The organism is Cobetia sp. 5-25-4-2, from assembly GCF_013374075.1.
Classification (GTDB): Bacteria; Pseudomonadota; Gammaproteobacteria; order Pseudomonadales; family Halomonadaceae; genus Cobetia; species Cobetia marina.
On record NZ_BLWK01000002.1, the window covers coordinates 343,501 to 574,186 of the forward strand.

175 protein-coding genes, 9 tRNA genes, 1 other RNA gene, 2 pseudogenes and 2 riboswitches (2 of these 189 running past the window's edge) are annotated in these 230,686 nt (G+C 63.3%); of the genes and pseudogenes, 80 read left to right on the forward strand and 107 right to left on the reverse strand.

What is annotated here, in order from left to right; genetic code table 11:
- The 3 genes from ispF to ftsB all read right to left on the reverse strand — a co-directional run.
- A protein-coding gene (ispF, locus tag HXS65_RS06360) for a 2-C-methyl-D-erythritol 2,4-cyclodiphosphate synthase (protein ID WP_169477230.1) crosses the window boundary here: on the reverse strand, nt 1-201 show its 5' end (the start). The gene continues 306 nt to the left of window position 1, outside the view; 201 of the gene's 507 nt are visible here — the first part of the coding sequence; its start codon is at nt 199-201; its stop codon lies off the left edge, out of view.
- A 73-nt stretch (nt 202-274) separates the two neighbouring features.
- On the reverse strand, nt 275-1,057 hold the full coding sequence (ispD, locus tag HXS65_RS06365) for a 2-C-methyl-D-erythritol 4-phosphate cytidylyltransferase (RefSeq protein ID WP_176493465.1): 783 nt from the start codon (nt 1,055-1,057) through the stop codon (nt 275-277).
- Entirely contained in the window at nt 1,054-1,428 is a 375-nt protein-coding gene (gene ftsB / locus HXS65_RS06370; RefSeq protein ID WP_077375092.1) for a cell division protein FtsB, read from the reverse strand. Before ftsB ends, ispD begins: the two co-directional genes overlap by 4 nt.
- A 160-nt stretch (nt 1,429-1,588) precedes the next feature.
- Between ftsB and HXS65_RS06375 the strand changes: the two genes are divergently transcribed.
- Nucleotides 1,589-1,900: an NGG1p interacting factor NIF3 gene (locus tag HXS65_RS06375; RefSeq protein WP_084208043.1), complete on the forward strand. Its 312-nt coding sequence runs from the start codon at nt 1,589-1,591 to the stop codon at nt 1,898-1,900.
- Nucleotides 1,901-1,972: 72 nt separating this feature from the next.
- Here the strand turns inward: HXS65_RS06375 and HXS65_RS06380 are convergent, their stop codons facing one another.
- Nucleotides 1,973-2,557 carry an NUDIX hydrolase gene (locus HXS65_RS06380; RefSeq protein ID WP_084208042.1) on the reverse strand — a complete coding sequence of 195 codons (585 nt, stop codon included), beginning with the start codon at nt 2,555-2,557 and terminating at the stop codon, nt 1,973-1,975.
- Between the two features lie 140 nt (nt 2,558-2,697).
- Here HXS65_RS06380 and HXS65_RS06385 point away from each other — a divergent pair, with 140 nt between their 5' ends.
- Nucleotides 2,698-3,327, forward strand: coding sequence for a CoA pyrophosphatase (locus tag HXS65_RS06385; RefSeq protein WP_136938781.1), 630 nt, complete (start codon nt 2,698-2,700; stop codon nt 3,325-3,327).
- Nucleotides 3,328-3,459: 132 nt separating this feature from the next.
- A complete protein-coding gene (locus tag HXS65_RS06390; RefSeq protein ID WP_084208041.1) occupies nt 3,460-4,119 on the forward strand; it encodes a 2OG-Fe(II) oxygenase in 660 nt (219 codons plus the stop codon).
- Nucleotides 4,120-4,184: 65 nt separating this feature from the next.
- Here HXS65_RS06390 and HXS65_RS06395 read toward each other — a convergent pair whose 3' ends face one another.
- Together HXS65_RS06395 and HXS65_RS06400 are read right to left on the reverse strand one after the other, a co-directional pair.
- Nucleotides 4,185-5,615 (reverse strand): MFS transporter, encoded by a 1,431-nt coding sequence (locus tag HXS65_RS06395; RefSeq protein ID WP_176493466.1) that lies wholly within the window; start codon nt 5,613-5,615, stop codon nt 4,185-4,187.
- Nucleotides 5,616-5,902: 287 nt separating this feature from the next.
- Nucleotides 5,903-6,649 carry a class I SAM-dependent methyltransferase gene (locus tag HXS65_RS06400; RefSeq protein WP_176493467.1) on the reverse strand — a complete coding sequence of 249 codons (747 nt, stop codon included), beginning with the start codon at nt 6,647-6,649 and terminating at the stop codon, nt 5,903-5,905.
- Nucleotides 6,650-7,089: 440 nt separating this feature from the next.
- Between HXS65_RS06400 and HXS65_RS06405 the strand changes: the two genes are divergently transcribed.
- The 6 genes from HXS65_RS06405 to thiC all read left to right on the forward strand — a co-directional run bounded on the left by HXS65_RS06405 (nt 7,090) and on the right by thiC (nt 14,802).
- Nucleotides 7,090-8,124: a lysophospholipid acyltransferase family protein gene (locus tag HXS65_RS06405; RefSeq protein ID WP_255304438.1), complete on the forward strand. Its 1,035-nt coding sequence runs from the start codon at nt 7,090-7,092 to the stop codon at nt 8,122-8,124.
- Nucleotides 8,125-8,249: 125 nt separating this feature from the next.
- Nucleotides 8,250-9,554 (forward strand): sorbosone dehydrogenase family protein, encoded by a 1,305-nt coding sequence (locus HXS65_RS06410; RefSeq protein WP_176493468.1) that lies wholly within the window; start codon nt 8,250-8,252, stop codon nt 9,552-9,554.
- A gap of 241 nt (nt 9,555-9,795) precedes the next feature.
- A complete protein-coding gene (locus HXS65_RS06415; RefSeq protein ID WP_255304439.1) occupies nt 9,796-10,506 on the forward strand; it encodes a TIGR04283 family arsenosugar biosynthesis glycosyltransferase in 711 nt (236 codons plus the stop codon).
- A gap of 43 nt (nt 10,507-10,549) precedes the next feature.
- Nucleotides 10,550-11,242: a TIGR04282 family arsenosugar biosynthesis glycosyltransferase gene (locus tag HXS65_RS06420; protein WP_176493470.1), complete on the forward strand. Its 693-nt coding sequence runs from the start codon at nt 10,550-10,552 to the stop codon at nt 11,240-11,242.
- 152 nt (nt 11,243-11,394) lie between these two features.
- Nucleotides 11,395-11,533: riboswitch (TPP riboswitch) on the forward strand.
- A gap of 142 nt (nt 11,534-11,675) precedes the next feature.
- Nucleotides 11,676-12,335, forward strand: a complete 660-nt coding sequence (tenA, locus tag HXS65_RS06425) for a thiaminase II (RefSeq protein ID WP_136938787.1) — start codon at nt 11,676-11,678, stop codon at nt 12,333-12,335.
- 190 nt (nt 12,336-12,525) lie between these two features.
- A riboswitch (TPP riboswitch) is annotated at nt 12,526-12,666 on the forward strand.
- A gap of 126 nt (nt 12,667-12,792) precedes the next feature.
- Nucleotides 12,793-14,802 carry a phosphomethylpyrimidine synthase ThiC gene (thiC, locus tag HXS65_RS06430; protein WP_176493471.1) on the forward strand — a complete coding sequence of 670 codons (2,010 nt, stop codon included), beginning with the start codon at nt 12,793-12,795 and terminating at the stop codon, nt 14,800-14,802.
- 130 nt (nt 14,803-14,932) lie between these two features.
- Here thiC and HXS65_RS06435 read toward each other — a convergent pair whose 3' ends face one another.
- The 5 genes from HXS65_RS06435 to HXS65_RS06455 all read right to left on the reverse strand — a co-directional run bounded on the left by HXS65_RS06435 (nt 14,933) and on the right by HXS65_RS06455 (nt 19,589).
- The gene (locus tag HXS65_RS06435) at nt 14,933-15,211 is read right to left on the reverse strand and encodes a peptidylprolyl isomerase (protein WP_043331408.1); all 279 of its coding nucleotides are present in this window, start codon (nt 15,209-15,211) and stop codon (nt 14,933-14,935) included.
- Between the two features lie 87 nt (nt 15,212-15,298).
- The gene (locus tag HXS65_RS06440; protein WP_127734635.1) at nt 15,299-15,805 is read right to left on the reverse strand and encodes a hypothetical protein; all 507 of its coding nucleotides are present in this window, start codon (nt 15,803-15,805) and stop codon (nt 15,299-15,301) included.
- A 321-nt stretch (nt 15,806-16,126) separates the two neighbouring features.
- A complete protein-coding gene (locus tag HXS65_RS06445) occupies nt 16,127-16,495 on the reverse strand; it encodes a phasin family protein (protein ID WP_077375127.1) in 369 nt (122 codons plus the stop codon).
- 282 nt (nt 16,496-16,777) lie between these two features.
- Complete coding sequence (locus HXS65_RS06450; protein ID WP_176493472.1) at nt 16,778-18,115, reverse strand: nuclease-related domain-containing protein; 1,338 nt, start codon at nt 18,113-18,115, stop codon at nt 16,778-16,780.
- Between the two features lie 184 nt (nt 18,116-18,299).
- Nucleotides 18,300-19,589 (reverse strand): GNAT family N-acetyltransferase, encoded by a 1,290-nt coding sequence (locus HXS65_RS06455; RefSeq protein ID WP_255304440.1) that lies wholly within the window; start codon nt 19,587-19,589, stop codon nt 18,300-18,302.
- A 101-nt stretch (nt 19,590-19,690) separates the two neighbouring features.
- Between HXS65_RS06455 and HXS65_RS06460 the strand changes: the two genes are divergently transcribed.
- A complete protein-coding gene (locus tag HXS65_RS06460; protein WP_240499666.1) occupies nt 19,691-20,047 on the forward strand; it encodes a DUF4190 domain-containing protein in 357 nt (118 codons plus the stop codon).
- 131 nt (nt 20,048-20,178) lie between these two features.
- A complete protein-coding gene (gene pncB / locus HXS65_RS06465; protein ID WP_084208033.1) occupies nt 20,179-21,363 on the forward strand; it encodes a nicotinate phosphoribosyltransferase in 1,185 nt (394 codons plus the stop codon).
- 107 nt (nt 21,364-21,470) lie between these two features.
- Here pncB and HXS65_RS06470 read toward each other — a convergent pair whose 3' ends face one another.
- The 4 genes from HXS65_RS06470 to gap form a co-directional block, all read right to left on the reverse strand.
- Nucleotides 21,471-22,337, reverse strand: coding sequence for a dienelactone hydrolase family protein (locus tag HXS65_RS06470; protein ID WP_136938791.1), 867 nt, complete (start codon nt 22,335-22,337; stop codon nt 21,471-21,473).
- Between the two features lie 65 nt (nt 22,338-22,402).
- Nucleotides 22,403-24,823 carry a diguanylate cyclase gene (locus HXS65_RS06475; RefSeq protein WP_176493474.1) on the reverse strand — a complete coding sequence of 807 codons (2,421 nt, stop codon included), beginning with the start codon at nt 24,821-24,823 and terminating at the stop codon, nt 22,403-22,405.
- Nucleotides 24,824-25,036: 213 nt separating this feature from the next.
- Nucleotides 25,037-25,435 (reverse strand): hypothetical protein, encoded by a 399-nt coding sequence (locus tag HXS65_RS06480; protein ID WP_176493475.1) that lies wholly within the window; start codon nt 25,433-25,435, stop codon nt 25,037-25,039.
- Between the two features lie 695 nt (nt 25,436-26,130).
- Nucleotides 26,131-27,135 carry a type I glyceraldehyde-3-phosphate dehydrogenase gene (gap, locus tag HXS65_RS06485; RefSeq protein ID WP_077375144.1) on the reverse strand — a complete coding sequence of 335 codons (1,005 nt, stop codon included), beginning with the start codon at nt 27,133-27,135 and terminating at the stop codon, nt 26,131-26,133.
- Nucleotides 27,136-27,511: 376 nt separating this feature from the next.
- On the opposite strand from gap, the gene edd reads away from it, so the two are divergent.
- The 5 genes from edd (at nt 27,512) to HXS65_RS06510 (ending at nt 34,214) form a co-directional block, all read left to right on the forward strand.
- The gene (gene edd / locus HXS65_RS06490) at nt 27,512-29,368 is read left to right on the forward strand and encodes a phosphogluconate dehydratase (RefSeq protein ID WP_077375147.1); all 1,857 of its coding nucleotides are present in this window, start codon (nt 27,512-27,514) and stop codon (nt 29,366-29,368) included.
- Between the two features lie 33 nt (nt 29,369-29,401).
- Nucleotides 29,402-30,418, forward strand: coding sequence for a glucokinase (glk, locus tag HXS65_RS06495; protein ID WP_176493476.1), 1,017 nt, complete (start codon nt 29,402-29,404; stop codon nt 30,416-30,418).
- Nucleotides 30,419-30,463: 45 nt separating this feature from the next.
- The gene (locus HXS65_RS06500) at nt 30,464-31,333 is read left to right on the forward strand and encodes a D-hexose-6-phosphate mutarotase (protein WP_176493477.1); all 870 of its coding nucleotides are present in this window, start codon (nt 30,464-30,466) and stop codon (nt 31,331-31,333) included.
- Nucleotides 31,334-31,548: 215 nt separating this feature from the next.
- Nucleotides 31,549-33,231, forward strand: coding sequence for a glucose-6-phosphate isomerase (gene pgi / locus HXS65_RS06505; RefSeq protein ID WP_141392204.1), 1,683 nt, complete (start codon nt 31,549-31,551; stop codon nt 33,229-33,231).
- Complete coding sequence (locus tag HXS65_RS06510; protein WP_141392203.1) at nt 33,231-34,214, forward strand: carbohydrate kinase; 984 nt, start codon at nt 33,231-33,233, stop codon at nt 34,212-34,214. The genes pgi and HXS65_RS06510 overlap by 1 nt, the downstream gene beginning before the upstream one ends.
- 354 nt (nt 34,215-34,568) lie before the next feature.
- On the opposite strand, the gene HXS65_RS06515 is transcribed toward HXS65_RS06510, so the two are convergent.
- The 10 genes from HXS65_RS06515 to HXS65_RS06560 form a co-directional block, all read right to left on the reverse strand.
- Nucleotides 34,569-35,615: a porin gene (locus tag HXS65_RS06515; protein ID WP_176493478.1), complete on the reverse strand. Its 1,047-nt coding sequence runs from the start codon at nt 35,613-35,615 to the stop codon at nt 34,569-34,571.
- 753 nt (nt 35,616-36,368) lie between these two features.
- Nucleotides 36,369-37,754 carry a TRAP transporter large permease gene (locus tag HXS65_RS06520; protein WP_077375166.1) on the reverse strand — a complete coding sequence of 462 codons (1,386 nt, stop codon included), beginning with the start codon at nt 37,752-37,754 and terminating at the stop codon, nt 36,369-36,371.
- Nucleotides 37,751-38,344, reverse strand: a complete 594-nt coding sequence (locus tag HXS65_RS06525) for a TRAP transporter small permease (RefSeq protein WP_176493479.1) — start codon at nt 38,342-38,344, stop codon at nt 37,751-37,753. The genes HXS65_RS06520 and HXS65_RS06525 overlap by 4 nt, the downstream gene beginning before the upstream one ends.
- Before the next feature lie 97 nt (nt 38,345-38,441).
- Complete coding sequence (locus HXS65_RS06530) at nt 38,442-39,431, reverse strand: TRAP transporter substrate-binding protein (protein ID WP_077375169.1); 990 nt, start codon at nt 39,429-39,431, stop codon at nt 38,442-38,444.
- 379 nt (nt 39,432-39,810) lie between these two features.
- Nucleotides 39,811-40,626 (reverse strand): ProQ/FINO family protein, encoded by an 816-nt coding sequence (locus HXS65_RS06535; protein ID WP_255304449.1) that lies wholly within the window; start codon nt 40,624-40,626, stop codon nt 39,811-39,813.
- A 103-nt stretch (nt 40,627-40,729) separates the two neighbouring features.
- Nucleotides 40,730-41,281: a dihydrofolate reductase gene (locus HXS65_RS06540; protein WP_077375174.1), complete on the reverse strand. Its 552-nt coding sequence runs from the start codon at nt 41,279-41,281 to the stop codon at nt 40,730-40,732.
- A complete protein-coding gene (locus HXS65_RS06545) occupies nt 41,278-42,072 on the reverse strand; it encodes a thymidylate synthase (RefSeq protein WP_084208021.1) in 795 nt (264 codons plus the stop codon). The genes HXS65_RS06540 and HXS65_RS06545 overlap by 4 nt, the downstream gene beginning before the upstream one ends.
- A 217-nt stretch (nt 42,073-42,289) precedes the next feature.
- Nucleotides 42,290-43,093, reverse strand: a complete 804-nt coding sequence (gene lgt, locus HXS65_RS06550; RefSeq protein ID WP_077375180.1) for a prolipoprotein diacylglyceryl transferase — start codon at nt 43,091-43,093, stop codon at nt 42,290-42,292.
- 157 nt (nt 43,094-43,250) lie between these two features.
- Nucleotides 43,251-44,033 carry a sulfite exporter TauE/SafE family protein gene (locus HXS65_RS06555; RefSeq protein WP_077375183.1) on the reverse strand — a complete coding sequence of 261 codons (783 nt, stop codon included), beginning with the start codon at nt 44,031-44,033 and terminating at the stop codon, nt 43,251-43,253.
- 93 nt (nt 44,034-44,126) lie between these two features.
- The gene (locus HXS65_RS06560) at nt 44,127-47,012 is read right to left on the reverse strand and encodes a response regulator (protein ID WP_176493480.1); all 2,886 of its coding nucleotides are present in this window, start codon (nt 47,010-47,012) and stop codon (nt 44,127-44,129) included.
- 269 nt (nt 47,013-47,281) lie between these two features.
- Between HXS65_RS06560 and HXS65_RS06565 the strand changes: the two genes are divergently transcribed.
- Nucleotides 47,282-48,175 carry an NRDE family protein gene (locus HXS65_RS06565; protein ID WP_176493481.1) on the forward strand — a complete coding sequence of 298 codons (894 nt, stop codon included), beginning with the start codon at nt 47,282-47,284 and terminating at the stop codon, nt 48,173-48,175.
- A 91-nt stretch (nt 48,176-48,266) separates the two neighbouring features.
- On the opposite strand, the gene ptsP is transcribed toward HXS65_RS06565, so the two are convergent.
- Entirely contained in the window at nt 48,267-50,570 is a 2,304-nt protein-coding gene (ptsP, locus tag HXS65_RS06570; protein ID WP_084208018.1) for a phosphoenolpyruvate--protein phosphotransferase, read from the reverse strand.
- Between the two features lie 202 nt (nt 50,571-50,772).
- Nucleotides 50,773-51,237, reverse strand: a pseudogene (locus HXS65_RS06575) (RNA pyrophosphohydrolase); the annotation flags it as partial.
- 259 nt (nt 51,238-51,496) lie between these two features.
- Between HXS65_RS06575 and HXS65_RS06580 the strand changes: the two are divergent.
- Both HXS65_RS06580 and HXS65_RS06585 read left to right on the forward strand, forming a co-directional pair.
- Nucleotides 51,497-52,153 (forward strand): HAD family phosphatase, encoded by a 657-nt coding sequence (locus HXS65_RS06580; RefSeq protein WP_077375196.1) that lies wholly within the window; start codon nt 51,497-51,499, stop codon nt 52,151-52,153.
- A gap of 254 nt (nt 52,154-52,407) precedes the next feature.
- Nucleotides 52,408-53,799 carry an FAD-dependent oxidoreductase gene (locus tag HXS65_RS06585; protein ID WP_077375199.1) on the forward strand — a complete coding sequence of 464 codons (1,392 nt, stop codon included), beginning with the start codon at nt 52,408-52,410 and terminating at the stop codon, nt 53,797-53,799.
- A 175-nt stretch (nt 53,800-53,974) separates the two neighbouring features.
- Here the strand turns inward: HXS65_RS06585 and rsd are convergent, their stop codons facing one another.
- The 6 genes from rsd to HXS65_RS06615 all read right to left on the reverse strand — a co-directional run bounded on the left by rsd (nt 53,975) and on the right by HXS65_RS06615 (nt 61,196).
- Complete coding sequence (gene rsd, locus HXS65_RS06590; RefSeq protein WP_077375202.1) at nt 53,975-54,469, reverse strand: sigma D regulator; 495 nt, start codon at nt 54,467-54,469, stop codon at nt 53,975-53,977.
- A gap of 125 nt (nt 54,470-54,594) precedes the next feature.
- Nucleotides 54,595-55,155: a disulfide bond formation protein B gene (locus HXS65_RS06595; RefSeq protein WP_077375205.1), complete on the reverse strand. Its 561-nt coding sequence runs from the start codon at nt 55,153-55,155 to the stop codon at nt 54,595-54,597.
- 260 nt (nt 55,156-55,415) lie between these two features.
- Nucleotides 55,416-57,014, reverse strand: coding sequence for a glutamate--cysteine ligase (gene gshA / locus HXS65_RS06600; protein ID WP_084208016.1), 1,599 nt, complete (start codon nt 57,012-57,014; stop codon nt 55,416-55,418).
- Nucleotides 57,015-57,177: 163 nt separating this feature from the next.
- Complete coding sequence (locus HXS65_RS06605; RefSeq protein WP_176493483.1) at nt 57,178-59,601, reverse strand: Tex family protein; 2,424 nt, start codon at nt 59,599-59,601, stop codon at nt 57,178-57,180.
- 139 nt (nt 59,602-59,740) lie between these two features.
- A complete protein-coding gene (msrB, locus tag HXS65_RS06610; protein ID WP_077375214.1) occupies nt 59,741-60,238 on the reverse strand; it encodes a peptide-methionine (R)-S-oxide reductase MsrB in 498 nt (165 codons plus the stop codon).
- A gap of 196 nt (nt 60,239-60,434) precedes the next feature.
- Nucleotides 60,435-61,196: an SDR family oxidoreductase gene (locus HXS65_RS06615; RefSeq protein WP_176493484.1), complete on the reverse strand. Its 762-nt coding sequence runs from the start codon at nt 61,194-61,196 to the stop codon at nt 60,435-60,437.
- A gap of 565 nt (nt 61,197-61,761) precedes the next feature.
- Here HXS65_RS06615 and HXS65_RS06620 point away from each other — a divergent pair.
- The 5 genes from HXS65_RS06620 to HXS65_RS06640 all read left to right on the forward strand — a co-directional run bounded on the left by HXS65_RS06620 (nt 61,762) and on the right by HXS65_RS06640 (nt 66,442).
- Complete coding sequence (locus HXS65_RS06620; protein WP_077375219.1) at nt 61,762-62,304, forward strand: FxsA family protein; 543 nt, start codon at nt 61,762-61,764, stop codon at nt 62,302-62,304.
- Nucleotides 62,305-62,785: 481 nt separating this feature from the next.
- Nucleotides 62,786-63,079: a co-chaperone GroES gene (locus HXS65_RS06625; protein ID WP_043331438.1), complete on the forward strand. Its 294-nt coding sequence runs from the start codon at nt 62,786-62,788 to the stop codon at nt 63,077-63,079.
- A 56-nt stretch (nt 63,080-63,135) separates the two neighbouring features.
- Entirely contained in the window at nt 63,136-64,785 is a 1,650-nt protein-coding gene (groL, locus tag HXS65_RS06630) for a chaperonin GroEL (RefSeq protein ID WP_065392449.1), read from the forward strand.
- Nucleotides 64,786-65,098: 313 nt separating this feature from the next.
- Nucleotides 65,099-65,908 (forward strand): RNA methyltransferase, encoded by an 810-nt coding sequence (locus tag HXS65_RS06635; RefSeq protein ID WP_084208010.1) that lies wholly within the window; start codon nt 65,099-65,101, stop codon nt 65,906-65,908.
- A 324-nt stretch (nt 65,909-66,232) separates the two neighbouring features.
- Nucleotides 66,233-66,442: a hypothetical protein gene (locus HXS65_RS06640; protein WP_077375227.1), complete on the forward strand. Its 210-nt coding sequence runs from the start codon at nt 66,233-66,235 to the stop codon at nt 66,440-66,442.
- A gap of 254 nt (nt 66,443-66,696) precedes the next feature.
- Here the strand turns inward: HXS65_RS06640 and rpsA are convergent, their stop codons facing one another.
- The 8 genes from rpsA to HXS65_RS06680 all read right to left on the reverse strand — a co-directional run bounded on the left by rpsA (nt 66,697) and on the right by HXS65_RS06680 (nt 78,915).
- Complete coding sequence (gene rpsA, locus HXS65_RS06645; protein ID WP_077375230.1) at nt 66,697-68,376, reverse strand: 30S ribosomal protein S1; 1,680 nt, start codon at nt 68,374-68,376, stop codon at nt 66,697-66,699.
- A 334-nt stretch (nt 68,377-68,710) separates the two neighbouring features.
- On the reverse strand, nt 68,711-69,430 hold the full coding sequence (gene cmk, locus HXS65_RS06650; protein WP_084208009.1) for a (d)CMP kinase: 720 nt from the start codon (nt 69,428-69,430) through the stop codon (nt 68,711-68,713).
- Entirely contained in the window at nt 69,427-71,676 is a 2,250-nt protein-coding gene (locus HXS65_RS06655) for a bifunctional prephenate dehydrogenase/3-phosphoshikimate 1-carboxyvinyltransferase (RefSeq protein ID WP_176493589.1), read from the reverse strand. The genes cmk and HXS65_RS06655 overlap by 4 nt, the downstream gene beginning before the upstream one ends.
- 38 nt (nt 71,677-71,714) lie before the next feature.
- Complete coding sequence (pheA, locus tag HXS65_RS06660; RefSeq protein WP_371861094.1) at nt 71,715-72,854, reverse strand: prephenate dehydratase; 1,140 nt, start codon at nt 72,852-72,854, stop codon at nt 71,715-71,717.
- Nucleotides 72,855-72,866: 12 nt separating this feature from the next.
- Entirely contained in the window at nt 72,867-73,961 is a 1,095-nt protein-coding gene (serC, locus tag HXS65_RS06665; protein ID WP_077375238.1) for a 3-phosphoserine/phosphohydroxythreonine transaminase, read from the reverse strand.
- Nucleotides 73,962-74,019: 58 nt separating this feature from the next.
- A complete protein-coding gene (gene gyrA / locus HXS65_RS06670) occupies nt 74,020-76,833 on the reverse strand; it encodes a DNA gyrase subunit A (RefSeq protein ID WP_176493485.1) in 2,814 nt (937 codons plus the stop codon).
- A 282-nt stretch (nt 76,834-77,115) separates the two neighbouring features.
- The gene (locus HXS65_RS06675; protein ID WP_084208007.1) at nt 77,116-77,607 is read right to left on the reverse strand and encodes a thioesterase family protein; all 492 of its coding nucleotides are present in this window, start codon (nt 77,605-77,607) and stop codon (nt 77,116-77,118) included.
- A 180-nt stretch (nt 77,608-77,787) separates the two neighbouring features.
- Nucleotides 77,788-78,915, reverse strand: coding sequence for a YHYH protein (locus HXS65_RS06680; RefSeq protein WP_176493486.1), 1,128 nt, complete (start codon nt 78,913-78,915; stop codon nt 77,788-77,790).
- A gap of 330 nt (nt 78,916-79,245) precedes the next feature.
- Between HXS65_RS06680 and HXS65_RS06685 the strand changes: the two genes are divergently transcribed.
- Together HXS65_RS06685 and HXS65_RS06690 are read left to right on the forward strand one after the other, a co-directional pair.
- A complete protein-coding gene (locus HXS65_RS06685) occupies nt 79,246-80,166 on the forward strand; it encodes a recombination-associated protein RdgC (protein ID WP_176493487.1) in 921 nt (306 codons plus the stop codon).
- A 53-nt stretch (nt 80,167-80,219) separates the two neighbouring features.
- Nucleotides 80,220-81,476 carry a 1-acyl-sn-glycerol-3-phosphate acyltransferase gene (locus HXS65_RS06690; protein WP_077375253.1) on the forward strand — a complete coding sequence of 419 codons (1,257 nt, stop codon included), beginning with the start codon at nt 80,220-80,222 and terminating at the stop codon, nt 81,474-81,476.
- Between the two features lie 102 nt (nt 81,477-81,578).
- Here the strand turns inward: HXS65_RS06690 and HXS65_RS06695 are convergent, their stop codons facing one another.
- The gene (locus HXS65_RS06695) at nt 81,579-83,042 is read right to left on the reverse strand and encodes a TrkH family potassium uptake protein (protein ID WP_136938958.1); all 1,464 of its coding nucleotides are present in this window, start codon (nt 83,040-83,042) and stop codon (nt 81,579-81,581) included.
- A 429-nt stretch (nt 83,043-83,471) separates the two neighbouring features.
- On the opposite strand from HXS65_RS06695, the gene HXS65_RS06700 reads away from it, so the two are divergent.
- The 19 genes from HXS65_RS06700 (at nt 83,472) to HXS65_RS06790 (ending at nt 103,452) form a co-directional block, all read left to right on the forward strand.
- Complete coding sequence (locus HXS65_RS06700) at nt 83,472-84,179, forward strand: beta-ketoacyl synthase chain length factor (protein WP_176493488.1); 708 nt, start codon at nt 83,472-83,474, stop codon at nt 84,177-84,179.
- The gene (locus HXS65_RS06705) at nt 84,179-85,024 is read left to right on the forward strand and encodes a 1-acyl-sn-glycerol-3-phosphate acyltransferase (RefSeq protein WP_176493489.1); all 846 of its coding nucleotides are present in this window, start codon (nt 84,179-84,181) and stop codon (nt 85,022-85,024) included. The genes HXS65_RS06700 and HXS65_RS06705 overlap by 1 nt, the downstream gene beginning before the upstream one ends.
- Nucleotides 85,025-85,184: 160 nt before the next feature.
- Complete coding sequence (locus HXS65_RS06710) at nt 85,185-85,454, forward strand: phosphopantetheine-binding protein (RefSeq protein ID WP_077375262.1); 270 nt, start codon at nt 85,185-85,187, stop codon at nt 85,452-85,454.
- Complete coding sequence (locus HXS65_RS06715) at nt 85,444-85,716, forward strand: acyl carrier protein (RefSeq protein WP_240499665.1); 273 nt, start codon at nt 85,444-85,446, stop codon at nt 85,714-85,716. Before HXS65_RS06710 ends, HXS65_RS06715 begins: the two co-directional genes overlap by 11 nt.
- Nucleotides 85,713-86,324 carry a hypothetical protein gene (locus tag HXS65_RS06720; RefSeq protein ID WP_176493490.1) on the forward strand — a complete coding sequence of 204 codons (612 nt, stop codon included), beginning with the start codon at nt 85,713-85,715 and terminating at the stop codon, nt 86,322-86,324. The genes HXS65_RS06715 and HXS65_RS06720 overlap by 4 nt, the downstream gene beginning before the upstream one ends.
- Complete coding sequence (locus HXS65_RS06725) at nt 86,324-88,315, forward strand: AMP-binding protein (RefSeq protein WP_176493491.1); 1,992 nt, start codon at nt 86,324-86,326, stop codon at nt 88,313-88,315. The genes HXS65_RS06720 and HXS65_RS06725 overlap by 1 nt, the downstream gene beginning before the upstream one ends.
- Entirely contained in the window at nt 88,312-90,261 is a 1,950-nt protein-coding gene (locus tag HXS65_RS17560; protein WP_176493492.1) for a glycosyltransferase, read from the forward strand. The genes HXS65_RS06725 and HXS65_RS17560 overlap by 4 nt, the downstream gene beginning before the upstream one ends.
- Before the next feature lie 131 nt (nt 90,262-90,392).
- Nucleotides 90,393-92,000 (forward strand): histidine ammonia-lyase, encoded by a 1,608-nt coding sequence (gene hutH / locus HXS65_RS06735; protein WP_176493493.1) that lies wholly within the window; start codon nt 90,393-90,395, stop codon nt 91,998-92,000.
- Entirely contained in the window at nt 91,997-92,563 is a 567-nt protein-coding gene (locus HXS65_RS06740; protein WP_255304441.1) for an acyl-CoA thioesterase, read from the forward strand. Before hutH ends, HXS65_RS06740 begins: the two co-directional genes overlap by 4 nt.
- A complete protein-coding gene (locus tag HXS65_RS06745; protein WP_176493494.1) occupies nt 92,563-93,138 on the forward strand; it encodes a LolA-related protein in 576 nt (191 codons plus the stop codon). The genes HXS65_RS06740 and HXS65_RS06745 overlap by 1 nt, the downstream gene beginning before the upstream one ends.
- Entirely contained in the window at nt 93,135-95,531 is a 2,397-nt protein-coding gene (locus tag HXS65_RS06750) for an MMPL family transporter (protein ID WP_176493591.1), read from the forward strand. The genes HXS65_RS06745 and HXS65_RS06750 overlap by 4 nt, the downstream gene beginning before the upstream one ends.
- A gap of 84 nt (nt 95,532-95,615) precedes the next feature.
- On the forward strand, nt 95,616-97,016 hold the full coding sequence (locus HXS65_RS06755; protein ID WP_176493495.1) for an NAD(P)/FAD-dependent oxidoreductase: 1,401 nt from the start codon (nt 95,616-95,618) through the stop codon (nt 97,014-97,016).
- A gap of 152 nt (nt 97,017-97,168) precedes the next feature.
- Nucleotides 97,169-97,762, forward strand: a complete 594-nt coding sequence (locus tag HXS65_RS06760) for a DUF3261 domain-containing protein (protein WP_176493496.1) — start codon at nt 97,169-97,171, stop codon at nt 97,760-97,762.
- 23 nt (nt 97,763-97,785) lie between these two features.
- Complete coding sequence (locus HXS65_RS06765) at nt 97,786-99,087, forward strand: beta-ketoacyl-ACP synthase (RefSeq protein WP_176493497.1); 1,302 nt, start codon at nt 97,786-97,788, stop codon at nt 99,085-99,087.
- Nucleotides 99,081-99,773 (forward strand): hypothetical protein, encoded by a 693-nt coding sequence (locus tag HXS65_RS06770; protein WP_176493498.1) that lies wholly within the window; start codon nt 99,081-99,083, stop codon nt 99,771-99,773. Before HXS65_RS06765 ends, HXS65_RS06770 begins: the two co-directional genes overlap by 7 nt.
- Complete coding sequence (gene fabG, locus HXS65_RS06775; RefSeq protein ID WP_176493499.1) at nt 99,773-100,567, forward strand: 3-oxoacyl-ACP reductase FabG; 795 nt, start codon at nt 99,773-99,775, stop codon at nt 100,565-100,567. Before HXS65_RS06770 ends, fabG begins: the two co-directional genes overlap by 1 nt.
- Complete coding sequence (locus HXS65_RS06780; RefSeq protein WP_136938825.1) at nt 100,567-101,823, forward strand: beta-ketoacyl-ACP synthase; 1,257 nt, start codon at nt 100,567-100,569, stop codon at nt 101,821-101,823. Before fabG ends, HXS65_RS06780 begins: the two co-directional genes overlap by 1 nt.
- A 192-nt stretch (nt 101,824-102,015) precedes the next feature.
- Nucleotides 102,016-102,555, forward strand: a complete 540-nt coding sequence (locus HXS65_RS06785; RefSeq protein ID WP_255304442.1) for a heavy metal-binding domain-containing protein — start codon at nt 102,016-102,018, stop codon at nt 102,553-102,555.
- Between the two features lie 9 nt (nt 102,556-102,564).
- Entirely contained in the window at nt 102,565-103,452 is an 888-nt protein-coding gene (locus HXS65_RS06790; RefSeq protein WP_176493500.1) for a 4'-phosphopantetheinyl transferase superfamily protein, read from the forward strand.
- Nucleotides 103,453-103,464: 12 nt separating this feature from the next.
- Here the strand turns inward: HXS65_RS06790 and HXS65_RS06795 are convergent, their stop codons facing one another.
- From HXS65_RS06795 to HXS65_RS06850, 12 genes are all read right to left on the reverse strand, one after another.
- Complete coding sequence (locus tag HXS65_RS06795; protein ID WP_176493501.1) at nt 103,465-104,199, reverse strand: NYN domain-containing protein; 735 nt, start codon at nt 104,197-104,199, stop codon at nt 103,465-103,467.
- 24 nt (nt 104,200-104,223) lie between these two features.
- Entirely contained in the window at nt 104,224-105,591 is a 1,368-nt protein-coding gene (locus HXS65_RS06800; protein ID WP_176493502.1) for a biosynthetic peptidoglycan transglycosylase, read from the reverse strand.
- 124 nt (nt 105,592-105,715) lie between these two features.
- The gene (locus tag HXS65_RS06805) at nt 105,716-106,075 is read right to left on the reverse strand and encodes a RidA family protein (protein ID WP_077375298.1); all 360 of its coding nucleotides are present in this window, start codon (nt 106,073-106,075) and stop codon (nt 105,716-105,718) included.
- A gap of 288 nt (nt 106,076-106,363) precedes the next feature.
- Complete coding sequence (locus HXS65_RS06810) at nt 106,364-107,254, reverse strand: universal stress protein (RefSeq protein ID WP_077375301.1); 891 nt, start codon at nt 107,252-107,254, stop codon at nt 106,364-106,366.
- 244 nt (nt 107,255-107,498) lie between these two features.
- Nucleotides 107,499-108,986: a SulP family inorganic anion transporter gene (locus tag HXS65_RS06815; RefSeq protein ID WP_176493503.1), complete on the reverse strand. Its 1,488-nt coding sequence runs from the start codon at nt 108,984-108,986 to the stop codon at nt 107,499-107,501.
- A 264-nt stretch (nt 108,987-109,250) separates the two neighbouring features.
- A complete protein-coding gene (locus HXS65_RS06820; RefSeq protein ID WP_176493504.1) occupies nt 109,251-110,261 on the reverse strand; it encodes a DMT family transporter in 1,011 nt (336 codons plus the stop codon).
- A gap of 4 nt (nt 110,262-110,265) precedes the next feature.
- The gene (locus HXS65_RS06825; RefSeq protein ID WP_176493505.1) at nt 110,266-111,129 is read right to left on the reverse strand and encodes an HAD family phosphatase; all 864 of its coding nucleotides are present in this window, start codon (nt 111,127-111,129) and stop codon (nt 110,266-110,268) included.
- Nucleotides 111,130-111,285: 156 nt separating this feature from the next.
- Nucleotides 111,286-112,275 carry a cyclodeaminase gene (locus tag HXS65_RS06830; RefSeq protein ID WP_240704243.1) on the reverse strand — a complete coding sequence of 330 codons (990 nt, stop codon included), beginning with the start codon at nt 112,273-112,275 and terminating at the stop codon, nt 111,286-111,288.
- 64 nt (nt 112,276-112,339) lie between these two features.
- Nucleotides 112,340-113,464, reverse strand: coding sequence for a pyridoxal-phosphate dependent enzyme (locus HXS65_RS06835; protein ID WP_176493506.1), 1,125 nt, complete (start codon nt 113,462-113,464; stop codon nt 112,340-112,342).
- Between the two features lie 3 nt (nt 113,465-113,467).
- Nucleotides 113,468-114,958 carry an aminotransferase gene (locus HXS65_RS06840; protein ID WP_176493507.1) on the reverse strand — a complete coding sequence of 497 codons (1,491 nt, stop codon included), beginning with the start codon at nt 114,956-114,958 and terminating at the stop codon, nt 113,468-113,470.
- Nucleotides 114,959-115,033: 75 nt separating this feature from the next.
- The gene (locus HXS65_RS06845; RefSeq protein ID WP_375782205.1) at nt 115,034-116,551 is read right to left on the reverse strand and encodes an NAD-dependent succinate-semialdehyde dehydrogenase; all 1,518 of its coding nucleotides are present in this window, start codon (nt 116,549-116,551) and stop codon (nt 115,034-115,036) included.
- A 328-nt stretch (nt 116,552-116,879) separates the two neighbouring features.
- Entirely contained in the window at nt 116,880-117,428 is a 549-nt protein-coding gene (locus tag HXS65_RS06850; protein ID WP_077375707.1) for a hemerythrin domain-containing protein, read from the reverse strand.
- Between the two features lie 312 nt (nt 117,429-117,740).
- Between HXS65_RS06850 and HXS65_RS06855 the strand changes: the two genes are divergently transcribed.
- Nucleotides 117,741-119,108, forward strand: coding sequence for a replication-associated recombination protein A (locus HXS65_RS06855; protein WP_176493592.1), 1,368 nt, complete (start codon nt 117,741-117,743; stop codon nt 119,106-119,108).
- 73 nt (nt 119,109-119,181) lie between these two features.
- On the opposite strand, the gene lolA is transcribed toward HXS65_RS06855, so the two are convergent.
- Together lolA and HXS65_RS06865 are read right to left on the reverse strand one after the other, a co-directional pair.
- Nucleotides 119,182-119,850 carry an outer membrane lipoprotein chaperone LolA gene (gene lolA, locus HXS65_RS06860; RefSeq protein ID WP_077375322.1) on the reverse strand — a complete coding sequence of 223 codons (669 nt, stop codon included), beginning with the start codon at nt 119,848-119,850 and terminating at the stop codon, nt 119,182-119,184.
- Nucleotides 119,851-120,046: 196 nt separating this feature from the next.
- Nucleotides 120,047-123,862 (reverse strand): DNA translocase FtsK, encoded by a 3,816-nt coding sequence (locus HXS65_RS06865; RefSeq protein ID WP_176493508.1) that lies wholly within the window; start codon nt 123,860-123,862, stop codon nt 120,047-120,049.
- A gap of 400 nt (nt 123,863-124,262) precedes the next feature.
- Between HXS65_RS06865 and aat the strand changes: the two genes are divergently transcribed.
- From aat to infA, 3 genes are all read left to right on the forward strand, one after another.
- Nucleotides 124,263-124,985 (forward strand): leucyl/phenylalanyl-tRNA--protein transferase, encoded by a 723-nt coding sequence (gene aat / locus HXS65_RS06870; protein ID WP_077375328.1) that lies wholly within the window; start codon nt 124,263-124,265, stop codon nt 124,983-124,985.
- A gap of 120 nt (nt 124,986-125,105) precedes the next feature.
- Complete coding sequence (locus HXS65_RS06875) at nt 125,106-125,909, forward strand: arginyltransferase (protein WP_084207979.1); 804 nt, start codon at nt 125,106-125,108, stop codon at nt 125,907-125,909.
- Nucleotides 125,910-126,260: 351 nt separating this feature from the next.
- Complete coding sequence (gene infA / locus HXS65_RS06880) at nt 126,261-126,479, forward strand: translation initiation factor IF-1 (protein ID WP_024953359.1); 219 nt, start codon at nt 126,261-126,263, stop codon at nt 126,477-126,479.
- A 660-nt stretch (nt 126,480-127,139) separates the two neighbouring features.
- Here the strand turns inward: infA and clpA are convergent.
- From clpA to icd, 3 genes are all read right to left on the reverse strand, one after another.
- On the reverse strand, nt 127,140-129,404 hold the full coding sequence (clpA, locus tag HXS65_RS06885) for an ATP-dependent Clp protease ATP-binding subunit ClpA (RefSeq protein WP_077375333.1): 2,265 nt from the start codon (nt 129,402-129,404) through the stop codon (nt 127,140-127,142).
- A 33-nt stretch (nt 129,405-129,437) separates the two neighbouring features.
- Nucleotides 129,438-129,839 (reverse strand): ATP-dependent Clp protease adapter ClpS, encoded by a 402-nt coding sequence (gene clpS, locus HXS65_RS06890; RefSeq protein WP_077375336.1) that lies wholly within the window; start codon nt 129,837-129,839, stop codon nt 129,438-129,440.
- 316 nt (nt 129,840-130,155) lie between these two features.
- Nucleotides 130,156-131,418, reverse strand: coding sequence for an NADP-dependent isocitrate dehydrogenase (icd, locus tag HXS65_RS06895; protein WP_065392420.1), 1,263 nt, complete (start codon nt 131,416-131,418; stop codon nt 130,156-130,158).
- Between the two features lie 100 nt (nt 131,419-131,518).
- On the opposite strand from icd, the pseudogene HXS65_RS06900 reads away from it, so the two are divergent.
- The 11 genes and pseudogenes from HXS65_RS06900 to HXS65_RS06950 form a co-directional block, all read left to right on the forward strand.
- Nucleotides 131,519-132,106 (forward strand): annotated as a pseudogene (locus HXS65_RS06900) (pseudouridine synthase); the annotation flags it as partial.
- A 221-nt stretch (nt 132,107-132,327) separates the two neighbouring features.
- Nucleotides 132,328-132,777, forward strand: a complete 450-nt coding sequence (locus HXS65_RS06905) for an NUDIX domain-containing protein (RefSeq protein ID WP_136938838.1) — start codon at nt 132,328-132,330, stop codon at nt 132,775-132,777.
- A 173-nt stretch (nt 132,778-132,950) separates the two neighbouring features.
- A complete protein-coding gene (gene mnmA, locus HXS65_RS06910; RefSeq protein WP_077375345.1) occupies nt 132,951-134,132 on the forward strand; it encodes a tRNA 2-thiouridine(34) synthase MnmA in 1,182 nt (393 codons plus the stop codon).
- Complete coding sequence (hflD, locus tag HXS65_RS06915) at nt 134,129-134,764, forward strand: high frequency lysogenization protein HflD (RefSeq protein WP_077375348.1); 636 nt, start codon at nt 134,129-134,131, stop codon at nt 134,762-134,764. The genes mnmA and hflD overlap by 4 nt, the downstream gene beginning before the upstream one ends.
- 149 nt (nt 134,765-134,913) lie before the next feature.
- The gene (gene purB / locus HXS65_RS06920) at nt 134,914-136,281 is read left to right on the forward strand and encodes an adenylosuccinate lyase (RefSeq protein WP_077375351.1); all 1,368 of its coding nucleotides are present in this window, start codon (nt 134,914-134,916) and stop codon (nt 136,279-136,281) included.
- Nucleotides 136,282-136,552: 271 nt separating this feature from the next.
- Nucleotides 136,553-137,806 (forward strand): cupin domain-containing protein, encoded by a 1,254-nt coding sequence (locus tag HXS65_RS06925; RefSeq protein WP_176493510.1) that lies wholly within the window; start codon nt 136,553-136,555, stop codon nt 137,804-137,806.
- Entirely contained in the window at nt 137,803-138,234 is a 432-nt protein-coding gene (locus HXS65_RS06930; protein ID WP_077375356.1) for a GNAT family N-acetyltransferase, read from the forward strand. The genes HXS65_RS06925 and HXS65_RS06930 overlap by 4 nt, the downstream gene beginning before the upstream one ends.
- Before the next feature lie 365 nt (nt 138,235-138,599).
- Entirely contained in the window at nt 138,600-139,373 is a 774-nt protein-coding gene (locus HXS65_RS06935) for a hypothetical protein (protein WP_176493511.1), read from the forward strand.
- Between the two features lie 192 nt (nt 139,374-139,565).
- Nucleotides 139,566-140,876, forward strand: a complete 1,311-nt coding sequence (aceA, locus tag HXS65_RS06940; protein WP_077375362.1) for an isocitrate lyase — start codon at nt 139,566-139,568, stop codon at nt 140,874-140,876.
- Nucleotides 140,877-141,270: 394 nt separating this feature from the next.
- Complete coding sequence (locus HXS65_RS06945) at nt 141,271-141,783, forward strand: glycine zipper 2TM domain-containing protein (protein WP_077375365.1); 513 nt, start codon at nt 141,271-141,273, stop codon at nt 141,781-141,783.
- Between the two features lie 556 nt (nt 141,784-142,339).
- Nucleotides 142,340-143,350 (forward strand): lipid A deacylase LpxR family protein, encoded by a 1,011-nt coding sequence (locus HXS65_RS06950; RefSeq protein WP_217622059.1) that lies wholly within the window; start codon nt 142,340-142,342, stop codon nt 143,348-143,350.
- A gap of 138 nt (nt 143,351-143,488) precedes the next feature.
- Here HXS65_RS06950 and HXS65_RS06955 read toward each other — a convergent pair whose 3' ends face one another.
- Nucleotides 143,489-143,773: a hypothetical protein gene (locus HXS65_RS06955; RefSeq protein ID WP_077375371.1), complete on the reverse strand. Its 285-nt coding sequence runs from the start codon at nt 143,771-143,773 to the stop codon at nt 143,489-143,491.
- A 622-nt stretch (nt 143,774-144,395) separates the two neighbouring features.
- Between HXS65_RS06955 and HXS65_RS06960 the strand changes: the two genes are divergently transcribed.
- Nucleotides 144,396-144,878 carry a peptidylprolyl isomerase gene (locus HXS65_RS06960; RefSeq protein WP_065392558.1) on the forward strand — a complete coding sequence of 161 codons (483 nt, stop codon included), beginning with the start codon at nt 144,396-144,398 and terminating at the stop codon, nt 144,876-144,878.
- 206 nt (nt 144,879-145,084) lie between these two features.
- Here the strand turns inward: HXS65_RS06960 and HXS65_RS06965 are convergent, their stop codons facing one another.
- The 5 genes from HXS65_RS06965 to HXS65_RS06985 all read right to left on the reverse strand — a co-directional run bounded on the left by HXS65_RS06965 (nt 145,085) and on the right by HXS65_RS06985 (nt 151,899).
- Nucleotides 145,085-145,783 carry a DUF3047 domain-containing protein gene (locus tag HXS65_RS06965; protein WP_255303145.1) on the reverse strand — a complete coding sequence of 233 codons (699 nt, stop codon included), beginning with the start codon at nt 145,781-145,783 and terminating at the stop codon, nt 145,085-145,087.
- A gap of 89 nt (nt 145,784-145,872) precedes the next feature.
- Nucleotides 145,873-146,520 carry a CDP-alcohol phosphatidyltransferase family protein gene (locus tag HXS65_RS06970; RefSeq protein ID WP_077375377.1) on the reverse strand — a complete coding sequence of 216 codons (648 nt, stop codon included), beginning with the start codon at nt 146,518-146,520 and terminating at the stop codon, nt 145,873-145,875.
- 44 nt (nt 146,521-146,564) lie between these two features.
- Nucleotides 146,565-148,352, reverse strand: coding sequence for an ABC transporter permease (locus HXS65_RS06975; protein ID WP_176493512.1), 1,788 nt, complete (start codon nt 148,350-148,352; stop codon nt 146,565-146,567).
- A complete protein-coding gene (locus HXS65_RS06980; protein WP_255304443.1) occupies nt 148,328-149,611 on the reverse strand; it encodes an ABC transporter substrate-binding protein in 1,284 nt (427 codons plus the stop codon). The genes HXS65_RS06975 and HXS65_RS06980 overlap by 25 nt, the downstream gene beginning before the upstream one ends.
- Before the next feature lie 65 nt (nt 149,612-149,676).
- Nucleotides 149,677-151,899: an FAD-dependent oxidoreductase gene (locus tag HXS65_RS06985; RefSeq protein WP_077375383.1), complete on the reverse strand. Its 2,223-nt coding sequence runs from the start codon at nt 151,897-151,899 to the stop codon at nt 149,677-149,679.
- Nucleotides 151,900-152,198: 299 nt separating this feature from the next.
- Here HXS65_RS06985 and msrA point away from each other — a divergent pair, with 299 nt between their 5' ends.
- Nucleotides 152,199-152,876 (forward strand): peptide-methionine (S)-S-oxide reductase MsrA, encoded by a 678-nt coding sequence (gene msrA, locus HXS65_RS06990; RefSeq protein ID WP_176493513.1) that lies wholly within the window; start codon nt 152,199-152,201, stop codon nt 152,874-152,876.
- Between the two features lie 96 nt (nt 152,877-152,972).
- Here the strand turns inward: msrA and HXS65_RS06995 are convergent, their stop codons facing one another.
- On the reverse strand, nt 152,973-154,313 hold the full coding sequence (locus tag HXS65_RS06995) for an MFS transporter (protein ID WP_176493514.1): 1,341 nt from the start codon (nt 154,311-154,313) through the stop codon (nt 152,973-152,975).
- 265 nt (nt 154,314-154,578) lie between these two features.
- Between HXS65_RS06995 and HXS65_RS07000 the strand changes: the two genes are divergently transcribed.
- Nucleotides 154,579-155,496, forward strand: coding sequence for a LysR family transcriptional regulator (locus HXS65_RS07000; RefSeq protein ID WP_176493515.1), 918 nt, complete (start codon nt 154,579-154,581; stop codon nt 155,494-155,496).
- A 94-nt stretch (nt 155,497-155,590) separates the two neighbouring features.
- Here HXS65_RS07000 and HXS65_RS07005 read toward each other — a convergent pair whose 3' ends face one another.
- From HXS65_RS07005 to HXS65_RS07065, 13 genes are all read right to left on the reverse strand, one after another.
- Nucleotides 155,591-156,106: a C40 family peptidase gene (locus tag HXS65_RS07005; protein WP_205632728.1), complete on the reverse strand. Its 516-nt coding sequence runs from the start codon at nt 156,104-156,106 to the stop codon at nt 155,591-155,593.
- A gap of 354 nt (nt 156,107-156,460) precedes the next feature.
- Nucleotides 156,461-159,091 carry a YbeU/YbeR family protein gene (locus tag HXS65_RS07010; RefSeq protein ID WP_176493516.1) on the reverse strand — a complete coding sequence of 877 codons (2,631 nt, stop codon included), beginning with the start codon at nt 159,089-159,091 and terminating at the stop codon, nt 156,461-156,463.
- A 282-nt stretch (nt 159,092-159,373) separates the two neighbouring features.
- Entirely contained in the window at nt 159,374-162,451 is a 3,078-nt protein-coding gene (locus HXS65_RS07015) for an efflux RND transporter permease subunit (protein WP_176493517.1), read from the reverse strand.
- 3 nt (nt 162,452-162,454) lie between these two features.
- The gene (locus HXS65_RS07020; RefSeq protein WP_176493518.1) at nt 162,455-163,675 is read right to left on the reverse strand and encodes an efflux RND transporter periplasmic adaptor subunit; all 1,221 of its coding nucleotides are present in this window, start codon (nt 163,673-163,675) and stop codon (nt 162,455-162,457) included.
- 80 nt (nt 163,676-163,755) lie between these two features.
- Nucleotides 163,756-164,394 (reverse strand): TetR/AcrR family transcriptional regulator, encoded by a 639-nt coding sequence (locus tag HXS65_RS07025; protein ID WP_077375426.1) that lies wholly within the window; start codon nt 164,392-164,394, stop codon nt 163,756-163,758.
- Nucleotides 164,395-164,689: 295 nt separating this feature from the next.
- Entirely contained in the window at nt 164,690-165,169 is a 480-nt protein-coding gene (locus tag HXS65_RS07030) for a YcgN family cysteine cluster protein (RefSeq protein WP_077375429.1), read from the reverse strand.
- A 67-nt stretch (nt 165,170-165,236) separates the two neighbouring features.
- Nucleotides 165,237-165,533, reverse strand: a complete 297-nt coding sequence (locus HXS65_RS07035; RefSeq protein ID WP_077375431.1) for a YcgL domain-containing protein — start codon at nt 165,531-165,533, stop codon at nt 165,237-165,239.
- Nucleotides 165,534-165,657: 124 nt separating this feature from the next.
- Nucleotides 165,658-166,845, reverse strand: a complete 1,188-nt coding sequence (gene rnd / locus HXS65_RS07040) for a ribonuclease D (RefSeq protein ID WP_176493519.1) — start codon at nt 166,843-166,845, stop codon at nt 165,658-165,660.
- Between the two features lie 207 nt (nt 166,846-167,052).
- The gene (gene recR / locus HXS65_RS07045; protein WP_077375437.1) at nt 167,053-167,679 is read right to left on the reverse strand and encodes a recombination mediator RecR; all 627 of its coding nucleotides are present in this window, start codon (nt 167,677-167,679) and stop codon (nt 167,053-167,055) included.
- Nucleotides 167,679-168,011 (reverse strand): YbaB/EbfC family nucleoid-associated protein, encoded by a 333-nt coding sequence (locus HXS65_RS07050; RefSeq protein WP_077375440.1) that lies wholly within the window; start codon nt 168,009-168,011, stop codon nt 167,679-167,681. The genes recR and HXS65_RS07050 overlap by 1 nt, the downstream gene beginning before the upstream one ends.
- A 156-nt stretch (nt 168,012-168,167) precedes the next feature.
- Nucleotides 168,168-170,396 (reverse strand): DNA polymerase III subunit gamma/tau, encoded by a 2,229-nt coding sequence (gene dnaX / locus HXS65_RS07055; protein WP_176493520.1) that lies wholly within the window; start codon nt 170,394-170,396, stop codon nt 168,168-168,170.
- A gap of 494 nt (nt 170,397-170,890) precedes the next feature.
- An RNA gene (gene ffs / locus HXS65_RS07060) (signal recognition particle sRNA small type) lies at nt 170,891-170,987 on the reverse strand.
- Nucleotides 170,988-171,116: 129 nt separating this feature from the next.
- Nucleotides 171,117-172,178, reverse strand: coding sequence for an AbrB family transcriptional regulator (locus tag HXS65_RS07065; RefSeq protein WP_255304444.1), 1,062 nt, complete (start codon nt 172,176-172,178; stop codon nt 171,117-171,119).
- A 196-nt stretch (nt 172,179-172,374) separates the two neighbouring features.
- Here HXS65_RS07065 and HXS65_RS07070 point away from each other — a divergent pair, with 196 nt between their 5' ends.
- Genes HXS65_RS07070 through HXS65_RS07080 form a run of 3 tightly spaced genes read left to right on the forward strand, consistent with a single transcriptional unit; the run spans nt 172,375 to nt 176,077 of the window.
- Nucleotides 172,375-173,148, forward strand: a complete 774-nt coding sequence (locus HXS65_RS07070; RefSeq protein WP_176493522.1) for a response regulator transcription factor — start codon at nt 172,375-172,377, stop codon at nt 173,146-173,148.
- Nucleotides 173,145-174,812, forward strand: a complete 1,668-nt coding sequence (locus tag HXS65_RS07075; protein WP_176493523.1) for a sensor histidine kinase — start codon at nt 173,145-173,147, stop codon at nt 174,810-174,812. Before HXS65_RS07070 ends, HXS65_RS07075 begins: the two co-directional genes overlap by 4 nt.
- Entirely contained in the window at nt 174,806-176,077 is a 1,272-nt protein-coding gene (locus tag HXS65_RS07080; protein WP_176493524.1) for an ABC transporter substrate-binding protein, read from the forward strand. The genes HXS65_RS07075 and HXS65_RS07080 overlap by 7 nt, the downstream gene beginning before the upstream one ends.
- Here HXS65_RS07080 and mscK read toward each other — a convergent pair.
- The gene (gene mscK / locus HXS65_RS07085; protein WP_254696554.1) at nt 176,074-179,610 is read right to left on the reverse strand and encodes a mechanosensitive channel MscK; all 3,537 of its coding nucleotides are present in this window, start codon (nt 179,608-179,610) and stop codon (nt 176,074-176,076) included. The genes HXS65_RS07080 and mscK overlap by 4 nt on opposite strands.
- Before the next feature lie 276 nt (nt 179,611-179,886).
- On the opposite strand from mscK, the gene HXS65_RS07090 reads away from it, so the two are divergent.
- The 4 genes from HXS65_RS07090 to HXS65_RS07105 all read left to right on the forward strand — a co-directional run bounded on the left by HXS65_RS07090 (nt 179,887) and on the right by HXS65_RS07105 (nt 182,561).
- Nucleotides 179,887-181,032 (forward strand): phospholipase A, encoded by a 1,146-nt coding sequence (locus HXS65_RS07090; protein ID WP_240499659.1) that lies wholly within the window; start codon nt 179,887-179,889, stop codon nt 181,030-181,032.
- Between the two features lie 378 nt (nt 181,033-181,410).
- Nucleotides 181,411-181,752 (forward strand): YqjD family protein, encoded by a 342-nt coding sequence (locus HXS65_RS07095; RefSeq protein ID WP_375782206.1) that lies wholly within the window; start codon nt 181,411-181,413, stop codon nt 181,750-181,752.
- A complete protein-coding gene (locus HXS65_RS07100; RefSeq protein WP_043333873.1) occupies nt 181,752-182,174 on the forward strand; it encodes a phage holin family protein in 423 nt (140 codons plus the stop codon). Before HXS65_RS07095 ends, HXS65_RS07100 begins: the two co-directional genes overlap by 1 nt.
- A 36-nt stretch (nt 182,175-182,210) precedes the next feature.
- The gene (locus tag HXS65_RS07105; RefSeq protein WP_084207957.1) at nt 182,211-182,561 is read left to right on the forward strand and encodes a YqjK-like family protein; all 351 of its coding nucleotides are present in this window, start codon (nt 182,211-182,213) and stop codon (nt 182,559-182,561) included.
- A gap of 101 nt (nt 182,562-182,662) precedes the next feature.
- Here HXS65_RS07105 and HXS65_RS07110 read toward each other — a convergent pair whose 3' ends face one another.
- Nucleotides 182,663-183,859 carry an MFS transporter gene (locus tag HXS65_RS07110; protein ID WP_136938858.1) on the reverse strand — a complete coding sequence of 399 codons (1,197 nt, stop codon included), beginning with the start codon at nt 183,857-183,859 and terminating at the stop codon, nt 182,663-182,665.
- A 218-nt stretch (nt 183,860-184,077) separates the two neighbouring features.
- On the opposite strand from HXS65_RS07110, the gene HXS65_RS07115 reads away from it, so the two are divergent.
- Nucleotides 184,078-184,986 (forward strand): LysR family transcriptional regulator, encoded by a 909-nt coding sequence (locus tag HXS65_RS07115; protein ID WP_176493526.1) that lies wholly within the window; start codon nt 184,078-184,080, stop codon nt 184,984-184,986.
- Nucleotides 184,987-185,014: 28 nt separating this feature from the next.
- Here HXS65_RS07115 and HXS65_RS07120 read toward each other — a convergent pair whose 3' ends face one another.
- The 5 genes from HXS65_RS07120 to HXS65_RS07140 form a co-directional block, all read right to left on the reverse strand.
- Nucleotides 185,015-186,211 (reverse strand): NAD(P)/FAD-dependent oxidoreductase, encoded by a 1,197-nt coding sequence (locus tag HXS65_RS07120; protein ID WP_176493527.1) that lies wholly within the window; start codon nt 186,209-186,211, stop codon nt 185,015-185,017.
- A 240-nt stretch (nt 186,212-186,451) separates the two neighbouring features.
- Nucleotides 186,452-187,447 (reverse strand): PepSY domain-containing protein, encoded by a 996-nt coding sequence (locus HXS65_RS07125; protein WP_176493528.1) that lies wholly within the window; start codon nt 187,445-187,447, stop codon nt 186,452-186,454.
- A gap of 241 nt (nt 187,448-187,688) precedes the next feature.
- Entirely contained in the window at nt 187,689-189,278 is a 1,590-nt protein-coding gene (locus HXS65_RS07130) for an ABC-F family ATPase (protein WP_077375479.1), read from the reverse strand.
- A 95-nt stretch (nt 189,279-189,373) separates the two neighbouring features.
- Nucleotides 189,374-189,655, reverse strand: coding sequence for a peptidylprolyl isomerase (locus HXS65_RS07135; protein ID WP_077375482.1), 282 nt, complete (start codon nt 189,653-189,655; stop codon nt 189,374-189,376).
- Nucleotides 189,656-190,154: 499 nt separating this feature from the next.
- Nucleotides 190,155-203,780, reverse strand: coding sequence for a carbohydrate-binding protein (locus HXS65_RS07140; RefSeq protein WP_176493529.1), 13,626 nt, complete (start codon nt 203,778-203,780; stop codon nt 190,155-190,157).
- Nucleotides 203,781-204,639: 859 nt separating this feature from the next.
- Here HXS65_RS07140 and HXS65_RS07145 point away from each other — a divergent pair.
- Together HXS65_RS07145 and HXS65_RS07150 are read left to right on the forward strand one after the other, a co-directional pair.
- Nucleotides 204,640-206,421: a type I secretion system permease/ATPase gene (locus HXS65_RS07145; RefSeq protein ID WP_176493530.1), complete on the forward strand. Its 1,782-nt coding sequence runs from the start codon at nt 204,640-204,642 to the stop codon at nt 206,419-206,421.
- A complete protein-coding gene (locus HXS65_RS07150; RefSeq protein ID WP_077375488.1) occupies nt 206,418-207,746 on the forward strand; it encodes an HlyD family type I secretion periplasmic adaptor subunit in 1,329 nt (442 codons plus the stop codon). The genes HXS65_RS07145 and HXS65_RS07150 overlap by 4 nt, the downstream gene beginning before the upstream one ends.
- A 138-nt stretch (nt 207,747-207,884) precedes the next feature.
- On the opposite strand, the gene HXS65_RS07155 is transcribed toward HXS65_RS07150, so the two are convergent.
- The 14 genes from HXS65_RS07155 to HXS65_RS07220 all read right to left on the reverse strand — a co-directional run bounded on the left by HXS65_RS07155 (nt 207,885) and on the right by HXS65_RS07220 (nt 213,463).
- A tRNA-Ser gene (locus tag HXS65_RS07155) sits at nt 207,885-207,972 on the reverse strand.
- 176 nt (nt 207,973-208,148) lie between these two features.
- The gene (locus tag HXS65_RS07160) at nt 208,149-208,724 is read right to left on the reverse strand and encodes a YiiD C-terminal domain-containing protein (protein ID WP_176493531.1); all 576 of its coding nucleotides are present in this window, start codon (nt 208,722-208,724) and stop codon (nt 208,149-208,151) included.
- An 8-nt stretch (nt 208,725-208,732) separates the two neighbouring features.
- On the reverse strand, nt 208,733-209,293 hold the full coding sequence (locus HXS65_RS07165) for an NAD(P)H nitroreductase (protein WP_077375494.1): 561 nt from the start codon (nt 209,291-209,293) through the stop codon (nt 208,733-208,735).
- A gap of 128 nt (nt 209,294-209,421) precedes the next feature.
- Nucleotides 209,422-210,300, reverse strand: coding sequence for an NADPH-dependent 7-cyano-7-deazaguanine reductase QueF (gene queF, locus HXS65_RS07170; protein ID WP_084207951.1), 879 nt, complete (start codon nt 210,298-210,300; stop codon nt 209,422-209,424).
- Nucleotides 210,301-210,433: 133 nt separating this feature from the next.
- Nucleotides 210,434-211,207, reverse strand: coding sequence for an ABC transporter permease (locus HXS65_RS07175; RefSeq protein ID WP_141392446.1), 774 nt, complete (start codon nt 211,205-211,207; stop codon nt 210,434-210,436).
- Nucleotides 211,204-212,172: an ABC transporter ATP-binding protein gene (locus HXS65_RS07180; RefSeq protein ID WP_077375503.1), complete on the reverse strand. Its 969-nt coding sequence runs from the start codon at nt 212,170-212,172 to the stop codon at nt 211,204-211,206. The genes HXS65_RS07175 and HXS65_RS07180 overlap by 4 nt, the downstream gene beginning before the upstream one ends.
- Nucleotides 212,173-212,622: 450 nt before the next feature.
- A tRNA-Gly gene (locus tag HXS65_RS07185) sits at nt 212,623-212,697 on the reverse strand.
- A gap of 34 nt (nt 212,698-212,731) precedes the next feature.
- Nucleotides 212,732-212,807, reverse strand: a tRNA-Glu gene (locus HXS65_RS07190).
- Nucleotides 212,808-212,811: 4 nt separating this feature from the next.
- Nucleotides 212,812-212,886, reverse strand: a tRNA-Gly gene (locus tag HXS65_RS07195).
- 60 nt (nt 212,887-212,946) lie between these two features.
- Nucleotides 212,947-213,022: transfer RNA gene (locus HXS65_RS07200), tRNA-Glu, on the reverse strand.
- 73 nt (nt 213,023-213,095) lie between these two features.
- A tRNA-Gly gene (locus HXS65_RS07205) sits at nt 213,096-213,170 on the reverse strand.
- A 37-nt stretch (nt 213,171-213,207) separates the two neighbouring features.
- Nucleotides 213,208-213,283 (reverse strand) — tRNA-Glu (locus HXS65_RS07210).
- A gap of 4 nt (nt 213,284-213,287) precedes the next feature.
- A tRNA-Gly gene (locus HXS65_RS07215) sits at nt 213,288-213,362 on the reverse strand.
- 25 nt (nt 213,363-213,387) lie between these two features.
- Nucleotides 213,388-213,463 (reverse strand) — tRNA-Glu (locus HXS65_RS07220).
- Between the two features lie 264 nt (nt 213,464-213,727).
- Here HXS65_RS07220 and msrB (HXS65_RS07225) point away from each other — a divergent pair.
- From msrB (HXS65_RS07225) to argE, 5 genes are all read left to right on the forward strand, one after another.
- The gene (msrB, locus tag HXS65_RS07225) at nt 213,728-214,150 is read left to right on the forward strand and encodes a peptide-methionine (R)-S-oxide reductase MsrB (RefSeq protein WP_176493532.1); all 423 of its coding nucleotides are present in this window, start codon (nt 213,728-213,730) and stop codon (nt 214,148-214,150) included.
- Between the two features lie 205 nt (nt 214,151-214,355).
- On the forward strand, nt 214,356-215,342 hold the full coding sequence (gene ylqF, locus HXS65_RS07230) for a ribosome biogenesis GTPase YlqF (protein ID WP_176493533.1): 987 nt from the start codon (nt 214,356-214,358) through the stop codon (nt 215,340-215,342).
- A 238-nt stretch (nt 215,343-215,580) separates the two neighbouring features.
- Nucleotides 215,581-216,819 carry a pyridoxal phosphate-dependent aminotransferase gene (locus HXS65_RS07235; protein ID WP_176493534.1) on the forward strand — a complete coding sequence of 413 codons (1,239 nt, stop codon included), beginning with the start codon at nt 215,581-215,583 and terminating at the stop codon, nt 216,817-216,819.
- A gap of 225 nt (nt 216,820-217,044) precedes the next feature.
- Nucleotides 217,045-217,944, forward strand: coding sequence for a protease HtpX (gene htpX, locus HXS65_RS07240; RefSeq protein WP_077378460.1), 900 nt, complete (start codon nt 217,045-217,047; stop codon nt 217,942-217,944).
- 279 nt (nt 217,945-218,223) lie between these two features.
- The gene (gene argE, locus HXS65_RS07245; protein ID WP_218015060.1) at nt 218,224-219,378 is read left to right on the forward strand and encodes an acetylornithine deacetylase; all 1,155 of its coding nucleotides are present in this window, start codon (nt 218,224-218,226) and stop codon (nt 219,376-219,378) included.
- 90 nt (nt 219,379-219,468) lie between these two features.
- On the opposite strand, the gene nhaC is transcribed toward argE, so the two are convergent.
- On the reverse strand, nt 219,469-221,025 hold the full coding sequence (nhaC, locus tag HXS65_RS07250; protein WP_077378455.1) for a Na+/H+ antiporter NhaC: 1,557 nt from the start codon (nt 221,023-221,025) through the stop codon (nt 219,469-219,471).
- 372 nt (nt 221,026-221,397) lie between these two features.
- Nucleotides 221,398-222,576 carry a 4-phosphoerythronate dehydrogenase PdxB gene (gene pdxB / locus HXS65_RS07255; protein WP_176493536.1) on the reverse strand — a complete coding sequence of 393 codons (1,179 nt, stop codon included), beginning with the start codon at nt 222,574-222,576 and terminating at the stop codon, nt 221,398-221,400.
- 225 nt (nt 222,577-222,801) lie between these two features.
- Here pdxB and HXS65_RS07260 point away from each other — a divergent pair, with 225 nt between their 5' ends.
- Nucleotides 222,802-223,080: a WGR domain-containing protein gene (locus HXS65_RS07260; protein WP_077378449.1), complete on the forward strand. Its 279-nt coding sequence runs from the start codon at nt 222,802-222,804 to the stop codon at nt 223,078-223,080.
- 85 nt (nt 223,081-223,165) lie between these two features.
- Here HXS65_RS07260 and HXS65_RS07265 read toward each other — a convergent pair whose 3' ends face one another.
- Together HXS65_RS07265 and rlmKL are read right to left on the reverse strand one after the other, a co-directional pair.
- Nucleotides 223,166-223,516 carry a glutaredoxin family protein gene (locus HXS65_RS07265; RefSeq protein ID WP_176493537.1) on the reverse strand — a complete coding sequence of 117 codons (351 nt, stop codon included), beginning with the start codon at nt 223,514-223,516 and terminating at the stop codon, nt 223,166-223,168.
- A 3-nt stretch (nt 223,517-223,519) separates the two neighbouring features.
- Nucleotides 223,520-225,736, reverse strand: coding sequence for a bifunctional 23S rRNA (guanine(2069)-N(7))-methyltransferase RlmK/23S rRNA (guanine(2445)-N(2))-methyltransferase RlmL (gene rlmKL, locus HXS65_RS07270; RefSeq protein ID WP_176493538.1), 2,217 nt, complete (start codon nt 225,734-225,736; stop codon nt 223,520-223,522).
- 529 nt (nt 225,737-226,265) lie between these two features.
- Between rlmKL and rmf the strand changes: the two genes are divergently transcribed.
- Nucleotides 226,266-226,475, forward strand: coding sequence for a ribosome modulation factor (gene rmf / locus HXS65_RS07275; protein WP_043334308.1), 210 nt, complete (start codon nt 226,266-226,268; stop codon nt 226,473-226,475).
- 781 nt (nt 226,476-227,256) lie between these two features.
- Here the strand turns inward: rmf and HXS65_RS07280 are convergent.
- The 3 genes from HXS65_RS07280 to HXS65_RS07290 all read right to left on the reverse strand — a co-directional run.
- Entirely contained in the window at nt 227,257-228,300 is a 1,044-nt protein-coding gene (locus tag HXS65_RS07280; protein WP_176493539.1) for a quinone-dependent dihydroorotate dehydrogenase, read from the reverse strand.
- A gap of 242 nt (nt 228,301-228,542) precedes the next feature.
- The gene (locus tag HXS65_RS07285) at nt 228,543-229,691 is read right to left on the reverse strand and encodes a hypothetical protein (RefSeq protein WP_176493540.1); all 1,149 of its coding nucleotides are present in this window, start codon (nt 229,689-229,691) and stop codon (nt 228,543-228,545) included.
- Nucleotides 229,692-229,951: 260 nt separating this feature from the next.
- Nucleotides 229,952-230,686, reverse strand: partial view of an NAD-glutamate dehydrogenase gene (locus tag HXS65_RS07290; protein WP_136938874.1) — the 3' portion only. Its footprint extends 4,104 nt past the window's final position; 735 of the gene's 4,839 nt are visible here — the last part of the coding sequence; the start codon falls outside the window, past its right edge; its stop codon occupies nt 229,952-229,954.

A 230,686-nucleotide genomic window follows, 5' to 3' on the forward strand; every position in this document is an offset into this window, starting at 1 on the left:
GTCGGTATCCGGGAAATGCTTGCCGATGTCGCCCATCCCGCAGGCCCCGAGCAGCGCATCGCACAACGCATGCAGCAATACATCGCCATCGGAATGCGCCACGAAGCCGTGTTCGTAGGGGATCTTCACGCCGCCGATCATCAGATGATCGCCGTCGCCGAAACGGTGGACATCGAAGCCATGCCCGATGCGCAGTGACATCGGGACATGCCCGGAGGTCGCGGGGGAGGTCGTGGAACTCGAAGTGTCGGGGGTCACGGGATGATCCATCATGTCAGGCAGGTGTCCGGGGTCTGTCGGCGTGATCCTCGCGGGCCGCCAGCAACAGGCGCGCCATGGCGAGGTCTTCCGGATGGGTGATCTTGAGATTGTCGCGCGCCGCGGGCACCAGCACGGGGGATCGTCCACAGGCCTCGAGTGCCGAGGCCTCATCGGTGATGCGCTCGGGCTGCTCCGCGAGGGCGGCACGCAGCGCCGTGCGCAACAGGCCCAGCGGAAATGCCTGGGGCGTGAAGGCATGCCACAGCCCTGTCCGGGATTCGGTATGCGCGATGCGCTGCGCTGAGCCCTCGGTACGTTCCACGGCATGGCTCAGCGCAGCGGCCCGCTTCATGGTGTCACTGGCGGGAGCGGCCAGAATGGCGCCGTCATCACTCTCGCGTGCCGCCTTGACCAGCGCCTGGATGTCGCTCTCGCGGACACAGGGACGCGCCACATCGTGTACCAGCACGAGGTCATCATCACTCGCCACTCGGCTCAGACACTCGAGTCCCGCCAGCACGCTGTCGGCACGCTCGCTGCCGCCATCGGCGCGTAGCCACTCCTGCCATGGCACCATCGTCGGCGTGAAATAGGCATCCTCCGCACCCAGCACCAGACACAACCCGGCCTCGGGCAATGCGCGCCTGAGGGTGGTGAGGGTCGCCTCCAGGACACTGCCGCCGGGCGTCAGTTCCAGATACTGCTTGGGACGGTCAGCCTGCATGCGGCTGCCCACGCCTGCGGCGGGTACCAGATACCAGAGACGCGGCGCCGGGGCATCATTCATGCGAGTCATGGGTTGAGCACCTTGGGCAGGCCCTCTTCCAGTCCCTTGCCTTCCAGCGCCCCTTCCGCCACTTCATCCGCGGACGAGACCTGGCGCTTGGGTACCTCGACGTTGGGCACCCACAGGAACTGCTCATCCTTGCGCACCATGCCGAGATCGTTGCGCGCACGCTCCTCGATGGCCGCCAGACCATTCTTGAGGTCGACCACTTCAGCGCCCAGGCGTTGATTGCGGTTGTCCAGCTGCGCCGCTTCCCTGGAGAGCTGCTGCACGCGGGCACGGATGTCGAACAATTCGGTGACGCCATTTTCGCCCCACCACAGCCGGTACTGGAGCAGAGCCAGCAGTAGCAGCAGTGAGATATTGATCCATTTGAGCATGGCAGTGTCCTTGGCCGTTGCAGCGGGCATTATGCCATCATCAGGGGACGCCGCGCAGGCTCTGCCACGCTTGACTGCGTCCTCGCCAGCGCACGTCTTTCCCCGGGGCGATTGGCGCCCTGGCGCTCATCGCCCGTCACGTCCCTCAAGGAGGCCCACCATGTACAAACTGGCATTCTTCGTTCCACACGAAGCACTGGAAGGTGTCAAGGAAGCGCTTTTCGCCACGGGTGCCGGACGCATGGGCGAGTACGAGGCCTGCTGCTTCGAGACGCGCGGCACGGGGCAGTTTCGTCCGCTGGCCGGTGCCAATCCGCATATCGGCGAACGCGGCACGCTGGAACGTGTCGAGGAGGTCAAGGTCGAGATGGTGTGTGAGGACGCGCTGATTCGCACGGCAGTGGCCGCACTGCGCGAGGCGCACCCCTACGAGGAAGTGCCGATTGACTGCTGGCGACTGGAAAGCTTCTGAAGGTGCGATGCCCACCCCGGTCACGCCGTCAAGCGACGGCAGGTCCCGGGGTGAAGCCTGACCACGGCCCGCTCAGTGCTTGGGCAGATGTGTCGTCTTGAAGAAGCGCTCGCGCGTCTCGAGATCGATCTGTTCCAGATGCAACGGAAATTCGCCTTCTCCCTGGCGGGCACGACGGTCCTCGAAATAGCGCCTCAGCGTCACTTCCATGGTCGGGAAGGCCAGTGACTGCCAGGGAATCTCCTCTTCGGCGAACAGCGCCACCTCGAGACTCTCGATACCCGCGGAGAAATCACTGGTCAATTCGGCGCGAAACAGCATGTAGACCTGATTGATGTGTGGCAGATCAATCAGGGTGTAGAGGCCCTGGAGATTGACCTCGGCCCCCGCTTCCTCACGCGTCTCGCGGGCAGCGGCCTCACTGGTGGTCTCCGCGTTCTCCATGAAACCGGCCGGCAGTGTCCAATACCCCAGGCGCGGTTCGATGGCGCGGCGACACAGCAGCACCTTGCCATCGCGTATCGGCAGGGTACCGGCGATGATGCGTGGATTCTGATAATGGATGGTGCCGCAGCTATCACACAGGTAGCGCAGTCGATCATCTCCTTGTGGCACCGCCAGACGCACGGTCTCACCACAATGGCTGCAGTAGTTCATTCGCTCTCCCGTGAAACTCTTGAACGCCGATGCCCGGGCTCGGCTTCTGGAAATGGTGCCGCTGACTCGGCCGGCTGTCACCTCACATCTTGACCGCCTCACATCCCACGCCACAAGATGAAGGTCAACGAGGACCCGACATGCTAGAAGCTCTGCGCCAGCGCCTGCAATCCCATCACCCCCGTATCGTGAGCAACGACCAGCCACGCGCTGCGGTACTCATCGCGTTGATCGACCGCCCGGAACCGACGCTGCTGCTCACGCAACGCGCCAGTCACCTGAGTCAGCATGCCGGCCAGGTCGCCTTCCCCGGTGGCAAGGCGGAGCCGGAGGATATCAGTCTGCTGGCCACGGCGCTGCGTGAGGCCGAGGAGGAAGTGGCCCTGCCCTCCGGCGAAGTGGAGATATACGGGCAACTGAGCGATGTGATCTCGCTGCACGGCATGACCGTGACGCCTTTCGTGGGACGCATCGCTCCCGACCTGCCGCTGCGCGCCGACCCCGGCGAGATAGCGCATATCTTCGAGATGCCACTGAGCATGCTGCTGCGCGATGAACGCGCCCACACCGACGTCATCCGCGTGGGCGATGACACCTGGTACGTGCCCGGCTATCAGGTGGCCGGGCAGCTGCTGTGGGGGCTTTCCGCGATGATGCTGGTGGAGATGATGGCCATCGGGTTCGGACACACCATCAGCCTGTCCTCCCCGCCACCGCCCGGGGCACCGTTGCGCCACCTACCACCTCGCCCCCATGCACCACGGGCATGAGCCTCTGGCGTGATTGACGCATGTCTCGCGGGCTGAGGATTGCCAGGCCTTCACTCAAGGCATTGCGCCCCTGCGCGTGCTGCTCTATAACACTGCGCCTTGATGCCTTCTGCCCTTTTTCCGGAGCGCCCGATGCCCGCTGCACCCGCCCCACTGCTGGACCCCACCGCGCTCAACCTGCTGATCGATGAACTGGTCGAGCATGGCTACAGCGTGCGCCCGGACTTTCTGCCGGCACACCTGATCCGCCATCTCAATGACGAGTTGCGGGCGCTGGAGAGCCATCAGCGACTGACGGCTGCGGGAATCGGACGCGGGCGAGAGCATGACCTTCGCCCGGACATCCGCGGGGATGCGATTCGCTGGCTGGATCGCGATTCGCGTGCCCAGCGTGCCTACCTGGAGGCGATGAATGCCCTCAAGGATGAACTCAACCGTGCCCTCTATCTGGGGCTGTTCGAGTACGAGGCGCATTTTGCCCACTATCCGGTCGGCAGCTTCTATCGCAAGCATCTGGACAGCTTCCGCGGGCGTGGCAATCGCCTGATTTCCAGCGTGCTCTATCTCAATGCCGACTGGCCGGCGGACGCCGGCGGCGAGATCGTGCTCTACGACCCCGAAGATGACAGCCGTGAAATCCGGCGTGTCACCCCCGAGGCCGGGACCTTCGTGTGCTTTCTTTCCGAACGGATCCCCCACGAGGTACTGCCGACGAAACAGGCGCGCGCCAGCGTGACCGGCTGGTTCCGCCGCAACGCCTCGCAGGGCAACCTGGTCGACCCCTCCCGCTAGTGCGACCTACTCATCTCTTCTCCCCTCCTTGCGACGCACGTGAGGCATGCCGCTCACACAAGGCCTCAATCTACGTTGCGCCCGTCGGATGCCTCGCCATGGCGGGGCGCCTGGCGCAGGCTTTCGCCCTCATGAGTCTCGATCTCTTCGAGACTATCCAGGGACGCCTCGGTGATCAGCTCCGGCATGTCGACGGCCAGCTCGCGAGTCACCTCGACCAGCGGGTCATTGACCTCGGCATCCCGCAGGTGCTCCTCGGCGGCCTCGACCAGTTCCGGCCCGACGGCAAGCTCCGTTCCCAGGGGCGTCTGTGGCGCATGGGTCTCGAAGGGAGCCAGCGGCTGCGGCGCCGGACGCATCACGCGTCGCCAGACGAAGAAGGCCAGCATGCCACCGCCCATCACCGCCAGACTCAGCGCCATGCCGGGCATGGCGCCCATCTCGGCCATCGGCAGTGATACGGCCGGCGGTGACAGGGTCGAGCCCACGGCATTGATCAGCAACAATCCCTGACTCATGCGCACCAGCGCCCCGGCGGGGGCACGGTCTGCCGCATGGCTGACCGCGACCGGATAGAGCGTGAAGGCCGCGCCGCCGAGCAGGAACAACACCGTCAACTGCGCGATGCCTTCGCGTGCCGGACCCATCAGCAAGGCGGCGAACCCGATGATGGCCACCGACAGGATGATCAATACCTGCTGACGATCATGACTGTCAGACCAGCGCCCGATGGGATACTGCAGCAGCATGCCGCCGAGAATCACCAGCGCCATGCGCTGCCCGATCTCCGCGGTGTCCAGCACGCCGCCCTCCCCCAATGCCAAGGGCAGCAGGCTGTAGAGCACTGCCACCACCAGCCCCGAAGCCAGGCAGCCGAACACGCCGGTCGGCGTGATGCGAATCAGACGCCAGGGACTCAACGGCTCGGATTGCTCGATCAGCGGTGATACGCGCGGCAGCAGCACCAGCGGCAATACGGACGCCGCCGCCAGCATCGCCACCAGCATGAAGGCCGCCTCGAGACTCAGCATGGCGGTTACTCCCAGCAGCAGCTGCCCCAGCACGCCCGCGCCATAAAGCACGATCATGTAGAGCGCCAGCAGACGCCCGCGTACGGCAGGGTCGGCGGCACTCAGCAACCAGCTCTCGATGACCAGATAGACGCCGACCAGCGACCAGCCGATCATCATGCGCAGCAGGAACCACACCACGGGATGGTCTCCCAGTCCCATGGCCAGGGCGGCGACTGCCACCAGCGAGGCGAAGCCGGCGTAGGCTCGGATGTGTCCGATGCGCAGCAGCAGGCGGTCGTTGACCAGCGCTCCCAGTCCAAGCCCCAGATAGTAGGCGGAGCTGATCAGGCCGATCGCCTCGCTCGAGACACCGGCGGCAGACAGCCGCAGGGGGACCAGCGAAGTCAGCATGGCATTGCCGATCCCCAGCAAGGCAAGGCCCAGCAAGGGCGCGAGAGACATCAACAACAGATGACGGGGCATGACCAGTTCCTCGGCCAGGCGCAGGACTGCGTTCGGCCAATGCCGCAAGGTGCGGAGAGCTACGGGAGAGGGAAGCGCCCTGCAGGAATCTCGCAAGGCGCGGGCAATATAGTGACAGTCTGCGCCAAATCCAAGTGTTTTTGCGTCAGCTTCACGTCATTTCGCGACATCGTTCATTGTCTCGCCCCGAATCTCGCGGCCAGCCCGGTCAGGCGCACGCGCGTGGGGCGGCTGGATCATGCCTCGGTAGCGGGCATCGCCCACTCCACACCCGCCACGCGAGCCCTTCAGGACATCGGAACGCGGAAGATGACGCTATCGCTCGCAACCTGCTCAAAGGCCAGCCCATGGGTCCGCGCCAGCCAGGCGAAGGTCTTCGGGCTGAACAGGCAGACATGGGTCGGGTCACGCAGATAGTGCCAACGCTTGAGCGCATCCAGATCATCCGCGGCGGGTTGCGTCATGATCCCCAGCAGGCCACCGGGTTTGAGACACCCAAGCCACTGACGGAAGACATCGCCGGGCGCGTAGAGATGCTCGATCACCTCGGTACTGACGATGAAATCATGCTGACGGGCGAGCGCTGCCGGGTTCGGGTGGTAATACAGATCATGCAATGCCATCGGATGGCCGACTTCCTCGAACATCCGTGCCAGGGCTGGCCCCGGCCCACAACCGAAATCGAGCCCGCTGGCACCGGCCGCCAGCCGCTCGCACATCGGCGTGAACAGCCTGGACAGGAAGGTGCGATAGCGCGGATCTGCCGGGTCATTCTGATGCTGGTCGTAGATGTCCTGCTCTGCGCGGGCATCCAGTCGCTGAGAGGGCGCGAGATACAGCAGATGGCATTCGCCACACCGCAGGTAATCACGCTCGTCGGCAGGCGGACGCTGACCGGTCCGCGGACATGGCTTGCGTCGTTGCACCAGATGCAGCACCGGTTGACTGCCATGGGTCGCGCATAACGGGCATTGATGGTCGGATTCAGGCAATGCCTGTGCCGGGGACTCGGGGGCAATGGGGGAAGATGACATCAGGGCTCCGCACAGGGCAAGGGACACGACAGGCACAAGACATGACAGGACGAGCACATCAGGGAAAGCGCATCAGGGAAAGCATCACCGAAAAGCACTACCGAAAAGCACTACTGGAAAGCACTACTGGAAAGCACTACTGGAAAGCACGGCACACGAGAACCGCTCGGGCAGTGCCGTGGTCTGACTGTCTGACAGAGCGCCTCGGGACCACGCCAGCGACGTGATCCCGGATGTGCCGATGCCAGCATGATACTGGCAGAGCAAACGGGCCGCACGCCCCATGCCACACACGACGAAGGTCACTGCGTGCCCCCCGATGCCTCGAACCTGCATGACGTAAGCCCCTCTGGCACAATGGGGCGCGACGGGCAGCGCAGGACTCGCCCTCTGACCAGTGCGGTATCTCACGCCAGACCACCGGAACTTCATGTGTGACGATGGAAAAGACTCTCAAGCGTTTTGAAAAGGCCATGGAACAACGCCTTTTACCTCTCAAGGCCAATGCCGTCGCCTGGCTATGGCAGCGACTCTCGGGCCTGACCACCCGCCAGCTGTGGTGGATGGCGCGCCCGCTCGCGCGTCTCGTGCAACTGCTCAATCCGCGGGAACGGCGCGTCACGCGCAGAAATCTTGGCCAGGCCTTCCCTCATCAGCCGCGTGAGACACGCGCACGCCTCGTGACCGAGAGCCTCGCCCACTCCACCGCCACCATGCTGGAGCTGGGCAAGGTATGGCTGGGTGATGAAGACGCGGTGCGCGATTCGATTCTCGAGGTGCACGGTCGCAATCTGCTCGACGAAGCCCGTGCCGAGGGACGTGGCGTGATCGTGCTGGCGCCGCACTTCGGCAACTGGGAAGTGCTCAATTTCTGGCTCTCGAGCCATTTCCCCTTCACTGCCATGTACGAGCCGCCCAAGTTCGAGCAGCTCGACCCGATCATTCGCAACGGGCGTGAGCGCATGGGGGCGAGACTGGTGCCTACCAACTCCCGCGGCGTGGCAGCGTTGCTGAAGGCGCTCAAGCGCGCCGAGGCGATCGGCATCCTGCCGGATCAGGAACCGGGACGCGGCAGCGGTGTCTTCGCCGACTTCTACGGCCGCCTCGCCTACACCGCCACTCTGCTCCCCAAGCTGGTGGCGAGAACCGACGCCCGCGTGGTGACCGGTGTCGCTCAACGCCTGGAAGATGGCCATGGCTTCGCCATCCACTTCCTTGCGGCGGATGAGGCGGTCTACGCCGAAGACGAGGTCATCTCGGCGCGGGGAGTGAATGCCTCAGTGGAAGCCGCGATCGCCCTGGCGCCCGCGCAGTATCAATGGGAATACAAGCGCTGGCGCAAGAGTCCGGAAGAACTGGACGAGCAGCCGGGCTGGCGTGAGAAGCGCTTCTATCCCCGGGACGATTCCTGGCTTTCCCTCAAGGGCTGGCGCCGCCACCTCAAGTACCGCCGCCGCAACGCGAAGCGCTCCTGACTCTCCAGGGACAGGGCAGCACTGGCGCAAACCGGCACAAGCTTCCAGACTTTCCTGCACGGCGGCGAGCGATGCCAGTCGACTTGCCGAGGCAGCCGCGACAGGCCAGGGAGGCAGTGGAGCACATGAGCAAGCGCCAACAGGACATCCGTGGATGCGCAAGCATCAGACAGCTGATGGGGACGGCACTCATCGGCTGTCTCTGCGCGTCGTCTCTTGCCTGGAGCGAGGCAAGCAGCAGCGACACCCTCGATGGCGAGACCTCTGCTCATGCCCCGGCTCTGGCATTGCAGGCGGCAAGCTCGGTTCCCGAGGACGCCCCCTCCCTGAGGCTGCCACCAGGGGCCGGCATGACTCGGCTGGCATCGATTCAGGCACCTCGCATGCTGCACCTCACCGCTCACGATGAGGTGTTGATCGGCTCGCGGGCCGGCAAGCTCTACCGAGGCCAGCTGGCCGATGATGGCAGCCTCAAGCGCATGGAAGTGCTGGTCGAGCTGGAAGGCTATCCCCACTCTGCCGTCGTCCGCGATGCGCGCCTGTATGTCGCGACCACGGACGCCCTGCTGGTCGCGGACTACCATCCCGGGATCTCCCTTGCCCCGAGCGACTTCCACCGCGTGATCGCGATTCCCGGCGGCGGCGGCCACAACTCGCGTACGCTGAGCCTGGGCCCTGACAATGGCCTGTATCTGGCGCTGGGGATCCAGGGCAACTGCTCCGATCAGTATCTGGCAGGCACCTCGCCTCGCTATCCACAGCAACAGCTCCGTGGGGGAGTGATGCGCCTTGAGGAAAGTGGCGAGCCTCCCGAGTGGCGTGCGTGGGCGAGTGGTCTGCGCAACCCCGTCGGCCTGGTCTGGCAGGCACTGGCGACAGGAGAGACGCGCCTGCTGGCCACCAACAACGGACCGGACCACTGGGGCTACGAGCATCCCCGCGAGCTGGTGGTCGCTGCCCGCGAAGGCAGCTTCCATGGCATGCCCTGGTATCAGTGGATCGATGGCCGCTGGCAGGCAGATGATTGCATCACGAGCGATTCACCGCGCGAACGTGACGAGATTGCACCGCCACTGGCCGAGATCCCCGCTCGCAGTGCGCCGATGGGTATCGCGGTGGTGCCGCCTGGGCATCCATTGGCTGCTGACATGGATGTCGTGGTGGCAGTCCACGGCAGCTGGGGCACGGCACCGTCCGGCAAAGCGTGGGGAGACCCCGCCAGTCGTCGTGAGCCTCGCCTGCTGGGCCTCAAGCTGGCGACGCCAGACACTGAAGCACACCTAGTGCCGGTACTGACCGGCCTGCAGGATGCCGCCAGCGGCGAGCGCTGGATACGCCCACTGGATGTAGCATTCGGCAAGAATGGCAGCCTCTACCTGACCAGCGATACCGGAGCCTCAGGACTCTATCGGATCACCTTCTCTCAATGACCTCCAGCCGCCTCTGACTCGACACGGCGGCTCACGCGTTGATTCTTCGCCCAAGCGTTGAGCGAGCGTCTCGACGCTCTGCATCCATGGGGTGATCACATGCGTATGCTCTCAGGACGACGCCATCGCCGGAGCCTGCGCCATGACAAAGCCCTCCATCTTCTCGCCAGTTGCCAGCCCTGCCCCCAGGGCTGTCCGTTCGGGCAGCGCCCTGACGCGCCCCCCGTGGCTGAGCATCATCATGCCAGTCCACAATGAGGCATCCGGTATCGTCTCGGCCTTGATCGCCTTGAGCCCAATGCGCGCGAGCGGGGATTGCGAGGTCATCGTGGTCGATGGCGGCTCCACGGATACTACCCGCGAGCTGGCAACGCCGCTGTGCGATCGCTGCCTGAGCAGTGATCCGGGCCGGGCAACGCAGATGAACGCCGGTGCCTCTCAGGCTCGTGGTCAATGGCTGCTGTTCCTGCATGCCGACACGCGCCTGCCGGCACATGTCCTCTCGGTACTGTCAGAGACCCTCGCCGAGCATCGCGAGTGCGACTGGGGTCGCTTCGATGTCGACATCGAAGGAGATTCTCCGCTGCTGCCCGTGATCGCCATGCTGATGAATCTGCGCTCGCGCCTGACCAGCATCAGCACAGGTGATCAGACCCAGTTCGTACGACGCTCCACCTTCGAGGCCATCGAGGGCTTTCCCGTCGTGCCCCTGATGGAGGACATCCAGCTGAGCGTCAGGCTCAAGCGACTGACCTCGCCGCTGAACCTCTCCGCCAGAGTCACCACCAGTGGAAGACGCTGGGAAACCCATGGCGTCTGTCGCACCATCCTCAAGATGTGGGGGCTGCGCCTGGCAGCCTGGGGTGGCGTATCTCCTGTCCGTCTGGCGCGCCTCTATGGATATGGTGCCGCCGCTCAGGCCTGCGAACAGCGTGGCTTGCCTCATGCCTGAAGCCTCGCTTGCTGGCAGGGAAACCGACACGGCCGCGTATGACATGCGCCCGACGCTCATCATCTTCGGCCGCCTGCCACTGGCCGGACAATGCAAGACGCGGCTGATCCCTGCCCTCGGTCCCGAGGGGGCGGCACGCCTCTACTCGCGCATGCTGCGCAGAATCGTTCAGCAGGCCTGCGCCTCACGCCTCGGCAAGGTGGTCGTGATGCTGACTCCCTCCCCCGAGCACGCCCGGCAGCAACCTGAGCTGGCAGCCCTGCTGACGGAACTTGAGGATCAGTGGCGTGCAGAGAGCATGGCGGCACATGGCAAGCGAATCACGCTCGAGGCACAGCCACAGGGTGGGCTTGGGGAGCGCATGCATCAGGCCATGCTGCGCCACCTGCCCGCAGGCCCCGTGCTGCTGATGGGCTCTGACCTGCCCGCATTGGACAGTCAACGTCTTCGCGAGGCGGCGCGGTGCCTGCATGACCATGATGCGGTGCTGCAGCCCAGCGAAGACGGGGGATACGGATTGATTGGCCTGAAAGCAGCCTGCTCGGCGGCCTTCCAGCTGGATCACTGGAGCCATGCCGACGTGAGCCGGGAGACTCTTGCACTGCTGGCTCAGGCAGGCAGAAGCGTCGGTTGCCTGCCTGTCAGCTGGGATGTCGATGAGCCTCACGATCTGGTGCGCCTGAGGCGACACTTCCCAGCCCTGATGGCGAACCTCTCCTCCTGTCAGCCTGCATGACATCTTTCCTGCAGCACATGACACGCTTCCCGCATCGCAGGAAGCCCTTTCCGCATCGCAGATGGCCTCCCAAAGTCGCATGGGTTTTAGGGCGGCAGAGGCTTTTCCTGCACCGCAGGACTGTTACACTCGAGATATCGTGACGCCTGAGTCACAGCTTGACGGGGTGCCGGTAAGACCGGCTGAGATGTCATTCGCACTGTTCGAGGCCTTGCATCGAGGTGCGTGTATGACGATCCCGCCGAACCTGATCCGGTTAGTACCGGCGTAGGGATCAAGCGCGAAGTGTTGCCGCACATCATCTTCACCTCTTCCAGGTGAACGCCGCACCTCCCCCGCTTTTTCCCTGCAGATTGCCGGACCTGACCACGCTCGAGCCAGACCTTTGCCACTCCATCACGGATTGGCAGCACGCTCACCGAGGGATGCGTCGATGCCCAGCTTTTCAGACCTGACCAGTGCCTGCGCCGAGGAATGGCGCGACTATCTCGAGCATGACTTCGTTCGCCAGCTCGGGGAAGGTCGTCTGCCAGAGGAGTCCTTCCGCCATTACCTGCAGCAGGACTACCTGTTCCTGATCCACTTCGCGCGCGCCTGGGCGCTTGCCGCCTACAAGAGCCGCACCCTCGCGGAGCTGCGTCAGGCCACGGCCAGTCTCGACACCATTCTCAATACCGAGCTCGACCTGCATATCGGCTACTGCAGCGAGTGGGGCATCAGCGAGGATGACCTGAGTGAGCTGCCGGAATCCCGCGCCACCCTGGCCTATACCCGTTACGTACTGGATTGCGGCCAGCGCGGCGATCTTCTCGATCTTCACGTGGCGCTCGCGCCTTGCCTGATCGGCTACGGCGAGATCGCCGAGTGGCTGCTGGACCAGGACACCACCGAGATCGAGGACAATCCGTACGCGGACTGGATCGCGATGTACTCCAGCGATGAGTTCAAGGAAGCGGTGGACGCCGAACGTGAATGGCTGGACGCTCGGCTCTCGGAGGTCTCGGAGCGCCGGCTGGGCGAACTGGTCGATGTCTTCCGCGATGCGACACGTCTCGAGATCGACTTCTGGCAGATGGGCCTTGATCGCGACTGATCCGTGGCAGGCCCTTGCGTGACAGGCCGCGCCTGCGCGAACGGAAGACACACCGATTTTCATCGGCCTGGGGACGTGGTCCTCTCGCCAATCATCCAGACACACCACAGGCCATCAGAGCCTGAATGCGAGCACGATGACCTGGGCCAGCACAACGCTCAGCACAGGTCATGCCCGCATTGAATTCTGAGCACGCTTGACGGGGTGCCGGTGGAACCGGCTGAGATCCTGCATGCATCACCTCGCCGCCAAATGGGCGAGGCTGCCAGCAAGGGGTCCCGTGGAACCTGAACCGGTTAGGACCGGCGTAGGAATCAAGCTGATGGTCAGCCGCTGCCCGCGGCCGCCTCGCTCCCGGGCCACCTGTTGGCAAGGAGTCGGCGATGGCCATCCTCTCCCTGCGCACGGTCTTCCCATGATGACGTCTGCCGTGACGTCGCCCTTTGAGGAGACCTGCATGAGCACTACCCCCACGACTCAAGATCCGCAAGCCACCAACGCCGCCGAACCGTCGCTCGCCCCCCAGCCTGAGGCTGCGCCGAAGGCGCGCGCACGTGCCGGTCGCAAGGATGGCAGTCGCCATCTCGCCAGCGAAGCCCGCGTCGACGCCGCCGCCATCGCGCCGCTGAGCGGCTCGCGCAAGATCTACATCGAAGGCTCTCGCCCGGACATCCGCGTGCCCATGCGCGAGATCGGCTGCTCGCCGACCCAGACCTCCAGCGGTCTGGAAGAGAATCCGCCGATCGTCGTCTACGACACCTCCGGCCCCTACACCGACCCGGCGGTCGAGATCGACATTCGTCGCGGGCTGGCGCCACTGCGCGAGAAGTGGATCGAGGAGCGCGGCAATACCGAACAGCTCAATCAGCTGAGCAGCGAATATGGTCGCGTGCGCCAGGCCGACCTGCGCCTGTCGTCCCTGCGTTTCGAGCTGGACCACCGCCCGCGTCGTGCCCTGCCGGGCAAGAATGTCACCCAGCTGCACTATGCGCGCCAGGGCATCATCACGCCGGAGATGGAGTACATCGCGATTCGTGAGAATCAGCGTCGTATCGCGCTGCGTGAGGAATATCAGGGCAGCGACTCCGTCGAGAGCATTCTGGGCCACCAGCACCCGGGTCACAGCTTCGGCGCCAACCTGCCCGACGAGATCACCGCCGAATTCGTGCGTGAGGAAGTCGCACGCGGCCGCGCCATCATTCCCGCCAACATCAATCACCCGGAAAGCGAGCCGATGATCATCGGCCGCAACTTCCTGGTGAAGGTCAACGGCAACCTGGGCAACTCGGCGGTCACCTCCTCCATCGAGGAAGAGGTCGACAAGATGACCTGGGCGATCCGCTGGGGCTCCGACACCGTGATGGATCTCTCGACCGGCGCCAACATCCACGAGACCCGTGAATGGATTCTGCGCAACTCTCCCGTGCCCATCGGCACGGTACCGATCTATCAGGCGCTGGAGAAGGTCGATGGCGTGGCCGAGAATCTTGATTGGGAGATCTTCCGCGACACGCTGATCGAGCAGGCCGAGCAAGGCGTCGACTACTTCACCATCCACGCCGGCGTCCTGCTGCGCTATGTGCCGCTGACCGCCAGCCGCGTGACCGGCATCGTCTCGCGCGGTGGCTCCATCATGGCCAAGTGGTGTCTGGCGCATCACGAGGAAAGCTTCCTCTATCGCCACTTCGAGGACATCTGCGAGATCTGCAAGGCCTACGACATCAGCCTGTCACTGGGCGATGGCCTGCGCCCGGGCTCGGTGGCCGATGCCAATGACGCCGCCCAGTTCGGCGAGCTCGAGACGCTCGGCGAGCTGACGAAGATCGCCTGGCAACACGATGTCCAGGTCATGATCGAAGGTCCGGGTCACGTGCCGATGCACCTGATCAAGGAGAACATGGACAAGCAGCTCAGCGAGTGCGACGAGGCGCCCTTCTACACCCTCGGCCCGCTGACCACCGACATCGCCCCGGGCTACGACCACATCACCTCCGGTATCGGTGCCGCGATGATCGGCTGGTTCGGCTGCGCCATGCTCTGCTACGTGACCCCCAAGGAGCACCTGGGCCTGCCCAACAAGGACGACGTCAAGACTGGCATCATCACCTACAAGATCGCCGCGCATGCCGCGGATCTGGCCAAGGGGCATCCGGGCGCGCAACGTCGTGACAATGCACTCTCCAAGGCACGCTTCGAGTTCCGCTGGGAAGACCAGTTCAATCTGGGCCTTGACCCGGACACCGCGCGCAGCTTCCACGACGAGACGCTGCCCAAGGATTCGGCCAAGGTCGCCCACTTCTGCTCCATGTGCGGGCCGAAGTTCTGCTCGATGAAGATCACCCAGGAAGTCCGCGACTACGCCAACGAACACGGCCTGACCGGTGACGCCGACAGCGTGATGGCCGGCATGCAGGAGCAGGCTGACAAGTTCAAGCGCGAAGGCAGCCAGCTCTATCAGGAGGTATAGGAAGAGAGACTGGCGCACGAAAGGCTGACGTGCTGAGCCGCACGAAAAACGCCCCGACCATCACTGGTCGGGGCGTTTTCAATGGCCTGCTGCCAACCGCTCATGACACGTCATGAGCGTGATCCAGAGATCACGTGCGGCTGGTGACTTCCAGCAGGTGATAACCGAACTGGGTCTTCACCGGGCCCTGCACGGTGTTGATCGGTGCGCTGAACACGACTTCGTCGAATTCCTTGACCATCATGCCCGGGCCGAAGGCGCCCAGGTCACCGCCACTGCGACCGGACGGGCAGGAGGAGTGCTCGCGAGCGGCATCAGCGAAATCGCGGCCGTTCTCGATTTCGGTCTTGAGAGCTGCACACTGTTCTTCGCTGGAAACGAGAATATGACGCGCTGTGGCCTGTGCCATGTCTATCACCTGTCACTGATCGAATAAATGCCGCCGGCAATCACCGGCGGCGTGGCAGCACATTGTGGCCCAAGGCGACGCTCGCCGCTAGCGTCCGCCACAGACCCGGCGCTGATACTGGATGGCATCAAGGTCGCTGCTGCCCAGCAGCGCCGCTGTGGCAGCATTGCATTCCGCCTCTGCCAGTTGATCGGCACCTGATGATTCAGCCCACTGGATATTGCCGATGCTGGGCTGATAGCTGACCGCCGCATGGCAGGCCATGCGCCGCGTACTGTGGTAACGCTGGGAGGGCAGGGTCGGAGGATTGGCGGTCATTTCCTGACAGGTGGAAGCGAACATCTCACTGGCCGCCTGGCTGCAGCGGGTATGTGCCATGGCATTCTGCCGCTGGTTGGCACACACGGAATCATTGAGAACACGCCACTGCAAGGTATCGAAATCGATCATCTGCCCTTGATAGCGGGTCTCGACATGTTCTCGCTGAAGCCCTGCTGTCGACGTCAGATGAGACGCTACTCCCTCCCCGAATTGCCCACTCATGCCGGATACCGCGTCCATTAATGCTGCCAATGCCGCACTGACAGAATTCATCACACACTCCTTGTGTTGATGCCTCCCGGCATATGCCGCCGGGGAGCCTTGCTCGATCATCCATGACCGTCACTTGCGGTGACATGACCTGGTAACGCTGCCTGATCGCGCTGCCGGATAAGACCGACCGATAGCGTCAGCGCGCTCACTGCGATATTACCCGCTCACCGCCATCATTGCCTTGACGCTCAAGGGGATGGTGCCAACGCTTCCTCCTCCCGCAACGAGTCGTCAGATTCAAGACTCCAGACGCGCGAACGCCCACCCGGAAGACCGGATGGGCGTTGTAGACGCTCGCCTGAGAGCGTCAGCAGCAGTCGCTTACTTGGCGACTTTCTGCATGGCCTCGGAGGCGGACTTGGCATTGTTCTCTGCCAGTTCCTGACCTTTCTTGGCGTATTCCTGGTTCAGCTCGACCACCTTCTGGGTGTCGTTCTGAAGCTTCTCGCCCAGAGACTTGACCGTCTCCTGCTGTTCCTTGACGAAGTTCTTCAGGCCTTCGCTGTCCTTGATCTCGAGCATGGAACGCGCCTGCGCCATGGAGGTATCAACGTAGGACTTGGTCAGATCCATCTGAGCGCTGACCAGCTTCTCGCTGTAATCGAGGCTCAGGGCGCTGAAAGCACGCAGCGGAGCGAAGAACATGTCGTCGAACTGCTGAGTGGTCTTCTCAAGATTGGTGTTGAACATGGGGCACCCTCCAGGGTTTGGCATCACACGGAAAATGAAGCGGAGCTTTGCTCCGTTGGCTACCAGGACTGAACCAAGCTTGTGAGCCATGAGGTCGAGATCTCACTGCAAGCCAGCATTCTCGACAGGTTCCATCCTCGCTGCAGTGCAGCATAAGCCACCTCTTGCTGCACTGCAACATCAGGAGCGCAATATTGATCAACCACCTTGCCCTGCGAGTCTGCTTCCAGGCTGACTGCCCTCTTGCCCAGAGACGTCAAGCCCCTGAATGACATGAAGATTTCAGTCGCTCGCACGACATCGCTGGCACAACATCCTGTCACCCAGCAATTCGCGCTGACCCTCGCTACGACATAACGCCACACTGGCCTTGGACAACCAGCGACGACACTCATCACAACGTGGCTGCAGGTATTGCATCTCATCATGGCCAGACGCCATGCCACGATGGCCGTGCGACACGTCAGAGGCTTTCGCGCCAGCGGAGGACACGCCCTGCAGCCTCACGTCAGAAACTGAAGGCTGCCAGTCCTGAGCCTGCAAGCCGTGGCACGTGGACGAGGGCATGGTCTGCGTCATGCCGGACATCAGTGTCTGGAAAGAGGATGAGGTGGCCTTTGGAGGAGTGGCCCGGCGAGTCTCGGAAGGTGTTGGCCCCTCCTCACGAGGCGTGACCTGAGGAGCGTCATCCCCGCTTGAAGAAGGGATGGCGTCATCACGCACGGGGGCCACCGAGGGGGAAGCGGATGGGTCCTGGGGTGGTACCCAGGCGTAGGCCGTCTGCTCATCGGGATGGATGGCCATGGTGGCATGTTCTGACAAGCCGAGTCGCGACGCCCAGTCGACCCGTGATGGGCCATGCTGCGCCAGGATGGCACGACCGAGACGCCTCAGACGACGCGGGTCGATCCGGTGGGTGAAATCACGCATGCGGGCGACGGAGGCCGCCCCGCTCCCCAGATTGAGGCATTCTTCGGACAACCCGCGCAGGTCCACCAGCGCTCGACTGTCCAGAATATCTTCGGGAGGCCGGCTGACCTGTTCCTCGGCGGCAATGACCAACCGATGCGTCAATTGTGGCTGCAGCACCATCCCGAGTCTGGAAGGCAGGAGACCTGAGCTCTCCAGCCAGCGGCGAAAGCACTGCTGCTGTTCCTTGAGTGCCAGCAGCGGTGATGGCGTCAACCGCAACTCATCACCGCTCTGAACGACCTCCCCGATATCTTCCAATGAGCCCTGCCCGACGGAAGCGCCTTGCTCGACAGAGGGGCCCTGGTGCGCGCTCAGCTCGCCAAATGGCGAGATCGTCAGCGGGAGATCAAAGCAGGACGCATCCAGTACCCAGAATTGCATGAGGCGATTGATCAACACGTGATCCAGCTCGATCACGCCATCATCCCCTTCCAGGCGCAGGTCATGCAGCACGACCCAGTCATCGCGCGACTCGAACAGGGTGTTCAGGAATCGGGCGAGCGAACGACGACGCTCCTGATGCGCTCGAACGCCTCGCAGCATCCTCAGAACCTGCTGGCGCTCCTGGGTGCTCAAGGTGGCATTCTGCGCCAATACCTCAAGTACCAGAACGTCATACTCCCTGGAGTCACAATCCTTGAGCAGCATGGGAGCCTCTAAATTTAGAACATTAAGATGTTTTCAGTGTAGTCATCGCAGTGCCATCTCTGCCACCTGCTACCTGTCAGGGCATCCAGCCAGGGGGAACAAGCAGGGGAGAAACGGGTACCGGGCAGATCTTCAGGATAGCGCTTCAGGGCAGATCTTCAGGATAGCGCTTCAGGACAGACCTTCAGGATAGATCAGGCTGATGATGATAGGGCAGCATCGCCTCCACCTGGCGTCGCGCCCCGCTCAACCAGCGCGCTTCCTCCTCAAGCGCGTCAGCCACGGCTGACTGCAGTCCGGGATGTACCAGCCAGTGCAATGACCAGGTGTCATAGGCCGAGAAGCCGCGGCTGATCTTGTGCTCACCCTGTGTGCCCGGATCAAAGCGCGTCAGTCCCCGCTCAAGGCAGAACTCCAGCCCCTGGTAATAGCAGACCTCGAAATGCAGGCAGTCCGCCTGCACTTCACTGCCCCACCAGCGCCCATAGAGGCAATCGGCACCGACAAGGCACAACGCAGCCGCCACAGGATCGCCATGTTCATCACGCGCCTGCACCAGCAGCAGCTGTTCGGGCATGCTGCGCCTTAAGCGCTGAAAGAACGCCAGTGTCAGGTAGGGCCGTTGTCCGCGCTCCAGATAGGTCATGCAGTAACAGCGATGGAAAGCTTCGAGATCGCTCTCACCGATGGCTTCACCGCTGAGACGCGCGAGGGTGATGCCCTGCTCGAGCACCTTGCGGCGCTCGCGGCGGATCTCCTTGCGTCGCTTGGAGCGCAGACTGCCCAGCCACTCATCGAAGTCTCGCTCACCTCGCGACTGCCAGTGATACTGCATGCCACCACGCAGCATCAGCTGCGGACTGATGGCTTGCCAGTCGCGGCACTCGTCAAGATCCGCGAACAACAGATGAAAGCCACTGTGCTCAAAGCGTCGCAAGGGCCCGCCTGCGTCGACGGCGGGTGCCACGCCGGCCTGAAGCCTGGGCCACAACCAGGCAAGCAGCGCTCGGCGGGAAGGGCCTCCCGTCTCCGATGAGGCCAGGACCAGCCGCGGACCAGCGCTCGGCGTGAAGGGAACTGCCGACAGCTGCTTGGGATAATAACGCCCACCGGCCTGCTCCAGCGCCTCGGCCCATTGCTGGTCAAAGACATACTCGCCCCGCGAGTGCAGCTTGAGATAGCGCAGCAAGCCGGCGACAAGCCGTCCTGACTCGTCACGCACCAGCAAGTGCGCCGGGTACCAGCCCGTAGACGCGCAGGCCGCGCCGCTGTCTTCCAGTGCACGAAGATAGGCATGTTGCAGAAAGGGATACTCTTTTCCCGCCAGCGCATCCCATTCTGCGGGCGTGACAGCGCTGATCGACGAGAGCACGTCCAGCTGCCAGTTCGCGCCACGTCTGTCAGTGGCCTCAGTCCCGATCTGCCTTCGCGACGCATCACTCTCCTGATGCCCTGCTTCCCGGTGCTCGCTCACCCTGCTCTCCTCTGAAGATGCCCACTCTGCCGCCCGGCCGATATGCCGCCTGCCCCAGGACATGCTAGTGTGTCGCCATGATGCAAGACAATGAGACTGCCATGACTGATACATCGCCTCCCGCCGACAAGCCTGAGCCCACGCGCGATACGGCGACGGCTACCGAGCGTCCCACCACTCCCTCTGCGCAGGAAACCCGCGCCGAGACCAATGCCATGGCACTGGCCTCCTTTGCCCTGAGCGTGCTGGGCTGTCTGCTGGCACCCGCGGCATTGGGTGGCATCGTCTGCGGTCATCTCGCCCGCCGACAGATCCGCCAGCGCGGTGATGCCGGCGATAGCTGGGCGCTGGCCGGCCTCATACTGGGCTACCTGCTCATCGCGTTGTCATTGGCGGGTCTGCTGATGTTCGGCGGCATGATGCTCACCATGTTCGGTATCATGGCATTCAGCAGCTGACGCAGGATGACCCTCCTTCAGCCTGCCCCCGATTTTCATGCCAGCGGGACACCCTGCCGCCTTGAGCACCTGGTGTGCTCCCGCCAGCGATTCCGGCTCCTGTGAGCCGCCTCATACCTGAGCGAGCCTCGATGCTGCACTCGATTCTCGATAATGATTTCTACAAGTTCACCATGCAGAACGCGGTGGTGAAACTGTTTCCCTACGCACGCACCCGTTACGCCTTCATCAACCGGGGCCAGCATGCCTTCCCCCCGGGATTCGGCGAAGCACTGCGCGCGGCCGTGGATGACATGGCACGCCTGGCGCTGAGTGCTGAGGAAAAGGAGTTTCTGGAGCAACAGTGCCCCTTCCTCGACCCCACCTATCGTGACTTTCTTGCCGGCTTTCGCTTCGATCCCGCGGAAATCACCATCACCCAGTCGGGTGAGGAGCTTGAGGTCCATATCGAGGGCTACTGGTACCGCACCATCCTGTGGGAAGTCCCGCTGATGGCGATGATCAGTGAGCTCTGGTACCGCCTTGGTGGCGATCAGCGTGACAGCGACAAGAGCGTGCGTGACAGTACGCTGACCAAGATCGAGCACTACAAGCGTCTGGGGGTACGTGTCGCCGAGTTCGGGACGCGTCGTCGCCATTCCTATGCGGTCCATGATCAGGTAGTGGCCGCCCTCAAGGAACAGGGCCGTGGCTGCTTCATCGGTACCAGCAATGTCCACATGGCCCAGCGTCATGGCACCAAGCCCATCGGGACGCATGCTCATGAGTGGTTCATGTTTCATGCAGCGCGCTTCGGGTTCAAGATGGCCAACATCCTGGCGCTGGAAAACTGGGTGAAGGTCTACCGGGGTGATCTGGGGATCGCGCTTTCAGATACCTTTACCAGTCGTGCCTTCTTCAGAAGCTTCGACAAGAAGTTCGCCAAGCTGTTTGATGGGGTACGGCACGACAGCGGTGATCCCATCGAGTTTGCCGAAGCGACCATTCGCCACTATGAGTCGCTGGGCATTGATCCCAAGACCAAGACGATCATCTTCTCGGATGGTCTGGATACCGACAAGGTTGACCGTATCGTGCGCTACTGTGCCGGTCGTATCGGCATGTCGTTCGGGATCGGCACCAACTTCACCAATGACGTCGGCCCCCAGCCGATGAACATGGTCATCAAGATGACGGAAGCCCGGCCCGAGGGTCAGGATTGGGTGCCGGTGATCAAGCTGTCGGATGTGTCCAGCAAGCATACGGGTGATCCGGACATGATCCGTCTCGCGCATCAGGTGCTCTCGCTCAAGGAGCTGGATCAGACGGCAGACTGACGCGCTCGCCCCTGACACCGTCACCCCTACATGAAGAAGCCCGTTCAGGATGATGCCTGAACGGGCTTCTTCATGTAGGTCACGCATTCGGCGTCACGACAACCTGCTCATGTCTGCGGCTGGGTCTTCGGTGACTTGAACACGCCATTGAACAGATTGAGCATGACCTGCCAGGAGGCAGCATCCGCCGACGCATCATAGCCGAGCGGGAGGTCGTACCTGGCGGCCTTGGCATCCGACTCCGGATTGGTGAACGCATGCTTCGCCCCCGGATACTGGATCAGGGTCGTCCGCGTACCGAGGGATTCAAAGGTAGACAGCAGCGTGTCCAATCCTTGCTGCGATACCAGAGAATCCGCCTCGCCATTCTGGATCACGACGCGTCCGGCGAAGGGCTCGGGATTCTCGACGGCGATTCCAGGGCTGCCGTGGAAGCTGACGACAGCCTTGAGCGGAGCGCCGGAAAGCGCCATGTTCAACACGACACCTCCCCCGAAGCAATAGCCGATGGCCGCAAGGCGGTCACCATCCACCTCGGGGCGAGAACGCAGCACCGCCAGCGCCGAATTGAAGCTGGATTCGGCCTTCGGCCAGTCACTCATCACCGCCGACGAGAAGGCCTTGGCATCCTCGGGATGCTCCGCCGTGCGGCCTTCACCGTACATGTCTACCGCCATCACGACATAGCCGAGCCCCGCCAGCTGCTCCGCGCGCTTGCGAGCATAACTGTTGAGCCCCCACCACTCATGGACCAGCAGTATGCCGGGACGACGTCCCTTGGCCTTGGCATCACGCGCGATCAGCCCGACATGCTCCTCACCATTGGCACGATAGGTCACGACCTCGGTGACGACCTGCGGTCCTTCGAGGCGGTCGACGAGGGTGCCATCATCGGCCGCCAATGCCTGCCCCGCGGACAGCACCGATTGTGCAAACAACAGACTTCCGGCGCACCAGCCACGTAACATACGCATCGCCCACTCCTTGTGCAGATTGACAGAGTACAGAATGATGGAACGTGCCCACTGTCGTGTCGCGGTCACATCCCTTCCTCCCGATTGTCCTCGCTCACCGAGCTTGATGCCACTACCACCCGGTTACGACCACTCCGCTTGGCACTGTAAAGCGCCATGTCAGCACGATGCAGGAAGTCGTCACGGCTCTCCCCGGGCAGCGGCGTGGCGACGCCGAGACTCACGGTACACAGCAGCTCCTGCTGCATGAACGCGAAGGTCATGCCGGCAATCTTCTGACGCAGACGCTCTGCCATGCCGACAGCGGTGGCGACCCCGGCATCAGCCAGCAAGATGCCGAATTCCTCGCCCCCCAATCGCCCGAAATAGTCATTGCGCCGCAATTGCTGCTGACAGATGCCGCCCAACCCACTCAACAACTGGTCCCCGGCGGCATGACCGAAGCTGTCATTGACCCGCTTGAAGTGATCCACATCGAACAGGACCAGGGCAATCTGGTCCCGCGAGGCGGATACCAGCAACGTATCCAGCATGGACAGGAAGCAGCTGCGGGTCATGGCACCGGTCATCGCGTCCGTCATGGCTTCATGCTCGCGCCGCTGTTCGATCAGCTTGCGTTCATTGATATTGCGCGAGACCGACAGAATCCGGAGATAGCGGCCGGTCTTGGGGTCCATCGAGGGCGTGGAGATGGATTCGAACCACAGCGTATGGCCCTGCTTGTGGAGAATTCGGAAGTCGACACGAAAGACCTCTCCAAGACAGGCGGAACGATGGACCTTCCTGGCGACGCGGTCTCTGTCATCCGGATGAATCAGCAGCTTGATCTCGCTGCCCTCGATGTCATTCACGCCAAACCCGCAAAGCCTCTCGACGGATGGACTGATGTACTGACAGATCCCGTCACTGCCTTCAATGCTGACCATGTCGCTGACGGAATCGAGAATGAATCGATAGCGCTCCTCGCTCTGACGCAGCGCCCGCTCGATGTGATGGCGCGCCGTGATGTCGTCACAGTAACCATTCCATGTCACGCTGCCATCGATGGGGTCCATCGGTTGGGGCAAGGCCACGCAGGCCAGCCGCCGGGTTTCCCCATCTGGATGCTCATAGTAGATATCCGGCTCCCAGGGCGACTGGGTTTCGGCACTGGCGCGTGCCGATTCAAGCAGTCTTTGCCGCTCCTGGTCATTGAGATGCGACAGGAAGCGCGAGGCATCCTCAAGTGTCGCGTCAACTTCCTCTCCCAGCAGTTGATGGGCGACCGGCGATAGATAGGTATAGGTGAACTCATCCTCCCGGCTGAGCCGGCATTGAAACACCATGCCCGGCATCTGCTGTATCAGATACTCCAGCTGGCGTCGGTGAGCCTCGCTTTCACTGATGTCACTCAGTTGCCCCAACACCTCTCTGACGGCGCCTCCGGCCGCATAGTAGAGGTGCATGTCATCCTGCAGATAGCATTGGCGGCCATCCACATGGCGGAAGGAGTAACGCAGGCTGACGCTGGCACTGCGCGAGTCGACGGCCTCCTGAAAGCGTGCCTGACATTCCGCCAGGTCATCCTCGCAGATGCGTGACTGCCAGATTCGCGGGCTGGCCAGCAGCAGGTCCCGCGACAGGCCCGCCAGCATCTCGACGCCGGAGGAGATGGATTGCAGCTCCTCCAGTGGCCAGGGGCCTCGCGCACAATAGCGCACCCCCGGGGTGTCATTGAGCTGAGTCATCAACCGCTGACGTTGATTGACCGCCTGCTCCAACCGGTGGTGAGTCGCGCTGATGTCACGCACCATCACGGCGACTCGAGGCGAGTCTCCTTGCTGCGTCCGGCCCAGATTCACCAGCTGGACGGAAAGACGACAATCGCCACGTGGCAAGCTCAGGCTGACGTCACACTGCAAGGTCCCGGCTCCTTCCAGACAATGCATGACGTGGGAGTGATACACCCGCTCCAGGGTCTGTCCCGCATGTGCCATGGCGGCGTCATGGTAGAGGTGCCATGCCGGATTCGCCTCATGCAGGTACAGGGAGGTTCCTCTCACCTCCAGCATGGCCATGGGGTCTCTGCTGCGCATCAGCATCATGCGATATGCCTGAAGCTGCTGTCGCTCGTGGGCAAGTGCCTGTTCTCGTAGGGAGATATCGACGACTCGACCGCAGACCGGGTGATTCACGCCGGAGCGCCAGAGTGTTTCCTCCACCAGCACGCCGTGTCCACTGCGATCCCTGATGCGATAGGTCATCGACCCGGCAGGAGCACCGGAGGCCCGGAAGTCTCTGACTCGCTGACGATCTGCCGCCACGATCAGGGAGAACCACAGTTCGGGATGCTTGAGGAAGTCGCGCTCGCCATACCCGAGCAGACGCTCCACTGCAGGATTCAGGGTAAGGAAGCGCTGGCCGTCCGCGCTCAACATGAACAGGACATCCCCTGCGACGGCATGGTAATGGTGCAGCAGGCGGGCATCTGAGAACGATTCCAGCAATGTGAGACTCCCCTTTGGGTCAGACGTCGCCCCTCAGAGTGCGTCATCACCCCGCGCAAGACCAGTGCGTCACGCCAACGCTGGAGGGCACGTCACCGTCAAGGGCAGGCAGGCCCATGCCGCCTCCGGACTGACAATCTCGATGGGCAGCACGAAAACGCCCGACCCGGAACAGAGTCCGGGTCGGGCGTGAAGGGGTCAGAGCGGAAGGTGCTAGCCTTGTGCGGTACGTGCACCGACCATGGCATCAGCCTGCAGGGTATCCGGCTCGCTGACCGTGTCATGCGGGGCACCATCGCGGGCGACATCCTTGCGCACTCGGCTCGACGCAGAGGGCGCCTTGGCTCGCCTCTGCGCCGCGCCGGTAGCGTGACGTCGCGTGGCAGTTTCCTGCCGCTCACCACCACGGGCGCGGGAGTGCTCCAGCAATGAACGAAAGTCATCCGGCGTCATGTCAATGCGCTCTGCGGCGGCACTCTCCTGCCAGAGAACATAGATGGCCGGCTGCTCACGCCCGAGATCCATGCCGACCACGCGTCCCTGACGTTGTGTCCCGGGGTCGCGCAGCGTCGCACCGATCAGTTCGTGGGCTTCGCGAATGGCATCGTGCATCTGAGACAGCCTGCTTTGGAAGTCAAGAGATCTGCCGAGAACAGCGGCAGTGTGGCAATACCTTCCCTGCATTGCCCCAGTACATGAACATTCGCAGGACGAAAGCGTGCCTGCATGATCTGACATGCCACCCGCGCTCACGAGCGACGTACACGGCGCATGTCAAGAGCAAAGTGTAACACATGTTCATAGTTTCGCTAATCACACCGACACCACCCACAAGAAAGCGGCACATTGCCTGCCATTCGACACTTTTCACCGCACGTTATGCCGACCAACTTCAGAGAGTGTCGCCATCTTTGTAATCTCTGTCTCTCATGCCCCACGCGAATGATGCCAAACGAAGACACGAATGCCTGGAGGACGAGCATCGCGAGGCAAGCCCTCATCTCGAGATTCAGGCGAAAAAAAACCTCCCATGACTGGGAGGTTCAAAGAGTGGATGACGCGATGTCATTCCGAGCAGCATCGAAGCCGGTCTTGGCGCCAACCCTGACCGACATACGATTGAGAGGGGACGAGTGACATTGCCTTGTCCGTGGAGCCTGAGCGCGACGCGAGAATCCTCGGGCCACTCGTCCTCACCTGGGGGAGCCTGTCGAGTCTCTGACAGGGCTCCGAATTCTGAGACCTCACCTGTGCCAGCCTGAAGAGATGGCCTCTTCAGGGAACCTCAGGCGAGGCCTTGAGTCATCTTACTTGGCGGCCTGCATGGCCAGTGCGGTGTCGAGCATGCGATTGGAGAAGCCCCATTCGTTGTCGTACCACGCCATGACCTTGACCAGACGCCCTTCGCTGACGCGAGTGTGGTTGCTGTCGAAGGTGGAGGAATGCGCATCGTGGTTGAAGTCGATGGACACCAGCGGCAGCTCGTTGACGGCCAGCACGCTGGAGCCTTCGGCAGCCTTGGTCACGATGGCATTGATCTCTTCGATGGAGGTATCGCGAGAGGCCGTGAAGGTCAGATCGACCAGCGAGACATTGATCACCGGCACGCGAATCGCCAGACCGTCCAGCTTGCCATTGAGTTCCGGCAGCACCAGGCCCACGGCTGCCGCGGCACCGGTCTTGGTCGGAATCATGGAGTGCGTGGCACTGCGGGCACGGTACGGGTCGGAGTGGTAGACATCCGACAGGTTCTGATCGTTGGTGTAGGCATGGATGGTGGTCATCAGACCGTTCTCGATGCCGACTTCGTCGTTCAGCGCCTTGGCGACCGGTGCCAGGCAGTTGGTGGTGCAGGACGCGTTGGACACGACCTGATGCTCTGCCTTCAGCGTGTCTTCGTTGACACCGAACACGATGGTGGCATCGGCATCACCGCTCGGCGCGGAGATCAGCACACGCTTGGCACCGGCTTCGATATGCTTGGCGGCAGCGGCACGCTTGGTGAACAGACCCGTGCATTCCATCACCAGGTCAACATTCAGGCTGGACCACGGCAGTTTGGCCGGATCGCGTTCCGCCAGGATACGAATCTTGTCTTCACCGACGAACAGGTTCTCTTCGTCATGAGAGACCGTCTCGGCGAAACGACCATGCACGGTGTCGCGGCTCAACAGATGAGCGTTGAGCTTCGGATCACCCAGATCGTTGATGGCAACGACCTGAATGCGATCATTGTATTGGCCTTCATACAGCGCACGCAGCACGTTGCGACCGATGCGACCAAAACCGTTGATGGCGACGCGTAATGTCATGACTCAACTCCTGTGGCGTATGGCAGGTGCAGGTTGGCACATGGCTTCACTGCTCGGGAAGACTTGGCGCATCCCGGGCAGACCAACGTGGCTCATGAAAGTATCCTACACGCTTTTACGTTAATTTGGCCGAAAGTCGTCCAGTCTTCAAGCAGTTTTTTTGTTAAGTTTACCGAATATTTCGAACAAATGCGTTTCCTGAGCAACGTGACGCGCTACTGTAGCCTGCTCTCGGCAGGATGACCGAGACTCCAGACTTTACAGTGCCGCCGTCACTGGCTAGCGTCGCCCTAGACAGGCACGCCCGATGCACGGGAAGCCCCCATTTCTTCGCCAGCCTCGGCGCCCTGCGCCGCCTGACCCATGAGGTAAGAGCATGTCCGTCAATCCGACCGTCGAGCGCGTGACTCAGCGCATCATTGATCGCTCCAGCGAACGTCGTGCTGCCTATGAGCAACTGATGGAAAGCCAGCAACGCCGTGGCGTCCATCGTTCCGAACTCTCCTGCGGCAACCTGGCGCACGGCTTCGCTGCCTGCGGTGAGACCGACAAGAATCGCCTCAAGCTGATGAACTCGGCCAACCTCGGCATTATTTCGTCATATAACGACATGTTGTCCGCGCACCAGCCATTCGAGGATTACCCGCGCATCATCAAGGAAGCGGTGCAGGCGATGGGGTCCACGGCCCAGTTCGCCGGCGGCGTACCCGCGATGTGTGATGGCGTGACCCAGGGACAGCCGGGCATGGAACTGTCGTTGTTCTCCCGCGACCTGATCGCCATGGCCGCCGCCATCGGCCTGTCACACAACATGTTCGACGGCGCCCTGTTCCTGGGTGTCTGCGACAAGATCGTGCCGGGCCTGTTCATCGCCGCGGCGCGCTTCGGTCACCTGCCGAGCCTGTTCGTGCCCGCGGGCCCGATGCCCTCCGGCCTGCCCAACAACGAGAAGGCGCGGGTACGTCAGCTGTTCGCCGAAGGCAAGGTGGGCCGCGACGCGCTGCTGGAAGCCGAGTCCGCCTCCTACCACAGCCCGGGCACCTGCACCTTCTATGGCACCGCCAACTCCAACCAGCTGATGATCGAATTGATGGGCCTGCACCTGCCGGGCGCCTCCTTCGTCAATCCGGGCACCCCGCTGCGCGACGCCCTGACCCGTCACGCTGCCGAGCAGACCATCCGCAACAGCGAAGTCGGCGGCGACTATCGTCCCTTCTATCGCCAGATCGACGCTCGCGCCATCGTCAACGCCATGGTCGGCCTGCTGGCCTCCGGCGGCTCCACCAACCACACCCTGCATCTGGTCGCGATGGCGGGTGCGGCAGGCGTGACCATCACCTGGGATGACTTCACCGAGCTTTCCGCCGTGGTCCCCAGCCTGACGCGCATCTATCCCAACGGTCAGGCTGACATCAACCACTTCCAGGCAGCCGGTGGCATGAGCTTCCTGATTCGCGAGCTGCTCAAGGCGGGACTGCTGCACGACATCACCACCCAGGACGGCGGCACCCTGGCCGGCTACGTGCGTGAGCCCTTCCTCGAGAACGGCAAGCTGGTCTGGAAGGATGGCCCCACCGACAGCCTCGATGAGGACGTGCTGCGTCCGGTCGCCAATCCGTTCGCGCCGACAGGCGGCCTGACCGTGCTCGAAGGCAATCTGGGGCGTGGCGTGATCAAGGTCTCCGCCGTCAAGGAAGAGCACCGCCTCGTCGAAGCCCCCGTGAAGCTGTTCAGCGATCAGGACGAGCTCAAGGCCGCCTTCGAGGCCGGCGAACTGGAACAGGACATGGTGGCCGTGGTCCGCTATCAGGGTCCGCGCGCCAACGGCATGCCGGAACTGCACAAGCTGACGCCCTATCTCGGTATCCTGCAGGACCGCGGTTTCAAGGTCGCGCTGGTGACGGATGGCCGCATGTCCGGCGCCTCCGGCAAGGTGCCGGCCGCCATCCACATGACCCCGGAAGCGCTGGACGGTGGCCCGCTGGCACGACTGCGCGAAGGCGATGTCGTTCGTCTGGATGCCAACGCCGGCACGCTGGAAGCCCTGGTCGAGGAAGGCGAATGGCAGGCTCGTGAGGCCGAAGGCATCTCCCGTGACAGCTACCACCATGGCCTGGGCCGTGAGCTATTCTCCGGGATGCGCTCCCTGGTCGGTGGCGCCGAAGAAGGGGCCTCCAGCTTCGCAGGCTACGGCGACCAGCCCGGCAGCGGCCACGACCGCAATACCCACTGAGCAGCCACGCAAGTCGACTGAGGACGCCACACGATGACTCGTGAGACACCGAGCCGCTTTGCCTTGGTAGGCGACATTGGTGGTACCAATGCCCGGCTGGCGCTTGTCCAGCCGGGCAGCCACACCCTCCATGACATCCACACGCTGGCCTGCGCCGAGCATTCCGGACTCGTGGAGGCCGTCCAGGCCTACTACCAGAGACTGGGGCTTGCCCCTGACGAACAACCCAAGGAGGCCTGCCTCGCCTTTGCCTGCCCGGTCCATGAGGAGCAGGTCAGCATGACCAACAACCATTGGTCATTCGCCAAGAGCGACGTGCGCGAATCCTTGGGCCTGACACGCTTCAAGTGCCTCAATGACTTCACCGCCATGGCACTGGGCGTGCCGCACATCGAGCCCGATGAGCGACTGCCCATCGGTGAGGAACTCACGGAAGGAGCGGGCAATGATGCCGCCCCCCGTCTGATCATGGGCCCGGGAACAGGGCTGGGTGTCGCGGGTCTGGTACATGGCACCCACAACTGGATTCCGCTGGCCACCGAGGGTGGGCATGTCAGTTTTGCCCCTACCGATGCGCTCGAGGATGCGCTGCTGAAGATCTTCCGGCGCCGGCACGGCAGAGTCTCGGTGGAACGCCTGCTCTGTGGCCAGGGAATGCTCGAGATCTACCGGGCGCTGGGCGAACTGCGCGGCCTGCCGACTCCGCTCGAAAGTGCCGCGGACGTCAGCCAGGCCGCCCATGCCCGCGATGCGCTCGGGCAACCCAAGGACAGCCTGGCTTGCGATGCCGTGCTGCGCTTCATGAAGATTCTGGGAGACGTGGCCGGGGATCTTGCCCTGGCACTCGGCGCACGTGGCGGCGTGTATCTCTGCGGCGGCGTCCTGCCGCGCAACCTTGACCTGCTCAGGCAAAGCGATTTTCGCCGCGCCTTCGCCGACAAGAACCGCATGAGCCGTTACAATGCCGCGATCCCTACCTGGGTGGTGACCGCGCCGTGGACCGGTCTGCTGGGGGCCGCCGAGGCACTGCACAATGAAGAGGTGGCCTGACGCGATGCCGTCGGCCACGCTCCTGAACCGTCGAGGAAGCTCGAGATGATTCCTGAAAGTCTGCGCGCACTGGTGGATGCCACGAGCGGCCAACGTACCTGCGAATGGCAAGGCCGCATGCTCCTGATCCTCAACCGCGCCTGGGGCGAGCTGGTCGTCTGCCACCAGGGCGCCCAGGTGCTGCATTACCAGCCAGCCTCCCAGCGCCCCTGGCTGTGGGTCACCGAGACACCGGCGGCGCTTCCGGGCAGCATTCGTGGCGGCATTCCGCTGTGCTGGCCCTGGTTCGCTGACGAGTATCCTGAGGGCGAGACAGAGCTGCATGGCCCGGCGCGCAAGGCCGAGTGGCGCATCGACGCGGTAGAGGAAGACGAGGAGGAAGGCGTCGAGATCCACGCCTCTCCGCAATCTCCCCTGCACGCGGCACTCTCGCCTCGCGTCGTCATCTTCGCGGGTCGCCACTTCCTGAAGGTGGAGCTGATCACGGAAAATCGCGGCGAGACCCCGGTCAAGATGACCGGCGCCCTGCATACCTACTTTGCCGTGGAAGATGCCTTCCAGTGCCGCGTCACCGGCCTCGCCGGCGCCAGCTATCTGGACAAGCGTCAGGACTTCTCGCGTCTTGATCAGCAAGGCGAGCTGGGCATTCGCGGCCCGCTGGATCGCATCTACCAGTCAAGCCAGGTCCAGGTGCTCGAGGATGGTCAGCGCAGGCTGCGCATTGCAAAGCAAGGCTCCGACTCCACGGTCGTCTGGCACCCGGGCGATGCACCGCCGGCCGATACCAGCGTCGAGAACGCCCGTGGTTTCCTGTGTGTCGAGACTGCCTGTACCCGCCTTGACCCCGTCTGGCTGCCGCCGGGCGCGCAACATCTGCTGGTACAGCACATCTCCCCTCTCGAACAGGAAGGGTGACACTCACGATCCATACACCACCTGTCAGCCTCCCACTGACAGGTGGCTACCGAGCGGCGATCAGCAGGCAATCATCGGCAGGTGCCTTCCCCATGGCACTGAATCGTGTCATGCCACGCCTGCCAGCGTCATTCGTCAGCTCAAGGCGCGCTGGTCAGCGACGGACTGCAGACTGGCGACACAAGCTATCCACAACCCATACGATGGACACTTCCATGCTGCAATTGACCCGTAGTGTTTCCTGGCAGGCGCTGACCCGGCTAGGCGAGGTAACCCGCAACGACCGTATTCGCGACTACTTTGCCGCGGACCCCAAGCGCTTCGAGAAGATGAGTCTCCGGGTCGGCGGCCTGTTCCTCGACTATTCCAAGCACCACATTTCCGACGAGGTGATGAAGGCACTGATCGAGCTGGCAGACCACTCTGCCCTCGTTCAGCGTCGCTCCCAGATGTTCTCGGGTGACATCATCAACGTGACCGAGAATCGCCCCGTCCTTCACACGGCCCTGCGCAGCCAGTCCAATACGCCGGTCATCGTCGACGGCAAGGACGTGATGCCGGAGATCCACAGCACTCGCGAGCAGATCCGCGCCTTCTGCGAAAGCGTGCGCAGTGGCGAATGGAAAGGCTATGACGGACAACGCATCCGCGATGTCGTCAACATCGGCATCGGAGGCTCCGACCTCGGCCCCAACATGGCCTGCCGCGCCCTGCTCAAGCATCGTCATCCGGAGCTGAACTTCCACTTCGTCTCCAACGTGGATGGCAACCACATCCAGAAGGTGCTCAAGCGCCTCGATCCGGCCACAACCCTGTTCATCGTCTCCACCAAGACCTTCTCCACGCAGGAAACCCTGCTCAATGCGAAGTCAGCACGTCGCTGGTTCCTGGAGCAGGCAGGTCAGGATGCCGACGTCGGCGCCCACTTCGTCGCGGCCTCCACCAACCGCAAGGCGGCCAAGGAATTCGGCATCCGCGAAGAGAACGTCTTCGAATTCTGGGCCTGGGTCGGGGGCCGCTATTCCATGTGGTCATCCATCGGTCTGCCGATCGCCCTCTCCATCGGCTATGACGGCTTCATGGAACTGCTGGAAGGCGCCTATGAGATGGACCAGCACTTCATCGAAGCGCCGCTAGGCGAGAACATGCCGGTCCTGATGGCCCTCATCGGTATCTGGTACATCAACTTCATGGGTGCCGAGACCCAGGCCATCGTGCCCTACGATCAAGCCTTGCATCAGCTGCCCGCCTTCCTGCAGCAGCTCGACATGGAATCGAATGGCAAGTCGGTGGACATCTTCGGGCGTCCTGTCGACTACAAGACCGGCCCGATCGTGTGGGGCGAGACCGGTTCCAACGGTCAGCATGCCTTCTTCCAGCTGCTGCACCAGGGGACTCGCTACGTTCCCATCGACTTCATCGCTTCCCTGAAGCCGGAGCCGGGTACCGAAGAGCACCACTTCGCACTGATCACCAACATGCTGGCCCAGGCCAATGCCTTCATGGAAGGCAGCCAGGATGGCAGCAACCTCGACCCGCATTACAATTGCCCGGGCAACCGTCCCTCGAGCACGCTGCTGCTTGATGAGCTGACACCGCGCAACCTGGGGGCGCTGATCGCTCTCTATGAGCACAAGGTCTTCGTGCAGGGCGTGATCTGGAACATCAACTCCTTCGACCAGTGGGGCGTGCAGCTCGGCAAGCGCATCGCAGGCGAGATCAGCGCACGCATCGATACTGACGTCCAGGCCTTCGATCCCTCCACCCAGGGCCTGCTGGCACTGGTACGCGAGCACTTCCCGGCCGCAGGAGACAGCATGCAGCCAGAGACAGGCGTGACCAGCACCAAATCAAGCAAGAAGGCCTCGACGGCCACCACCAAGGGAGCAACCTCCTGATGACTCCGGTAATCGCATTCGGCGAAGCGCTCGTCGACATGCTGTCCAACAAGCTCGGCGGTCAGGCCGTCGAGCAGGAAACCTTCACGCCCTACGCTGGTGGTGCGCCCGCCAATGTCGCCGTGGCCTGCGCACGCCTCGGGCTGCCCAGCCACTTCGTGGGCATGCTGGGCCAGGACAGCTTCGGCGACTTCCTGCACGACGAACTGGCCACCCATGGCGTACGCCTGGATCACGTCAAGCGCACCAGCGAGGCGCGTACCGCGCTGGCCTTCGTCTCGCGGGACGAGGATGGCGAGCGTCGCTTCGACTTCTATCGTCCACCGGCAGCTGACCTGCTGTTTCGTCCGGAACATGCAGGCCCGGAGCTGTTCGCTCAACCCGCCATCTTCCATCTGTGCAGCAACAGCCTGACCGACGCCGGTATCGCGGACACCAGCTTCGTGCTGGCGTCTCGCGCACGTGCTGCTGGCTCCCTGGTCAGCGTGGATGCCAATCTGCGTCACAACCTGTGGCCGAATCAGCAGGTCGACGTGTCACTGGTCACTCGCCTGCTGGACAACGCCGATATCCTCAAGCTGTCCCAGGAAGAGGTCGAGGCACTCACTGATGGCCAGCAAGAGTCCGATTGGCTGCAGGCACGCCTGCAGGCCGGCGTCCGCCTGATCGTGCTGACCGACGGCCCGGGCACCATCCGCGCACTGGTGCGCAAGCAGAGCGGCGAGACCAGGACCGTCAGCATCACGCCGCCGGTGGTCAAGGCCATCGACACCACGGCCGGCGGTGATGCCTTCATCGGCGGCTTCCTCTCGGCGCTCAGCGAAGCCGGCGTGGATGCAGCCCTGCTGCATGACTGGTGCGAGGAGGAGAGCCATCTTCAGGCTGCGCTTGAGCGTGCAGCAGCCTGCGGCGCCTTTGCCGTGACTCGCCCTGGTGCCTATGCCGCGCTACCGACTCGAGAAGACCTCACTGCCATGCAGTGAGCGGACCGAGTGACGTCACTGGCCACCCCAGAGCCAGCGACAATCTTGAGATGCGCACGTAAAAGCCCCGCTGATCTGATGATCAGCGGGGCTTTTGGTTTTCTGAGTTCAAGTTCCTGGTTCATATTCTGAGTACATGTCTTGAGTACATGTCTTGAGTACATGTTCTACGTACACATGCCAGATGTCATGACAGCCCTGCGTCTTTTGGCCAAGACCAACCAACAACAAATATGCCTGCGAAGCGCAGCAGAAAGCCACGCAATTTCCGTCTCAAGTCGGCACCTATCAGACGTAAAAAAGCCGGCCCCGAGGGACCGGCTTTCGTTAGCTTGCTAGACGTTTGAGAGCGTCTTAGAAGCCGTAGTAGATGCCGACTGCAGCGCCGTCACCGTCATCGCCAGAGCGATCGTACTGGGCGTATTCAATGTAGGTGTACATCGCGGAAGAGATGTTGTAAGTCACACCCAGGTTGAATTCGTTGAAGCTGTCGTCGCCGCCATTGTCAGCAGCCAGGTCAGAGCCATCTTCTGCATCGACGTACTGGTAGCCGCCGTAGACGTCGCCCATGCCGTAGCCGTAACGCGCACCGATACCGTAGTAGTCGACATCAGCGTTGTCAGCATCGGCAGCGAAGCGCTCGGCTTTCACAGCAACGCGCAGTGCATCAACGGTGTACTGAGCGGTCAGACCATACTGCTCACCGATATCACCCTGGCTTGCACCAGTACCGTCATCTACGCCGTCGAACTGGCCCAGATCGTCATACACGGCAGCGATGGAGAAACCACCGACAGTGTACTTACCACCGGCATAGAAGGATGCCTGGTTGGAATCGGTGACGTTCTCGTCTTCACCGTCGCCTTCGAAGTTGGAACCGACGGCGAACTGCATGCCACCCATGACCGGAGACATGTACTGCAGCTTGTTGCCTTCACGAACTGAGCTGTCGCCAGAAATGTTACCGCTGGAGTCAGTCAGATCGAAGTATTCGTTGTTGGAGATCGGATCCTGGATCCAGTCGTCCATCAGCTGATCCCAGGAACCGATACGCGCGTCACCGAAGGAACCCTTGGCACCGACGTAGGACTGGTCGCCATCGTTCAGGCCGTTGCCGCTGCCCTTGGATTCGTCAGCGTCGTATTCCCACTCGGCCTTGAAGTAACCGACGATGTCGTCGTTGATCTTGTGCTCACCCTTGGCACCGAAGGTGGAACCGTTGTCGCCCAGTTCACTTTCCGGGTCACCGCCGAGCTGGTCGACATAGGAGTATGCCAGCTGAACGTTGCCGTAGATGTCCAGCTTGGTGCCGTCTTGATTGTAGACGGTTGCAGCGGAAGCGGAGGTAGCAGCCAGGGCAGCAGCGCCGGCGATGGCAGTAGCCAGAAGTGTCTTTTTCATCGCGATAGTTCCTTAACTAGCGTTAACTGTTCGATCGTGTCTGCCGGTGGCAGTGGCCGAGGTTCCGGGCGCTTGATGACGCCTCTAAAACCCTGTGGCCTTGTTATTATCCAATGCTCGCAGGGAAACCATATACCGGGCTTTCAGGATGTGCAACAGAAAAAAACACTGTTTTCGATCACTGGTCCTGAACCAATACGCCGGTCAATTGTCTGGCGTGCCAACACTCTAGAGCGGAAGAATGAAGGATTCATGACAACCATGGGTTTTCTCGAGGGTTTTGACGTTCGCTGATTTCCCGGCAGTCAGAGCGAAGACACACTTGCCTCAGCCATGACATGCAAGACAAAAGTAGCATGCACTGAGCCGATGAATTCTTTGTCATCTCACGCCATTGGAAGCTCATCATTCCCCTTGCATGCCATCGTGCAAATCTCTGGAATCGAAAGGAAAACGAGCATGGACGCGCCTCGGTGAAAAATGACATGGCAGTCAATTTTCGGTGTCTTCTTCAACGACTCACCGCTTTCCTCCGATGACCTTGACGTGATGAACCCCCGATCACTCGATGGAGTGACCGGGGTAGTCCATGGTGGCCTGACCATGATCAGGTTGAATGCCGCTGGTCAGGGGATCACCGACGGCAGTACCTCATGTCGCGACTCTGGTGAGGGATAGCGCCGGATCGACATGTCGCCTGCACGAAGTTTCCACATTCCTGTCGCCTCAAAACCGCGATGGAGCATGGCGCCATCATTGGCTTAGCCAGTTGGGCAGGAAGAGTGAGATCGACGGGACATAGGTGATCAATACCAGGAACAGCAGCAACAACGACAGCCACGGGAGTGCGGCACGAATGACCCAGGTCATCGGCTTGCCGGTGATGCCCGCGGTGACGAACAGGTTGAGCCCCACTGGTGGCGTCAGCATGCCGATCTCCATGTTGACCACCATGATGATGCCGAGATGGATCGGGTCGATGCCCAGCTGCGTCGCGATGGGAAACAGGATCGGGGCCATGATCAGCAGGATGGCCGAGGGCTCCATGAAGTTGCCCGCCGCCAGCAGCAGCAGATTCATCACGATCAGGAATCCCCAGGCTGGCAGCCCCCAGCCGATGATGGTCTCGGCGATGGTGTGAGGAATGCGTTCAGTGGTCAGTACATGGGCGAACAGCATCGCGTTGGCGATGATGAACAGCAGCATCATCGAGACGCGCGCACCATCCAGCACCACCTTCTTGACCTCCTGGTCCGAGAATGAGCCCACCAGGCCTGCCGGCACCTGCCAGAGAGCACGCAGCCCGGCCCTGCCCCATGCTTCGTTGCCTCTGCGCCACGGCACGTCCTTCAAGGGCCCCATGTCGCGATAGCCCACCACTGCGATGAACCAGGCGTAGACCGTCGCGACCGCCGCCGCCTCGGTGGGGCTGGCCACCCCGCCGTAGATCGAGCCCAGCACGATGAAGATCAACATCAGCCCGCCCATCGCGACCAGCCCCGAGCGAGCCAGCGTCCTGAGGCCCGGGAACGGCTGTGAAGGCAGTTTCTTGATTCGGGCAGCGATATAGATTGCCACCATCAGGATGCCGCCCATCAACAGCCCGGGGATCAGGCCCGCCATGAACATCTTGGCCGCCGAGACCTCCGTGGCCGCGGAGTACACCAGCATCACGATGGAGGGAGGAATCAAGATCCCCAGGGTACCGGCATTGGTGATCACCCCGGCCGCGAAGGATTCGCTGTAGCCCTGACGCACCATGCCCGCGATCACGATGGAGCCAATCGCCGCGACCGTGGCCGGAGAGGACCCCGAGACGGCGGCAAACAGCATGCAGGCCAGTACCGAGGCCATCGCAAGCCCGCCACGGACATGGCCGATGGCATCGGTCGCGAAGGTGATCAGGCGGCGTGCCACGCCTCCCGTCGAAAGGAAGGTGCTGGAAAGAATGAAGAAGGGAATCGCCAGCAAGGTGTAGTGATGCGACAGGGCTTCAAACAGCTTGATGGCGACCGAGCCCAGCGAATCACTCGAAAACAGCAGTATCGTCGTGACACTGGAAAATCCGAGCGCGAAGGCGATCGGCATGCCGAGAAAGATGCCACCGAACAGCAGCGCGAACAGAGTGGCTATGGTCATCGTCTGGGTTCCTGATCACTGTCACGTTTACCACCGGCACCATCGGAGCTGTCACCAATGACCGAGTCAGCCGGCTGCACCAGGTGCATGCTGTCCTCGCCTTCGTCGTGAAAGCCGAAACCGCTGGCATCTCCGCGTATCACCTTCCAGCCCAATACCGCGAAGCGCAGCATCAGCAGCAGCATCGCGATGGGCAGAATCGTCAGGGCATACCACTTGGGTATCGCGATATCCTCGAGTTCGATACCGATCATCTTCATCAAGGACAGATATTCGTAACTGCCGACCAGCAGCATCACGCAGTACGCCATGCAGATGACCAGCGCGGCCAGGGTAGCCACCCGCTGCCAGATCAGTGGCAGCATCTTCACCACGACATCCACACCGATGTGCGCGCCCTGCTTGACGCCCCACGACACGCCGATCAGCACGAACCAGCCGGCCAGATAGAGAGTGGCTTCCTGGGACCAGCTGATACCGGTATTGAAGACGAAACGCAGCACCACCTCGACGAAGACCAGCAATACCATCGCCACCAGCAGCAGCGAGAACAGCGTCTCTTCTGCCTTGTGTAGCCATCCAAGTTTCATGGCAATGTCCTCATGCCCTTCATGGAGACTTGCCTCGCACGAGAGGACGGACATGTCACGTCTCCCGGCGAGGCAAGTGATTGTCAGCCTGCACGTCTCAGCGATTGGCATCCTGAGCGGCATCGATGATGTCCTGACCGATATCGTCGGCGAATTCACCCCACACCGGCTTCATCGCATCCACCCACTGCTGGCGCTGCGCATCGTCCAGCGTGATGATCTCGCTCTGACCGGAGTCGATGATGGCCTGCTTGGCCTCGAGATTCTTGGCCTGGGACAGCTCATTGCCATAGGCGATGGCTTCATCCAGCGCTGACTTGACCTCGCCACGCACCTCCTCCGGAAGCCCATTCCAGAAGCGTGCCGAGGACACCACCATGTAATCCAGCACGCCGTGATTGGATTCGGTGATGTAAGGCTGCACTTCAAAGAACTTCTGGGAATAGATATTGGAGTAGGTATTTTCCTGGCCGTCGATGGCCTTGGTCTGCAGCAGGATGAAGACTTCGGAGAACGGCTTCTTCAGCGAGACGGCGTCCAGCGCATCGAACTGCGCCTCGAGCACGTCAGAGGTCATGATGCGGAATTTCTTGCCATCCGCATCATCAGGCACCGTGAGCGGTGAGGACGCGGAGAGCTGCTTCATGCCGTTGTGCAGATACCCGAGTCCGACCAGTCCCTTGGGCTCCAGCGCCGTCAGCAAGGATTGGCCTGTCTCGCTGCTCTGGAAACGCTCCACCGCTTCCATGTCCTTGAACAGGAACGGCAGATCGAAGACCTGCAGCTGATCTGTGTATTTCTGGAACTTAGAAAGTGACGGAGCCGCCAGCTGGACATCGCCCAGCAGCATGGCTTCCAGCACCTTGTCATCCCCATAGAGCTGGGAGCTGGGATAGAGCTCAACGGCCACCTGATCCCCCAGTCGCTCTGCGACCAGCTCCTGGAACTTCTTGCCCATCTGCCCCTTGGGGGTGTTTTCCGCGACGACGTGAGAGAACTTGATGGTGATGGGGTCGGCCATGACAGCGGTCGAGGCCATCAGAATGGCGGCACTCAGGGCTGTCAGGGCAGGCTTGAAAAGGCGCATGGCAGTTCCTCTCGGAATCTTGGTTGTTATTGGGGGTTGGTCATCTGTTGATCATCCCGCCTGGCGTGTGCTGCATCACGACACTCGGCATGAGCGCGAGTCGCAACGCCAGACATGAGCGCGAGCAGGGACACCTGGGTATAGCGAGTACCGCGCCATGAGCAGCACATTCCCAGTTTTTTCTATTGAATTCAGATACCTGTGGCGAAAACCCTTCTTCGCGACATGAGTGGGCTTGCCGACAACGCCGGCCCGATGTGCGGATTTCCACCCACCAACGACAGAGCCCCTGTGCGGCAATCCGCACAGGGGCTCTGAACACTGACGATCGAGGTGACATGTGCGGGCTGGCCATGGGGCCTGCCTGCACGACACGTCGCTAGCGGTGCTTGGTCATCAATTCACTCAGCTTGTGGCTGATGCGCTGGCTGGCAGCCTGCTCCTCACGCTCCTTCTGCTGGCGAGTCAGCTCCGCGAGTTGCTGACGTGCATGCAATGCCTCGTCTTCCGTGACGGCACCCACGGACTGACCTTCAAGATCGACCCGCTGCGTGCCGGCACGAACGGCCTTCAGGTATCGAGGCAAGTGGACGTAGCCCGCCAGAGCGCGGCGCACGAGCTTCTCGTCCCAGGGCTCGTTCTCCAGCAACTCGACATGGATGCCGATCTTCAAGGGGCGGGTGTGGCCCTTGAAGAAGGTATCCGGATAGCGCTTGTACCATTGCTTGAGCAGCGCCTGGGGCGACGGCGGCGTTGCCTGGTCCGGTGTCTCGTCAGAGCCAGCGGATTCGACTGGCGCGTCGCTAGACATTGCTGGCGACGGTGCAGACTCGGCGTCAGCGGTCTCCCCCGAGGCAACACCGGGTGACTCGCTCGCGGAGGCCAGCTGCTCCGCGGCAGCTTCCACCTGCGCAGCACTGGGACGCGCATCCTCCACCGGCTGTGACGCGGGGGACTGTGCGCTGCGTTCGCGCAACTCGCGCAGCTCGGCATCACGCGCCATCAAGGCCTCGCTCAGCCCGGTCAGCTGCGCCTGCTGCTCCTGCATCTGCTGGCGCAGCGCGGCCAGCGTCTCGCGTAGCCGGGCATTTTCCGATTCCAGCGCCAGACGAGCCTGACGCTCTCCGTCACGCTGCTGTCGCTGGGTGTCGGCTTCATGTTCAAGCGCAGAGTACAGCGCTTCGAGGCGATCCATCGTCAAGGCCTGAGCCTCCCTTGCACGCTATGGGCAGTTCCGTTTGGCACCAGTCTGTGTCAGTACCTGCTGACTGTAAAGTTCCCGCTGGCAGGCGCAAGCGCTAGTCGTCCCTGCGCTCATAGCGCACGAAGTCATAGGCAGGCAGGCCTTCACCACTTTCTCCCGGCACACGCTGAGCTTCTTCCCAGTCAGCACCAAGCTCCGGGAAGTGCGCATCGCCTTCGATCTCGACCGCTACCTCGGTCAGGTACAGACGCGTGGCGACGGGCAGTGCCTGTGCATAGATCAGTCCCCCCCCGATCACCATGATCTCGTCCACACCTTCGATCATCGCATGGTGATCCGCCATGTTGAGCGCCGCCGCAAGATCGTGACAGACCCGTACGCCATCGTGGTGGAACTCGCTGTCACGCGTGACGATGATATTGAGTCGATTGGGCAGCGGCTTGCCGATGGAGGCAAAGGTCTTGCGCCCCATGATCACCGGCTTGCCCTGGGTCGCATGCTTGAAGAACTTCAGGTCTTCCGGCAGGTACCAGGGCAGATTGTTGTCGACACCGATCACGCGATTGACCGACATGGCGGCGATCATCGCCACCGGGACCACGGTCTCGGCGGCGGCACTCAGCGGAGAAAATTCCTTGTCACTCATACGGCCACCTGCGCCTTGATATGCGGATGGGATTCATAGCCTTCGATGGCGATGTCATCGAAGGTGAAGTCGAACAGATCCGTCACGTCCGGATTCAGCTTGAGCGTCGGCAGGGCCAGCGGCTCGCGCGTCAGCTGCTCACGCGCCTGCTCCAGATGATTGCTGTAGAGGTGGGCATCGCCGAGGGTATGAATGAACTCCCCCGGCTTGAGGCCACAGACCTGAGCGATCATCTGGGTCAACAGCGCATAGCTGGCGATGTTGAACGGCACGCCGAGGAAGATGTCGGCGCTGCGCTGATAGAGCTGGCAGGACAGCCGACCATCGGCGACATAGAACTGGAACAGGGCATGACACGGCGGCAGGGCCATCTCATCCACCAGCGCCGGATTCCAGGCCGAGACCATCAGACGGCGCGAGTCCGGGTTGGTCTTGATCTGCTCGATCAGATGCGTGATCTGATCCACACTGCCGCCTTTCGGATTCGGCCAGCTGCGCCACTGATAACCGTAGACCGGCCCGAGATCGCCATTCTCATCGGCCCACTCATCCCAGATACGCACGCCATTTTCCTTGAGGTAGGCGATGTTGGTGTCGCCTTTCAAGAACCACAGCAGCTCGTGGATGATCGAGCGCAGGTGCAGTTTCTTGGTGGTGACCAGCGGAAAGCCTTCGGCCAGATCGAAACGCATCTGGTGACCGAAGACACTCAAGGTACCGGTACCGGTGCGGTCGCCCTTTTGCGTGCCGTTTTCCAGCACGTGGCGCATCAGATCGAGATAGGGTTGCATGGGCAGCGGGTCCGTACGGCGGATCAGAGGCTGGCTCGGCGAGCGGATCCGGGGGATCGGCCCTGCACCAGCCTCTTCATGAATTCGAATCGTTCACTTGACGATATTTTACGCTGCCAGATACGCAAGAACGCGGCCCGATGGCCGCGTTCTTGCGTATCTGGCAGGGGGCCAGTTTACACCGATTGCCCCCTGTAATCACACCTGCATTCCCACCTCAGGATGCGCGAGGCAGCGGCGGCTGCGCCACGTCCTGACCACGCGACCAAGCCATCAGCAGCAACCCGAACAGCACCATCGGCAGCGACAGCAGCTGACCCATGGTCAACCAGTCGAAGGCGATGAAGCCGAGCTGGGAATCCGGTTGGCGGAAGAACTCGGTGATGAAACGGAAACTGCCGTAGCAGAGCAGGAACAGACCGGAGATCAACCCCTTCTGGCGCGGCTCACGCGAGGCGAACCACAGGATCGCGAACAACGCGACGCCTTCCAGCGCGAATTGATAGAGCTGAGAAGGATGGCGTGGCTCCGGCCCGTAGAGCGGATAGACCATGCCCCATGAGACATCGGTAATACGCCCCGGCAGCTCCTGGTTGATGAAGTTGCCCAGGCGCCCTGCACCGAGGCCGATCGGAACCATCGGCGCGATGAAGTCGGTCAGCTGGAAGAAGGTCAGCTGGTGACGACGCGCGAACACCAGCATGGCGATCAACACACCCAGCAGGCCGCCATGGAAGCTCATGCCCCCATCCCAGACCTTGAAGATCCACACCGGGTCCGCCAGCAACTTGTCGAAGCCGTAGAAGAGCGCATACCCCAGGCGCCCACCCAGCACCACGCCCAACGCACCGAAGAAGATCAGGTCTCCCACGGCATCCTGACTCAGGCCGACCCGTCCGCGCCGGGCACGCGCCAGCCCCCAGGCCGCCGCGAAGCCGATCACGTACATCAATCCATACCAGTGAATCTTGAAAGGCCCCAATGCCAACGCCACGGGGTCGATCTGAGGATATTGCAACATGAGAAAACCTTGAATGAATAAGTCGGCACGACTGACGCCAGTCGCAAGTCTTTCGCCATCAATCCGATGCGCTACCGGTCAGGTGACGAAGGGTAACAGCTCGCGCATGAACGCCACCTAGCAGCCCTTCCCCGCAAAGCGGACATGCCGAGATGTCTCACGAGACGAGAAAGCGCAGCCCCACGATCACGAGAATCAACGCGAACAACCGCTTGAGCAACAGCGCCGGCAACGCATGGGCCAGCCGTGCGCCCACTCGCGCGAAGGGCACCGACACCAGCACGATGCCGAGCCAGGCAACCCAATGCACATAGCCGATGGCATGCTCCGGCAAGCCCGGGGCATGCCAGCCCACTGCGATATTGGTCAGCGCTGCCACCAAGGCGATGGGAAACCCGGCCGCGGCCGCCGTCCCGACCGCCTCGGTCATGCGCGCCTGCCAGCTGGTCAACATCGGCACCATCACCGTCCCTCCTCCGATCCCGAAGAGCGCGGATACCACCCCGACGGTGCCACCGCCAAGAAACTGCCCGGCACGCCCTGGCGCCTGCGCCAGCTGACCCACCTTGAGATCCAGTCCCATCTTGACGGCGACCAGCAGCACGAAGCCACCGAACAGCAGCTTGAGCATCTCGCTGCTCAGTCCGCCCGCCAGCACCACCCCCAGCGCGGTTCCCACCACCAGTCCGGGCAGCAGGCGCTTGAGCCAGTCCAGACGCACGGCGCCACGCTCATGATGCGCACGCGCCGATGACAGCGAGGTCACCACGATGGTCGCCAGTGAGGTACCTATCGCCAGATGCATCAAGACATCAGTGGCGACACCTTGCAGCGCAAAGGCTGCCGCCAGCACCGGCACGATGACCAGCCCGCCACCGATACCGAACAGGCCGGCGATCAGACCCGCCACGGCCCCCAACACGGGATACCACCACCACATGCCCCACTCCTTGCACCTGTCTTCATCGAGAACCTCTGTCAAAGGGCCGGGTTGAGGCCATGAACCGATGGCTCATCGCTCACCCTTGCCAACTCAGACCCCATCACCCGTCACGCCACCTTCTGCTCCCGGTGCCTTCATCGTGGCCCGAGGCAGCCATTTGCGAACCTTGTCGATCAACGCCTGAGGACGATAGGGCTTGCCAAGATAATCATCCAGACCTGCCGCGAAGAAACGCTCGCGGTCCGCCTCGCTGGCATTGGCCGTCAGGGCAATGATCACGCTACGCCTGTCACTGCCGGCCCCGGCCTCCTGTTCGCGCCAATTCCGGGTAACGCTGACGCCATCCATGCCGGGCATGAAGATATCCATGAACACCAGGTCGTAGAAATGGCGCTCGCGCGCGGCCAGCGCATCTTCTCCACTGCTCGCCGTATCCACCACCAACCCTTGGCGGCCGAGCACCGTGCGCGCCAGCATGGCGTTCACCGGACCATCATCGACGACCAGAATGCGAGTTTCGACAGGATTGTCCGGCCAGGACAACGGCACCAGGATCTCCAGCACCTCCTCCCCTTGCGTCTCATGCTGTCGGTAGCGGCCGCCGAGCTCCTCCACCAGACGACGAGCCATCAACAGCGAGGAAGGGGCATTGCGCCCGACATCGAGACCACAGTGATCGTGAAGCTCAAGCCTCAGCCAGCATTGACCCCCTGTCTCCGTGTCCCTCAGGCCAGCTCCCGTCGGGCCACCGGCCAGCGACGACGCACCCTCGGCGTCCACCACCTCGACGAACACGCGATGCCGACCCGCGCTCGCGCGTCGACAACCATCTTCCGACAGATGCTCGAAGAGCTGCGCCAGACGCCGTACATCGCCACGCAGCAATGCAGGCAGCGCGCCCAGCTGCCACTCGAAGGGCAGTCCCACGTCGTGGTAGCGCTGCTGCATGTCATTGAGCAGCGCTCCCAGCGCCTCGGCCGGCGTGAACAGATTCTCCTCCAGCGGCGTGCGCACGACATCGTCGCGCTCCGTCAGCACATTCAGCAGCTGTGCCACGCTATCGAGACGCCCCTGCAGCAGGCTCAGCTCGGCATCCTCTAGATGACGCTCGCGACGCAACTGCCCCAGCTTGCGCACCAATCCCTGCAAGGGAGGCGTCAACTCGGCGTGCAGCATGTCCAGATAGTCACTCTTGAGGCGGGCTTCCTCGCGCGCCCTGTCGCGTGCGACCAGCAACTGCTGGCTGGCCTGATCATGTTCTGATTCATCAATCATCACGCCCAGCACCTGGGCGGGGTCGTTGTTGAAACGGCACAGCTCGAGACGCATGCGCCGCATGCGGCCCTCGGCATCATGGACGCGCAATTCTCGACTGTTGGGTACGCTCGGGTTGGGCTCCAGCATCAGCAGACTCCCGACCGAGCGCCCCAGCGCTTCATGTAGCACCAGCCCGAACAGCTTCTCGAAGGCAGGATTGGCCATCGCCAGCAGGCCATGACGCATCACGAAGGCAGGCAGTGGCAAGGCATCCAGTTCGTGGCCACGACCACGGCGCAGCAGTGCCACGGCAGCACGGTGACGGCGCAGAATCTCGTCGGCCGGATACGCCTGATGGGCCGAGACGGGATACTCCTCCATGACCTGCCCCTGCTCGAGCCGCACGCTCTGGCGTGCCAACCATTCCAGTGGCTGCCCCAGGCGCTGATCAAGGCGACGCAGGCGCCATTGCAGAATCAGCATGCTCACCGCGAAGACCAGCAGCAAGGCACCGGCGCTGCCCAGCAGCAATGACAGCAATGGCATCTCGCCCGGCACGTCAAGATCGCGCCGCGCCACCAGTCGCCAGCCATTGACAGGCAAGGTGTCCCAGACGACGGCACGCGCCGCAGGTCCTGGCAGCAAGGTAGCGCCACGCAGACCGCCGTCCACCGCCTGGGCCACGTCATCGGGCAGGCGTCGCGGCCGAGGGTCACGCGTATTGCTGCTGGCCGCCCACACTTCCAGGTCCTGACCGATCAGCCAATAGGGGGCCGTGCGGCCCTGACCAGGCAGCAGCAAGCGAGATTCCATCTGGGGGACCGCGAGATCCAGCCCGACATGGACCTTCTGTCCCGCGTTGAGTTCCACCTCGACCAGCGCGGTGATCTGAGGCAGGCCCGCCGGACCGGGATGTGGCGGCAGCCAGACGACCCGCGGCGCGCCGTTGTCCGAGCTGCTGGCCAGCTGGCGCTGAGTGGCAGGTGTGACATCGGTGTAGGGAAGGAGCCTGGTGCCCGGTGAGAAGGCATCCAGCACGTTGAACCAGGGGTAGAGCATGATCATGCTGTTGTCGAGACTGACGAACAGTCGCGAGATCAATGGGTCCGTGGAATACAGATCCGACAACAGCCATTGCATCCGGATCAGGCGTCGCGCCACGTCGTGATCCTGCTCATCCAATGCGCGGTGAAACTCTCCGTACAAGGCAGCGCCGCCACGCGTGATCGGCCGGAACAGCTGACCTTCCTCGGTCAACACCAGCTCATTCAATGACGAATCCGCCTCGTCCCCGGCATGGTCGAGATGGCGACGCGTGTAGCGCGCCAGAATCTGCAGACGACGCTGCTGCGCCTCGAAGCGCTCATTCACCAAGGCAGTGGCCAGCGAATGCTGCTGGCGAAGCTCGCCCAGGGCGCTGTCCACGAGCTTGTGCCGCTCGCTGTCCCAGGTGACCCAGGCCCCGACCAGACAGCTGAGCGCCACTGCCAGCTCGGCGAGCAGCAGCGGGCCCACCGTCAGGCGACTCATGCGCCGCCATACCGATTCCAGTCCACTGGGGCTGCTCTCACTGCGGTTCCCCGCACTGCCGCCATCCTCGAGACGAGTGGCGTCGCCGGTGACGCCGGACGCTCCCGTCGGGGGAGCCTCCGCTTGGGAAGATTCAGCCTCGGGCGAGCGTGACGCTGGCTCGACAGGGGGAGGACGGCGCGAGAACATGGTCTGGGAGCATCCTGTAGATGGACCTGACAGCAAAAACCATCGGGCATGGGTGCAGCGATTCGTGACGTGGCGTGACATTGCCGCAGCAGTACGATCGGGTCGCATCGAGCCATACTGCCCGTAGCCCGACGTCACGGCAGATCGTCGGCCCGTTCGCCACAAGACTGCAGCATACGCAAGCCACTGACGGGCGTCATGTTCCCGGCGCGACACCTGTCACATCCTGATCCCCGGGAACCTCGCCCACCCTCTTTCGGAGTCTCGCCATGTGCCTGATGGCATTCGATTGGCAGCCAGATGCCACGACAGGTCACTGCCTCACGCTGCTGGGCAACCGCGACGAGTTTCATGCCCGTGCGACCACTGGCCTGTGCCGCTGGCCGGATACCGCCCTGTGTGGTGGTCGTGATCTGGTGGCAGGAGGGGGATGGCTGGTCATGCATCGGGCCGGCGCCCTGGCGACGCTGACCAATGTCCGCCAGCTGGACCGCCCCTCCCATGCGGCCACCATCAGTCGCGGTCAGCTGGTCACGGCCGCCGTGCGACAGGCGGTGGCCAATGCCTCCACCCTGTCGCCTGGGGACTGGCTGGAGGCCCTGAGCGCTGGCGAGACCGTCATGGCAAGGCTCGCGGCGGACTCTCCCGAGCACTGCGAACCCCTGAGCTTGAGCGCACTTGACTGGTGCAATTTGCTGGTCTGCGATGGCCGGACTCTCTGGCGACTCCATCATGGGCCCGACGGCAGCCAACTGATCCGACTCCTCCCTGGGCTGCATAGCCTGTCCAATGGTCACCCGGACAATGAATGGCCAAAGCAGCGGCGACTCAGACAGCGCCTTGCCGCGCTGAAAGCGTCTGCGGTCATGCACGATGACGATGCCTGTCTGGGTATCCTGCAGGATGGATGGCGGCCGCCGACGGCACAGTTGCCGGCCACCGGCCTGGCGCTTGAGCGGGAAGCCCTGCTGTCCAGCCCCTTCATCACCAGCCCCGAGTACGGCACCCGCGCTGCCACCCTGGTGCGCTGGCAGCGAGATGACAAGCGGGCCTCACTGACACTGCATGAGCGCCGCTTTTCACCACAAGGCCAGTGCGTCGCTCATCGCAAGGCCGTGTCGCACCTCCAGGAGGAAGCGACACGGGGATGGCATCTGAGCTGACGATTGCCTGCAGGGGACGTCTTGAAGGAAGGCCAGCGAGAGGACGCCACCCGAGGCAGGAGCGCAGGTCTGCGATCCTGCCTGCAAGTCGCTAACGAGAGACTGCCGCCTGGACCGCACTGGCATCCGGCGTGTGGTCACGCGGTGGCAACAGATGCGCCAGCTCCCATGCCTGCATGCGCTCCAGCAGCAGGCCATGCACCTGATTGGCCGTCGGCTGACACAGGACCTCGCTGACCAGCCCCTGGGCTGCCGCCAACGACACGCGGCGAATGGCGGCACGGACACGTGGCAGGCTGGGCGCATTCATCGACAGACCATCAAAGCCCATTCCCAGCAGCAGCAAGGCGCCGGCAGGGTCACCGGCCAGCTCACCGCAGACGCTCACCGGCATGCCCAGCGCTTTCGATTCTTCCGCCAGGCGCGCCAGCGCGCGCAATACCGCCGGGTGACACGCATCATAGAGACTCGCCACTCGCGGGTTGTTGCGGTCCACCGCCAGCAGGTACTGGGTGAGGTCGTTGGACCCCACCGAGAAGAAGTCGACCCGGGTCGCGAGCGCTTCCAGCTGATAGAGGGCCGCCGGCACCTCGATCATCACGCCGACGCTGGGCCGTGAGACGTTGACACCGTCTTCCGCCAGCTCGATCAAGGCACGATTGACCAGCGCCAGCGCGGCATCCACCTCCTCGATCCCCGAGACCATCGGCAACATGATACGCAGATTGTCCAGGCCCTCGGCGGCGCGCAGCATGGCACGCAACTGCACCATCAGGACTTCCGGGTGATCCAGTGTCACGCGTATGCCGCGCCAGCCAAGGAAGGGGTTGGCCTCCTTGATGGGGAAATAGGGAAGATCCTTGTCGCCCCCGATATCCAGCGTACGCATGGTGACAGGCAGAGGGGCAAAACCGGCCAGCTGCTCACGGTAGAGTCGTGCCTGCTCCTGCTCGCTGGGGAAGCGATCATTCATCATGAAGGGCACTTCCGTGCGGTAGAGCCCCACGCCGCCAACCCGGGTCTTGAGCGAGGCCACGGCATCCAGCGCCAGGCCGGTATTGACCATCAATGGCATCACATGGCCATCAGGCGTCACGCTCGGCAGATCCTGCTCCTGCTCCAGCAGCACGCTCAGCGCCTGCTCCTCGGCGATCAGCCGCGAATAATGCACGCTGAGTTCATGCTCCGGACGCACCACCAGACGACCGCGATGGCCATCGAGGATCACCGGCGCGCCACCCAGGCGTGACAGCGGCAGGTCCACCATCCCGAGCACGGTCGGAATTCCCATGGCCCGCGCCAGGATGGCGACGTGGGAGGTGCTGGATCCGCTGACCGCCACCAGCCCCTTGAGCCGCTCCCGCGGTACCTCGCCCAGTGTCGCCGGGCTGATCTCATGGCCGATCAGGATGGTGTTCTCGGGGTACTCGATCGGGCCGCTGTCGCCCTCCTCCTGCAGATGCGCGAGCACCCGCCGGCCAAGATCGCGGATATCCGCGGCGCGCTCACGCAGATAGTCATCATCCACGCGCTCGAGATACTGCACATGCCGGCGCACGATATCGGCCAGTGCCGCAGGCGCCCACTGCCCTTCCCGGATACGCTTCTCGACTTCCTGGCCCAGCGCCGCGTCGCCCAGCATCTGCTGGTAGACCTCGAACAGCGCATGCTCCTGAGTGGAGATACGACTGGCCAGCCGCTCTGCCGCGACACGGATTTCCTCGCGCACGGCGTTGATCGCCTCCTTCAGGCGAGCGATCTCGAAGTCGATGTCGGTGGGAATGAGGTCCGGCACCGAGTCCAGATCCGCCGGCGGAGAGAGCACGAAGGCCTTGCCGATGACGACGCCGGGAGACCCGGCGACTCCCTTGAAGGTCGCCTGGCCGCTGGTCCCGGCCAGCTTGCCCAGAGCCCCGGTCGCCAACGCATGCGCCAGCACACCCGCCAGCTGCGCGCCCAGCGTGACAAGAAAGGCTTCTTCGCCCTCATCGAAACGACGCTTCTCGTGCTGCTGGATGACCAGTACGCCGAGCACGCGGCGCTGATGGATGATGGGGACGCCCAGGAAGCTGGAGAAGCGCTCCTCGCCGGTTTCCTCAAAATACCGGAACTGGGGATGCGCCGGGGCATCCTCGAGGTTGAGCGGCTCCTCTCTGAGCGCCACCATGCCCACCAGCCCTTCACCGCGCGCCATGCTGACCTGTCCCACGGAAGACGAGCGCAGGCCAATGGTGTCCTTGAGCACGAATCGGTCCGTCTCGGGCGCCAGAAGGTAGACGGAACAGACATCCGTCTTCATGGCCTTGCGAATGCGCAACACCATCGTCGCCAGCGCCGCGTCGAGTGAACGCGCGCCATTGACCTCCTGAACGATACGCCGCAATACCTCAAGCATGGTGTACCTCGAGCATGACGCGCCTCACGAGGAAACAGGGTTCCTGGCCCGGACGCGCACGTTGCAGATGATGAGCCCGACCTCAATCGGGGATGTGGCGATCATTTCCCGTCGGCCTGATGGCGGCCTTGTCCTCGCTGCAGGGCATGTTGCCTTGCACCGCAGAGAGCGGCAGATTGCCCTGCGAATCCACCAGTCGTTGCAGACGCGGTGCCAGTTCGCGCAACGCGCGCCGGTAGACCTCGCGCTTGAAGGCCACGACCTGACCCAGCGGATACCAGTAACTGACCCACCGCCAACCATCGAACTCCGGCTTGGGCGTGGAATCCACACTCACGCGGTTGTCCTGACAGCGGATCTGCAACAGGAACCACTTCTGTTTCTGACCGATGCAGATCGGTCGGGAGTGCGTTCTCACCATGCGTCTGGGCAACCGGTAGCGCAGCCATCCTCGGGTACAGGCCAGTATCTCGACGTCCTCGGCCTTGAGGCCGATCTCTTCCTCGAGTTCACGATACAACGCCTGTTGCGGTGTCTCGTTTGGCTTGATGCCCCCTTGCGGAAACTGCCACGCATTCTGTCCTACCCGGCGCGCCCAGAGCAGCTGGCCCTCACAGTTGGCAATGATGATGCCAACGTTGGGGCGAAAGCCGTCAGCGTCGATCACGGATGTCACCTTTGATTCGTTAATTGAAACCATTCTTCCACAAAGGCTGAAAGCGCTTCAATACGCGGTTTGGCGGTGTGAAAGGCCAGGCACGTCTGCAATAATCGACCCCTTCACCGTATTGCACTGCAACACCGCCTTCGGAAATCCTCCGTTGGCCCCCGTACACCCGCGCAAACACTGGGCCGGCGACCTTGCCGCGCCCCTCTGTCTGCGTCCGTCGCCCACGCCAACGGCTGGGCTGAGCAAGGAGTTCTCCGTGAGTCTGGCCATCTTTGATCTCGACAATACCCTGATCGCCGGGGACAGCGATCACGCCTGGGGCGAGTTCCTGGTTGAACAAGGCGCTGTCGACGCTGACACCTACCGTGAAGCCAACGAGCGCTATTTCCAGCTCTATCAGAGTGGCGAACTGGACATTCACGAGTACCTGGCCTTCTCACTCAAGCCGCTGGCCGAGAACAGTCCGGAACAACTCGCCGCCTGGCACCAGCAGTTCATGGCCGCCAAGATCGAGCCCATCATTCTGGCACGGGCAGAAGAGCTGCTGGCGCGTCACCGTGCACGCGGCGATACGCTGCTGATCATCACCGCCACCAACCGCTTCATCACTGCCCCCATCGCCGAGCGCCTTGGCGTGGATGACCTGATCGCCATCGAGCCCGAGATCATCGACGGGCGCTACACCGGCCGCGTCGACGGAGTTCCCAGCTTCCAGGGCGGCAAGGTCACTCGCCTCGAAGCCTGGCTTGCCGAGCGTGATCACACCCTGGATGGCAGCACCTTCTATAGTGACTCCATCAATGATCTTCCGCTGCTCGAGCGTGTCGATACTGCCATTGCAGTGGACCCGGATGAGCAACTGTTGGCGACCGCCCAGCAGCGCGGATGGCGCATCATCTCACTGCGCGACTGACAAGCCATTGATTTTAAAACAAATAATCGACCTATAAGGGAATGCAGCTTCATCTATAAGGTTTTCATGTGGCTACAGGCATTCACCATAAAGTCGACCTTATTTGCTGAATCATTTCGCGTCCGATGTGTCTATAATGTGTGTCCATCGAACCGTCGAGCCTGACGAGGCATGCCCCGTCACGGCAGGACGGCCCCCGGTAGCCCGGTCGGGTGCCGGGGGATGTCCCTCACCAACTCTGAGCGTGAGCAGCCATGTCCTCAACGACATACGATGTCCTGATTGTGGGTGGCGGCGTGTCCGGCACCGCCCTTCTCTATGAACTCGCCCGCTACACCGACCTCTCGTCGGTCGGCCTGGTGGAAAAATACGACCATGTCGCGATCGTCAACTCGCACGGTCGCAACAACTCCCAGACCATCCACTGCGGCGACATCGAGACCAACTACACGGTCGAGAAGGCGCGCGTGACCAAGCGCACCGCAGGCATGGTGGTCAACTTCGCCACCAAGCTCAGCGAGAGTGAGCGCGATCACATCGTCTACAAGTACCCGAAGATGGTACTGGCGGTCGGCGCCAAGGAATGCCAGTTCCTGCGCAAGCGCTTCGAGACCTTCAAGCCACTGTTCCCGAATCTGAAGCTGCTCGAGCGTGATGACATCGCCGAGCTTGAGCCGAAGGTCGTGGAAGGTCGCCGTCCGGACGAGGAAATCGTCGCGCTGGGTTCCACCGACGAATACACCGCCGTCAACTACACCACCCTGTCGGAGGCCTTCGTCAGCGAAGGCGAGAAGGCAGCGGCCGAGAAAGGCATGAACTTCGACGTTCGCCTCTCGACCGCCGTGGAAGACATCCGCAAGGAAGGTGACGTCTACAAGGTCAAGACCGACAAGGGCGAGCTCAGCGCACGCTATGTCGTGGTCAGCGCCGGTGGTCACTCCCTGCTGTTCGCCCACAAGATGGGCTACGGACTGGACAAGTCCTGCCTGCCGATGGCTGGCTCCTTCTACTTCACGCCGAAGGTGCTCAACGGCAAGGTCTACACCATCCAGAACGAGAACCTGCCGTTCGCCGCCGTCCACGGCGACCCGGACGTGCTGGTGGAAGGCAAGACCCGCTTCGGGCCGACCGCTCTGATGCTGCCGCTGCTGGAGCGCTACAACGGCAAGACCTTCTGGGAGTTCCTCAAGGTACTGCGCATGGACCGCAATGTCGTCAAGGCCCTGTGGGACCTGATGAAGGTGCGCGACATCCGCAACTACATCTTCAAGAACTTCATGTTCGAGGTGCCGGTACTGCGTGAGCGCCTGTTCCACGGCGACATCAAGAAGATCGTCCCGAGCCTGGACGTCAAGGATGTCAGCTTCGCCAAGGGCTTCGGCGGCGTGCGCCCGCAGCTGATCGACAAGAGCAAGCAGAAGCTCGTGATGGGCGAAGCCAAGATCAATCCGGGCACCGGCATCGTCTTCAACATGACGCCGTCACCGGGTGGCACCAGCTGTCTGGGCAACGCCGAGAAGGACATGTATCTCGCTCAGGAATTCCTTGGTTTCAACATCGACAAGGATGCCTTCGAGCGTGACCTGCTCACCGGCGAGATCGAGCTGACCGAACTCGAACGCCCGGAAGCCTCTTCCCTGATGTGATACGCCGCGCGGCGCCAACCACCGCGCAGGTGAACTGAAGGAAGTCGAGCCGAACGAAAAGCCCCCGCCAGCATCTGCTGACGGGGGCTTTTTCGTGTTGCCACTGACGGCGGCTGGCACTCAGTACTCAGTACTCAGTACTCAGGCGGACAGCATGTCTGCCTGAGTCATTCACTCATGCCACGGGTTGCCGCGAGTGAGCCAGTGGCTCGTGTACCGCATGCAGGCGCTGAATCAGTTGATCTTCCAGCGCGAAGCGCTCCGTCAGCCCCTCCTGAAGACGGGCCAGCCACTCGGGCAGGCGTGTGCGGTAGTGCTGGCAGCGGGTCGGACTCGAGAAGTCCTCATCGAAGGACAGTACCAGCTCCGTCGAGGGCTCCAGACGCAGCATCAATTTCTCGGCAGCGGCCAGAGCCTGGGTGTCCTCGAAGACACGCCCCTCTTCCTTGAGCTGAGGATAGACTTCGAAATGGCCCGCCGAGATGTAATCCATTAACAGCTCGATGAAGCGATTGACGCGCGTCATGTCGAGCTGCTCGAGATCATTGACGCAGGCCTCGTGCAGATCCATGAAGCAGACCAGCATCTCGCGTCGCTGATCCAGCCAGCGATCAACCAACTGATGAACGCCACGAAAGCGTTCCGCCGCAGTGGTGCATTCCTCCAGCATGGGCGCCTCCTCTGGCATGACCCGAACGGTGGGGCTGACATCAGGTGCTCACCCCGCTGCCAACCCACTATCCTCCATGCGACGGACGCTGCCAACCCCCCACCATGGTGGCAGGCGTCATGCCCTCAACGCCGGAAGCTGCTCCACAGCATGGCCAGCGGTACCAGTGCCAGAGCACAGAAGCCGATCAGCGACCACTGAGGGATCGAGAGCCCCAGCCACTGGGCACTGATCTGCGCGCATTCACCGGAGGCATTGAGCACCTGGGTGATCACGTCCCATACCGGCAGTACTTCCAGCATGTAGTTGAGGCCCGGGCCACAGGCCGGCACCTGATCCGGCGGAAGGGATTGCAGCCAGACATGACGACCGGCCAGCACGATGGCACCCACACTGCCCGCCAGCGCACCCAGCGCGTAGACGCGGGTACCGATACGCCCCGGTCCATGCACGGCACCCAGCAGGAAGAAGACGCCTGCCACGGCCACCGCCACGCGCTGGAAGATGCACAGCGAACACGGTGCCAGACCGAAGGCAAACTGCAGCACGAAGGCGACACCGAGCAGCAACGCGCACCCCAGCGCCCCCAGCAGGCACCACTGACGCCCGCTCCAGCGCGCCAGACAGGCGAGACCCCCACCCTGGCGTGTCGGCTGTTGTCCTGATTGATTGTCCGCGTGTGTCATTTGCTGTCCTTGCCGTCCGACTCCACTGGAGTCATTGGTGAGAAATGGCGCGATCACGAAGACATCTCTCCATGACCACCTCAGAGCATGCGCGGCGTCATTGCCTGGCCAGAACGCACGCATGGGCCAGAGACATCATCGGCGCCTCAAGTCTGAGGCGCCGATGATGTCGCGATGGCCGGTGTCGCCGCGATCAGCGATGGATGCCTATCATGCCGCGCAGGGATGACCTGAACATGAATCGGCGTTGCATCGACAAGTCAGGCCGGTTGCGTGGCATGCGCCGAGGCAAAGTATTCGGCCATGAAGGTATCGAAGTCCTGATGGTCGCCGGCCTCGATATCGCCCTGTTGCTGCAGGGAGGTCTCGACCAGTTGATCCAGCAGGTAGCCACGTGCACGCTCCATCGGCTCCGTCTTGAACTGCTCGGCCTGCCCCTTGGCCAGCGCCAGCACCTCATCGACGAAGTTGCTGCCGTTGTCGAGCATGCTGGTCAGCAGACGGCCCGAGGGCGTGGTCTGGGCATCGTCAAAGCGCGGCGCGAGTGCCGCCAGCGCATCGCGATGCTCGCTGCCTGACTTGTGGTTCTCGTCCAGCAGGCTTGCCACTTCGCCAAGTTCATCCATCACGTTGGCGGCCAGTTCACGCAGACGCCGCTCCTCACCCTTGACGTTCAGGGTCAGCTCGGGGTCACGCCCCGCCTCCACGACGCGTCGCTTGCTGTCGTCAAGGTTGGCGCATTCCTCGTCATCGATCCATGGGCTCTCGGTCAGCAGACACCAGATCAGGAAGGTATCGAGGAAGCGGATCTGCGTCTCGTCGATCCCCACCGGCAGGAAGGGATTGAGATCCAGACAGCGCACCTCGATGTATTCGACGCCCCGGCCTTCCAGCGCCTGACTGGGCGTCTCGTTGTGCCGGGTGACACGCTTGGGACGGATGTCGGAGTAGTACTCGTTCTCGATCTGCAGGATGTTGCTGGAGAGCTGCGACCAGCTGCCATCAGCCTGCTTCACCCCCAGCTTCTCGTAGTCCTTCCACGGCGTGACGATGGCGTGACGCAGCGTCCCGACGAAGTTGTCCAGCGAGTTGAAGCAGATCTTGAGCTGTGCCTGGACCTTGTTCTGATAGCCCAGGTCCGACATGCGCAGGCTGGTGGCATAGGCCGAGACCAGACTGCGGTCGGCCTGACGCTTGAGGCGGTCATCATTGCCGCCATCCAGGAAGCTTTCGTCGATCCCCGGCGAGGCGCCGAACAGATAGAGCAGAATCCAGCTATGGCGCCGGAAGTTGCGGATCAGCTCGAAGTAGCGGCGTGAGCGGAAGTCACGCGCATCCTCGCCTTCGGCATTCTCCATCTTCTGAAGCAGCGTCCAGAAATCATCCGGCAGCGAGAAGTTGTAATGGATACCGGCAATGGACTGCATGATGCGCCCGTAGCGCACATCCAGCCCCTTGCGATAGACATGCTTCATGGTGCCGGTGTTGGAGGTGCCATAATCCGCGATCGGCACGCTGTCATTGCCGTTCAGCCTCGGCGGCATGCTGGCCGGCCAGATCAGCTCATCCCCCAGATTGCGATAGCTGAAACGATGCAGGTCCGCCAGAAACTCCAGGGAATCCTTGGGACGCGAGAAGACCGGCGTGATGTACTCGAGCAGCGACTCGGAATAATCCGTGGTGATGTACGGGTGAGTCAGCTTGGACCCCAGAGCACGCGGGTGCGGGGTCTGGCTGATGCGGCCGTCGGCGTCGACCCTGAGGCCTTCTTTCTCGATGCCACGGCGCAGACGCCCGAAGAGTCCCTGACGGGCGGGGGCCTTGAGTCGCGCAATGGCGGACGCGAGTTGCTCGGACAAGGTATTGACCCTTTCGCATGGGGAGAAGCCCAGCCTCTCCGGTCGAGTTGGATGACCATGGCCCGCGGACTGCACCGGATGCCATGCAAGACGCGAACGGCATCCACCGTTCGCGTCAGTCAGTATGCCCACATTATGGGCGCGTAAAAAATGCTTTCAAGGCTTATGATTTCGACTTGCGTGCATTGAGCAGGGCCGCTGCCATGGCATTGTTGGCGGGTGCCGCTCCGCCTCCTGCACTGGAGCCGCTGCCGCGACCGCCTCGTTCCTGACGGCCACCGCCGGTCTGGGAGCGCCCTCCACGATTGCCCTCGCCCCCGCGTCGCGCCTCGCCTCCCGCGCCTTTTTCACCGGGAGTATCGCTCATGCGCATGCTCAGCGCGATGCGTCCACGCGGTATGTCGACCTCCATCACCTTGACGCTGACGATGTCACCGGCCTTCACCACCTCACGCGGGTCGGCAACATACTTTTGCGACAGAGCAGAGATGTGTACCAGGCCATCCTGATGCACACCGATGTCCACGAAGGCCCCGAAATGGGTGACGTTGGTCACGACACCTTCAAGTTTCATGCCCGGTTCGAGATCCTTGAGCGTCTCGACCCCTTCCTTGAACTCGGCGAAGCGGAATTCAGGACGCGGGTCGCGCCCCGGCTTGTCCAGCTCCCGCAGGATGTCCGTGACTGTCGGCAACCCGAAGTGATCATCCGTGAACTCGGCAGGCTTCACGCTGCGCAGGAAGCTGCTGTCGCCCAGCAGGCTGGGTAGCTCACGGCCATGCGCCTTGGCGATACGCTCGACCAGCGGGTAGGCCTCAGGGTGAACGGCGCTGGCATCCAGCGGGTTCTCACCCTCGGCGATACGCAGGAAGCCGGCGCACTGCTCGAAGGTACGTGGCCCGAGCCGACTGACCTTCAGAAGCTCCTTGCGCGAGGCGAAGCGGCCATTGGCATCACGATGCGCGACGATGTTCTCGGCAAGTGTGGTATTCAGACCCGCGACGCGTGACAGCAGCGCACTGGACGCCATGTTGAGATCGACACCGACGCCATTGACGCAGTCCTCGACCACCGCCTCCAGACTGCGCCCCAGCTGCACCTGACTGACATCATGCTGATACTGGCCGACCCCGATGGACTTGGGCTCGATCTTGACCAGCTCGCCGAGCGGGTCCTGCAGGCGACGGGCAATGGAGACCGCACCACGAATGGTCACGTCCAGATCAGGGAACTCACGCGCGGCATATTCCGAAGCGGAGTAGATGGACGCCCCTGCCTCGTTGACCATCACCTTCTGCAGGCGACGACCGGACAGGCGGGTCAGCACGTCGGCGGCCAGCTTGTCGGTCTCGCGTGATGCGGTCCCGTTGCCGATGGCGATCAGCTCGACATCATGACGCTCGACCAGCCTGACCAGCTCCGCCACCGAGGCATCCCAACGATTGTGAGGCGCATGCGGGTAGAGGGTGGCCTGATCGACATACTTGCCGGTGGCGTCCACCACCGCGACCTTGACGCCGGTACGCAGGCCCGGGTCCAGCCCCAGGGTGGCCTTGGGCCCCGCCGGGGCTGCCAGCAGCAGATCCTTCAGGTTGTCGGCGAAGACCTGGATGGCCTCCTGCTCGGCACGCTCACGCAGGCGGCCGATCAGCTCGCTTTCCAGATGGGTATAGAGCTTGACCCGCCAGGTCCAGCGCACCACCTCCTTCAACCAGCGATCCGCGGCGCGCCCCTGGTCCTCGAGGGAGAAATGCGCCGCGATGGCACCCTCCATCGGGTGCCGCGGCAACTCGTCCTCGCCTTCCAGCTTGAGCGCGAGGCTCAGCACGCCTTCATTGCGACCCCGCAGCATGGCCAGCGCGCGATGCGACGGTGCCTTGTGCAGCGGCTCGTCGTGCTCGAAGTAATCGGAGAACTTGGCGCCTTCCTGTTCCTTGCCCTTCATCACCCGGGCACTGAGGATACCGTCATCCCACAGACGCTGACGCAGACGACCGACAAGCGCGGCGTCTTCCGCGAAACGCTCCATCAGAATCTGCTTGGCCCCATCCAGTGCCGCCTTGGGGTCGGCCACGTCCTTGTCGGCATCGACGAAGCCAGCTGCCTCGTCTTCCGGCACGAGCGTCGGGTCGCCAAGCAAGGCATCCGCCAACGGCTCAAGACCCGCCTCACGGGCAATCTGGGCCTTGGTACGACGCTTCTTGCGATACGGCAGGTAGAGGTCTTCCAGACGCTGCTTGCTGTCGGCAGCCAGCACATCGCGCTCGAGACTCGCGGTCAGCTTGCTCTGCTCGGCAATGGATTCGAGTACCACCTGACGGCGCTCTTCCAGCTCACGCAGGTAGCGCAGGCGCTCTTCCAGAAGACGCATCTGAGTGTCATCCAGCCCGCCGGTCGCCTCCTTGCGGTAACGCGAGATGAAGGGCACGGTGGCGCCGCCATCCAGCAGCTCCACCGTCGCGGTGATCTGTTCTTCACGCACGTCTAGCTCCGCCGCCAGCGCCTGCTGGATACGGCGAGCGGTAGCAGCAGGCGACAGCGTCGGTGCAGGGTGAGCGGTAGTGGCGTCAGTTGCGGTAGCGTCCATGAAACATCGATCCCTTCACGACTATGATTCTGGTGACAAGACGCAGGCGGCCCGGTCGCTGAGTCGACCGGGCCGCCTGCATCACGATGCCGTCACGTTACCACAAAGCCCGTGGATTGCTTTAGCTTCACAGGCCCCCTCAGGCCGGCACGAAACGCAGCGCCACCCCATTGTTGCACCAGCGCAGTCCCGTGGGCCTGGGGCCGTCCTCGAACACGTGTCCCTGATGCCCTCCGCAGCGTGCGCAGTGATATTCGGTACGCGGCCACACCAGCCCGTAGTCCGTCTTGGTCAACAGATGCCCTTCGATATGATCGAAGAAACTCGGCCAGCCAGTGCCGGACTCGAACTTGGTACGCGAGGTGAACAGCGCAAGGTCACAGCCGGCACAACGGTACTCACCGTCACGCGATTCCTTGTTGAGCGCGCTGGAGCCTGAGCGCTCGGTGCCTTCCTCGCGCAGCACGCGATACTGCTCTGCACTCAGGCGTGCGCGCCACTCGTCATCATCCAGCACGAGCTCGGCAATGTCCGGCGAGCGCTCCAGCTCAAGCTCCGGGCGAGCGGCAGCCAGTCCCGGCAGTGCCAACATCGCACCGCCACCCAATACAAGCCCCATGAATTGGCGACGTTGCATGACGAATCTCCTTTATCCGATATGAACCGCGATATCGGGATTACGCACGGCACGCCTCGTTGGATGCATGTCACCTAGGCCCTCGCACGCAAGTCGACTCTCTCGCATGCACGAAAAAGCCCCCATATCGGCAGATCCGGCATGGGGGCTTGCGCATTCACAGAGAGAGGCATGACGTCAGGCAGGAGACATCGGCTCAGATACGCAGACCGCCATCACATTCGATCACGCGCCCCGTGAAGTAATCATTGTCGAAGATGAAGGCCACGCTGCCCGCGATGTCTTCCGGACGTCCCAGATCACGCATCGGGATGCCACTCTTGATCTTGTCGAGCATCTCCGGCTTCATGCCGGCGGTCATTTCAGTGGCGATGAAGCCCGGTGCCACGGCACCGACACGAATCTTGTAGCGCGCCAGCTCCTTGGCCCAGGTGACGCTCATCGCGGCGACACCCGCCTTGGCTGCGGTGTAATTGCTCTGCCCCATGTTGCCGGCGCGCGAGATGCTGGAGATGTTGACGATCACGCCCGGCTGACCGGCCTCGATCATCTGACTGGCGGCTTCACGCGTGCACAGGAAGACACCGGTCAGATTGACATCGATGACCTGCAGCCAGCTGGACAGCGACATGGTCTTCTCCACGACTCCATCACGCGCCTTGATCAGCAGACCATCTCGGGTAATGCCGGCATTGTTGACCAGACCACTCACCGGACCCAGCGCCGCCTTGATGGCAGAAAAGGCTTGCGTGACGGAGGCCTCGTCCGCGACGTCGGTCACGAACCCCTGCGCCTTGATGCCCGCCGCTTCCAGGCTCGAGACAGCGTCATCCAGACCGCCCTGTTCGATATCCAGCAGCGCCAGCACGGCGCCCTTCTCACCCAGATGTCGCGCCATGGCCAGCCCCAGCCCACGAGCGCCGCCCGTAATCGCGATGACCTTGTCGTCAAGCTTCATGTCCCGTCTCCCAGGTTGTCTGCCGACAGCGAGAAATGCCTGCCGGGTGCGAGGCCCGCATGCCGTACGAGCGTCACGATCAATGTGTCGAGTGTCCCGCACCGCGTCCATCCGCGTGTGCCTCCGTGACTGGAGCTGTCACGGATGACGAACGCTGCAGGCTCACGGTGAATCTGCATGACGCAGTGCAACAGATTGCGACGTGTCCTGCCTCAACGCTGGCCCAACCGGCCAACGCAACCGGTCTCGTCATCAACGTAGCGGCCTGCAGGCGGGTGCTGATGCGGCGTGCCCATGTCCCTTCCGGCCGCCATGGGGCCCGCCTGGTCAGGCGTATCGTTGCCACCTTCGGACACTTGAGACATCCGTCGCGCCTGACACGGTATCACTCGCCGTCATTGTGCACTGCAACATCCAGCATGGCACCGCTCTACCACCAGCGCCAGCCATCCACGTCGGCCGGCATGAGCCTTTCATGACATCGATTCGACTGTTCCCCATCCTGCTGCTGGTTTACCCTTGACGCATTGGTGCAAGCTGCCATTTACCGGATTCGGGAGAGACGATGCCCATACTGCTAGTGATTACCCTGTTCGGGTTATTGGATTTCGTGGTGCTGTTCAGTCTTGGCAGCCAGATAGGGCTGTTGCCGACGCTGGCACTGGTACTGATCACCGGCGCCGTGGGCCTGCATCTGATTCGACGCGAAGGTCGCGCGACATTGATGCGTGCTCAGGAGCGCCTGCAACGTGGCGAGATGCCCTCCGGTGAACTGATGGAAGGCGCGGCGCTGATCTTCGGTGGCGCGCTGCTCATGGCACCGGGATTTCTCTCGGATGGCCTGGGGCTGCTCTGCCTGCTGCCGGCCTCGCGTGGACTGCTGACCCGAGGCCTGAGCGGCAACAACGTCATCGCACGCTTCTTCAAGGGTCGCTTCTCCGCACAGAGTCAGTCACGTCAGACGCACTCCGGCAACTGGCAGTCCACGGATCACGGCACTGCCCAGCAGGAGGAGCCACAGCGCGAATCAGGCCGCGCCAATAGCGGTGACAAGGGTGGGCAGCCGCTGGAAGGCGACTACATCAGCCGCGATGAGCCCCGTCTGTAGGCCAGCATCGCGTCTCGACAGGCAAAGAGCCCGACGAGCCCCCACTGCATGATGATGATCAAAGCCCGGTACGGGAGCCCATCTCCCCTGCCGGGCTTTTCGTTGCCATGCATGGCCGTGCTGTGCAACGCGCCTCATCGCTGACACCTAGTACCAATGGACGTCATTCACCGTCGGGCGTCCACATGCCAGAGGCGTATGGCTCAGATACACTCAACTGCTTGATTCAACTCACAGTAGTGCATCGGGATAGTCGGCACCTCAAGTGCGTGCCTTTCAGGCGACGCAGTTGATGACGAGATTTGAAATTTTTTTATGTTCGCCTACTTGAAAGCTGTCCTCTCGCCACCATAAAAGCGGTGCAATGGATAACGGCCTCGCCTCTGCGAGGCCCAACACTCGGTAGGCAACCCCATTGAACGCCAGACGTGCCGGCAAAGACCGGCAGATGGCGGGATTTACCATCAGGAGAACGTGAGCAATGAACATCCGTCCCTTGCACGATCGCGTCGTGGTCCGTCGCGTGGAAGAAGAACAGAAAACTGCAGGTGGCATCGTTCTGCCCGGCAGCGCTCAGGAAAAGCCGACGCGCGGTGAAATTCTTGCCGCCGGCAACGGCCGCATCCTCGAGAACGGTGAAGTTCGCCCGCTTGACGTGAAAGTCGGCGACACCGTCATCTTCAAGGATGGCTACGGCGTCGAGAAGCAGAAGATCGACGGCGAAGAAGTGCTGATCATGAGCGAGAGCGACATCCTCGCCGTGGTGGAAGGCTGATTTCCAGCGTTTCCGGTTTAAATGCTACGACTTACTGATTAAAGGTAGAGATAACAATGGCTGCAAAAGACGTTCGTTTCTCCGATGATGCTCGCAAGCGCATGGCGCGTGGTGTCAATGTCCTGGCGGATGCCGTCAAGACTACCCTCGGCCCGAAAGGCCGCAACGTGGTGCTGGAAAAATCCTTCGGCGCACCGACCGTGACCAAGGACGGTGTGTCCGTCGCCAAGGAAATCGAGCTGAAGGATCGCTTCGAGAACATGGGCGCCCAGATGGTCAAGGAAGTCGCTTCCAAGACTTCCGACGTCGCGGGTGACGGCACCACCACCGCCACCGTGCTGGCTCAGTCCATCGTCAATGAAGGCCTGAAGGGCGTGACCGCCGGCATGAACCCGATGGACCTGAAGCGCGGCATCGACAAGGCCGTCATCGAAGCCGTCAAGGCCGTGCGTGAGCTGTCCGTGCCGTGCACCGACACCAAGGCCATCGCCCAGGTCGGTACCATCTCCGCCAATGGCGACTCTCGCATCGGCGAGATCATCGCGGAAGCGATGGAGAAAGTCGGCAAGGAAGGCGTCATCACCGTCGATGAAGGCCGTGGCTTCGAAGACGAGCTGGAAGTCGTCGAAGGCATGCAGTTCGACCGTGGCTACCTGTCTCCGTACTTCGTCACCAACCAGGACACCATGGCGGTCGAGCTCGAAGACCCGTACATCCTGCTGGTCGACAAGAAGATCTCCAACATCCGCGAACTGCTGCCGGTGCTGGAAGGCGTCGCCAAGTCCGGCAAGCCGCTGGCGATCGTCGCCGAAGACATCGAAGGTGAAGCGCTGGCGACTCTGGTCGTCAACACCATGCGCGGTATCGTCAAGGTCGCGGCCGTCAAGGCGCCGGGCTTCGGTGATCGTCGCAAGGCCATGCTGCAGGACATCGCTGTCCTGACCGGCGGCACCGTGATTTCCGAAGAAGTCGGCCTCAACCTCGAGCAGGCTAACCTGGACCACCTGGGCACCGCCAAGCGCGTGACCATGTCCAAGGAAAACACCACCATCATCGATGGCGCCGGCAACGAAGGCGACATCGAAGCTCGTGTCTCCCAGATCCGCGCGCAGATCGAGGAAACCTCCTCTGACTACGACCGCGAGAAGCTGCAGGAGCGTGTCGCCAAGCTGGCCGGCGGTGTTGCCGTCATCCGCGTCGGTGCTGCTACCGAAGTCGAAATGAAAGAGAAGAAGGCTCGCGTCGAAGACGCCCTGCACTCCACTCGTGCAGCCGTCGAGGAAGGTGTCGTGCCTGGCGGTGGTACCGCCCTGGTTCGCGTCCTCAACCAGCTGACCGAGCTGAAAGGCGACAACGAAGACCAGACTCACGGTATCGCCATCGCGCTGCGCGCCATGGAAGCGCCGCTGCGTCAGATCGTCACCAACGCTGGCGAAGAAGCCTCCGTCGTGCTGAACAACGTCAAGGCAGGTGAAGGCAACTACGGTTACAACGCCTCCACCGGTGTCTACGGCGACATGTTCGAGATGGGCGTGCTGGACCCGGCCAAGGTGACGCGCTCTGCCCTGCAGTCCGCAGCCTCCATCGGCGGCCTGATGATCACCACCGAATGCATGATCGCCGAAGACCCGGAAGACAAGGCAGCTGCCGGCGGCGGCGACATGGGTGGCATGGGCGGAATGGGTGGCATGGGCGGCATGATGTAAGCCAGCCTCACCCCACGACTCACCCGTCATGACCCGAACCGCTCCTGCGCAAGCAGGGGCGGTTTTTTCATGCCTGACATTCACGCTCCCCGCCGTGACATGCCTCGCTTGCACGGCGCAGGCCGCTACCTGACTCCTCTCGCCCGTCACGCTACACTAGGCGCCACTTTTTTGCGGCGACCTGAGACATTGCCTCTTCGTGATGACAGTGCATGACGCTGGCAGTGCACGAGGCTGGCAGCGCATTGACGCCCACGATCAATGACGACAACCGCTTAGGCCGCGCGCCTCGCTTGCCCAGGATCTTCTTCTCATGACTGATACCTCCAGCTCTGCCTCGAGCCCTGCCACCCTCGACAATGTGCGTGTCGTGCTGGTGCAGACCTTCCATCCCGGCAATATCGGCGCTACCGCTCGCGCCATCCTGACCATGGGCATCAAGGACCTGGTGCTGGTCAACCCGCGCTGCTTCCCCGATGAGGAAGCCACGCGCATGGCCAGCGGCGCCGCGGAGCTTCTGGAAAACGCCCGCGTGGTCGAGCGTCTCGAAGACGCCGTCAATGACTGCCAGCTGGTCATCGGTGCCAGTGCCCGCCTGCGCAGTCTGCCGCTGCCTCACTTCGATGAGCCGAGCGAGATGGCCGCGCGCGTCATCGATACCGCCCAGGATGGCAAGGTGGCGCTGGTGTTCGGCCGTGAACGCTTCGGGCTGACCAACGAGGAGATCGGCTGCTGCACGCACCAGGTGTCCATCCCCACCAACCCCGACTACGGCATCCTCAATGTCTCCCAGGCCGTACAGGTACTCGCCCACGAGTGTCGCAGCGCCTGGCGTCGCACCCTGGAGCCGACCAGCGAGGCTCCGGTCGCGCGTCGTGAGGATGACCAGCTGCCGACCCGCGAGCAGCTCGGCCACTTCCACGAGCACCTCGGCCGTGCCCTGCGCGGTTCCGGCTTCCTCAATCAACCGCACTCACAGACCGAAGAGCGCTTGCGTGCACTGTTTGCCCGCGCTGAACCGACCCGCCGTGAGCTGTCCATCCTGCGCGGCATGCTGGCCAACCTGGAACGCCAGACCGCCGCCGCTGAAGCCACCAAGCCCGATCAGAGCGAGAACGACTAGACCACGCAGGGCTGGGCGGGGATGGACCAATCAAGAGACGATGGGGCCGGCAACGACTGGTACTTGGTCTGCTGGCCCGCCCCGCCAATTCCACAGGCAGACTGTCAGCTCGACGTCATCGTCCTGACATGGATCAAGGCGCACGCTTGAACATCGTTCAGACTGTAGTGGTCACGACGATGACTCGCGACGGAAGGTGGCAGGGTCACGCAGACCCCGCCGCCCCTGTCGCCACCTCAGGCAAAGACTCCCGATGAGCGCGCGACAGCTCGCCACGAGAGGCGTCACGCCTGACCCTTGCAATGATGTTCATTGAAGCCCACCATGACTCAGACAGCCTCTCTCAGCCCTCAGCAACTGGCCCGCGACATCCAGCAACTGGAAAAGCGCCTGCATCAGATCGATCCGACGGAGCAGCCGGCACAGTACCGCAGCCTCTACTGCACCATCTCCCTGCGCCAGATGCAGCTTCTCGCCCAGAACAGTCAGCGTGTGGACTCCGGGCATTCTCTCGCCAGCGGAATCAACCGGTAACGTCCGCACAGCGAGGACAGGGTGCACAGGCACGATCTCTGCACTTTCCAGACACGATCTCCGCACTTCCCGGACACGCTCTCTGGACACAAAAAAACCGCCACCCCGAAGGGTGGCGGTTTTTTTCGTTCCTGCGCATGACATGCGTCGTGTGCAGGATACCGATTCGGAGACGCTGAGGTGGCAACCAGAGGCATGTCACCTCAGCGTGGATCCGGACATCCCGCCTCACGAGGAGGCGGAATGTCTCGGGATCACTCCTGACCCAGCTGCTGCTTGATCAGGTCACCGATGGTCGTCGGGCCGTTGCTCTCGACTTCCTGGGTACGCGGCTTGGCAGCATCGCGACGCGGTGCTTCCACCTGGTCCTTGGACTTGACGGACAGGTTGATCAGGCGGCTCTTGCGATCCACACCGACGATCTTGGCTTCGACAGCATCGCCGACGCTCAGGACGTTGCGTGCGTCTTCGACACGATCAGCGCTGATTTCAGACGCCTTCAGGATGGCGATGACGTCAGTGGCCAGCTCGACCTGAACTTCCTTGGCGTCGATGTCGACAACACGACCGGACACGATGGCGCCCTTGTCGTTGACGGCCAGGTATTCAGAGACCGGATCGCTCTCGAGCTGCTTGATGCCCAGAGAGATGCGCTCACGTTCCGGATCGATGGACAGGATGACCGCTTCAGCTTCTTCACCCTTCTTGTAACGACGCACGGCTTCTTCGCCAGCTTCGTTCCAGGAGATGTCAGACAGGTGAACCAGGCCGTCGATGCCGCCTTCCAGACCGATGAAGATACCGAAGTCAGTGATTGACTTGATGGTACCGGAGACACGGTCGCCCTTGTTGTGCTTGCCGCTGAAGTCTTCCCACGGGTTGGTGGTGCACTGCTTGATACCCAGGGAGATACGACGACGCTCTTCGTCGATGTCCAGAATCATCACTTCCACGTCATCGCCGACATTGACGACCTTGGACGGGTGGATGTTCTTGTTGGTCCAATCCATTTCGGACACGTGGACCAGACCTTCGACGCCCTCTTCCAGCTCGGCGAAGCAGCCGTAGTCGGTGAGGTTGGTGACGCGTGCGTTGATCTTGGCGCCTTCCGGGTAGCGAGCCTTGATGTTGACCCACGGATCTTCACCCAGCTGCTTGAGACCCAGAGACACACGGTTGCGCTCGCGGTCGAACTTCAGCACCTTGACGTTGATCTCGTCGCCGACAGCAACGATCTCGGACGGATGCTTGATGCGCTTCCAGGCCATGTCGGTGATGTGCAGCAGGCCGTCAACGCCGCCGAGGTCGACGAAGGCGCCGTAGTCGGTCAGGTTCTTGACGATACCCTGAATCTGCTGACCTTCCTGCAGAGTGGCCAGGAGGGCTTCACGCTCAGCGCTGTTCTCGGCTTCGAGGACGGCACGACGAGACACGACAACGTTGTTGCGCTTGGCGTCGAGCTTGATGACCTTGAAGTCCAGTTCCTTGTTCTCGAGGTGGGCGGTGTCGCGCACAGGGCGGACATCGACCAGAGAACCCGGCAGGAAGGCACGGATGGTGTTGATGTCGACGGTAAAGCCACCTTTGACCTTGCCGTTGATCACGCCCTTGACGATCTCGTCCTTCTCGAAGGCGGCTTCCAGCTCTTTCCACGCTTCGGCACGCTTGGCCTTCTCGCGGGACAGGCGGGTCTCACCGAAGCCATCTTCGACGGCTTCCAGCGCGACCATGACTTCGTCGCCGATGCTGATGGACAGCTGGCCACTTTCGTCACGGAACTGTTCAGACGGAATCTGACCTTCAGATTTCAGACCGGCATTGACAGTGATCCAGTCGCCATCGATATCGACGATGGTAGCGGACACGATTGCGCCCGGCTCCATGTTGATGTCCTGGAGTGACTGTTCAAATAAATCAGCAAAGCTCTCGCTCATGGTATTCCTACATGATCAACGTTTGGGGCGGCTTGCACCGCAGTCTCCGTACCACCAGCAAGCACGGGCCATATCTACATATCCCCGGGGGCGTTGACGCTGGTTCGAGATACACCGGCTTTCCGCTTGCCGCCGATGCACCCCATGACACCTGGCCGGGGGGTTGATGACACCGCAGTGTCATCTGGGTCGTGCCTTGTCCTGCGTCTCCGCTCGCAGAGCGAGCGAAGCCTGCCACTGCCCGGCCCGAAGGCCTTGATGCAGCAGCAGGCTATCAATCGATTGTCCTGACACAACAGGTACGCTTGCCGATGAAGGCCACGGACATGCCGTTTCAGCGTTCCGCCACCAGGCCATACTCGACCAGCAGCTGCTGGATGCGCTCGACCACCTGCTCGATGTCGAGATCCGTCGTATCGAGGATCACGCCATCATCTGCCGGCTTGAGCGGGGCGACTGCCCGGCCCATGTCGCGTGCATCGCGCGCCTGTATTTCTGTCAAAAGGCTCGAAATATTAGCATCCACACCCGCTTCCTGCAACTGGGCATGACGTCTGCGCGCACGTTCCTCGGCCGAGGCGGTGAGGAAGATCTTGAGCGGCGCCTCGGTGAAGACCACCGTGCCCATGTCGCGACCGTCGGCCACCAGGCCCGGCGCACGCGCGAAGGCACGCTGACGTGCCAGCAGTGCGGTGCGCACGCGCGGCTGGGCCGCGATGATGGAGGCGTTGTTGCCGACCGTCTCGAGACGGATGTCACGCGTGACGTCTTCACCCTCGAGAATCACGCGAGTGGCATCCCCCTCGGCATCGAACTGGACATCGAGGTGCTCGGCGATGGTGGCCACCGCGGACTCGTCCTCTAAGGCCACACCGTGACGCTCGGCGGCCAGAGCCGTCAGGCGATACAGCGCACCGGAGTCCAGCAGGTGCCAGCCCAGGCTCGCCGCGACCAGACGGCTGATGGTGCCCTTGCCGGCCCCGCCGGGGCCATCGAGGGTCAGCACCGGCTCATCGCTCACCTGGCTGTGATGCGGAGTCGCTTCACCACTCATGACGCCTCCTGTCCGGGTGCCACGGCACCGAGGTTCTCGACCTGCATGCCGACTTCACTGGCCAGCGCCACGAAGTTCGGGAAGGAGGTCGCGACATTGGCACAATCATCGATCAGGATTTCGCCCTGCGCACGCAGCGCCGCCACGCTGAAGGCCATCGCGATACGGTGGTCACCGTGACTGTCGACCAGACCGCCACCGTAGGCACCGCCACGGATGTCGATACCGTCGGCGACGACTTCGTGCTCGACACCGATCTGCGCCAGACCGTCCGCCATCACCTGGATGCGGTCTGATTCCTTGACGCGCAGCTCCTCGGCGCCACGCAGGCGGGTCATGCCCTCGGCATTGGCCGCCGCGATGAACAGCGCCGGGAACTCGTCGATGGCCAGCGGGACCTGATCTTCCGGGATGTCGATCCCCTTGAGCGGCGCATAGCGGATGTGCAGGTCCGCCACCGGCTCACCGCCGACTTCACGCTCGTTGGAGATGCTCAGATCGGCACCCATCGCCTTGAGGATGTTGATCACGCCGATGCGCGTCGGGTTGATGCCGACGTGCTCCAGCACCAGATCGGCACCCGGCGTGATGGCCGCGGCGACCAGGAAGAAGGTCGCGGAGGAGATGTCGGCCGGCACGTCGATCGGGCAGGCCTCGAGGCTGCCACCACCGGTCAGCCATGCCTCGGCGCCCTGACGCTCGACCTTGTAGCCGAAGCCGTTGAGCATGCGCTCGGTGTGATCACGCGTCGGTGCCGGCTCGATGGCGCGGGTCTCGCCTTCGGCGTAGAGACCGGCCAGCAGCAGGCAGGACTTGACCTGAGCGGACGCCATCGGCATCTCGTAGCGGATCCCCTTGAGCGGCTGACCACCGTGGATACGCAGCGGCGGACGGCCATTCTCGGCGGTATCGATCACCGCGCCCATCTCGCGCAGCGGGTTGGCGACGCGGTCCATCGGGCGCTTGGTCAGCGAGGCATCACCGGTCAGCTCGGTATCGAAGGCCTGACCGGCCAGCAGGCCGGCAAACAGACGCATCGCGGTGCCGGAGTTGCCGACATACAGCGGGCCCGGCGGCTGCTTCAGGCCGTTGAGGCCCACGCCATGAATGGTCACACGACCCTGATGCGGGCCTTCGATGACCACGCCCATGTCGCGGAAGGCCTGCAGCGTGGCCAGGCTGTCTTCACCCTCGAGGAAGCCCTCGACCTCGGTCACGCCGTTCGCCAGCGCGCCCAGCATGATGGAGCGATGTGACATGGACTTGTCACCCGGCACACGAATGCGCCCCTGAACCTGCCCACCCGGCAGTGCACGGTACCGCACGTTCTGCTGTTCCATTGTCTGATAACTCGTCTGTTTCAATAGGGTATTGAAGTAGTGTCGAGCGTGGCTGGCGCGGGTGAATATCCCCAGCATCGCCTCGCCATCGCCCGCGGTCACGGCAGCACGCACTCGCGCTACCCCGGCCTCGAATTCATCCAGCGCCTCCAGCACCGCATCGCGGTTGGCCAGATAGACGTCACGCCACATCACCGGGTCACTGCCCGCGATGCGCGTAAAATCACGGAAACCGCCCGCCGCGTAGCGGAAGATCTCCAGGCGCTCATCCTGACGCGCCAGGCTGTCCACCAGCGAGAACGCCAGCAGATGCGGCAGATGGCTGGTGCGTGCCAAAACCTCGTCGTGGCGTGCCACGCTCATGTCCAGCAGCTGAGCACCACACACCGACCACATGGCGGCCACGCGTGCCACGGCCTCGGGGTCACTGTCCGGTTCCGGCGTCAGAATCACCTTGTGATCGCGATAGAGCTCGGGATTGGACGCCGCCACCCCGCTCTTCTCGGAACCGGCGATCGGATGCCCGAGCACCAGATTCGGCGGCATGTGACCGAACACGCCGATCGCCGCGTCGCGGATCGCCCCCTTGGTGCTGCCGACATCGGTGACCACCGCATCATCGTCCAGCAGCGGTGCGATCTCCGCCATCACGCCCTGCATCGCCATCACCGGCACGCACAGCACCACCAGCGAGGCGCCGGGCACCAGCCCAGCCAGCTGAGTACTGCCGCCATCGATCAGCTTCATGCGCTGACCGAGGCAGATCTCGTTGGAATCCCGATCACAGGCGAGAATCTCGCCGCGATGACCCGCCGCACGCAATGCGGCGGCAAGCGAGCCACCGATCAACCCCAGCCCGACCAGCAGGATACGCCGCTCGCCGGCCAGCCGCTCCGAGGACAGCATGTCCGCCGCCGCGCCAGTCACTACCTGTTCCGACTCGCTCACAGCACACCGACCGGGTAGGACCCGAGCACCTTGACGTCCGCCGCGCACTGACGCAGCTCTTCCAGCGTCTCCGTGATGAGCGGATCATCACGGTGGCCACGGAAGTCGATGAAGAAGACATAGTTCCAGGCACCCGAGCGCGACGGCCGCGTCTCGACACGGGTCAGATCGATCTGGTGGCGGTGGAACGGTGCCAGCAGGTCATGCAGCGCCCCCGGCTGGTTGCGCATCGCCACCACGATGGAGGTCTTGTCATCACCGGACGCCGGCACCGAGCTGTCGCCGATGATCAGGAAACGCGTGGAGTTGTCGGGGCTGTCCTCGATCTTCTCCTCGACCTTCTCCAGCTCATAGAGCTTGGCCGCCATGTCACCGGCAATCGCCGCACTGTGCCACTCGGTGCGCACCTGACGCGCGGCCTCGGCATTCGAGGACACCGCGATGCGCTCGGCGTGCGGGAAGTGGGCATCCAGCCACTTGCGGCACTGGGCCAGCGACTGGGCGTGGGAATAGATGCGCGAGATCTTCTCGCGACGCGTATTCGGGCCCACCAGCAGGTGATGGTGAATGCGCAGCACCACTTCGCCGGAGATCTTGAGCTGCGAGCCCATGAACGAATCCAGCGTGTGATTGATGACGCCCTCGGTGGAGTTTTCCACCGGCACCACGCCGTACTGCACCGCGCCGGCTTCCACTTCGCGGAACACCTCGTCAATGGCGGCCATCGGCTTGGTCACGGCGCTGTCACCGAAGTGCTTGAGCGCGGCCTGCTGGGTAAAGGTCCCTTCCGGGCCGAGATAGGCCAGACGAATCGGCTGCTCCAGCGCCAGACAGGCGGACATGATCTCGCGGAACAGCCGCGCCATCTCCTCGCCCTTCAGCGGGCCGGGGTTGTCGGCCATGATACGGCGCAACACCTGGGCTTCACGCTCAGGACGATAGAACTGCACCTGGCCATCCTCGCCCACGTCACCGGCCGCCATCTTGACCTCGGCCACCTGCTGCGCACAGCCCGCCCGCTCGCTGATCAGACGCAGCAGCTCGCTGTCGATGGTATCGATGCGCTGACGCAGCTCGTCCAGCGTGACCGCCTTGGCAGCCACCTGCGGCGCAGGATTCTGCTTGGAATCCGTCATCTCACCTCTCCCTTAGCCGTGACGACGCGCGAAGTCGCCCATGAAGTCCACCAGCGCAGTGACGGCAGCTTCCGGCACGGCGTTGTAGAGACTGGCACGCATGCCACCGACACTGCGGTGACCGGCCAGATTGAGCAGACCCGCCGCCTCGGACTCGGCAAGGAAGGTCTTGTCGAGACGATCATCGGCCAGCACGAACGGCACGTTCATGCGTGAACGGTTCTCGGTGACGATCGGATTGGAGTAGAAGTCGTTACCGTCGATGGCCGCATAAAGTGCCTGCGCCTTGCGATCATTGATCGCATTCATGGCATCGAGACCCCCGACCTCATCCTTCAGCCACTCGAACACCAGGCCTGAGAGATACCAGGCATAGGTCGGCGGGGTGTTGAACATGGAGCCCGCCTCGGCGGCCGTCTTCCAGTTCAGCATGGTCGGGCAGTCCTTGCGCGCACGCTCGAGCAGATCTTCACGCACGATGACCAGCGTCAGACCCGCCGGACCGATGTTCTTCTGGGCACCGGCATAGATGACACCGAAACGGCTGACATCCAGCGGCCCCGACAGGATGGAAGACGACATGTCACACACCAGCGGCACGCCATCCGCTGCCACCTCGGGAATGTAGTCGAACTCGAGGCCGCCGATGGTCTCGTTGGCGGTGTAATGCAGATAGCCCACATCACCCGAGAGCTGGATCGCATTCTGACGCGGCACGGCAATCAGGCCATTGCTCTCGCTGGAGGCGGCCACATGGCTGCCCACGGCCAGATGCTCGGCTTCCTTGATCGCCTTCTTGCCCCAGATACCGGTATACAGATAGTTGGCGCTGCCGCCCTCGCCCAGCAGGTTCAGAGGCACCCCCGCGAACTGGGTGGAAGCGCCGCCCTGCATGAACAGCACGCGATAGTGGGACGGAATGTCGAGCAGTTCGCGCAGATCCGCCTCGGCCTTCTCGGCGATGGCCACGAAGTCGTCGGAGCGATGACTCATCTCCATGACGGACAGTCCGCGGCCCTGATAATCCAGCATCTCGGCGCGTGCGCGTTCCAGGACAGCGGTCGGCAGTGCAGCAGGACCGGCGCAGAAATTGAACTTGCGTGTCATGTCGTCTTAATTCCCGAAAGTGAAGCGACCGCCCCGAAGGCGGTCGCAATCCAGCGTCTTATTCCACGTCTGTCGGCGGGGTATCCGTCGACTCGGCAGCGTCTCCCGCCTGCACCTGTTCATCGGTGCTCAGCGCGTCCTTCTTGCCTTCTTCCTGACCCTCGACGTCGTGAGCGACCGTACCGTCTTCGTCGATCACCACGACATCTTCCGGCTCGTCGACACGCACCGTGGTCACCAGTCGCTCCTCTTCCGCCGTGCGGATCAGGGTCACGCCCTGAGTGTTGCGCGAGGTGATGGACACCTCGGCCACACGGGTCCGCACCAGGGTGCCGCGGTCGGTGATCAACATCAGTTCATCGTTGTCGCTGACCTGAACCGCGCTGACCAGATCGCCGTTGCGCTCGCTGGTCTGCATCGCGATCACGCCCTGGCCACCGCGGCCACGCAGCGGGAACTCTTCCAGGCGCGTACGCTTGCCGTAGCCATTGGCCGAGGCCGTCAGGATGTAGCACTGCGGCACCTCACCGGTCGCAACGCCTTCTTCCGTCGCGACATCAGTGGCTGCCACATCAGCGCTCTCGACGCCATCCGCCGTCACATCCAGCGAATCATCGAGGTCAGCCTCGTTGTCATCGATGGCCGTGGTGCGCGGGATGATCAGACTGATGACCTGAGCATCGCCGATCAGACGCATGCCGCGCACACCGCGAGCGGTACGGCCCATGACACGCACGTTCTGCTCCTCGAAGCGGATCGCCTTGCCGTTGGACGACAGCAGCATGACGTGGTCGGAGCCGGAAGTGATATCGGCGCCGATCAGACGGTCGCCTTCCTCGATGTCCAGCGCGATCAGACCGACGCTGCGCGGACGCGAGAACTGGCTCAGCGCCGTACGCTTGACCGTGCCGTTGGCCGTGGCGAAGAAGATGTAGCTGTCGGCGGCGTAATCACGCACCGGCAGGATGGTGGTCACCCACTCACCTTCCGCCAGCGGAATCAGGTTGACCAGCGGCTTGCCACGCGAACCACGCGAGGCCTGCGGCATCTCGTAGACCTTGAGCCAGTACACCTTGCCCTTGTTGGAGAACAGCAGCACGGTGTCATGGGTCGAGGCGACCAGCAGGTGCTCGATGACATCCTCGTCCTTCATCGCGGTCGCCGACTTGCCACGGCCACCGCGCTTCTGGGCCTGGTAGTCAGACAGCGGCTGCGTCTTGGCATAGCCACTGCGCGAGACCGTCACCACCATGTCTTCCTCGTTGATGAGGTCTTCGATGGTCAGATCGCGACGGCTGGTCATGATCTCGGTGCGACGCTCATCGGCGTACTGGGCGCGCACTTCACGCAGCTCTTCGCGGATGACTTCCATCAGGCGATCGGCAGAGGACAGAATCTCCATCAGCTCGGCGATGCGCTCGAGGATGGAGGAGTACTCGGCCAGCAGCTTCTCGGTCTCGAGACCGGTCAGGCGATGCAGGCGCAGCTCGAGGATGGCCTGGGCCTGGGCCGGCGACAGACGATAATGCCTGGCATCTTCAGACAGCCCCAGACCTTCCGGCAGGTCTTCCGGACGGCAGGAAGTGGCACCGGCGCGCTCGAGCATCTCGACCACCTGACCCGGCTGCCATTCACGATCGATCAGCTTTTCCTTGGCTTCCGCCGCGCTCGGCGAGCCCTTGATCAGCTCGATCACCTCATCGATGTTCGAGATCGCCACCGCCAGACCTTCAAGAATGTGGCCGCGTTCGCGCGCCTTCTTGAGTTCGAACAGCGTACGACGGGTGACGACTTCACGACGGTGACGCACGAAGGATTCCAGAATCTGCTTGAGATTCAGGATCTTCGGTTGACCTTCGTGCAGCGCGACCATGTTGATGCCGAACACGGTCTCGAGCTGGGTCTGGGAGAAGAGGTTGTTGACGACCACTTCACCGGATTCGCCACGCTTGGTCTCGATGACCACGCGCAGACCGTCCTTGTCGGACTCGTCACGCAGCTCGGCGATGCCCTCGATCTTCTTGTCCTTGACCAGTTCGGCGATCTTCTCGATCAGACGCGCCTTGTTCACCTGGTAGGGAAGCTCGGTGATGATGATGTGGTCACGACCGCTCTTGTCGTGGTGCTCAATGGTGTGCACGGCACGCACATAGATGCGACCACGGCCGGTGCGATAGGCATCGAGGATGCCGGCACGGCCGTTGATGATGCCCGCGGTCGGGAAGTCCGGCCCCGGGATGTATTCCATCAGCTCATCGATGGTCAGGTCGCCGTTGTCGATCAGCGCCAGACAGCCATCGATGACCTCGCCCATGTTGTGCGGCGGGATGTTGGTGGCCATGCCCACGGCGATACCGGAGGAGCCGTTGACCAGCAGATTCGGGGTCTTGGTCGGCAGCACGGCAGGAATGCGCTCGGTGCCGTCATAGTTGTCGACCCAGTCGACGGTGTCCTTCTCGAGGTCAGCCAGCAGCTCGTGCGCCAGGCGCGCCATGCGCACCTCGGTGTAACGCATCGCCGCGGCGCTGTCGCCATCGATGGAACCGAAGTTGCCCTGACCATCCACCAGCACATAACGCATGGAGAAGTGCTGGGCCATGCGGACGATGGTGTCATAGACCGCACTGTCACCGTGCGGGTGGTATTTACCGATCACATCGCCGACGACACGGGCGGATTTCTTGTAGGCCTTGTTCCAGTCATTGTTCAGTTCGTGCATCGCGAACAGCACGCGACGGTGAACCGGTTTGAGGCCATCGCGGACATCCGGCAAGGCACGCCCGATGATGACGCTCATCGCGTAATCGAGATACGACTGTTTGAGCTCGTCCTCGATGTTGACTGGCAGTATCTCTCTGGCGATCTCACCCATGATTCGTCAAATCCTTGAACTCAACTGTTGGCGCCACTGCGGCAGCGACAATGTTTCGGGGCAGCAACCGTATTTCGGGCAGCATCAGGTTTCGGTCGCTACTGCAGCGCGGCAGTGGCGTGAAGCGGACACGGGGTGCCAGCTCCGCGGCACCGAAGTGGCGGGATTATATCACTTGCGCGCTCACCTAGCAGCTCACACGAGCCCGCAAACGGATGTCAGTACGGTAGTACGGCCTCAAGGGCACGCGGCCCACTGCCGCGCCCCTGTCGCTGACAGCGCTCATTGCGGCTCGGGCGACAGCAATGATACCAGCAGCGTGCCGATTTCTCCCTCCAGCGGCATGGCCCGTCCGGTCTGGGTATTCATCAGCACGAAGGTGAAATCCGCGCGGGAGACCAGTGCGCCGGAGCGCGGATGCACCTCGCCCATTCGCGTCTCGCCCAGATGGATCTCCTGATGCATGATCATCTTGCGCCGCCCGACCCGAGCGAGTCGCGTGGTGATCACCAGCTCATCATGCACGGTGGCCGGATAATGCCAGTCCAGATTGACATTGACCGCCACCATCGCGATGCCCTCGCGCTTGAGGTCCGCCAGGTCCAGATGCGCGAGCATGAACTCCCAGCGCCCTTCTTCGTAGAACTCCAGATACCGGGCGTTGTTGACGTGCCCATAGCCATCCAGGTGATAACCTCGCACCGTCAGTGTCGTGCGACTGAAAGTGCCGGCGGTCTCATCGGCGGCGTCCTGTTGACGGCTGTCCTGTTGCATCCTTGCCTCCTGTGCGGGAAACGGATGAGCCTGTTCGGCCCTCGTCATCAGATCTTAGGCCGGGCACGAGCAGAAAAACAAACGCTTGGTTGAATGATGGCGCCTGCCCTGCTCGCCATCCTGACAAGGCGGCGGGTTCTGCCACGGACGATGCCCTCCACGTCCAGACCTGCAGGACGGCTACTCGCCGGGCGGGCCCTGCGGCGGCCTCTCGCCTTCCTCCTCGTCGAGGAAGTGCCCCTTCTCGCCCATGAAACAGCCGAAGATCTGGTTAACCCCCGGCGCGGAGGCGTGATAGTGATAGCCACGCACCGGGTCCGTCTCGCCGCCACAGTCATCCAGCTCAGCGGGAACCTTGCCGTCCTTGTCTTCTCTGGCATAGATGGCATAGCCATCCAGCGCATAGCCGATCATCGGCGAATGGCCATCCTCCTGAATGCCGATCTCGGAGCAGCCGGTGGCGGTGTGATAGTGATAGCCCTCATGCGGATTGGCATGCGCGCCACAATCATCGAGCACCCCCAGGGTGTGAGAGCTCAGGATCAGCTCCAGCGGTGCCGGCGGGCCGAACAGCACGCCATTGAGCGCCACGCCGGTATTGGCGCGGCCGGCCAGCGAGGTCGGCTCGGCGGCCGGTACCGGCACCCTGGGGATCACGACAGTCTTCTCGATGCCGCCGCCCAGTTCCTCCAGCGGACACTCGAGACAGAAGTTGTCGAAGCCTTCGATGGGGTTCGGGTCCCCCGCCACCTCACAACCACGCGCGCCATCGATCACGGTGATCTCGCCCGTGTTGACGTCGTACATCTGCCACTCCTTGTCCTGATAGAGAGTGGCAAGATTCTTGATGAACTCACCGTCCACCTGATAGAGGGTGCCCTCGCCATCCATCCAGGTGCCGCCTTCCTCCTCACCGGAGTGGATATTGGGCGGGCAGAATGGCCCCACCGGCGAGGTTTCCGGGTCCGCGGGCGCACCGGCCACACGGAACTGATAGCAGGTCGTCTGCGTGCCGCCGCTCAAGGTACAGTCGACGGTCTCGACCTCACCGACGATCGCGCCCGCGGCAAACATCTCAGGATCCAGTCCAACCGACGCCGGGGCAGGTTCGCCGTCAGTGGCTTCCTCTGCAACGACTGTCTCTTTCGTGACCGTTGCACTGGCCGCCGCCGTGCTGGCCGCCCTGTCGTGCGCGTCATCCTCCCCGCTGCAGCCGAACAGCAGCAGGGTCAGCGCCGCCAGCGTCAGCGGCCGTGCCCGTTTCAGCGCGCTCGCGCCCGACGCTCTGCTCTTCACAAAAGCCGCCACAACCGTCTCCTCAGCAGTCCCCACAGCAGTCTTCATAACACCGTCGTCGATCACTCTGCCGCCCTCCGCGTCTCAAATCTCATGGTCGATGCCTGCGGGTCGATATCTATCGGGCGATACCGCAAACCGCCAGACCGCAAACCGCCAGGTCGATCTCAGACTAGCGCCACAGCGTGCACACAGTATGTCTTTGCGCTCGCGCGCGATGGCCGGCAACCGCAGTGTGACGCAGGGTCACGTCCACGGCGGATGACCCGCCGCATGAGTTTCGCCATAATATGCGCCATTCAGACGGGCAGCCCCCGTTCACCGGACTCAAGGACTGGTCGCATGTGGTTCAAGAACCTGCAACTGTATCGCCTGCACGATAGCGCACCGCTGGAAGAGGGTCGTCTCGCCGACGCCCTGCCCGAATACCTGTTCCGCCCCGTCAGCGGGGTGGAGGCCAAGCGCATCGGCTGGGTGGCACCGGGCGGTCGCAACAGCGACATGCTGGTCCACGAGATCCAGGGCCATTATCTGATCAGCGCACTGCGTCAGGAACGTGTCCTGCCCACTGCCGTGGTCAAGGAAGAACTCGAGGAGCGAGTCGCCGAGCGCGAGACGGCGGAAGGTCGTCCGCTGCGTCGCCGCGAGAAGCTGACCCTCAAGGAGCAGATCTACGAGGAGCTGCTGCCACGCGCCTTCACGCGCTCCTCGCGCACTGACCTGTGGTGGGACAGCCGCCGCGGGCTGATCGCCGTCAACGCCTCGAACGCCAAGCGTGCCGAGGAAGTCCTCGACCTGCTGCGCCAGACGCTGGGCTCGCTCAAGGTCACGCCGCTGGCCGTCGCCCAGCCGCCCTCCCAGGTGATGACCACCTGGCTGAAGGACGTGGCCTCGCGTCCGGATGACCTCATCGTCGGTGATCAGGTCGAGCTCAAGGCGCCGGGCGGCGAGGATGGCGTGCTGCGTGCCCGTCAGTTCGACCTCGACGGCGAGGAAATCCAGACGGCGCTCACTCTGGGCCGCGTGGTCAGCAAGCTGGCACTGGAAGTCGAGGGCCGCGTGGCGTTGATCCTCGGCGAGGACATGGCGCTCAAGAGCCTCAAGTTCGCCGATGCCGTCATCGATGAAGCCAATGCCCAGGAGGATGGTGAAGACCCCATCCTGCGACTGGAGACCGACTTCGCGCTGATGGCCCAGGTGCTCTCCGGCGTGATCGAGCAGATGACCGCCTGGCTGGGCGGCGAAGCTCAGCCGGGAAGCTGAGCGCCCCCCCTTTCTTCTCTTCTCAAGAATGACAATCCGGATGACGTGCGTCGATGACTGACACAGCAACGCCCAAGCCTGCCACGCCTGACGAACAGGACCCGTTCGCCAGGATTCGCCCCTACCACGATCACGAGGTAAGTGAGGTACTGGTGCGCCTCGAGCAGGACCGCGAACTGCTCGACACCCTGACTCGCTTCCGCCTGCCGGGACTGACCCAGCGCTTCCCGTGGCTGGCGCGCCAGATCGCTCGCCTGGCCATCAAGCGCGAGATGATGGGCGTGAAGGACGTGGCCAGTTTCCAGACCCGCATCGCCAGCTACATGGCGCGCATGATCCATACCACCACCACCAGTTTCGAGACGGTGGGACTCGAGCGGCTGTCGGAAGACACGCCGTATCTGTTCCTGTCCAATCACCGCGACATCTCGCTGGACCCGGCCTTCGTCAACTACGCGCTCTATCGTCACGGCCGCGACACGGTGCGCATCGCCATCGGCGACAACCTGCTGCAGAAGCCCTTCGTCACCGACCTGATGCGCCTCAACAAGAGCTTCATCGTGCCGCGCTCCGCCAAGGGCAAGCGCGCGATGCTGGCGGCCTACCAGTCACTGTCGGGCTATATTCGTCACTCCTTGATCCACGATCGGCACTCCATCTGGCTGGCCCAGCGGGAAGGGCGTGCCAAGGATGGCCGTGACGGCACCGAAAGCGCCATCATCAAGATGCTGACCATGGCGGCCCGCACCGCCGACAAGACACGCCCCTTCAGCGAGAGCGTCAGCGAGCTCAACATCGTGCCGGTGTCCATCAGCTACGAATTCGACCCCTGCGATCTGCAGAAGGCGCGCGAGCTGGCGGCCATCGCCAATGAAGGGCGCTACGAGAAGGTGCAGTACGAGGACATCCAGTCGATCGCCGCCGGCATCAGCGGTCACAAGGGGCGCGTCAAGCTGGTGTTCGGCGAGCCGCTCAAGGGTGACTTCGCCACTCCGGACGACGTGGTCGCCGAAGTCGACCGCCAGGTACTCCAGCACTACACCCTCTACCCGAGCCACCAGCTGGCACTCGAGAAGCTGGCCGCCAGCCGTCCGCAGCTGCGTGACGAGCCACGCCTGGCCGCCGCGCTGGATGTCTCCGCCATCAGTGGTGCCGAGCGCGCCGTGTTCGAGAATCGTCTCGCCGGCGTGCCGAGTGAGCTCAGGGACTGGTGGCTGGTGCAGTACGCCAACCCGATCCTCAATCGTGAAGGCCTGTCCATCGATCTCGACGAGAAGCTGGACGCCGCCGAGGCCACCGCCACCGACTGATCACGCTCACGGGATATCTCCCTGGACACGACAACGCCACCGTCCTGCGACGGTGGCGTTGTCGTGTCTGGCCGCTTCATGCAGCCTGCTGCCGGCGAGCGCCTACTTGCGCCAGAAGCTGGGCGAGAACAGCACCAGCACGGTCAGGATCTCGAGGCGCCCCATCAGCATGCCGATGCACAGCAGCCATTTGGCACTGTCAGGCAGCGGTGCGAAGTTGCCGGCCGGGCCGATGATGTCCCCAAGCCCGGGGCCAACGTTGGTGACGGCGGTCACGGCACCGGTCACGGCGGTCACCAGATCCAGCCCGATCAATGACAGCGCCAGTGCCAGCCCGCCGATGGTGATGAAGAAGAAGAACGAGAAGGCGATGACCGCGCGCACCACTTCATCCGGCAAGGCGCGCCCGTTGTAGCGCTGGGAGAAGACCCCGTTGGCATGGATCAGCGAGCGCAAGTGATTGCCGAGCATGATCAGGCCGATCTGCAGGCGGAAGATCTTCATGCCCCCGCTGGTGGAGCCGCTGCAGCCCCCGACGAAGGTCAGATAGAAGAAGGCCACCACCGCGAAGGGCCCCCAGGCACTGTAGTCATCGCTGGCATAGCCCGTGGTGGTCACCACCGACATGACGTTGAAGGTCACCTGGGTCAGCGCCGTGAAGAGGTCCTCCCCCAGCACGACGCGATAGAGCGTCAGCGCCGCGATCACCCAGCCCAGCAAACGCAGGAAGCCGCGCACCTGGGCGTCGCACCACATCACCCCGGCACTGTCCTGCCAGGCGCGGATGAACAGCACGAAGGGCAGCGCCCCCAGCAGCATGAAGGCGGAAGCCATCCACAGCAGATGCGGGCGATCGGAATAGATGCCCATCGAGCTGTCGTAGTTGGCGAACCCGCCCGTGGCCAGCGAGGTCATACCATGCACCACGGCATCCAGCGGCAGCATGCCCCCCAGCCAGTAGCTCAGGATCGCCAGCAGCGTCAGCCCCACATAGACCAGCCCGATCGCCTTGGCGACCCCCCCGGCACGTGGCAGCACCTTGTCGGACCAGTCCGAGGATTCGGTCTGGAACAGGCGCATGCCACCCACCTTCAGGAACGGCAGGATCGCGATGGCCATCACGATGATGCCGATCCCCCCCACCCACTGCATCAGGCCCCGCCACAGCTTCAGGCCATCCGACAGCCCTTCGATGTGGGTCAGCACGGTCGAGCCGGTGGTGGTGATCGCCGAGACCGACTCGAAGACGGCATCGGTGACGCCCAGGTGGGTCGCGCCGAAGATCAAGGGCAGACTCGAGTAGGCTGATACCAGCACCCAGCTCAGGGTCGTCAGCACGAACATCGCGCGGGGCTTGAGCTGCAGCTCCACCTGGTGCGAGACCAGCAGCATCACCAGAGCCGACCCCAGCGTGATGCCCAGCGATATCGCGAAGGCCCATGCATCCGCATCGCCCTCTTCCAGCAGCAGCAGCAGCGGCACCAGCATCATCACCGCCACCACGCACAGCAGCAGGCCGAGCACCCGGACCACCGGCAGCCACTCCGTCACCTGCAGACGGCGCATCAAGGCGGCACCGTGGCCCCCCGCTCTCGCCTCCCTCGGCGTGCTCATGACGTTGCCTCACGCATGATCGGCTTCATTCCCCATCCTCACCCTTCGTTATGACCACCAGAAGGCATGACAGGACCGCCCGGCAGGCGCACACGCCCCCGCTGCCGGCGCTCCCATCGCCCTCAGGCCCTCGGCCTCTGGCTCGCTGAAGCGACACCTTACACCGTCATCGCGGGCAGTCCAGTGCTCATGCCCGCAAGGCGCCCAGCGCGCGGTGGCGCGAGCCGCCGGGTCCGCGACGTCTCACTCGGGCGGCACCGGGCATTTGTCCACCAGAGCACCAACGGTCGGCCTGATGGGCCGCTGGCTTGGGCTGGCCGTTTCCCCTGCGGTACACTGAGGCTCCAATATGGCAACGATGCGTTCACGGACAGGAACCTCATGCGTCTGACTGATTGGCGAGCCTGGCAGGCGAGTGCGACACGCACGACCCACGACGGTCGCACCGACATCACCCCCTCCCCGCGTGCCGAACAGGTACCGGCGATGCTGCGCCGCCGACTGAGTCCGGTCGGGCAGGCATGCTGCAAGCTGCTGTTCACCCTCGACCCTGAGGGCGATCTGCCGATCATCCACGCCTCCCGACATGGCGACACCAGCAAGATACTTGCCCTGCTCGACTCGGCCACCCAGCCGCAGGAAGCCTTGTCACCCGCACGCTTCTCGCTCTCGGTGCACAACGCCATCCTTGGCATGTACTCGATCACTCGCCAGTCTCATCAGCCGCTCGAGGCGCTCGCCGCCTGCGGTGACGAATTCGATGCACTGATGAGCGAAGCGCTCGGCTATCTGGGGGAGCGGGAGGAAGTCATCGTGCTGTTCTCCGATATCGCCGCGCCAGAGGCCTTCCAGCACCACGGCGACTATCCCGAGCATGCCAGTGCCGTCGCCATGCGTTTGAGCCGCACCTCGCCTGAGGCCCCGCGGCTCGCCGCCTTGCCAGTCGACGCCGAGGAGCCGGCCCGCCACGCCCCGACCCCCATCGAGGTGATCGAGTGGCTGGAAGCCGCCGGACAGACACCGCTCGTCTGTCGCCGGCAGGCCTGGCAACTGAACCCTCCTCCCGCCACTGACGCCGCGCCGCAGTGATGACGCCTCGTCATGCCTTCTGGCTATCCTCCCCCCTCGGGCGCCTGTGGCGTGGCATCGCCACCGCCATCAGCTTCAGCGTCTTCGGGCTGGGGGGCCTGCTGCTGGGGGGGCTGCTGCCCCTGCTGACAGTGAGCATGCGCGATGGCGAACGCCGCCAGCGCCTGGCGCGCCGCATCATCCATCACGCCATGCGCGGCTTCCTCCAGCTGATGCGCGGCCTGGGTGTGCTCGACTACCGTCTGCACGACTGTCAGCGTCTGCAGCGCCCGGGGCTGCTGGTGCTGGCCAATCACCCCACACTGATCGACGTGGTCTTCCTGATCGCGCTGATCCCCCACGCCGACTGCGTGGTCAAGGGGCGTCTGGCCCGCAACCCGTTCACTCGCGGCCCGATCCGCGCCGCCGGCTATATCACCAACAACGAGCCACAGGGCGTGCTGGATGCCGCCCGCGAGAGCCTGGCCAAGGGCAACGCCCTGATCCTGTTCCCCGAGGGGACGCGCAGCGTGCCGGGCCGCGCCCTGAAGTTCCGTCGCGGCGCCGCCAACATCGCCCTGCGCACGCCCTGTGACATCACCCCGGTGCTGATCGACTGCCAGCCCAGCACGCTGACCAAGGGCGAGCCCTGGTACCACATCCCCGCGCAGCGCGTGATGCTCAATCTCAAGGTACTGCCGGACATGGCCCCCGAGGTCTCCCGTACACAGGAGCAGGATGAGCCGGAGGCGCCGCTGTCCCGGGATGCCCGCGAACTGACCCGCCAGCTGGCGGGCACCTTCGCCACGCAGCTCGAGCGTTTCCAGCAGGCCATCGCGGAGCCTGACAGCCCCCATCAGGCATGAAAGTCTGTGCAGGCAGGCCAGGAATGAGTGGCAGACATGTCACGAAGGCATGCCGCAGATTCATCCAGATGGCATATCTGCCGTTATTGAATGACTGACCCCCGACATCATCGCTGATCCATGGATCAACGACCCTGACGCGCTAGAGAGAGGATTTCCCATGAGTGATACCACCTCGCTGGAACTGGAACTCAAGCAGCTGATCATCGATACGCTGGAGCTTGAAGACATCACCCCGGACGACATCGTCGCCGATGAGCCGCTGTTCGTGGACGGCCTGGGACTGGATTCGATTGACGCCCTGGAGCTGGGCCTCGCGCTGCAGAAGCGCTACGGCATCACCCTGGATGCCGAGTCCGAGGACACCCGGGCCCACTTCGCCAGCCTCAACGCGCTGCGCGAGATGGTGGAGGCCCGTCGTGAGCGCTGATCAACCGACCCCCTCCCGCGAGGAGATCTACGCCCATGTCCGCAGCACCCTGATCGAGCTGTTCGAGATCGAGGCCGCTGACATCCACCCCGAGGCGCGCCTCTACGAGGATCTCGACATCGACAGCATCGATGCCGTGGACCTGGTGGTCGAGCTCAAGAAGTTCACCGGCCGACGCATCGACGCCAACGACTTCAAGAGCGTGCGCACGCTCAACGATGTGGTCACCGCCGTCGAACAGCTGACACAGCGCCAGGCATGACGCCGTCGTCCCCTGACAGCCGCACGCGCCCCGCACTGAACAGGGTGCTGCTCGGTGTGCTGGGCATCGTGGCCACTCTTGGCTGGCCACTGCTGGTCTACGCCCTGCTGTCGCGCCTCACCGCAGACAGCGGCGCGGTCAGTGGACACTCGTCGCCCTGGGTGTGGGCCTTGATCCTGTTCGGCGCCCTGCTGATCCAGCGCCTGCCGCTGCATCCGGCACTGCGCCTGGGTCTGGCCACCCTGCTGGTGGGCATCAGCGTGGCGAGCGAGGCCGAACTCGGGCTGCGGGCCTATCCGGTACTGGTCAATCTGGCCATGCTCAGCGTCTTCGCCACCAGCCTGTGGCGCGGCATGCCGGTGATCGAGCGCCTCGCACGCCTCAAGGAACCCGACCTGCCCCCTGCCGGCGTGCGCTACACCCGCCAGGTCACCCGGGTGTGGTGTGCCTTCTTCCTCTTCAATGCCAGCATCGCCGGCTGGACGGCCCTGCATGCCGACCTGGCGACCTGGACGCTCTACAACGGCCTGATCAGCTATGTGCTGATGGGCCTCCTGTTCGGCGGTGAATGGCTGGTTCGCCGTCGCCTGCGGAGTTCACACACCTGATGCCTGACTCATCTCCCGTCAGCCCGGATACGCCGGTCACGTCGCTGTTGACGCAGCATGTCTGGCGTCAACTCGCCGAACAGTCACCCGAGGCGCCGGCCTGCTGGCTGGCCATCCCCGGTCACCCACTGCGCGCATTGACGCGTGCCGAACTGATGGCGCGCGTGGACGCCTGGCATCACTGGCTGGACTGCCTGCCCGGTGATCACGACGCCCGCCAGCCCGGCGCACGCTGGGTGCTGTTCCAGCCCACCACGCTGGGCGCCTGCGTGCAGCTGCTGGCGCTGTGGGAACGCGGCATGCGGGCGATCCTGCCGGGAGATGACCGCCCCGAGACCCTGGCACGTCTGGCGGGCGACAGCGCCGGCCAGCTCCCCGAGACCACCACCGATGGCTGGCCACCGGGACAGCCCGACCCTGCAGGTACTGCCGCGACGGCTTCTGCCCCTGCCCCTGTACGACCGGACACCACGCCCGATGCCGCACGCATCGCACTGGAGCTTTGCACCTCCGGCTCCACCGGCGAGCCACTGCGCATCGCCAAACGCTTCGACCAGCTCGAGGCCGAACTGGCCGTGCATCGCGCGCTATGGCCGCTGGCGTCAGGCCCTGACACTGCCCTGGCGTCCACGCCGGACACCGTCAGCCTCAGTCAGGTCAGCCATCAGCACATCTACGGCCTGCTGGTCTCGCTGCTGCGTCCGCTCAGCGAAGGCGTGCCGTTCCTGAGCGAAGCCTGCCACTACCCGGAGCAGCTGGCCGCCGCCATCGCTCAGCTTTCCGGGCTTGGTCATCGCTGCCAGCTGGTCAGCTCGCCGGCCCAGCTGGCGCGTCTGCCACAGACTGATGAACAGACGCCATCCGCCGCCCCTCTGGCGGAACTCGGTCAGGTATTGCGGGTCTTTTCTTCGGGCGCGCCGCTGCCGGCCGAGGCTGCCCGTCATGCCGAAGCCAGCCTTAAGGCGCCGGTGATCGAGCTCTACGGCAGTACCGAGACGGGCGGCATCGCCCGTCGCCGCCAGCAAGAGACAGCCCACTGGACGCCGCTGCCGGCAGTGGAGATCACCTTCTCGCCGGAATTCGCGGTGCGCTCGCCATTTCTGGAAGCGCCTGATCAGTGGTGGCAACAGGCCGACAAGGCGGCGCTGGTGGAGGACGCGGCAGAGGGTGACGACGCACGGAACGTGGCGCCACGCTTTCAGCTGCTGGGGCGCAGTGATCGGCTGGTCAAGCTGGCCGGCAAGCGGGTCTCGTTGAGCGCGGTGGAGCGCTGCCTGAGCGAGCAAGCGGAGGTGCTTGAAGTGCGTTGCCTGCCGATGCCCACGCGTGAGCATCGCCTGGGCGCAGTGGTGGTGATGGATGAGTGCGCGCTGCCGCAGGATCACGCCAGCCGCCGCGATCTGATCGCCCGCCTGCGCCGCGCGCTGATGCCGGGCTTCGAGCGCATCGCCCTGCCGCGCTACTGGCGCTTCGTCACGCGCCTGCCGCTCAATGCCCAGGGCAAGTTCACTGCGGACTCTATCGCACGGCTGTTCGCCGATCTCGATGATCCGCTCCTGCCACGCTGGCTGGGAGAGACCTCCAGCGGGCCACAGCAGAGCACCCTGGAAGCCGAGGTGCCTGATGGTCTGGTCTATCTCGACGGCCACTTCGCCACCCAACCGCTGGTGCCGGGCGTGGTGATGCTCAAGTGGGCACGCGAGCAAGGCAGGACACTGCGCGTGAACGGCGTAGGCATGGACGATGCGCCCTTTCTGCGCCTGGAACGCCTCAAGTTCTCCAACCTGCTGCAGCCCGGCATGCGCTTCACGCTGAGCACTCACCTGCTGGAAGACGCCCAGGGCCTGCGCCTCGACTTCCGGCTGGAATCCCGCGCAGGCCTGCATGCCAGTGGACGGCTGCGTCATGGTCAGCCGCATGCTCCGGACGTCACCCGCGATGACGGGCCCGCGGCCACCCCATCCCCCCATTCCACCTCGGAGGCGTCATGAGCCAATCCCCTGCGCCTGTGAGCGACTCGCAGCACGATTCTGAGCAGCATCTCTCTCGCCAGAGCGCCCCTGAACAGAGCAACTCCCTGCGCGCCTGCGTGGTGATCCCGGTCTACGATCACCCCGCCACCATCGCCGGCGTGTGTGCGGGCCTGGCACCGCTCGGCCTGCCCATCGTGCTGGTGGATGATGGCTGCAGTGCCCCCTGCGCCGAGGTACTCGATCAGCTGGCGGCCGAGGGCCATCACCTGGTGCGTCGCACGCACAACGGCGGCAAGGGAGCGGCGGTGCGCAGTGGCCTGCAGGCTGCCGAGCAGCTCGGCTTCACCCATGCCCTGCAGGTGGACGCCGATGGCCAGCACGATGTCAGTGACCTGCCCGCCTTCCTGAAGGGCATGCAGGAAAACCCCGACTGCCTGCAGATCGGCTATCCCGAATACGATGCCAGCGTGCCGCGCATCCGCTTCTACGGTCGCTACGCCTCACATGTCTGGGTATGGATCAACACCCTGTCACTGGCCATCCGCGACACCATGTGCGGCGTGCGCCTCTACCCGCTGGCCGCCACCAATCGCCTGTTGGCGCGCAATGACTGTGGCGATCGCATGTCCTTCGACACCGAGGTACTGGTGCGCTGGTACTGGGCCGGGGGGGAGGTGGCCAACCTGCCGGTGCGTGTCAGCTATCCCACCGGAGGCGTCAGCCACTTCCGCCCCGGCCACGACAACCTGTTGATCAGCGCCATGCATACCCGCCTGTTCTGCGGCATGCTGCTGCGCTCGCCGACACTGGCCTGGCGCACGCTGAGCCGCCGAGGCGGCAAGCGGCAAACCGCCCACGCTCAAGATGACGCACTGACAGATGGCGAAGACCGTGCAGCACAGACCGCCGACGACAGCGTCGCGCCCAATCACTGGGCCCGCCTGTCCGAAACCGGCTCATTGAGCGGCATGCGGCTGATGGTGACGATCCGCCGTCGGCTCGGGGCCTGGCCGTTTCGCATCGCGCTGTTCCCGGTGCTGATGTGGTACTTCCTGCTGCGCGGCGTGGCGCGACGTGCCTCCTTCGATTACCTCAGACGCCTGGAGCCCGGACTTGGTGGCGTGCGCCTGTGGGCCAGAAGCTTCGCCCACTTCATGCAGTTCGGTGAGGCGATCATGGACAAGGTCTCGGCCTGGAGCGGCGAGATTCCGCTCTCCTCGCTGACCGGCACCGGCCCGGAAGACCTGCGCGACGCCGCGCTGCGTGGCGAGGGCGGCATCATCCTCGTCGCCCACCACGGCAATCTGGATGTGATCAATGCCATCGGCGAGCGCCACGACATCGACCTGTGCGCGCTGGTGCACACGCGTCACGCCGAGAAGTTCAACCAGTTGCTGGAACAGGCCACCGGGCGCAAGCCGCCGCAGATGATCGAGGTCAGCGAGATCACCCCCGCCACCGCCATGGCGCTGGGTGACCGCGTCAATCGCGGTGGCTTCGTGGTCATCGCCGCGGACCGCGTGCCGATCCCCCCCGAAAGCGTGGCGGCAGAACGGGAAAACGCGAGGGGAAGCGAGCGGGAGAGCGTGGAACAGAGCGCCGTCACCCGCGCCCGTGTCCAGCACTGCGACTTCATCGATCAACCTGCGCCCTTCCCCGTGGGCCCCTTCATGCTGGCGGCGCTGCTGCGCTGTCACGTCTACACCCTGAGCTGCGTGCGCGAGCAGGGTGGTGCCAATCCCCGCTTCCGGGTCGATTTCGCGCCCTTCGATGACAGCCGCGCCGTCAAGCGCAGCACCCGCGAGGCATGGATTGAGCAGGCCATGCAGCGCCATGCCGGTCATCTCGAGGCGCGTGTCAGACGCCACCCGCTGCAATGGTTCAACTTCTTCGACTTCTGGCACCAGGCGCCCGACGTCCCGACCTCTAGCGAAGGTGCCTCGGAGTCCGAGCGAGTGACCTGACGGCTGGCGCGTCACCCCGTCTTTCTCAGTTTCAGTTTCAGATTCAGGTTCAGGTTCAAGCTCAGATTCAGTTTCAGATTCAGTTGTCCGGCATTCCGTCTTTCAGGCTCTCGGCTTTCAGGTACCTCGTCATGTCATATCCCGTCTCAACCACTGCCCCGGCGCTGACGCTCGACGGCAGTGATATCACCCTCGAGCAGCTGATCGACGTCGCCGAGGGCCGGTGTGGCGTACGTCTGAGTGATGCGCCGGCCTTCCGAGCACGCATCGAGGCAGGCCCCGCCCTGCTGGAACGCCTGCTGGAGGAGGAAGGCGTGGTCTACGGCGTCACCACCGGCTACGGCGATTCCGTGACCCGCGCCGTGCAAGGTGCCGACGACCTCGAGGCCCTGCCACGCCACCTCTATACCTTCCACGGCTGTGGCATGGGCGCGGACCTCGATGTGGTCAGCAGCCGCGCGGTGGTGATGGTGCGCCTCGTCTCGCTGTGCCGTGGTGTCTCCGGGGTCAGCCTGGCGCTGCTGGAACGCCTTGTCTGGCTGCTCGACCACGACATCCTGCCGCGCATCCCCGAGGAAGGCTCGGTGGGCGCCAGTGGCGATCTCACTCCGCTGTCCTATCTCGCCGCCGTGCTGTGTGGCGAGCGCGAGGTGTGGGTGCGCCCCGGCGCAGGTCAGCCACATGAACTGCGCCCGACCGCTGACGTCTTCGCCCAGCACGGCCTGACACCCTATGTGCTGCGCCCCAAGGAAGGCCTGGCGCTGATGAACGGCACCGCCGTGATGACGGCCCTCGCTGCACTGGCCTTCGGTCGCACCTGCTACCTCAGCCGTCTGAGTGCGCGCATCACTGCGCTCAGCGTGCAGGCGCTGGAAGGCAATCCCTACCACTTCGATGCCGACCTGTTCGCCGCCAAGCCGCATCCCGGTCAGGCCCGCGTGGCGCAGTGGCTGCGCGATGATCTCGCCCACCCGGCGGCGCCGGAGGTCGATGCCACACCGATCAACTCACCGCGCCTGCAGGACCGCTACTCGACGCGCTGCGCGCCCCACGTCATCGGCGTGGTCGAGGACAGTCTCGACTGGTGGCGCCGCTTTCTCGAGACCGAGCTCAACAGCGCCAACGACAACCCGCTGATCGATGTCGAGGCCGGCAAGATCCTCCACGGCGGCCACTTCTACGGCGGCCATGTGGCGATGGTGATGGACAGCCTCAAGACGGCGGTCGCCAACCTGGCCGACCTGCTCGACCGCCAGCTGGCCCTGCTGGTTGACAGCCGCTACAACCGTGGCCTGCCCAGCAACCTCAGCGGTGCCACGCCGGAGCGCGCGCCGCTCAACCATGGCTACAAGGCGGTGCAGATCGGTGCCTCGGCCTGGACGGCGGAAGCCCTCAAGCTGACCATGCCGGCCAGCGTCTTCTCGCGCTCCACCGAATGCCACAATCAGGACAAGGTCAGCATGGGCACCATCGCCGCGCGGGATGCCCTGCGCGTGCTGGCGCTGGTCGAGCAGGTCGCCGCCGCCACCCTGCACGCCGCCGCGCAGGGCTGTGAGCAACGCGCCGCCATCGCCGGCCACAGCGCCACGCCGCCGAGCCTGGCGGCCTTCGTCAGCGAGCTGCGCGAGGACATCGCCCCGCTCGAGGAAGATCGCGGTCTGGAGGCCGATCTGCGCCTGCTGTGTGCGCGCATCCGTGAGCGCCACTGGGCCCTGAGCACAGACGAGGCCAACGCATGAGCGAGCGGACAGCCCTGAGCGAGAAAACAGCCTTGAGCGAGAAAAACGCCATGAACCAGCCCGCCGAAACGCCGATGCCCAGCGCCACGGTGGAAATGGAAGTGCCCTTCCACGACGTCGACATGATGGAAGTCGCCTGGCACGGCCATTACGTGCGCTATCTCGAGATCGCCCGCTGCAAGCTGCTCGACATGCTCGACTACAACTACCCGCAGATGCGCGAGTCAGGCTATGCCTGGCCGGTGATCGACCTGCGCCTGCGCTACGCGGGCCCGGCGCGCTTCGGCCAGCGCATCGCCGTCACCGCGCGCCTGCGCGAGTGGGAAAACCGCCTCAAGCTCGATTACGTGATCCGCGATGTCGAGAGCGGCAAGCGCCTGACCCGTGGCCATAGCGTGCAGGTCGCCGTCGGACTCGCGGATGGTGAGATGCTGCTGGCCTCGCCGCCTGCGCTCAGCGAGCGGCTGGCCGCCTGGCAGGCCAGCCAGTCACAGACCAGCCCGTCACAGACAGCCGACAAGGACGTGCCTGCCACCCCGCCCCCGACACGAGGAACGCCGTGATGACGTCACGCCTTGCCATTGCCGCCACTACCCTGCTGCTGACTGCCAGTGCCTTCGGGGCCAGCGCCGCCGAATTCGACGCCCGCGCCCTGACGCAACAGCTGGCGCGCACCGCCCCTGTCTGCGGTGATTTCCAGCAGACCCGCTGGCTCGAGGATGTCGGCGCACAGCTCAAGAGTCGTGGCCAGTTCCATCTGATCGGGGATCCGAACGCGCCCGAAGGCCTGGTGTGGGACACCACCTCCCCCATCGAGGACCGTCTCGAGATGCGCCCGAATGCCAGCGAAGGCCCGGATGGCGAGCCGCTGCCCGCCGACCAGCAGGCGATGGCGGAGCTGTTGGTCAACTTCTTCCACGGCGACTGGCAGGCGCTCGAGGAGCACTTCACCCTGACGCTCACCGGCAGCGCGGATGACTGGCAGGCCAGCCTGACACCGCGTGATGCCCGTCTGGCCGAGGCCATCGAGCACCTCGAGATCGAGGGTGGCAGCTGGCTTGACCACCTGACCCTCACCAGCGGCGACGGTGACCGTCTCGCCCTGACCCTGACACCGCGCGATCAGTGCCCCGAATGACAGGGCGCGGCGACTCGCATGACACGGGGCTGGATCGCGCCGCCTGGCTCTGGCTGTGGGCTGGCGTGCTGCTGCTGTGCGCGGTGCTGGTGGCCGGGAAGCTCGCCCCGCAGAGCCCATGGCGAGGCGCCATCGACACCCGCATCACCGCCATGCTGCCAGCGCAGGAACGCAGCCCGTTGGCGGCGCGCGCCGAATCGCTGGAGGACACCGCCAATCGGCTGGTGATGCTGGTCGGCGCACGCGATGCCAGCGCCGCGTCACTCAAGCAGCGTGACGCCGCCGCCCAGGCGCTGCGTCAGGCGCTCGCCCCCCTCGCGACGCTGGATGACGGCAAGAGCCTCGCCAGCCTGCGCCTGCCGGCCGAGGTCCAGCCGGCCCTGATCGCCCCGCGACTTGCCGAACTGAGTGACGAGCAGTGGCAGGCGCGCGCCCTCAGGCAGCTGTTCCAGCCCGGCGGCCAGCGCGACCTGATCCATGACCCCTTCGGTCTCGCCGGCGCCTGGCAGGACTGGCTGACACCCGCCAACCTGTCGCTGTCCGGCGGCCAGCTGTTGCTGCGCGCGCCGACGTCAAGCGGTGAGCAGCCTGGCAGCGGCTATCGGCTGATCAGCGCCACCCTCACCGGCAGCGCCTACGCGATGGGGGATCAGCAGGCGCTGGAACAGGCCGTGGATGGCGTGAAGGCCGACTACCCCGACGTCAGGCTGCTGCGCTCCGGACTGGTCTTCCATGCCAGTGCCGGAGCGCAGCAGGCCAGACAGGAGATGTCGACCATCGGGCTCGGCTCGCTGATCGGCGTGCTGCTGTTGCTGTGGGCGGTGTTCCGCACTCCGCGACGGCTGCCGTTGCTGCTGGTACCGGTGGCCACGGGCGTGCTGTTCGCGCTGCCGCTGACCTGGTGGGCCTTCGGCAGCCTGCACGTGCTGACACTGGCCTTCGGCGCCAGCCTGATCGGCATCTCCATCGATTACGTGCTGCATCTGGAATGCATGCGCCGCCTGGCGACGACAGACGGTCGCGGCGGACTCGCCGCGCTGTGGCCGGGCCTGACATTGGGCCTGTGCTCCAGCCTCGCCGCCTATCTGGCCATCACCCTGACGCCGATGCCCGGCCTGCGCCAGATGGGCATGTTCGCCGCCCTCGGCTTGCTCGGCGCCTGGCTGAGCGTGCGCCTGTGGCTGCCGCAACTGCCACTGCCGGCGGATGCCACCCGCAAGGATTCCCCCGCCGCCCGCGCTGCAGGATGGCTGGCACGCGTACTTCCCGGCAGGCGCAGCTGGCAGGCGCTGGGTCTGCTGCTGCTGGCCGCGCTGGCAAGCCTCTTCGGACTGCGCAGCGATGACCGTCTCACTCAGCTCAACCCCTCGCCTGCATCGCTGATCGATGAGCAACGCGAGGTGCAGCGCCTGCTCGCCGAACCGGACGGCCTGCGCTACCTGATCGTGCAGGCCGAGAATGACGCCGCGCTGCTCTCGCGCCTGCAGGCACTGGAAGACACCTTCCAGCAGCTGAATGCCCAGCAGCAACTGGGGCACTGGGCGAGCCTCGCCCAGCAACTGCCGACGTTTGCCCAGCAGCAGGCCAACCTCGACGCCATGCGTGAGCGCACCCGCACCCTGCTGCCCCAGGTGCTGAGCACTGCAGGCCTGCCCGCCGCGCTGCTCACGCGGGCCGAGCAGGCCATCGAAAGCGCCCATCCGTTGCGCCCGGCCGACTGGGTCACGCTGCCCGCCGGCGAGATGGGCCAGCGACTGTGGCTCGACTCACGCACTGCCGCCATCGGCATCGTGCGCTTTGGTGACGTCACGGCCGAGGGCAGCGCCGCCCTGGCACGCCTCGCGGCAGGCGATGACCGCCTCGAGTACGTCGATCAGGTCGCCAGGCTTTCGACGACGCTCGGCAGCATTCGCAGCGAAATGGCCTGGCTGGTCAGCGCTGCGGTGGTGGTGATCAGCCTGCTGCTGGCGCTGCGCTATCGCCGCAGCACTTGGCGCGCCCTGTTGCCGCCGCTGGGCGGACTGGTACTGACGCTCGCCGCCCTGAAGCTGGCGGGCGTCGGCCTCAACCTGTTCCACCTGCTGGGCCTGCTGCTGGTACTGGGGATTGGCCTGGATGCGGGCATCTTCTGTGCCGAGCATCCTGCGCGCAGCGCAGAGAAAGGTAATCCCGCGCGAAGAGCGAATGACAAAACCGAACAAGGCAACGCAGAGGCCACCGCCAGCCGCGCCTCGCAGGCCAGTCTGCTGGCGATCTCGCTGTCATGTGCCTCCAGCCTGCTAGCCTTCGGATTGTTGAGTTTCAGTCAGACACCGGCATTGGCCGCACTGGGGCTGGCCTGCCTGCTGGGGCTGACGGCCACCTGGTGCCTGGTGCCCTTCGCCCGCAGTTGAGGCGATCTCGTCACGCGGGCCAGACGGAGGCGTGAACACGAATGCCGTCATGAACACATAACGACAACGACAGGGGACGATGCCATGGAATCGGCAGATCGCAGCAACAACCCACCACGCAAGGAAGTCATCATCATCGGCGCCGGACCTGCCGGGGCGGCGGCGGCGGCCTGGCTGGCGCGCGCCGGCCACGCCGTGCGCGTGCTGGAGCGCAGCCACTTCCCGCGCTTCTCCATCGGCGAGAGCCTGCTGCCGCGCTGCATGCAGCATCTGGAGGCCTGTGGCCTGATGGAGGCCGCCGCCGCCGGAGGCTATCAGCGCAAGACCGGTGCGGCCTTCACCCGCCGCGGCGAGCATCGCGTGATCGACTTCCGCGACAAGTTCAGCGACGGCCCCGGCACCACCTGGCAGGTGGAGCGCGCCGACTTTGACCAGCGTCTGATCGAGGGCGCACGGGCGGCGGGGGCCGATGTCGAATTCGGCGTCACCGTCACGGGTTTCACTCCCGCTCGCCCCACGCAGAGTGACCCCGCTGGCCATGCTCAGGCTCAGGGGCCGCGTCTCACGTTGGCCGATGGCCGCGAGCTTCAGGCCGCCTTCGTGCTGGATGCCAGCGGCTATGGGCGCGTGCTGGCGCGGCTCGAATCGCTTGAGCGTGATCCGCGTCTGGAGCCGCGCATGGCGCTGTTCGGCCATGTCCACGATGGCATCGCCGACCTCGCGCCGCCCGCCGAGGGCTATCGTCGCGACACTATCCTGATCGCCTCGCACCCGGGGCATCCGGATGTCTGGTACTGGCTGATTCCCTTCGCCAATGGCCGCGCCTCGCTGGGCGTGGTCGGCCCGCGGGAGCTGATCGAGCCTGCCGCCGAGGACGATGCACAGACACGCCTGTGGCAGTGGGTGATGGAAGAACCGCGCCTGGCGGAGCTGCTGCGCGATGCCACGCCCGCCAATGCCGTGCAGTCGCTGGGCGGTTACAGCGCCGATGTCAGCCGCCTGCATGGCCCGGGCTATGCACTGCTCGGCAATGCCGGCGAGTTTCTGGACCCGGTGTTCTCCTCCGGCGTGACCATCGCGCTGGAATCCGCCCTGCGCGCCGCGCCGCTGGTCGCGCGCGAACTGACCGCGACCCGCGATGAGCAGCGCCCGGACTGGGCCAGCGAATACGAGCTGCCATTGCGACGTGGCATCGAGGTGTTCCGCGAGTTCGTCACCGCCTGGTACGACAGCCGCCTGACCGACATCATCTATCATCCTCGCTCGCCGGACCGCATTCGCCAGATGATCAGTTCGGTCCTCGCCGGCTACGCCTGGGACGAGGCCAATCCCTTCGTCAGCGCCAGTCGTCGTCGCCTGACCGCACTGGCCACGCTCTCGGCAGCGCAGGCGACGCAAGCGGAAACCTGCGAGCCCGCCGCAAGCGCTCTCTCAACGGCCGGCACGCGGCAGAATGACGCCAGAAAAGGTAAAGTATCGTCATGATATCCATGCGTCTCTCGCCTCATGCCATCTCAGTCGGGCTGCGCTCAGTCGGGCGGCGATCCGTCGGACTGCGCTCTTTCAGAAAGTGTTCTGTCGGACTGCGTACAGTCGGGCGGCGATCTGTCGGCCTGCTGCTGGCGACCAGCCTGCTGTTGAGCGGCTGCAGCCTGCTCGCGCCCGGTCCGCTCAGCGCCGAGAGCCCGATGCCGGCCCTGGCGAGCCTGCAGGAGAGCAGCACCCAACGTCTGATTCTGCGCGTTGAGCGTAACAAGAGTGAGGCCAGCGAGAATCGCGCGGCAGCAGACGCCGCTGAGGACGAGGCTCGCGACCTGCCGCCCCTCATCGGCGTGCTGCGCCAATCGCCCGAGACCATGCGGCTGGTGCTGCTCAGCGTGCAGGGCCAGCGACTGCTGACACTGGTGCATGACGCCGATGGCAGCCGCTTCGAGAAGGCCCGCCCCGAGGTGCTCGACAATCTGCCCTTCACCGCCGACTGGCTGGCCCGTCGCATCGCCTGGGTCCACTGGCCACAGGCCGCGATCGATGACGCCTTTGCCGGCAGCGCCTGGCAACTGGTGCAGCACGGCGAGTGGAACACGCCTCACCAGGCCGCGCAGCGCCTTATCCTGCGCGATGGCGAGCGCATGGCCGAGCTGACCCGCGACGCCGAAGGCCGCGTGATCCTGCGGGACCCGGCCACCGAGATGCAGATGACGCTAGATCCCCTGTCTTCCCCCAGCCCCTGACGACTCACCGGAAGCTTCCCCGCATGACTGAACCCGTCACACCCGAGGCACCTGATACCCGCCATGGCCTCACCCCTCGCAGCCCATGCCGTCTGTCTCGGCCCGGTATCGTCTGTCCGCTGGGCGCCGACCACGGGCTGATCAGCAGTGCGCTGTTCAGCGCCAGTCGTGGCCTGCGCGTCAGTGATGACTTCAGTCCCGGCACGCCGCTGTCACTGGGCCGTGTCACCGCGCGGCTGGTGGATGACAGCGACTGGCCGGCCCCGCTGAGCTCACGCAACAACCGCTTGCTGGCCACCGCGCTTGAGCAGCTGACACCGGAGCTTGAGGCCCTCAAGCGCCAGGGCATCGCGCCGGAGCGCATCGGCGTGGTGCTGGGCACCAGTACCTCCGGTATCGGTGAGACGGAAGCTGCGATGGACGCCCAGCGCGCCGCCGTCGCCCAGGGCACGCCGAGCGCCGACAGCTGGCCGGCGAGCTTTGAATACCGCCGTCAGGAACTGGGCGCGCCCGCCGAGTGCGTGGCCTGGTTGAGCGGCGCGCGCGGGCCGGTCTACACCCTGTCCACCGCCTGCACCTCCAGCGCCAAGGCCCTGGCCAGCGCACGGCGTCTACTGGCCTCCGGGCAGTGTGATGCGGTGATCGCCGGTGGGGCCGACAGCCTGTGCCACATGACGGTGAAGGGCTTCATGAGTCTGGAGGCCGTCAGCCGCCAGCAAAGCCAGCCGCTGGGCGCCGCGCGCGACGGCATCAATCTGGGCGAGGCCGCGGTGCTGTTCGTGGTCACGCCGGAGCACGGTGGCGTGCAGCTGACCGGCGTCGGCGAATCCAGCGATGCCCATCACATCTCCGCGCCCTGCCCGGATGGCAGCGGCGCCGAGGCCGCGATGCGTGGCGCGCTCGCCAGCGCCGGCCGCGCCCCCGGCGAGATCGACTACATCAACCTGCACGGCACGGCCACGCCGCTCAATGACGCCATGGAAAGCCTCGCCATCAGCCGCCTGTTCGGTCCCGATGGCGACGAGGCCGCAAGCCGTCCGCCCGCCGTCAGTTCCACCAAGGCCCTCACCGGCCATACGCTGGGGGCCTGCGGGGCGCTGGAAGCCGCCTTCTGCTGGCTGACGCTGGAACATGGTCGCCTGCCGCCGCACGCCACCCCGCGTGAGGCACTGGACCCGTCATTGCCCGCGCTCAACATCGTCTATCGTGACCGCCCCGAGACCCCGCCGCTCAGAGTGATGAGCAATGCCTTCGCCTTCGGCGGCAACAACATCTCGCTGATACTGGAGCGTCACGCCACCGACCCGGAGTCCTCTGCATGCTGACCCCGACCGCTACCCCCGCCACGCCGCTACCCGACGGCACGTCTTCCCGTGACGGGGGCTATCCCGTCATGCCCTGCGCCATCGGCCCCTATGTGCCACACGAAGCAGGCATGTGCCTGCTGGATGAGGTGCTGGCCTGTGACGAGCACTCGCTCAGCGCGAGCGTGCGCCCCTCGCCCGAGGATCTGTTCGCGGAGCTGGACGGCGCTGGCCAGGCCGTGATTCCCGCCTGGGTCGGGCTCGAGTGGATGGCCCAGGCCATCGCCGCCTGGTCCGGCCTGCAGGCCGCGCGCACAGGCCAGTCACCCCGCGTCGGGTTTCTGCTCGGCAGCCGCCGCTATGAGAGCGAACTGCCCGCCTTCGCCTGCGGGCAACGCTGGCAGATAGACGTGCAGCTCGACTATCGCGCCGACAACGGTCTGGGCGCCTTCAAGGCCACCCTCAGCGACGAGCACGGCGCGCAGGTCGCCCGTGCCGGCGTGAATGTCTTCGAGCCGCCCGCCCAGGCCGTGGCGTCTGCCGTGTCGAAGGAAGGAAGCCCTGAAGCAGGCCCACAGGGGCGCTCACCAGAACACTCACCAGAACACTCACCAGAACACTCACCAGAACACTCACAAGAACACTCACAAGAACACTCACCCGGTCAGCAGGATGCTACCGGTGCCGCACCGCAAGGTAATGTCTGATGTCTGTCACCCCCCCCGCTACTCGAACTACCCCTGCTGACAACCAGGGTGCCGCCGCTGCCAATGAGACGCGCGAGTGGATTCTGGTCACCGGCTCCAGCCGTGGCATCGGCCGCGCCATCGCGCTGCGTCTGGCCCGCGAAGGCTACAATCTGGTGCTGCACTGCCGCTCGCGCCGTGACGCCGCCGAGGAGGTCGCGCGTGAGATCAGCGCCCTGGGCGGTGAATCGCGCATCCTGAGCTTCGATGTCGCCGACCGCGAGGCCGCACGCAGCGCACTGGAGGCCGATGTCGAGGCCCACGGCTGCTACTACGGCGTCATCTGCAATGCCGGCATCCACGCCGACAACGCCTTCCCGGCGCTCACCGATGAGGACTGGGACAGCGTGATCCGCACCAACCTCGATGGCTTCTACAACGTGGTCAAGCCGCTGGCGATGCCGATGGTGCGTCGCCGCAAGCCGGGGCGCATCATCGTGATGTCCTCGGTGTCAGGCATGATGGGCAATCGCGGTCAGGTCAACTATTCCGCCGCCAAGGCGGGGCTGATCGGCGCGGTCAAGGCGCTGGCGGTGGAACTGGCCAAGCGCCGCATCACCGTGAATGCCGTCGCGCCGGGGGTCATCGCCACCGAGATGACCGAAGGGGTCGAGATGGACGAGGCGCTGAAAATGATTCCCATGCGCCGCGCGGGCGAGGCCGAGGAAGTCGCCGCCACCGTGGCCTTCCTGTGCTCGAAGGATGCCGGCTACATCACCCGCCAGACCATCGCGGTGAACGGAGGGATGTTCTGATGACAGCTCCCTCTTCCCCGCTGCGCGGCCATCGCGTCGTCGTCACCGGCATGCATGGTTTCTCGCCCATCGGCAATGACTGGCCGACCCTGCGCGCCAATCTGGCCGCGGGCCGCACCGGCATCCGCTATATCGAGGATTGGGACAAGTACGAGGGTCTCAACACGCGTCTCGGCGCGCCGGTCAGCGATTTCGCGCTGCCCAAGCACTACAACCGCCGCGCGCTGCGCAGCATGGGGCGCGTGGCCCAGCTGGCGACCCGCTCCAGCGAGCTGGCGCTGGAAGCGGCGGGACTGAGTGACAGCCCGCTCAAGGAGAGCGGCCAGATGGGCATCGCCTACGGCGCGTCCGCCGGTGAGCCGGACGCGGTGGCGGACTTCGGCAACATGCTGATCAACCACTCCACCGATGGCCTCAACGCCAACTCCTACATCCGCATGATGGCGCATACCGCGCCGGTGAACATCGGGGTCTTTCTCGGCATCAAGGGGCGGATTCACACCACCTCCAGCGCCTGCACCTCCGGCAGCCAGGGCATCGGCTATGCCTATGAGGCGATTCGCTTCGGCCGCCAGATAGCGATGGTCGCCGGGGGCTGCGAGGAGCTGTCCGCCGCCGATGCCGCGGTGTTCGACACCCTGTTCGCCACCAGCACCTGCAATGATCGCCCGGACCGCTCGCCGCGGCCCTTCGACGCCGAGCGCGATGGCCTGGTGATCGGCGAAGGTGCCGGCACGCTGATCCTCGAGGAGCTGGACCACGCCCTGGCGCGTGGCGCGACCATCCACGCCGAGATTCTCGGCTTCGGCACCAACTCCGATGGCCGCCACGTCACCCAGCCGGACGCCGACATGATGGAGGCCGCGATGCGCATGGCCCTTGACGATGCCGGCCTCTCGGCCAGCGAGATCGGCTATGTCAGCGCGCATGGCACCGCCACCGAGCGCGGCGACATCGCCGAGAGTCACGCCACTCATGCCGTGTTCGGGGAACGCACGCCCATCAGTGCCTTCAAGAGCTACACCGGCCATACCCTGGGGGCCTGCGGCGCGCTGGAAGCCTGGATCGCCATCGAGATGATGCGCGAAGGCTGGTTCCACGGCACCGCCAACCTCAAGGACATCGACCCGCGCTGCGCGGCGTTGGACTACCTGCGTGACGGCGGCCGCGAGATCGAGACGGATACGGTGATGAGCAACAACTTCGCCTTCGGCGGCATCAATACCTCGCTGATCCTGCGGCGCTGGCAGGGCTGACGACGCCCGCACGGCCCTCGGGGTCATCGGGCGTGTGACTGTCGCCACCAGACGACTTTGCAGCGGGTCACAACTGGCGCAAGATACGCGCCCGCTGCATGGTCTATGGTGTGATTGGCTCACGCCGTTGGCTGGATGAAGGCGATATTCCCTGGCGTCGAGCCAGTCAAACCCTGTCAGGAGAGGTGTCAAATGGCGTCATCCGTTGCTCAGTCGTTCGTTTCCTCGTCACACACCATGGCCCACGCCAGCACGGCGCCGGCCGGCCGCCTGTCGCGGGGACGCGTGCTGGTGTCCGCCCTGGTGCTCGGCGCGGCCGGGCTGCTGGCCTCCGCGCCGGCACAGGCGCGGGATACGCAGCACTTCCTGCCCATCATGCCGGTGATGGCCAGCACTGCGGCCAGTCAGCGACTGGGCAAGGACGTGGCCTTCTTCTTCGGTGACAAGCAGCCCTACGAGCGCATCGAGAAGCGTGGCTGGGCACGCGTGAACCCGAAGACCAACGCGACCAACAAGAGCGATGCCGCGGCCTGCCGCTGGGTGTTCCTGTCAGCGCTGCGCGAGCTGCAGGAAAAGGCGCGGGAATACGGGGCCAATGCCGTCATCAACATTCGCAGCGACTATGACAACGTGCCCTACTCCAGCAGCGAGAAGTACGAGTGCCACGCGGGCAATGTCGTCGCGGGCGTCGCGTTGCGCGGGGATCTGGTGATCCTGCATCCCAAGAACTGATTCGCCATCATGACGGCCAGGGAAGGCAAGGATGTGAGTGAGGCAGGCGAGCCGGTCGAAGGCAGCTCGGCGCGCGCGGCGGATACTCCTGCGGCGCGCCCGACCGATCACCCTGCCTATCGCTGCGTGGTGCTGGGGCATGCGGTATCGCATGGCTCCGCTTCACTGAGCACAGGTTCGCTGAGCACGGGTTCGCTGAGCACAGGTTCGCCGAGCGCCGACTTGTCCAACGGCGAACCGCTGATCTCGCATGATCCCCATGCCCTCGCCGCCGCCCTGGCGTCCGCGACTGGCAGCGCTGTGCGCGACTTGCCGAATGACAGCTCTGACGCCACCTCTCGGCCAGCCCGCCTGTGGCTGGCCGAGGCCTGTGTGCTGCCAGCATCCTGTGCTGATTCGGCTGCCCCCTCTATCAACTCCTCGACTGAGGCTTCCCGCCGTCGCTCGCTGCGCGCTCGACATGCGGATGTGGATAACGCGAACACCCCCGTGTCCTCCGCCAAGACCCGCCGTCGCCAGCAACGTGAAGCCGAATCCCACCTCGCCCGCGTGCTGCTTGGTGAACTCGCCGCCGCCCAGGGTATCCAGCTTGCGATGGCGGACTGGTCACCGCGTGGCCAGGCACCCCATCACCCTGCACTACCGCCAGGCTTTCACGTCTCCATCGCCCACCGCCACGGGCATGTCCTCGTCGGCCTCGCCACCGCCCCGCTCGGGCTGGATATCGAATACCGCAACCCCCGCCACGCCCACGACCTCGACGCCCGTATCGCCATGCTGCCTACAGACGCACGCGAACGCCTCGCCGAAGTTTCACACCTCAGCGAGACAGAACGATTGGACGGGTTTTATCAGGAATGGACGATGTATGAGGCTGCGTTCAAGACAAATAAATAATGTGTCTTAAGTTCAGGATTTTCTAGCATCCCTGATATACATGGCAGTCCCATTGCCACGCATTTCTATGGAAAAAAGCTCTGATGCTCGAACTAAATCTCCAAGCTTTTTATACCCATAATTGATAGAAGAGAAAGAACTCTTATTAGACATATAATGTCCTACTCGACCTAACAATGACCACCCATCGTCTTCTGAAGACTGCTCCGCTGCATTTCTTAGCAAATTGACTAATGCTGTATCACTTCTAAGCTCATTCCTACATCTTGGAACTTGGCTATTATCATCTGGTATATCTGTAACTGGCTCTTCACAATATAATTTTTCTGTGTAAATAAACGTCGAGCAAGCATCTACAAAAGGCTTAGGAGTCTTGTGTTCCCCAAATCCATAGACAGGGAAGCCACCTTCCAGTAACCTCAAGACTAATGGCGTAAAGTCGCTATCACTAGTCATGAGTGCAAAAAGATCAATATTACCGCTATAGAGAAGATCCATAGCATCTATAATCATTGCAGAGTCAGTAGCATTCTTACCTTTGGTAAAGGCAAACTGCTGCATGGGCCTTATAGCATTTGGATGAAGCTTATCAATCCATCCCGATAGCAAAGGACTGTTCCAATCACCATGGGCATGTCTAACATTGACCACACCATATTTTGCAAGCTCTTCTAGAACCCCTTCAATTGAATTATGGCTAACATTATCGCAATCTATCAACAGTGCAATCCGTTGCTCTCCAGCCATCAGCTCATTCCCCTGCTAGAAGTGTTAGTGGTTACAAAACTTACTTCTTAAATATTCAACCCCTTCAATAGCATTATTTTCAACCAACCCCTTCCCAACCATTTCACCATATATTTCAACAACTTTCACGGCATCATCCATAGAAATTTTATCATCATCGAGTAAAGCTTGTAACATCTGTCTAATCCTCTTGCCATATATTTTTGATCTGACATTTGATAAACGCTCTACCAAGAAAAACGACTGTGCAATAGAGAGGCTACGTTCGATACCCCCAAAGAAATATTTTGATGCTTGAATTACCCCCATAACCCTGAATTCATACCTTACGGAAGACAAGTACATATCTAACTGCTCTTCTTTATCTATAACTTTAGTAAACCACTTGGCTAAAAGTATCTCTACAATCTTTCTTCTTTTTGTTTTACTAAAATCTTTTATAAACAATGTGCGAACTAACTGCTGTGTAATGGTCGAGCCACCAGACCTTGGGTGCAATTTCAACGAGGATAATAAAATTCTTGCAAGCCCCTTCCAACTCACACCGCTGTGACGGTAAAACTCTTTATCCTCTATTTCTACTGCAATTTGCTTGAGGACCTTTAAGTCAACGTTTAATCTCTGGGCTTCGTATACCGACAACTTTGCATGATAAACAATATGCTCTATTCGCTCCTCGACATTTAAACATAATAGCTTAGATACATACTGAGTAAAAACAAGAAGCATACTCTCGTGTTTATCTAGCAAAGCGTATCTATATAAGTAACAAAAGGCAAAAAAAGCAAGGAACGATGCTGGAACAGAGATAACTAGATCAGCATTCAAAGTAGAAACTATTGACAGTCCACCCACATCTAACAAAAAAGTCAGAATAAAGTATATTACAAAAGCCGAGATTCCTGATATGGCATAGCATGGATATGCAACGTAAGTTTTCCAGCCTGGAAACATACGTATTGCAAATGGCTCATTAGCTCCTTCAATCCGCCAGTTAGGAAGAACGAGCTGAAATTCACCATATTTAACACCGAGCACAGTTCTCAAAACGACTACTTTTCTAGCCGCATAGACTATTGATTTTTGTCTTGCAGCAAAATGAAACAAAAATAGAAATGTGAATAGAATAGTAATAATGAGAATGGCGAAAAGCATAGACTCAACAGGCATCAAAAAATCTTTATCACCTGTAATACTTTCTAATTTTCCTAAAGTCAGTGAACCAAATGCTGCGCCTATTACAATCGCGATATTAGCCGCACTCAAGAAGACCTTCTCTTCCGTTTCTAAAGTTTTTGAAGCCGATCTATATTCTTCAAGAATCATTTCATTATTATCAAACTTAAACGTCGGGTAGTGCTGCTTCCAACCTTGATTATCGCCACTGTTCATCCAAAGCCACCTATAAGCCCATCATGCAAAGATAACATTTCTTAACACTTATACCCCAAACGAGGAAAAATAAAAAAACCCGCCAGAGAAATCTCTGACGAGCTTAGAAAAACCATACTACGTGTTACTTGACCGCAGCGACCACGGTAATTTCACACAGCAGTTCCGGGCTGGCCATGGCGGCTTGTACACAGGCGCGGGCGGGGGCGTGACCTTCCGGTACCCAGGTGTCCCAGATGTCATTGAAGGTCTTGAAGTCATCCATTGTCTTGAGATAGACGGTGGCGGAGAGCAGGTGCTCGCGGTCGGTACCGACTTCTTCCAGCAGCGCATCGACGCGCGCGAGCATGCTGTTGGCCTGGTCCGTGATATCACTGAAGCGTTGTTCCGGCCCGGCGACCTGGCCACACAGATAGATGGTGTTGTTGTGGATGACGGCGCGGCTCATGCGTGCCTTGGTATCGTGACGTTGGATATCGCTCATGGAGAGTGTCCTTGTGCCGTTCTTCTTGGAGTGGTGAAAGACGCGCCTGCGTTAGGGAAAGCCCCCCAGCGGCATGGCGCGCAATGAGGATAAGCGGCCATCAGCGTTCCAGATTCCGGCGAGCGGCGCAACGCGACCTGCGGGGTATTTTCCAGTCGTCGTGAGGGTTTCTGCCTTGCGTACCTGTAGCCACTGCCCAAGGGGCGGAAATGACGACGCCGCGCCATCCCGACATGACACGGGAAGGCGCGGCGTTCTCATTGCCCGGCAGGGCGTGTGCTGAACGTGCTAGCGCAGGATCAGCAGCGGCACCGTGGCATTGCGGATCATCTCGGTGGTGGTACTGCCGACCAGCAACTGACGGATGCGCGAGTGGCCGTAGGCGCCCATCACCAGCATGTCGATGGCGTGCTCCTTGGCGTATTCGCGCAGACAGGCTTCCACTTCACCGGCCTTGAGGCTGGCCTGCACGTTGAAGCCCGCTGACTGGAGGGTGTCACGCGCGGTCTCAAGCGGAGCCTGATGCTCCACCGAGTCCGCGCCGACCATCACCAGATGCAGCTCGGCGCCCTGCAGCAAGGGGCTGGCCGCCAGCACCTCGATGGCACGCTTGATGGTGGCGCTGCCATCGAAGGCGATCAACACGCGTGTCGGCGTCTGAAACTCGCCCGGCACTACCAGCACGGGACGATGCAGGCTGCGGATCACGCGCTCCAGATTGGAGCCGAGATGCTCACTGGCCTGCTCCGCCCCTTCCCCGCGCTTGCCGATCACCAGCAGGCGAATCTCGTCCTCAAGCTCGGCCAGTGTCTCGACCAGCTCACCATTGCGCTGGCGCGGGCGTGGTTCGGTGATGCCGGCCTGGGTGGCGCGCTCACAGGCGGCTTCCAGCATCAGGCGGCCCTGCTCCTGGGCGATGCGCCCGCGCTGCTCATCGAGGGTGGCGAGCTCCTCCAGCAGGTGCTCCCGGGCACCGAGACCGATGCTGCCGGAGAGATCGCCATTGGCGGGTTCGGCGCTTTCATTGCGGTCGATCACATGCAGGATGCTGAGAGGTGCCGACAGGCGCTGGCTGGCCCAGACGGCGGCGTCACACACGGGGGCGGCGAAGGCGGAGCCGTCAATGCAGGCGGTGACCTTGTCATGGCCTGTCGCGGCACTGGCAGAGGATTGGCTCATGGCGGGCTTCCTTGTGCTGACAACAAAAAGTACTGACAACGGAGATGGCGTGCCGACCGGGGCGACGCAGAAGGAGGACTGACATTCCCCCCGCGATGCCGGCACGGCCTGTTTCGAGATTACCACTTTCCGGCCCCATGAACGCAAACGGCGGGCAGCCCGTGAAGGACTGCCCGCCGTCTGACCTTGTCACGCGGCGCGATCAAGCGAAGTGCCTCGATCGCGCAGGGTCATGCGTGCATGATCAGTGGCCCATCAGTTTCTCGACCGCGTCCGGCTTGTCATGCACCGCGAAGCGATCCACCAGCGTGGCGCTGGCTTCATTGAGGCCACTTACCTCGACCTCGGTCCCCTCACGACGGAACTTGACCACCACGGTGTCCAGCGCGCCGATGGCGGTGATGTCCCAGAAGTGCGCACGACTGACGTCGATCACGACACGCTCGACGGTTTCCTTGAGGTCGAAACCGGCCTGGAACTGCTCGCTGGAGGCGAAGAACACCTGACCGACCACGCGGTATTCGCGGGTACGACCATCGGCATTCATGTCGCTGCCGATATGCAGCACCTGGCCGATCTTGTTGGCGAAGAACAGCGCCGAGAGCAGCACGCCGACCAGCACGCCGATCGCCAGGTTGTGGGTCGCGACCACCACGGCCACGGTGCCCAGCATGACGATGTTGGTGGACATCGGGTGGCTCTTGAGGTCACGGATCGACTGCCAGGAGAAGGTGCCGATGGAGACCATGATCATCACCGCGACCAGTGCGGCCATGGGAATCTGCGAGACCCACGGGCCGAGGAACACGACCAGGATCAGCAGCACGACACCCGCCACCATGGTGGAGAGACGCGTACGTCCACCGGATTTCACGTTGATCATCGTCTGGCCGATCATCGCGCAACCCGCCATGCCGCCGAGGAAGCCGGTGACGACGTTGGCCGCGCCCTGGCCCTTGCACTCACGGTTCTTGTCGGACGGCGTGTCGGTCAGATCATCGACCAGGGTGGCCGTCATCAGGGATTCCAGCAGACCCACGACCGCCAGCGGCAGCGAGTACGGCAGGATGATCCACAGGGTTTCCAGATTGAAGGGGATGTCCGGAATCAGGAACACCGGCAGGCTGTCCGGCAGCTCGCCCATGTCGCCGACGGTGCGGATATCCAGACCGACGACCATCGCGAAGATGGTCAGCACGATGATGCAGACCAGCGGCGACGGCAGCAGCTTGCCGATCTTCGGCACCAGCGGCAGCAGATAGATGATGCCCAGGCCCGCGGCCGTCATGGCATAGACGTGCCAGGTGACGTTGGTCAGCTCCGGCAGCTGGGCCATGAAGATCAGGATCGCCAGTGCATTGACGAAGCCGGTGACCACCGAGCGCGAGACGAAGCGCATCAGGGAGCCGAGCTTGAAGTAGCCGAAGATGACCTGGATCACGCCGGTCATCACGGTGGCGGCCAGCAGGTACTCCAGGCCGTGGTCCTTGACCAGGTCGACCATCAGCAGTGCCATGGCACCGGTGGCGGCGGAAATCATGCCCGGACGGCCACCGGCGATGGCGGTCACCACGGCGATGGAGAAGGAGGCATACAGGCCGACCTTGGGGTCGACACCGGCAATGATGGAGAAGGCGATGGCTTCGGGGATCAGGGCCAATGCCACCACCAGGCCGGACAGGATGTCGGGCCGGAGGTTGGAAAGCCACTGCTGTTTGAGGCTGCTTGTCATCGAGTCGTCCGCAACAGGTTGGGGAAGGTGGTGTGCGTGCTGAATCCTGGCGCTGTCGAGTCAGTCTGGCGTCCGGTTGTGGCAATCTTCATCGCTGCCGTCAGGGGCAGTGCCGCTCGCGCCTGGCTTGCGTCGTGATGCCGCTGTCGTTTCCGGTCGCCCTGTGGCTTTCTTCGCGCCATGAGCTATTCGCTCCGGTCGCCGTGAGGCGTCCAGAGGGCTGTCATTTGACAGTGAATAAACTCGGGGATGGGCGGGATTGTATCAGCTGCGACCGGTGGACGCATCCGCAGAACGCGCGCTCGCCGTCACCGATTGACGGTGACGACGGTCGATCAGACTCTTGATGAGCATCGCGCCCAGCACCAGTGCACCGCCCGCCCAGCCACGCGGGGTAAGCGATTCTTCCAGCACCCACCACACCCACAGGATGCCGAACACGCTTTCCAGCAACATCAGCAGCGCCACTTCCGCGGAGGGCAGATAGATCGGGCCACGCTGGATCAGCGTGAAGCCCAGCGGCGAAAGCACCAGGCACAGCAGCACCAGCCAGCCGGCGCGCTGGGCGAAATCGGCACCGTGCGAAGGCCACAGCTGCGTCAGCACGTCACCGCCGCCCTGCGTCATGCTCCACAGGCACGCCAGCAGGCCGCACAGCGCGGTGACCAGCCCGGACAGTGTCAGCATCGGGCTCATGTCATGCCCCGGGCGCGTGCGACACAGCGTGAAGTTGCCGGCCAGCGACAGGCTGCAGCCCAGCGCCAGCAGGTTGCCGGTGAGCGTGCCGCTGCCGGCCTCATCGAGCACCAGCAGCGTGATGCCCGCCAGCGAGGCCAGAATCGCGCCCCACACATGCCGTGGCTGACGCTCGCCCAGCCACAGGCGCGACATCAGCGCCGCGAACAGCGGACTGGCGGCGAGGATGATCAGCACGTTACCGGCGCGGGTGTATTGGTTGGCGAGCACGAAACCCAGGGTGGAGCCGGTGAACAGCAGCGCGACCCATACGCCAGTACGCCCGCAGCCACGCATGCGCGCCAGGGCGCTGGCGATGCGCTGTGCGGGAGTGCCGCGCTGGAGGGCCAGCAGGAGCAGTGCAAAGCCGATGGCCGTCAGCAGACCGCGCCAGAACACCAGCGGGCCATCGGCGACATCGGCGAGTCGCAGCAGCAGCGCGTCCGGTGAGATCAGCAGTACGCCCAGCGCCGTCAGCGCGACGCCCCGCGCCTGCCGCGAGGCGCGGGCGGCGGCCCCTCGCCCAGCCAGCGGGTTCATGACGTCAGTCCGACAGGCGCGACAGGCGCCAGTCGACCACTGGCCAGCCGCGCGCTTCGGCCAGCTGGCGCAGCGGTGCGTCCGGTTGGGTGGCGTGGGGGAAATCGACCCGCTCCAGCAGGGGCAGGTCATTGTGGGAATCGGAATAGCCCCACAGGGATTGCGGCGTGCGATGGATGCGCTCGGCACCCGCAAGCCAGTCATCCAGCGCCGCCAGCTTGCCTTCGCGGAAGGTGACGATACCGCTGATGGCTCCGGTGAAGCAGCCCTGCTCATCATAGGCCGGATGGGTGGCCAGCGCCCCATCGGCGGTCAGACGACTGGCGATGGGCCCGACCAGATGATGCATGGAGGCGGAGATGATCAGGGTGCGATGGCCGGCCTCACCGTGCTCGGCCAGCCGCGCGATGCCGCCTTCCAGCAGTCGCGGCATGACCATTTCTTCCACGAAATCATCGACTTCGCGACGCACCTCATCACGATGCCGCCCGACGAGCGGGCTGAGCAGATGGCCGGTGTGCTCGTGGATATCCAGAGTGCCGGCATGGTATTGCACCTGATGACGCTCACCGATGGCCATGAAGGCATCGACATCCTTGATCCAGCCACAGGCGACCATCCAGCGCATCCACATGCCGGTGCAGTCGCCGTCGAGCAGCGTATCGTCGAGATCGAACACCGCCAGCGGGGCATCCAGCGCACAGTGGTGGCGCACATGGCCCTCCTCCGGCGGCGAGAGCGGCGGCAGCAGGGTCACGGCGTCACAGTCGGCGCAGAGATCCGCCAGCGGTGTGCGGCAGATCTCGACATCGGGCGCAGCGCTCAGGGCACGCGGCCGGGCGGCAGATGAGGACGAGGTACGAGTCACGACAGGCTCCGAGTGGCAAGGGGCGTCAACGGCTTCCTGCCGTCACCTGCGTGACCCTCGCATGCGGCGACGCTGCGGGCAAGTCCGCCGCACCATTCAGGCGCTCCAGCGCTGACGCTGCCAGCACCGACGTTTTCCGTACCGACACTTCCCGTACTAACGCCGGACGAGCCGCGAGAGCGCCAGGCTGGCGATGGCCGTATCCTGCACGCCGGTACCGGTGAGATCCGCCACCGTGATGCAGGTATCCGGGGCCGACCCGCCTGAACGCAGATCACGCCCCTCGGCCAGCAGACGGCCCAGCTCATGCACGTCACGCGATCTGGCCTGCTCGGCCTCCAGCCCTTTCAGCTCACCGTTGGTCTCGGACTGGGCGCGGGTATCACACACGAAATGATCGCACTCGAGGAGCACATCGGCTTCCAGCTCACGCTTCTCGGGGCTGTCGGAGCCCATCGCGGTGACATGCACGCCCTCCGGCAGCATCGAGTAGTCCAGCAGCGGCGTTCGCGAGGGGGTGGCGGTGACGATGATATCGGCGTTCTGGCAGACCGCATGCAGGCTGTCATGACTGCGCACCGTCAGCCCCAGGCGCTCCTCCGTCTCCCGCGCGAAGGTCTCGGCACGCTGCTTGTCCCGTGCCCAGACATCGACACTCTCGATGTCGCGCACCAGCCGCAAGGCCTCCAGCTGCAGGCCGGCCTGCTCACCGGCCCCGATCAGCGCGACCCGCTTGCTGTCCGGGCGAGACAGGGCGTCGGCGGCCACGGCGCCGGCCAGCGCGGTTCTCACCGCCGTCAGGTAGCCGCCATCATTGAGCAGCGCCTCGGCAAGGCCCGTCTCGGCGGAGAACACCACCATCAGGCCATTGAGACTCGGCAGGCCGCGGGCGGGATTGTTGAAGAAGCCGGGACTGATCTTGATCGCGAAGTGCTTGAGCCCCTGGATGTGGGCCGTCTTGACGTCCACTTCGCCGTTGGCCTCCTCGATGGCCATCGACAGGATCGGCGGCTGCACCACCTTGCCCTGCCCCAGCGCGATGAAGGCATCACGAATGGCCTTGAGTGCCGTGGTATCCAGCCCCACGACCTCGGCGATCTGTTCGCGTGAATAACTCTGCATGCTGTCCTGAGTCGGTTCCGTCATGCGTCCTCCTCCGGGGGTTCGGGTGTCATCGAGCGCGCTGATGTCTTCAGGCACTCTGTTGGCTTCAGGCGTTCTGGCCTTGCCCCTGAGCGTCTGCCAGCAGCGCTCTGGCCTGATCGAGCGTTTCCAGGCTGACGCCGTTGCCGCTGATGATCAGCGCGACGCGCTGGCCACGGATCGACTCGGCCAGCGCGGGGTCGGTCTCGCCTCGCCGCGAGGCCTCGAGCGCGGCAAGCCCGACCACCGCAGCGCCCTCCACCAGAAGCTTCTCTTCCTCCAGCAGCATCAGCATGGCGCGGGCAATGGCGCGCTCGCTGACCTGATGGTGGTGATCCATCACGCGATGCACCAGCGGCAGCGTGGTGTGGTTGTCCAGGCCAATGCCGCCGCCCAGTGAATCGGCGAGGCTTGCGACCTCCTCCACCTCCACCGGAGCGCCCGCCTGCAGGCTGTGCCACATGGCGGCGCCCTCGGTGAGGCTGACGCCATGCACCTGGGTCTCGGGGCGAATCGCCTTGAGCGCCGCCCCGATACCCCCGAGCAGTCCACCGCCGGAGAGCCCGATCAGCACGTGGTCGAGCGACGGGCAATCCTCCAGCAGCTCCAGCCCGATGGTGCCCTGACCGGCCGCGATCAGCGGGTCATCGAAGGGGGGCACCGCCAGCATGCCCTCCTCCTCGACCAGCCGATGGACTTCCCGGAAGGCCTCGTCCTGACTGCGGCCGACACGGCGTACCTCGACACTGCCGCCGGAGGCGCCGCCCAGTTCGCCCAGCGCCTCGATGGCCCGTACCTTGTTGGCGGGTACCTGCTCGGAGAGACAGATGATGGCCTTCAAGCCACGGCGCATCGCGGCATAGGCCAGCGCCCGACCGTGATTGCCGGTGGAGGCAGTGGTCACGCCGCGCGCCAGGCGCGTCACGGCATCCCCCGACGACTGCTCGGCCACGGCCGCCAGCAGGTGGCTGGCACCACGCAGCTTGAAGGCGCCGGTGGGCTGACGGGTTTCCAGCTTGAGCAGGATCTCGGCATCGAAGCGTCGTGACAGTGCCGGGGATGGCACCAGCGCCGTACGCTCGACACCCGTGTCAGTCGATGAATGAAACAGCCGCTGGCGCGCGGCATGGATATCAGCCAGCGCCAGCGGCGTTTCCCGTGGATGCTTGAGCGGGGGCAGGGTCAATGCCATGGCCTACTTGTCACCAGAAGCGGGGTCACCAGAAGCGGGGTCACCAGAGGCCAGATCACCGTTGTCGAGAAGCTCCTGATGCACCTTGTCCACGGCGCGACGCGCGCAGGCGATGATGTCATCGATCTCCTCGGGGGTGATCACCAGCGGCGGTGCGAAGCCGAGAATGTCGCCCTGGGGCATGCCACGGGCGATCAGCCCTTCCTCGAGTGCCGCCGCCGAAATGCGCGGGCCGACCTTGAGTGCGGAATCGAACGCCTTGCGCTCTGACGGCTGCGGTGAGAACTCCAGCGCCGCCAGCAGGCCGATGCCACGCACGTCGCCGACGATGGGATGATCGGCGAAGGCTTCCTTCATGGCCTTCTGCAGATAGGCGCCGGTATCGCGGGCGTTGTCCACCAGCCCCTCACGACGAATGATCTCCAGGTTGGCGACACCTGCCGCTGCGCCCAGCGCGTGGCCGGAGTAGGTCCAGCCGTGGCCGATGGGGCCGAATTCCCCGGTGCCCTGCTCCAGCACCTTCCACACGCGGTCGCCGACGATGACACCGGACAGCGGCTGGTAGGCGCTGGTCAGGCCCTTGGCGATGGTGACCAGGTCCGGCTTGATGCCGAAGTGCTGGTAGCCGAACTGGCTGCCGATGCGCCCGAAGCCGCACACCACCTCGTCACAGATCAACAGGATGTCGTGACGCTTGAGCACGGCCTGGATGGCGTCCCAGTAGCCCTCCGGCGGCGGCACGATGCCACCGGTGCCCAGCACCGGCTCGCCGATGAAGGCGCCGACGGTCTCCGGCTCTTCGGCCTGGATCATCGCCTCGAGCTTGTCGGCACACCAGGCGGAGAATTCACGCTCGCTCATCTCGGCGCATTCCGCGGGACGACGGTAGTAGTCCGGCGCTTCGGTATGCAGGATGCCGGCGATCGGCAGATCGAAGTGATCATGGAAGGCCGCCAGGCCGGTCAGCGAGCCTGAGGCGATGCCGGAGCCGTGATAGCCGCGCCAGCGCGAGATGACCTTCTTCTTCTCCGGCTTGCCGATCACGTTGTGGTAGTAACGCACCAGCTTGAGCTGGGTCTCGTTGGCATCGCTGCCGGACATGCCGTAGTAGACCTTGGACATGTCAGGCCCGGCCAGTTCGAGAATCTTCTCGGACAGCGCGATCTGCGGCTCGTTCGAGTGGCCGACATAGGTGTGGTAATAGCTGAGCTTGAGGGCCTGCTCGTGAATGGCATCGGCGACTTCCGTGCGCCCGTAACCGATGTTGACGCAGTAGAGTCCGGCGAAGCCGTCGATCAGCTCACGCCCGTCGCGCTCACGGATGCGGATGCCTTCGCCGCCGGTGATCACGCGGCCCGGCAGATCGCCCTGGGCGAAATCACGCAGGTGGGTGGAGGCATGGAAGGTGACCTTGCGGTCACGGCGAATCAGCTCGTCGGTGCTGATGCTGTCATCGAAGCCGACAGACTGACGTTGGGTGTTATCGGTGCTCATGTGACTCTCCGAATGGTCCACAAGGGGCGATCGCGCCGTGGCCCTGACCGCCCGTGACAATGAATGATGTCCGTCTCAACTCCCGGAGGCGCTTTCCATCCCACCCAGGCAGTAGTACTTGATATCCAGATATTCCTCCAGCCCCTGGCGACCCCCTTCGCGCCCGAGACCGGATTGCTTGACGCCGCCGAAGGGAATCGGCGCACCGGTCATCTTCACCGAGTTGACCGAGACCATGCCGAAGCGCAGGCCGCGCATCAGCTGCCAGACGCGGCGAATGTCGTGGGTGTAGACATAGGCGGCCAGGCCGTATTCGGTGTCGTTGGCCATCGCGATCACCTCTTCCTCATCGTGCCAGGCCGTCACGCCGGCCACCGGCGAGAAGGTCTCCTCGCGCCAGGCGCGCATGTTCGGCGTGACATCCGCCAGCAGCACCGGCATGAAGAAGTTGGGGCCGGGGGCCATGCTCTGATCGCCGTGGATCAGCCGCGCGCCCTGCTCGACGGCGTCATCGACGATGGTCTGCGCCTTGGCCACGGCGTCACGGTGGATCAGCGGCCCCATGTCGATACCCGAGACCAGCCCATTGCCGACCTTGAGCTGCTTCATGAGGCGCACGAAGTGGCTCAGGAAATCCTCATACAGGCTGTCGTGCACCAGGATGCGATTGGCGGCGAGACAGTCCTGACCGGAGGTCTGGAACTTGGCATCGACGGCGGCACGCGCCGCCTCCTCGGGGTCCATGTCCGGCCCGACGATGAAGGGCGCATTGCCGCCCAGCTCCAGCGAGACGCGCTTGACGCTGTCGGCGCACTGGGAAAGCAGCAGACGCCCCACCCGGGTGGAACCGGTGAACGAGAGCCCGGCGACACGCGGGTCATCACACAGCTGCTTCGAGACTTCCGCGGCCTCGCCGGTGATGACACTGAAGACACCGGCGGGAATCCCGGCACGCTCGGCAAGCTCCGCCAGCGCCAGCGCCGAGAACGGGGTCTCGCCGGCGGGCTTGACCAGCACGGTGCAGCCAGCGGCCAATGCAGCCGCGGCCTTGCGGGTGATCATCGCCAGCGGGAAGTTCCACGGCGTGATCAGCGCGGCCACGCCGATGGGTTCACGCACGGTGCCCAGCGCGGCATTCGGGATATGACTGGGGATGGTCTCGCCGAAGGCACGGCTGCCCTCCTCGGCGAACCAGTGAACGAAGCTTGCGCCGTATTCCACCTCGCCACGGGCATCGTCCAGTGACTTGCCCTGCTCACGGGTCATCAGCATGGCGAGATCCTGCTTGTGGGCGCGGATGAGGTCATACCAGGCATCCAGCAGCTCGCCGCGCTGGTCCGCCCGCAGCTTGCGCCATTCCCGCTGGGCCTCATCGGCCGCGGCAATGGCAGCATCAATCTGCGTGGACTCGAGCCACGGCACCTGACCGAGGCGCTCGCCGGTGGCGGGGTCGAAGACCGCTTCCTCACGGCCTGCCTCACCATGCACCCAGCAGCCGTTCACGTAGGCAAGCTGACGAAACAGTCGCGGGTCTTCCAGTGCCATGCCATCGCTGGCGCTGGCCCACTGACGGGTAAGGGTCTGGACACTCATGGCGCTCTCCCCGGCCGAAGGGCCGTCATCTGGACACTCAGACGATCTGCCCCTTGTGGATATCGGCAAGGATGCACATCACTGAGCACTGCATGGGCAGTGTCCTTCGCGCAGCCCGAAGCCTGCGAAGGACGCGTTTCAGTGACTTCAGTGTGGGGGATGTGACGGGAGGAGACTTTCGGGAATGCCCGCCAGAGGCTTGGCGTTCTTTCTGTTGTGGCGGGCGAAATGACGGTTTTTTTCTGTCAGACGGGGGGCGCGCTCCGGCGCAGTGCTCTGGAGCGCGATCTCACCTTCACGAGACGACAGGGCCTTCATGTACAGGGGATCAGGCGGTCACGACCTCACTTTCGGTCAGCTCGGCGTAGAGTTCCGGATAGGCTTCCTGCAGACGCTCAAGCTCTGCACGGGCATGCGGGATGGCGTCGGTCAGCTGCTGCCATTCCTCATCACTGAGATTGTCCCGCATCAGCGGAAACAGCTCGGTACGCTCGGCACGCAGGTAGTCACGATGCGCTTCGACATAGTCGCGCAGATCATGGATGAACTGATCCATCGGTATGATCTGATCCATCAGGATGCTGTCGAGATTGTCGGACAGCTTGGAGAGACGGCCGTGCAGAGTGTGATACTGCTGGATGAGCCGCTGACACAGGGGTGAGGCGTCCTCGGAGCGCTCGCACAGCATCTGCGTGCATTGACGTTCCAGCGGAATGATGAAGCCCTGCATGTAATCGAGAATGTAATCCACCACTTCCCGCATCATGCGAAAGTCCGGGCGTTCGCCACTGACCAGTGTCCTGTGGCGATGCGAGAGCACGTGCAATAGACGCGCCATGTTGGCGTGGTCCTGGCGCAGCTGAGTCACATTGGGCATGACTTCCTCCTCCTGACGGAACAGGTGGCCGATGCTGGCAGACAGCGCTGCCGCCTCGGGCATTGCTACCGAATGTAGCAATGTCGTCATCCTGAAGTGTAGGACACATCCCATGAGCGCCCGTTAGACGTTGGGCGGGATTGCCTGAATGCGCGAGGCATGCTGTCAGGAAAACATGACAGTCCGTGAAGAAGTCACGGATGGCCTGATGCCGTTGGCAGGCCGCGCCAGCCCTGCTGATTTGTACAGGCTTGCGTGATCGGCCATGATGAGCGCATTCCCCTCCCACGCCTGCTGGAGCCTGACTCGCCGATGGATCTCTTTGCCGATACCGCCTCGAATTCCCATGCGCCATTGGCCTACCGCATGCGACCGCGCTCGCTGGAAGATTACATCGGCCAGGCGGCGCTGGTCGGGCCTGACATGCCGCTGCGCCAGATGGTGGAATCCGGCGTGGTGCGCTCGATGATCCTGTGGGGGCCGCCGGGCGTCGGCAAGACGACGCTGGCCGAGATACTGGCCCACGGCTGTGATGCACACCTTGAACAGCTGTCGGCGGTGATGGCGGGCGTGAAGGACATCCGCGAGGTGGTGGAGCGAGCGCGCCACCATCAGGCCAGCGAGCGCCAGACGGTGATGTTTCTCGATGAGATCCACCGCCTCAACAAGAGTCAGCAGGACGCCCTGCTGCCGCATGTGGAGTCGGGTCTGCTGACGCTGATCGGCGCGACCACCGAGAACCCGTCCTTCGAGGTCAACTCGGCACTGCTGTCGCGGGCGCGGGTCTATGTGCTCAAGGCACTGGACGAGGAGGATCTGATCGAGGTGCTGACCCGTGCCTTGCGCGATGAGGTCAATGGCCTCGGCTGGCGTCAGATCGACGCCAGCCGCGAGACGCTGACCCGGATTGCGCGGGCAGCCTCGGGAGATGCGCGTCGTGCCCTGGGCCTTCTGGAAACCGCCTGCGACTTCGTGCGCCGTGAGCCAGATGCCCAGGGGGGAACGCGCGAGATACTCGAGGACAGCTCGCTGGAGGCCGTGCTGGGCCATCAGGCCTCAAGCTTCGACAAGCAGGGCGATGACTATTACGACCTGCTGTCGGCGATCCACAAGTCGGTACGCTCCTCGCGTCCCGACGCGGCGCTTCTGTACATGGCGCGCTTCATGGATGGCGGCGGGGATCCGCTGGATGTGGTGCGTCGGCTGGCGGCGATTGCCTCCGAGGATGTGGGCAACGCCGACCCGCGCGCCCTGCCGCTGACCATCGCGGCCTGGGACGCCTATCTGCGTCTGGGCGACTACGAGGGCCAGCGTGCCATCGCGCATGCGGCGATCCACTTGGCCATCGCCCCCAAGAGCAACGCCATCGACACGGCGTGGAAGGAGGCCAGAGCCTTCGTGCGCCAGCAGCCGCATTTCGGGGTGCCGGTCTATCTGCGCAATGCGCCGACGACCCTGATGAAGGAGCTGGGCATGGGCGAAGGCTATCGCTATGCCCACAACGAGCCCAACGGCTATCCCGCCGGCACGGCGCACAACGCCTGGCCCGAGGAACTGCCGGTACAGCAGTTCTATCGCCCGACCCAGTATGGCGGCGAGAAGCGCTTTGCCGAGATAGAGCGCTGGCGCCGCGAGCTGGATGACCACGCCGACCGGCACACGCCTGACGCCCAGTCGTGAGCGCCAGAAACGACAACGCCCGGGCCAGCTGGCCCGGGCGTTGTCGTCTGATCATCATGTCACTGCTCGCGGATCACTGCTCGCGAATGACATCCGCACCTTCAGGAATCTGGAACACGAAGCGACTGGCCTCCAGACTCGGGTTGTACTGGACATCATGGAAATCGATGGCCGTACGCTGGCCGGTGGAATCGGCCATCTGCAGCATATCGAGCTGCTCGCCGTCGAAGGTCAGCTTGAGGCTTTCAAACAGGGTGTCGGCCTGCTTGGGCGTCAGCGTGAAGGTCTCGCGGGCCCCCTGCTGCTGGCGCTCGACATCGTAGTTGGCGGTCAATTCGCTGGAACGCCCGGACAGCAGCAGTGCCGGCGTGTGGGTCACGCGCTCATCCAGCGGCTGCACGGTGACCTGCTCCAGATCCGGGTCATGCAGATAGACTTCCTTGCCGTCGGAGACCACCTCCTGGCGGTATGGCGCGTCGACGCTCCAGCGGAACTTGCCCGGACGTGACAGCCACATCTTGCCGTGGGCTTCCTGCAGACGCTGGCCCGAGGCATCGAGAATCTGCTGATCGAAGTCGGCGGTATAGGTCTTGAGGGGCTCCAGCAGGCGAGAAAGACGCTCTCCGGCGGCGTCATCGGCGTGGGCCGGCAGACTGGCCATGCCCAGCATCAAGGCGGCGCCCAGCCCCTTGGCCAGACGGGTGGTCAATGATGAAACGAAAGAACGTGACGGTGTATTCATGACACTCCTTGCAATGAGACGGACATGGCTGCGGCCTGAGGCCTCGACGCGCGATATCCGCCTCATGTCAGCGATTCGGGTTGTGGCCTGCCAGTCTCGCCGCGAGTCTGACAGGTGATCTGACGTCTTTGACACGAAGGGGAGCCAAAAGCTCCCCTTCGTGTCTTTCATGTTTCAACTCAAACGCTTGGCTGCCCTAGCCGCTATGGTTGGGGGCAAGCACTTCCCGCGAGCCGTTGGTGCCCATCGCGGAAACGACACCGGCCATTTCCATCGCCTCGACCAGCCGCGCGGCGCGGTTGTAGCCGATCTTGAAGCGCCGCTGCACGGCGGAAATGGAAGCACGACGCGACTCGACCACATAGGCGACCGCTTCATCGTAGAGCGCATCCTGCTCGGCATCGCCGTCCTCGCCTTCGGCCTCAAGCCCGGCCAGCGCATCCGCCTGCACGCCGCCGGTGAGGATCTCCTCGATATACTCCGGCGTGCCGCGACGCTTCCAGTCATCCACCACGCGGTGCACCTCGTCATCATCGACGAAGGCGCCATGGACACGCGTCGGCATGCCGGCACCGGCCGGCAGATAGAGCATGTCACCATGGCCCAGCAGATCTTCCGCACCGCCCTGGTCGAGAATGGTGCGCGAGTCGATCTTGGAAGAGACCTGGAAGGCCATGCGCGTCGGGATGTTGGCCTTGATCAAGCCGGTCACCACGTCCACTGACGGGCGCTGAGTGGCCAGAATCAAGTGAATCCCCGCGGCACGCGCCTTCTGGGCCAGACGTGCGATCAGCTCCTCGACCTTCTTGCCGACGATCATGAACATGTCGGCGAACTCGTCGATCACCACCACGATGTAGGGCAGTTTGGCGAGCACCGGCGGATGCTGGTGCATCTCCCAGGGCTGTGGCTCCCACAGCGGGTCAGCGATCTGGGCACCATGCGCCTCGGCTTCATCGATCTTGGCATTGAAGCCGGCCAGGTTACGCACCCCCATGGCGGCCATCAGCTTGTAGCGACGCTCCATCTCGGCGACACACCAGCGCAGGGCATTGGCGGCCTCCTTCATGTCCGTCACCACCGGTGCCAGCAGGTGCGGGATGCCGTCATAGACCGACAGCTCCAGCATCTTGGGGTCGACCATGATCATGCGCACTTCATCTGGCGTGGCCTTGAGCAGCATCGAGATCAGCATCGAGTTGATGCCGACCGACTTGCCCGAACCGGTGGTACCGGCCACCAGCAGATGAGGCATCTTGCCCAGATTGGCCACCACCGGTGCGCCCCCGATGTCCTGACCCAGCGCCAGCGTGACCGGCGAATCCGCCAGCTGATAGGCATCCGAGTCGAAGACTTCGCGCAGACGGATCATGGCGCGGTTGGGGTTGGGGATCTCGATGCCGACCGTGGGACGCCCCGGAATCACCTCGACCACCCGCACGCTCTTGACCAGCAGTGAACGCGCCAGGTCGGTCGACAGGTTGGAGATCTTGGAGGCCTTGACCCCCGGCGCCGGCTGGATCTCGAAGCGCGTGATGACCGGCCCCGGCCACACATCCGCCACCTCGGCCTTCACTCCGTACTCGCGCAGACGCACCACCAGCAGCTCGGCCATCTGGTCGAGTTCTTCTTCGCTGTAGTTGGGCTTCTGCTCATCCGGTGGTGTCAGCAGGCTGAGCTGTGGCAGATCGCCCTCCGGTGCCTCTTCGTGATCCGAGCCCTCGTGACGCTGACTCTGCAGGTGCTCCACGGTCCAGAGAGTCGGTCCGGAGGGATCCCGTACCGCTTCCTGCGCATCTTCCGCCGTCGCCAGTCGCCCGGCACCCGGCACCATGCCGGACTCATCGCCGTCATAGGCCCAGCTCGGACGCTCAGGCGTCGCGTTGGCGGGGGCCTGCTGCGGCTTGATCTCGTCTTCCGGCACCTGCGGCTCTGCCGGCTGCAACGGGGCGGCCGACTCACGAGCGGCCAGCTCTCGAGAAGCTGGCTCTCGAGAAGCCTGCTCAGGCTCTGGCGCACGTGGCGCCGGCTCCGTCGGTTCCGCCGGTGTCGGTGTCGGTGTCGGTGTCGGAGCCGAAGTTGACGTCGGGACGCCACCAGCACCGCTCGCACCAGCAGTTGCCGAACCCGATGCGGTGGGTGTGGCATCGGTGGATTTGCCGGTGGGGGCCTCGAAGGCATCATCCCAGGAGACGACGGCCTTGCGCGAGGCCGCTGCTGCCACACCGGCAGCCATCACGCCGGCACCGACCGCAGCGCCTGCCAGGGAGGACTCTCTCGGTAGCGGTGCATCCTCTTCATCACGCGGCTCAGGCGGCTGAAGCGCCGGATTGGCTGCCTTGTGAGCGCGTTCGGCTTCCTGCGCGGCGGCCTGACGGGAGGTCTCGGCCTCATGCTGGGCCTGACGTGCCGCTTCTGCTTCACGGACTGCCTTGGCTTCACGTGCCGCTTCTGCTTCACGCGCTGCCTCGGCCTCACGTGCCGCTTCTGCTTCGCGGGCCGCCTCAGTCTCGCGTGCCGCTTCTGCTTCGCGGGCCGCCTCAGTCTCACGGTCTGCCTGGCTCTGCGACGCCTTGTCAGCTTCGCGGGAGGTCGACTCTGCCTGGCGAGTGTCCTGACGCGCTGCAGGTGCGAAGGCAGACGCAGCGTCCCACTCCTTCGCTGGCCGGGAATCTGTCACCGGTGGGGTTTCGCTCACCGAGCTATCGACTGGCGGCGTGCTGCCGGACGTCGACGCCTCGGCGTCACGGGACGCCGAGGCGTGACGCTGACGCTCGGCTTCGATGGCAGAGGCATCCGGCAGGCGCGAGCGGGTCACATCGGCGCGTGAGTCTGCGGCGCTCTCGGGCGAGGCTGCCGTTCTGGGGGCCGCGGCAGCCTGGGACGCCACGGCCGCCTGCACGGCGCTGGCAAGCTCGACGCCCTCGATGTTGACCGTGGCACTCTGCACCGTCATGCGTTCGGTGTAGGCAGCCCCCGGTACCTTGGCGGAAGGCGTGGTCTCGGCTGTCTGCCAGGGGATATCCGTGCTGCGATCATTGGCGAAATCGTCGTCACCGCCAAGCGAGGGTTCCACCCGACGCTTGCCACGTGGCTCAGCCGCCAGAGTGTCGTCGGCCTGCGCTGCGCCAAGCAGTATCTCGTCACTGTCTTCTTCCCACTCGACACGCTCGTCTCGACGGCGCGGCAACAGACGCTGCCACCAGCTCAGTCGCTCGTCATCACGCTCCGGCTCGTTGTCGGCATCGTTCTCGTCGTGAGTCAGCGCTCCCTCGGCATAGGTCGCCTCGTCATCGTATTCATCATCACGACGACTGTTGAGTCGCTCCTTCAGCCAGACGCCAAGGCGCATGCAGCCATTGCCCAGCTCGTCCATGACCGTCAACCACGACATGCCGGTAAACAGCGTGAAACCACACAGGAAGCTGGCAAGCGACGCCAGCACGGTGCCGCCCATGCCGATCAAGGGCGTGAGCGCTCCTGCGATGCCCTTGCCGAGGATACCGCCGGCACCGTTGGTCAGCTGGCTGTCAGGGCTGTAGAACTGGATATCGCCGATCACGCAAGTCGCCATGATCAACAGGAAGAGCCCGCCGGCACGCACCGCGATGGTGGTCGGGTCCCACACCAGCTCGGTGCTGGGTTGACGCATCAGACGCCAGGCACCGAAACCGAGCATGGCAGGCCACCACAGGGCGCTGCCACCGAACAGGGAATACAGGACGTCGGACAACCAGGCACCGATGCTGCCCATCCAGTTGCTCGTCGTCGACTCAGGCCCGCTGTAGGACCAGCCGGGGTCCGTCGGCGCGTAGCTGAACAACGCCAGCAGCATGAAGACGCACAGGCTGAGCATGAGGATGACCACGCCTTCACGGCTGACACCCTGCAAGGTGGTCGTCAGTCGTGAAGGCGGGCGAGCCTGGGCTTCCGCGCGTCGTTCGGCACGGATGGCCTTGCGCTCCTCGCGTTCAGCCTGGCGCTCTTCACGGCGCAGGGCCGCCGCGCTCATCTCGCGCGGTTCATTCCTGCTCGTGTCCTTCTTCGCGGGCTTGCCCGAGACTCTGGGCGTCTTGCGGGGCGCGGGCTTGCTGGCCGCTGAAGCGCCCCGCAGACGAGCGAAGAAGCCTGGCGCATCCGCCTTCTGGCGGGCACGCTTTCTCGGTGTTGCTGCCGCGCGGCGGCTGCGGGTCTCCGGCTTCGCCTGATCCCGACTTGTCTTTCTGGCACTCTTGGCAGTCAAGTCGCCATCCCCCTTGCACCTTGTGGGCGATTTTCCATGTACCTTCAGCCGGTTATCATAACCATCCGATGGCAGTGACGTCACAATTGCCGATTCACGTCTGCCCATGACATCCAGGTGTCACGAGCGCATTGCACTGAGCTGTTCACGATCCAACAAGAGACTGCCCATGCTGCCCTGGCTTCCTCCTGCCCCCGTACGCTTCCCGCATGCCAGCGAAGCGCTGAGCGACCCCGATGGCCTGCTGTGCGCGGGCGGCGACCTCAGCCCCGAGTGGTTGCTGGCGGCCTACCCTCGCGGGATCTTTCCCTGGTTCAGCCCGGGTGACCCGATACTATGGTGGTCGCCAGACCCGCGCATGGTGCTGAGACCCGAGGAGGTGCGCGTACGTCGCAGTCTGGCCAAACGCCTGCGCAATGGCGGGTTCCACTTCAGCATCGACCGCGACTTTACCGGCGTCATCGATGCCTGTGCCAGCATTTCCCGTGAGGGGCAGGCCGGCACATGGATATTGCCAGAAATGCAGCAGGCCTACATCGCTCTGCATGCCATGGGTCACGCCCACAGCGTCGAGGTCTGGCAGGGTGACAGCCTGGTAGGCGGCCTGTATGGCGTGGCCTGTGGCCGGGTCTTCTTCGGTGAGTCCATGTTCTCTCGCACCACGGATGCCTCGAAGATGGCACTGGTCGTGTTGTGCCGTGAACTTGAAGCACGCGGCTTTCCGCTGATCGATTGCCAGATGCACACCCCGCACCTGGAGAGCCTTGGGGCTTGCAGCATCGCTCGCAGCGAATTCATCAGCTATCTTGACCAGTATGCCACTGGCGAAGGGCATGAGGGCAAGTGGTCACTGACAACCGAGCCCTTGAAACACGGCAATCAAGACCTGTGAGCCATAACGCAAGGTGAAGGTCATCAGGTCCTTGGAACGATACCGCCATCCTGGCGCAGGTCATCACCGACGATGGGCTGCCAGCGTCCACACTGATGCAGTGAGGGAGATGAAGCGAAGGTGAGCAGCAATACCCCCAAACAACCGCAACGCGATCTGCGCTTCTTCCTGACCGTGCCCCATGCCTGCAGCTACCTGGAAGGACGCCAGGCGACCACGCTGTTCCTCGACCCACAGGAAGCGCCCAACTCCGGCGTCTATGATGCTCTGGCTCTGCTCGGCTTTCGTCGCAGTGGCTCACACCTCTATCGACCGCACTGCGGCGATTGCCGCGCCTGCATCTCGGTACGAGTCCCCATCGCCGACTTCACGCCCAACCGTACCCAGAAGAAATTGCTCAAGCGCAATGCCGACCTCACCATCGAGGAAGGCCCGGCACTGTTCGATCCCGAACACTATCGTCTGTATGCGCACTATATCCGTAGCCGTCACGCCGATGGCGACATGTTCCCGCCAAGCCACGAGCAATACCGTACCTTTCTGACGTCACGCGATGAATATGCACGCCTGATCAGCTTCCGGCTCGATGGCAGGCTGGTGGCGGTCGCGGCCATGGATCGCATGAGCCATGGGCTGTCCGCCATCTACACCTTCTACGACCCCGATGAAGCCTTCCAGTCGCGCTCCCTCGGTACCTACGCCGTACTGTGGCAGATAGAGCAGGCGCGCCGGGAGGCTCTGGCGCATCTTTATCTGGGCTACTGGATACGGGATTGCCGCAAGATGAACTACAAGCAGCATTTCCAACCGTTGGAATACCTGGATGGCAGCCATTGGCGTCGCCGGATCCCCTTCAGCTTCCATGATACTCACCTCCCCCTGAGCCTCATCAAGACTGGTGACAGCCTGCAGCGCGACGCCTAGGGCCCGCCTTCGCCTTCCCGCTCCTGAAAGGATGGGGAACCTCATGGCAGTGCCGCTGCCCAACCTCGGTGCAGCGGGTTCTCGAGAGAGGGTTCGAAAGGGAAGCTCGAGAGTGGACAAGGGCAGCCTCTGCCACCAGCGGAACCTGTCGGTGGCACTGGATACGATTTTATCGCTCCTGCGGCCTGCCCACGAGCGCTCAAGGAGCGTACAATCTCGCTTCGACTTTGCCTTGCTGCCGCCCTTGCGGCACAATATCGCCTATCGAAGTCCCGAATCCGGCACTTTTCTGTGCGCGGATGGCTCGGAACCCACCGCATTACTCCCTGTATCAGATGAGGATCAGCCTATATGGCGCGTGAAGATCATATTGAAATGGAAGGCGTCATCGTCGACACCCTTCCGAACACCACTTTCCGTGTAGAACTGGAAAACGGCCACATCGTGACCGCACACATCTCCGGCAAGATGCGCAAGAACTACATCCGCATCCTGACCGGTGACAAGGTCAAGGTTGAGCTGACTCCCTACGACCTGTCCAAGGGCCGTATCGTCTACCGTTCGCGCTGAGCACGGTCTGACTGCCTTGCCGGTCACTCGACATCGAGCATCAGGCTGCGGGGGCATGGCAAATCAAGATCTGCCCTCACCCCACTCGCCAATGCTCCCTGTGACACCGGCTGGCTGAACCGGCCGTCCTGGCATTTCAGACATGGAAGCCCTTTCCTGCCTGATCCCCCCGCTCGGACCCGGAACAGCGCACCACCAGCCCTTCGTGACACGACTCCTCGTGACATTGAAGGCGCGTCTCGATGGTGCGCGCCAGAGTATTCCGATGATGCCGCTTTGCCCCGTGGATGCGTCCTGAGCCCGAACGCCCGTCTGGCCTTCGCTCCCATCCCATGAGGACAAGCGGCTCATCCATGCCCCCGCCCCCTGCCATGACACGCTGCCCTTGCGGCAGAGGCCTTGGCGTGGGCGCCTTTCACCTTTCCCCTTCTGCGTAATCCGTCCCCACTCCCTCTTCTTCCCTGCCCTCTTGCTTCTCTCGACTGCACCATCGGCCGTCCTTTCCGCCATGGACCCTGCTGTCGGCATTTGACCCTCGGCGGAGCGGAATCACTGCGCTGGCTCGCTTTTCAGGCAAAAGAAAACGGCCAGTGCCTGAGCACTGACCGTTCATTGTGATGATGCTGCGGGGCATCAATACATCACGAGACAGGGCGACCCTCAGGCCATTTCAGCTTCGGTCTCCAGGTGCAGTTCGCCGTTATCGACCGTGACATGCACGATACCACCGGACTCCGACAGATCACCGAACAGGATCATCTCGGCCAACGGCTTCTTGAGCTTCTCCTGAATGACGCGCGCCATCGGACGAGCCCCCATTGCCGGGTCATAGCCCAGAGTCGCCAGCAGGTCTCGCGCTTCATCCGCCACGTCCAGCTGCACGCGTTTCTCATCAAGCTGTGCCTGCAGTTCGACCAGGAACTTGTCGACCACATTGCGCACCACGGCGAGATCCAGCGCGCCGAACTGGATGATGCCATCCAGACGGTTGCGGAACTCCGGCGAGAAGGTCTTGCGGATGACTTCCATCGCATCGGTGGAGTGATCCTGATGCTTGAAGCCGATGGAGCGACGCGCCACCTGCTCGGCCCCTGCATTGGAGGTCATCACCAGGATGACGTTGCGGAAGTCCGCTTCGCGACCGTTGTTGTCGGTCAGGCGGCCGTGGTCCATCACCTGCAGCAGCAGGTTGAAGACTTCCGGGTGTGCCTTCTCGATCTCATCCAGCAACAGCACACAATGCGGCTGCTTGGTGATGGCTTCGGTCAGAAGCCCGCCCTGGTCATAACCGACATAGCCCGGCGGTGCCCCGATCAGGCGCGAGACAGTGTGACGCTCCATGTACTCGGACATGTCGAAGCGCACCAGCTCGATCCCCATCAACGCTGCCAGCTGACGCGCGACCTCGGTCTTGCCGACACCTGTCGGCCCCGCGAACAGGAAGCTGCCCACTGGCTTGTCCGGCGCCTTGAGCCCGGCACGCGACAGCTTGATGGCTGCCGAAAGACCGGTGATGGCATCGTCCTGACCGAACACCAGCATCTTGAGATCACGCTCGAGATTGGACAGCAGCTTCTTGTCGGAGCTGGAGACCGTCTTCGGCGGAATGCGCGCGATGGACGCCACGATCGCCTCGACCTGCTCGGTATCGATGGTATCGACACGGATGCTCTCGGGCAGCAGACGCTGGTGTGCACCGGCTTCATCGATCACGTCGATGGCCTTGTCAGGCAGCTGACGATCGTTGATGTAGCGATCCGCCAGTCGCACTGCCGTCTCGAGCGCCGCATCGGTGTACTTGAGGGCATGGTGTTCCTCGAAGCGACCTCGCAGCCCCTTGAGGATGCGAATGGTGTCGTCCACCGACGGCTCCATGACATCGACCTTCTGGAAGCGACGTGCCAGCGCACGGTCCTTCTCGAAGATGCCGCGGAATTCCTGGAAGGTGGTGGAACCGATGCAGCGCAGCTCACCGGAAGACAGCAGCGGCTTGAGCAGATTGGAGGCATCCATCACGCCACCGGACGCCGCTCCCGCCCCGATGACGGTGTGGATCTCGTCGATGAACAGGATCGAGTTCGGTTCCTTGCGCAGCTCCGCCAGCAGAGCCTTGAGGCGCTTCTCGAAATCACCGCGGTACTTGGTACCCGCCAGCAGCGCGCCGAGATCCAGCGAGTAGACGACGGCTTCCTTGATGACTTCCGGGACGTCTTCCTCGACGATTCGCTTGGCGAGACCTTCCGCGATGGCGGTCTTGCCGACACCGGCCTCGCCGACCAGCAGCGGGTTGTTCTTGCGACGGCGCACCAGAATCTGCACCACGCGTTCGAGTTCTTCATCACGGCCGATCAGCGGATCGATCTTGCCCAGACGTGCCTGGTCGTTGAGGTTGGTGGCGTAGTTGGTCAGCGGGCTGTTGCCGCTCTCGCTGCTGCTCTCCTCGCCTTCCTCGCTCTCGACCGACGCCTGAGGCGCCTGGGTGTGACCCGCCACCTTGGAAATGCCGTGGGCGATGTAGTTGACCGCATCGACCCGCGCGACATTCTGCTGCTTGAGGAAGTAGACCGCCTGGCTTTCCTGCTCGGAGAAGATGGCCACCAGCACGTTGGCGCCGGTCACTTCACTCTTGCCGGAGGATTGGACATGGAAGACAGCACGCTGAAGCACGCGCTGGAAGCCCAGCGTCGGCTGCGTCTCGCGGTCTTCCTGCTCTTCCGGGATCAGCGGGGTGGTGGAGTTGATGAAGTCCTGAAGGTCGACTCGCAACTTGTCCAGATTGGCGCCGCAGGCGCGCAAGACGTCCGAAGCGGAGGCATTGTCGAGCAGTGCCAGCAGGAGGTGTTCCACGGTCATGAATTCGTGGCGCTTGGAACGTGCCACGGTGAAGGCCGTGTTCAGGGTCAGTTCAAGTTCTTTGCTCAACATGGCAAGTCCCCTCTAGGCCGCGTCTTGGACGGATCACTCCGCCCGGTCGATGTCGCACAGCAGCGGATGCTGGCACTCTCGAGCATATTGATTCACTTGGTGGCATTTCGTTTCCGCGATGTCGCGGCTGAAGATGCCACAGGTTCCTTTTCCCTGATGATGGACAGCGAGCATGATCTGTACTGCCTGCTCCTGATCCTTGTTGAAGAAGGTGGTCAGCACCTCCACGACGAAATCCATCGGCGTGAAGTCATCATTGTGCAGAACGACCTTGTACATGGGCGGTGGCGCCAGTTCGGGCTCAGCGGTAGCGAACGCCAGATCGCCATCCTGATCCTCCTGGTGCGACGGCTCCTGTGCCGAGGGAGCCTGATTCCTGATCCGCAACAGCTGCGAGAAAGAGAAGCTGCTGCACGATGTGTCTGTCTTGAACATAAGGGGCTGATCCGGTGAACACAAGCAGTGGCGAAGCTGATTGCCTCAACGCGCCACGACAGAAGGCCACTTCCATCGCCGGGCATTGACGTTGATGGGATAAGGAAAAGATGAGGGCATGTCGCGCATGATGCAAGCGCCCTGCGCTCAAGTGTGCTCACGAGCGGGCGCAAAGCGCGCCGGAATGTCGTCTCCTGGAAGACGAAACGACATCTCAAGACGCAAGAAGGCCCCCGGACACGTCCGGGGGCCTTCTTCTGAGAACCCTGCACTGCCTGAAACGGAACGTCAGTCCCGGTCAGACAAGTGTCGGATCTCAGGCATCCATGTTGTCAGCGACAGCCTGACCGAACTCGGAGCACTTGAGCAGCTTGGCATCGTCCATCAGGCGATGGAAGTCATAGGTGACTTCGCCCTTGGCGATGGCCTTCTCGACGCCTTTCAGCACGAGATCCGCGGCTTCGACCCAACCCATGTGACGCAGCATCATCTCGGCGGAGAGGATGACGGAGCCCGGGTTGACCTTGTCCTGACCAGCGTACTTCGGTGCAGTACCGTGAGTCGCTTCGAACATGGCGACGGTGTCGGACAGGTTGGCACCCGGCGCGATACCGATACCACCCACTTCCGCCGCCAGAGCGTCGGACAGGTAGTCACCGTTCAGGTTCAGGGTAGCGATGACATCGTATTCCGCCGGACGCAGCAGGATCTGCTGGAGCATGGCGTCAGCGATGACGTCCTTGACCACGATGTCCTTGCCGTTGTTCGGGTTCTTGAAGGTCATCCACGGGCCGCCATCCAGCAGCTCGCCGCCGAACTCGTCCTTGACGATTTCGTAGCCCCAGTCCTTGAAGGCACCTTCGGTGAACTTCATGATGTTGCCCTTGTGCACCAGGGTCAGCGACTCACGGTCGTTGTCGATGGTGTACTGGACAGCCTGACGGACCAGACGCTTGGTACCTTCTTCGGACACCGGCTTGACGCCGATACCGCAGTTCTGCGGGAAGCGGATGTTGGTGACACCCATCTCTTCGCGCAGGAACTTGATGACCTTGTCGGCTTCCGGCGTTCCCGCTTTCCATTCGACACCTGCGTAGATGTCTTCGGAGTTTTCGCGGAAGATGACCATGTCGACGTCGGCCGGCTTCTTGACCGGACTCGGCACACCCGTGAACCAGCGCACCGGGCGCAGGCAGGTGTACAGGTCAAGCTTCTGACGCAGCGCAACGTTCAGGGAGCGAATACCACCGCCCACCGGAGTGGTCAGCGGACCCTTGATGGAAACGACGTAATCCTTGACAGCCTCGAGAGTCTCTTCCGGCAGCCAGGTGTCAGCGTCATAGACGTGAGTGGCTTTTTCACCGGCGTAGACTTCCATCCAGTGAATCTTGCGCTCACCGCCATAGGCCTTTTCGACAGCAGCGTCGATGGCAATCTTCATGGCCGGAGTCACGTCCACGCCGATACCATCGCCTTCGATGAACGGGATGATCGGATTATTCGGAACGTTGAGGGTATTGTCGGAATTTGCGGTGATCTTGGCACCGCCTTCCGGGACGACAATCTTCTGGAACCCCATTGATAACTCCCCTGTCATGGATTCAGTGGAGGCGCGAGTATAGCACCCGTGCCGCTTCTCACAGTAGGCTTATACGGCAGCCGCGACAAAAGTCTAAACCATGTCTCTCATATATCTGCTACACAAGCCCTACCGCGTTCTGACGCAGTTCACCGACCGCGATCAGGGCCGTCAGACCCTCGCGGACTTCATCGACGTGCCGGATGTCTATGCCGCCGGACGCCTCGATTACGATTCGGAAGGATTGCTGCTGCTCACCAGTGATGGCGCGCTCTCCCACCAGATCGCACATCCGAAGAAGAAGCAACCCAAGACTTACTGGGTGCAGGTGGAAGGTGCCCCTGATGAGCAGGCCATCGCCGCGCTGAGAGCCGGCGTGGAGCTCAAGGATGGCATGACCCGACCGGCCAAGGTCAGGCTCATCGACCCACCGGCGTTGCCAGAAAGGCAACCTCCCGTGCGCTTTCGTGCCAGCATTCCCACCCACTGGCTCGAGATCATCATCAGCGAGGGTCGCAATCGACAGGTACGCCGGATGACCGCACATGTCGGTCTGCCGACACTGCGCCTTGTCCGAGCCGCCATCGGCCCCTGGAAGCTCGATGGCCTGGCACCCGGCGAGTGGCGCAGCGAGGAGATCGAGATGCCCGTGCCGCCACGCAAGGCGCGCCCGCCCGCTCGCGGCAGGAACGCTGGCGGCGGCTCCGGGGAGCGCAAGAACGGCTCGGGGCCGAAGCAGCGCACCAGGGGTGCCGACAAGCGCAAGCCTCGACAGTCCGACAGGCAGGCCGGCCACCATGCCGACGGCAAGCCAGCGTCGGGCAAGGCAGCCGCAGGCAAACGCAGCGGTGGATCTTCGCGCCCCTCCTCCTCACGCCCCCCCTCCCACAAGAAAGGAAGAAAATCCTGATGGCTGCACGCTGGACCCCAAATGCCACCGTTGCCTGTGTCGTGGAACGCGCCGGGCGCTACCTGATCGTCGAAGAGGACAAGGGCGGCCCCGCGACGCTGTTCAACCAGCCGGCCGGCCACCTCGAGCCCCACGAGCGCATCATTGATGGCGTGCAGCGCGAGGTACGTGAGGAAACGGCCTGGCGTATCCTGCTGACAGGCTATCTTGGCCTGTACGTGCACGTTGCCGAGGATGGCACCCATTTCCACTCGCATGGCTTCGAGGCAGCGGCGCTGGAGCACCTGAATACGCCACTCGACCCTGACATCGTCAGGACCCACTGGCTGACTCTCGAGGAAATCGAGCAGCTGGAGGCCATGGGGCGTCTGCGCAGCCCGCTGGTGACCCGCCGTATCCGCGACAGCCTGCGTGGCAAGCGCTTCCCGCTCGACGTCATCCACGATTGACACGCGCCATCGTGACCGCTCAGGCGCCTGCCGTGCGTCAGAGGCTGCAGGCGGGGTGAATCCCACCCACGCCTTCAGGTATAATCGCGGTCAATCAAGCGGTGCCAGAATGACGTATCCGCCGCCTCCCCTGTTTGTGACGACTCGCGGCCACGCGGGTGACGAGAGAACTGATGACCGCTGAAACCGGTACCGGAACCAAGGTCATCGTCGGCATGTCCGGCGGTGTCGACTCCTCTGTCTCTGCCCTGTTGTTGATGGAGCAGGGCTACCAGGTCGAAGGCCTGTTCATGAAGAACTGGGACGAAGATGACGGCAGCGAATACTGCACCGCCATCGAAGACCTGGCCGATGCCCAGGCCGTGTGCGACAAGCTCGGCATCAAGCTGCATACCGCCAACTTCGCTGCGGAGTACTGGGACAATGTCTTCGAGCACTTCCTGGCCGAGTACAAGGCCGGTCGCACGCCGAATCCCGACATCCTTTGCAATCGGGAGATCAAGTTCAAGGTCTTCCTCGAGTATGCCGAGATGCTGGGTGCCGAGCTGATCGCCACCGGCCACTACGTGCGTGGCGGCGTGCGTGACGGTCGTGCGCGCCTGCTCAAGGGCCTGGACACCAACAAGGACCAGAGCTACTTCCTGCACGCCGTGCCGGAGTCCGCCATCGCGCGCACCCTGTTCCCGGTGGGAGAACTGGAGAAGCACGAAGTGCGGGCCATCGCCGAGAGGCATGAGCTTGTCACCGCGCGCAAGAAGGACTCCACCGGTATCTGCTTCATCGGTGAGCGACGCTTCGCCGACTTCCTCAAGCAGTACCTGCCGGCCCAGCCGGGCAAGATCGAGACGCCTGACGGCGAGGTCATCGGCGAGCACATGGGTCTGATGTACTACACCCTCGGCCAGCGCCAGGGCCTGGGCATCGGCGGACTGCGCAACCATCCGGACGCTCCCTGGTTCGTCTGTGCCAAGGATCTGGAGCGCAATGTGCTGATCGCCGTGCAGGGCAAGCACCACGAGCTGCTCTACACCCAGGTCCTGAGCACCGAGTCCGTCGACTGGGTGGCGGGCGAGCCGCCCGCGGCCGATGCCAACGGCGAACTGCGTATCCGCTGCAAGAATCGCTACCGTCAGGAAGATCAGGCCGCGACCTTGATCGTCAATGACGGCCAGCGTGTCGAGGTACGCTTCGATGAGCCACAACGTGCCGTCACGCCCGGTCAGTCAGCCGTCTTCTATCTCGGCGACATCTGTCTGGGTGGCGGCGTGATCGATGCCGCCTGGAAACTTCCGGCAGCGGCCAGCAGCATGGCCGCCGCCCCGCTCTCTGGCCCCGAGGAGTCTGCCGCGCAATGACCAGCGTGCCGATCCGTCCCGTCACTGATACCACCACCCGCCAGGCGCTTTCGCTGGCGGGCGTCTTCCAGGCGGCCGCGCTGGTCGATGAGCTCGCCCGTCATGGCCAGTGCGATGAGCGCGCCTGGGAAACCCTGGTCAACGCCACTCTGGACACCAACCCGGAAAGCTTCGAGGCCATCTACGGCGGGCATCACAACCGCCTGCGCCTGGGCATCGACACCGTGAGTGCGGTGATGGATCGGCGTCAGGTCTCCCCTGTGGTGATGCGCTATGGCTTCTCGCTGGTGATGCTGATGAGCAAGCTCAAGCAGGACCCGGACATGCTGGACAAGCTGGGGGCAGGCCTGACGCGTATCCAGGGCCAGGCCGAGCACTTCGGGCCGACCCACGAGAACGTGATCGCAAGCCTCGGCGAGCTCTACCAGCAGACCCTCTCCACTTTCCGTTACCGGATCGTGGTGCAGGGCGATCCCGGTCTGCTGCAGCAACGCATGATGCCAGAGCGCATCCGTTGCGCCCTGCTGGCCGGCGTACGCTTCGCGCTGCTGTGGGACCAGCAGGGCGGCCGTCGCTGGAAGCTGATCTTCCAGCGCTCCGCGCTCAAGAAATCCCTGCGCCAGCTGGACTGATGCCGGCTCGCCTGGCCGGCAGCACGCCCGCCAGGCAACACCGCGCACACCCCGAATTCGCTTCAACAACGCTGGAACCCGTCAAGCGGGTTCCGAGACACTTGAACTGGCAGCACGTCCTGTCCTGCCACCATCGGAAGATTCTCATCATGCAGCTGTCCGCCCTCACCGCTCTGTCTCCTGTCGATGGCCGTTATGGCGCCAAGACCGAGGCCCTGCGCGAGCACTTCAGTGAATTCGGCCTGATCCGTGCCCGTGTCACCGTCGAGGTGCGCTGGCTGCAGCGCCTGGCCGCCCACGCCGAGATCGCTGAAGTGCCGGCTTTCTCGAAGGAAGCCAACGCCGTGCTGGACGCCATCGTCAGCGACTTCAGTGTCGAGGATGCCCAGCGCATTAAGGACATCGAACGCACCACCAATCACGACGTGAAGGCGGTCGAGTACTTCCTGAAGGAGAAGGTCGAGGGCAACGCTGAGCTCAACGCCGTCACCGAATTCATCCACTTCGCCTGCACCAGTGAAGACATCAACAACCTGTCTCACGCCCTGATGCTGCGTGGCGGTCTGGACAACGTGCTGCTGCCGCAGATGCGTGAAGTGACCGAGGCCATCGTCGCACTGGCCCACCAGCACGCCGAACAGCCGATGCTGTCGCGTACCCACGGCCAGACTGCCAGCCCGACCACCCTGGGCAAGGAAATGGCCAACGTCGCCGCGCGTCTGCGTCGTCAGCTGGCCCAGATCGAACGCATCGAGATGCTCGGCAAGATCAACGGTGCCGTGGGCAACTACAACGCCCACCTGACCACCTACCCGGCCATCGACTGGGCGGCCAATGCCGAAACCTTCGTCGAGAGCCTCGGCCTGACCTTCAATCCGTACACCACCCAGATCGAGCCGCACGACTACATCGCCGAGCTGTTCGATGCCGTCTGCCGCTTCAACACCATCCTGATCGACTTCGATCGTGATGTCTGGGGCTACATCTCGCTGGGCTACTTCAAGCAGCGCACCGTGGCCGGCGAGATCGGCTCTTCCACCATGCCGCACAAGGTCAACCCGATCGACTTCGAGAACTCCGAAGGCAATCTGGGCATCGCCAACGCCGTGCTGGGCCATCTGGCGCAGAAGCTGCCGATCTCCCGCTGGCAGCGTGACCTGACCGACTCCACCGTGCTGCGCAATCTCGGTACCGGTCTGGCACAGGGCCTGATCGCCTACCAGGCGACCCTGAAGGGCATCAGCAAGCTGGAAGCCAACCCGGAACGCCTGAACGCGGATCTGGACAACAGCTGGGAAGTGCTGGCCGAGCCGATCCAGACCGTCATGCGTCGTTACGGCATCGAGAAGCCCTACGAGAAGCTCAAGGAGCTGACCCGTGGCAAGCGCATCGACCAGGCCGGTTTCGCCGCCTTCATCGAGACGCTGGAACTGCCGGAAGACGTCAAGACCGAGCTGAAGGCTCTGAGCCCGGCCAGCTACATCGGCAACGCCATTGCACAGGCCAAGGCGCTCTAAGCGGCGCAGGTCACTGCAAGTCTTAAGACGCCGGGGCCTCTGCTCCGGCGTCATGCATTGCGTATTAGACAGCATGCAGCACGCTGCACATTGAACGACACACTGGATTCACGACCACTGACGTATCCACGTCAGTGCGCACGACATGTCACGCCCCACGCGGGCCGGCATGGATCGCATTGCCGCCAGCCAACCGGAAGCGGCTTCACCGACGTCATCGCGAGACACGCAGGCCCACCAAGGGCTGCGGCTCACGTTCGAGAGGTTCTGCATGAGCACATCCCCCGCCCCCCACGACACCGACACGCCACTGGCACTGTTGGGCGGCCTGAGCATCCGCGAATTCCTGCGCGATTACTGGCAGCAGAAGCCGCTGCTGATTCGCGGCGCCTTCGCAGACTTCGAGACGCCGCTGGAAGCCGATGAACTGGCCGGTCTGGCCTGTGAAGATGGCATCGAAGCCCGTCTGGTCGAGGAAAACGGCCCAGACAAGGCCTGGCAGGTCAGCCACGGCCCCTTCGATGAAGCGACCTTCGCGCGTCTCGACGCCAAGGACGACAGCCAGTGGAGCCTGCTGGTGCAGGCAGTGGACCACTATGTCCCGGACGTCGCTGCCCTCTTCGAGCCCTTCACCTTCCTGCCGCGCTGGCGCCTCGATGACATCATGATCAGCTACGCGCCCACCGGCGGCAGCGTCGGTCCGCACCTGGACAACTACGATGTCTTCCTGCTGCAGGCGCAAGGCCAGCGCCACTGGCAGCTGGGCGGCATGCACGGTGATGACGCCGAGATCATCGATGGCATCGACCTGCGCATCCTCAAGCACTTCGAGGTCACGCCGGGCGAGGATTGGGTGCTGGAGCCGGGCGACATGCTCTACGTGCCGCCGCGTCTGGCCCACCACGGGGTCAGCCAGTCCGATGACTGCATGACCATCTCGGTCGGCTTCCGTGCCCCTTCCGCCGATGAAGTCGTCACCTCCTATGCCGATTACCTGGGCGCCAGCCTGCCGGAATCGCTGCGCTACCGTGACCAGGGCATGGCACCGGTCGCCAATGCCGGCGAGCTGGACGACGCCTCGCTCGAGCGCGTACGCGAACTGTTGCTCAGCACGTTGGACAACCCGACCCAACTGGCCCAGTGGTTCGGTCGCTACATGACCCAGCCCAAGTATCTGGAGCAGCTCGCCGCCCGTGAGCCGGCGCTCAAGACGCATGAACTGGTCGAGTATCTGGAAGATGAAGGCGTACTGGTGCGCTCGCTGGGCTCGCGCTTCGCCTTCCGTCACGGTGAGAATGACACCAGCACCCTGTTCGTCGATGGCGATGGCGTCCCCGCGACCCCGGCGCTCGCGGAAGCGCTGGCCTCCAGCGAACGCCTGACGGCGGTGTTGCTTGACTACACGACGGCCGACCTTGATCGCAAGGCCGTGGTCAGCCTGCTCACGGCGCTGGTCAATCGCGGCAGTCTGATTCTGGAATGCGACCTGCAGGACGAAGAGGACGAGGAGGAAGATGACGCATGAGTGACGCCATGATCAGTCTGGAACGCGGTGACTGGCAGACCCTCGCCGATGAGGCCAGCGAGATCCGTCGCGTGGTCTTCATCGAAGAGCAGCAGGTCCCGCAGGACGAGGAATGGGACGGCCGCGACGAGCAGTGCGTCCATTTCCTGGCACGCCTTGAAGGGCGTGCCGTCGGGACCGCTCGCCTGTTGCCGGATGGCCATGTCGGTCGCGTCGCCGTGCTCTCCCAGGCACGGGGGCTGGGGCTTGGTCTGCGCCTGATGGAGGCGGCCATTCATGCCGCTCGCCAGGCGGGTCACGCAGAGGTACTGCTCGATGCCCAGATCCACGCTCTAGAATTCTATCAACGCCTGGGCTTCACGGCCTTCGGTGAGGAATTCATCGATGCCGGGATACCGCACCGCAGCATGCGCTTGATTCTCAACTGAAAAGCGACGTTTTGTCACCAGAAACCGGCACCCTGTGGGGGCCGGTTTTTTTATGCCTTCAAATATCTTGTAGTCTGGCTACAACGTGAAACGTGACCAAGTCATCATTCCCCAAGGCCCATGAAACCTGACATGATGATGATATTGAAAATATTAAAACACTCGTTTGTCATGCGAATTATCCTCAGCGTTGAAACGGTATGAAACGGTCGTTTTAATACGACCAAGGAATGAAAGACAACGCGATGATTCACAGCGATGCTAGGAGTCATCCCCATCACGCTGCATTGCGGCATCGCCAATCAGGAGGCCTCCCCATGCATGGCATACCCTCTGCAACGCTTGCCACATCCAGCGGGAGCGCCATGGCCAACGTCAGCAGCCATGTGCCGGGACGCAGCGCCACCAGTGGCATCACGGGGAAGCCACTGGAGGAAGCCCAGAGTGAGCTGTGGCACTCCCGAGAGATGCAGGCACGCCTCGCCAGACTGGCTCGCCCGATGATCGACCTCCTGCCCAGCGTTCCACCAGAACCGACCGCTGCACAGGCACAGACGATCTGTCATCTGAGCCGTGACAAGCGCTGGCACCTCGCAGGCAACGACTGGCAATGGCAACGATTCGATGGGACCTCGCAGCCGGCGTCGACGGGACCGGAGCCGGGATTGCGCGACGATACCTGGCAGGTGGCACGTCAGGGTGACGGACTGGCGGCTGATTCACGCCTCGCGCTACCCGGGCTTGAGCAAGCCGTGAAGGGGCTCATGATCGCCGGACGCCCCCTCCCGCTGGCCTTCTGGACGCTGGCCGCCGCGCGGCATCGCGGCGAACGCCATGCCGGGCTCGATATCGCTCACATCGGCAGTGTGCGAGAGGCGCTCTGCTGGGGGGAGCTCATCGCGCGCCTCAGAGCGCCGGATGGCCGCCCTCCCCGCGTCACGGCAAGACTTGCGAACTGCACGGTGCCAGTCCTGGAGGCCAGCCTCTACTTCCTGCAGCCCTGGCTCGAGCGTCTGACTCTGCAGCCTCATCCTGAGATGCGCGAGGGCTGCCATCAGGTACTGCTCGAGAGAACTCGCCTGACCGACACGACTTCAAGACCCACAACAACAAACGATGATCTCGCTATCCCACGATGATAATGACAAATGATGGATAGCGCTTGGCGGCGATGAGCGGCAGGCAGCCCGGAGGGTCTCACGACATTTCCGCACGCCAGTTTCTGACCAGGTCCCGCCCTGATTCACTAGATGACACGGCAACAGACACAAGACACCACGACATGCCAGGCGCCCTCGAGGCCCTGCGACGAAGCCATCAGGAGATGCACCATGACTCAATCACGTGCCGAACAGATTGCAGCGCTGGAAAAGGACTGGGCCGAAAATGCACGTTGGGAAGGCGTGACACGCCCGTATTCCGCAGAGGATGTGGTGCGCCTGCGCGGCTCCGTCCAGGAAGCCAACACCCTGGCGACGCGTGGTGCCGAAAAGCTCTGGAAACTGGTCAATGGTGATGCCAAGAAGGGCTACGTCAACTGTCTTGGCGCCCTGACCGGTGGCCAGGCCATGCAACAGGTGAAGGCCGGTATCGAAGCCATCTACCTGTCCGGCTGGCAGGTCGCCGCTGACAACAATACCAGCGAGGCCATGTACCCGGATCAATCCCTTTACCCGGTGGATTCCGTGCCGACCGTGGTCAAGCGCATCAACAACACCTTCCGTCGCGCCGACCAGATCCAATGGCAGAAAGGGGCCAATCCGGGCGATGCCGGCTTCGTCGACTACTTCGCGCCCATCGTGGCGGATGCCGAGGCCGGCTTCGGTGGCGTACTCAACGGCTATGAGCTGATGACCGCCATGATCCGCGCGGGCGCCTCCGGCGTGCACTTCGAGGACCAGCTGGCGTCAGTCAAGAAATGTGGTCACATGGGGGGCAAGGTGCTGGTGCCGACCCAGGAAGCGGTGCAGAAGCTGGTCGCCGCGCGTCTGGCCGCTGACGTGGCCGGCGTGCCGACGCTGGTCATCGCGCGTACCGATGCCAACGCCGCTGACCTGATCACCTCTGACGTCGACGACTACGACAAGCCGTTCCTGACCGGCGAGCGCTCCGACGAAGGCTTCTATCGCGTCAATGCCGGCCTGGATCAGGCCATCGCACGCGGTCTGGCCTACGCGCCCTACGCCGACCTGATCTGGTGCGAGACGGCCAAGCCGGACCTCGAGGAAGCACGCCGCTTCGCGGAAGCGATCAAGAAGGAATACCCGGATCAGCTGCTGGCCTACAACTGCTCGCCTTCCTTCAACTGGAAGAAGAACCTCGACGACGCCACCATCGCCAAGTTCCAGCAGGAACTCTCGGACATGGGCTACAAGTACCAGTTCATCACCCTGGCCGGCATCCACAACATGTGGTTCAACATGTTCGATCTCGCCTACGACTACGCCCAGGGCGAAGGCATGAAGCACTACGTCGAGAAGGTACAGGAAGCCGAATTTGCCGCCGCCGAGAAGGGCTACACCTTCGTGGCACACCAGCAGGAAGTCGGCACCGGCTACTTCGATGACATGACCAATGTCATCCAGGGTGGCAACTCCTCCGTCACCGCCCTCACCGGCTCTACCGAGGAAGACCAGTTCTGATCTCAGCACTTCCCTGCAGACAGCAGACAACCCTCGGCGAGACAGAGACTTGACCGAGGGTCACCATCCGAAGACACGCAAGCCCGTTCACGCGGGCTTGCGTGTCTTCGTCGTTCCAGAATTCGGTGCATGGGGCGCGACGCAACAGTGGCACGGGTGCTCCCGTCCGGGATGGCGTGCAGGGGAACCCGAGAATGGCGACGTGGTCTATACTGTTAGGAAACAGTGTTCTTGCACTGTCACGGGGGCATTGCCTCGGCCCTCGACAGCGCAACGACACGGTGGCGGCCAACGGACGTGCCAGCCAGCTTCTCTCATCCGTCGTCATCGGCCTCCACACCCCATGACCTCATCACAACCGAATGTTGCACCGCTTCCTGCGAGGAAATACATCATGAGCTTCCCGACCCACTCACAACGACGTCCTGACGCGAAACGCTCGGCACGCTGGTTGCCAGTGATCGCCATTGGCCTGCTGACACTGGGTGGCTGCGCGAACAGCGATATCTATTCCGGCAACGTCTATACCGGCGATCAGGCCAAGCGCGCACAGTCCGTCAGCTACGGCACCATCACCTCGCTGCGCCCGGTGCAGATCCAGGCACAGGATGAAGGCAGCGGCGTGCTTGGCGGCCTGGGTGGCGCCGTCGTCGGCGGCCTGCTCGGCAGCCAGATCGGTGGCGGTTCCGGCCGCGCGATCGCGACCGCCGCCGGTGCCATCGGCGGTAGCGTCGCGGGCAAGTCGATCGCCGACAACGTCGACCAGATCGATGCCTATGAGATCGAGGTGCGCCGCGATGCTGGCGACAGCCTCATCGTCGTCCAGAAGGCCGATACCGCCTTCTCGGTTGGCCAGCGTGTCCGCCTGGTCGGCTACGGTGCCAACCTGAGCGTCGCCCCGTATTGATCCTCTTGATGGCTGGTGCCCTTGCCGGGTGCCAGCCATTCAGTGTCTCCCCTCCCTGAACGACTTCTGTTGCAGGCCTCTCTGCACTCAAGAGGCTCCTGCCATTTTGCGGCTTTGCTTGCTGCCCTCGCCTTCCCGGTATTCATGCGCTTGCCTGGCCCCTCGCACGCGCCTGACGCTGGCGTATCGATATTTTCCTCTTTCTTTCTCTTTCTCTTTCTCTTTCTCTTTCTCTTGCCCTTGCTCTCTCTTTCTCTTCCTCACGCATGAGCGGCGCGCCGTACGGAGTGATCCATTGGTCATCTATTGATTAACAGGCTATGAAATCGTGATTTTTTGTGCAAAGTTATACACATGCAGCTTAACTAGACTCTGTGTACAACTTTTCGTCCCAGGAGTTGCGATGCGTCCCGTCACTGCCCGTCCTACAGATTCTCCTCAGAGCGCCCGCCAGACGCCTTGCAGCGCGTCATCCTTGACCTGTTCCTCCCACGGACACCGCTGTTCTGGTGATGAGCGTCCGTGTACGGCTATCGTCACCCGCCATGTCCCGCAGATGGCTCCCGCCTTCTCCACGCGACGGCTGGGGCTGGCGCTGATCATGCTCGGCGCGGTGGCGCTGGCCCCCATCGTGGAAGCCGACGAGGACGAGGGTGGCGTGCTGTCTCTCAAGGTCGAGAATGACCTTCTCGCCTCCGGCGATGACGGCCACTACACCAATGGGTTTGCGCTGAGCTATACCTTCGCGACACCGGATCAGCATTGGTCTCGCGCCTTCGCCGACTGGGTGCCCGGTTTCAGCGCTGCACGTCTGGATGCCACGGCCTATCGCTTCGGACAGCAGATCTATACCCCCAACGACATCACTCGCGAGCAACCAAACGAGGATGATCGCCCCTATGCGGGCTATCTGTTCGGTGGCCTTTCGCTGTTCGCCGGTGAAGAGGGAGAGGGTTGGCGACGGGTCGATACCTTCAATCTGGATCTCGGCATCGTCGGTCCCGCCTCAGGTGCCGAGAAGGCGCAGAAGGGAGTCCACGAGATCACCGGCAGTGATGACCCGCAGGGCTGGGACCATCAGCTTCACAATGAAGCCGTGGTCAATGCCGGCTGGCAGAGCCAGCTGTGGCTGCCGGCAAGCCTGGGGGGCCTAGAAATGGAGTACGGCCCCTCTGCCTCGATGGCGCTGGGCAACCTGTATACCTACGCTGGCGTGGGGGGCGGTGTGCGCATCGGCCAGGGACTGTCACGCAGCTACGGCATCCCGACCGTCGCTCCCTCCCAGAGTGGGCGTCAGTATTTCGAGCCGGATGGTGAATTCGCCTGGTATCTGTTCGCCAATCTGGAAGGCCGTGCCGTGGCGCGCAACATGCTGCTGGACGGCAACAGCTTTGAGGACAGTGACTCGGTGGACCGTCGCCCGCTGGTAGGAGATGTCCAGCTCGGCTTTGCCCTGAGCTGGCAGCGCTGGCAGCTCGCCTTCGTCAACGTCTGGCGCACGCACGAATTCGAGACCCAACAGGAAAGCGATCAGTTCGGCTCCATCACGCTCTCCACCTGGCTGTGAAGACCAGAGACCGCCGGTGAGAACAGGCGTGCCAGACACACGAAGGCCGGGCAGATGCCCGGCCTTCGTGTGTCCGTGGGAGGCAACGGATCAGCGCGTCACACGCGGACTGAAGCCTCCCGGGATGATAAAGGCAGATCAGTGCATCTTGACCTTGCTCATGCCCCAGCAGATCAGCTTGCCGCCGATGAAGGCGATCAGTGCCAGCATGATCAGCGCCATCAGCATGGAAATGGGGTTGACGATGAAAGTAGCGCCCAGCACGGCAAGCGCTGCGCCCCAGACATAGCGATCACCGCTGTCGATGCTCAGGGCATCCGGCAGGATGCGCTTGACGGTGGCACCCAGCGAGCCCTCCCAACGGTTCAAGCACAGCATGAAGAGCGCGGCGAAGCTCACCAGCCAGATCAGTGTCACGGTCATCGAAATTCTCTCCTGAAAGATAGGGTCGCATGGAACATGTGATTGTCGTTTCCCGCCAGCGGCCACGGGGCAGACCTTGCGAGCGGAGCCGGTAACGAAAGGCCCGCGTCAGAATTCGCAGTCTGAACAGGCAGAGTAACGGCCCCCCGATGCCCTCGCAAGCGGACAGCACCAACCATTGTCGGTCATTGGTCATGAGACCGTGATTGGCGCCTGAAGTTGCCCTGCCTCGTAGAGCGAAGCGCGGCCAGCTCCCCTTTCTTCTCTCCTGTTCTCCTCTTTCTTCTCTCCTGTCCCTCCCCTTTCCTTCTTCCCTCAATCTTCCCTCAAGCCCCTCTCTCCTCCATGCCCGTCGCCTTCCCGCCCTGGAAGCTCGCGCAGGCGTGTAGTCTCACCCGGGGCAACAGGCAAGAAAAAATTCAGGGACCGGGTTGAAAAGCCTCCTTCAGGGCGTCACCTAGTATTTCAAGACACGGTGACGTGGATGACATGCCCTGCAGGATGGCTGTTCAACAAGCTGCAAGCCACGCGATACGCGGGATTTTTCCTCGTAGCCCCCTGACAGCCACCTCAGGGTCACGTTACCATTGACCGTTCATATACCTATCGAAAGGCCCTCAACATGCAAATCGCCCAGAATGCCGTCGTATCCTTCCACTACACCCTCACCAACAACGAAGGTGAAGTGCTGGATAGCTCCGAAGGCCGTGAGCCGCTGGCCTACATCCACGGTGCCGGCAACATCGTTCCGGGCCTCGAGAAGGAACTCGATGGCAAGACTTCCGGCGACAAGCTGAAAGTCGCTGTCTCTCCGGAAGAAGGTTACGGTGATGTCCAGGAAGCGCTGGTGCAGGAAGTGCCGCGTGAAGCCTTCCAGGGCGTCGAAGAGATCGAAGCCGGCATGCAGTTCCAGGCACAGACCCAGGGTGGCCCGCTGATGGTCACCGTCACCAAGGTCGAAGGCGACACCGTCACTGTCGATGGCAATCACCCGCTGGCCGGTGAGACCCTGAACTTCGACGTCGAGATCACCAACGTGCGCGAAGCGTCCGCCGAAGAGCTGGAACACGGCCACGTTCACGGTGAAGGTGGCGTGGAGCACTAAGCTCCGCCCCTTCCCTCATCGGGTGGCCCTGTCGCCCGATGAGTGCTTCACACGAGAATGTGTGACGCCTGAACCTGAAGCCCCGCCACCGAATTCTCGGTCGCGGGGCTTTTTCATGTCTGAAACCTGGTTCTCAGGCCCAGTTCTGAGGCCCGGTTCTGATGATGCTGTCTGTGATGAGGCTTCCCGGAGATTCGCTCTGCAGATCAGGCGCCGCAGCTGGGCGGCGTGGCATCACTGGAAAGGCTCAGCCCACGGAACAGCGCCGTGGCGTCGCCTCCGGCATTGTCACCGTCAGCCATCAACGCAAGCCCGGCTATCTCGTCTGGCGTGCTACCGAACAGCGCCGAGTAGTCGGCACGCAGGTCGCGTACCTCGGCGACCCACTGCCCCACCTTCTTATCACCGGACTCCACCGCCAGCAGCACGGCGCGGTCAGTGAAGGCATTGTCCCAATGACTGTCCTTCGCCTCATTGCTGGACCAGACGTAATTGATGGCCTCTACCTGCCACGGCAGGATGCCGGTCTTGTTGACCACATAGAGGCGCGCCGGGTAGTCATCCCCTCCCTTGGTCTTCTCGTTCACGCCCGGATAGATGCTGTCCACCTGCCAGCACCATTTCAGATAGGGCGTCTCCTCGAGCGAGATATCCTGCTCCAGATAGCGCGCGGACGCCTGGCCCTGAGCACGCGCCTCGAGAGCGGGCCGGCCTTCGCGCTCCACCACGCGATACGCGGTCTGGCCTTCGAAGGTCTTCTCGCCCCAGGCGAGAATCTCGGCCGGCGTGAAGGTCTGGTCAGCCGCCAGCGCCGCGGAGGGCATCGCCGCCGCCAGCAGGCCACTGGAGGCGACTGCCGCGAGCATGGGGAGGAAGCAAGACAACTGACGGGAAGTGGTTTTCATTGGCAAGACTCCGGAGCGCTTGAACAACGCGATGAAAAAAGATGACGGGACGAGTCACCTGCAGGGCCAGGTACCGCGCTTGGCACGTATCAGTCCGGGTCGGTGCCGTGCTGCTCGCTGCGGTCCTGGGCCCGCAAGGTGACATACCCTCCCCATACGCGCGTCAGCGTGGTCAGGATGCATGCCGCCGCGAAGATCCACGCCAGCCATGCGAAATGTTGCGGCATCAGACAGGCCAGCACGAAGAAGCCGATCGTCTCGGTGCCTTCTGTCAGGCCATCCAGATAATAGAAGGCCTTGCGGGTGAAATTGGGTCGCTCCAGCTGGTGCTTGGCCGCCATGATGGCAAAGGCCAGAAAGCTGGATCCCGTGCCCACGAAGGCGAACAGCAACGCCACGGCCGGCATGGCATTGGTGGCCGGGTCTGCCAGTGCAAAGCCCACCACGACGGCGGCGTAGAACAGGAAATCAAGACAGATATCCAGAAAGCCGCCGGCGTCCGAGCTCAAGCCCGCATGACGCGCCAGGGCACCATCCAGCCCATCCACCACCCGATTGATCAGGATCGCGATCAGTGCCAGCCCGAATTGCCCATAGGCCAGCAGCGGCAATGCCAGCATGCCAATGACGAAGCCAGCCAGCGTCAGTTGGTCAGGATGCAGACCGCGTTCCGCTGCGCTACGTGCCAGGCGCTTCAGGGGTGGCTGTACCCAGCGTGAGGTCCACTTGTCCAGCATGCTTCATCGACTCCAGAATGATTGAATGGGGAAGGTGTCAGGCGTCAGCCACGTATCGGTGCCAGCGCGCGCCCGGCAGGCACGGCTCTCGCCAGCAGGAAGATCAGCAACGGCAGACAGGCCTGCAGACAGGCCGCGACCGCCGTCAGGCGAGGATCCGCCCCCGTGGCCAGCGCCAGCGTCTCGGTGGTCAGGGTGGGGACGCGTCCACCGCCCAGCACCACCGTCGGCACGTACTGCGCGATGCTGACCGCGAAGGCCACTGCCCAGCTGATGGCCAGAGGCCTGAGCATCAAGCGCAGCCGGATGCCGATCAGCACCTCAAGCCGCGAGCGCCCCAGCAGTCGTGCTGCCTGCTCGAGGCGCACGTCGAAGCGGGCCCAGGGGCCGGCCAGCGTCAGCCAGGCATAGGGCAAGGCGAACAGCAGATGGCCGATCACCACCCCCACCCAGCCCGGATCCGCGCCGAGGCTCAGCCAGCCGACCTGGAAACCGAACAGGAAGCTTGCCTGAGGCAGCAGCAACGGCAGGTAGAGACACACCACGAAGCCTCGCAGGCGACCCACCTCACGCTCACGCTCGAAGACCGCCACACTGAGCATCACCGCCAGGGTGGCGACCAGCACGGCGAGCCACAGACTGTTGCTGAAGGCCCCACCCAGTCCTGAAAGCGCCTGTTGCCAGCTTTCCAGCCCCCAGCGAGCCGGCAGCAGTGACGGGAAGAACCAGCTTCTGGCCAGCGATTGAACGGCGATCACGGCAAAGGCCAGCAGCGAGACTGCCGTCACCGTGCCGAGCAGGACGCGGATCACGCGCCCGCGCTGCCCCTTGCGCCCCGGGCGTCCCGGGCGTCCCGGGCGTCCCGGGCGTGCTGCTGCCCGAGGTGCAGGATTGTCGAGCACCCAGTCACGATGGCGATTCAACAGATAACGTCCCACAGCGGCACCCAGCGCCATCACCACGATGACCAGCAGTGCCAGCAGGAGTGCCCCGACACTGGCCGGTAGACGTGAGCTCGGGTCACTGTCACGCCACAGTTCGACCAGACGCACCGCCAGGGTCGGCGTACGTGTCGGCCCCAGTACCTGAGCGACATCCACCACCGCCAGCGAATAGGCCAGCACGGCACCGATGGGCAGGGCGATGGCCCGCATCACCTGCGGCATCAGAATTCGCCAGCGCAGCTGGGGGATGCTGTAGCCGAGCGCCTGGCCCGCCTGCAGTTGCGCGGTGACCGGCAGACGCGAGAGCGCCGTCTGGGCCATCAGCATCAGAAACGGCGCTTCCTTGAGTGCCAGTCCCAGCGCCAGCGTGATGCCATGCGCGTCCGGCAGAGGGTATTGCGGGGGGACCAGCACCTCGAAGGGTGCCAGCAGCAGTCGCATCAGCACGCCGCTGGGGGCGGCCAGCCACAAGAGCCCCAGAGCCAGCGCCAGATGCGGCATCGCCAGCACCGGTGCCAGCAGACGTTCGAGGCGCTCGCCGAAACGGGTACCGGCGGCCGCGGCCAGCCAGCCCATGGTCAGCAGTACCGCCAGCAGCGTGCCGCCGATGCCGCTGACCAGGGTCAGACGCAGTCCGTCGGCCAGTCCCGGCAAGGCCCACCAGCGCTGCCAGGCGATCGCCGAGACCTCCTCGAAGCCAAGCGCCGGCCACAGCCCGAATGCCGGTGCGACCAGTCCTGCCAGTCCCAGCGCCGTGGGGCCGAGCAACAACAGCAGTACCGCCCAACGCAGCAGGCGAGCCGGTGTCAATGCCAGGCGCCCCGCCGGGCGCTCAGCGCGCCAGCGCTCGGCAAGCCATTGCGTCAGTTGCGATAGCGTCGCGCCCACTCGGCCTCCAGTGCATCGGTCCAGCTGGGATGCGGCTCGCTCAGCGGCGTGCCCAGCGCTTCGGACGACATGCCACCCGCAAGCTCCGGCAAGGCGTCGAAGGCAGCGCGCTTTGCCGCCGGCAGGCGCGTCACGTCCAGCACCGTCTCGTCACCCCAGCGTGAGGGGTCCGCCTTGGCGGCCTGTGCCTCGGCGGACATCAGCTGGTTGACCCACACCAATGCGGCCGCCTTGTGAGGCGCACTGGCCGGAATCGCCAGATAGTGCACATTGCCGAGAGTGCCGCCGTCATGGATATACGGCTCAATGGTCGGTGGCAGCCGCCCTTCCTGACGGGCATTGGCCACTTCCTGGGGCACGAAGGTCAGCGCGATCCAGACACTGCGCTGAGCCAGCAGCTTCATCTGCTCCTCGGCGCCGGCTGGCTGTCGCTCGCCCTGCGCCCACATCAGCGGATGAAGGGCATCGAGATAGTCCCACAGCGGTGCGGTCACCTCAGCGAACAGAGCATCACTCGCCACCGGCGCAGCCAGCAGCTCACGCTGCTCACCCGGCATCAACTCAAGCAACGCCTGCTTGAGAAAGGTGGTGCCATGAAAGCTCGGTGGCTGCGGATAGGTCACGCGCCCGGGGTTGGCCTTCGCCACGTCCAACAGCGCCCGCATCGAGCGTGGCGGCGATTCCAGCAAGGCACTGTCGTACATGAAGATCAGCTGGGCACGCCCCCATGGTGCCTCCATTCCCTCGGTGGCGAGCCCGAAGTCACGCGCACCGATCTCCTCGAGCAGATACTCGCTGTTGGGCAGGCGTTCGACGAAGGGTCCCCACACCAGCTCGGCCTGCTTGAGCGCGCGGAAGTTCTCGCCGTTGATCCAGATGACATCGATACTGCCATCACTGCGCCCCGCCGCCTTCTCGGCCAGCAAGGTCGAGACGCTCTCGGCGGTATCGGCAATCTTGACGTGACGCACCTCGATACCGTGCTCACGTGCCGCGATCTCTGCCTGGGCGCGCAGATAGGCGTTGGTGGCTTCACTCCCGCCCCAGGCGTGGAAGTCGATGCGCTGACCGCGTGCCTTGTCGGCGATCACGTTCCACTCCAGTGCAGCCAGCATCGGCACTGCCCGCCCCTTGGCGGCATCGGCGGCGTACGCCAGTGACGTGGCCCAGGGCATGGCACTCATGCCGGCCATCAACACCAGTGACCCACCCATCAATGCCAGTGCGCGACGTCTCCCCGGCAGACATGTCGTAGCCATGGAGGTTTCTCCTGATAGCAAGATGCCGCGACCCTGAACGAGCAGGTTCACGGCATGGGAAAGGATCAGTGCTTGTCGACCGTCACGGGAGGGGTGGCGTCATCCGCCTGGCGTGTCTTGGTCGGCTCGAAGCGTCCATTGCGGCGCCAGGTGAAGTAACGATCCAGCACCTTGAGCACGCCTTCCGGCTTGTGGGCGTTCTTCCACATGCCTGCTGCCGCCTTGTTGGCCTCGGACAGTGTCGGATACGGATGGATGGTGGACAGGATCTTGTTGAGACCGATGCCATGCTTCATCGCCATGGTGAACTCCGCCAGCCATTCCCCCGCATAGGCACCGACCAGTGTCACGCCCAGGATACGATCGCGTCCCTTCTCGGTGAGCACCTTGACGAAGCCTTCCGTCGCACGCTCGGCCAGGGCACGGTCACTCTCGCCCATCTCGTAATGGGTCACTTCATAGTCATAGCCCTGCGCCTTGGCTTCGGTCTCGTTGAGGCCGACCCGCGCCACTTCCGGCTCAGTGTAGGTGACCATCGGCATGATGCGGTAATCGACCTTGAAGGTCTTCAGGCCGCCGAACAGTGCATTGACCGCGGCGTGCCATGCCTGATGACCTGCCGCATGGGTGAACTGATAGGGGCCAGCGACATCGCCACACGCCCAGATGTTCGGCTGCAGCGTCTGCAGCGACTCGGAGACATCGATGGTGCCGCGCTCGGAGACTGCGATGCCCAGCTCTTCCAGACCGAAGCCTTCGACGTTGGCTTCGCGTCCGATGGCCACCAGCAGCTCGTCGAACTCGATCCAGCTCTCCTCGCCGTCGGGAGAACTCACGACCAGATGGCGCATCGGCTGACTGTCCTTGTCCTTGAGCACCTCGATGCGCGTGGCGGTGGAATTGATGCGCAGGTCGACGCCCTCACCGGCCAGCTGCTCGTGCATCAGCGCGCTGACTTCCTCGTCTTCACGCGGCATCACCCGCGGGGCACCCTCGATGATGGTGACGTGACTGCCCAGGCGCGCGAAGCTTTGCCCCAGTTCCATGCCGATCGGGCCGGAGCCCAGCACCACCAGACGCTTGGGCTGCACCCTGAGATCCCACAGATTGTCAGAGGTCAGCGGCGTGATCAGCTCGATACCGGGGATCGCAGGAACACGCGGGCGGGCACCGGTGGCGATCACCACGTTGCGCGTGGTCAGCACGCGACCATCGACTTCCACTTCCCAGGGCGTCCTGAGTCTGGCGTTGCCGGTGTGGACTTCCACGCCCAGACTCTCGTAACGCTCGATGCTGTCATGCGGTTCGACACTCTCGACCACGTCCTGCACATGCCCCATCACCTTGGCGAAGTCGATTTCCGGCTCATTGGCGGTGATCCCGAAGCGCTGGGACTGACGAATCTCATGAGCCGCACGCCCGGCACGAATCAGCGCCTTGGAGGGGACACAGCCGGTGTTGAGGCAGTCACCGCCCATCTTGTGGCGCTCGATCAGCGCGACACGCGCATTGACGGCGGAGGCGATATAGCTGGTCACCAGCCCTGCGGAACCGGCACCGATGACGACCATGTCGTAGTCAAAGGTCTTCGGCTTGTCGAAGGCCGCCTGCTGCTTGCGCTTGCGCAGCACGCCGACGATCTTCTTGGCGATCAGCGGGAACAGGCCCAGCGCGATGAAGGAGGCGATCAGCCCCGGCGAGAGGATGCCGGACAGCGACTCCAGCTGGCCCAGCTCGCGACCGGCATTCACGTAGATGGCGGTACCGGCGAGCATGCCCAGCTGGCTTGCCACATAGAAGGTGACCACACGCATGCGGGTCAGGCCCATCACCAGATTGACGATGAAGAACGGGAAGACCGGCACCAGACGCAGCGTGAACAGATAGAAGCCGCCTTCACGCTCGACCCCGCGATTCAGGGATTCCAGCTGACGACGGAAGCGCTTCTCGATGCTTTCGCGCAACAGCGTGCGGGAGATGAGGAAGGCCAGGGTGGCACCGATGGTACTGGCGAAGGAGATCAACAACAGACCCCAGCCAAACCCGAACAGGGCGCCGCCCAGCAGGGTGAGCAATGCCGCACCCGGCAGCGAGAGTGCCGCCATTGCCACGTAGACGACGAAGAAGGTACCCGCGACCTTGAACGGCGATTCCTCGAAGAGTGCCTGAAATTCCGACTGACTGGCCTTGAGGCTCTGCAGAGTGAAGTAGTCCTGTGCCCCACTGGCAAAGAAGACCACGATGGCAGCGACGATGGCGCCCAGAAGCAGTAACTTGCGTTTATTCACTGGCGATTTCCTTTTCGATTCCTGCCGTCATGGGCATGTCATTGGGATGTACCGTGTCCTTACGAGGCATGACGCTGACTGGATGCACTCATCAGATCATGATGACGCGAACGACCTCATCATGATCACGGTAACAGTATCGTTTCATACGACATCTTCGCATCCATCCCGCGTTGATTCGCGTAGAACCCTGATACAGGCAGTGAGGGAATGGCAAGGCAAGCCACCTCGCGGCCCATCGAGACATGGAGATTTCCGTGTTCTCACTTCGAAGGAACGACGCCTTTCCCGGAGACACCATGACCCGATACACGCGATTCCCCTCCACTGCGCTCAAACGTCTCACACCGCTTGCCAGCCTACTTGGCGGTCTGCTGATTGTCGGCCACGCCAATGCCTTTGACCCGGAACAGGCGCCCAGAGGCGTCGCCGAGGGTGTCACTCAAGGCCAGGAGGTCGCCATCTTCGCCGGTGGCTGCTTCTGGTGCATGGAAGGCCCCTTCGACAAGCTTGACGGCGTGATCTCGACGACGTCCGGCTACACGGCAGGCGAGACGGACAATCCCACCTATAAGCAGGTCTCGGCCGGCAGGACGGGCCATACGGAGGCGGTCAAGGTGGTCTATGACCCTGAAAAGGTCAGCTATGACACCCTGCTGGAGGTCTTCTGGCACAACATCGACCCGGTCGCGGTGGATCGTCAGTTCTGCGATGCCGGCACCCAATACCGCAGTGGCATCTATCCGGTGGATGAAGCGCAGCAAGACGCCGCCCAGGCGAGCCTCGACGACTTGAAGGACAGATTCCCCGAAGGCATCGCCACCGAGATCGAGGCAGCGGGCCCCTGGTATGCCGCCGAGCAATATCACCAGGACTTCTACCAGAAGAACCCGGTGCGCTATCGCTTCTATCGCGCGGGCTGTGGCCGTGATGACCGTCTCGAGGAAATCTGGGGAGATGACGCCCCGGCGCACTGAGTCTCACCCTCGGACCGGCTCACCTGCCACTGACACGCAAACGGCTCGCCAGATGGCGAGCCGTTTGCGTGTCAGGCAAGAATCTCACGGTGGATATCAATGCTGCGGCATAGCCCGTCGCCAGCACAGCATCGCCAACCCCAGGGTGACAAGCAGAACGCTGACGCCACCCACCACCACCCCTGGCCACCCTGCCTGCTGCCAGAAGGGCTCCAGCCAGAAGCCGCCCAGGCTCGCCCCGAGATAGTAAGCCGTCAGGTAGAGCGCGCTGGCGCTGGCCCGCGCCCCTTCGGCATTGCGCCCGACCCAGGCCGACGCGGTGGCATGCGCCAGGAAGAAGCCGAAGGCATTCAGGCTCAGGCCGGCCAGCATGCCGATCAACGAATGGCTCAGCGTGACCAGAGTGCCGAGAATCAAGAGCGCGGTGCCCAGCATCATGGTCAGTGCCTGGCCGCAGCGTTGCGCACCATCCTGCTCCTCCTGTCGCTGCGCTCCCTGCGCGAGTGACTGCCCCCGCCCGGCGGCCAGACGCTGTGCCAGCCGGCCGGACTGCGAGGCACCGAAGGTGCCTGCCAGATAGGTCAGAAACAGCAATCCCAACCACTGACTCCCCAGTGACCAGGGGGCCGCGCTCAGGCGAAAGGTCATGTAGCTGTAGAGATTCACGAAGATGAAGAAGTTGAGTCCACCGAGCAGAAACACCGGCCACAGCCGTGGATTGCGCAGATGGCGCCCCAGCCCTGCCAGCATGCTGGCCGGATGGAAGGGCTGTGCCACGAAGCGTCGCTGACGCGGCAGCAACTGCCACAGCGCCGCCAGCAGCAACAGGCTGATACCGCCAATCACCGCGAAACTCATCTGCCAGCCCCAGTGCTCGGCCACGACACCTCCAGCGACCCGCCCACTGATGCCGCCGAGCGAATTGGCACTGATATAGAGCCCCACCGCAGCCATCAACGCCGGCTGTTCCATCTCATCGCTCATGTAGGCGACCGCGACCGCCGGCAAGCCCCCGAGCAGAAAGCCCTGCAACGCACGTACTGCCAACAGCGACCAGAAACCTTCAGCCAGCAAGGCAAGTCCCGAGCAGGCCACCCCCCCGGCCAATGTCCAGAGCAGCAGACGTCGCCGTCCCAGCGCATCCGATAGCGGGCCGAAGACCAGCAACGCCAGTGCCAGCGTGAGGGTGGTCACCGACAACGACAGACTCGCCTGCAGCGAGCTCAGGCCAAGGTCGGTCGCCAGCAGCGGTAGCATCGGCTGCACCACATAGAGATTGATGAAGACGACGAAGGAGCCCAGACACAACGCCTGGGTCATGCGTCGCCAATCACGGCCGTGCGCCTTGAGAGGAGACGGCAGTACTGGCTGCCCGGCAGTGTCGTGATGCCCCGAGTCGGATGGGGCGGTGGAAGACGCACTCAGCGATGAAGCCATCAGGTACCTGCAGTCAATCATGGGGATGGCGTGAGTCTGCGCCCTCGAACACCATCAGTAAAATAGCTCGACATGATGCCAGCCATCAGCAAAAGTGATACCCATGAGCCTGACCCACTGGCCTGCAGGCCTCACGCCGTCAGACCGCCTGCGCATGGTGAATGACGTCCGGGGGACTGGACGGCGTGATGGCCGCAAGGGACGCCGGTCAGGGTCGGGGACAAGGGAGACGGATGAGGATGACGTCAGACATGAAGAGCGCGACATGAAACTGCCCTTCGATCTGCGGGCACTGGAGATCTTCGTGAGTGTCACGGAGCGCGGCAGCTTCACCGCCGCCGCCATGGCGCTGCAACTGGCCCAGTCGGCCGTCAGTCAGTCGATCGCCAATCTGGAGTCCCGGCTGGGCCAGCCGCTGCTGATACGTGGCACCAAGGGCGTGAGTCTGACACCCGCCGGTGAGACATTGCTCGTGCATGCACGCTCTCTGCTGCAACAGGCGCAGCGAGCGGCCCTGGCCATGGCCGAACTGGATGGCCTGGTCAAAGGTGAGGTACGCATCGGCGTGTCCTCGATGCTGGGGTCCTACTATTTCCCGCCCCTGTTGATGGCCTTCAAGGCGCGCCACCCTGATATCACCTTGAGCGTGATCGAGGGCGGCACCCTGAGTCTTCGCAAGATGATCGACAATGGCGAGCTGGATCTGGGCGTCATCGTCGAGGAACACCCCGGCAGCGCCACCAGCGGGCTGGTCAGCCAGCACTTCCTGCGCGAAGAGATGGTGGTCTGCCTGCCCAACGACCACCCGCTGGCGACACGGGAGCACATCAGCCTCGAAGCATTCTTCGCTGAAGAGCTGGTCGTCTTCAAGCGCGGTTATTTCCATCGCGATTTCATCGAACGTCTGGCAAGCCAGCACGGTCTGATTCCCAGTATCGCCTTCGAATCCAACCTGATCGCGCTCAACAAGGCGATCGTGTCACGCGGCTTCGGTATCACCACCTTCCTCAAGCGCGTGGTGGAGGATGACCGTGAGGAAAACAACCTCACCGCCATTTCCTTCAGTGAACCCGCCTGGCTGGACCTGTCGCTGGCCTGGCGACGTGAGCGTGGACTGTCGCGGGCCGAACAGGCCTTCGTCGACTTCGTGATCGAACATTCCGTGGTACGCGAAAGTCCATGACGCGGACTGCCGGACATGGCGGGGCTTGAGAATTCGCGGGCCGAAAACGACAACACCCGGCCAGGGCCGGGTGTTGTCCATCATGCGAGTGTCGTCATTGACTGCGCATGGCCAGTTTCATCTGCATGGCCTCGTGGGGCATGGGCCGCCGCGACTGCCAGTAGTGCTGCGACCAGTAGACATTGTCCAGCCGCGACAGCTTCACGCCACGTGACGTGGAGGCATGCAGGAAATAGCCGTTGCCCACATACACGCCCACATGGTTGTAACGACGTGAGGGGCGGAAGAACACCAGGTCACCCGGCTTCAACTGCGACTTGTCGATACGCTTGCCCCGCTTGACCTGATCACGGGTGGTACGTGGCAGTTCGATCCCGAAACCGTCACTGAACACATGCTGCATCAGCGCAGAACAATCGATGCCCCGTGAGTTGGTGCCGCCCAGGCGATAGGGCGTTCCCGCCCAGCGATCATGCTCTTCCAGCAACACTTCCCGGATACTGGGACCCGATGCCAGCTGCGGCTCTGCCGGGCCCTGCGGTTGGCCGGCCTGCTGACGGTAACGCTTGAGCTTGGGCAATTCCGGCAGATCGACATCGTAATAGGCCATGTCACTCGGAGGCTGTGAATGGCTGGCACACCCCGCCACACCTAGCGGCAACAGTAAAAGACAACACAATAACGTGTGACGCATCCAACATTCCTCGTCGTGGGCCCGGTGCCATGAGACAAAACGTGATCAGCACTTGCGGACGGCGATAACAGGTGATGCATGACAAGACAGAAAGCCGGCAGGAATCCCGTCATCACGAGATGCCTGCATGCCTGAAACGTGAATCAACAGGATCAACGGCATGCCCTGAGACCTGTGACGCAATTGAATGCCGTTCGCAGCAGGGTAGTGCATATTGCCGCAATCCGTATGCCATCGCCTCACAAGATAGACTAAAGCATCAGAAAATACTCAATGCAGCAGACGAGCATCGCCGCTCAGGGTATCCAGATGCAGCGCCGGCCAATGCCCCGGACGCGCGCCCGGGAAATCCAGACTGGCCCAGGGTCCGGCCAATGGCGGCGCCGCCGTCAGCCACTGGATCAATACATCACGGAAGCCGCGCAGGAAGCTGTCACGCTGATCGGTATCGCCCATGAAGAAGGCATAGCCGGCGAACAGCCCGCGCGCATATTCCTTCCAGCTGCCGTAGTGTGCTCGCGCCATCGCATGGGCGCTGTCCAGATAGGCCGTGAAGGTGGCCGCATCCAGCCATCCCAGCTGACGGCCGGCAATCGCCAGATCCACCAGCTGCGCGATGTCCCAGGCTGCCATGTCCAGCTCATTGCAGCGGGCCTCGTTGTCACGCACACGGCGCAGGCGATCGAGGTGCACCTGCTCATCCTCGCCGCGTTCACCGCTCTCGAGCACATCGATCTCGTTGTCCAGACGCGCACGATTGAGGGTATAGGGGCCGTAATTGATCTGATATTCGTCCCGATCCCCGGCATCACGCAGGAAATCGAGGAAGCCGATCAGCATCTCGGCGTTGGCCAGACCATAATGACCTTCCAGCCAGCCGGTCAGTTCCTCGACTCCCCGACCATGCTCGACCATCGGCTCGCCCCAGCACGGCGAATTGAGCGGGCCACTGAGTGCCAGCGCCGTGAAACGATCCAGACTGGGGCGCTCGCCGGGCTCCTGCCAGTCACTGGCGCGCCAGTCGAGCCAGTGGAACAGGCTGCCGGGGTCCTCGAGATGCCAGCGGATCTCGTTGACCAGCGGGTGGTCCTCAAGTTCCGGGACCGCGGATTCCCATACCGCCCAGGCCTCCAGCAGCCGGACGGCGTCCGGATAGAAGCGGCACAGTGCGCTGCGCAGGCGCTCGGCACACTGCGCCAGCTCACCGGCATCGAAATCGCGGCTGTCCTGCACCATCAGCAGATAGAACGCGTACTTCTCCGCCATCACGATGCTGGCAGGATGACGATGACAGACTGCCAGCCGCTGTCGCCGTTCCAGCTCGGCGGTATCGGCGCGACCGAAGGGCGTCTGAGGATCAGGCAGCCCACCCCGTGCGGCATCGGCCGCCAGCTGATTGAGGTGATGGGCCTGCGCCGGCAGCCAGAAACGCGCCATGCCGGCCACGCCATCGCGGGTATCCAGGGCCAGCGTCTCGTTGAGGTACTGACGCGCCTCTTCACGCCGCGCGTCCGCCACATCCGCAGGCAGCCCCTGACGATAGAGCAGGTCCGGCTCTCGAATGCTGGCAATGGCCAGCACCCAGTGGCGGCTGTCACTGCGCCATTGACGCATGGCGGTGCGTGAGCGATCCCGGATGGCCTCCGGCAGCAACGCGTGCAGCTCGCAGCGCAGCGGCGTCACCGGTGAGGCCATCAATGGCCGCCAGTCACTGTCGGTGGAGCCGGTGAGATCCGCCCCCTCGAACAGGCTGCGTCCGCGTTGATAGGCGCGCGCCACACCCTGCCAATCCGCGTAGCGACGCACCAGCAGGTCGATACCATGCGCGGCGAAGTCCTCGCCCTCCTCACGACTCAACCAGCCGGCACACAGACCGGCAAAGGCCAGATCCACCAGCCGCAGCCAGTCCCAGGCGGCAAATTCCAGTGGCTCACCACGATCCAGATACTGGAGCAGCAGCTCCCCGTAGGCCACGGGCGACGGGCCCTGCTCGAGACCCGCAGCGGCCGCCAGCTCCGCACTGGCCGCCGCATGTGCCGGGGTGCCGGCGAGCCCCTGAGCCTTGCGCTCGGCCTCCTCGGAGGCGGCGTCAGACTCCAGCTCGTCGAGCCACTTGTCACGCTCATCCTGACTGGCCGACAGCATGCGCGCGCTGTCGATGTCCCAGCCATAGCGATGCCCTTGCGAGGCCAGCCACAACAGCAGACGGATCAATTCGTCACGAGTGCGGATCGCCCAGGTATCACGCAGCCAGCGTTGCACGTCGGGCCAGTGACCCTGCGCATCGAAACCGCTGTCACTCGCCTCGCAGAGGCCGTCATCCGTCGACGTCAGTGTCGTCCCGCCGACCCAGGGCGCAAAGATGGCGCGCGCCATCCACACCCGGTCACGCTCACCCTGCGGCCACAGCTCGGTGGCGGGTACCGGCTGACGGCCTTCCAGCGCCTCCAGCAGACGCGGCCAGGTGACACCCGCCTCTTCCTGCTCCAGCCGGGACAGCGCGAGACTGGCCTCGAAGAAGCCGTCATCGCCGCGTGTCCAGCCAGCATCGCTGCGCGAATGCGCCAGCGCCTTGAGCCAGTCATCCAGCGAGGTGAAACGTGATGCGATGGCCATGAGCAGTCGCACCAGCCAGGCACGCGTGCGCGCCTCGGACAGCCAGCCAGCCGTCCGCGCCAACGCCAGCAGCTCCAGCGCTTCCAGCTGACGCAGCGAGTCGGGCATGTCACTGGGGAACGCTTCCAGCAAGCGCCAGCCCAGCTCGCCGGCATCCGGCACTTCCAGCGCCTTGAGGCGCGCACGCGCCTCCTCGGATGTCCACACCGCTTCGGGTGTCGCACTGAAACGCCAACCGCACAACACCAGCTGCTGCCCCCACCAGGCACTCAGGGGTTCGACCAAGGCACACCTCACGACTCGACAGGTTTTGATGACGACGGGCCAGCAGCGGACCCTAAACACACCACTGGCGGCGCATAGTGTAACGGAAAGGCGCTGTTGGCGATGCCCCCATGCGGGATCGACTGCATCGCGATGACGCGTGAGAACACCGCTGACTCGCCAACGGCAGTGCGCCCGACGACAGGCGCTGTCATCGGGCGCACGGCATGCCTCAGTGCTTGCCATCAGTGCTTGGCATCACGGCATGGCGCCCTCCCGGGAGGATGGCCATGGGGGACGTGACTACGCCGCCTCGTGCTTGCCTGCCGGAATACGGAACAGTGCACAGTAGGCCACCGGCAGCACGACCAGCGTCAGCAGCGTCGCGACGCCCAGACCGAAGACGATCGCCACCGCCATGCTCGAGAAGAAGGCATCCGAGAACAGCGGAATCATGCCCAGCATGGTCGTGATCGCCGCCATCGAGACCGGCCGCACGCGGCTGACCGCCGCCAGCATCACCGCCTGGAAGCGGTCCTCCTGTTCGGTCAGCTGCACGTTGATCTCCTCCACCAGCACGATGGCGTTCTTGAGCACCATGCCGACCAGGCTCAGGGTGCCCAGCAGTGCCATGAAGGTGAACGGCGCCCCGAACACGATCAACCCGCTGACGATACCGATCAGCGTCAGCGGCACGATGGACCAGATGGCCAGCGCCTGGCGCAGGTTGGAGAACAGCAGCACCGTGATCACGAACATCCCCAACAGCCCCATCGGCAGCGAGGAGAACAGCGCCTTCTGCGCATCGGTGGACGTCTCGTATTCACCGCCCCACTCCAGATGATATCCCTCCGGCAGCTCGATGGCCTCGACCTTGGGTCGTATGCGACTCAATACACTGGCGGCCGTCTCGCCGGACAGTGGCATCGGCTCCGCATAGACCGCCAGCATGCGCTCGCGATTGCGCCGCTTGATCAGGGGATCGCGCAGCTCGGCCTTGAGCGGGCCCATCACCGCTCCCGCCGGCACATAGGTTTCCTGTTCGTCGCTCCAGACGTTGAGACTGGCCAGGGTGTCGAGATCAAAGCGCTGGCGCTCCTCACCGCGCAGCAGGATCGGGATCAGTTCGGAGCCCTCGCGATAGACGCCGACGCTCTCGCCATCACTGTTGATCAGCAATGCCTCATGCAATGCATCCCGCGTCACGCCGACACGCCGCGCCTGATCATCCAGGAACTCGGGTTCGATGCGATTGACGCGATTGCGCCACGACAGGCGAATGCTGTCTGCCAGCGGCTCCTGCTCGAAGACGTCACGCACTTCGGCGGCCAGCTGGCGCAGTACCGCCGGGTCCTCGCCGTAGAGGCGCGCCTCGAGACTGGCCTTGGCGGACGGGCCGACCTGCAAGGCCTGCACCTTGTATTCCACCTGCGGATATTCGGCGCGCAACAGGCGTATCACCTCCTCCATGCGCGCTTCGCGGCTGTCGCGGTCCTCGGTCTCGACGATCAGCTGACCGAAGCTCGCGTAGCTGTCTTCCGGCGAGTAGGTCAGGGTGAAGCGCTGGGCACCGCCCCCGGTCACGCTGGTGACATGGTTGACGCGCTCCATCTTCAGCACCTGCTGCTCCAGACGCGAGACATGCCGTTCGGTCTCCAGCACATCGGTGCCTTCCGGCAACCAGACATCGACGAAGAACAGCGGTGTCGAGGCATCCGGGAAGAAGGCATTCTTGATCTGGCCAAAGCTCATCACGGCCACGACCAGCAGTGCCAGCGCCCCGCCCAGGGTCAGCCAGCGCAGACGGATCGCCCAGCCCAGCAGGGTACGGAAGCCACGGAAGATCACGCCCCGGTAAGGGTCTTCATGCTCGGCGCCGTCCTTGTCGTTGCCCGATGTCTCACGCGCTTCGCGGAAGAACATGTCGAAGAAGAACGGGGTCAGCGTCAGGGCGGTGATCCAGCTCAACAGCAACGAGTAACACAGCACCCAGAACAGCGAGCCGACGAATTCCCCGGTCGCATCCGGCGACAGACCGATGGGCGCGAAGGCGGTGATCGCGATCACCGTGGCCCCCAGCAGCGGCAGGCGATTCTGGTTGACCACCTCGAAGGCAGCCTGACGCTTGGTCTTGCCACGCTTGAGGCCGATCAGCATGCCTTCCGTGACCACGATGGCGTTGTCCACCAGCATGCCCAGCGCGATGATCAGCGCGCCCAGCGAGATCTTCTGCAGCTCGATGCCATGGATCGACATCATCACGAAGGTGCCGAGGATGGTGATCAGTAGCACCAGCCCCATCAGCACCCCGCTCTTGACGCCCATGAACAGCAGCAGCACCAGGATCACGATACCGACGGCCTCGGCCAGATTGAGCAGGAAGCCGGAGACCGCCTCATCCACCACCTGCGGCTGGTGATAGACGGTGGTCAGCTCCATGCCCAACGGCATGCGCGATTCAAGCTCCCCCAGACGCTGGTCGACTCGCTCGCCGACCTCCACCACATTGACGCCGGAGGCAAACGAGATCCCCAGCGACAGAGCGGTCTCGCCATCGGTGTGATAGAGACGTGACGGCGATTCGGTGTACTCGCGGCTGACGGAGGCGATATCCCCGAGACGGATCAGGCCGCCATTGCCGGGGCGACCGACCACGAGGCGCTCCAGGTCCTGCACGCTCTGGAACTCCCCGCCCGGCTGCAATTCCAGCGACAGGCCGTTCTGACGGATACGACCGGCATTGCCGACCACGTTCTGGGCATTGAGCAGATTGGAGAGCTGGTCCGGCGAGATGTTCAGCGCCTGCATGCGATCACGGTCCAGCGCCACGATCACCTGCTCGCTGCGCGCGCCGACGATGGAGACCTTCTTCACGCCCTCCACCAGCGTCAGTTCGCGTTGCAGGAAATCGGCCTGATCCTCGAGATCATGCGCCGAGTAGCCCTCGCCACTCAGGTTGTAGAGCAGGCCGAACACGTCCCCGAAGTCATCATTGACCACCGAGGAGGAGCTGCCGGGTGGCAGACTCGACTGAGCATCATTGATCTTGCGCCGCAACAGATCCCAGTACTGCTGCATCTCGCCTGCGCGCACGCTGCTCTCGAGTTCCAGCGTGATCTGCGAAAGGCCTGAACTGTTGACCGAACTGACACGCTTGAGATTGGGAATCTGCTGGATGGCCTTCTCCAGCGGCAGCGTGACCTCCTCCTCCACCTGTTTGGGGGTGGCGCCCGGATATTGGGTGATCACCACCGCATTGCGGATGGTGAACTCGGGAAACTCCAGCTGGCCAAGATTGAAGAATGACACCACGCCGCCCACCGACAGCAACAGCGTGACCATCCAGCTGATGACCTTGTGTCTCAGGAAGTAATCGACCATGGATCAGAGCCCCGCTTCCTTGACCCAGGGGCGCACAGGCTCCCCGGCTTGCATGCGGCTGGCACCCGCGGTCACCAGACGATCACCGGCATTCAACTCCCCCGTGATCACCAGCCCCTCCCCCGTGGCCTGAAGCACCTCGACGGGCACGGCTTCCACCGTCCCCTGCCCTGCCTTGTCCTTGTCCTTGTCCTTGTCCTCGACGTCCGGAGACGTCTCGGCGGCAGCAGAGCCGTCTTCCACATAACGCCACACCACGGCCTGCTGCGGGTCGGCATCGCGCATCACCACCGCTTCCACCGGGACACGCCATTGCCCCCCGGTGGCCCCCGTCAGCTGCTGCATGTCCAGCTCGACCGTCGCGCTCATGCCGGACAGCACGGTGATGTCCTGAGGCTCCGGCAGGGTCAGGGTGACCTGATAGCTCAGCGAGCCCTCACTGGCGCTGGTGTCATGCTCCTTGTAGCGCGCCGGATAGCGCTGTTCACCGCGCCCGAAGCGTACCCAGGCCAGCGCTGCATCCTCCTGACGCCCGGCCATGGCACGCTCACGGTCGATGGCGCGCACCTGGCGTTCCGGCAGATTGAAGGTCACGTCGATCTGACCGGGCTGCTGGAGCACCGCGATGGTTTCCTGCGCCGTGACCACCTGATAGTTGTCCACCGGCACTCGGGCGATCACCCCGTCATAGGGGGCTTTCAACTCGGTATAGCTGAGCTGGTCCTGCGCCTGGGAGTACTGGGCCTGTGCCGACTGGAATTCCGCCTGCGCCTCATCGAAGCGGGCACGGCTGATGGCGCCCTTCTCCACCGAGTACTTCATGCGCTTGTAGGTCGCCTGGGCGAGATTGAAGCTGGAACGGGCGTTGTTGAGCTGACTGCGGGCATCACGATCATCCAGCTGCGCGATCAGCTCACCCTGCGTGACCTCCTGGCCGGCCTGCACGTTGAGCTCACGCAGCTCACCGCCGATCCGGAACGAGAGATTGGAACGCTCGGAGGCCTCGACCACGCCGGGATAGCGCTGTATGACACCGCCCCCCTCATCCGACAATGACAGCAACTTGACCGGATGCACCTTCTGCTTCTTCAGCGGCGCCTCGGCCTCGCTGCAGGCCGAAAGCCCGAGGGCCAGCAGCAGACCGGCAAACAGCTGCAGAGCAAGGCCTCCGCGCCAGGCGGCGGGAGTACGCAGGTGTGGCTTGGCACCAGGTCGAAGTTTCATCAGCAGGCCCTTGAGTCATTGGAATGGAAAAGCACAAAACGAAGATCTGTCATCTGTCCGGCAATGCGTACGGCCGTGGCTCACGGTGCTGGATGACGAAGCGCTATCGCGTCCCAGGCCATCTCGAAGGCCTGGTCGAAGCATGCATCACTGATGGCCGGCACCTGACAGCCCGAGCCCTGCAGCAGGCTGTAGATCGAACGAAACATGAACACCTCGATGAGAGCGATGTCGATCTGTTTCAGAATGCCGGTCCGCTGGCCCTGCGCGAAGGCTTCCAGCAAGGGCGCGGCCCGCTCCTGGTTGGCCACCTTCAGGGCGTCCCGCATATGCGAGGAGTGAAGAAACTGATCATGAAACCGGAACAAGGCGGGCTGGCGGCGCCCCAGCATCACCAGGGCGTGCCACACCCGACACAGCGCTGACTTGAGCTGCCAGGCCGCGGGGGACATCGCGGGCGATGTGACCCGTGATACCTGCGCGTCCGGCTCGGCCTCGAAGGCATCAAGCGCCACCTCGATGATGCGGCGGCTGACCTCGCTGAAGGTGGCCTCCAGCAAGTCGTCCTTGTCGCGATAGTAAAGATAGAGCGTTCCGGGGGACATGCCGGCAGCACGCGCGATGCGTGCCACGGAGGTCACGGCAAAACCATGCTCGGCCACCTCATGCAGAGTGGCTTCCAGCAGCGCCTGCTGCTTGTGTTCATCACGATGGCGCATGGCCTGTCTGCCTCTGGATCTGCTCAGGATGAGAATCCACACAAAATAAATGAACGTTCATTTATTTACAACCAGCCATTGCGCCAGCCGGCCCCCGCCTTGCCATGCAGACGGCGGCTCTGATGCAGACACCACCAGGCCCCACCTGCCTCAGACCAGGCAAGGAAAAACGGACAAGGAAAAACAGGCAAAGAAAAACAGGCAAAGAAAAACAGGCAAAGAAAAAGCGCAGCTCAAGGAGCTGCGCTTGCACGATCAAGACGGGCAGACAGGGAGACGCGAAAACGTCAGCGCCTCAGCTCTCCGGGTCGATGATCGCGATGATATGGTCTTCCAGATCCTGCTGGCGCACCGAGGCCTCGGAAACGGCGAAGCGTGACACCGCGACACCGGCACGCTTGACGCTTCTGGCATCCCCGGTCAGCAGCGGATGCCATTCTGGCAGCTCACGGCCTTCATTCAGGCGGCGATAACCACAGGTTTCCGGCAGCCAGCGCAGCTTGCCTACCGTCTCGACATCCAGCGGGATGCAGCCCGGCACGCGTGTGGCGCGATTGGGGTAATCACGGCAGCTGACCTTGCGCACATCCAGCAGGCGACAGGCGACATCCAGTACCGCGATGTCGCCACTGTCTTCATCCTCGAATTTCAGCAGGCAGCATTGGCCACAGCCATCACACAGTGCCTCCCACTCGGCCGTGTTCAGCTCCGAAAGCGCATGCCGCTCCCAGAAACGCTCACGTTTTCCGCCGTCAGGTTGCGGAACATCACTCATCTTGCTCTCCTCGCCCTGCCGGGCAGCAGGGTCGGTCCAGTCGGTCTCGTCTGACGACGGGCAGTCGTCAGTAGTGCGTTTCCGGCGGCGTCACGCCAATCTCCTTGAGGAGATTTTCCTTGACCGGCGGCATCTGCAGGTAGAAGCCCTGCTCCCGGATCTTCTCCAGCACCGTGGTACTGGCCACACGCGCCAGCGGCTTGTCGGCACGGATCAACAGCGTCATCAACGGCGCAGGCCTGCCGAAGATCTCCAGCAGGGACTCCGGCACATCCTTGAGACCTCGCGTCTTCTCGACGTACAGATACATCTCGTCCTTGCGGGCGCTCTTGTAGATCTCGCAGATCATCTTGTCATCAGTCATCGGGACCACCCATCACGTCATCTTGCAGCGCATGCGCGCATCAGCGTGCGCACGGGACACGAGCGCACGACGTCTCACATTGGTTACGTGATCGCCCCCGGCCATGCCGGAGGCAATCCTTGACTCATTCCGGCTGGAACGCCTTGGCGAGGCGCTCGGCCAGCAGCGCGCCGCGCCAGCCACCCGGCAACGGCAGCGGCTCACCTTCGTAGTCGGCGATCACCAGCGCTTCCATGTCGCGACGCTTGCCGAGAATCTCCGGCTTGAGGTCCTGGGCCTCGGCGACCGCGTTGACCTCACGCTTGAGGCGCTTCATGCGCGCCTTCCATTCCGGCGCCAACGGCGACGGCGGCACGCGCGGCAACTGGCTGTCATCGATCATCGCCACGTCCTTGAGAATTTCCAGCACGCTGTCGCCGATGCGCTTGATCTGGGGCGGGTGGAGCCCCTCGACCTTGGCCAGCTCGAAACGATTGACCGGCAGACGCTCGCAGATGGCGAACAGCTGGGCATCCGCCAGCAGGCGCGAGCGCGGCACGTCACGCAGACGAATCTGGGCCTCACGCCACTCGCACAGGGACTGCCAGGCGGCCAGCCCACGCGGCGTGAGCTTCCACAGGCTGCGATGGCGCTTCCAGTACTCCGGGTCCGGCGTGGCACCCCCGCTGCTGCCCGGGGCACTGCAGTCCTCTTCCAGCCAGGCCATGCGACCCAGCTGATTCAGGGCCTCACGCTGCTGTGCCCAGACCTGCGGCAGGAACAGCACGTCCAGAGCGGCATAGTCACACTGCGCCTGACTCAGCGGACGCTTGAGCCAGTTGGAGCGCGTCTCTTCCTTGGGCACCGTGATGCCGGCCACACGTTCGACCAGACGCTGATAACCCATGGAGGCTTCGCCACCCGTGAGCCCTTCGGCGATCTGGGTATCGATCAGCGGTGCCGGCGCCACGCCCGCCCAGCGCAGGAAGACTTCCATGTCCTCGCCGCAGGCATGCAGCAGCTTGAGCGGCCCCTCAGGACCCAGCAGACGCTTGAGCGCGTCACTGACCGGCACCACCGTGGGGTCGATCAGGAAGATGCGCGGCGTCTTGCCATCCGCACCGGGCAGCTCACCATCGCGGGCCGCCATCAGCTGCACCAGTGCCGGAATCGGGAAGAAGGTGGACTCACGGATGAACTCGGTGTCCAGCGCCAACCAGTCGGCGCCCTCAAGTTCGGCACAGGCAGCGGCCAGCGCTTCGGGGGTCTCGACCCAGATGGCGTCGAAGTCTAGCTCTGACAGCAGTGCGGTGGCGGCGGATTGATCACTCATCTGCAAGAATATCTCATGGTGACTGGCTTGCCCGGGCAAGCGATAAATGAAGGGTGACGGGCACTCGCCAGACACCGGGCGGAAACGACGGCGGGCGTGGTGGTTCCTGACCACCACGCCCGCAGACGTGCTGCTGTTGTTGCCTTTCGGACGCTTTGCGTCAAGGACATGCCGCTGGCGAAACGCGATCGGGCGAACCCGACACGTTCAGATCTCGCCGAGGGTAAAGGGCAATCGGCCGCTGAAGGCACGACTCAGCGTACCACCATCGACATATTCCAGCTCGCCACCCATCGGCACGCCATAGGCCAGCCGTGTCAGCTTGAGGGGCTGCCCGCCATGCGCCACATCGCGAAGCTGCTCGGCGATGTAGTGCGCGGTGGCTTCACCCTCGACCGTCGGGTTGGTGGCCAGCACCAGCTCTTCGATCTGACTCTCGCGCACACGGGTTTCCAGCGCATCCAGACCGATGTCCTCAGGCCCGATGCCGTCCAGCGGTGACAGGTGGCCATGCAGCACGAAGTAACGTCCCACGTAGCCACCCGCCCCTTCGATGGCAAGCTGGTCCGCGGGGGACTCCACCACGCACAGCACTCGCTCATCACGCCGAGGACTCAGGCACAGCTGACAGATCTCTTCTTCCGTCAGCGTCCGGCAGCGCGCGCAATAGCCGACACGCTCCAGCGCCTCGCCGAGTACACCGACCAGCCGGTCGGCCCCCATGCGATCACGCTCCAGCAGATGCAGCGCCATGCGCTGTGCGGTACGCGGACCGACGCCCGGCAGCACGCGCAGGGCATCCAGCAGCTGATCGACCAGCGGCGAGAATCCCATCAGAACGGCATCTTGAAGCCGGCCGGAAGGTTGAGACCCGCAGTCGCCTCTTCCATCTGCTTCTTGGAATTGACCTCGACCTTGCGCACCGCGTCGTTGACGGCAGCGGCCAGCAGGTCTTCCAGCAGTTCCTTGTCCTCTTCCATCAGGCTCGGGTCGACCTCGACGCGCGAGACGTCATGGCGTCCGTTCATGGTGATCTTGACCATGCCGGCACCGGCTTCGCCCTGGACTTCGGCCTTGGCCGCTTCTTCCTGGACCTTCTGCATGCGCTCCTGCATTTCCTGCGCCTGCTTCATGATGTTGCCCATACCGCCTTTTCCACCAAACATGGCTCACCTCATCAATGACGTGTTGTACATGAACTAACGATAAATGCTGTCTGCCAGCCGCGCCATCTGGCATGGCTGGCGTGGGGGCACATGCCCGCAAGCACGTCCCCCCGGAATCCGGGAGCGTCACCGGTCGCGGTGACCGATGACGCTCGATCAGAAATTGTCCGGCTCGAAGGAGTTGACGCTTTCCTCGATCAAGCGCGCGCCCAATTGCTGCTCCAATGACTGGATATGCGGGTCAGCACGCAAGGCTTCAACCGCCCGCAGCTGACGCTCGCCCAGCAGTCGAATGCGTCGGCTGTGAGGTGTCTCGAGACCCTCCGGCAGCGGGCCGACATTGATCTCGAGTTCCCGCACCACGCCCTGTCCTGCCAGCGCCTTGTGAATGCGCTCCCGGTGGACATCCGCCATCATCGCGGACTGGGCAGGGTCCAGCCTCAGCTTGAGGTGCGTGCCATCGTCGTGCTCGACCAGACAGTGCGCCCCGATGTTGCGTGTGATGCCGCCAAGCCCCAGCGCCGGGAACAGCTCCAGCCACGCCGCGTGATTCAAGCGGCCATCACCACTCGGCGCATCGGATGGCGCAGGCGCTGATGCCTGAACCGGCGCGGGAGCCGCTGCCTCGACAGGCTTGGGCATGACCGGCTCAGACATGGCCGGCTCAGACACGACCGGCGCAGCAGGCTCTGGTTGTGATGGCGCTGACAATTCAGCAGACGTCGGCGCTGCTGTTTCAGCAGACTCCGGTACTGATGCTTCAGCGGGTTCCGGTTCCGGTTTCGGCTCCGGTTTCGGCTCCGGTTCCGGCTCCGGTTGCGCCGAACCAAAGGCGGCGCTCAGGCGTGACATCGCCGAGCTGGGCGCAGCGGCTGCCTGTGCGGGCGCAGCCACCGGCTCCGACGGCTGCGGCGCTTGCGCACCCGTGGCAGACATCGCCGGGGCTGGCTCGGCAGCCGGCGCTGACCCTGTCGCGGCCGATGTCTGGGGCTCATCTTGTGTCAGGTCGCGAAAGCCGGCATCCCGGGCGTCATGGGGAACGTCCTCCGTCGCCCAGGGGGGCGGCTCATCGGCCATCGGCGGCCGTGCTTCAGTCACCGGTGCGGCAGACTGCGCCGCGGCGGGAGCCGGGGCTTGCTGAACCGGTGCTTCTTGAACAGGAGCCTGCTGAACCGGAGCTTGTTGAACAGGAGCCTGTTGAGCCGGAGCCTGCGGCGCGGACGCCTGTGGTGCCGGGGCTTGAGCGGCGCCCTCCGGCTGGCCGGTCATCGGCAGCGGCGTCTGCGCCGGACGCGGCACGCCCTGCGGGCGGAAGGCCAGCATGCGCAGCAACGTCATCTCCAGCGCGGTGCGGGCATCCGGCGCATTGGCCATGTCGGCGCGCCCCTGCAGGGCGATCTGGTAATAGAGCTGCACGTCTTCGCCAGTGAAGCGGCTGGCCAGCGCCAGCAGTGCATCACGGTCACCATGGCCGTTGTCCAGCGCGCTCGGCACCATCTGGGCGATCGCCAGGCGATGGAAGACGGAGGCCATGTCATCCAGCACACCGCCATAATCCGGGCCCTGCTCGGCCAGCGTCGCGACCTCCGCCAGCAGACTCGCGGCGTTCAATTCCGCCAGACATTCCAGCAGCGCCAGCACATGACGGTGATCCAGGGTGCCCAGCATGGCGGCGACATCTTCGCGCCGCACTTGACCATGGCCGAAGGCGATCGCCTGGTCCGTCAGACTCATGGCGTCACGCATCGAGCCATCGGCGGCCTTGCCGAGCAACCACAGCGCGTCTTCCTCGAAGCTGACTTCCTCACGCCCGAGAATGTCGGTGAGGTGCTCGACCACGCGGACCGGCGGCATGTTCTTGAGCGTGAACTGCAGACAGCGCGACAGGATGGTGACCGGCAGCTTCTGCGGGTCGGTGGTCGCGAGCAGGAATTTCACGTGGGGCGGCGGCTCTTCCAGCGTCTTGAGCAGCGCATTGAAACTGTGGGTCGACAGCATGTGCACCTCATCGATGAGGTACACCTTGTAGCGTCCCTGGGTCGGGGCGTACTGGACGTTGTCCAAAAGCTCACGCGTGTCCTCGACCTTGGTCCGCGAGGCGGCGTCGACTTCGATCAGGTCGACGAAGCGCCCCTCGTCGATCTCGCGACAGGTGCCACACACGCCGCAGGGTCTGGAGCTGACACCCTCCTCGCAGTTCAGACACTTGGCGAGAATGCGCGCCAGCGTCGTCTTGCCGACACCGCGAGTCCCGGTGAACAGATAGGCATGGTGCAGGCGCCCCTGATCGAGGGCATTGACCAGCGCACGGCTGACATGCTCCTGACCGATCAGTTCGTGAAAATTGCGCGGGCGCCACTTGCGCGCCAATACCTGATAGCTCATTGAGCGAGGCATTCCTTGGGTGATCTGAAACATGAGCGGAAAGCCTGCACGACCCGGATAAGCGTCACCACCGACAGTCGACAGACGGAGACCGATGACGCGGCCTCGCTGAGAATGCGCTCATTCTAGCGACTTGCCGAGTGGCTTCAAAGCACGTAACCACTTGTGCAACGGGATTGCTGTCTCCAGGCCCGCATGACGGGCCCGACGGCGGAACATGACAGTCGAACATGACGATCAAGCATGAGGATCGCACACGGGTGTTGGTCATAAGCGCCGAACGCGGGTGTTGAACATAAGCGCCGAACGCGGGTGCTGGACGCAGATGTCGAACATAAGCGCCGAACAGGGAAGCCAAAGGCACAAGACGGACACGACAAGACGCCCGACAGGGCATGGCAACGTACAAAGGAGTCGATCAGGGGACTTGCGGGGGAACACGTAGACGTGGCATTTCAGGCATGCGGATCTTTGCTGCCCTGAAATGGAGGCGGCCCCATCAGCCACATCCCGGCACACGCGTCAGCCACTACCGTTGCTCCCTTCCGGGCCTGGCGGGGTTTGCAGCCTAGCATTGCGGGAGGACCAACAGGGCCACCACAGACATGATCAATCGGTGAACTACCGAGCCAATCGCTTGAACTTCAAGCACTTGGCGTGATCAAGGCGCACACTATAACAGCGTGTTGCCGCCCTCACAAGAGGGGATGTCGCAGCGCCTCAATCCCCCTTCCTCTCATCGCACGCCTCGCCGTCAGGTACCGGCGCACGCCTCCGGAAATGGCGCACCATCAGCGGTAGCGCCAGCATCAGTACGATCATGCGCAGAAGGTGATGAAAGGCGACGAAGACGGGATCGAGATCCAGCGCCACCGCCAGCAATGCCATCTCGCCGATCCCGCCCGGTGCCAGTGCCAGAAAGGCCACATCGCGCGGCACGCCCATTGCCTGATGGATCACTTCGGCGAAGCCACCCAGTACCGCAAGCGCGATCAGTGTCGCGATGCCCGATTGCCCCATCAACCCCGCCAGTCTGGCGGGTGAGAGCCCCTTGAAACGTGCCCCGATGGCGCAGCCCAGCACCAGCTGCATCACGTCCGTCCCCCATATCGGGGGCGCAAAGCGCACCACCTCGGCCAATGACAACGCCATCGCCACCAGCAATGGCCCCAGCAACGCGGCATTCGGCAAGCGCAGGCGCCTGCCCAGAGGCAACAGCAATGGCAGCGTCAGTACCAGCCACAGCCCGCTCACCGGCGGGTCGCCTGCCCCGTCCGCTCCACCGCCACCCTCCAGCAGCCAGTAGAGCGGCGGCAGGATGAGTATCACCAGCAGCACGCGCAGCGACTGGGCCACCGCGATACGCTGGGCATCGCCGCCACTGCGCTCCCCGATGATCACCATCGCCGTCAGCACCCCGGGCACCGAGGCAAACCAGGCACTGGTGGCATCGAAGCCGCAGCGTCGATACCAGGCGGCACAGGCCAGTGTCGAGGCCAGCACGCCGAGCAACAGCAATGTCCCCGACAGCCACCAGCTGGCAAGGTGCGAGACCAGCTCCGGCGACACTCGCGCTCCCAACGTCAGACCCAGCACCCCGAGAAACAGGCTGCGCAATCGCTCCGGCACGGCGAGTGTCAGCCCGGCCATGGCACCGAGCAGATTGGCGACCAGCGGCCCCAGCATCCACGCCAGCGGCATGCCGGTCAGCTGGAAGAGGCTGCCTCCCGCCACGCCCAGCGCCAGCGAGACCGCCAGCGATTTCCACTGATCGTTATCCACGGATGGAGTCCTGAAGCGCTGTCTGACAGCGCGCACGAACGAGATGAGTGACATTCCGACATCCTTGTCAGCGGCACGAGGGGAGCCTGTGATGGTACGCTAGCCACATGGCTTGTTGCCCTGATGATCCTACCGTGAATCGTGGTGCCTTCGGCAGCCACCTGAACGGGAATACCGTGCATCTCCCGGAGCCCGGATGACCCCCACGCAATCGACACCTTCCACCCCTTCCCGACAGACGCCGTCACTGCTGCTGGTGGAGGACGACGCGCTGCTCTCCAGTACCCTGCACAGTGTCTTCATCAGCGAGGGGCTCGACGTCACGCAACTGGCCGATGGCAGCGCGGCGCTGGCGCGACTCTCGCCAGGACAACCGCACGGCTTCGCGCTGGTCGTGCTGGATCTCAACCTGCCCGGCGCCTCGGGGCTCGAGATACTGGCCGCCCTGCGTGAGCACGATCGCCATACCCCGGTCCTGATTCTCACCGCCCGCGGTGCCATCGAGGATCGCGTACGCGGACTGGATCTCGGTGCCGACGACTACCTCGCCAAACCCTTCGTGCTCGATGAACTGGAAGCCCGCGTGCGTGCTCTGCTGCGTCGTCATGCCAATCATCAGGCCAGCCAGGCCACGCATCAGGGCCGGGCGCTCGAACAGCGACTGGTGGTGGGCAGTCTGGCCTTCGAGCCGCTGAATGGTCGCTTCCTGCTGGCCGAGGCACCGCTGTCACTGCCCCCGCGCGAGCAGCGTCTGCTTGGCTGCCTGATCCAGCACGCCGGTGAGCCGGTGGACAAGGCCCGCCTGACCCACGAGGCCTTCGGCGAGCAGGAGGCGGTCGGCGACAATGCCATCGAGGTCTATGTCCACCGCCTGCGCAAGCGCCTGGACGGCAGCGACGTCAGTCTGCGCACCATTCGCGGCCTCGGCTATCTGCTGGAACAGGCCCCGGCGGAGAGCCGGACTCCTTGAGCGCGCTCGACTCTCACCAGGCCACGGCATCCCCACAGCCACCACGCGATGCCCAACAGCCCGTCAGTCTCTATCGTCGTCTGCTGAGCTGGCTGCTGATCCCGCTGCTGGCCCTGGGTACCCTGTTGCTGGTGCAGGCCTTCCTGTCCGCGCGTGAAGCCGCGGACCGCGCCTATGATCGTCTGCTGGAAGCCTCGCTGGTGACCATCGCCGAGCAGGTCAAATGGCAGGATGGTCAGCTATGGCTCGACCTGCCGCCGGCAGCCCTGGAAATGCTGGCCACCGATGCCCAGGAGCGGGTCTTCTACAGCCTGGTGGACGCCGATGGCGAGCAGGTCACGGGCAACACGCGGCTGCCCGATGCACGAAGCGAGGCCGGCACACATGGCACGCGGGACGAGATGGCGGGACGCAGTGGCGAACTGGCCTTTCGCGACATCGCCTGGCAGGGGCAGGCACTGCGCCTGGGCACGCTAGATACCCGCCTCGGTGGCTGGGGTGATGACCCGCGTCATGGCCAACGCTTCAGCATTCGTGTCGCCCATACCCGCGAAGGGCGCGATGCGCTGACCCAGGAGCTGTATCGTGGCTCGCTGGTGCGCCTGGCAGGCATGGCCATTCTGGCCCTGATGGTGGTGCTGGTGGGCGTGCGCATGGCGCTTGCGCCCCTCACGCGGCTGCGGCGAGCCATCCGCGAACGCGACCCGCGCAGCCTGGCGGCCTTGCAGCTGACGCTGCCGCGCGAGCTTGAGGAACTCAAACATGCCCTCAATGAGCTGCTGTCCCGCATGCGCCGGGTCCGTGCCAATCAGGAGCGCTTCATCGGCGATGCCTCCCATCAGTTGCGCACGCCCCTGGCCGGTCTCTCCGCGCATGCCGAGCTGGCACTGCGCCAGCAGGACCCGAGCGCCTGGCACGCGGCACTGGAACAGATGCAGGCCACCGCCAGCCACACCGCCCACCTGGCCAATCAGCTGCTGTCGCTGACACGTCTCAACAATCCGGAAGTGCAACCTCCTCGGGTGCCGCTGGAGCTCTCGAGCCTGGTGCGCGACACGGTCAGCCGTCATTTCCTGCGCTGTGATCGCGCCGGTGTGGATCTCGGCCTCGAGATCGCGCCGGACATCGACCATGCCGCCTGGACGCCGGGTGTGGACTGGCAACTGCAGGAGGCGCTGGCCAACCTGATCGACAACGCCTGCAAGCATGGCGCGCGGGTAGTGACCGTGACGCTGAGCCGCGAGCACGCGATACCCGCCAGCGGAGAAGACGCGGCACGTGAATCGGCCACGCCAGGCCGTCTGCTCCTGAGCGTCGAGGATGATGGCCCGGGCATCACGCCGGAGCGGCGTCTGCTGGTGCTGCGCCCCTTTCATCGCCATGCCCGGGCAGACCAGCACCCGGCCGCCCAGCCGATGTCCGATGCCTCAGGCGGCCAGACACCCGAGCAGAGTGGCGCAGGGCTCGGGCTTGCCATCGTCGATGGCATTGCCCGCCACCACGATGCCCGGCTGTCATTGGAGGCCTCCGACCCTGCCCCCGCTGATGGCGCTCGGCCGGGACTGCGCGTGAGCTTTCACCTGCTGCCCTGCCCGCCTCCCGTGACCGCCACTGCACCAGCCTCACGCGAGGCATCGACCGGCCCCAAGGGGGATGCATGTTGAGAACGCACCGCTGCTGGGCCGCCGTGCTCACCGTCGTCGGGCTGGCCGTCGCGTCGTTGTGCTCGGCACAGGACACCGCGAGCTTCGACCCGCAACTCGATGAGCATCAGGCACTCTGGCTCAAGGCAGGAGAGCCCGTGGCCGCGCAGGCCGTCCAGTCCGGGGAAGAGGCGGATCTGGTGATCCATGCGGCGCTGGATCTGCCCGAGATTCGTCCGCTGCTGCAACGTTACAGCCGCGAACACCCCGGGATGCTGCTGCATTACGTCAATCGCTCCGCGCTGGCGCTGGAAGCCCGCTATCTGGCCGCCCCCCTGACACCTCGGGCCGACCTGATGATCTCCTCGGCCATGGGCCTGCAGTACCGTCTGGCCAATGGCGGCCATGCACGCCCGCTGCAAGCCGCGAACCTGACAGGCTGGCCCGAGAGCTCACGCTGGCGCAATGAGCTGTTCGCCATGAGCTTCGAGCCCATCGTGATGGTGGCGCGCCGCGATGCGCTGAAACGTCTGGCCGACAGCGAAGGACTGCGCGACCCTCGCGATGCCCTGCGCAGTCATCGGGATCTCTGGCATCTGCTGGAGACACGCCGGGAGCTGCTGCGCGGTCGCGTGATCACCTACGACCCGCGTCGCAGCGGCTCCGGCTTCACCTATGCCGTCTCCGATGCCCGTCAGTCGCCTCGCTACTGGACACTGGTGCGCGCCATGGGTCAGGCCGATGCACGGCTGGTGACCACCACCGGCGCCATGCTCGAGGCACTGGCCAACGGCGAGGTGGATATCGCCTACAACCTGGTCGGGCCCTATGCCATCTCCTTTGCCCGCGCGCACCCTGAGCTACTGGTGATCGTGCCGGAAGACTACGTGCTGATTCAGCGCCGACTGGCGTTCGTGCCGCGCCAGGCGCCGCATGGTGATGCCGGCGAGGCATTTCTGGACTGGTGGTTGAGTCTTGAGGGCCAACAGGCGGTGGCCAGTGACAGCGATCTGGGCGCATTGCATCCCGAGGTGAGTGGTGACGGCAGCGCGCGTGATCTGCGTGAACGTCTCGGCAACGCGCTGCGCCCCATCGAGATTGGCCCCGGCCTGCTCGCCACCCTCGACAGGCTCAAGCAGGCCAGCTTCCTGAGCCGCTGGGCGCTGGAGTTTCGGGCCCCGGCGCCCGGGCCCAGGTCTGGCTCTGAGCCTGACTCTGAGTCTGAAACCAGGCCTGCGCCTGAGACTCAAGCAACACCGGCCTCACCGGCAACGCTCGACGACTAGCGGCCGCCGCCATCCCCCCCGTCGCCGTCCGTCGCGTCGGGCGCGGATTCGCGCAACCCGGCATCTTCACGGCCGCCCACGCCGGTGGTCGGCTTGCGACGAGCGATCAAGGCGCCGCCCTCACGATGTTCGCTGCTTGACGGTGCGTCTCCCGTCTCGGCTCCAACGCTTTCCGGCGAGCCGCTGGCCGCTCTGAGCGGCTCGCCCGTGGCCGCTCGCTGCTCGATGAGACGCTCGGTGCCATCCTGACGATGCAGCCAGACATCCATCTGCTGGAAGGCCACCTTGAGACCGTTCTCGCGGAAGCGTGCATCGACCCAGCGATTGATCTCGTCTGTCGCATACAGACGGTCAGTAAGGTCGTTGACGTAGATGCGCAGCTCGAAGCCGAAGTTGTCCTTGTTGTAGCTCAGACAGAACACCAGAGGCTCCGGGTCCTTGAGCACCCGCCTGTTCTCCTGGGCGGCCTGCATCAGCAGGCGGTGCGCCAGATCCAGATCACTGCCATGGGCGACGCCGAAGTTGAGCACCACCCGCGTCACGTTGTCCGAGAGTGACCAGTTGATCAGCTGGTCGGTCACGAACACCTTGTTGGGAATGATGATCTCCTTGCGGTCGAAATCCGTCACCGTGGTGGCACGGATACGGATACGACTGACCGTCCCGTGCAGATTGCCGATGGTGATGGTGTCGCCGATGCGTACCGGGCGCTCGAACAGGATGATCAGACCCGAGATGAAGTTGGCGAAGATCTCCTGCAGACCGAAGCCCAGGCCGACACTCAACGCCGCCACCAGCCACTGCAGCTTGTCCCAGCTGACGCCCATGCTGCCCAGTGTCATCACGAAGCCCGTCGCCATGATCACGTAGGACAGCAGCGAGGTGATCGCATAGCTCGACCCCTGCTTGAGTTCGAGCCGCGACAGGATCGAGACCTCCAGCAGGCCCGGCAGGTTGCGCGCCATCATCACCGCGACCCCGAGAGTGACCAGCGCCGCGATCAGATCCGCCAGCGAGATGGGGGTCGCGGAATCTCCCTCGGCCGAGGCGGCGATCTCCCAGACCACGACGCTGTCCAGGTAGCTGAGCACATTGAGCAGATCCGCCCAGACCAGATAGAAGATGAACATGAAGCTGATGACCAGAATCAGCTTCGACAGGCGCAGCGACTGGGAATTGACCTGCTCCATGTCCAGCGGCGGCTCCTCGACCACCTCGACGCCGCCCTCCGCGCCTTCCTGCACCTGGGCTCGCCGACGCGCCACGGCACGTCGATACGCCAGACGGCGCGCCGCGACTGCCAGCCCGCGCACCACGGTGGCCTCGACCAGAATCCAGGCACCGAACAGGAACAGCGTGGTGATGAAGCGGCCACTGAGGCGCAGTGCCGTGTACTCATACCCCAGGCAGATCAGCACGCCCAGCGCCACCGGCACCATGGCCATGGCCAGCCCCAGAATCAGGCGGAACAGCTTGAGACCGAAGAACGGCACATGCGCCAGGATCAACCGCGAGAGACAGAAGCTCATCGCGCATAGCCCCGAGAACAGGATCAGCAGACCCAGCGGGCGCTCCAGCAGATTGAGATCCGCCTCGCTGATGATGTTGGTGGTCAGGATGACCGGCAGCAGCGCGCAGCCCAGCCACCACAGATGGCGGCGCAGCTCGGCCACGTAGTTGGCGGGCCACTGGAAATGACGCTCGGCGACGCCGTCCTTGACCAGCAGGCGCCGGAAGATGGCGAAGATCCCCCATGCCAGCGCCAGCTTGAGCAGTGCCTGGCCCAGCGCCCACAGCATGACGCCCTCCCCCAGCGACAGCACGCTGCCGATCAGTGCCAGCGCGAGTGCACCGGGGATCGCCAGCATCACGTTGAGCAGGATCGCCCGCGGAGTGTGCAGCTGGGTGTCCTGCTTGAGGCGGCCTATCTGGGCATGCAGGTCCGCCAGGCGCGATCGGATGTGCGAGCGCTTCCAGGTGATGAAGATCAGCAACAGCAGCCCCGGCAGCGCCACCCACAGATCATTGAGCTGGAAGCCCTTGGACAGCCCCGCCACCACGCCGCGCCATACGGTGGGCTTGAGCTCGTCCGCCAGCATTTGTGGAGTACGCGACAGCCAGTCCAGGTCCAGAGGCTTGCCGTTGGCGACCCAGAAGAGCTGCTCCTCGATGGTCTGACGCAGACGTCCGGAGACTTCGAGCAACTGCTGCTGGTTGAGCTGCAGATCAATGGCGCGCGCCAGCAGGCTGTCATATTCCTTGTCGAGCTTGTCGACCAGCTCCTTGCGGGCCTCCAGCTGGCGAGTCAGCGCCTGACGCAGCTCGGAGCTGACCGTCTGGGCATCGGCGTTGCCGCCGGGGCGCTCCAGCGCGGCGCTTTCGCTCAGCACTTCGCTTTGCAGATAGTGCGGAATGTCCGCGAGCTGTTCGCGCACCTTGTTGAGTTCGAACTGCTTGAGGCGCAGATCGGCGATCTCTTCCTTCAGGTCCTGACGCACGTCGACCTTGGGCAGATGACTCTGTTGCTCACGCAGGATACGGGCCAGCAGCACGCTGCCCTTGATGGCCTCGATCTGCTCGCTCATGGTGCGCTCGACCTGGGTGACGCGATCCAGCTGGGTGCGCACCTCGAGACCATCGCGGATCACGGCGTTGACGCGATCCGTGATCGCCAGCAGCTGGCTGCTGAGTTCACGGTTGCGACTCAAGACCTGCTGGAAGATGGGGTTGCTGGCAAGCTCGGCATTCTCGCCGCTGGTGGCCTCCGCGATGGTCTGCTCGGACTGGTCTCGTCGCTTGGCGTTGACCAGGCTCTGCACCACCTTGAGGTCCTGCTCGAGAGTCTCGATACGCCGGCTGTAGAGCGTCTTGCGTACCTGCGCCAGCTCTCGCAGCTGCGAACTAGAGTTGAGCTCGGTGTGGCTGAGCTCGCCACGTGCCTCGGCCAGGGCCAGACGCGCCTCCAGCAGGTCTCGGCCCGTGCCGGTCAGTGCCTGGCTGTCGCTGCCGGAGAGCTGGGTCTGCAGGCGCTGCACCTGCTGCTGGGCATCCGCCAGGGTCGAACGAGAGCGCTCCGGCAGACTCTGGGCATTGATGAGGCGCCGATTGGTACTCGCGAGCTTGTCCTGCAGGCTCTGGAGCTCGTCCAGGATACGCGTCATGCGCGCATCCAATGCCTCCACCGATTCCTCGGCGAGACTCGCTTCGTCGAGCTGACTGGTGCTGTCGCGAGGCAGGCTCGCCAGCGCTGCCTGGGCCTCGGCCAGATCACCCGGCGCCGTCTTCACCTCGGCCTTGATGTCCTTGAGGTTGCTGTTGGCCTCACCGAGATCATCGAGTACCGTCAGGGTTTCCTTGAGATCCGCGATCCGCTGGCGTGTCTCCGCGTCAGGCTTCTCGACGCTCTGCAGGTCCTCCAGCTGGCCCTGCACATCGCTGCGCTCCACGACGGCCTGTGCCATGCCGGGCAAGGCGCACAGCAGCACGACAAGCATCATCACGATCCATCGCGTCGTCGCTCTCAAGGAATTCATGCCTGACACATCCATCTCCTCACCCGCATCGTTACCAGAGGCAGACCTCTCGGGGTCCACGATGCCTGCATTGTCAACTGAGCCTCAGTCAGGCGCAATCGCTCCGACACCTCCCCGCCAAGCGCACCATGGGGATGTGAGCGGCAGGCGACAGAGGTGTCGTCGGTTGCCAGCTGGCACCCCACGCCTGCCAGCCAGTAGAATGGCAGACTTGTCATGATCGTTGCCCCATAATGCGCTGCTCGTCTCTTGCGGTGTTACAGACAGGATATTTCCATGCTTCTCTGCCCTACCTCCACCGGCTCTCGGCCAGTCGCGGCATGCCTGTCCGGAATGCTGGCGTCAGCGCTGCTGACCTGCGCCCCACTGGCCAGCGCAGACGTGCCCTACACCATGGACAGCCAGGGCCGCGTGGTACTGGCCAATGGCCAGCGCTTCACGCCCCGAGAACTGGGGATGACTCCGGCCCAGGCGCGTGCAGGGGCACGCAAGAGCGATCCACGTCGCACGCCTATCTATACGCAGCCCGCACGTGGCGGCGCAGAGCTGGCGGCGAGTGATGACGCCCCTGCCACCGTGGAAGGTCAGGAGAGTCAGGGGCAGGACAGCCTGGCTCAGAAACGTGCCGAGGAGCGGGTGGTGCTCGAGGACGATGCCGAGAGCAATCCCCTGGCCATCACCGCCTACAAGCGCAACTATCTGCTGCCCTGGGCCTACAACTCGACCCCGAATGAGAGCAGCTTCGCCCAGGTGACCCGTGAAGGCGAGGTGGACAACACCGAGGTGAAGTACCAGCTCAGTCTCAAGGTCGGGCTGGTGAATGACATCTTCGATGACAATGGCGACCTGTACTTCGCCTATACCCAGCGCAGCTGGTGGCAGGCCTACAATTCCGATGCCTCGGCGCCGTTCCGCGAGACCAACTACGAGCCGGAAGCCTTCCTTCAGTTCGACAATCGCTATGAACTGCTGGGCTGGACCAACACGCGCAATCGCATCGGTTTCGCCCATCAGTCCAACGGGCGTTCCGACCCGCTGTCGCGCAGCTGGAACCGGGTCTATGCCGACATGATGTTCCAGAATGGCGACTGGGCCGTGGCGATCACGCCGCATTGGCGCGTGCCGGAGGAGTCCGATGAGGACGACAATCCGGACCTCTACAACTACATCGGCTACGGCGACATCACCGTGGGCTATACCGCGGATCAGCACGAGTTCACCTGGATGGTGCGCGGCAACCCCTCCAAGGGCAATTTCGGCAACCAGCTGGATTACTCCTTCCCGCTGTTCGGCAAGGTGCGCGGTTACGTGCAGTACTACCACGGCTATGGCGAGAGCCTCATCGACTACGACCACAGCGTGAACCGCCTGGGGCTGGGCTTCTCGATCAACACCTTCTTCGCCGGCCTGCCAGAGACCTGATCTTCGGCCAGCGCGCCTCTCACGGGCCGCCGAGCCATGATCCCCTCGCCACGCAACGGGCAGCCCAGGCTGCCCGTTGCGTCGTTTCAGGCCGTGCAGACAGGATTCATCCTCCCTGATCCAGATCAACGAATGCGCCTCGGCTCCCCCCGATATCATCATCCAGGCATTGCCAGCCCTTGTGTTTGTTCCCGGTGGCCCCAAGGATTTGTTCATGACCAGACAAGACGCAGGCAGGAATCGCTGCGACCTGAAAAGGTCATGCCCTGCCGCCAGCGGCGCCCCAGGGAAGACTGAGTTCGAGAGTCATGCGCGCCCTCTGGCGCTCACAATTCACGAAATCTGATTCGACACACGGGAAGGAGACACAACATGGCCATGCAGAAAATCGGTGATCATACGACCACAGCCAATTCAGCCACCGGTGCCAACACCGAGCAGCTGAAGGAAGACCTGCGTCATCTCTCCCAGACCGTCGAGGAACTGCTGCACGCCTCGGCCGAGGACTCCCGCGAGAGCATGAAGGAAGCGCGTGCCCGCGCCCAGTCCCGCCTGGAAGCCACTCGTGCCCGACTGAGTGCCCAGGGTGACCGTCTGGCCGCCAGCGCGCGTGAATCCGCGGACTGCGCTGACCGCTACGTGCACGACAACCCGTGGACCAGTGTCGGTATCGGCGCTGCCGCCGGTGTCGTCATCGGCATGCTGCTTGGCCGTCGCTGATGCAGGAGCAAGGGCCGGTTGAACGCGTACTTGGCGCCATCCGTCGTCTGACCGCGAGCCTGGTGGAGAGTGGCGAGACGCGTCTGCGTCTCGCCGTGCTGGAGCTCGAGGAGGAACGCGAACGCTTGTTCGTGATGCTGCTGCTGTCAGGTATCGCCCTGATGCTGATCTGCTTCGGTATCGGCCTGGCGATCCTGCTGGTGGTCGTGGCCTTCTGGGATACCCATCGCCTGCTGGCCATCGCCTTGAGCGGCGGTATCCTGCTGGCACTGGGCGGATTGATCGCCTGGCGGGTCAAGGTGATCGCTTCCCAGCGCAGCCTGCTGCGCTCGACGCTCAGCAATCTGAGCCGCGACAGCGACAGCCTCAAGGACGTCCGCGCCGACGCACTGGAACGCCAGCGCCAACGCGAAAACCTCTGATGCCCCCCGCCTGCCAGCCCCTGTAAAGGAGGCGAGATGAGTTCTTCCAGACAGTCCCTCGCGCAGCGTGAGCCGGCACTGCCCCCCTCAGGGGGGAACGGTCGCCGGCAAGCGCATTCGCGCGATGCCAGGCGTGCGGAACTCGAAGCACGCATCAGCCAGCAGCGCCTCGACGTCAGTCATGCGATGCGTGACCTCAAGGAGGCAACCGCCCCCATCGACCGTGGCTGGGCCAAGGTGCAGCAATACCGTGGCCCATTGGTTCTGGTGGGCGGCCTGATTGCCGCGCGGGGAGGTTTCCGGCCAAAGAAGGGCCTGAGCCTGATCAAGCGTGGCCTGATGGGCTGGGTGATGATTCGCCGCCTGAGAATACTGTTCGACAAGTGATCACGATACATACCGAAAGCCCCGCCACCTGGCACTCAGGTCGCGGGGCTTTTTTCGTCGCACGTCTCGATATGCAGCGGGCAGGCGTTGCCCGGGATGACTCAGGCGCCGCGACTGTCGCGCTTGAGCAGATGGATGCCCAGATAGAGAGCCGCGAAGATCAGGCCCAGCACGGCGCCAAAACCGAAGACATGGCGGCCATCGCCGGGCAGGAACTCCAGGAAGGAGGTCAGGAACTGGCCCAGGAAGATCGCCATCGTCAGATAGGAGAGATTGCGTCCACGCACCAGTGCGTGGCTGCGCTCCACCGTCATGTGGTTGAGCAGCGGAATCGAGAAGCCGAAGCCCATCCCGGCCAGCACGGCACCCGCGCTCATCACCCCCATGTTCTCGGCCTGCTGGAAGACGAACAGGCTGGCGGCATACAGCACGAAGGCCAGTGCCAGCGTCGGCATCTCGCGCAAGGCACGTGAGACCTTCGGCATCCACATCGCCGCCACCACCGCGACCATCGAGATCGCCGCCAGGAAGATGCCGGTCGAGGCCTCGTTCAGCCCCAGCAGGTTCAGGCGCTTGGGCAGCATGACGATGGCGGTGAAGAACAGCGTCATGGCCATGGCCGCCGCCAGATAGACACTGGTGAGCGAAGCGGACAGCGCCTGCTGGCCCGACTTGCCAACCGTTTCATCAGGGGATGCAGGTGACTGCCTGGGCACCATCATCCACAGCATGGCCAGCAGCAACCAGGCCAGCAGGTAGAGCAGGAAAGGCAGCTGCCAGGCGATGCCCGCCAGCACGCCACTGACGAACAGGAAGATCACACCGCCAAGTTCGATGGACATGCCCTGCTGGGCAATCATCTTGAGTCGCGCATGGCCGTGATACCACTCGGAGATCAGCGTGGTGCCGCCCGCCATCACGACCGCAGTGACGCCCCCCAGCAGGATACGATCGGCGAACACGGCGACGGTGCCTTCCAGCAGTGCCCCGCCCGCCCCCAGCAGACCATACAGGAACAGCCCGCCAGTCAGCGCGCGATAGGCCCCGAGGCGGTCGATCATGCGTCCGGCGATAGGCGCAAACAGCACCGCACCCAGCGACGGCAGGGTGATCAGCCAGCTGGCATGGCTCTCCACCTGCAAGGCGGCCGCGATATTCAGAAGCCCCGGTGCCACCACGGTACCCACCATGATGGTCAGGCAGGCGACCGCCAGCAGCGTGAAACGCCCGCCGCCAGAAAGTGATCGAGAGGTATCGCGCGTATCCTGCGCGATACCTCGGGAAGTTGATGTCGTCATATCGGCTCCACTCGGAAACAGGGCCCTCTTGCCAGCCACTGCCTCGCCGCGCCCTCCTGGCTTGTGAGACACGAAAGCCGGGAGGGCGCGAGAGGAAGAAAGCTGACGGAGGGAGGCTTGGCAGGTCCCCAGACTAATGAGCGAGCATTGATAATAGAAATGACGATACTTGATATGACTTATACTTTCTGGACATCAATCAACTGACGAGAGCTGCCATGGAACTGCGCACACTGAGAACCTTCGTTTCCGTGGCGACGCACCGGAGCTTCTCGGCCGCCGCCCGCGAGCTGCACACCGTTCAGCCTGCCATCAGTCGCCAGATCGCCGATCTTGAAGCCGAACTTGGCGTGAGTCTGTTGTGGCGCAATACGCGGGAAGTGCGAGTGACGGCACCCGGCGAGGCGTTGCTGGAAGAAGCGCAGCGCATGCTGGCGCTGGAGGCACAGGCACGCAAGCGCGTGGCGATGGCCGCCAGCGGCCAGACCGGCACGTTGCGCATCGGCTACATGAGCTCGGCCTGCGCAAGCTTCGTTCCCGGCCTGATGCGCGACTTCGCCGCCAGCCACCCCGAGGTCAGCCTCACCTTGCATGAGATGAGCGCCCAGCAGCAGCTGGATGCCTTCGCGCGTGACGAGATCGACCTCGGCCTGTCGCGTCCGCTGCCCATCGAGCAGCGCGATACCCTGACGGCTCTGCCGGTCTACGAGGATAGGCTGATGGCGGTGATACCCCAGGGCCATCGTCTGGCGCACCGCAAGCGGCTCACCCTGAGCGAGCTTGCGCAGCAGGACTTCGTGCTGTTTCAGCGCACGCAGGCGACGGGGCTATTTGATCAGATCATCAGCGCCTGCGGCGATGCCGGCTTCTCGCCGCGCCTCCAGCGCCAGCCGGCCATGATGCAGACGCTGCTCAGTGAGGTCGCGGCCGGACTGGGAGTCGCCATCGCGCCCGGCTGCATCCGCCGTCTGCAGTGCGATGGCTGTCAGTTCATTCCCCTGCGTCCGGCGCTCGGGGCGATACCATTGGAGCTTCACTATCCGACCACACCGGGCCGACCGGTGACCGAGGCCTTCGTCGCGCTGGTCGAGCAGCGCCTGCCCGCCATCCGCCAGCAGATGGCATGAGACGCGGCCAGTGGTGAGAACGTGCTGGTCAGCAGTTCAGCCCGCAGGCCACCGCCGAGGACCACGCCCACTGGAAGTTGTAGCCGCCAAGTTCGCCGGTGACATCCAGCACCTCACCGATGAAGGCCAGCTGCGGGAGATCGCGCACGCTGAAGTCCTTCTGCGAGATGGCATCGGTGACCACGCCGCCCATGGTGACCTCGGCGGTGCGCCAGCCTTCGGTGCCCGCCGGCTTGAGCTGCCAGTGGTTGAGCGCCTTGGCCAGCTGCTCGAGACGCGCATTGGAGAGCTCGGCGAGACTGCGCTCGCTGATGCGGCCGGCATCGGCGTCCTGCCACTCGACCAGCGACTGGGCGAGACGCTTGGGCAGGCGCTCGCCAAGCCAGGGACCGATCTGGCGCTTGGGATGCTGCTCACGCAGGGCCAGCAGCTCGGCGTAGGCGTCCACCCCCGGCAGCAGGTCGATGTCCAGTGGCTGACCGGGCGTCCACCAGCTGGAGGCCTGCAGCATCGCCGGGCCGGAAAGCCCACGGTGGGTGATCAGCATCGGTTCGCGATACTGGCCCTTGCCGGCGGTGACGCGGACGTCACAGGCAAGCCCGGACAGCGGCGACAGGCGCTCCTTCCACTGCGAGGTCAGCGTGAACGGCACCAGCGCGGCATAGGTCTCGGTGACCTCGAGCCCGAACTGGCGCGCGATATCATAGCCAAAGCCTGTCGCGCCCAGCGTCGGGATCGACATGCCACCGGTCGCCACTACCACCCGCCCTGCCGTATGCGTGCCGTTGCTGGTCTCGACCCGCATGCCCTCACCCGCACGCTCAAGCGAAGTGATGCGCGTGTTGAGACGAATCTCCGCCCCGGCCCACTCGCACTCCGTCATCAGGATCGCCAGCAGATCCTTGGCGGAATCCGCGCAGAACAGCTGCCCCGGCTTCTTCTCGACATGCTCCAGCCCGTGACGCTCCACCAGCTCGAGAAAGTGATGCGGCGTGTAGCGCTTGAGTGCCGAGATGCAGAAGTGCGGATTGCGCGAGAAGAAGTTGGACGGCCCGGCATCCAGGTTGGTGAAATTGCAGCGCCCGCCACCTGACATCAGGATCTTCTTGCCGGCCTTGTTGGCGTGGTCCAGCACCAGCACGCGCTTGCCCTGATAGCCCGCCGTGGCGGCACACATCAGGCCTGCCGCGCCTGCGCCGATGATGATGACGTCGTATGTGGCCATGCTGGAAACCTCGTGCAACAAGAAGAGAAAGACGGTGCTGAAACGCCGAGTGCTCGAGTAGAGGCACCGTGGTGGCCCGACTGTGCCAGACACCGGCCGCGCAGTTTACCAGAAGCCACGCCCGGTTTCGGGCTCCCGCCGTCCCCTGACAACATGCGGAGCGCGGATTGGCCATCTCGTCAGGTTCTGTCGTGTCTCGCTGGACATGACGTCAAGCCAAGAGCCTGCTCACCTCACCTGTCACATTCCGGCATGCAGCCCCAGTCCGAGAGCCGCCGACAGACCGATACCGGCCGCCATGAGCAGGCCGCCCAGGGGGCGCCGACGTTTCATCTGCCACCACATCCACAGGCCAGTCAGCCCCCACAGCACCATCACGCAGGCCATGACATCCACGACCACGGCCCACAGCCACTCCAGCACGCTGCTCTTGTAGCCATGCTGCTTGTGCAGATGCGTCAGGGTTTCGCCAAGCCCCGCGCCGGGCTGGACCTGCCCGACGGGCTGGCCCTTCAGCTTGCCTGAATACAGGTCCAGCTGGGCAGTGAAGCGCTGGCCGCTGCCGTCCTCCAGTGTGAAGTCGAGCGTCCCCTTGCCATTGAGCGGCTGACGTTCACTGGCGCCGATCGCCTCGCGAAGACGGGCCTGCTGACTGACCAGTGGCACCGCCAGTGGCGAGGTGTCAGGAAGCGTCAGGGTCTGGCCGGCCAGCGGCATGCGAGCAGGACGAGCCGACGCATTTCCCGCGGCGTTTTCCTGCATGGCGATGCGCCGCCCCTCACCGTGGGAAAGATCCACCATGTAGCGCTGACGCATGTCCGCTCCCCGGGAATCCAGCAGCAGAGACAACGGCGCCCCTTCGAGCGCCTGCGGATCAACCAGCGTGAATTCGTGACGCCCCGAGGAGACTCGGTTCATTTCCGCCACGGTGGCCACGGCCAGAGCCTGGGCATCCACCGGGCCCAACGCGGCGCGTTGCAATGCCTCGGACGACAAGGGTGTCTGCTGGATGTCGCGATACAGACCGGGATGGTTCATCAGGAAGGCGCTCACGCCATACAACAGCACGAAGGGCACCAGCGCGACGCCGCAATACAGATGCAGAGAGCGGATCCAGGGATTGAGTCGCTGCGCCAGGGTCTTGCGCCGCCCTCGCTGACGGGGGGTGTCCTGACGCATGGAAGTGGCGCGCGAGGCGGGCCGTTGAGCGGGGGCACCGGGTGCGACATCTGACATGATGACTCTGTTCCTGGGGTGAGCGACGACAAGGTGGATGCACACGCCTTCGCGCGGGTGCGATCAAGAGGCGCAGATGATAAGACAAATACACCTCATCGGCGAATGATTCTCACATGCAGTCACATCGCGCAATCGAATGGCGCGGATCGTCGACGCCAGATGGCAGATCGCCCCCGCTGCCAGGGGCAACGGGGGCGATCAGAGCGGCGATTTCACGCCAGGGAGCAGACGTGCTCGCTCAGACGATGACGCCCTGGCTGCGCAGGTAGTCATCGTAGGTGCCGGAGAAGTCGACCACACCCTCGGCATTCAGCTCAATGATGCGCGTGGCCAGCGAGCCGACGAATTCACGGTCGTGGCTGACGAAGATCAGCGTGCCCGGATAGTTTTCCAGCGCGAGGTTGAGTGCCTCGATGGACTCCATGTCCAGGTGGTTGGTCGGCTCATCCATCACCAGCACGTTGGGCTGCTTGAGGATCAACTTGCCGAACAACATGCGGCCCTGCTCACCACCGGAAAGCACCTTGACCGACTTCTGGATGTCGTCATTGGAGAACAGCATGCGGCCCAGGGTGCCACGCACGACCTGTTCGCCCCCACCGGTCCACTGCGACATCCAGTCGTAGAGGCTCATGTCGTTGGCGAAGTCATGGGCGTGGTCCTGCGCGTAGTAGCCGACTTCCGCGGCGTCGGTCCACTTCACTTCACCGGCATCCGGGTGCATCTCGCCGACCAGGGTGCGCAGCAGCGTGGTCTTGCCGATACCGTTCGGGCCGATGATGGCGACACGCTCACCGGCGGCGACCGTGAAGCTGAAGTTCTCGAACAGGGTGTTGCCATCGAAGCCCTTGGCGAGCTTGTCGATCATCACCGCGTTGTTGTGGACCTTTTTGGTCTGCTCGAAGCGAATGAACGGGCTGACGCGTGAGGACGGCTTGATCTCGTTGAGCTGGATCTTGTCGATCTGCTTGGCACGCGAGGTCGCCTGCTTGGCCTTGGAGGCGTTGGCGGAGAAGCGGCTGACGAAGGACTGCAGCTCGGCAATCTGCGCCTTCTTCTTGGCGTTGTCGGCCTGCAGCTGTTCACGCGCCTGGGTGGCGGCGGTCATGTACTCGTCATAGTTGCCCGGGAACAGACGCAGCTCACCGTAATCCAGGTCCGCCATGTGGGTGCAGACACTGTTCAGGAAGTGACGGTCGTGCGAGATGATGATCATGGTGCTGGAGCGCGCGGTCAGCACGCCTTCCAACCAGCGGATGGTGTTGATGTCCAGGTGGTTGGTCGGCTCATCGAGCAGCAGGACGTCAGGATCGGAGAACAGCGCCTGTGCCAGCAGCACGCGCAGTTTCCAGCCCGGCGCGACTTCACTCATCGGCCCGAGGTGCTGCTCGATGGGGATGTCGAGGCCCATCAACAGCTCACCGGCACGCGCTTCGGCGGTATAGCCGTCCAGCTCGGCGAATTCGACCTCGAGGTCGGCGACCTTCATGCCATCTTCCTCGCTCATCTCCGGCAGCGAGTAGATGCGGTCACGCTCAGCCTTGACCACCGCCAGGCGCTCGTGACCCATGATGACGGTGTCGAGCACCGTGTATTCCTCATAGGCGAACTGGTCCTGACGCAGCTTGCCCAGACGGGTGTTGGGCTCGAGCATGACGTGGCCACCGGACGGCTCAAGATCGCCGCCGAGAATCTTCATCATGGTCGACTTGCCGCAGCCGTTGGCGCCGATCAGGCCATAGCGATTGCCACGACCGAATTTGGCGGAGACGTCTTCAAACAGCGGCTTGGCACCGAACTGCATGGTGAGATTGGCGGTAGAGATCACGAGGGAATATCCGTTTGGAATGAAAAGGTGGGCGGTGACGAAGCGTCACGCTGGCGCCGGATGATACGGGGTCTGGAATCGCGGTCCGTCAGGCATCAGCCACGGAAGAAGACTTCCAGCAGGTGATAGCCGAACTTGCTCTTCAGCGGCCCCTGCAGGGTATTGAGCGGGCCCTTGAAGATGGCGCGATCAATGCCGCCGACCATCTGGCCGGGGCGCACTTCGCCCAGGTCACCGCCCCGCTTGCCGGAAGGACAGGTGGAGTGCTTCTTCGCCAGCTTCTCGAACGGCTGGCCGCGCTCCAGTGACTGCTTGAGACGCTGCGCCTCGGCCTCGGTCTTCACCAGAATGTGGCGTGCCATGGCAATACGAGCCATCTCATATCCTCTTGCAAGCGAATGCGTGCCTGTCTTCTCCCGGTTCGCGTTCTGTCCCTCCGAGGTGCCGTCCTGTCAGCGACGACCTGCGACAACAGGCGCATGACGAGGGACATGGCGGGAGGCCAGACGAAAGATGAGGGAGACAACAGCCAACAAGGTGAATCTGAAGGCGGGCATGATAACAGCTCAGGAAGACAGACGCTGCAGTGCGTGTTCGCAGCCGCTTCTGACAGGCGAGCCTCCGGTAACGCCAGACGCAGGCGCGGAGATCGAGACCCGTCTCGCGCCATCAGGTGTTGCCGGGAGATCTCGGAGCGTCACACCGAAAGAAGGAGGGGGGGAACTGGCGACACGCAGATGCCTGACAGGACATGCGCGTCAGAGACTCACGCATGTCCTGCCAGGCATCTACGCGGGCCGGGAAAGGCAAGGTTCCAGCCCATGCCATGTTCCCGGCCACTTGCTCACGCCTTCCCCGTCATCTTGCGCCGTCTTTCTAGAGCAGGCCGGCCTGGACATCATCCTGTATGCCCTGAAGGCCGACATCGTCGCTCATCGGCGCCTCCTCATCATTGGAGACCGGAATCGCGTCGCCGTCCTCGAGCATGCTCATCATCGCGAGTGCATTCGGTGAGCCAGCCGGAGCCACATCCGGATCACGCGTGATCTGGAAGGACGCCAGATCCTGTGAACCGCCATTGAAGGTGATACGCAACACCTGCACCCCCTCCTCCAGGTCCAGCGTCAACGAGGGGCCATCGACATAGACTCCCCAGGCGCCGGAATTGGGCAGCGTGCCACTGGCCTCGTCATAGAACTCGCCATTCTTCTCCACCGAGGCCGTGATGCTGCGCCCATTGTCAGGAGCGGAGGTGACGAATGACAGCGTGTGAGCGCCGGCCTGCTCGACATCGATGGTGTACTCAAGCCATTCACCATCCTCTACCCAGCCTATCGCTTCCCCCTCACCGACGATATCCACCGGTGTATCGCGATAGTTCGAGCCGAACTGAGCGCTGGAGAGCTCGTTGTAGGCCTCCCCTTGCCCGCCTTCATCAAAGTTGACGGCATCGAGGCTGAGTCCCTCATCCGCCTGCACCTGCCAGGGGATGCCTCCCGCATTGAAGGCCTGCTGACCATCAAGGGAGAGCGAGAATCCCTGCAGGTCCATGGAACCGCCATTGAAGGTCAGTCGCAGCACCTGCTCTCCAGCCTCCAGGGTCACCTGGGCGGTCTCGGTACCCACGAAACTGGTCCAGCTACCGGTCGGTGATACCCCTACCGGTGTGGCGCTGGCGTACGGGGCGTCGGCCTCCTTGGCAAAGGTTGCGGTAATGCTGCGCTGCCCTCCCCCCGTGACTCCCAGGGAAGCCAGGAAGGCCATGTCGTAGGTACCGGCCTGTTCGACGTTCAAGGTGTACTCCACCCATTCGCCATCCTCGATCCAGCCGATGGCGCTGCCGCCGCTGGCCATGTCCACGCCCTCACCGCGAACATCGGTCCCCTCCTGCACCTCGCTGGAATCGTTGTAGGCGACATCCTGTCCGCCTTCATCGTAATTCACCGCCTCAAGGCTGAAGTCACTGCCTACCTGCCAGGGCTGACCATCGTCGGTGTGCGCCTGCTGGCCATCGTCCACCGGCGCCACCAGCGTCAGATTCAGCGAGGCCAGATCCAGCTGTCCGCCGTTGAAGGTCAACCTGAGCACCTGCTCACCTTCCTCCAGCGTGAAGGTCAAGGGACCCACATCGGTGAAGTTGGTGAAACCGTCGGTGTCCGGTACCGCCACCGCCTGGCCCTCGGTATAGAAGCTGCCGTCCTGCTCGAAGGCGGCGGTGATCGACTTGCCGTCGGAAGTCGCCGAGGCGGAGAAGTTCAGCTCATAGGTGCCCGCCGTCTCGACATTCAGGGTGTACTCGAGCCACTCACCGTCGGCCACATAGCCGATGGCCAGACTGCCATTGGAGATATCCACCGCTTCGTCGGAACGGAAGCCATCGCCCTGGTGGGCCTGCGTGGTGTCGTTGTAGGCGACGCCCTGGCCACCGTTGTCGAACAGGCGCGCCTCCAGTGTCAGGCCATCGCTTCCCACCGCCCAGGCAGTCTCGCCGGCATTGAAGGCGCTCTGTCCCACCGGCTCGGGATTGTCGAGGAAGTTCGGCACACCGTCGTTGTCATCGTCGTCGTACAGATCCACTCGTCCATTGCCGTCAGCATCTTCCGCCCCTGCGGGATCGTAGGTAGTGACGTTCTCCACCAGGAAGATGTTGTCGTTGTAGTCGTAGTTCACCCCCGCGTAATCCTGGATCACGATATAGGTATCCGGGATTTCGTTGCCGGCGGCGTCCCTGGCCACATACACACGGATCAGATGGCCATCATTCTCGTTCCAGTTGAGATTGTTGCCGGGAGTGCCGATGGCATCGACGGTGTCCTCATGGAGGTTGGCGTCGGGATCGGACCAGGAAATATAGCCCTGGCGGCCCGATATCTCAGCGAAGAAACCAAAGGGCGCATCGCGATCCAGGGTGGTGGTGGTCAGCAGATCTCCCTCATTGAGCGTGCGTGGCAGCAACGTCTGTCCATCGGCCTCGTCGTGGGCCAGCACCTCGTCGATATCACGGCTGTCGACGTCGTGGATGAACAGTCGTGCCACGTCGCCCTGGGTGTGGTAAGCCGCCAGCTGAGTGATCTTGATCGGCGAGCCTCCATCGGCGCGCTGGAAGTATGGAGACAGGATCTCATCGCCGTTGGCTTCCACCAGCCCTCCCTGGTTCATCTGCCCTTCGGCAACATTGGTCGAGTAGCCGAAGGCATCGATGATCTCCTGCACTCCCGGTTCCTGGCCGCTTTCTGAGCGATTCTGGGCCAGGCCGGCAAGCTCGATGACCTTCTCTCCCTCATCCGCATCACTTGAGGTGATGATCAGGCTGGACTCGTAGAGGCTGCCATCGTTGGGGTCATCGGCGATGAAGCGCACGATCACATCGACTGACTCACCCGGCTCCAGCGTCACCGCAGCGAAGGCCTCCGTCAGCTCGAACAGCGTCGCATCACTGACCTCGACACGACTGATGTCGAGACTCTCGAAGCCATCGTTTCTCAGCGTGACGGTCACCTCGTCATGCACCTCCTGCGCGGCATTGGCCGGATTCTCGATGCGCGACATCACCAGGCGATCGTTGGAAGGCACGCCGTCATTGTTGATGACCGTCAGCTCACCACCAGACACCGGTGTCACGCCCTCGATGAGGAACATGTTGTCGTTGTAGTCATAGTTGATCCCGGTGTAATCCATGATCCCCAGGTAGGTGTCGGGGATCACGTTGCCCTCGGCATCGAGAGCCCGGAACATGCGCACGGTATAGCCGCGCTCGATACCCTCGGCATCGGCCGGCGGGGTGCCGCCTCCGGTCGGGTTGAGTGACGGGTCCGTGGACAGATTGGCCACTTCGATACCGAACACGCCACTTCCGGCCCACCCGGCCGGGATATCATCGAGCCCGAAGGTCGCGGTGGCGAAGTTGCCGTTGCTCAATACCGGCAGGATCGACTGGTTATTGTCGCCCGCGTGATTGGAGAAGATCACGTCCTGCCCCTTGTCGCCGGGGTTGTGGATACCCAGCGTCGCCCCGCCACCGCCATGATAGGCCGCCAGCTGGGTGATCCTGGCCTCGCCAGCCCCCTCGGCCAGAGACCAGTAGCGCGATAGCACCTCGTCATCATTGACCGGGCGATACAGATCGAAGTCGTTGAGTACCGAATTCTCTCCGCCACCGACGGTCGACAAGCCTTCGATACGGTTACCGAAGCCGAACACCTCCCACACCTCGTTGACGTTGGGCTCCCAGCCACCCTCGTCACGCGCCTGCCAGAAGCCTGCCATGTGGATCTCGGCGATCGGTGAGTCGGCATCGTTGGTGGTGAGACGGATACGGCCCTCGAAGACCCCATCACCGGCATTGTTGGACGGCGCGGTGTAGCTGTCCCGGTCGAACAGCACCGTGACCTCGAGGGATTGCCCCGCGGCCAGCGTCAGGCCATCAAACACCCCGGGGTCCGCCAGCGTGAAGGGGCCGTCGATGTCGGCATCGAGCACTTCCAGCACATCGCTGCCGGTGTTGGAAATGGTGACCGTGGCACTTTCCTTGAAGTCACGATCGGGATTCGAACCGCTGTTGTTGTCCAGATAACTGAAGTGCAGGCGATCGGAGTAGTAGGCGGCATCACCGCTCTCTACCACGATATCGGCGTTGTCGCTGCCGACCACCGGCATCACATCGAGATAGTCGAGATCATCGGCACCATCGGCGGTGGACACCGCACGCAGGTTGTACTCCACCCCGGCCTCGAGCTCGACATAGGTGCCCTCTTCACCAGCGTCACCCACTCCCGGATAGGCCAGCAGTTTCACCGACTGCCCGTTGAGCGTCAGGGCCAGGCCCTGGCCATCATCGGCGCCCGCATTCGCGGCCAGATCCAGACGATAGAGTCCGCTGCTGTCCACGCTGAAGTAGAAGTCGGCGGTCAGCTCGTTGAGGGTGCGTGCGCTGTCACCGCTCTCGAGCTCGATGCGCGCCCCGTTCGAGACATCGGCATAGACCGGGATGAAGCTGTCGGACGGTGCATTCGGCACCTGCAGCAGATCGATGTTCGGCCCCACGGCACCCGGCGCGGTCAGGGTGATGGTATTGCTGCCCTGCTGCAGAGCGACCAGCGTGTTCTGGAAGAACCAGTCGCTCTCGTCAGCGTTGCTCTGGCCTTCGAAGTTCAACATCCCGAGGTCGACACCATTGATCGCAAGCCCCAGGGGACGGTCATCCTTGGTCGCGGCAAGCGCGTAGCGGAAGGCGATGTCATAGCTTCCCGTCTCGGCGACATCGAGTGTCCAGGTAATGGTCTGATCACCCGTTCCCGCGAAGTCGACGTACCCATCACCGGACGCGTTGCGATCATCATCGCTTGTCAGTACCACCACGGCGCCATCGAGCACTGCCCCCTCGGCCTCGTACTCATCAACGCCAGGCGTGGTATCCGGCGCTTCCTGCAGGATCTCCAGCTGGTCGATATTGGGGCCGGTGTCGGCGGTGGCCTGCAGGCGCACCGTGTTCTGACCACTGACCAGCGTCGCTGCCACGGCCTCGGTCAACCACTCGGCCCAGGCTGCATCCCCCGTCAGGCCGTCGGGCGGACTGAAGTCAAACACCCCGACACTGACATTGTTGACGAACACTTCCAGCGGGCGGTCGGCATTGCCGCCGTTGGCATAGCGCAGATGCAGCACCGAGTCGCCAGCCTGCTCGGCATCCAGCTCGAACGTGAAGGTGAGGAAGTCGGCATTGGTAGACCCGAAGTCCGCATAGCCGCCTGGCGTGCCGTCGGTGTCGTCGGTATTGCCATCGAGCCCGAAGGCACCGGGGCGCAGGCCATTGGGCAGGTCCGGCTGGTTGGTCTCGGGGTTGTCGATGTCGCGAATCTGGATCTCGGCGTCCGTCCCCGTCGCGAGCGTCACGGCGGTGCCGTCGTCAGGCGTCCTGTCCTCGGCCTGAATGACCAACAGCGAGACCAGCTCATCCGTCGGGTCGACAGGGTCCACGGGGTCGACCGGGTCCACCACCCCGCCCGGTGCCGGGTCGAGGCGAATGATCTGGCTCTGGCCATTGCCGCGATTCAGGGTCAGCAGATAAAGCTGGCCGGTGACCGGACTCTCGATGATGTCCAGTGGGTCGACGTAACTGATGACGTTGCCCTCAGGATCACGCAGTACGTCATCGCCAATCACGTTGCCGTTGGCATCCAGCGTGATCGAGCGCACGTCATCACCGCCGGAGTACTCGGTGAACAGCACGTTGCCCTGCAGATTGCCGCCGAAGACATCACTGGTGTATTCCACTGCGCCGTTGGGCGAGCGATTCTCGCCGAGCGAATAGACACCCGAGATATCGTAGGTGCCCTCGGGGTTGGTGCCTGTCGGATACTTGTCGACCTGATTGGGGTCGGTGGCACTGGTCGGATTGCCGCCGTTCAGGATGTACTCGTCGCGCAGCGGGTTGGGATGCCCGTAATAGCCTCCCTCGACGATCTTGAACAGATAGTCATCCTGCTTCTCGACACTGGTGTAGCGCTCGTCCTCCGGCGTCGACGGGTCATCCGGCACGTTGCCGCCTGCCGCCGAACCGTTGGTCGGCACGTACAGGAAGCCATTGGAATGCCACACCAGGTCGTAGGCGTTGCGCGCCCCGGTGGCAAAGATCGTCAGCACCGCGTCGCTGGCGTAGGGGTCGTAGTAGGACTCGAGCACGTTGCCGGACTCGTCCTGCACCGTGGCGACACCACGCTCATCGAACACCAGGAACTCGCCATTGCCCATCGGGATCGGGTCGTCCTTGGGATGGCCATCCGGGTCATCGAAGCGAGTATTCTGGCCGTTGTCGGGAAGCGGCTCGGTAGTGACATCGAAGCCACCGGGAGGCGCATCACGGGTCGGGTCGATCTCCATCACCGCGGCATTCAACAGACGCTCCGGACGATTGCCCCAGGCGCTGTCCGGCTCGCCCATGGCAGAGTTGGAGCCCTGGATCAGATACAGCAGATGACTCGGGACATCGGGATTGGTCTCGGCGTCGTAATCCGGATTCGCGCGGAACTCCAGGCTGTTGGTCACATGATCGCCATTGGAGCGTGGCAGGCCAGTGATGTAGGGCTCGGCGGTGCCCGAGAACTCGCTACCGCCCTCCAGGGTGATCTTGGTGATCCGGCCACTGAAGTCAGGCACGCCGTTGTCACGGCCAGACAGCGGGATCGGATAGTTGTCGGTGATCCACAGCACGTCGGGGTCGGTGGGGTCGATCACCAGCCCGATGATCCCGCGGCGATCATTGCTGGCATCGGCCCCGTCCTGATGGAAGTAATCGCTCGGCAGCGAAAGCTCCTGGCGGTTGCCGAGGGAGCCATCGACGGGGTCGATGTCGTAGCGCAGGATCTGCCCACCAATGGTCGCGATGTACATCGTCGAGCCATCGGCGGTGATCTCCAGCGAGGTGAAACCGAAGGCGTTGTCAGAGGCACCGTCGAGTTCCACCACGTCATTGAAGGCCACATCGCGAGCGACGATCTCCGGGGCTTCGCCGGTGATGAAGGTGTTGGTGTATTTCTGGAACTCACGGGTCGGCGCGTCCAGGTCGTCGTTGGCGCCACGATCCTGGAAGCCGTCGATGATCAGCGTATAGCTGGTGAACTCCTTGAGCGTCTGGCTCGGAGAGATGGTCAGGGAATCGAAGCCACCGGTGGTGTTGGCGTTGAAGCTGACCTCCTCTCCGGTCAGCGTCTCGATCAGACGGATCGAACCGTCAGCCAGGCTCTCGAGCAGCGCCCCGCCGCGGCCGTCCACCACCGAGATGCCGACGAAGATGTCGGACGTCGGGTCGACCCCGCTCGGCAGGCCGCCGTCGTCGGGATCCAGATCGACTTCCACCTCGTTGTCACCGACCCCAGCGATGGCGCGCGCATCAGTGAAGAAGGCGTAATCCTCGGCGGCGATGCGATCATCTTCCGGCGTCAGGTCCGGCAGTGCCTGGATCTCGAGGTACTGGATCTCGGTGTTCTCGTTGTCGAGCCCCAGGGAATCCAGTGTCAATCGCCCATCACTGACCTGCACGATGCGGGTGACCAGATCCGAGCGGAAGCCATCGGTATCATCTGACGGATTGCCGTCCGCCGGGAAATCATCGGGCCGGAACGGGGTGAAGGGATCATTGAACAGCTCACCCTCGGCATTGAGCACGTTGCGACTGTCGTAGGGCCCGGAGGTATCCCCGATGGAGACGGTGACCTCGTAGTAGCCATCGTCCAGCTCGATCTCCCAGCCGGCGCGCACATAGGCGCTTCCCGGCTGGTCGAAGTGGGCGTAGGTGCCCTGGCGCGGGTCGAGCCCGGCGATGTCATCGGTGCGATCATTCACCGCCACGCTGGTCAGCGCGCTGATGTCCAGCGGCTCGGTGCCGGGCTCGCCGTCGTAGATCGACGCCTCGGTGATCCAGCCGTACTGATGGGTCTGGCCGTCCACGGTCACCGATTGGGTGCCGAAGGCCTTGCCGTTGTCGGCGATGTAGCCATCCGGCACCGCGGTGCCTTCGGGCTGGAAGTTGATCTTGACCGAGAAGCGCTCGCCCGGCTCCACCGGACGCTCCGGCACCACGCCATCACGGCTCACCGTCAGGCTGTCGATGTTGGGGCCGGCGTTGCCCAGGTTGGCAAGGCGAATGGTGTTGTCGCCGGCTTCGAGCACCACCTCGAGCGTCGTGGTGGTCCAGTTCTCCCAGCCGGCGGCGTCGGTCCCCGTGGAGGCAAAGGCCAGATTCCCCTGACTCAGCCCGTCCACCAGGATGTCCATGGGGCGATTCGCGCCGTTGGAACCGGCATTGGTATAGCGAACCTCCAGGGTGTAGGTACCGGCCTCATCGACCGCCACCTGGAACTCGGCGGCGTCACCGGCGTCGGCTCCCATGTCCAGATAACCGGTGCCGGTAAAGTCATCCCACAGCCCATCTGGCCCGGAGGCGACATTGGTTTCCGGATTGTCGGCATCGCGCACCTGGGTATCACCGTCGGTATCGATGATGGTCAGCGCCTCGCCCTCGATGGCGAAGTTGAATGCAGGCGTGCCGTCGCCCTCCGCGAAGCTGACCACCTCGCTGGCGCTGGCCTCGTTGCCGGTGGCATCGGTGACGAACAGCGAGACGGCGAGATCGCCGCTCTGATCATCGAGCTGGCCGCTCAGATCCAGCGTGATGTTGCCATCGGCGTCCGGCGTCACTGCCTCACGGGTCGCGCCGCCGTCGAAGGACACGGCAACGCTGATCACGTCATCATCGATGCCGGAGACGTTGAAGACTGCCGCCGCCAGCTGACTGGCATCGAGAGTGTCGTCAGCCGCGACGATGGCGAGATCGCCGTCCTCATCGGCACTCACATCCTCCGGGATCGGGCCGCTGCCGGCGTCGGTCACTTCGATGCGATCGATGTTGGGACCGGTGGTGGCGCCAGCGGGGATCGCCAGCACGATGGCGTTGCTGCCCGCCTCCAGGCTGACGGTGAAGGTCTCGAAGACCCAGTGGTCGAAGCCTTCTTCCCCGCCGCTGCCGTCCGGGTCCGTGCTGGCCATGGCCAGCATCAGCGGATCGCCGCCATTGATCACCAGATCCAGCGGACGATCGGTATTGGTGGCGTAACGCACACTGATGTCGTACTGACCGGCCTGGGCCACCTCGATCTGCCAGGCGACGTTATCGCCAGCCGTGTCGCCGAAGTCCAGATAGCCGGTACCGGAGAAGCCCGGCCGCAGACCGTTCTCCAGATTCGCATTGTCTTCGGGATTGTCGGCATCGCGCACTACGGTATCCGTCGCGTTGGCGCCGTCATCGAAGCTCGTCACCGTGCCGTCTTCGGCCTGCAGACGCAGGGGCGAGAACGGCGCTTCATCGACATCATTCACGGTGACCGAGAGCTGCGCGGTGGTGGAGAGGTCGCCGTCACTGACGCTGACCTCGACGTCATAGACGCCATCTTCGTCATCATCGACCGCCAGCTCGAAATCGCGAGCACTGGTGAAGCTCAGCACGCCGGTGGTGGCGTCAATGGTGAACAGCGGAGAATCGGCCCCGCCAGTGATGGCGAATACCGGCGCGTTGAGGCCGAGAGTCCCCCCGTCTTCATCGACGAGCGGGATCGCGCCAATCTCGGTCAGGTTCTCATCCACTGCAAACGCAGTCTGGTCGATGGCGATGCTCTCATTGAGATCTGCCACGGTGATCAGGGTGTCCTGTGACACGCTGTCCTCGCCATCGGTCACCGTCACGGTCAGCTCGTAGACACCATCTTCATCGCTGTCGGCGGCCAGCTCCGCGTCCGGTGGATTGAGGAAGGCGATTCCTCCACTCGCCACGTCATAGGTGAAGAGCGCGGCATCGGCACCGGACAGCGTCACCGTCAGGCTGTCGCCATCGGCATCCTCAAGCACCAGACTTGCCACGCCAGCACTGTTCTCGTCGACACTGATCGCGGCACCGAGTCCCGCCAGGGTCGGGGCAGTATTGACCGGCTCATCGATACGCTCGAATTCAAGCGAGTCGATACGCATCAGCTCGCCACCGGCACCACGCAGTTCGAGGCTTGCCAGATCACCGGCGGTGACCTCGACGGGCGTCTCGAAGACGATTTCCTTGCGGTTGCCGCTCTGGCCTGCATTTCCGCGCGCGCCACTGCCGACGAAGGTGCCGAAGTCGTCGTTCAATACCACGTCGGCGCTCAGGCTATCGGTTGTCGTGTTGCGCGCTTCAAGCACGGTGTCACCGATGGTCAGGGTCAAGGTGCCTTCACCGTCGGTTTCATCGAACACATAGAGGCGTGCGATGTACCAGCCCGGCTCCACACCGCCCGCCGAGAGATCAGTGCCGATCGTCGCCGGCGCATTGTTGGTCAGACGAATCAGCTGCTCGTTGGACGCCGACGCACTGCCGGTGACGATCAGGTTACCGGCGTCGAGATCCGTGAAATCTTCCGCCTCGATCGTGATGCTATCGCCAACCTGGGTGCCTTCGATGATGAAGCTCAGCGACTGGGTCGCTGACAGACCACTCGGGTCGGTGGCGCGCACGACAACATCGAAGGTGCCTCCTTCACTTGGCGTGCCTTGAATGACACCGTCGATCACCTCGAGTCCGGCAGGCAGATCCTCGGCCGTCAATGTCAGGCTGTCGCCATCGGCATCGGAGAACAGCGAGGCGAAGTCCGCCAGCGGGATCTGGAGGAAGCTCTCGCCCACCTCTCCAAAGTAGGGCTCGAGAGCGGCAGGCTCCGCCACCGGGGCGTCGTTGACGTTCTCGATGCTCAAGGCGAAGTCGGTATCGGTACTGGCGGTGCCATCATCGGCGGTCACCGTGATGGTGTAATCGCCCGGCACCAGACCAGCGAGGCTCCCGGACAGCACAGTGTCGCTGACACTCAGCCCGTCCACGGTGACCGGCAGGCCATCGCCATCGGTGACCCGGAAGCTGAAGGCGAGGTCATCGCCATCGTCATCGACGAAGGGCAGGTCAACCTCGAGATTCGCGCCTTCGTCGAGACTCAGATCAGCGATGCCACCCCCCACCACGCGCGGTGCGCTGTTGGTGTCATCGACATCGGCTTCTGACAGGCTTACGCCACTGAAGCTCGCACTGCCCTTGGCGCCCACATCATCGTCGTTGACGAAGACCAGCGAATCGAGGGTGATGCCCGCATGCGCCGAGAGATCGATGGTGAAGCGCAAGGTGCCATCGCCATTGTCGATGCCCTGCCCACGCAGATCGACAAAGCCACCCTGCGTCTGGCTGCCGCCCAGCTGATAGACACTGTTTCCGCCATTGAACGGATTGGAATCGGCATCGAAGCCGATGGCAACGATCTCGGGGACCGGCGAATCGGATATGGCCACATCCAGGGTCAGGATGCTGCCACTGGTGATCGTGTAGTCCTCCGGCAGGGCTGCCCGCTTCCAGACATTGTCGTTCAACGTCAGAGTGCTACCGTCGTCTTCCACCACCGCCCCCGTGCCAACGGAGGGATTGTCCTGGGTCGCGTTGTAGGCGCTGATCGTAGCGTCATCGAAGGTGACATCCAGCGTCACGCTGCCGACGACGGCCAGCGTGACTGGCTCCGCGACACTCGCCTCATTACCGGCGGCATCGGTCACGATCAGGGTCACGATCACATCGCCCGGGGCCTGTGTGGAGAGATCGACCGTCAAGGTGTCGCCATCGCTGACAACGGACTGACGGGTCACGCCGCCGTCGAAGCTGATCTCGAGAGTCGAGCCGTCATCGATCCCCGCGACACCGAATACCACGCTGGCGCTGTCATCCGCCTCGATGGCATCTTGCGGGCCTTCGAGTGCCAGGTCGCCCCCCTCATCGGCGGTGGTATCCAGCGTCAGCGCCAGGCTCTGTTCGGCACGGTTGCCGAAGGCATCCATGGCGATCAGCGTGACCGACAGATCGCCATCAGCGAATCCCGACAGATCCAGCGTGAAGCTGCCATCCGGGTTCGGCACCACCTCCTGGACCGTGATTCCCTCATCGAAGGTCACGCCGACGAAGGTGATGTCGGCATCCAGTCCGCTGACGCTGAAGCCCGCTTCACCGACGGTCGCGCCATTGAGCAGGGGGTCTACGGCGGTAAAGGTCAGCACAGAGGCATCGGCATCCGCCACGACATCCCCTACCGGGCCCGTGCCCGCCGTGGTGACCTCCAGGCGATCGATATTGGGCCCATTGCTGCGCCCATCAGGGATCGTCAGCGTGACGGTGTTGTCACCGACCTCCAGACTCGTCGTCAGGGTGTGGTAGCTCCAGACATCGAAGCCCTCAGGGTCGACGTTGCCAGCGTTGGGGTCAGTCCCGACAAAGGCGAGCTCGGAGGACTCGCCGTCATTGATCGAGAGAGCCAACGGACGCGCGCCATTGCTGGCATAGCGGAAGTTGAGGTCGTAGTCGCCCGCCTCGGCCACATTGACGGTGAAGGTCAGGCTATCTCCCGGCGCGCTGCCGAAATCCACGTAACCGGTGCCGGAAAAGTCCGGACGCAGTCCTACAAAGCCACCGGCCTCGGGATTCGCGGCGTCACGCACCACGGTGGCGGCCCCGTTGTCGGCGCCCAGCACGGCATCCTCGGCTTGCATCACGACTGGCGCAATCACCGGATCGACAGGCTCCACCGCATCGGCCTCCAGAAGCGCCACCTCGATCTTGTCGATGTTCGGCCCGTTGGTCGCGCCGCCCAGGCGCAGGGTATTGCTGCCGGCGGCCAGCGTGATCTCCAGCGTCTCGGTCGACCAGCCCTCCCACGCGGAAGGCCCGCCATTGCCTGGCTGGTTGTCCGCGGGCACATCATCGATATCATCGGGGTAGTAATTCGGCGCAGTCACCGCTGCGAACTGGAAGGTACCGACCTGACTTTGCGTGTCGTCATCGACCAAAAAGAGATCAATGGGACGCGCCGAGTTGCTGGCATAGGTCACGGTGACACTGTACGTGCCGGCGGTAGCCACTTCGAAAGTGAAGTCACCGTAGGCCTCGGCATTGCCCGATGCCCAGTCGAGATAGCTGGCGCCTTCGGCGCCGACCCGGAAGGTTTCCCTGCCATTGGTGAAGCTGGCGATATTGTCGAGAGTCACCACACGATTGGTGCCAGCGTCGGCGACATCAGACGTCGGGCCGATATCGAGATCCTCACCCTGAATGACGAAGACGTCCGGGTCCGGTGCACGCACTTCCAGATAGTCGACGTTGGGGCCACTGGCCCCATTGGAGGTGAAGGACACCGTGTTCTCGCCCGCCTGCAGCTGAACGCGAATGGTACGCTCGCCGAACTCACTGAAATCAGTGGCGTCGCCGGTCAGGGTCGTGCTCGGCAGATCAAACATTCGATCCTGAAGTTCGCCATTGACGTCCAGGCGCAATGGGCGGTTGCGATCAGACCCATCGCCATTCTGGCTGAGCGCATACCCCAGCGCGAGTTCATATTCACCGGCCTCGGTGACGCTGAAGGTGAAGGTCAGCGTCTCGCCGGTCGCGCCGCCGAAATCCACGTAGGCAGTGCCTGATGCATTGGCGGTATTGGACGGATTATCCCCCCCTGTCACCACCTCGATACCGGCCCCACCGATGGAGGATGCATTGCCATCTCCGTCGTCATCGCTGAGGTCTTCGGCCTCGATACGAAGGGTAGTGAAGCTTTCCGGTGCGATGAGCGCCGCCGTGGCCAGAGGGGCAGGTTCGGCCAGCAAGGCAGGTCCTGTGCCAGCAGCAGGTTCATCACTACTGGTCAGTAGCGCCTGGGCGGCTTGCGGCGTGTCCTCCTGGTCACTCACCTCCTGGTCACTCACCTCCTCGGCGACGACATCCGGTGACTCGACCTCGAAGCCGAACTGCTCACCAGACCCGGGCAGTACCTCGCCTCTTTCGTCCAACGCTTCGATCATCATCTTGAGCTTGCCTGATAGAGGGGTAGGCAGATGATCAAAGACAAAGGGACGCTCAAAGCGCTCAAATACCGACAGTCGATCCTGCGCATCCTCGAATGTCATTCGTATTGACTTGATGGAATCCCCCCACGCTGAGGGAAATGGCGTAACCATTATCTCGTGATCCTGGAACGTCTTTCCCTCAAGACGATCACCACTCCTGATACGTGATGCCATGGACTCAAGACGACTCGATACGAATGACATGGAATACATTTTCCCTACCCCTCGAATAATTTTTAGTGGCGATTTCTACGCCATCTTGAGACCTCACGACACGACGTCCCTCACCGGCAATGAATCCCCGATGACGTTCCACTCTCCAACGCTTTCCCAAAGAGTTCGAACATGACCGGCAAAGGCTCGTAAACCCGTCAAAAACGAGTCTAGACGCGGCCTATCGCAAGACAAGAGGTATTTCCACTCACCCTCGAAATGGCAATATGCATCAGATTCCCACATCAAAATAAATTCAATGAAAACAATACAGTGAATGCTTTGAAATAATAAAACACCACCCCTATAAACCCTCGATACGACTTGCGTGAGGAGAAAAACAATGCTGAATACCAGAGAAAATAATCTTGTCGAAAGCCAGAACCTTCATACTTTTTGAAAAACGTAAACCATATGGATCTTCACCATCAGACATGAGCAAAATAAACAGCAAAAACCAGCAAAATAAAACCCGGAAAGTTTTTTATTGATCATCGAAATATTCACTTGCTCGCCGATCATTCAGCAGCAATATTTCTACAGGCAGTCAGAGGAATAAAAAAGAATAGCCTAATAAATAGATGATCAATATTGACCACATAACCATGGCGTCTCCTCAAGACAACGTGAAATATCCGAGCTCAGGTAGCCGTCAACGACGGTGACGTGGATAAAAAGAACACCAACGACGCTAGGGAACGACACCATGGCCATCTCCCGGGAAGGTAATGACCTGCAAAAGATCCTGGACCACTGTCGGCACAGCTTTGTCTACGTCGGCCTCTTCAGCTTGTTCATCAATCTGCTGATGCTGGTGCCGCCGCTCTACATGCTGCAGGTCTATGATCGAGTCATCACGACACGTAGCCAGGAAACGCTGCTGATGCTGACCCTGGTGGTCGTGTTCCTCTTCATGGTGATGGGGGCCCTTGAACTGATTCGCTCGAGAATCCTGGTCCGAGTCGGGAATCGACTGGACGTACTGATCAGCCCGAGACTTTACAGTGCCATGTTCAAGCACTCCCTGATGACACCGGGCAAGCCCTCCGCACAGCCGCTGAACGACCTCACCACCCTTCGCCAATTCCTTTCCGGCAACGGCCTGTTCGCCTTCTTTGACGCGCCCTGGGTGCCGATATACATCGGCGTGCTGGCACTGTTTCATCCATGGTTTGGTCTGTTCGCCTTGGGCGCGGGCCTTGTTCTGACCGTCATTGCGCTGATCAACGAGAAGACCACCAGGAAGCTGCTGAGCGATGCCAACGGCCAACATGTCCTGTCCCAGGACCTTGCCAACAGCAATCTGCGCAACGCCGAAGTGCTCCACGCCATGGGCATGCTGCCGGGCATCCAGAATCGATGGGAGGCGCGCCACCGTGAGTATCTGGTGCTGCAGTCCAAGGCAAGCGACCGCGCAGGTCTCTTGACCAACACCTCCAAGGTACTGCGCTTGATGTTCCAGTCATTGATCCTCGGTCTTGGCGCCTATCTGGTGCTGACCGGCGACCTGACGCCCGGCATGATGATTGCCGGCTCGATCCTGATGGGGCGGGCGCTGGCGCCGATCGATCAGATGATCACCGGCTGGAAAGGCTTCAGCGGTGCACGCACCTCACGAGCCCGCCTCGAGGAGCTGCTCGAGGCCGTGCCGGCCGAGGCGCCCTCGATGCCTCTGCCGTCCCCCAAGGGCCGACTGACACTGGAGGCAGTCAACGCCGCGCCGCCAGGCGAGCGTCTACCGACCCTCAAGGACATCACTCTGACACTTGCCAAGGGTGAGCACATCGCCGTGGTAGGCCCCAGCGCCGCCGGCAAATCCACCCTGGCACGAGTGATACTCGGCCTATGGCCAGTGCAGCTGGGGTGTGTACGACTCGATGGCGTGGACGTCAGTCAGTGGAAGCGGACCGCGCTCGGGCCTCATCTTGGCTACCTGCCGCAGGATATCGAGCTGTTCGATGGCTCCATCGCCGAGAATATCGCGCGCTTTCAGGAGGTCGATGCGTCACTCGTGGTGCAAGCCGCCCAGAGCGCCGGTGTCCACGACATGATCCTTCGCCTGCCGCAAGGCTATGACACCTGGCTGTCCCACGGGGGAGCCGCCCTCTCCGCGGGTCAGCGACAGCGTATCGGCCTGGCGCGGGCACTCTATGGAAAACCGGTGCTGGTAGTGCTCGACGAACCGGACGCCAACCTGGATGAAAGTGGCGAGCAGGCGTTGGCCAAGTGTCTGATGCAACTGCGCCAGGCAGGCACCACCGCCATCATCATCACCCATCGTCAACGTCTTCTGCAGCAGGTCGACCGCATCCTCGTCCTCAAGGATGGCCAGGTGGCTTCACTGTCCCCGCCGACGCGAGGACGACCCGTTGCACGGGCCGTGGCAGGGAAAGGGCACTCGACTCCGTCCAGGAACGCACAGCGTGTCACCGAGCTGAAACCCAGTGCCAGAGGCCGCCATGAAGGCGGTGAGGAGAGCCCGAGATGACCACCTCCCACTCCATGAATGGCGGCTTTGACAGTGAGCTTCCGCTACGCGACCACAATTATCGACGCCTCGGCCTGGCCGTACTGCTCATCGCGGTCGGCGGATTCGGCAGCTGGTCAGTCATGGCGAACCTGGCAATTTCCGTGGTGGCACCGGGCTCGGTATCGGTAGAGAGCTTCACGAAGACCATCCAGCACCTCGAGGGAGGTATCGTGGAGTCGATTCGCGTGGAGGATGGCGATCATGTCGAGGCCGGCGACGTGCTCATCGTCTTCGATGACACCCAGGCACGCTCTCAGCAGAAGATCGTCGAGGCTGAATACCTGATTGCCAGAGCCAGTGAGATACGCTTGCTTGCCGAGTACAGCAACGCCGAGACCCTGACCTTCCCGGAAGCCTTGAGGCAGTCGACCAATCCTCGTGTGCGGGAGGTCCTTGAAGTACAGCAGCGGCTCTTTGACGTACGTCGTCAATCGCTGAACGGTGCCATGGCAGCCCTGGATGAGCAGGTCGTGCAGATGAACGAGCAGATTGCAGGTCTCGAGAATACCCAGGCCATCACAAGACGACGCATCAACTCTCTCAATGGTGACGTTGCCAACCATCGCAAGCTGTTCCGAAATGGTCTGATCAATAACCAGCGATTGCGTGAGATGGAGCGTGAGAGTCTCGAATACCAGAGCGACAATGCCGGCCAATTTGCCGAGGTCGCACGGCTGCGTTCCCAGATCAGCGAAAACGAGCTGCAGAAACAGATTCGCCTGCAGGAATTCCAGCAACAGATCGGCGAGTCTCTACGCCAGGTTCAGGCAGAGGTCACCGATGCGGAAGAACGACTGGTCGCGCTCAATGACAACCTCAGGCGTACCAAGGTCATCGCACCGGTGGCCGGCACCGTGGTCGGCCTGAAGGTCCATACGCTGGGCGCGGTGATTCGCAGTGGCGACCCCCTGCTCGATATCGTGCCCGCCGGCGACGGCTTCATCGTCGAGGCCAGGGTCCCGGACCATGATATTGACCACCTCTACCTCGGCCAGCCCGCAGAGATTCGCTTCAGCGCATTCAATCAGCGCCTGTCCAACATCATCGATGGCGAGGTCACGCACGTGAGCGCCAACAGCTTTGAGGATGAAGCGACGCGTGCCCGGTATTACAAGGCGCGGATTCGCGTCACCCGGACCGGCCAGAGCAACATGACCGAGAGCATGCGATTGCTTTCCGGCATGCCTGCCGAAGTGATGATCCGTACCGGTGAGCGCAGCTTCGCCAGTTATGTCGGCAAGCCTGTCGTGGATATGCTGGCGCGCGCGATGAGGGAGGAATGAGAGGGGAATGAGGGGGAATGACAGGAGACTGAGGCACCAGTAGACGCAGGGAATCACGAGGAGAGCAGGCAATTCGACCAGGCCCCCACCTCAGAAACGCGAAAAGCCCGCATCGTGAGATGCGGGCTTTTCTGAATCTGGTGGAGGAGGAGGGATTCGAACCCTCGAAGCCTTTCGACTTACACACTTTCCAGGCGTGCTCCTTCGACCACTCGGACACCCCTCCAGATCAGTGCTCTCATTGGTCACCCGACTGCGTCGTGTTTCCCTTGAGAACGCGGCGTATATTATCGATAACCCTTGAGGGACGCAAGCCTTTTTTCCAAAATCTTTCAGATAGATAGCGTCAGCGCCCTCACCCACCGCACTCGGGCCGAGGTCGGGCCGAGACCGTGCTCGGCATCACGGCCCGAGCACCACGTAATCGCCCTGGGCCTCGAAACACAGTCTCGGGGAAGACTGCCCATCGACCTGACACCACAACTGCTGAGTCAGCGACAATCGCGCTCGCCGCCCTGCCGCCAGACGCTCGCCGACGTCGATCAGCGCGGCCATGTCATCCGGCGCACAGCAGATGTGGTAATCGCCACTGACCGGGGCCAGAAACTGCTGACTGGCTCGCGACACCACGAGATCGCGCTGGATACCGCGAGCACGCAGCCACAGCGTCACCCAGCTCCAGCCACACAAGGTGGCCTCGAGACTCATGGCCCCGCCGAAGGCCGTGCCCTTGTCGTTGAGATTGGGCGGCAGATGCAGGCGCCAGCTCAGCTGCCCCGTCGAGCGCTCGGGCTCTGACCACTGCATCTCGACAAGCCCCATGTGGGCAGCCAGCGGAATCGCCTGACTCAGCCAATCACGGAACCGTGACAGATCTTCACCGACCGGCGCCGCGAGAGTGCCCGACCGCCCCTGCCCGTCACGCGGCAAAGGCAGCGGTGGCCAGGCTTCACCACTCGAGCGCAACTGCTCGTTCATTCAGCGCCTCACTGCCAGCGTTCGACGAAGTCGGCACTCTCGCGGCTCGGCAAGGGCTTGAGACGTCCGCCCGGGGTGCCGAGGTAGAGGAAGCCGACCAGCTCATCCTGCTCACTCATGCCCAGTCCGGCGTGCACGGTTGGGTCGAACGCGTAGCCGCCCGTGCGCCACATGCCACCGAGTCCCTGTGCCTGAGCGGCAAACAGCATGGCGTGAGCGGCACAACCGGCACTCACCACCTGCTCGACACGCGGCACCTTGGGGTGGTCCGGCGTGACCTTGGCGATCACCGCGACGACCATCGGCGCCCGTAGCGGCTTCTTGCTGGCCGCGGCCTGGGCTGCCTCGTCACCTGCCGGCGACGTGTTGCGCTCCGCCTCGGCAAACAGCTCGCCGAGGCGCTCCAGCCCGCTGCCCGTGAATTCGATGAAGCGCCAGGGCGTCAGCTCGGCGTGGTCCGGCGCACGCAGGGCGGCCTGGTAGATGGCCTCCATCTGCGCATCGCTCGGGGCTGGCGCCATCAGCTTGCCCATGGAATTGCGTTCATGCAGTAACGTCAGCGCGTCCATCGTCTCTCCTGTCACAGACTTAAGATAAGAATGATTCTCACACTAGCATCTCACCAGCACGCCGTCTCATCACTCGATGCTATCTGCCTGATTGGCAAGCCGATCAGACGACATGACCATAGAGAGGACTACTGACGCGAGAGACGCAGCGGCAGGCTGGCACGGGCCTCGGCCTCGAGATCTGGCGTGGCACGCCACGGGCTGATATCCAGGCCGCCACGGCGCACATAGCGCGCCATCACCAGCAGGGACTCAGGCTTCACGCGCGCCATCAGGTCGACGAACAGATGCTCGACGCAGTGCTCATGGAAATCCTGGTGCTGGCGATAGCTGATCAGATAGGCCAGCAGGCGCTCGCGATCGATACGCGGGCCGCGATAGCGGATCCAGACGCTGCCCCAGTCCGGCTGACCGGTAACCGGGCAGTTGGACTTGAGCAGATGGCTGTGCAGGTCTTCGCTGACGATATCGGCGTCATCGGCGCTGAGCAGCTCCGGCGACGGCGTGTAGTGCTCGACGGTGATCGGCAAGTCATCGAGGCATTCTCCCGGCAGGCGCCCGACGTCCAGCTCGTCATCATCCAGTCCCAGCAGACGCACCTCGACCGGCGCACCCGCCGCGGCGGCAAGATCCCGCTCCAACGTCGTCTGCACGGCCGCCTGATCGGCGAAGCGGCTCTGATTGAGGCTGTTGAGATAGAGCTTCCAGGATTTGGACTCGATCAGATTCGGGGAAGCCGCCGGCAGGCGGAAACGGGCCACACGCACCCATGGCTTGCCGGATTCATCCAGCCAGGAGACCTCAAAGGCGTGCCATTCATCCTCACCGACGAACGGCAACGCCGCATCATCGATACCGATGGGACCACGATTGGCCGCCCGCGCGATGGGGAACAGCAGGCTGGCATCGTAGTGCTCGGGGTAAGCGGACTCTCGCCCGAGCGGGGCATCCTTGAGAGTCTCGGGGCGCGCCTCGTCGGGCACGTTGACGGCAGTGGGGTGAGCCATGACAGCACTCCTGTGAAATAGGCCAATAACGTATCGATATCAGGGGCGCAGACAGCAGAACGCCGGCAGAAGCCGGCGTTTCGTGCACTGGCGCGATAGCGCGCATCTTACCATCATCCTCTGGGCGACATCTTCAGCTGCGGATGCCCTTGCCACGCTCCAGCAGCCACAGCGCGAAGGCGAACAGGCCGATGATGAAGGCCACGATGGCCGCCATCGCCGGACCGACACTGATGTCCGAGACCCCCAGAATGCCGTAGCGGAAGGTGTTGACCATGTAGAGAATCGGGTTGGCCAGTGACACCGTCTGCCAGAAGTCCGGCAGCATGTGGATGGAATAGAAGACGCCACCGAGATAGGTCAGCGGGGTCAGCACGAAGGTCGGAATGATCGAGATATCGTCGAACTTGCGTGCGAACAGCGCATTGATGAAGCCACCGATGGAGAACAGCAGCGCCGTCAGCACCACGACCATGATGGTCAGGATCGGGTGATGGATATCGAGATCCGTGAACAGGAAGGCCACGGCGGTGACGATGATGCCGACACCGAGCCCGCGCACGGCGCCACCGATGATATAGCCGAGCAGGATGATCCAGGACGGCAGCGGCGAGACCATCAGCTCCTCGATGCTGCGCTGGAACTTGTTGGAGAAGAACGACGAGGCCACGTTGGAATAGGAGTTGGTGATCACCGACATCATGATCAGCCCCGGCACGATGTAATCCATGTAGCTGATGCCATCCATGGTACCGATGCGCGAGCCGATGAGATTGCCGAAGATGACGAAGTACAGCGTCATGGTGATGGACGGCGGCAGCAGCGTCTGCGGCCAGATACGCGTGAAACGACGGACTTCCTTGACGACGATGGTGACCAGAGCCACCCATAGCTGACGGGGGTTCACTGCGTGATCTCCTTGGCGACATTGGAGGCGATACCGCTTTCGGCATTGGAGCGCTCGACCAGGTCGACGAACAGCTCCTCGAGACGATTGGCGCGATTGCGCATCGACACCACGGTGATCCCGGCGCGATCCAGCGCCGCGAAGGCGGTGTTGATCGACTGGCCCTTGCGTACGGACAGCGACAGCTGCTGGGGATCGCTCAGAGAGACCTCGAATCCCTCGATGACCGGTGCGCTGGCAAGCGGCTCACGTAGATCGAGCAGGAAGGTTTCGGCGTCCAGCTCCTTGAGCAGCTCGCGCATGCTGGTGTTATGCACGATCTCGCCGTGATTGATGATGGCGATATTGCGGCACAGACTCTCGGCCTCTTCCAGATAATGCGTGGTGAGGATGATGGTAGTGCCCTCCTCACGGTTGATGCGGCGCATGAACTCCCACATCGAGCGACGCAGCTCGATATCCACCCCGGCAGTCGGCTCATCGAGAATCAGCAGACGCGGCTTGTGAATCAGCGCGCGGGCAATCATCAGACGGCGCTTCATGCCACCGGACAGCATGCGTGACGGGGTATCGCGCTTGTCCCACAGCCCGAGATCCTTGAGCAGGCGCTCGGCACGCGGGCGCGCTTCCTTCATGGGCATACCGTAATACCCTGCCTGGGTCATCACGATATCCTGCACCTTCTCGAACTGATTGAAGTTGAACTCCTGAGGGACCACACCGAGATGGTATTTGGCCTTCGAGAAATCCTTGTCGATATCGATGCCCGAGATCTCGACCTTGCCGGCGGTTTTCTGCACCAGCGAACTCACCACCCCCAGGGTCGTGGACTTGCCGGCCCCGTTGGGCCCCAGCAGTGCAAAGAAATCGCCCTCAGGGACATCGAGATCAATCCCCTTGAGCGCCTCGAAACCGTTACCGTAGACCTTGGTCAGGCCACGAATGGACAAGGCGAGTCGTGACATCGGACACCTGTAATCAAATTGGCGCTGTCAGCCAGCACAGCAGAAAAGACGCATCTGAGAACAATTGCGCAACAGTAGCGACACCGCTGAGCAGCACTCGAACATGAAAATCAGACACAAGACATTGGATGCGCATGGTAACGCATTCAGCGCTGCCACATCAGGCACGCTGCAGGAAAGGCATTAGTGCGATACGGGAAACAAGCAGGAGGGAAAAATCAACTGGGAGGACAACACCAAGGACCGGTGCAGAACGAGCTGAGGAGGAATTTCAGGCACAAAAAAATCGCCGGTGACGTGGCACGATGATCGTGTCTGTCAGGCGATGGCGTACTGCTATTTCATCAATTACATCGTGTTCGACTGGAGCGGGAAACGAGATTCGATAGGACTGGCTTTCCAGCGGACTGGCGCTCCAGATCGCGACCCAATGACTTTCCACTTTTCGACTGGAGCGGGAAACGAGATTCGAACTCGCGACCCCAACCTTGGCAAGGTTGTGCTCTACCACTGAGCTATTCCCGCCTGTCGAAACCAAAAACTGCGCCGTCAAACAGAATGGCGTCCCATAGGGGGTTCGAACCCCTGTTACCGCCGTGAAAGGGCGGTGTCCTGGACCACTAGACGAATGGGACGTACTGGAGCGGGAAACGAGATTCGAACTCGCGACCCCAACCTTGGCAAGGTTGTGCTCTACCACTGAGCTATTCCCGCACCGGGTGTCATGAAGCTGTGCTCACGACATCTGTCTTACTGCTACCATCATGCTCTGCATGGCGTCCCATAGGGGGTTCGAACCCCTGTTACCGCCGTGAAAGGGCGGTGTCCTGGACCACTAGACGAATGGGACGTACTGGAGCGGGAAACGAGATTCGATCGGACTGGCGAACCAGCTCGCGACCTTGTCGCATTGCCTTTTCCTTTGGAGCGGGAAACGAGATTCGAACTCGCGACCCCAACCTTGGCAAGGTTGTGCTCTACCACTGAGCTATTCCCGCAACACAAGCAGATCATGCGACCACACAAGACCGAAGATGGCGTCCCATAGGGGGTTCGAACCCCTGTTACCGCCGTGAAAGGGCGGTGTCCTGGACCACTAGACGAATGGGACACACTGGAGCGGGAAACGAGATTCGAACTCGCGACCCCAACCTTGGCAAGGTTGTGCTCTACCACTGAGCTATTCCCGCACTCCGGTCTCTACGCTGCAAGAAGTGGCGTCCCATAGGGGGTTCGAACCCCTGTTACCGCCGTGAAAGGGCGGTGTCCTGGACCACTAGACGAATGGGACGTAACGTTCTTGCCTCGTCGAGGTGGCGCGTATATTACAAAGCCCCCTCCCCTTCGTCAACCCCCTGCTTCAACAGGATTTTTCCGGCGTTGGCCAAGTGCATCCACCACGTGCTTGTGGTCACGCCCTGACGCCCGCATTCTTGGGGTATGTACCGGGTGTCGAGTGAAGACCGGTAGCCATTGTTTCGGATTGCCGCTCACGGGGACTTGCTTGCAGGTTCGCGCGGGCATCGATTCGAGAAACGCATAGAGAGAAGAGACCATGAGCGAGCTAGACAAGCCGGCCCAGGACAAGTTGATCCGCAGTGAAGAGGAATGGCGCAAGCGCCTGACGCCGGAGCAGTATCGCGTCGCACGTGAAGCCGGTACCGAACGCCCCTTCAGTGGCGATCACGAGGTCAGCCCGACACCGGGCACCTATCACTGCATCGCCTGCGACGCGAAGCTGTTCGACAACGACACCAAGTTCGACGCCGGCTGTGGCTGGCCGAGCTTTGATCGGCCCTATGCGGATGCCGCCGTCGAAGAGCATTTCGACACCAGCCATGGCATGCGACGTGTCGAAGTGCGCTGTCGTCGTTGCGAATCCCATCTGGGACACGTCTTTCCCGACGGCCCCACCGAGACAGGGCAGCGCTATTGCATCAACTCGGTGTCCCTGCGCTTCAAGCCGGTGCGCAGCTGAGACGCCAGAGCGCGAGAAGACGAAGCCAGCGTTTCTCCATGGCCGAGCCGCCTCTGGTAGAATGCGCCGCCATACGCGTCCCCTCTCCTTGCTGCCTGTCATCTATCGCCACCTCCATTGGTGAGCGACTCCTGACAGGCGGGCGAGGAGGCAGGACAAGAGGTGACAGGACAACCGTCATACCCCTGACGGCAGGAGAAGCAACATGCTGGGCTGGTACCCGGGACACATGCACAAGGCGCGTCGTCAGATAAAGGACGCGCTGCCCGAGATCGACGTGGTCATCGAAGTCCTCGATGCCCGCCTCCCCTACTCCAGCACCAATCCGGTGCTGTCCGAGCTGACCCGCCACAAGCCGGTCCTCAAGCTGCTGTCACGTGCAGACCTGGCGGACCCGGCACGCACGCGTGAATGGGTCGAGTATTTCGATGCCCTGCCCGATACCCGTGCACTGGCGATCACCACGCTTGAGGCGCGTGACCTCAAGCAGATCCCGCGGCTGTGTCGCGAGATGGCCGGTCATATCCGTGTCGATCGTGATGCGCGCGTGATGGTGATGGGCATCCCCAACGTCGGAAAGTCGACGCTGATCAATGGTCTGGCGGGTCGCAAGATCGCCAAGACCGGCAACGAGCCCGCCGTCACCAAGCGTCAGCAGAAGATTCGCATCGATGGCGGCATCGCACTGATCGACACCCCCGGGGTGATGTGGCCGAAGATCGAGGATCAGGCCAGCGCCTACCGTCTGGCCGGCAGCGGCGCGATTCGGGATACCGCCATCGACTACACCGATGTGGCGGTGGTCGTGGCGGCGGAGCTGGCCAGGCGCTATCCCGATGAGCTGATCGCTCGCTACAAGCTCAAGTCACTGCCGGCCTACAGTGCCAACCCTGATGCAGAGCGAGTCGAGAGTGATGGCCCGCGCAAGGTTGATCTGATGGCGCTCTCGGGCTTCAACGGGGTCGCGATTCTGGAAGAGATCGCCAGCAAGCGTGGCGGCCTGCGCGCCGGTGGCATCATCGATCTGCATCGCGGTGCAGAGGTGCTGCTGCACGAATTGCGCGATGGCAAGCTCGGACGTCTGACGCTGGAAACGCCGGCGGACATTCCCGCCGAGCCGGTGCCGGAAGCCAGTGGCGAGACGCAAGATGGCGCACGGATGAGCGAACCGCCTGAGTCTGCGAGCGAATAACGCTACCAGAACAGTGAGATAACGACGGTCGAATTCAGATCTCATTCGCGGACCATGCCTGCAAGCCAGTTGAAAATCCTGCCAGATAACCTCTGGCGGGATTTTTTTCTGCCTGAACATTTCAAACCGCAAATTTAACCACGCTATTGGCCCTTGGCCGTGGCGCGGCAGGCAGGCGGCGCGATATGCTGGACACTCGCCCCTACACCTTACGTGACGGAGATCTACGGAAAGCACCATGGATACCGAGCAAAGAAAGCCCCGCGAAATTCGCAAGTCACACAAGCTGGACAACGTCTGCTACGACATTCGCGGGCCGGTTCTCGAACACGCCAAGCGTCTCGAGGACGAAGGTCATCGCATTCTCAAGCTCAATATCGGCAACCCGGCGCCCTTCGGCTTCGAGGCACCGGAAGAGATCCTGCAGGACGTGATGCGCAATCTGCCGACCGCGCAGGGCTACTGTGACTCCAAGGGGCTTTACTCGGCGCGCAAGGCGATCATGCAGGAGTGTCAGCGCAAGGACATCCAGGGTGTCGGCATCGAGGACATCTACATCGGCAACGGTGTCTCGGAGCTGATCGTGCTGGCCATGCAGGCCCTGCTCGACGATGGTGACGAGCTGCTGGTACCAGCACCGGATTATCCCCTGTGGACCGCTGCCGCCAATCTGGCCGGTGGTCGTGCCGTGCACTATCTGTGTGACGAGACGCAGGACTGGGCTCCCTCCATCGAGGACATCCGCGCCAAGGTGACCAGCCACACCAAGGGCATCGTGCTGATCAACCCGAACAACCCGACCGGCGCGGTCTACCCGCCAGCCGTCGTGAAGGACATCCTGCAGGTTGCGCGGGAATACGGCCTGGTGGTGTTCTCGGATGAGATCTACGACAAGATCCTCTATGACGATACCGAGCACGTCTCCACCGGTGCGTTGGCCGATGATCTGCTGGTCGTGACCATGAATGGCCTGTCCAAGAGCTATCGCTGCGCGGGCTTCCGCTCCGGCTGGATGATTCTCTCCGGCGACAAGCGCCCGGCGGCCGACTTCATCTCCGGTCTCGACATGCTGGCCAGCATGCGCCTGTGCGCCAACGTCCCGGCGCAGCACGCCATCCAGACGGCACTCGGCGGCTATCAGTCCATCAACGACCTGGTGCTGCCGGGTGGCCGTCTGCTGGCCCAGCGTGATGCGGCCTGGAAGAAGCTCAACGAGATCCCCGGCGTCAGCTGCGTGAAGCCCAAGGGCGCGCTCTACATGTTCCCGCGTCTCGACCCGGAGATGTATCCCTTCGAGGACGACCAGCAGATGGTGCTGGAGCTGTTGCTGGAAGAGAAGATGCTGCTGGTGCAGGGCACCGCCTTCAACTGGCCGAATCCGGATCACCTGCGCATCGTCACCCTGCCCTACGCCGATCAGCTGGAAGAGGCCATCGAGCGTCTCGGTCGTTTCCTGGCGCGCCGCCGCAAGAGCTGAGACACCTCTTTCCTGCGGCAAGCTCCCGCAGCACTGAGCCTCGAGACGGCCTGACGCCACGGTGTCGATACCTGCCTCACGAAAGGTCTACGCACACCGGCACGGTGGTGATACCTTCCTGTTACGCGCCGCCTGTCCGCCATGTCGCAGTGATTCATCTCACTGTCAGCATGGCGGGCAGATAATTGCGCCTTACCGATAGATTGGCATTGGAGACCTGACCCCATGATGCGGATAGCCCTCTTTCTGATCACCAACCTGGCGGTGGTGCTGCTGGCCAGTGTCACGCTGCGCCTGCTGGGCTTCGATGGCTACATGGAAGCCAACGGCATCAATTACACCGCCCTGTTGATCTTCTGCTTCATCATCGGCATGGCCGGCTCGGTGATTTCCCTGTTCCTGTCCAAGATGATGGCCAAGTCCTCGACGGGCACCGTGATCATCGAACAGCCACAGAACGATACCGAACGCTGGCTGCTGACAACCGTCGAGGAACTGTCTCGCGACGCCGGCATCAAGATGCCGGAAGTCGGCATCTTCCCGGCGCAGCAATCCAATGCCTTCGCCACCGGCTGGAACCGCAACGATGCGCTGGTCGCCGTCTCGGCCGGCCTGCTCAATCGCATGCGTCCCGAGGAAGTGCGTGCGGTACTGGCGCACGAGATCGGTCACGTGGCCAACGGCGACATGGTGACGCTGACGCTGATCCAGGGCGTGGTGAACACCTTCGTGATGTTCTTCGCGCGCATTGCCGCACATGCCATCGACGCCTTCCTGAAGCGAGATGACAACAGCGGCGGCCTGGGCTTCTTCGGCTACATGGCCGTGGTCTTCGTCCTTGAGCTGGTGCTGGGCCTGGTGGCCTCGATGATCGTCGCCTGGTTCTCGCGCTGGCGCGAATATCGTGCGGATGCCGCAGGCGCGAGTCTCGCGGGCAGCGGTTCGATGATCAACGCGCTGGCACGCCTCAAGCAGGAACATGAGCTGCCGGACCAGATGCCTGACACCATGACCGCCTTCGCCATCACCACCGGCAAGAGCCGCAAGCTGATGGAGCAGCTGTTCGCCAGCCACCCGCCGCTGGATGACCGTATCGCCGCGCTCAAGGCCGCTGCCTACAAATAAGCCTCGAGCAGCACCGCACTCTTGAGCAATGCAGAAGCCCGCCACGTGAGTCACGTGGCGGGCTTCTTGCGTCAGGGCTGACCCCGCAGACTCCCAAGCATGCCTCGCGGCACATCGTGATCAGCCACGAAGTGCCACAGGGGGTTGCGGCCACGATTGACTTGGCATGCAGGCAACTGCATAAAGCAGACTCCTGCGTCCGTTCAGCGCCAATGTGATCCCCTCGGGCTTTCACATCCGGCCCCTCCCCGAACGGCGCCATGCCTCATGAGGCCCGACATGCAACGCACCCTCGACATCATCACTCGCCTGATCGCCTTCGATACCACCTCGGATCGCTCCAATCTGGCATTGATCCACTTCGTTCGCGATCTGCTGGCCGAGCATGGCATCCAGGCGAGCGTGCTTTCGAATGCCGAAGGCGACAAGGCCTCGCTGCTCGCCACGATAGGGCCCGCGGTGGCCGGTGGTGTCGTGCTCTCCGGCCATACCGATACCGTGCCCGTAAGCGGCCAGAACTGGTCCCATGACCCTTATCAGGCCACGCTGAAGGAGGGTCGTCTTTATGGTCGTGGCTCGGTGGACATGAAAGGCTTCATCGGCCTGTGCCTGGCGATGGTGCCGGATTTTCTTGACGCTCCCCTCAAGCGGCCACTCCACCTTGCCTTCTCCTACGATGAGGAAAGCACCTGTCTGGGCTGTCTGCCACTGATCGACCACATGCGCGACACGCTGCCCGACGTCGCCGCCGTCATCATCGGCGAACCGACGGAGGGACGCGTGGTCTCGGCGCACAAGGGGGTGCATGCCTGGCGCACGGAAGTGACCGGCGTGCCGGCGCATTCGAGCCGACCGGACCTGGGTGTCTCGGCCACGTTCTACGCCGCGCGCATCATCTCGGAGCTGGAACGCACGGCAAACGACCTGCGCACCCAGGCCTCACGGGGCGAACTGTTCGAGCCCCCGTACTCCACGCTGCACGTCAGCACCATCCAGGGCGGCAATGCGACCAACATCATTGCCAAGGATGCTCGCCTGCATTGGGAGCTGCGCAACCTGCCCGGTGATACCCCTGACGCGGTACGCGCGCGAGTCGATGACTTCACCGCCCGACTGGCCCTCGAGATGCAGGAGCACTCACCGGAGTGCGCCATCCAGACACTGGAGGACTACGCCTCGGTACCGGCGCTCACGCCGGAGCCCGACGGCAAGGCAGAGACGCTGGCCTTTGCGCTGACGGGTCAGCGTGAACGCTGCGGTGTCGGCTTCTGCTCGGAAGCGGGCTGGTTCCAGGATCGCGGTTTCTCGACTGTCGTCTGCGGGCCAGGCTCCATCACGCAGGCCCACAAGGCGGATGAGTACATCGACATCGCCGAACTGGAGCGCTATCGCGAGTTCCTGATACGCCTCACACGTCATCAGTGCACTGACTGAACGCTGGACGCCCCCCTCGAGTGCCCATGAAAAAGCCCGCCGCGTTCACCACGCGGCGGGCTTGCCTGTCTCTGTCACCCAGTACGTCAATCAGCGAGACTCTGCCGTCTCATGAGGGGTATCCAGCACCAGAGATTCGGCCAGCGGAGTCGGCTCTCCGCCATCCGCCTCGTCACCTTCGGCCAGACGCTCCAGCTTGAAGCCGACCATGGCATAGGCCACCGCCAGCACCAGATTGACCAGATTGAACAGCGCAAACGGCAGATAACTGAGAGTCGCGACCCCCAGCGTTGCCGCCATGTAGGCGCCGCAGCTGTTCCAGGGAATCAGTGGCGAGGTGATGGTGCCGGAATCTTCCAGTGCCCGCGACAGGTTGACCGGCGCCAGGCGACGGCGGCGGAATTCAGCGCGATACATGCGCCCCGGCAGGATGACCGAGATGTATTGATCCCCGGTCACCACATTGGACGCCAGGCAGGTACCCAGCGTGGTGATGACCAGCGAACCGGCATTGCGCGTCGCGCCCAGCAGGCTCTGCACCAGACGCTCCAGCAGACCGAGTCGTTCGATCACGCCGCCGAAGGTCATCGCCGAGAGGATCAACCACACGGTGTTGAGCATGCTGCTCATGCCGCCCTTGGAGAGCAGCGAGTCGATCACCTCATCGCCGCTGTGGGAGACATAGCCATCGAACATCGACATCCATACGCCCTTGAGCAGCGCCATGGCGGTGGACATGTCAGGGACATTCGCCAGTCCCGCCACGGCCTGTGGCTGGAAGATGACCGCGAAGACACCCCCGAGCACCGCACCGATGAAGATCGCCGGGAAGGCGGGCATCTGACGCACGGCCATCACCAGCAGCACCAGCAGCGGAATCAGCAGGTGCAGGCCGATGTTGAACTGCTCACCCAGCTGGGCACGCAGGTTGGCGACCTGCTCCGGCGTCTGCAGGCTGGAGACGGAGTCGTGGCCCAGCCACAGAAAGCCTGCCAGCGCGAGCAGGATGCTGGGAACCGTCGTCCACAGCATGTGACGAATGTGCGCGAACAGCGTGGTCCCCGCCGCCGCCGGCGCCAGATTGGTGGTATCCGACAGTGGCGAGAGCTTGTCACCGAAGTAGGCCCCGGAAATCACCGCACCTGCCGTGATCGCCTCGGAAAGCCCCAGCCCATCGGCAATGCCGATCAGGCCAATACCGATGGTGCCGGCCACCGTCCAGGAGCTCCCCACCGACAGCGCCACCAGCGCGCACAGCAGACATGCCGAGGCATAGAAATACTGAGGCGCGATCACATCCAGCCCGTAGTAGATCATCGCCGGCACGGTGCCACCGAGAATCCAGGTACCGATCATCGCGCCTACCGCCAGCAGGATCAGGATCGCGCCCAACGAGATCTGGATCCCCTTGTTGATCCCCTCTTCGATATCGCTCCAGCGATAACCGTTCTTGAGGCCGATGACTCCCGCGATCATCGCGCCAGACAGCAATGCCACCTGATTCGGCCCCCAGGAAGCATCGGCGCCGAACAGCACGACCGCCAGCACCAGCATGGCGATGACCAGCACGATGGGGATCAGGGCATCCAGCAGGGAGGGGGGACGAAAGCCACCGCCCTCGGCTGGTCTATCAGGAGATTGTTGCATTCAGGACACCATCTTCAGGAAATGAGGACGCCGACACGCGCCGTCGTGACGGGCATGGCAGAAGGCACAAGAAACGGGGAGTACGCGGGGAGCCAGCGGGCCACACCACCCTCGGACAAGTCGCCCGGGGCGCGCCCTGACATCTGTCGTCAGCGTAATTTTGGGCGACATTATATCGACCAAGGTCGCAGTCCGAAACGTCCGAGAACCGGTTTCATCTACCGGGTCATCCGCCCCACATCCGTACCTGAGACGAGAACGCCCCTGCCAGCGAAGCTGATAGGGGCGTTCTGACTGCCTGACGATCGAGATCCGTCACTCGGCCTCGACACCTCCTGCAGGTGGATATCGCAGGAGAGATGACATGTCACATCATTTGCTGGCCAGCTTCACACGCGAGAAGCCGAAGCCTTCCAGCACTTCACGCAGCTCACGGGCGTTCTTCTTGAGTTCGACGCGCAGCGTGGAGAACTCGCGACGCAACGGATATTCACGCCGATAACGCAGGAAGCCCTCGGCGTTGCCGAAGCGGCGCTGATAGCGACGCAGACCCAAGGCATCGCGGCGCACGTCGTAACAGGCCCGAACGCAGAGACCGAGGGCCTCTTCCGGCGGCGCCCACCCCGTCAGCACCAGCTTGCGAAGCCACGGGTCCGGCTTCAGCTGGCCCAGCTTGCGTCGTGCCGGCAGGCCGAAATGCCGGCAGGCCTGCTGATAGATGATCTCGGCTCCCTGCATCTTGCCATCCAGACTGTGTCCGGCGATGTGCGGCGTGGCGATATCCACCAGCGAGGCCAGCTCCGCATCGATGTCCGGCTCGTTCTCCCACACATCCAGCACGGTCAGCAGATCAGCCTGTTCCAGCAGACGCTGCTTGAGCGCGGCAGTATCCACGCAACCACCGCGTCCTGCGCTCAGCAATACGCTGCCGGGCTTCATGGCACGGATGCGCTCGGCATTGATCAGGTGATGGGTCGGATACTCACCGCCTGTCACCATCGGGGTATGCACGCAGATGACATCACACTCGGCCACGAGATGATCGATATCGACGAAATTCAGCGCTTCTGCCGCCTCCTCTCCCGACTCCTGCGCCAGCGCGCGCGGAGGATCACAGACCAGCACCTCGGCGCCCAGCGACTCGAGACGCTTGATCAGCCTCGAGCCGACCTGACCTGCACCGACCACGCCGAAACGACGATTGAGCTGCAGATCGAAGCCTTCCTGCTCCGCCAGATGCCACAGCGAGGACAGCACGTAATCCACCACCGAATCGGCATTGCAGCCCGGCGCATTGGTGAAGTGAATCCCTGCCGACTCGAGCCAGTCGAGATCGACATGATCCGTGCCGATGATCGGCGAGCCGACGAAGCGCACCCGAGTGCCCTTCAGCAATGCCTCATCCACCCTGAGCGTGGAGCGGCAGATCAGCATGTCGGCTTCCTTGAGGACGGCATTGGTGATCTCGCTGGTCGGCAGACAGATCACTTCCCCGAATTCAGAGAAGAACTCTTCTGCCAGAAGGACGTTATCATCCACGATGATGTGCATCTGTTGCCTTGTTCCTTGCTGTGCCGGTGGGTAGCGTTGCGGCCGTTGCCGCGTGCATGGCGTCTTGCAAAGCTTCATGACTTGCTGCAAGGCATGCGAAGATTACAATGGTATGATTCAGCGTTCGCCGCCGTGCCATCTTAGGCGTACGCAGCATGCGCCACAAGCCTGCAGCGCCTTGCGAGCCATCCACATGCCACCTCTGTTTCACCTCGGGAGTCACGCGTGATCATCCGCTGGGAAAGCCATCATGATTACGTCCTGGTCCATGTACATCAGGACATGTTCGGCGACTGGATCGTCAGTCGCTCCTGGGGCCAGATCGGCACCCAGTTCGGCGGACTGAAGCACGATCTGGCCGAAAGCTACGAGCAGGCCATGACCTGGGTCAGTGACCTCGCTCACATCCAGGCCTCACGTGGCTTCACCAAGGTGCTGGAGGCTACGGCTGACAGCCCCGAGGCCGAAGATGCCATGCGCCAGATGTCACTGCTGGAAGGCTAGGCCGCCGCCGGGACCCGCAGACAAGAAGACCGCCGCTACCTTAAGGTAGCGGCGGTCTTTCGTTCAGGCCCGGGCATGATGCGAATCAGCGCAGAAAGCGACGTCCATGGCGCATGACATGCCCCTGCGGCTCGACGCCGGAGTCACGCCCGGCAGGGGGCGTCCGATCGACGCCCTGCTCGACGCTCTTTTTGACACCCTGCGCGCGCAACCAGCCCGGCAAGGCCTCTTCGCCATCGGCCAGCGAGTACTCTGCACCCGATGCGCTCGCCAGCACAGGAATGCGTGTCGCGTAGCGCTCGCTCAGTTGCGCGTCGAAGGCGATCTCGACCCGCGTGAGCGTGACATCGGCCCCCAGCGCCTGCAGCGAGGCTTCCAGCCGAGCACACAGATGACAGCCCGCCGTGGTGTAGAGCCACAGCGGGACACTGGCCATCGCTCAGCCCTTCACGTCGCTGGCGCGACGGATGCGGAAGACGTGGTGGATATCCGGACGACGCTTGAAGTCCGGGTCCAGCAGCTTGCGCGACAGGTCTTCCACCACATGATGCTGGCTGACGCTGTCATCCATCACGAAGCGACGATGGTTGTTGGAGAAGATCAGCGTGCCGCCCGGGGCCAGGCTGGCCATCGCCAGATCGATCAGGCGCGCGTGATCGCGCTGGATATCCAGGGTGCCTTCCATCTTCTTGGAATTGGAGAAGGTCGGCGGATCCAGGAAGATCAGGTCGAACTCCTCGCGGGAACGCTCCAGCCACTTCAGGCAGTCGGCACGCACCAGCTGGTGACGCTTCTCGCTGATGCCATTGAGCTTGAAGTTCTCGCGCCCCCAGTCCAGGTAGGTATTGGACATGTCGACGCTGACACTCTCGCTGGCACCGCCCAAAACCGCGTGCACGGTGGCCGTCGCGGTATAGCAGAACAGGTTGAGCACCCGCTTGCCGTCCGCTTCCTTGCCCAGCAGCTTGCGCACCGGACGGTGATCCAGGAACAGGCCGGTATCCAGGTAGTCCTTGAGGTTCACCCACAGTCTGGCGTCGCCTTCCTGCACCTCGATACGCTGACCGGAGCTGTCCTGACGGGTGTACTGCGCCTTGCCCGCCTGACGCGTGCGCTGCTTGATATGGATATCGTTGGGCGAGCAGCCCAGTACCTGCGGAATCGCCGCCAGCGCATCCATCAGACGACGCTGCGCCTGACTGGCATCCACGGACTTGGGCGGCGTGTATTCCTGCACGTGCACATGACGCCCGTAGATATCGATGGCCAGCGCGTATTCCGGCATGTCGGCATCATAGAGGCGATAACAGGTGGTGCCGCTCTGCTTGAGCCAGCGGGACAGCGACTTCTGGTTCTTCTTCAGGCGATTGGCGAACATCTGGCCGCCCTCGCTGAGTGCCGGCTGACTGCGGGCATCTTCCGCCACGCTGTCCTCGTCGACCGCTCGCTCACGCGCTGCCACGTCGATCATCAGCAGCTTGCAATCCAGCTGACCGTTGCGGAAGGCGTACTGACGATGCGCACGCAGGCCCAGACGGTGACCGAGGTCCGGGTTGCCGGTGAACATGCCCAGCGTCCAGCCGCCGAAGTGACGCTTCATGCGCTCACCGAGGCTTGCATAGAGCGGCACCAATGCCGGCAACTCACCCAGACGCTCGCCGTAGGGCGGGTTGGTCATCACTAGACCGGTGGTGGCGCCCTCAGGACAGGTCAGCTCGGCGACGGAGGCGCCTTCCAGCTCGATCAGCGCCGGAATCCCGGCACGCATGGCGTTGGAGCGCGCGGCAGAGATCGCCTGCGGGCTATGATCACGCCCGAACAGACGCGCGGTGACCTTGCGGCGCCCGGCGATGGCACGCTGCTCCATCTCCTCGCGCAGACCTTTCCAGATACGCTCGTCATGACGCCCCCAGTGGCGGCAGGCGAAGTCTTCATTCAGCGACTGCGGGGCGATATCCGCCGCCATCAAGGCCGCCTCGATCAGCAGCGTGCCGGAACCGCACATCGGGTCGACCAGGCTCTCACCCCGCGCCGCACGGGCCGGCCAATCGGCACGCATCAGCAGTGCCGCGGCCAGATTCTCCTTGAGTGGCGCATGGGCGAGGTCGGGGCGGTAGCCACGCTGATGCAGGCTGCGACCCACCAGGTCGATGCCCAGGGTGATGAAGCCATTGTGCAGATGCGCATAGATGCGCAGATCTGCATTCTTGCCATCGACGGTCGGCTTGTGGCGACCTTCCTCGAACATCGCCTCGACGATGCCATCCTTGACGGTCTGAGCGCCGAAGAAGGTATGCCGGATATCCTTCCATGTTCCATGGAAATCGACGGCGATGGAGGCACGATCCGGCAATTCCATTGCCCAGTCGACGCCGGCGCTCGCCTTGCGCAGCTGCTCGCCGGTGTCGACGCCACCCACGCGGGTCAGCAGGCGAATGATGCGATTGGCCAGGCGTGACCACAGGATGGTGCGGTAAGCCGTCTCCTGACTTCCATTGAAGTGGACGCCGGCCACGGTAGTGCCGGTCACCTCGGCACCCAGCGACGTCAGCTCGTCAGCCAGCAAGGTCTCGAGGCCACGCGGACAGGTCGCAAACCAGGTGGAGAGCGGGTTGCTGGGGGCGCGCGGCGAAGTCGCAGAAGTCGTGTCAGTCATGAATCTCTCACCGGCAAAGGCCGGACTTATTCCTGTGAGTTGGCTTCTGGCACTAGCGATATTCCTATACGGCTGTCGACAAGCCAGAGGCAGTGTTCTAAAAACTATAGGTGTAGCTGCAATTCGGAAAGGTGACACGCCAAGCGAAAAGGAGGTTCACGGAGCGAAACCCTCATTCAGGCAGCATGCCCGACTGCATCTCGGTGACCATTGCCACCGATGAAACAGGATTCTGATGACACAACCTTCAGAGCAGAGATCCGGGCCTGCAGTGACCTATCCACCATCACGCTCGAGCATGTACTGGCAAGACCCTCCATCATCTCACATCCACGGCCTTTCCCGACACGGCTGGTCAGTGGCCACTGAGGTGATGAAGCACGAGGCCGGCAGTGACCTTCGGGTCATCGGCCTACTCTCTCACTCGGCAAGCCATGCTGTATCGAGTCGCTGCCACCGGACGATGTCTCCTCGAGAGACACCACAACAGTGACTCCAATGCCGATGGGTTCTCACATAGAGGTCATCCATGAAGAGACAGAAACGTGATCGCTTTCAGCGTGCCTATGTTCACGGCTACAAGGCCGGCGTTACCGGTCGTTCCCGTGATGATTGTCCCAGTATCGATGTCAATCTACGTGAATTCTGGATGAGTGGCTGGCGCGAAGGACGTGGCGACCAATGGTCTGGCATGACCGGCGTGTCCGGCATCCACAAGAACCCCATGGTGCTGTCCTGAGCCCCAGCGGGCTCCGGCAATAGACAAACCAGGATACTCCCACCGGGATGTTGATTCCCGTCCCGATGACTTTCAGGATGCATGACGTCAAGGAGTGACACCTGAAGATGGCGCCTGGCGCCTTTCACCCCGCCCACGCAGCCTGATGCGCTGCGCAAGCGGATTCTCCGGCATCAGTCTACCGGATCGCCTGATCAATGGCGCCGGAAGGCACGTACAGAGAGGACTCGAGGTGTTCACGGTGACTCAGTCGATACTGATGTCACCCGGAAAATCCCAAGGACGTCGCTTAGCGACATGACAAGCCACCAGGGAGGTAACGCCTTATTTCTATCTTGAAGACGCACGGCACTGTCAGGCGCGTGAAGCAGTAGGCAATGGGGCCGACTCGCTTCTCCGCTTGAAAGGCCGAGATGTTGGCGCTCGTGTCGATTCCCTCGCGACATGGCTCCAGAGAATGCGCGGCAGGCGACGGCCTGCATGAACGACGGTTCAGCGCGGAGCACGACACGGGCAAACGTTCACCTTGACTGCATCAGCAGGCTTCTTGCAGGCCTGCTATCACCATCCACGGACCCGATGAGCTCGATGGGCCAATACCCGACCGCCGTCCCTGACGGCAAAAGCGCTTCGCATCGTGCACGCTGGCTGGACATGGCAGCCAACACGGCAATGTCAGTTCACGAGACATATCGCTGACACTGCCACATCATCATTCACGCCGGTACCGAGGCCGCCTTCTGATGTCAGGAGGCGGCTCTTTCGTTGTCTGGCTGTCTGATCACAGCTTGATGAGCGTATCCGCCTTCTCCAATGCACGCGCGCACTCTCCGATCAGCGCCGGGCCGCGATAGATCAGTCCGGAGTACAGCTGAACCAGGTCCGCGCCCGCCGCGACCTTCTCGCGCGCACTCTCACCATCCGTGATACCACCGACACCGATGATCGGCATGTTCGGCAGGGCTTCGCGCAGCCCGCGAATCACGCGGGTGGAGGATTCCCGCACCGGCGCACCGGACAGGCCACCGGCCTCTTCTGCGTGCGAACTCCCCGCGACCGCGGAGCGCTCGACGGTGGTATTGGTCGCGATGACACCATCGATGCCATTGTCAGCCAGCGCACGCGCCACGAACAGAATCTCTTCACTGTCCATGTCAGGGGCGATCTTGATCACCAGCGGGACCTTCTTGCCACGCTCGGCATCGAGTTGATCACAACGCTCGCGCAGCCCCGCCAGCAACTGATTGAGGTGGTCCCCGAACTGCAGATTGCGCAATCCCGGCGTGTTGGGCGACGAGATGTTGGCGGTGATGTAGTCGGCGTGAGCATGCACGGCCTCGAGGCAGACCAGATAGTCGTTCAGCGCATCATCCACCGCCGTGGTCAGGTTCTTGCCGATGTTGATCCCCAACACGACACCGGAGGCACCACGCGCCTGACTCACCTTGACCTTCGCGACCAGATGCTCAACCCCGGCATTGTTGAAGCCCATGCGGTTGATGATCGCCTGGTGCTCCGGCAGGCGGAACAGGCGCGGCTTCGGATTGCCAGCCTGCCCTTTCGGCGTCACCGTGCCGACCTCGACGAAACCGAATCCCAGGGCGGCGAGCGCATCGAGGTGATCGGCATTCTTGTCGAGACCGGCAGCCAGCCCGACACGGTTGGGGAATTCGAGCCCCATCAGCGTCACCGGGTCACGTGGTGCCTCACCGCCCAATCCACGCGCCATGCCAAGCCGATGGGCCATGTCCAGGGCGTTGAGCGTCACACCATGAGCCGTTTCCGGATCGAGCTTGAACAGAAGCGAGCGAGCAAACGAGTACATGGTGATCTCCAGGCAGCAGCGACAGGGGGCATGACGACAGCGGAACTGGGCGCGAAGTATACCCGAAGCCCTTCGCGACAGACACTCCGCCGGACGCGATTGCCTCAGGCGAGAATGACGAGGGAGAACGAAGAGAAGTGACGAAGATGAGGCACAGAGGAAGGCGACAAGGAAGCGACACACGAAAGAAGGCGGCCCCGAGGGCCGCCTTCCTTGTCACTGTCAGGGTCTGAGCGCTGGGCTTATTTGACGTCCAGCTGACGCACTCGCACGGTGTAGTTGTTGACCCCTTCCATGGCAGTGCCGAACTTCTGACCGCTGACCCACACGGTGTAGCGCCCCGGTTCCAGCACGGTCTCGAGGTGGAAGTCGCCCTCGAAACCTTCGCCCTTGTCGCTGGCCACGGTATTGCCGTTCTCATCCAGCAGGCGCATCTGCAGCTTGTAGGTACCTTCGCTGCCCGGGAAGGTCTCGCTGTCGATGGTCACGGTGCCGCGATCGGAGACATCGAAGGTCATGACCTCGCCCTTCTCGCGAATGCGCACATCGGTGACGATCTCATCGAAACGACGGTCCGGCTCCGCTTCACTCTCGGTGACGGCAGCGCTGCCGGTCGCCGCCGCCGTAGTGGCAGACGCCGTAGTGGCAGACGCAGAAGAGGCAGCTTCGGCCGTGCCAGTCGCCGTGCTGGCGACGGCTTCACCGGCAGTAGCGCTACCTTCCGCGGCAGCGTTGCCGGTCTCGGCGGCCTTCTGCTCGCGCGCCGCCTGCTCAGCCGCGGCCACGGTGGCCGGCTTGATGGTCGCCACTTCATCGTCTGCATCGACGAAGGCAGTGCGACGGCCATCACCATCGGTGTCCAGGAACACCAGACCGTCACCGGTCTCGATGCCGCTTTCTTCGGCGGAGAGCTTCTCACCGCTCTCGCTGAGGCCCGCCACGTTCACTTCATAGGTATTGCCACCCGACTTGCCGGCGCCCAGCTTGTCGGCGCGTACGCGCAGCTTGTAGACCCCGGGCTCCAGCTCGACATTCATGTTCAGGCCATCCGATGCCCTGTCACCCGTGCCCGTGGCGATGATCGCACCCTGCTCGTCTTCCAGGCTGGCATCCAGGGTGTAGGGATCACTCACATCGAAGTTGGCGTTGCCGTCGATCTCATAACGTCCGGCTTCCTTGATGGTGAACTGATGGACACTGGTACCACCGAACTGGAAGTTCTGGCTGTGGGCATCGCTGCGCGGCTTGAGAAACTTGGAGATATCCAGCTTGCCCGCAGCGGCTTCGGCGCGCTGCTGTGCAGGGCTGCCATCTGCCAGCACGGCCTGGGATGCGAGACTGGAGAGGCCGAGCGCAATGGCGCAGGCAAGGGGTAACGCACGTTGTGACATGGTGTCTCTGCCTTGTTGTACTGAAGTTCTTGATAACGTAAGCCGACCGCTGCCATCGCGGCAACCATGCGGCTCAGGAAACAGGGGTTGCACTCGCTGCCCTCAGCATACCAGACCCTCGACGACAGTTACCTTACCCCAGCCTTGGCAATCGCGATTTTCTTGATTGCACGAAAAAACCCCCGCCATTGGCGGGGGTTTCGTTCAGCGATGACGCTTACAGATGTGCGTATCGCGGGTCAGCAGAGTTCCTGCCCGGCTCACGCCTCGCGACGGGACTCGGCCAGATCGACCAGTTCACGCAGTGCGACGGCGAACAGCGGGAAGCTCAACTGGGCACCACTCTTCATCTCGCCGAGCAGTGAGCACCAGCGGCTGACCAGTCCTTCATGGCTTGCCATCCAGTTGTCGACACGCTCATCGATCTCGCGCGGGGCATTGTCCTGCTTGAGCACGCTGACGGTCAGGGCCAGCTGCTGGCGATCCAGGTCATCACGGAAGCTCTCGCGCGCCTGGGCCTGCCAGCTGTCCTGCACCTCGAGGCCGTTGATCTTGTCGCCGACCCACGGCAGCTCGAGACGATGGCCGATGCCGTAGAAGGCTTCCGCCACACGGTTGATCTTCTCGCCGGTCACCTTGGCGGCCTCGATGATGCCGAGACCGGCATACAGGCTTGAGGTCGCCGCGATGGTGCTGGCCAGCGCTTCCGGAACGCCTGCCTCGACGTAGTGGTCGCGACGAGCCTCCCAGTGCTCGCGGGCTTCGCCCTTGAGGCGCTCGCCGATGCTCTCGGACAGCTGAGCCAGACGCGGCGCGAAGTGCGAGATGCTCTCCTTGACGCCCATGCTGCTGCGCTGACGCAGGAACCAGCGGGTGGCGCGACGCATCAGGCGCATCAGATCGCTCATCATGCGGTACTGCATGTCGGCCGGCACCTGGTGATCCAGCGCCTCGATCTGGGTCCACAGCGCTTCCAGGTTGAAGCTGTCACGCGC

Coding starts and splice junctions, on each gene's coding strand:
- HXS65_RS07280 (WP_176493539.1), bottom strand. CDS start 228,300: ATGTACTCGTTTGCTCGCTCGCTTCTGTTCAAGCTCGATCCGGAAACG.
- HXS65_RS06480 (WP_176493475.1), bottom strand. CDS start 25,435: ATGCACGATGCCATTCGCGAAGCCCACGAACTGATCGGTGCGACGCTG.
- HXS65_RS06720 (WP_176493490.1), top strand. CDS start 85,713: ATGACGCCGTCGTCCCCTGACAGCCGCACGCGCCCCGCACTGAACAGG.
- HXS65_RS07110 (WP_136938858.1), bottom strand. CDS start 183,859: ATGACGACATCAACTTCCCGAGGTATCGCGCAGGATACGCGCGATACC.
- HXS65_RS06690 (WP_077375253.1), top strand. CDS start 80,220: ATGACTGACACAGCAACGCCCAAGCCTGCCACGCCTGACGAACAGGAC.
- mscK (WP_254696554.1), bottom strand. CDS start 179,610: ATGAATTCCTTGAGAGCGACGACGCGATGGATCGTGATGATGCTTGTC.
- mnmA (WP_077375345.1), top strand. CDS start 132,951: ATGACCGCTGAAACCGGTACCGGAACCAAGGTCATCGTCGGCATGTCC.
- HXS65_RS06585 (WP_077375199.1), top strand. CDS start 52,408: ATGTCCTCAACGACATACGATGTCCTGATTGTGGGTGGCGGCGTGTCC.
- HXS65_RS06440 (WP_127734635.1), bottom strand. CDS start 15,805: ATGAATTCTGTCAGTGCGGCATTGGCAGCATTAATGGACGCGGTATCC.
- HXS65_RS06435 (WP_043331408.1), bottom strand. CDS start 15,211: ATGGCACAGGCCACAGCGCGTCATATTCTCGTTTCCAGCGAAGAACAG.
- cmk (WP_084208009.1), bottom strand. CDS start 69,430: ATGAGTGGTGAAGCGACTCCGCATCACAGCCAGGTGAGCGATGAGCCG.
- rlmKL (WP_176493538.1), bottom strand. CDS start 225,736: ATGACTGACACGACTTCTGCGACTTCGCCGCGCGCCCCCAGCAACCCG.
- HXS65_RS06780 (WP_136938825.1), top strand. CDS start 100,567: ATGACAGCTCCCTCTTCCCCGCTGCGCGGCCATCGCGTCGTCGTCACC.
- gap (WP_077375144.1), bottom strand. CDS start 27,135: ATGACATTACGCGTCGCCATCAACGGTTTTGGTCGCATCGGTCGCAAC.
- HXS65_RS06535 (WP_255304449.1), bottom strand. CDS start 40,626: ATGGATCGCCTCGAAGCGCTGTACTCTGCGCTTGAACATGAAGCCGAC.
- HXS65_RS06795 (WP_176493501.1), bottom strand. CDS start 104,199: ATGGCTGGAGAGCAACGGATTGCACTGTTGATAGATTGCGATAATGTT.
- HXS65_RS06385 (WP_136938781.1), top strand. CDS start 2,698: ATGCTAGAAGCTCTGCGCCAGCGCCTGCAATCCCATCACCCCCGTATC.
- HXS65_RS07030 (WP_077375429.1), bottom strand. CDS start 165,169: ATGAGTGATGTTCCGCAACCTGACGGCGGAAAACGTGAGCGTTTCTGG.
- HXS65_RS07035 (WP_077375431.1), bottom strand. CDS start 165,533: ATGACTGATGACAAGATGATCTGCGAGATCTACAAGAGCGCCCGCAAG.
- HXS65_RS06700 (WP_176493488.1), top strand. CDS start 83,472: ATGCGTCTGACTGATTGGCGAGCCTGGCAGGCGAGTGCGACACGCACG.
- HXS65_RS07015 (WP_176493517.1), bottom strand. CDS start 162,451: ATGGTCGATTACTTCCTGAGACACAAGGTCATCAGCTGGATGGTCACG.
- HXS65_RS06445 (WP_077375127.1), bottom strand. CDS start 16,495: ATGTTCAACACCAATCTTGAGAAGACCACTCAGCAGTTCGACGACATG.
- HXS65_RS06815 (WP_176493503.1), bottom strand. CDS start 108,986: ATGACAAGCAGCCTCAAACAGCAGTGGCTTTCCAACCTCCGGCCCGAC.
- HXS65_RS07105 (WP_084207957.1), top strand. CDS start 182,211: ATGAGTTCTTCCAGACAGTCCCTCGCGCAGCGTGAGCCGGCACTGCCC.
- argE (WP_218015060.1), top strand. CDS start 218,224: ATGCAACGCACCCTCGACATCATCACTCGCCTGATCGCCTTCGATACC.
- HXS65_RS06800 (WP_176493502.1), bottom strand. CDS start 105,591: ATGAACAGTGGCGATAATCAAGGTTGGAAGCAGCACTACCCGACGTTT.
- HXS65_RS06810 (WP_077375301.1), bottom strand. CDS start 107,254: ATGAGCCAATCCTCTGCCAGTGCCGCGACAGGCCATGACAAGGTCACC.
- HXS65_RS06995 (WP_176493514.1), bottom strand. CDS start 154,313: ATGGCTTCATCGCTGAGTGCGTCTTCCACCGCCCCATCCGACTCGGGG.
- HXS65_RS06605 (WP_176493483.1), bottom strand. CDS start 59,601: ATGGACGCTACCGCAACTGACGCCACTACCGCTCACCCTGCACCGACG.
- thiC (WP_176493471.1), top strand. CDS start 12,793: ATGAGCACTACCCCCACGACTCAAGATCCGCAAGCCACCAACGCCGCC.
- ispD (WP_176493465.1), bottom strand. CDS start 1,057: ATGACTCGCATGAATGATGCCCCGGCGCCGCGTCTCTGGTATCTGGTA.
- HXS65_RS06960 (WP_065392558.1), top strand. CDS start 144,396: ATGCAAATCGCCCAGAATGCCGTCGTATCCTTCCACTACACCCTCACC.
- HXS65_RS06615 (WP_176493484.1), bottom strand. CDS start 61,196: ATGAAGCTTGACGACAAGGTCATCGCGATTACGGGCGGCGCTCGTGGG.
- HXS65_RS06470 (WP_136938791.1), bottom strand. CDS start 22,337: ATGCGTATGTTACGTGGCTGGTGCGCCGGAAGTCTGTTGTTTGCACAA.
- HXS65_RS06845 (WP_375782205.1), bottom strand. CDS start 116,551: ATGAGTGTCCAGACCCTTACCCGTCAGTGGGCCAGCGCCAGCGATGGC.
- groL (WP_065392449.1), top strand. CDS start 63,136: ATGGCTGCAAAAGACGTTCGTTTCTCCGATGATGCTCGCAAGCGCATG.
- HXS65_RS06390 (WP_084208041.1), top strand. CDS start 3,460: ATGCCCGCTGCACCCGCCCCACTGCTGGACCCCACCGCGCTCAACCTG.
- HXS65_RS06950 (WP_217622059.1), top strand. CDS start 142,340: ATGGCTCCCGCCTTCTCCACGCGACGGCTGGGGCTGGCGCTGATCATG.
- gyrA (WP_176493485.1), bottom strand. CDS start 76,833: ATGGGTGAGATCGCCAGAGAGATACTGCCAGTCAACATCGAGGACGAG.
- HXS65_RS06685 (WP_176493487.1), top strand. CDS start 79,246: ATGTGGTTCAAGAACCTGCAACTGTATCGCCTGCACGATAGCGCACCG.
- HXS65_RS06840 (WP_176493507.1), bottom strand. CDS start 114,958: ATGAGCACCGATAACACCCAACGTCAGTCTGTCGGCTTCGATGACAGC.
- HXS65_RS06830 (WP_240704243.1), bottom strand. CDS start 112,275: ATGACGGAACCGACTCAGGACAGCATGCAGAGTTATTCACGCGAACAG.
- msrB (WP_077375214.1), bottom strand. CDS start 60,238: ATGCAACGTCGCCAATTCATGGGGCTTGTATTGGGTGGCGGTGCGATG.
- HXS65_RS06935 (WP_176493511.1), top strand. CDS start 138,600: ATGGCCAACGTCAGCAGCCATGTGCCGGGACGCAGCGCCACCAGTGGC.
- HXS65_RS06725 (WP_176493491.1), top strand. CDS start 86,324: ATGCCTGACTCATCTCCCGTCAGCCCGGATACGCCGGTCACGTCGCTG.
- HXS65_RS06945 (WP_077375365.1), top strand. CDS start 141,271: ATGAGCTTCCCGACCCACTCACAACGACGTCCTGACGCGAAACGCTCG.
- infA (WP_024953359.1), top strand. CDS start 126,261: ATGGCGCGTGAAGATCATATTGAAATGGAAGGCGTCATCGTCGACACC.
- HXS65_RS07070 (WP_176493522.1), top strand. CDS start 172,375: ATGACCCCCACGCAATCGACACCTTCCACCCCTTCCCGACAGACGCCG.
- HXS65_RS06520 (WP_077375166.1), bottom strand. CDS start 37,754: ATGACCATAGCCACTCTGTTCGCGCTGCTGTTCGGTGGCATCTTTCTC.
- HXS65_RS06785 (WP_255304442.1), top strand. CDS start 102,016: ATGGCGTCATCCGTTGCTCAGTCGTTCGTTTCCTCGTCACACACCATG.
- pncB (WP_084208033.1), top strand. CDS start 20,179: ATGCTGCACTCGATTCTCGATAATGATTTCTACAAGTTCACCATGCAG.
- HXS65_RS07235 (WP_176493534.1), top strand. CDS start 215,581: ATGGATACCGAGCAAAGAAAGCCCCGCGAAATTCGCAAGTCACACAAG.
- HXS65_RS06620 (WP_077375219.1), top strand. CDS start 61,762: ATGCCCATACTGCTAGTGATTACCCTGTTCGGGTTATTGGATTTCGTG.
- HXS65_RS06540 (WP_077375174.1), bottom strand. CDS start 41,281: ATGAGTGACAAGGAATTTTCTCCGCTGAGTGCCGCCGCCGAGACCGTG.
- HXS65_RS07090 (WP_240499659.1), top strand. CDS start 179,887: ATGCTTCTCTGCCCTACCTCCACCGGCTCTCGGCCAGTCGCGGCATGC.
- rpsA (WP_077375230.1), bottom strand. CDS start 68,376: ATGAGCGAGAGCTTTGCTGATTTATTTGAACAGTCACTCCAGGACATC.
- HXS65_RS07120 (WP_176493527.1), bottom strand. CDS start 186,211: ATGGCCACATACGACGTCATCATCATCGGCGCAGGCGCGGCAGGCCTG.
- HXS65_RS06655 (WP_176493589.1), bottom strand. CDS start 71,676: ATGCTGTCCTCGGAGCGGCTGGCCGGCGAGCGGCGTATCCTGCTGGTC.
- HXS65_RS06515 (WP_176493478.1), bottom strand. CDS start 35,615: ATGAAAAAGACACTTCTGGCTACTGCCATCGCCGGCGCTGCTGCCCTG.
- HXS65_RS07160 (WP_176493531.1), bottom strand. CDS start 208,724: ATGAACGAGCAGTTGCGCTCGAGTGGTGAAGCCTGGCCACCGCTGCCT.
- HXS65_RS06400 (WP_176493467.1), bottom strand. CDS start 6,649: ATGTCATCTTCCCCCATTGCCCCCGAGTCCCCGGCACAGGCATTGCCT.
- HXS65_RS06855 (WP_176493592.1), top strand. CDS start 117,741: ATGGATCTCTTTGCCGATACCGCCTCGAATTCCCATGCGCCATTGGCC.
- HXS65_RS06635 (WP_084208010.1), top strand. CDS start 65,099: ATGACTGATACCTCCAGCTCTGCCTCGAGCCCTGCCACCCTCGACAAT.
- HXS65_RS06980 (WP_255304443.1), bottom strand. CDS start 149,611: ATGGCTACGACATGTCTGCCGGGGAGACGTCGCGCACTGGCATTGATG.
- queF (WP_084207951.1), bottom strand. CDS start 210,300: ATGGCTCACCCCACTGCCGTCAACGTGCCCGACGAGGCGCGCCCCGAG.
- HXS65_RS06770 (WP_176493498.1), top strand. CDS start 99,081: ATGCTGACCCCGACCGCTACCCCCGCCACGCCGCTACCCGACGGCACG.
- HXS65_RS06375 (WP_084208043.1), top strand. CDS start 1,589: ATGTACAAACTGGCATTCTTCGTTCCACACGAAGCACTGGAAGGTGTC.
- msrB (WP_176493532.1), top strand. CDS start 213,728: ATGAGCGAGCTAGACAAGCCGGCCCAGGACAAGTTGATCCGCAGTGAA.
- ptsP (WP_084208018.1), bottom strand. CDS start 50,570: ATGCTTGAGGTATTGCGGCGTATCGTTCAGGAGGTCAATGGCGCGCGT.
- HXS65_RS07145 (WP_176493530.1), top strand. CDS start 204,640: ATGGCCATCTCCCGGGAAGGTAATGACCTGCAAAAGATCCTGGACCAC.
- HXS65_RS06740 (WP_255304441.1), top strand. CDS start 91,997: ATGAGCGAGCGGACAGCCCTGAGCGAGAAAACAGCCTTGAGCGAGAAA.
- HXS65_RS06930 (WP_077375356.1), top strand. CDS start 137,803: ATGAGTGACGCCATGATCAGTCTGGAACGCGGTGACTGGCAGACCCTC.
- HXS65_RS06450 (WP_176493472.1), bottom strand. CDS start 18,115: ATGCTGCTCAAGGATTGTGACTCCAGGGAGTATGACGTTCTGGTACTT.
- HXS65_RS06405 (WP_255304438.1), top strand. CDS start 7,090: ATGGAAAAGACTCTCAAGCGTTTTGAAAAGGCCATGGAACAACGCCTT.
- HXS65_RS06565 (WP_176493481.1), top strand. CDS start 47,282: ATGTGCCTGATGGCATTCGATTGGCAGCCAGATGCCACGACAGGTCAC.
- fabG (WP_176493499.1), top strand. CDS start 99,773: ATGTCTGTCACCCCCCCCGCTACTCGAACTACCCCTGCTGACAACCAG.
- glk (WP_176493476.1), top strand. CDS start 29,402: ATGACTCGTGAGACACCGAGCCGCTTTGCCTTGGTAGGCGACATTGGT.
- HXS65_RS06970 (WP_077375377.1), bottom strand. CDS start 146,520: ATGCTGGACAAGTGGACCTCACGCTGGGTACAGCCACCCCTGAAGCGC.
- clpA (WP_077375333.1), bottom strand. CDS start 129,404: ATGTTGAGCAAAGAACTTGAACTGACCCTGAACACGGCCTTCACCGTG.
- HXS65_RS06640 (WP_077375227.1), top strand. CDS start 66,233: ATGACTCAGACAGCCTCTCTCAGCCCTCAGCAACTGGCCCGCGACATC.
- HXS65_RS07165 (WP_077375494.1), bottom strand. CDS start 209,293: ATGGACGCGCTGACGTTACTGCATGAACGCAATTCCATGGGCAAGCTG.
- HXS65_RS06420 (WP_176493470.1), top strand. CDS start 10,550: ATGCGCCCGACGCTCATCATCTTCGGCCGCCTGCCACTGGCCGGACAA.
- HXS65_RS07005 (WP_205632728.1), bottom strand. CDS start 156,106: ATGGCCTATTACGATGTCGATCTGCCGGAATTGCCCAAGCTCAAGCGT.
- aat (WP_077375328.1), top strand. CDS start 124,263: ATGCTGCCCTGGCTTCCTCCTGCCCCCGTACGCTTCCCGCATGCCAGC.
- HXS65_RS06410 (WP_176493468.1), top strand. CDS start 8,250: ATGAGCAAGCGCCAACAGGACATCCGTGGATGCGCAAGCATCAGACAG.
- HXS65_RS06755 (WP_176493495.1), top strand. CDS start 95,616: ATGGAATCGGCAGATCGCAGCAACAACCCACCACGCAAGGAAGTCATC.
- HXS65_RS06380 (WP_084208042.1), bottom strand. CDS start 2,557: ATGAACTACTGCAGCCATTGTGGTGAGACCGTGCGTCTGGCGGTGCCA.
- HXS65_RS06395 (WP_176493466.1), bottom strand. CDS start 5,615: ATGCCCCGTCATCTGTTGTTGATGTCTCTCGCGCCCTTGCTGGGCCTT.
- HXS65_RS07135 (WP_077375482.1), bottom strand. CDS start 189,655: ATGGCTCGTATTGCCATGGCACGCCACATTCTGGTGAAGACCGAGGCC.
- serC (WP_077375238.1), bottom strand. CDS start 73,961: ATGACACGCAAGTTCAATTTCTGCGCCGGTCCTGCTGCACTGCCGACC.
- HXS65_RS06820 (WP_176493504.1), bottom strand. CDS start 110,261: ATGAACCCGCTGGCTGGGCGAGGGGCCGCCGCCCGCGCCTCGCGGCAG.
- HXS65_RS06705 (WP_176493489.1), top strand. CDS start 84,179: ATGACGCCTCGTCATGCCTTCTGGCTATCCTCCCCCCTCGGGCGCCTG.
- HXS65_RS06965 (WP_255303145.1), bottom strand. CDS start 145,783: ATGAAAACCACTTCCCGTCAGTTGTCTTGCTTCCTCCCCATGCTCGCG.
- HXS65_RS07115 (WP_176493526.1), top strand. CDS start 184,078: ATGGAACTGCGCACACTGAGAACCTTCGTTTCCGTGGCGACGCACCGG.
- HXS65_RS06805 (WP_077375298.1), bottom strand. CDS start 106,075: ATGAGCGATATCCAACGTCACGATACCAAGGCACGCATGAGCCGCGCC.
- HXS65_RS06750 (WP_176493591.1), top strand. CDS start 93,135: ATGACAGGGCGCGGCGACTCGCATGACACGGGGCTGGATCGCGCCGCC.
- dnaX (WP_176493520.1), bottom strand. CDS start 170,396: ATGAGCTATCAGGTATTGGCGCGCAAGTGGCGCCCGCGCAATTTTCAC.
- purB (WP_077375351.1), top strand. CDS start 134,914: ATGCAGCTGTCCGCCCTCACCGCTCTGTCTCCTGTCGATGGCCGTTAT.
- msrA (WP_176493513.1), top strand. CDS start 152,199: ATGACCCGATACACGCGATTCCCCTCCACTGCGCTCAAACGTCTCACA.
- edd (WP_077375147.1), top strand. CDS start 27,512: ATGTCCGTCAATCCGACCGTCGAGCGCGTGACTCAGCGCATCATTGAT.
- HXS65_RS06460 (WP_240499666.1), top strand. CDS start 19,691: ATGACTGATACATCGCCTCCCGCCGACAAGCCTGAGCCCACGCGCGAT.
- HXS65_RS07025 (WP_077375426.1), bottom strand. CDS start 164,394: ATGCGCCATCGTGATGAACACAAGCAGCAGGCGCTGCTGGAAGCCACT.
- HXS65_RS07180 (WP_077375503.1), bottom strand. CDS start 212,172: ATGTCACGACTCGCCTTGTCCATTCGTGGCCTGACCAAGGTCTACGGT.
- HXS65_RS06675 (WP_084208007.1), bottom strand. CDS start 77,607: ATGCAACAGGACAGCCGTCAACAGGACGCCGCCGATGAGACCGCCGGC.
- HXS65_RS17560 (WP_176493492.1), top strand. CDS start 88,312: ATGAGCCAATCCCCTGCGCCTGTGAGCGACTCGCAGCACGATTCTGAG.
- HXS65_RS06865 (WP_176493508.1), bottom strand. CDS start 123,862: ATGAGCGCGGCGGCCCTGCGCCGTGAAGAGCGCCAGGCTGAACGCGAG.
- HXS65_RS06850 (WP_077375707.1), bottom strand. CDS start 117,428: ATGCCCAATGTGACTCAGCTGCGCCAGGACCACGCCAACATGGCGCGT.
- HXS65_RS06925 (WP_176493510.1), top strand. CDS start 136,553: ATGAGCACATCCCCCGCCCCCCACGACACCGACACGCCACTGGCACTG.
- rnd (WP_176493519.1), bottom strand. CDS start 166,845: ATGAGTGATCAATCCGCCGCCACCGCACTGCTGTCAGAGCTAGACTTC.
- HXS65_RS06415 (WP_255304439.1), top strand. CDS start 9,796: ATGCCAGTCCACAATGAGGCATCCGGTATCGTCTCGGCCTTGATCGCC.
- HXS65_RS07000 (WP_176493515.1), top strand. CDS start 154,579: ATGAAACTGCCCTTCGATCTGCGGGCACTGGAGATCTTCGTGAGTGTC.
- HXS65_RS07265 (WP_176493537.1), bottom strand. CDS start 223,516: ATGGCCAGTGTCCCGCTGTGGCTCTACACCACGGCGGGCTGTCATCTG.
- HXS65_RS07100 (WP_043333873.1), top strand. CDS start 181,752: ATGCAGGAGCAAGGGCCGGTTGAACGCGTACTTGGCGCCATCCGTCGT.
- HXS65_RS06525 (WP_176493479.1), bottom strand. CDS start 38,344: ATGAAACTTGGATGGCTACACAAGGCAGAAGAGACGCTGTTCTCGCTG.
- rmf (WP_043334308.1), top strand. CDS start 226,266: ATGAAGAGACAGAAACGTGATCGCTTTCAGCGTGCCTATGTTCACGGC.
- HXS65_RS06745 (WP_176493494.1), top strand. CDS start 92,563: ATGACGTCACGCCTTGCCATTGCCGCCACTACCCTGCTGCTGACTGCC.
- icd (WP_065392420.1), bottom strand. CDS start 131,418: ATGGGGTTCCAGAAGATTGTCGTCCCGGAAGGCGGTGCCAAGATCACC.
- pgi (WP_141392204.1), top strand. CDS start 31,549: ATGCTGCAATTGACCCGTAGTGTTTCCTGGCAGGCGCTGACCCGGCTA.
- lgt (WP_077375180.1), bottom strand. CDS start 43,093: ATGTTGCAATATCCTCAGATCGACCCCGTGGCGTTGGCATTGGGGCCT.
- pdxB (WP_176493536.1), bottom strand. CDS start 222,576: ATGCACATCATCGTGGATGATAACGTCCTTCTGGCAGAAGAGTTCTTC.
- HXS65_RS07285 (WP_176493540.1), bottom strand. CDS start 229,691: ATGTCACAACGTGCGTTACCCCTTGCCTGCGCCATTGCGCTCGGCCTC.
- aceA (WP_077375362.1), top strand. CDS start 139,566: ATGACTCAATCACGTGCCGAACAGATTGCAGCGCTGGAAAAGGACTGG.
- HXS65_RS06545 (WP_084208021.1), bottom strand. CDS start 42,072: ATGCAACCCTATCTCGATCTGATGCGCCACGTGCTGGAAAACGGCACG.
- rsd (WP_077375202.1), bottom strand. CDS start 54,469: ATGCTGGAGGAATGCACCACTGCGGCGGAACGCTTTCGTGGCGTTCAT.
- hutH (WP_176493493.1), top strand. CDS start 90,393: ATGTCATATCCCGTCTCAACCACTGCCCCGGCGCTGACGCTCGACGGC.
- HXS65_RS06905 (WP_136938838.1), top strand. CDS start 132,328: ATGGCTGCACGCTGGACCCCAAATGCCACCGTTGCCTGTGTCGTGGAA.
- HXS65_RS06500 (WP_176493477.1), top strand. CDS start 30,464: ATGATTCCTGAAAGTCTGCGCGCACTGGTGGATGCCACGAGCGGCCAA.
- lolA (WP_077375322.1), bottom strand. CDS start 119,850: ATGAATACACCGTCACGTTCTTTCGTTTCATCATTGACCACCCGTCTG.
- HXS65_RS06835 (WP_176493506.1), bottom strand. CDS start 113,464: ATGGCATTGACCCTGCCCCCGCTCAAGCATCCACGGGAAACGCCGCTG.
- HXS65_RS06955 (WP_077375371.1), bottom strand. CDS start 143,773: ATGACCGTGACACTGATCTGGCTGGTGAGCTTCGCCGCGCTCTTCATG.
- pheA (WP_371861094.1), bottom strand. CDS start 72,854: ATGACGGATTCCAAGCAGAATCCTGCGCCGCAGGTGGCTGCCAAGGCG.
- HXS65_RS07150 (WP_077375488.1), top strand. CDS start 206,418: ATGACCACCTCCCACTCCATGAATGGCGGCTTTGACAGTGAGCTTCCG.
- nhaC (WP_077378455.1), bottom strand. CDS start 221,025: ATGCAACAATCTCCTGATAGACCAGCCGAGGGCGGTGGCTTTCGTCCC.
- HXS65_RS07020 (WP_176493518.1), bottom strand. CDS start 163,675: ATGAAACTTCGACCTGGTGCCAAGCCACACCTGCGTACTCCCGCCGCC.
- clpS (WP_077375336.1), bottom strand. CDS start 129,839: ATGTTCAAGACAGACACATCGTGCAGCAGCTTCTCTTTCTCGCAGCTG.
- ftsB (WP_077375092.1), bottom strand. CDS start 1,428: ATGCTCAAATGGATCAATATCTCACTGCTGCTACTGCTGGCTCTGCTC.
- hflD (WP_077375348.1), top strand. CDS start 134,129: ATGACCAGCGTGCCGATCCGTCCCGTCACTGATACCACCACCCGCCAG.
- HXS65_RS06625 (WP_043331438.1), top strand. CDS start 62,786: ATGAACATCCGTCCCTTGCACGATCGCGTCGTGGTCCGTCGCGTGGAA.
- recR (WP_077375437.1), bottom strand. CDS start 167,679: ATGGGATTCTCGCCGCTGGTCGATCAGCTGCTGGATGCCCTGCGCGTG.
- HXS65_RS07095 (WP_375782206.1), top strand. CDS start 181,411: ATGCAGAAAATCGGTGATCATACGACCACAGCCAATTCAGCCACCGGT.
- HXS65_RS06790 (WP_176493500.1), top strand. CDS start 102,565: ATGACGGCCAGGGAAGGCAAGGATGTGAGTGAGGCAGGCGAGCCGGTC.
- HXS65_RS07080 (WP_176493524.1), top strand. CDS start 174,806: ATGTTGAGAACGCACCGCTGCTGGGCCGCCGTGCTCACCGTCGTCGGG.
- HXS65_RS07140 (WP_176493529.1), bottom strand. CDS start 203,780: ATGACATTCGAGGATGCGCAGGATCGACTGTCGGTATTTGAGCGCTTT.
- tenA (WP_136938787.1), top strand. CDS start 11,676: ATGCCCAGCTTTTCAGACCTGACCAGTGCCTGCGCCGAGGAATGGCGC.
- HXS65_RS06560 (WP_176493480.1), bottom strand. CDS start 47,012: ATGTTCTCGCGCCGTCCTCCCCCTGTCGAGCCAGCGTCACGCTCGCCC.
- HXS65_RS06695 (WP_136938958.1), bottom strand. CDS start 83,042: ATGCGCCGTCTGCAGGTGACGGAGTGGCTGCCGGTGGTCCGGGTGCTC.
- HXS65_RS06555 (WP_077375183.1), bottom strand. CDS start 44,033: ATGTGGTGGTGGTATCCCGTGTTGGGGGCCGTGGCGGGTCTGATCGCC.
- HXS65_RS06530 (WP_077375169.1), bottom strand. CDS start 39,431: ATGCGCCTTTTCAAGCCTGCCCTGACAGCCCTGAGTGCCGCCATTCTG.
- HXS65_RS06595 (WP_077375205.1), bottom strand. CDS start 55,155: ATGACACACGCGGACAATCAATCAGGACAACAGCCGACACGCCAGGGT.
- HXS65_RS06710 (WP_077375262.1), top strand. CDS start 85,185: ATGAGTGATACCACCTCGCTGGAACTGGAACTCAAGCAGCTGATCATC.
- htpX (WP_077378460.1), top strand. CDS start 217,045: ATGATGCGGATAGCCCTCTTTCTGATCACCAACCTGGCGGTGGTGCTG.
- ylqF (WP_176493533.1), top strand. CDS start 214,356: ATGCTGGGCTGGTACCCGGGACACATGCACAAGGCGCGTCGTCAGATA.
- HXS65_RS06510 (WP_141392203.1), top strand. CDS start 33,231: ATGACTCCGGTAATCGCATTCGGCGAAGCGCTCGTCGACATGCTGTCC.
- HXS65_RS07050 (WP_077375440.1), bottom strand. CDS start 168,011: ATGTTTGGTGGAAAAGGCGGTATGGGCAACATCATGAAGCAGGCGCAG.
- HXS65_RS06765 (WP_176493497.1), top strand. CDS start 97,786: ATGACTGAACCCGTCACACCCGAGGCACCTGATACCCGCCATGGCCTC.
- HXS65_RS07125 (WP_176493528.1), bottom strand. CDS start 187,447: ATGTCAGATGTCGCACCCGGTGCCCCCGCTCAACGGCCCGCCTCGCGC.